This is a genomic window from Actinomycetospora straminea, assembly GCF_028737255.1.
Lineage (GTDB): Bacteria > Actinomycetota > Actinomycetes > Mycobacteriales > Pseudonocardiaceae > Actinomycetospora > Actinomycetospora straminea.
The window spans coordinates 284945-515630 of record NZ_JAQZAN010000001.1; the positions used below are offsets into that span (position 1 = coordinate 284945).

212 protein-coding genes, 1 tRNA gene and 1 pseudogene are annotated in these 230686 nt (G+C 75.4%); 84 read left to right on the plus strand and 130 right to left on the minus strand.

What is annotated here, in order from left to right; translation table 11 throughout:
* Window positions 1-239: 239 nt before the first annotated feature.
* From PH190_RS01410 to PH190_RS01420, 3 genes are all read left to right on the plus strand, one after another.
* Window positions 240-791, plus strand: a complete 552-nt coding sequence (locus tag PH190_RS01410; protein WP_274229721.1) for a sigma-70 family RNA polymerase sigma factor — start codon at window positions 240-242, stop codon at window positions 789-791.
* A gap of 52 nt (window positions 792-843) precedes the next feature.
* Window positions 844-1596 carry a zf-HC2 domain-containing protein gene (locus tag PH190_RS01415; RefSeq protein ID WP_274229722.1) on the plus strand — a complete coding sequence of 251 codons (753 nt, stop codon included), beginning with the start codon at window positions 844-846 and terminating at the stop codon, window positions 1594-1596.
* Window positions 1597-1925: 329 nt separating this feature from the next.
* On the plus strand, window positions 1926-2666 hold the full coding sequence (locus PH190_RS01420) for a DsbA family protein (protein WP_274229723.1): 741 nt from the start codon (window positions 1926-1928) through the stop codon (window positions 2664-2666).
* Between the two features lie 76 nt (window positions 2667-2742).
* Here PH190_RS01420 and PH190_RS30575 read toward each other — a convergent pair whose 3' ends face one another.
* The 3 genes and pseudogenes from PH190_RS30575 to PH190_RS01430 form a co-directional block, all read right to left on the minus strand.
* On the minus strand, window positions 2743-3072 hold the full coding sequence (locus PH190_RS30575; protein ID WP_337993779.1) for a hypothetical protein: 330 nt from the start codon (window positions 3070-3072) through the stop codon (window positions 2743-2745).
* A gap of 95 nt (window positions 3073-3167) precedes the next feature.
* Window positions 3168-4904 (minus strand): annotated as a pseudogene (locus PH190_RS01425) (heavy metal translocating P-type ATPase); the annotation flags it as partial.
* A gap of 41 nt (window positions 4905-4945) precedes the next feature.
* The gene (locus tag PH190_RS01430) at window positions 4946-5566 is read right to left on the minus strand and encodes a vitamin K epoxide reductase family protein (RefSeq protein ID WP_274229724.1); all 621 of its coding nucleotides are present in this window, start codon (window positions 5564-5566) and stop codon (window positions 4946-4948) included.
* 354 nt (window positions 5567-5920) lie between these two features.
* Between PH190_RS01430 and PH190_RS01435 the strand changes: the two genes are divergently transcribed.
* The 5 genes from PH190_RS01435 (at window position 5921) to PH190_RS01455 (ending at window position 11611) form a co-directional block, all read left to right on the plus strand.
* The gene (locus tag PH190_RS01435; RefSeq protein WP_274229725.1) at window positions 5921-6736 is read left to right on the plus strand and encodes a hypothetical protein; all 816 of its coding nucleotides are present in this window, start codon (window positions 5921-5923) and stop codon (window positions 6734-6736) included.
* The gene (locus tag PH190_RS01440; RefSeq protein WP_274229726.1) at window positions 6736-7443 is read left to right on the plus strand and encodes a hypothetical protein; all 708 of its coding nucleotides are present in this window, start codon (window positions 6736-6738) and stop codon (window positions 7441-7443) included. The genes PH190_RS01435 and PH190_RS01440 overlap by 1 nt, the downstream gene beginning before the upstream one ends.
* Window positions 7440-8441 carry a coiled-coil domain-containing protein gene (locus PH190_RS01445; protein ID WP_274229727.1) on the plus strand — a complete coding sequence of 334 codons (1002 nt, stop codon included), beginning with the start codon at window positions 7440-7442 and terminating at the stop codon, window positions 8439-8441. The genes PH190_RS01440 and PH190_RS01445 overlap by 4 nt, the downstream gene beginning before the upstream one ends.
* Window positions 8438-9643, plus strand: coding sequence for an OmpA family protein (locus PH190_RS01450; RefSeq protein ID WP_274229728.1), 1206 nt, complete (start codon window positions 8438-8440; stop codon window positions 9641-9643). The genes PH190_RS01445 and PH190_RS01450 overlap by 4 nt, the downstream gene beginning before the upstream one ends.
* 261 nt (window positions 9644-9904) lie before the next feature.
* Complete coding sequence (locus PH190_RS01455; protein ID WP_274229729.1) at window positions 9905-11611, plus strand: glycine/sarcosine N-methyltransferase; 1707 nt, start codon at window positions 9905-9907, stop codon at window positions 11609-11611.
* A 127-nt stretch (window positions 11612-11738) separates the two neighbouring features.
* On the opposite strand, the gene PH190_RS01460 is transcribed toward PH190_RS01455, so the two are convergent.
* Together PH190_RS01460 and PH190_RS01465 are read right to left on the minus strand one after the other, a co-directional pair.
* Complete coding sequence (locus PH190_RS01460) at window positions 11739-12578, minus strand: hypothetical protein (RefSeq protein WP_274229730.1); 840 nt, start codon at window positions 12576-12578, stop codon at window positions 11739-11741.
* A gap of 100 nt (window positions 12579-12678) precedes the next feature.
* Entirely contained in the window at window positions 12679-13167 is a 489-nt protein-coding gene (locus PH190_RS01465; protein ID WP_274229731.1) for a hypothetical protein, read from the minus strand.
* A 331-nt stretch (window positions 13168-13498) separates the two neighbouring features.
* On the opposite strand from PH190_RS01465, the gene PH190_RS01470 reads away from it, so the two are divergent.
* Window positions 13499-14482 carry an aminotransferase class IV gene (locus PH190_RS01470; RefSeq protein ID WP_274229732.1) on the plus strand — a complete coding sequence of 328 codons (984 nt, stop codon included), beginning with the start codon at window positions 13499-13501 and terminating at the stop codon, window positions 14480-14482.
* A gap of 61 nt (window positions 14483-14543) precedes the next feature.
* On the opposite strand, the gene PH190_RS01475 is transcribed toward PH190_RS01470, so the two are convergent.
* Window positions 14544-15434, minus strand: coding sequence for a phytanoyl-CoA dioxygenase family protein (locus PH190_RS01475; RefSeq protein ID WP_274229733.1), 891 nt, complete (start codon window positions 15432-15434; stop codon window positions 14544-14546).
* 277 nt (window positions 15435-15711) lie between these two features.
* Here PH190_RS01475 and galE point away from each other — a divergent pair, with 277 nt between their 5' ends.
* Complete coding sequence (gene galE / locus PH190_RS01480; protein WP_274229734.1) at window positions 15712-16695, plus strand: UDP-glucose 4-epimerase GalE; 984 nt, start codon at window positions 15712-15714, stop codon at window positions 16693-16695.
* On the opposite strand, the gene PH190_RS01485 is transcribed toward galE, so the two are convergent.
* The gene (locus PH190_RS01485; RefSeq protein ID WP_274229735.1) at window positions 16670-17614 is read right to left on the minus strand and encodes a polysaccharide deacetylase family protein; all 945 of its coding nucleotides are present in this window, start codon (window positions 17612-17614) and stop codon (window positions 16670-16672) included. The two genes, galE and PH190_RS01485, sit on opposite strands and share 26 nt — an antisense overlap.
* Window positions 17615-17713: 99 nt before the next feature.
* On the minus strand, window positions 17714-18847 hold the full coding sequence (locus PH190_RS01490; protein WP_274229736.1) for a GNAT family N-acetyltransferase: 1134 nt from the start codon (window positions 18845-18847) through the stop codon (window positions 17714-17716).
* Window positions 18848-19068: 221 nt separating this feature from the next.
* On the opposite strand from PH190_RS01490, the gene PH190_RS01495 reads away from it, so the two are divergent.
* From PH190_RS01495 to PH190_RS01505, 3 genes are all read left to right on the plus strand, one after another.
* On the plus strand, window positions 19069-20394 hold the full coding sequence (locus tag PH190_RS01495; RefSeq protein WP_274229737.1) for a nucleotide sugar dehydrogenase: 1326 nt from the start codon (window positions 19069-19071) through the stop codon (window positions 20392-20394).
* Window positions 20384-21571 (plus strand): glycosyltransferase family 4 protein, encoded by a 1188-nt coding sequence (locus PH190_RS01500; protein ID WP_274229738.1) that lies wholly within the window; start codon window positions 20384-20386, stop codon window positions 21569-21571. Before PH190_RS01495 ends, PH190_RS01500 begins: the two co-directional genes overlap by 11 nt.
* 147 nt (window positions 21572-21718) lie before the next feature.
* Window positions 21719-24289 carry a hypothetical protein gene (locus PH190_RS01505; RefSeq protein WP_274229739.1) on the plus strand — a complete coding sequence of 857 codons (2571 nt, stop codon included), beginning with the start codon at window positions 21719-21721 and terminating at the stop codon, window positions 24287-24289.
* Window positions 24290-24413: 124 nt separating this feature from the next.
* Here PH190_RS01505 and PH190_RS01510 read toward each other — a convergent pair whose 3' ends face one another.
* Window positions 24414-25370 carry an NAD-dependent epimerase/dehydratase family protein gene (locus PH190_RS01510; protein WP_274229740.1) on the minus strand — a complete coding sequence of 319 codons (957 nt, stop codon included), beginning with the start codon at window positions 25368-25370 and terminating at the stop codon, window positions 24414-24416.
* A gap of 215 nt (window positions 25371-25585) precedes the next feature.
* Between PH190_RS01510 and PH190_RS01515 the strand changes: the two genes are divergently transcribed.
* From PH190_RS01515 to PH190_RS01525, 3 genes are read left to right on the plus strand one after another with little or no spacing between them, the layout of a single operon-like run.
* On the plus strand, window positions 25586-27172 hold the full coding sequence (locus tag PH190_RS01515; RefSeq protein ID WP_274229741.1) for an O-antigen ligase family protein: 1587 nt from the start codon (window positions 25586-25588) through the stop codon (window positions 27170-27172).
* A complete protein-coding gene (locus PH190_RS01520) occupies window positions 27169-28302 on the plus strand; it encodes a glycosyltransferase family 4 protein (RefSeq protein WP_274229742.1) in 1134 nt (377 codons plus the stop codon). The genes PH190_RS01515 and PH190_RS01520 overlap by 4 nt, the downstream gene beginning before the upstream one ends.
* Before the next feature lie 46 nt (window positions 28303-28348).
* Window positions 28349-30730 carry a glycosyltransferase gene (locus tag PH190_RS01525; protein WP_274229743.1) on the plus strand — a complete coding sequence of 794 codons (2382 nt, stop codon included), beginning with the start codon at window positions 28349-28351 and terminating at the stop codon, window positions 30728-30730.
* Window positions 30731-30739: 9 nt separating this feature from the next.
* On the opposite strand, the gene PH190_RS01530 is transcribed toward PH190_RS01525, so the two are convergent.
* Window positions 30740-31552, minus strand: a complete 813-nt coding sequence (locus PH190_RS01530; RefSeq protein ID WP_274229744.1) for a polysaccharide lyase family 20 protein — start codon at window positions 31550-31552, stop codon at window positions 30740-30742.
* 293 nt (window positions 31553-31845) lie between these two features.
* On the opposite strand from PH190_RS01530, the gene PH190_RS01535 reads away from it, so the two are divergent.
* The 4 genes from PH190_RS01535 to PH190_RS01550 all read left to right on the plus strand — a co-directional run bounded on the left by PH190_RS01535 (window position 31846) and on the right by PH190_RS01550 (window position 38747).
* Window positions 31846-34077 carry a heparinase II/III family protein gene (locus PH190_RS01535; RefSeq protein ID WP_274229745.1) on the plus strand — a complete coding sequence of 744 codons (2232 nt, stop codon included), beginning with the start codon at window positions 31846-31848 and terminating at the stop codon, window positions 34075-34077.
* 57 nt (window positions 34078-34134) lie between these two features.
* A complete protein-coding gene (locus tag PH190_RS01540) occupies window positions 34135-36438 on the plus strand; it encodes an oligosaccharide flippase family protein (RefSeq protein WP_274229746.1) in 2304 nt (767 codons plus the stop codon).
* A gap of 136 nt (window positions 36439-36574) precedes the next feature.
* Window positions 36575-37666, plus strand: a complete 1092-nt coding sequence (locus tag PH190_RS01545) for a glycosyltransferase family 2 protein (protein ID WP_274229747.1) — start codon at window positions 36575-36577, stop codon at window positions 37664-37666.
* A 37-nt stretch (window positions 37667-37703) separates the two neighbouring features.
* Window positions 37704-38747, plus strand: a complete 1044-nt coding sequence (locus PH190_RS01550) for a glycosyltransferase family 2 protein (protein ID WP_274229748.1) — start codon at window positions 37704-37706, stop codon at window positions 38745-38747.
* A 125-nt stretch (window positions 38748-38872) separates the two neighbouring features.
* On the opposite strand, the gene PH190_RS01555 is transcribed toward PH190_RS01550, so the two are convergent.
* On the minus strand, window positions 38873-39844 hold the full coding sequence (locus PH190_RS01555; protein ID WP_274229749.1) for a hypothetical protein: 972 nt from the start codon (window positions 39842-39844) through the stop codon (window positions 38873-38875).
* 132 nt (window positions 39845-39976) lie between these two features.
* On the minus strand, window positions 39977-41176 hold the full coding sequence (locus PH190_RS01560) for a class I SAM-dependent methyltransferase (protein WP_274229750.1): 1200 nt from the start codon (window positions 41174-41176) through the stop codon (window positions 39977-39979).
* A gap of 62 nt (window positions 41177-41238) precedes the next feature.
* On the opposite strand from PH190_RS01560, the gene PH190_RS01565 reads away from it, so the two are divergent.
* Together PH190_RS01565 and PH190_RS01570 are read left to right on the plus strand one after the other, a co-directional pair.
* The gene (locus tag PH190_RS01565; RefSeq protein ID WP_274229751.1) at window positions 41239-41802 is read left to right on the plus strand and encodes a dTDP-4-dehydrorhamnose 3,5-epimerase family protein; all 564 of its coding nucleotides are present in this window, start codon (window positions 41239-41241) and stop codon (window positions 41800-41802) included.
* A gap of 207 nt (window positions 41803-42009) precedes the next feature.
* A complete protein-coding gene (locus tag PH190_RS01570; RefSeq protein WP_274229752.1) occupies window positions 42010-43272 on the plus strand; it encodes a glycosyltransferase family 4 protein in 1263 nt (420 codons plus the stop codon).
* On the opposite strand, the gene PH190_RS01575 is transcribed toward PH190_RS01570, so the two are convergent.
* Genes PH190_RS01575 through PH190_RS01595 form a run of 5 tightly spaced genes read right to left on the minus strand, consistent with a single transcriptional unit; the run spans window position 43273 to window position 48716 of the window.
* Complete coding sequence (locus PH190_RS01575) at window positions 43273-44307, minus strand: NAD-dependent epimerase/dehydratase family protein (protein ID WP_274229753.1); 1035 nt, start codon at window positions 44305-44307, stop codon at window positions 43273-43275.
* A 45-nt stretch (window positions 44308-44352) separates the two neighbouring features.
* A complete protein-coding gene (locus PH190_RS01580; RefSeq protein ID WP_274229754.1) occupies window positions 44353-45009 on the minus strand; it encodes a PIG-L deacetylase family protein in 657 nt (218 codons plus the stop codon).
* Window positions 45009-45863 carry a glycosyltransferase family protein gene (locus PH190_RS01585; protein ID WP_274229755.1) on the minus strand — a complete coding sequence of 285 codons (855 nt, stop codon included), beginning with the start codon at window positions 45861-45863 and terminating at the stop codon, window positions 45009-45011. The genes PH190_RS01580 and PH190_RS01585 overlap by 1 nt, the downstream gene beginning before the upstream one ends.
* A complete protein-coding gene (locus tag PH190_RS01590) occupies window positions 45860-47116 on the minus strand; it encodes a class I SAM-dependent methyltransferase (RefSeq protein ID WP_274229756.1) in 1257 nt (418 codons plus the stop codon). Before PH190_RS01590 ends, PH190_RS01585 begins: the two co-directional genes overlap by 4 nt.
* Window positions 47117-47126: 10 nt before the next feature.
* Window positions 47127-48716, minus strand: coding sequence for a sugar transferase (locus PH190_RS01595; RefSeq protein WP_274229757.1), 1590 nt, complete (start codon window positions 48714-48716; stop codon window positions 47127-47129).
* A 454-nt stretch (window positions 48717-49170) separates the two neighbouring features.
* Between PH190_RS01595 and PH190_RS01600 the strand changes: the two genes are divergently transcribed.
* From PH190_RS01600 to PH190_RS01615, 4 genes are all read left to right on the plus strand, one after another.
* The gene (locus PH190_RS01600; RefSeq protein WP_274229758.1) at window positions 49171-50130 is read left to right on the plus strand and encodes a heparin lyase I family protein; all 960 of its coding nucleotides are present in this window, start codon (window positions 49171-49173) and stop codon (window positions 50128-50130) included.
* A 67-nt stretch (window positions 50131-50197) separates the two neighbouring features.
* A tRNA-Gln gene (locus PH190_RS01605) sits at window positions 50198-50268 on the plus strand.
* A gap of 55 nt (window positions 50269-50323) precedes the next feature.
* Window positions 50324-51559 (plus strand): carboxylate--amine ligase, encoded by a 1236-nt coding sequence (locus tag PH190_RS01610; protein WP_274229759.1) that lies wholly within the window; start codon window positions 50324-50326, stop codon window positions 51557-51559.
* A 55-nt stretch (window positions 51560-51614) separates the two neighbouring features.
* A complete protein-coding gene (locus PH190_RS01615; RefSeq protein ID WP_274229760.1) occupies window positions 51615-53048 on the plus strand; it encodes an MFS transporter in 1434 nt (477 codons plus the stop codon).
* Window positions 53049-53066: 18 nt separating this feature from the next.
* Here PH190_RS01615 and PH190_RS01620 read toward each other — a convergent pair whose 3' ends face one another.
* Entirely contained in the window at window positions 53067-53318 is a 252-nt protein-coding gene (locus tag PH190_RS01620) for a hypothetical protein (RefSeq protein WP_274229761.1), read from the minus strand.
* 179 nt (window positions 53319-53497) lie between these two features.
* Between PH190_RS01620 and PH190_RS01625 the strand changes: the two genes are divergently transcribed.
* The 4 genes from PH190_RS01625 to PH190_RS01640 all read left to right on the plus strand — a co-directional run bounded on the left by PH190_RS01625 (window position 53498) and on the right by PH190_RS01640 (window position 58527).
* On the plus strand, window positions 53498-55231 hold the full coding sequence (locus PH190_RS01625) for a GGDEF domain-containing protein (RefSeq protein WP_274229762.1): 1734 nt from the start codon (window positions 53498-53500) through the stop codon (window positions 55229-55231).
* A gap of 135 nt (window positions 55232-55366) precedes the next feature.
* Complete coding sequence (gene glmU, locus PH190_RS01630) at window positions 55367-56854, plus strand: bifunctional UDP-N-acetylglucosamine diphosphorylase/glucosamine-1-phosphate N-acetyltransferase GlmU (RefSeq protein WP_274229763.1); 1488 nt, start codon at window positions 55367-55369, stop codon at window positions 56852-56854.
* A gap of 8 nt (window positions 56855-56862) precedes the next feature.
* Window positions 56863-57834 (plus strand): ribose-phosphate diphosphokinase, encoded by a 972-nt coding sequence (locus tag PH190_RS01635; protein WP_274230042.1) that lies wholly within the window; start codon window positions 56863-56865, stop codon window positions 57832-57834.
* Between the two features lie 81 nt (window positions 57835-57915).
* Window positions 57916-58527: a class I SAM-dependent methyltransferase gene (locus tag PH190_RS01640; protein ID WP_274229764.1), complete on the plus strand. Its 612-nt coding sequence runs from the start codon at window positions 57916-57918 to the stop codon at window positions 58525-58527.
* A 52-nt stretch (window positions 58528-58579) separates the two neighbouring features.
* Here the strand turns inward: PH190_RS01640 and PH190_RS01645 are convergent, their stop codons facing one another.
* Window positions 58580-59275: a class I SAM-dependent DNA methyltransferase gene (locus PH190_RS01645; protein WP_274229765.1), complete on the minus strand. Its 696-nt coding sequence runs from the start codon at window positions 59273-59275 to the stop codon at window positions 58580-58582.
* Window positions 59276-59433: 158 nt separating this feature from the next.
* On the opposite strand from PH190_RS01645, the gene PH190_RS01650 reads away from it, so the two are divergent.
* From PH190_RS01650 to PH190_RS01670, 5 genes are all read left to right on the plus strand, one after another.
* The gene (locus tag PH190_RS01650; protein WP_274229766.1) at window positions 59434-60135 is read left to right on the plus strand and encodes a 50S ribosomal protein L25/general stress protein Ctc; all 702 of its coding nucleotides are present in this window, start codon (window positions 59434-59436) and stop codon (window positions 60133-60135) included.
* A 9-nt stretch (window positions 60136-60144) separates the two neighbouring features.
* Window positions 60145-60735, plus strand: a complete 591-nt coding sequence (pth, locus tag PH190_RS01655) for an aminoacyl-tRNA hydrolase (protein WP_274229767.1) — start codon at window positions 60145-60147, stop codon at window positions 60733-60735.
* A gap of 111 nt (window positions 60736-60846) precedes the next feature.
* On the plus strand, window positions 60847-61770 hold the full coding sequence (locus PH190_RS01660; RefSeq protein WP_274229768.1) for a hypothetical protein: 924 nt from the start codon (window positions 60847-60849) through the stop codon (window positions 61768-61770).
* Complete coding sequence (locus PH190_RS01665; RefSeq protein WP_274229769.1) at window positions 61767-62321, plus strand: DUF6653 family protein; 555 nt, start codon at window positions 61767-61769, stop codon at window positions 62319-62321. Before PH190_RS01660 ends, PH190_RS01665 begins: the two co-directional genes overlap by 4 nt.
* Window positions 62318-62941, plus strand: a complete 624-nt coding sequence (locus PH190_RS01670; RefSeq protein WP_274229770.1) for a hypothetical protein — start codon at window positions 62318-62320, stop codon at window positions 62939-62941. The genes PH190_RS01665 and PH190_RS01670 overlap by 4 nt, the downstream gene beginning before the upstream one ends.
* Here PH190_RS01670 and PH190_RS01675 read toward each other — a convergent pair.
* The 8 genes from PH190_RS01675 to PH190_RS01710 all read right to left on the minus strand — a co-directional run bounded on the left by PH190_RS01675 (window position 62889) and on the right by PH190_RS01710 (window position 72901).
* Window positions 62889-64682 (minus strand): ABC-F family ATP-binding cassette domain-containing protein, encoded by a 1794-nt coding sequence (locus PH190_RS01675; protein ID WP_274229771.1) that lies wholly within the window; start codon window positions 64680-64682, stop codon window positions 62889-62891. The two genes, PH190_RS01670 and PH190_RS01675, sit on opposite strands and share 53 nt — an antisense overlap.
* Window positions 64683-64767: 85 nt before the next feature.
* Window positions 64768-65769: a 4-(cytidine 5'-diphospho)-2-C-methyl-D-erythritol kinase gene (locus PH190_RS01680; RefSeq protein ID WP_274229772.1), complete on the minus strand. Its 1002-nt coding sequence runs from the start codon at window positions 65767-65769 to the stop codon at window positions 64768-64770.
* A gap of 32 nt (window positions 65770-65801) precedes the next feature.
* Window positions 65802-66671, minus strand: coding sequence for a 16S rRNA (adenine(1518)-N(6)/adenine(1519)-N(6))-dimethyltransferase RsmA (rsmA, locus tag PH190_RS01685; RefSeq protein ID WP_274229773.1), 870 nt, complete (start codon window positions 66669-66671; stop codon window positions 65802-65804).
* 44 nt (window positions 66672-66715) lie between these two features.
* Window positions 66716-68251, minus strand: coding sequence for a resuscitation-promoting factor (locus PH190_RS01690; RefSeq protein WP_274229774.1), 1536 nt, complete (start codon window positions 68249-68251; stop codon window positions 66716-66718).
* Window positions 68252-68556: 305 nt separating this feature from the next.
* Window positions 68557-69456: a TatD family hydrolase gene (locus tag PH190_RS01695; RefSeq protein WP_274229775.1), complete on the minus strand. Its 900-nt coding sequence runs from the start codon at window positions 69454-69456 to the stop codon at window positions 68557-68559.
* Window positions 69449-71248 carry a methionine--tRNA ligase gene (gene metG, locus PH190_RS01700; protein ID WP_274229776.1) on the minus strand — a complete coding sequence of 600 codons (1800 nt, stop codon included), beginning with the start codon at window positions 71246-71248 and terminating at the stop codon, window positions 69449-69451. The genes PH190_RS01695 and metG overlap by 8 nt, the downstream gene beginning before the upstream one ends.
* Window positions 71249-71361: 113 nt before the next feature.
* A complete protein-coding gene (gene upp, locus PH190_RS01705) occupies window positions 71362-71991 on the minus strand; it encodes a uracil phosphoribosyltransferase (protein WP_274229777.1) in 630 nt (209 codons plus the stop codon).
* Window positions 71984-72901 (minus strand): haloalkane dehalogenase, encoded by a 918-nt coding sequence (locus tag PH190_RS01710; protein ID WP_274229778.1) that lies wholly within the window; start codon window positions 72899-72901, stop codon window positions 71984-71986. The genes upp and PH190_RS01710 overlap by 8 nt, the downstream gene beginning before the upstream one ends.
* Before the next feature lie 104 nt (window positions 72902-73005).
* Here PH190_RS01710 and PH190_RS01715 point away from each other — a divergent pair, with 104 nt between their 5' ends.
* From PH190_RS01715 to PH190_RS01730, 4 genes are all read left to right on the plus strand, one after another.
* Window positions 73006-74376: a primosomal protein gene (locus PH190_RS01715; RefSeq protein WP_274229779.1), complete on the plus strand. Its 1371-nt coding sequence runs from the start codon at window positions 73006-73008 to the stop codon at window positions 74374-74376.
* Between the two features lie 151 nt (window positions 74377-74527).
* Window positions 74528-75577, plus strand: coding sequence for a PA containing protein (locus PH190_RS01720; RefSeq protein ID WP_274229780.1), 1050 nt, complete (start codon window positions 74528-74530; stop codon window positions 75575-75577).
* Window positions 75578-75649: 72 nt separating this feature from the next.
* Entirely contained in the window at window positions 75650-76861 is a 1212-nt protein-coding gene (locus tag PH190_RS01725; RefSeq protein WP_274229781.1) for a D-alanyl-D-alanine carboxypeptidase family protein, read from the plus strand.
* 8 nt (window positions 76862-76869) lie between these two features.
* Window positions 76870-78327 (plus strand): AMP-binding protein, encoded by a 1458-nt coding sequence (locus PH190_RS01730; protein ID WP_274229782.1) that lies wholly within the window; start codon window positions 76870-76872, stop codon window positions 78325-78327.
* A gap of 12 nt (window positions 78328-78339) precedes the next feature.
* Here PH190_RS01730 and PH190_RS01735 read toward each other — a convergent pair whose 3' ends face one another.
* Window positions 78340-79851: a flavin-containing monooxygenase gene (locus PH190_RS01735; RefSeq protein WP_274229783.1), complete on the minus strand. Its 1512-nt coding sequence runs from the start codon at window positions 79849-79851 to the stop codon at window positions 78340-78342.
* An 11-nt stretch (window positions 79852-79862) separates the two neighbouring features.
* The gene (locus PH190_RS01740) at window positions 79863-80807 is read right to left on the minus strand and encodes an alpha/beta hydrolase (RefSeq protein WP_274229784.1); all 945 of its coding nucleotides are present in this window, start codon (window positions 80805-80807) and stop codon (window positions 79863-79865) included.
* A gap of 237 nt (window positions 80808-81044) precedes the next feature.
* Between PH190_RS01740 and PH190_RS01745 the strand changes: the two genes are divergently transcribed.
* Window positions 81045-82364 carry a PucR family transcriptional regulator gene (locus tag PH190_RS01745; RefSeq protein ID WP_274229785.1) on the plus strand — a complete coding sequence of 440 codons (1320 nt, stop codon included), beginning with the start codon at window positions 81045-81047 and terminating at the stop codon, window positions 82362-82364.
* 19 nt (window positions 82365-82383) lie between these two features.
* Here PH190_RS01745 and yhjD read toward each other — a convergent pair whose 3' ends face one another.
* The 4 genes from yhjD to cofG all read right to left on the minus strand — a co-directional run bounded on the left by yhjD (window position 82384) and on the right by cofG (window position 87455).
* The gene (gene yhjD, locus PH190_RS01750) at window positions 82384-83451 is read right to left on the minus strand and encodes an inner membrane protein YhjD (RefSeq protein WP_274229786.1); all 1068 of its coding nucleotides are present in this window, start codon (window positions 83449-83451) and stop codon (window positions 82384-82386) included.
* A gap of 94 nt (window positions 83452-83545) precedes the next feature.
* A complete protein-coding gene (locus PH190_RS01755) occupies window positions 83546-85009 on the minus strand; it encodes a flavin-containing monooxygenase (protein ID WP_274229787.1) in 1464 nt (487 codons plus the stop codon).
* Between the two features lie 14 nt (window positions 85010-85023).
* Complete coding sequence (locus PH190_RS01760) at window positions 85024-86124, minus strand: FO synthase (protein WP_274229788.1); 1101 nt, start codon at window positions 86122-86124, stop codon at window positions 85024-85026.
* Window positions 86121-87455: a 7,8-didemethyl-8-hydroxy-5-deazariboflavin synthase CofG gene (gene cofG / locus PH190_RS01765; protein WP_274229789.1), complete on the minus strand. Its 1335-nt coding sequence runs from the start codon at window positions 87453-87455 to the stop codon at window positions 86121-86123. The genes PH190_RS01760 and cofG overlap by 4 nt, the downstream gene beginning before the upstream one ends.
* Before the next feature lie 114 nt (window positions 87456-87569).
* Between cofG and PH190_RS30580 the strand changes: the two genes are divergently transcribed.
* Together PH190_RS30580 and PH190_RS30585 are read left to right on the plus strand one after the other, a co-directional pair.
* Window positions 87570-88328 (plus strand): MFS transporter, encoded by a 759-nt coding sequence (locus tag PH190_RS30580; protein ID WP_337993780.1) that lies wholly within the window; start codon window positions 87570-87572, stop codon window positions 88326-88328.
* A gap of 14 nt (window positions 88329-88342) precedes the next feature.
* Window positions 88343-88729, plus strand: coding sequence for an MFS transporter (locus PH190_RS30585; protein WP_337993781.1), 387 nt, complete (start codon window positions 88343-88345; stop codon window positions 88727-88729).
* Between the two features lie 165 nt (window positions 88730-88894).
* On the opposite strand, the gene PH190_RS01775 is transcribed toward PH190_RS30585, so the two are convergent.
* Window positions 88895-89434, minus strand: a complete 540-nt coding sequence (locus tag PH190_RS01775) for a TetR family transcriptional regulator (RefSeq protein ID WP_274229790.1) — start codon at window positions 89432-89434, stop codon at window positions 88895-88897.
* A gap of 48 nt (window positions 89435-89482) precedes the next feature.
* Between PH190_RS01775 and PH190_RS01780 the strand changes: the two genes are divergently transcribed.
* On the plus strand, window positions 89483-89965 hold the full coding sequence (locus PH190_RS01780; RefSeq protein WP_274229791.1) for a GNAT family N-acetyltransferase: 483 nt from the start codon (window positions 89483-89485) through the stop codon (window positions 89963-89965).
* Window positions 89966-90035: 70 nt separating this feature from the next.
* Window positions 90036-90464 carry a DoxX family protein gene (locus PH190_RS01785; RefSeq protein WP_274229792.1) on the plus strand — a complete coding sequence of 143 codons (429 nt, stop codon included), beginning with the start codon at window positions 90036-90038 and terminating at the stop codon, window positions 90462-90464.
* A 203-nt stretch (window positions 90465-90667) separates the two neighbouring features.
* Here the strand turns inward: PH190_RS01785 and PH190_RS01790 are convergent, their stop codons facing one another.
* The 10 genes from PH190_RS01790 to PH190_RS01835 all read right to left on the minus strand — a co-directional run bounded on the left by PH190_RS01790 (window position 90668) and on the right by PH190_RS01835 (window position 104867).
* Window positions 90668-91984 carry an AI-2E family transporter gene (locus PH190_RS01790; RefSeq protein WP_274229793.1) on the minus strand — a complete coding sequence of 439 codons (1317 nt, stop codon included), beginning with the start codon at window positions 91982-91984 and terminating at the stop codon, window positions 90668-90670.
* Between the two features lie 200 nt (window positions 91985-92184).
* The gene (locus PH190_RS01795) at window positions 92185-93402 is read right to left on the minus strand and encodes an NADP-dependent isocitrate dehydrogenase (protein WP_274229794.1); all 1218 of its coding nucleotides are present in this window, start codon (window positions 93400-93402) and stop codon (window positions 92185-92187) included.
* Window positions 93403-93537: 135 nt separating this feature from the next.
* Complete coding sequence (locus tag PH190_RS01800) at window positions 93538-94074, minus strand: DUF3017 domain-containing protein (protein ID WP_274229795.1); 537 nt, start codon at window positions 94072-94074, stop codon at window positions 93538-93540.
* A 15-nt stretch (window positions 94075-94089) separates the two neighbouring features.
* Window positions 94090-94941 (minus strand): bifunctional methylenetetrahydrofolate dehydrogenase/methenyltetrahydrofolate cyclohydrolase, encoded by an 852-nt coding sequence (locus PH190_RS01805; protein WP_274229796.1) that lies wholly within the window; start codon window positions 94939-94941, stop codon window positions 94090-94092.
* A 4-nt stretch (window positions 94942-94945) separates the two neighbouring features.
* Window positions 94946-96079 carry a DMT family transporter gene (locus PH190_RS01810; RefSeq protein ID WP_274229797.1) on the minus strand — a complete coding sequence of 378 codons (1134 nt, stop codon included), beginning with the start codon at window positions 96077-96079 and terminating at the stop codon, window positions 94946-94948.
* A 12-nt stretch (window positions 96080-96091) separates the two neighbouring features.
* Window positions 96092-96622, minus strand: a complete 531-nt coding sequence (locus PH190_RS01815; RefSeq protein ID WP_274229798.1) for a hypothetical protein — start codon at window positions 96620-96622, stop codon at window positions 96092-96094.
* 63 nt (window positions 96623-96685) lie between these two features.
* Entirely contained in the window at window positions 96686-100315 is a 3630-nt protein-coding gene (locus PH190_RS01820) for an error-prone DNA polymerase (RefSeq protein WP_274229799.1), read from the minus strand.
* A complete protein-coding gene (locus tag PH190_RS01825) occupies window positions 100315-102045 on the minus strand; it encodes a DNA polymerase Y family protein (protein ID WP_274229800.1) in 1731 nt (576 codons plus the stop codon). The genes PH190_RS01820 and PH190_RS01825 overlap by 1 nt, the downstream gene beginning before the upstream one ends.
* Complete coding sequence (locus tag PH190_RS01830; RefSeq protein WP_274229801.1) at window positions 102042-102959, minus strand: hypothetical protein; 918 nt, start codon at window positions 102957-102959, stop codon at window positions 102042-102044. Before PH190_RS01830 ends, PH190_RS01825 begins: the two co-directional genes overlap by 4 nt.
* A 78-nt stretch (window positions 102960-103037) precedes the next feature.
* Window positions 103038-104867, minus strand: a complete 1830-nt coding sequence (locus PH190_RS01835; protein WP_274229802.1) for an ABC transporter ATP-binding protein/permease — start codon at window positions 104865-104867, stop codon at window positions 103038-103040.
* Between the two features lie 122 nt (window positions 104868-104989).
* Between PH190_RS01835 and PH190_RS01840 the strand changes: the two genes are divergently transcribed.
* A complete protein-coding gene (locus PH190_RS01840) occupies window positions 104990-105769 on the plus strand; it encodes an NAD-dependent epimerase/dehydratase family protein (RefSeq protein ID WP_274229803.1) in 780 nt (259 codons plus the stop codon).
* Here PH190_RS01840 and PH190_RS01845 read toward each other — a convergent pair.
* On the minus strand, window positions 105724-106047 hold the full coding sequence (locus tag PH190_RS01845; protein ID WP_274229804.1) for a chorismate mutase: 324 nt from the start codon (window positions 106045-106047) through the stop codon (window positions 105724-105726). The genes PH190_RS01840 and PH190_RS01845 overlap by 46 nt on opposite strands.
* 74 nt (window positions 106048-106121) lie before the next feature.
* Between PH190_RS01845 and PH190_RS01850 the strand changes: the two genes are divergently transcribed.
* Together PH190_RS01850 and PH190_RS01855 are read left to right on the plus strand one after the other, a co-directional pair.
* Window positions 106122-107522 (plus strand): MFS transporter, encoded by a 1401-nt coding sequence (locus tag PH190_RS01850; RefSeq protein ID WP_274229805.1) that lies wholly within the window; start codon window positions 106122-106124, stop codon window positions 107520-107522.
* 11 nt (window positions 107523-107533) lie between these two features.
* Complete coding sequence (locus PH190_RS01855) at window positions 107534-108436, plus strand: alpha/beta hydrolase fold domain-containing protein (RefSeq protein ID WP_274229806.1); 903 nt, start codon at window positions 107534-107536, stop codon at window positions 108434-108436.
* Here the strand turns inward: PH190_RS01855 and purH are convergent.
* Genes purH through sucC form a run of 6 tightly spaced genes read right to left on the minus strand, consistent with a single transcriptional unit; the run spans window position 108433 to window position 116092 of the window.
* On the minus strand, window positions 108433-110055 hold the full coding sequence (purH, locus tag PH190_RS01860; RefSeq protein WP_274229807.1) for a bifunctional phosphoribosylaminoimidazolecarboxamide formyltransferase/IMP cyclohydrolase: 1623 nt from the start codon (window positions 110053-110055) through the stop codon (window positions 108433-108435). The two genes, PH190_RS01855 and purH, sit on opposite strands and share 4 nt — an antisense overlap.
* Window positions 110052-110669: a phosphoribosylglycinamide formyltransferase gene (gene purN, locus PH190_RS01865; RefSeq protein ID WP_274230043.1), complete on the minus strand. Its 618-nt coding sequence runs from the start codon at window positions 110667-110669 to the stop codon at window positions 110052-110054. Before purN ends, purH begins: the two co-directional genes overlap by 4 nt.
* A 60-nt stretch (window positions 110670-110729) precedes the next feature.
* A complete protein-coding gene (locus tag PH190_RS01870; RefSeq protein ID WP_274229808.1) occupies window positions 110730-112193 on the minus strand; it encodes a cell division protein PerM in 1464 nt (487 codons plus the stop codon).
* Between the two features lie 59 nt (window positions 112194-112252).
* Window positions 112253-113971 (minus strand): DUF5336 domain-containing protein, encoded by a 1719-nt coding sequence (locus tag PH190_RS01875; RefSeq protein ID WP_274229809.1) that lies wholly within the window; start codon window positions 113969-113971, stop codon window positions 112253-112255.
* Between the two features lie 58 nt (window positions 113972-114029).
* Window positions 114030-114917 carry a succinate--CoA ligase subunit alpha gene (sucD, locus tag PH190_RS01880; RefSeq protein WP_274229810.1) on the minus strand — a complete coding sequence of 296 codons (888 nt, stop codon included), beginning with the start codon at window positions 114915-114917 and terminating at the stop codon, window positions 114030-114032.
* A 5-nt stretch (window positions 114918-114922) separates the two neighbouring features.
* Window positions 114923-116092: an ADP-forming succinate--CoA ligase subunit beta gene (gene sucC, locus PH190_RS01885; protein ID WP_274229811.1), complete on the minus strand. Its 1170-nt coding sequence runs from the start codon at window positions 116090-116092 to the stop codon at window positions 114923-114925.
* A 296-nt stretch (window positions 116093-116388) separates the two neighbouring features.
* Here sucC and PH190_RS01890 point away from each other — a divergent pair, with 296 nt between their 5' ends.
* Both PH190_RS01890 and PH190_RS30590 read left to right on the plus strand, forming a co-directional pair.
* Window positions 116389-117360: a lipase family alpha/beta hydrolase gene (locus PH190_RS01890; protein WP_274229812.1), complete on the plus strand. Its 972-nt coding sequence runs from the start codon at window positions 116389-116391 to the stop codon at window positions 117358-117360.
* Between the two features lie 385 nt (window positions 117361-117745).
* Window positions 117746-118969 (plus strand): M23 family metallopeptidase, encoded by a 1224-nt coding sequence (locus tag PH190_RS30590; protein ID WP_337993782.1) that lies wholly within the window; start codon window positions 117746-117748, stop codon window positions 118967-118969.
* 125 nt (window positions 118970-119094) lie between these two features.
* Here the strand turns inward: PH190_RS30590 and pcrA are convergent, their stop codons facing one another.
* Window positions 119095-121413 (minus strand): DNA helicase PcrA, encoded by a 2319-nt coding sequence (gene pcrA / locus PH190_RS01900; protein ID WP_274230045.1) that lies wholly within the window; start codon window positions 121411-121413, stop codon window positions 119095-119097.
* A gap of 500 nt (window positions 121414-121913) precedes the next feature.
* Between pcrA and PH190_RS01905 the strand changes: the two genes are divergently transcribed.
* The 4 genes from PH190_RS01905 to PH190_RS01920 all read left to right on the plus strand — a co-directional run bounded on the left by PH190_RS01905 (window position 121914) and on the right by PH190_RS01920 (window position 126992).
* Window positions 121914-122276, plus strand: a complete 363-nt coding sequence (locus tag PH190_RS01905) for a chorismate mutase (protein ID WP_274229813.1) — start codon at window positions 121914-121916, stop codon at window positions 122274-122276.
* 114 nt (window positions 122277-122390) lie between these two features.
* On the plus strand, window positions 122391-122708 hold the full coding sequence (locus PH190_RS01910; RefSeq protein WP_274201177.1) for a hypothetical protein: 318 nt from the start codon (window positions 122391-122393) through the stop codon (window positions 122706-122708).
* Between the two features lie 213 nt (window positions 122709-122921).
* Window positions 122922-125183, plus strand: a complete 2262-nt coding sequence (locus PH190_RS01915) for a hypothetical protein (RefSeq protein WP_274229814.1) — start codon at window positions 122922-122924, stop codon at window positions 125181-125183.
* A gap of 99 nt (window positions 125184-125282) precedes the next feature.
* Window positions 125283-126992, plus strand: a complete 1710-nt coding sequence (locus tag PH190_RS01920; RefSeq protein WP_274229815.1) for a serine/threonine-protein kinase — start codon at window positions 125283-125285, stop codon at window positions 126990-126992.
* Window positions 126993-127002: 10 nt separating this feature from the next.
* Here the strand turns inward: PH190_RS01920 and PH190_RS01925 are convergent, their stop codons facing one another.
* On the minus strand, window positions 127003-127695 hold the full coding sequence (locus PH190_RS01925; RefSeq protein WP_274229816.1) for a response regulator: 693 nt from the start codon (window positions 127693-127695) through the stop codon (window positions 127003-127005).
* Window positions 127692-129149, minus strand: coding sequence for a PspC domain-containing protein (locus PH190_RS01930; protein WP_420791545.1), 1458 nt, complete (start codon window positions 129147-129149; stop codon window positions 127692-127694). The genes PH190_RS01925 and PH190_RS01930 overlap by 4 nt, the downstream gene beginning before the upstream one ends.
* A gap of 204 nt (window positions 129150-129353) precedes the next feature.
* Here PH190_RS01930 and PH190_RS01935 point away from each other — a divergent pair, with 204 nt between their 5' ends.
* Window positions 129354-130586 carry a PspC domain-containing protein gene (locus PH190_RS01935; RefSeq protein WP_274229817.1) on the plus strand — a complete coding sequence of 411 codons (1233 nt, stop codon included), beginning with the start codon at window positions 129354-129356 and terminating at the stop codon, window positions 130584-130586.
* Window positions 130579-130899, plus strand: a complete 321-nt coding sequence (locus PH190_RS01940; RefSeq protein ID WP_274229818.1) for a hypothetical protein — start codon at window positions 130579-130581, stop codon at window positions 130897-130899. Before PH190_RS01935 ends, PH190_RS01940 begins: the two co-directional genes overlap by 8 nt.
* A 102-nt stretch (window positions 130900-131001) precedes the next feature.
* Here the strand turns inward: PH190_RS01940 and PH190_RS01945 are convergent, their stop codons facing one another.
* Both PH190_RS01945 and PH190_RS01950 read right to left on the minus strand, forming a co-directional pair.
* Window positions 131002-132939, minus strand: coding sequence for a primary-amine oxidase (locus PH190_RS01945; protein ID WP_274229819.1), 1938 nt, complete (start codon window positions 132937-132939; stop codon window positions 131002-131004).
* Window positions 132940-132989: 50 nt separating this feature from the next.
* A complete protein-coding gene (locus PH190_RS01950; protein WP_274229820.1) occupies window positions 132990-134459 on the minus strand; it encodes an APC family permease in 1470 nt (489 codons plus the stop codon).
* A gap of 279 nt (window positions 134460-134738) precedes the next feature.
* On the opposite strand from PH190_RS01950, the gene PH190_RS01955 reads away from it, so the two are divergent.
* Together PH190_RS01955 and PH190_RS01960 are read left to right on the plus strand one after the other, a co-directional pair.
* Window positions 134739-136166 (plus strand): APC family permease, encoded by a 1428-nt coding sequence (locus tag PH190_RS01955; RefSeq protein ID WP_274229821.1) that lies wholly within the window; start codon window positions 134739-134741, stop codon window positions 136164-136166.
* Window positions 136167-136171: 5 nt separating this feature from the next.
* Window positions 136172-136903, plus strand: coding sequence for an IclR family transcriptional regulator (locus PH190_RS01960; protein WP_274229822.1), 732 nt, complete (start codon window positions 136172-136174; stop codon window positions 136901-136903).
* A gap of 164 nt (window positions 136904-137067) precedes the next feature.
* Here PH190_RS01960 and PH190_RS01965 read toward each other — a convergent pair whose 3' ends face one another.
* Together PH190_RS01965 and PH190_RS01970 are read right to left on the minus strand one after the other, a co-directional pair.
* The gene (locus PH190_RS01965; protein ID WP_274229823.1) at window positions 137068-138300 is read right to left on the minus strand and encodes an FAD-dependent monooxygenase; all 1233 of its coding nucleotides are present in this window, start codon (window positions 138298-138300) and stop codon (window positions 137068-137070) included.
* Window positions 138301-138328: 28 nt separating this feature from the next.
* The gene (locus PH190_RS01970) at window positions 138329-138700 is read right to left on the minus strand and encodes a cupin domain-containing protein (protein ID WP_274229824.1); all 372 of its coding nucleotides are present in this window, start codon (window positions 138698-138700) and stop codon (window positions 138329-138331) included.
* Between the two features lie 65 nt (window positions 138701-138765).
* On the opposite strand from PH190_RS01970, the gene PH190_RS01975 reads away from it, so the two are divergent.
* The 5 genes from PH190_RS01975 to PH190_RS01995 all read left to right on the plus strand — a co-directional run bounded on the left by PH190_RS01975 (window position 138766) and on the right by PH190_RS01995 (window position 144683).
* On the plus strand, window positions 138766-139218 hold the full coding sequence (locus tag PH190_RS01975) for a MarR family winged helix-turn-helix transcriptional regulator (protein ID WP_274229825.1): 453 nt from the start codon (window positions 138766-138768) through the stop codon (window positions 139216-139218).
* 197 nt (window positions 139219-139415) lie between these two features.
* Entirely contained in the window at window positions 139416-140003 is a 588-nt protein-coding gene (locus tag PH190_RS01980) for an urease subunit gamma (RefSeq protein ID WP_274229826.1), read from the plus strand.
* Window positions 140000-141688: an urease subunit alpha gene (locus PH190_RS01985; protein ID WP_274229827.1), complete on the plus strand. Its 1689-nt coding sequence runs from the start codon at window positions 140000-140002 to the stop codon at window positions 141686-141688. The genes PH190_RS01980 and PH190_RS01985 overlap by 4 nt, the downstream gene beginning before the upstream one ends.
* An 8-nt stretch (window positions 141689-141696) precedes the next feature.
* Window positions 141697-143358 (plus strand): amidohydrolase, encoded by a 1662-nt coding sequence (locus tag PH190_RS01990; RefSeq protein ID WP_274229828.1) that lies wholly within the window; start codon window positions 141697-141699, stop codon window positions 143356-143358.
* Window positions 143355-144683, plus strand: coding sequence for an MFS transporter (locus PH190_RS01995; protein ID WP_274229829.1), 1329 nt, complete (start codon window positions 143355-143357; stop codon window positions 144681-144683). The genes PH190_RS01990 and PH190_RS01995 overlap by 4 nt, the downstream gene beginning before the upstream one ends.
* A 6-nt stretch (window positions 144684-144689) precedes the next feature.
* Here the strand turns inward: PH190_RS01995 and PH190_RS02000 are convergent, their stop codons facing one another.
* Entirely contained in the window at window positions 144690-145811 is a 1122-nt protein-coding gene (locus PH190_RS02000) for an aminotransferase class I/II-fold pyridoxal phosphate-dependent enzyme (RefSeq protein WP_274229830.1), read from the minus strand.
* 84 nt (window positions 145812-145895) lie between these two features.
* The gene (guaA, locus tag PH190_RS02005) at window positions 145896-147455 is read right to left on the minus strand and encodes a glutamine-hydrolyzing GMP synthase (protein ID WP_420791546.1); all 1560 of its coding nucleotides are present in this window, start codon (window positions 147453-147455) and stop codon (window positions 145896-145898) included.
* 77 nt (window positions 147456-147532) lie between these two features.
* Between guaA and PH190_RS02010 the strand changes: the two genes are divergently transcribed.
* The gene (locus PH190_RS02010) at window positions 147533-148147 is read left to right on the plus strand and encodes a PadR family transcriptional regulator (protein ID WP_274229832.1); all 615 of its coding nucleotides are present in this window, start codon (window positions 147533-147535) and stop codon (window positions 148145-148147) included.
* Entirely contained in the window at window positions 148144-149460 is a 1317-nt protein-coding gene (locus PH190_RS02015; protein WP_274229833.1) for an FAD-dependent oxidoreductase, read from the plus strand. Before PH190_RS02010 ends, PH190_RS02015 begins: the two co-directional genes overlap by 4 nt.
* Before the next feature lie 52 nt (window positions 149461-149512).
* On the opposite strand, the gene PH190_RS02020 is transcribed toward PH190_RS02015, so the two are convergent.
* Entirely contained in the window at window positions 149513-150691 is a 1179-nt protein-coding gene (locus tag PH190_RS02020) for a cytochrome P450 (RefSeq protein WP_274229834.1), read from the minus strand.
* 59 nt (window positions 150692-150750) lie between these two features.
* On the opposite strand from PH190_RS02020, the gene PH190_RS02025 reads away from it, so the two are divergent.
* The gene (locus PH190_RS02025; protein WP_274229835.1) at window positions 150751-151350 is read left to right on the plus strand and encodes a TetR/AcrR family transcriptional regulator; all 600 of its coding nucleotides are present in this window, start codon (window positions 150751-150753) and stop codon (window positions 151348-151350) included.
* Here the strand turns inward: PH190_RS02025 and PH190_RS02030 are convergent.
* Genes PH190_RS02030 through PH190_RS02040 form a run of 3 tightly spaced genes read right to left on the minus strand, consistent with a single transcriptional unit; the run spans window position 151313 to window position 154250 of the window.
* Entirely contained in the window at window positions 151313-152401 is a 1089-nt protein-coding gene (locus PH190_RS02030) for a maleylacetate reductase (protein WP_274229836.1), read from the minus strand. The two genes, PH190_RS02025 and PH190_RS02030, sit on opposite strands and share 38 nt — an antisense overlap.
* Window positions 152398-153294 (minus strand): dioxygenase family protein, encoded by an 897-nt coding sequence (locus tag PH190_RS02035; RefSeq protein WP_274229837.1) that lies wholly within the window; start codon window positions 153292-153294, stop codon window positions 152398-152400. Before PH190_RS02035 ends, PH190_RS02030 begins: the two co-directional genes overlap by 4 nt.
* Entirely contained in the window at window positions 153291-154250 is a 960-nt protein-coding gene (locus PH190_RS02040) for an amidohydrolase family protein (RefSeq protein WP_274229838.1), read from the minus strand. The genes PH190_RS02035 and PH190_RS02040 overlap by 4 nt, the downstream gene beginning before the upstream one ends.
* A 92-nt stretch (window positions 154251-154342) precedes the next feature.
* On the opposite strand from PH190_RS02040, the gene PH190_RS02045 reads away from it, so the two are divergent.
* From PH190_RS02045 to PH190_RS02060, 4 genes are all read left to right on the plus strand, one after another.
* Window positions 154343-155941, plus strand: coding sequence for a bifunctional 3-(3-hydroxy-phenyl)propionate/3-hydroxycinnamic acid hydroxylase (locus PH190_RS02045; protein ID WP_274229839.1), 1599 nt, complete (start codon window positions 154343-154345; stop codon window positions 155939-155941).
* A gap of 33 nt (window positions 155942-155974) precedes the next feature.
* A complete protein-coding gene (locus PH190_RS02050) occupies window positions 155975-157225 on the plus strand; it encodes an MFS transporter (protein ID WP_274229840.1) in 1251 nt (416 codons plus the stop codon).
* 38 nt (window positions 157226-157263) lie between these two features.
* Window positions 157264-158055, plus strand: a complete 792-nt coding sequence (locus tag PH190_RS02055) for an IclR family transcriptional regulator (protein WP_274229841.1) — start codon at window positions 157264-157266, stop codon at window positions 158053-158055.
* Window positions 158056-158134: 79 nt separating this feature from the next.
* A complete protein-coding gene (locus PH190_RS02060; RefSeq protein ID WP_274229842.1) occupies window positions 158135-159301 on the plus strand; it encodes an RtcB family protein in 1167 nt (388 codons plus the stop codon).
* A gap of 4 nt (window positions 159302-159305) precedes the next feature.
* Here PH190_RS02060 and PH190_RS02065 read toward each other — a convergent pair whose 3' ends face one another.
* Window positions 159306-161003 (minus strand): putative PEP-binding protein, encoded by a 1698-nt coding sequence (locus PH190_RS02065; RefSeq protein ID WP_274229843.1) that lies wholly within the window; start codon window positions 161001-161003, stop codon window positions 159306-159308.
* 137 nt (window positions 161004-161140) lie between these two features.
* On the opposite strand from PH190_RS02065, the gene PH190_RS02070 reads away from it, so the two are divergent.
* The 6 genes from PH190_RS02070 (at window position 161141) to PH190_RS02095 (ending at window position 165719) form a co-directional block, all read left to right on the plus strand.
* The gene (locus PH190_RS02070) at window positions 161141-161911 is read left to right on the plus strand and encodes a DeoR/GlpR family DNA-binding transcription regulator (protein ID WP_274229844.1); all 771 of its coding nucleotides are present in this window, start codon (window positions 161141-161143) and stop codon (window positions 161909-161911) included.
* A gap of 23 nt (window positions 161912-161934) precedes the next feature.
* Complete coding sequence (gene pfkB, locus PH190_RS02075; RefSeq protein WP_274230047.1) at window positions 161935-162885, plus strand: 1-phosphofructokinase; 951 nt, start codon at window positions 161935-161937, stop codon at window positions 162883-162885.
* Window positions 162882-163340: a PTS sugar transporter subunit IIA gene (locus PH190_RS02080; RefSeq protein ID WP_274229845.1), complete on the plus strand. Its 459-nt coding sequence runs from the start codon at window positions 162882-162884 to the stop codon at window positions 163338-163340. The genes pfkB and PH190_RS02080 overlap by 4 nt, the downstream gene beginning before the upstream one ends.
* The gene (locus tag PH190_RS02085; RefSeq protein WP_274229846.1) at window positions 163337-164941 is read left to right on the plus strand and encodes a PTS fructose transporter subunit IIC; all 1605 of its coding nucleotides are present in this window, start codon (window positions 163337-163339) and stop codon (window positions 164939-164941) included. Before PH190_RS02080 ends, PH190_RS02085 begins: the two co-directional genes overlap by 4 nt.
* Window positions 164938-165279, plus strand: coding sequence for an HPr family phosphocarrier protein (locus PH190_RS02090; protein ID WP_337993784.1), 342 nt, complete (start codon window positions 164938-164940; stop codon window positions 165277-165279). Before PH190_RS02085 ends, PH190_RS02090 begins: the two co-directional genes overlap by 4 nt.
* Before the next feature lie 137 nt (window positions 165280-165416).
* The gene (locus tag PH190_RS02095; protein WP_274229847.1) at window positions 165417-165719 is read left to right on the plus strand and encodes an HPr family phosphocarrier protein; all 303 of its coding nucleotides are present in this window, start codon (window positions 165417-165419) and stop codon (window positions 165717-165719) included.
* 13 nt (window positions 165720-165732) lie between these two features.
* On the opposite strand, the gene PH190_RS02100 is transcribed toward PH190_RS02095, so the two are convergent.
* From PH190_RS02100 to guaB, 6 genes are all read right to left on the minus strand, one after another.
* Window positions 165733-168981 carry a bifunctional cytochrome P450/NADPH--P450 reductase gene (locus tag PH190_RS02100; protein WP_274229848.1) on the minus strand — a complete coding sequence of 1083 codons (3249 nt, stop codon included), beginning with the start codon at window positions 168979-168981 and terminating at the stop codon, window positions 165733-165735.
* A complete protein-coding gene (locus PH190_RS02105) occupies window positions 168978-169697 on the minus strand; it encodes a hypothetical protein (protein ID WP_274229849.1) in 720 nt (239 codons plus the stop codon). Before PH190_RS02105 ends, PH190_RS02100 begins: the two co-directional genes overlap by 4 nt.
* Complete coding sequence (locus PH190_RS02110; protein ID WP_274229850.1) at window positions 169685-169858, minus strand: hypothetical protein; 174 nt, start codon at window positions 169856-169858, stop codon at window positions 169685-169687. Before PH190_RS02110 ends, PH190_RS02105 begins: the two co-directional genes overlap by 13 nt.
* Window positions 169859-169999: 141 nt before the next feature.
* Window positions 170000-172792 carry an AAA family ATPase gene (locus PH190_RS02115; RefSeq protein ID WP_274229851.1) on the minus strand — a complete coding sequence of 931 codons (2793 nt, stop codon included), beginning with the start codon at window positions 172790-172792 and terminating at the stop codon, window positions 170000-170002.
* A 79-nt stretch (window positions 172793-172871) separates the two neighbouring features.
* The gene (locus PH190_RS02120) at window positions 172872-174005 is read right to left on the minus strand and encodes a GuaB3 family IMP dehydrogenase-related protein (RefSeq protein WP_274229852.1); all 1134 of its coding nucleotides are present in this window, start codon (window positions 174003-174005) and stop codon (window positions 172872-172874) included.
* A 15-nt stretch (window positions 174006-174020) separates the two neighbouring features.
* Window positions 174021-175526: an IMP dehydrogenase gene (gene guaB, locus PH190_RS02125; RefSeq protein WP_274229853.1), complete on the minus strand. Its 1506-nt coding sequence runs from the start codon at window positions 175524-175526 to the stop codon at window positions 174021-174023.
* An 87-nt stretch (window positions 175527-175613) separates the two neighbouring features.
* Between guaB and PH190_RS02130 the strand changes: the two genes are divergently transcribed.
* Window positions 175614-176000 carry a DUF5319 domain-containing protein gene (locus PH190_RS02130; RefSeq protein ID WP_420791561.1) on the plus strand — a complete coding sequence of 129 codons (387 nt, stop codon included), beginning with the start codon at window positions 175614-175616 and terminating at the stop codon, window positions 175998-176000.
* Between the two features lie 75 nt (window positions 176001-176075).
* Here PH190_RS02130 and PH190_RS02135 read toward each other — a convergent pair whose 3' ends face one another.
* From PH190_RS02135 to PH190_RS02145, 3 genes are all read right to left on the minus strand, one after another.
* Complete coding sequence (locus PH190_RS02135) at window positions 176076-176951, minus strand: anti-sigma-D factor RsdA (RefSeq protein WP_274229855.1); 876 nt, start codon at window positions 176949-176951, stop codon at window positions 176076-176078.
* Window positions 176952-177530 (minus strand): sigma-70 family RNA polymerase sigma factor, encoded by a 579-nt coding sequence (locus tag PH190_RS02140; RefSeq protein ID WP_274229856.1) that lies wholly within the window; start codon window positions 177528-177530, stop codon window positions 176952-176954.
* 335 nt (window positions 177531-177865) lie between these two features.
* On the minus strand, window positions 177866-178462 hold the full coding sequence (locus PH190_RS02145) for a response regulator transcription factor (RefSeq protein WP_274201133.1): 597 nt from the start codon (window positions 178460-178462) through the stop codon (window positions 177866-177868).
* A gap of 634 nt (window positions 178463-179096) precedes the next feature.
* Between PH190_RS02145 and PH190_RS02150 the strand changes: the two genes are divergently transcribed.
* On the plus strand, window positions 179097-179387 hold the full coding sequence (locus PH190_RS02150) for a WhiB family transcriptional regulator (protein ID WP_274229857.1): 291 nt from the start codon (window positions 179097-179099) through the stop codon (window positions 179385-179387).
* A gap of 173 nt (window positions 179388-179560) precedes the next feature.
* Here the strand turns inward: PH190_RS02150 and groL are convergent, their stop codons facing one another.
* The 9 genes from groL to glmS all read right to left on the minus strand — a co-directional run bounded on the left by groL (window position 179561) and on the right by glmS (window position 189128).
* Window positions 179561-181186 carry a chaperonin GroEL gene (gene groL, locus PH190_RS02155; RefSeq protein WP_274229858.1) on the minus strand — a complete coding sequence of 542 codons (1626 nt, stop codon included), beginning with the start codon at window positions 181184-181186 and terminating at the stop codon, window positions 179561-179563.
* An 87-nt stretch (window positions 181187-181273) separates the two neighbouring features.
* Window positions 181274-181585 carry a co-chaperone GroES gene (groES, locus tag PH190_RS02160; protein ID WP_274229859.1) on the minus strand — a complete coding sequence of 104 codons (312 nt, stop codon included), beginning with the start codon at window positions 181583-181585 and terminating at the stop codon, window positions 181274-181276.
* Window positions 181586-181711: 126 nt separating this feature from the next.
* Entirely contained in the window at window positions 181712-182188 is a 477-nt protein-coding gene (gene rimI / locus PH190_RS02165) for a ribosomal protein S18-alanine N-acetyltransferase (protein WP_337993785.1), read from the minus strand.
* A 7-nt stretch (window positions 182189-182195) separates the two neighbouring features.
* Window positions 182196-182864 carry a tRNA (adenosine(37)-N6)-threonylcarbamoyltransferase complex dimerization subunit type 1 TsaB gene (tsaB, locus tag PH190_RS02170; protein ID WP_274229860.1) on the minus strand — a complete coding sequence of 223 codons (669 nt, stop codon included), beginning with the start codon at window positions 182862-182864 and terminating at the stop codon, window positions 182196-182198.
* Between the two features lie 11 nt (window positions 182865-182875).
* Complete coding sequence (gene tsaE / locus PH190_RS02175; RefSeq protein WP_274229861.1) at window positions 182876-183385, minus strand: tRNA (adenosine(37)-N6)-threonylcarbamoyltransferase complex ATPase subunit type 1 TsaE; 510 nt, start codon at window positions 183383-183385, stop codon at window positions 182876-182878.
* Window positions 183385-184581: an alpha/beta fold hydrolase gene (locus PH190_RS02180; RefSeq protein WP_274229862.1), complete on the minus strand. Its 1197-nt coding sequence runs from the start codon at window positions 184579-184581 to the stop codon at window positions 183385-183387. Before PH190_RS02180 ends, tsaE begins: the two co-directional genes overlap by 1 nt.
* On the minus strand, window positions 184578-185747 hold the full coding sequence (gene alr / locus PH190_RS02185; RefSeq protein ID WP_274229863.1) for an alanine racemase: 1170 nt from the start codon (window positions 185745-185747) through the stop codon (window positions 184578-184580). Before alr ends, PH190_RS02180 begins: the two co-directional genes overlap by 4 nt.
* Window positions 185744-187204 (minus strand): NAD(P)H-hydrate dehydratase, encoded by a 1461-nt coding sequence (locus PH190_RS02190; protein WP_274229864.1) that lies wholly within the window; start codon window positions 187202-187204, stop codon window positions 185744-185746. Before PH190_RS02190 ends, alr begins: the two co-directional genes overlap by 4 nt.
* A gap of 70 nt (window positions 187205-187274) precedes the next feature.
* Window positions 187275-189128, minus strand: a complete 1854-nt coding sequence (glmS, locus tag PH190_RS02195; RefSeq protein WP_274229865.1) for a glutamine--fructose-6-phosphate transaminase (isomerizing) — start codon at window positions 189126-189128, stop codon at window positions 187275-187277.
* A gap of 148 nt (window positions 189129-189276) precedes the next feature.
* Here glmS and PH190_RS02200 point away from each other — a divergent pair, with 148 nt between their 5' ends.
* On the plus strand, window positions 189277-190149 hold the full coding sequence (locus PH190_RS02200) for a dienelactone hydrolase family protein (RefSeq protein ID WP_274229866.1): 873 nt from the start codon (window positions 189277-189279) through the stop codon (window positions 190147-190149).
* Here the strand turns inward: PH190_RS02200 and PH190_RS02205 are convergent.
* From PH190_RS02205 to eccCa, 9 genes are all read right to left on the minus strand, one after another.
* Window positions 190121-190876, minus strand: coding sequence for a hypothetical protein (locus tag PH190_RS02205; RefSeq protein ID WP_274229867.1), 756 nt, complete (start codon window positions 190874-190876; stop codon window positions 190121-190123). The two genes, PH190_RS02200 and PH190_RS02205, sit on opposite strands and share 29 nt — an antisense overlap.
* Window positions 190873-191307 (minus strand): hypothetical protein, encoded by a 435-nt coding sequence (locus PH190_RS02210; protein ID WP_274229868.1) that lies wholly within the window; start codon window positions 191305-191307, stop codon window positions 190873-190875. Before PH190_RS02210 ends, PH190_RS02205 begins: the two co-directional genes overlap by 4 nt.
* Window positions 191308-191557: 250 nt before the next feature.
* The gene (glmM, locus tag PH190_RS02215) at window positions 191558-192949 is read right to left on the minus strand and encodes a phosphoglucosamine mutase (RefSeq protein ID WP_274229869.1); all 1392 of its coding nucleotides are present in this window, start codon (window positions 192947-192949) and stop codon (window positions 191558-191560) included.
* On the minus strand, window positions 192949-193587 hold the full coding sequence (rpsI, locus tag PH190_RS02220) for a 30S ribosomal protein S9 (protein WP_274229870.1): 639 nt from the start codon (window positions 193585-193587) through the stop codon (window positions 192949-192951). Before rpsI ends, glmM begins: the two co-directional genes overlap by 1 nt.
* A complete protein-coding gene (gene rplM, locus PH190_RS02225; protein ID WP_274229871.1) occupies window positions 193584-194027 on the minus strand; it encodes a 50S ribosomal protein L13 in 444 nt (147 codons plus the stop codon). The genes rpsI and rplM overlap by 4 nt, the downstream gene beginning before the upstream one ends.
* A gap of 152 nt (window positions 194028-194179) precedes the next feature.
* Window positions 194180-194476 (minus strand): WXG100 family type VII secretion target, encoded by a 297-nt coding sequence (locus PH190_RS02230; RefSeq protein ID WP_274229872.1) that lies wholly within the window; start codon window positions 194474-194476, stop codon window positions 194180-194182.
* A gap of 55 nt (window positions 194477-194531) precedes the next feature.
* Window positions 194532-194906 carry a WXG100 family type VII secretion target gene (locus tag PH190_RS02235; protein ID WP_274229873.1) on the minus strand — a complete coding sequence of 125 codons (375 nt, stop codon included), beginning with the start codon at window positions 194904-194906 and terminating at the stop codon, window positions 194532-194534.
* Between the two features lie 98 nt (window positions 194907-195004).
* Window positions 195005-197134, minus strand: coding sequence for a type VII secretion-associated protein (locus PH190_RS02240; RefSeq protein ID WP_274229874.1), 2130 nt, complete (start codon window positions 197132-197134; stop codon window positions 195005-195007).
* Window positions 197131-201207 (minus strand): type VII secretion protein EccCa, encoded by a 4077-nt coding sequence (gene eccCa, locus PH190_RS02245; protein ID WP_274229875.1) that lies wholly within the window; start codon window positions 201205-201207, stop codon window positions 197131-197133. Before eccCa ends, PH190_RS02240 begins: the two co-directional genes overlap by 4 nt.
* A gap of 129 nt (window positions 201208-201336) precedes the next feature.
* On the opposite strand from eccCa, the gene eccD reads away from it, so the two are divergent.
* Genes eccD through PH190_RS02275 form a run of 6 tightly spaced genes read left to right on the plus strand, consistent with a single transcriptional unit; the run spans window position 201337 to window position 206971 of the window.
* Complete coding sequence (gene eccD / locus PH190_RS02250; protein WP_274229876.1) at window positions 201337-202899, plus strand: type VII secretion integral membrane protein EccD; 1563 nt, start codon at window positions 201337-201339, stop codon at window positions 202897-202899.
* Window positions 202896-204215, plus strand: coding sequence for a S8 family serine peptidase (locus PH190_RS02255; RefSeq protein WP_274229877.1), 1320 nt, complete (start codon window positions 202896-202898; stop codon window positions 204213-204215). The genes eccD and PH190_RS02255 overlap by 4 nt, the downstream gene beginning before the upstream one ends.
* Window positions 204212-205450 (plus strand): type VII secretion protein EccE, encoded by a 1239-nt coding sequence (gene eccE / locus PH190_RS02260; RefSeq protein ID WP_274229878.1) that lies wholly within the window; start codon window positions 204212-204214, stop codon window positions 205448-205450. The genes PH190_RS02255 and eccE overlap by 4 nt, the downstream gene beginning before the upstream one ends.
* The gene (locus PH190_RS02265; RefSeq protein WP_337993786.1) at window positions 205447-206205 is read left to right on the plus strand and encodes a hypothetical protein; all 759 of its coding nucleotides are present in this window, start codon (window positions 205447-205449) and stop codon (window positions 206203-206205) included. The genes eccE and PH190_RS02265 overlap by 4 nt, the downstream gene beginning before the upstream one ends.
* A gap of 35 nt (window positions 206206-206240) precedes the next feature.
* Window positions 206241-206552, plus strand: a complete 312-nt coding sequence (locus PH190_RS02270) for a Rieske (2Fe-2S) protein (RefSeq protein ID WP_274229879.1) — start codon at window positions 206241-206243, stop codon at window positions 206550-206552.
* A 41-nt stretch (window positions 206553-206593) separates the two neighbouring features.
* Window positions 206594-206971, plus strand: a complete 378-nt coding sequence (locus tag PH190_RS02275; protein ID WP_274229880.1) for a VOC family protein — start codon at window positions 206594-206596, stop codon at window positions 206969-206971.
* A 10-nt stretch (window positions 206972-206981) separates the two neighbouring features.
* On the opposite strand, the gene truA is transcribed toward PH190_RS02275, so the two are convergent.
* The 38 genes from truA to rpsL form a co-directional block, all read right to left on the minus strand.
* Complete coding sequence (truA, locus tag PH190_RS02280) at window positions 206982-207794, minus strand: tRNA pseudouridine(38-40) synthase TruA (protein ID WP_274229881.1); 813 nt, start codon at window positions 207792-207794, stop codon at window positions 206982-206984.
* 53 nt (window positions 207795-207847) lie between these two features.
* Window positions 207848-208579 carry a 50S ribosomal protein L17 gene (gene rplQ, locus PH190_RS02285; RefSeq protein ID WP_274229882.1) on the minus strand — a complete coding sequence of 244 codons (732 nt, stop codon included), beginning with the start codon at window positions 208577-208579 and terminating at the stop codon, window positions 207848-207850.
* An 89-nt stretch (window positions 208580-208668) separates the two neighbouring features.
* Window positions 208669-209742 carry a DNA-directed RNA polymerase subunit alpha gene (locus PH190_RS02290; protein WP_274200589.1) on the minus strand — a complete coding sequence of 358 codons (1074 nt, stop codon included), beginning with the start codon at window positions 209740-209742 and terminating at the stop codon, window positions 208669-208671.
* Between the two features lie 85 nt (window positions 209743-209827).
* A complete protein-coding gene (gene rpsD, locus PH190_RS02295) occupies window positions 209828-210433 on the minus strand; it encodes a 30S ribosomal protein S4 (protein ID WP_274229883.1) in 606 nt (201 codons plus the stop codon).
* Window positions 210434-210452: 19 nt separating this feature from the next.
* Window positions 210453-210863: a 30S ribosomal protein S11 gene (rpsK, locus tag PH190_RS02300; protein WP_116708483.1), complete on the minus strand. Its 411-nt coding sequence runs from the start codon at window positions 210861-210863 to the stop codon at window positions 210453-210455.
* Between the two features lie 53 nt (window positions 210864-210916).
* Window positions 210917-211297, minus strand: a complete 381-nt coding sequence (rpsM, locus tag PH190_RS02305; RefSeq protein ID WP_274200587.1) for a 30S ribosomal protein S13 — start codon at window positions 211295-211297, stop codon at window positions 210917-210919.
* 191 nt (window positions 211298-211488) lie between these two features.
* Window positions 211489-211602 carry a 50S ribosomal protein L36 gene (gene rpmJ / locus PH190_RS02310; RefSeq protein ID WP_018330934.1) on the minus strand — a complete coding sequence of 38 codons (114 nt, stop codon included), beginning with the start codon at window positions 211600-211602 and terminating at the stop codon, window positions 211489-211491.
* Window positions 211603-211633: 31 nt separating this feature from the next.
* Complete coding sequence (infA, locus tag PH190_RS02315) at window positions 211634-211855, minus strand: translation initiation factor IF-1 (protein WP_030532868.1); 222 nt, start codon at window positions 211853-211855, stop codon at window positions 211634-211636.
* Window positions 211856-212071: 216 nt separating this feature from the next.
* On the minus strand, window positions 212072-212578 hold the full coding sequence (locus PH190_RS02320; protein WP_274229884.1) for a DUF1707 SHOCT-like domain-containing protein: 507 nt from the start codon (window positions 212576-212578) through the stop codon (window positions 212072-212074).
* Window positions 212579-212646: 68 nt separating this feature from the next.
* Complete coding sequence (gene map / locus PH190_RS02325) at window positions 212647-213465, minus strand: type I methionyl aminopeptidase (RefSeq protein WP_274230051.1); 819 nt, start codon at window positions 213463-213465, stop codon at window positions 212647-212649.
* Between the two features lie 39 nt (window positions 213466-213504).
* On the minus strand, window positions 213505-214062 hold the full coding sequence (locus tag PH190_RS02330; RefSeq protein WP_274229885.1) for an adenylate kinase: 558 nt from the start codon (window positions 214060-214062) through the stop codon (window positions 213505-213507).
* A gap of 61 nt (window positions 214063-214123) precedes the next feature.
* The gene (gene secY, locus PH190_RS02335; protein ID WP_274200625.1) at window positions 214124-215443 is read right to left on the minus strand and encodes a preprotein translocase subunit SecY; all 1320 of its coding nucleotides are present in this window, start codon (window positions 215441-215443) and stop codon (window positions 214124-214126) included.
* Window positions 215444-215648: 205 nt separating this feature from the next.
* On the minus strand, window positions 215649-216104 hold the full coding sequence (gene rplO / locus PH190_RS02340; RefSeq protein WP_274200584.1) for a 50S ribosomal protein L15: 456 nt from the start codon (window positions 216102-216104) through the stop codon (window positions 215649-215651).
* A complete protein-coding gene (gene rpmD / locus PH190_RS02345) occupies window positions 216097-216288 on the minus strand; it encodes a 50S ribosomal protein L30 (protein ID WP_274200583.1) in 192 nt (63 codons plus the stop codon). The genes rplO and rpmD overlap by 8 nt, the downstream gene beginning before the upstream one ends.
* Entirely contained in the window at window positions 216288-216920 is a 633-nt protein-coding gene (gene rpsE / locus PH190_RS02350; protein ID WP_274229886.1) for a 30S ribosomal protein S5, read from the minus strand. Before rpsE ends, rpmD begins: the two co-directional genes overlap by 1 nt.
* Before the next feature lie 40 nt (window positions 216921-216960).
* On the minus strand, window positions 216961-217389 hold the full coding sequence (rplR, locus tag PH190_RS02355; RefSeq protein ID WP_274229887.1) for a 50S ribosomal protein L18: 429 nt from the start codon (window positions 217387-217389) through the stop codon (window positions 216961-216963).
* Window positions 217389-217925 carry a 50S ribosomal protein L6 gene (gene rplF, locus PH190_RS02360; RefSeq protein WP_274229888.1) on the minus strand — a complete coding sequence of 179 codons (537 nt, stop codon included), beginning with the start codon at window positions 217923-217925 and terminating at the stop codon, window positions 217389-217391. Before rplF ends, rplR begins: the two co-directional genes overlap by 1 nt.
* 19 nt (window positions 217926-217944) lie before the next feature.
* Window positions 217945-218343, minus strand: coding sequence for a 30S ribosomal protein S8 (gene rpsH / locus PH190_RS02365; protein WP_274229889.1), 399 nt, complete (start codon window positions 218341-218343; stop codon window positions 217945-217947).
* Window positions 218340-218591, minus strand: a complete 252-nt coding sequence (locus PH190_RS02370) for a hypothetical protein (RefSeq protein WP_274229890.1) — start codon at window positions 218589-218591, stop codon at window positions 218340-218342. Before PH190_RS02370 ends, rpsH begins: the two co-directional genes overlap by 4 nt.
* Entirely contained in the window at window positions 218588-218773 is a 186-nt protein-coding gene (locus PH190_RS02375) for a type Z 30S ribosomal protein S14 (protein ID WP_116708473.1), read from the minus strand. The genes PH190_RS02370 and PH190_RS02375 overlap by 4 nt, the downstream gene beginning before the upstream one ends.
* Window position 218774: 1 nt before the next feature.
* Window positions 218775-219347 (minus strand): 50S ribosomal protein L5, encoded by a 573-nt coding sequence (rplE, locus tag PH190_RS02380; RefSeq protein WP_274229891.1) that lies wholly within the window; start codon window positions 219345-219347, stop codon window positions 218775-218777.
* Window positions 219344-219667 carry a 50S ribosomal protein L24 gene (gene rplX, locus PH190_RS02385; RefSeq protein WP_274229892.1) on the minus strand — a complete coding sequence of 108 codons (324 nt, stop codon included), beginning with the start codon at window positions 219665-219667 and terminating at the stop codon, window positions 219344-219346. The genes rplE and rplX overlap by 4 nt, the downstream gene beginning before the upstream one ends.
* A gap of 3 nt (window positions 219668-219670) precedes the next feature.
* On the minus strand, window positions 219671-220039 hold the full coding sequence (gene rplN, locus PH190_RS02390) for a 50S ribosomal protein L14 (protein WP_116708470.1): 369 nt from the start codon (window positions 220037-220039) through the stop codon (window positions 219671-219673).
* A 46-nt stretch (window positions 220040-220085) separates the two neighbouring features.
* Window positions 220086-220388 (minus strand): 30S ribosomal protein S17, encoded by a 303-nt coding sequence (gene rpsQ, locus PH190_RS02395; protein WP_420791562.1) that lies wholly within the window; start codon window positions 220386-220388, stop codon window positions 220086-220088.
* A gap of 80 nt (window positions 220389-220468) precedes the next feature.
* On the minus strand, window positions 220469-220705 hold the full coding sequence (rpmC, locus tag PH190_RS02400; RefSeq protein WP_274229893.1) for a 50S ribosomal protein L29: 237 nt from the start codon (window positions 220703-220705) through the stop codon (window positions 220469-220471).
* Complete coding sequence (rplP, locus tag PH190_RS02405; RefSeq protein ID WP_133829614.1) at window positions 220705-221121, minus strand: 50S ribosomal protein L16; 417 nt, start codon at window positions 221119-221121, stop codon at window positions 220705-220707. The genes rpmC and rplP overlap by 1 nt, the downstream gene beginning before the upstream one ends.
* A 3-nt stretch (window positions 221122-221124) precedes the next feature.
* Window positions 221125-221991, minus strand: a complete 867-nt coding sequence (gene rpsC / locus PH190_RS02410) for a 30S ribosomal protein S3 (RefSeq protein WP_274200575.1) — start codon at window positions 221989-221991, stop codon at window positions 221125-221127.
* Window positions 221991-222401 carry a 50S ribosomal protein L22 gene (rplV, locus tag PH190_RS02415; RefSeq protein WP_274229894.1) on the minus strand — a complete coding sequence of 137 codons (411 nt, stop codon included), beginning with the start codon at window positions 222399-222401 and terminating at the stop codon, window positions 221991-221993. The genes rpsC and rplV overlap by 1 nt, the downstream gene beginning before the upstream one ends.
* Window positions 222402-222453: 52 nt before the next feature.
* Window positions 222454-222735, minus strand: a complete 282-nt coding sequence (gene rpsS / locus PH190_RS02420) for a 30S ribosomal protein S19 (protein WP_116708465.1) — start codon at window positions 222733-222735, stop codon at window positions 222454-222456.
* 23 nt (window positions 222736-222758) lie between these two features.
* Window positions 222759-223601: a 50S ribosomal protein L2 gene (gene rplB / locus PH190_RS02425; RefSeq protein WP_274229895.1), complete on the minus strand. Its 843-nt coding sequence runs from the start codon at window positions 223599-223601 to the stop codon at window positions 222759-222761.
* A 2-nt stretch (window positions 223602-223603) separates the two neighbouring features.
* Window positions 223604-223909, minus strand: a complete 306-nt coding sequence (gene rplW / locus PH190_RS02430) for a 50S ribosomal protein L23 (RefSeq protein WP_274229896.1) — start codon at window positions 223907-223909, stop codon at window positions 223604-223606.
* Window positions 223906-224553: a 50S ribosomal protein L4 gene (gene rplD, locus PH190_RS02435; RefSeq protein WP_274230052.1), complete on the minus strand. Its 648-nt coding sequence runs from the start codon at window positions 224551-224553 to the stop codon at window positions 223906-223908. Before rplD ends, rplW begins: the two co-directional genes overlap by 4 nt.
* A gap of 227 nt (window positions 224554-224780) precedes the next feature.
* Window positions 224781-225434: a 50S ribosomal protein L3 gene (gene rplC, locus PH190_RS02440; RefSeq protein ID WP_274229897.1), complete on the minus strand. Its 654-nt coding sequence runs from the start codon at window positions 225432-225434 to the stop codon at window positions 224781-224783.
* 59 nt (window positions 225435-225493) lie between these two features.
* Window positions 225494-225799 (minus strand): 30S ribosomal protein S10, encoded by a 306-nt coding sequence (gene rpsJ / locus PH190_RS02445; protein ID WP_116708461.1) that lies wholly within the window; start codon window positions 225797-225799, stop codon window positions 225494-225496.
* A 431-nt stretch (window positions 225800-226230) separates the two neighbouring features.
* Window positions 226231-227424, minus strand: a complete 1194-nt coding sequence (tuf, locus tag PH190_RS02450; RefSeq protein WP_274229898.1) for an elongation factor Tu — start codon at window positions 227422-227424, stop codon at window positions 226231-226233.
* A 192-nt stretch (window positions 227425-227616) separates the two neighbouring features.
* Complete coding sequence (fusA, locus tag PH190_RS02455; protein WP_274229899.1) at window positions 227617-229722, minus strand: elongation factor G; 2106 nt, start codon at window positions 229720-229722, stop codon at window positions 227617-227619.
* Between the two features lie 98 nt (window positions 229723-229820).
* Window positions 229821-230291 (minus strand): 30S ribosomal protein S7, encoded by a 471-nt coding sequence (rpsG, locus tag PH190_RS02460; RefSeq protein ID WP_274200568.1) that lies wholly within the window; start codon window positions 230289-230291, stop codon window positions 229821-229823.
* Between the two features lies 1 nt (window position 230292).
* Window positions 230293-230667, minus strand: coding sequence for a 30S ribosomal protein S12 (gene rpsL, locus PH190_RS02465; protein ID WP_116708457.1), 375 nt, complete (start codon window positions 230665-230667; stop codon window positions 230293-230295).
* Window positions 230668-230686 lie beyond the last annotated feature (19 nt).

The following is a 230686-nucleotide window of genomic DNA, read 5'->3' on the forward strand; positions in this document are numbered from 1 at the left end:
GCCGGTGTGCCCGGACGGCGCAGCGTTCTCAGGCAGGAGCCGCTTCCTTCTCAGGGAGACCGCTCCGCGTCCGTTCGGCGGGTGGGCCTACCGTCCGGGGAGGCACGGTAGGCACCGCCGGCGCGACGGCGGAGCCCTGTTGTCGCGACGGTCACGCCGGGGAACTCCGGGGCCCTCCGCGACGACGCGCACCGTGGCAGGACCGCCCGGGAGACGGCGGGACGCGACGAGGAGCACGGGTGGACGACGCGAGGATCACCGCGCTGGCGCTGCGCGCCCGGGACGGCGACCGGGCCGCCGCGGGCGAGTTCGTGGCGGCCACGCAGGCACAGGTCTTCCGGCTGCTCGCGCACCTCGCCGACCCGTCGGTCGCGGAGGAGCTCGCCCAGGAGTGCTACGAGCGCGCGCTCGGCTCGCTGCGGCGCTACCGCGGCGACGCCCCGGCCCGCAGCTGGCTGCTCGCGATCGCGCGGCGGGTCGCCGCCGACCACCTGCGCCGCCGCGCCCGCCGCCCGGTCGCGCCCGCCGAGCCCGCCGAGGACGACCGCCCCCTCGGCCGCGCGCCGCAGTCCGACCCGGCCGAGTCCGCCGCCGTCCGGGACGCCCTCGCCGCCCTCGACACCGACCGCCGCGAGGCGTTCGTGCTCACCCAGGTGATCGGGCTGAGCTACGAGGACGCCGCCTCCGTGTGCCGCTGCCCGGTCGGGACGATCCGCTCCCGCGTCGCGCGGGCCCGCGCCGACCTCGTCGAGGCGCTGGGCGAGCCGTCGGCGCAGCGGCGGTCCGGGTGAGCGCCCCGGTCTCCCCGGGAACTCCGGCCCCCCGCGCGACGACCAGCACGGCGTGACCAGCTCCTCCGCCTGCGACGCCTGCCGGGAGGCGATCTCGGCCGCGCTCGACGGCGAGGCCGACGCCGGCGAGCACGCGCGGATCGAGGCGCACCTCGCGGGCTGCGCGGCCTGCCGGGCGTGGCAGCACGACGCGGCGGCGATCACCCGACGCGCTCGGACCGTCGCGGTGACCCCAGGCCCTGACCTCGTCGACCGCGTCCTCGACGCCGCACCGGGCCCGCGGGTGCGGTGGCGGGGCGTGGCGGCCCGCGCCGGGCTGGCTTCGGTCGGGCTCGCGCAGGCGGTGCTGGGGGCGGTCTCGCTGCTGGGCGCCGCGACCCACACCCAGCACGCGACGGACCCGCTCATGGTGCTCGGCGCCGGCATGGCGCACGCGACGCACGAGAGCGCGGCGTGGAACCTCGCGCTCGGAGTCGCGTTCCTCGCCGGCGCGCTGTGGACCCGGCACCTCGCCGGCCTGCTGCCCGTGCTCGGCGCGTTCATCGCGGTGCTCGCGGTGCTCTCGGGCCTCGACCTCGTCGCCGGACGCGTGGAGCCGGGGCGCGTCGTGTCGCACCTGGTCGTCGTCGCGGGGTTCCTGCTGGGGCTCGCGGTGGTGCGCACCGTCCCGCGTCCGGGTGCCGGGCCGACCCCGGGTGCCCGCCGGCGCCTGCCGTCCCTCGGCGGCGGGGCCCGCGCCGCGGCGCCGGAGAACCCGGCGCGGAGCGCCCCGCCCCCCTGGGAGCGCGAGTCCGACGTCGCCTGAGCGCCCGGATGTCGGAGCGAAGGACGCCTCCGCTGCGTCCCAGGCAGCGAAGGACGCCCTCGCTCCCACGGCGGCGAGCACCTCGCGGGCAGCGAAGGACGCCTCCGCTGCGTCCCAGGCAGCGAAGGACGCCCTCGCTCCGACCACGCCGGTCCTCGCTCCCACCCGCCGGTCGTCGCGGGCCTCGCCGTCGTCGCGGTCACGGTCGCGGTGCTCGCCGGCCTCGCGCAGGGCCGCTGACCGACTCCGGGGAACTCCCGGGCCCTCCCGCGCGACCAGGAGGACGGCGCCGGCCCCACCGGTGCCCCGACACGAGGAGGACCCCGAGGATGGCCCGGCCCAGCCAGCGCCCGACCCGCCCCCGCCCCGCTCCGCCGCAGCGCACGTCGTCGCGGACGCCGATGGTCGTCGGGGTGGTGGTCGTGCTGCTCGTCGCGGTCGTGGTGATCGGCGGCGTCCTCGTGACCGGCAACGGCTCCGACGCGTCCGGCAACGCCATCCCGGCCGTCCCGGCGCCCGCGCCGTACGCGACCACCGTCGAGGGCGGCGTCGTCACCGCCGGCGGTCCGGCGCCGCACACCGTCGACCTCTACGAGGACGCGCTCTGCCCCGCCTGCCAGGCCTTCGAGCAGCGCGACGGCGACCGCATCGCCCAGGCCGTCGCCGCCGGCCGCGTGCAGGTCCGCTACCACCTCGTGAACCTGCTCGACCAGCGCTCGACCCCGCCCGGCTACTCCTCGGCGGCGGGCAACGCCATGATCTGCGCCGCCGAGGACGGCGCCTTCCCGGCCGTGCACGCGAGCCTCTACGCCGCCCAGCCCGCCGAGGGCGCGCGGGGCTACGACACCGGCCAGCTCGTCGACCTCGGCCGGCGCGCCGGCGCCGGCCCGGGCTACGCCGACTGCGTGCAGGGCAACCGCCACACCGGCGAGGTCGCCATCAACTTCCAGCAGGCCCGGAACGACCCGGCGCTGCTGCAGGGCGGCAGCTTCGGCACGCCGACGGTGGTCCTCGACGGCCGCCGCGTCGACCTGGACTCGCCGGAGCTCGCCGCGGTCCTCGGGGGCTGACCCCGCCGCCACCTCGAGATCAGCAGGGCGAAACGCACCTCTCGAGGTCCCTCTCAGGTGCGCTTCGCCCTGCTGATCACGGCGACGAGCCGCGCAGCCGCAAGCTCGAGGTGACGACGAGCAGCGACGACAGGGCCATCGCGAGCCCCGCGAGCAGCGGGTTGAGCAGGCCCGCGACGGCCAGGGGGATCGCCGCGACGTTGTAGCCGAACGCCCAGCCGAGGTTCACGCGGATCGTGCGGTGGGTCGCACGGGCGAGGGCGAGCGCCTCGGGGACGGCGGTGAGGTCGTCGCGCACGAGGATGACGTCGGCGGCCTCGAGCGCGACGTCGGTGCCCGTGCCGACGGCCAGGCCGAGGTCGGCGGCGGCGAGGGCCGGGCCGTCGTTGACGCCGTCGCCGACCATCGCCACCACGGCCCCGGTCGCGCGCCGCGCCGCGCCGCGAGGAACGCGAGCTTCCCCTCGGGCAGCACGCCGGCCACGACCTCCTCGATCCCGAGGGCGTCGGCCACCGTGCGGGCCGCGCGTGCGTGGTCGCCGGACAGCAGCACCGGGTGCAGGCCCGCCGCCCGCAGCGCCGCCACCGCCGGGGCCGCGCTGGGCTTCACCTCGTCGGCGAGCACCACCGCGCCCCGCACCTCGCCGTCCCACCCGACGGCGACGACCGTGTGCCCCGCCGCCTCGGCCTCCGCCCACGCGGCACGCAGCGACGCCGGCACCGCGCCGACGAGGTCGGGGCGCCCGACGGTCACGGTCACCCCGTCGACCACCGCCCGGGCGCCGAGCCCCGGCAGCGCGACGAAGTCCTCGGGCTCGGCGACGGAGGACGAGCAGGCCCGCAGGATCGCGGCCGCGATCGCGTGCTCCGAGCCCCGCTCGACGGCGGCGGCCCGCTCCAGCACGTGGTCGCCGCCGAGGACGGTGACCACCGTCATCCGCCCGGTGGTCAGCGTCCCGGTCTTGTCGAGGACGACGGTGTCGACGCGACGGCTGGTCTCGAGCGCGTGGTGGCCCTTGAGGAAGACGCCGCGCTGCGCGCCCCGCCCGGACGCCACGACCATCGCCATCGGCGTCGCCAGCCCCAGCGCGCAGGGGCACGCGATGACGAGCACCGCGAGGGCGGGCGAGAACGCCCGCGCCGCGTCGCCGGTGCCGAGCCACCACGCCACCCCGGTGAGCACGGCGAGGACCACGACCGCCGGCACGAACCACGCCGAGATCCGGTCGACGAGGCGCTGCACGTCGGCCTTGTCGGCGCGGGCGTCGCGGACCAGGCGCACCATCCCGGCGAGCGCGGTGGCTTCGCCGACCGCGGTCGCCTCGACGACCAACCAACCCGAGGTCGCCACCGTGCCCCCGACCACCCGGTCGCCGACACCGGCGTCGGCGGGCACCGGCTCGCCGGTGAGCATGCTGCGGTCCACCGCCGAGCGCCCGGCCACGACCCTCCCGTCCGCGGCGACCTTCTCCCCCGGGCGCACGACGAACCGCGCCCCCACCGCGAGGGACGCCACCGGGATCCGCCGCTCGGTGCCGTCCTCGCCGAGCACCGCGACGTCGCGGGCGGCGAGACGGGCGAGCGCGGCCAGCGCGTCCCCCGACGCCCGGCGGGCCCGGCGCTCGACGTAGCGCCCGGCCAGCACGAACGTCGTCACCCCCGCCGCGACCTCGAGGTACACCGGCCCGGTCGGGTGCAGCAGCAGCGCCCAGGTGCTGCCCGCGGACGCCACCGGAGGACCGGCGAGCACCGCCCCCAGCGACCACGCCGTCGCCGCCACGATGCCCAGCGACACGAGCGTGTCCATCGACGTCGTCCCGTGCTGCAGCCCGGCGAGCGCGCGGCGGTGCAGCGGCCACGCCGACCACAGCACCACCGGCGCGGCGAGCACGGCGAGCACCCACGGCCAGCCCGCGAAGCGCAGCGAGGGAACGGCGGTCATCGCGAGCGCGAGGTCGGCGACCGGCACGAAGAGCGCCGCGGCCACGACGAGCCGGCGCCACAGGTCGCGCAGCTCGGCGTCCTCGGCCGGGGCGTCCTCGGGCTCCTCTCCGGTGGGACGGGCCGGGCGGGCCGTGTACCCGAGCTTCCCGACGGTGTCGACGATCGTCGCCGTCGTGACCTCGGGCGAGGACAGCACGACGCGGGCGCTGTCGCCCGCGAGGTCGACGGTCGCCGAGACGCCGTCGAGCCGGTTGAGCCGTCGCTCGATCCGCGCCGCGCACGCCGCGCAGGTCATGCCGCCGATCTCGAGGTCGAGCACCGGCGGCGCGACCGCCGTCACAGGCCCACCAGCCCCGCCGCCCACTCGGGGAACGTCGCGACGATCGCGACGACGATCGCCAGGTACCAGGCCGCCAGCCCCCAGCCGTGCCGGCGCAGCGGCGCCGAGGCACCGCCGAGGCGTCCCGCGCGCAGGTTCGCCACGGTGACGGCCCAGAACATCGCGATCACCGCGACCCACGCGACCATGCACCACGGGCACAGCGCGTGGATCACCGCGAGGCTCTGCACGATCAACCAGTGGACCAACAGCATCCCGGCGGTGGTGCCGGCCTGCAGCGACCACCACGCCCAGCGGGGCAGGGCCACGCCGCCGAGCACCAGGGCGCCCATCGCCGCCGCGACCGGGAAGGTCAGCAGGCCGAGCACCGGGTTGGGGAAGCCGAGCAGCGACGCCTGCCAGGTCCTCATGATCGTGCCGCAGGACAGCACCGGGTCGATGCTGCACGACGGCACGAACGTCGGGTCGGCGAGCAGCGCCAACTTGTCCAGCAGCAGGACGAGCGACACCACCGCGCCGGCGAGCCCGCCGACGAGCAGCACGGCGCCGGTCCCGCGCGCCGGGGCGACCTCCACGACGGCCGGCTCCGAGCGCCCCGGGGCGGCCGCGACGTCCACCCCGCGATCGTCCCCCCGCACGACGGACAGGACCTCGGTGGGTGCAGTTCGGCTGACCACGAACTGCTGGTCGCGCGCCGGCCCGCCGGAGTTCCCGGCCGATCGCCCCGCACCGCCTCGTCGGGTGACCGGGAGTGGTGTGTCGTCCACCGGCGGCACCGGGTGTCCTCGTCCGGTGGAGAGCCGCCCCGGCACGGCGACGGCGGGAGGGACCGGTCGACGACAGGGCCCGACGGACCGTCGTCCTAGACTCGTCGGACGCGCCCGTCACTCCCACGGGGCGACGCAGGAGGAACCCGCCAGGTGGAACGGCCTGATCCGTGAGCGCGCGATGGACGACCCGATGACAGCTCGATGACACAGCCCGCGGGCCCGGCCGGTCCCTCGCCCGGGGCGACCGGCTCCCCCATGCCCCCCTACGGGCTCGTCGCGCGGCTGGGCGACTGGTGGCAGGCACGCGCCGACGCGCGCGCCGGGCTGCCGAGTCTCGAGCCCGGCCGCCCCGTCGGCACGCCCTCGCTCGAGGAGTACCACCAGGACTTCCTGGCGCGCGTGCACCGCGAGCGGCTCCGTCTCGACGTCGAGATCGCCCCGATGCACCAGACCCGCGCGACGATCGCCGCGCGCCTCCCCGAGACCGAGGAGGCGCTGGCCCGGGCGCGGGCGCGCCTCGACGCCATCCCGGTCCTGCTCGACGCCGAGCAGCTCGCCGTGCGCCGCGGCGGCGAGGGGGACACCGCGCAGGACGTCGTCGCCGCCCGCCGCGCCCGCGAGCACGAGGCGGTGCGCCGGCCCCTGGTCGACGAGGCCGCCCGTCTGCACGCCCAGCTCACGCAGATGCGCGTCGAGTACGCGCGGCTGGCCAGCACCATCAGCGCGTGCGAGCTCGTCGGCGCCACCCGCGTGCGGCGGCTGCACGCCCAGGTGATGCGCCGGATCAGCGCCTACGAGCGCCACCTCGTGCGCCGCCACCCGGCCGGCGACCGCATCGGCCCGGCCCTGGCCGCCCAGCACCCGGTCCTGCCCGGCTGGGTCGCCGCCGCGGAGGCCCGCGACCCGGCGATCCCGGACACCGGCCCCGTCTCCCCGCCGACGGGCTTCCCGACCACCTCGTCCGCGCGCCCCGGATCGAGCGCCCCGCACGGCGCCGCGACCCCCCAGGAGCAGTGATGGCCACCCGCAGGTTCTGGCCCGGCCGCCGCGGCGGCACCGGCCGTCCCCCGACCCCGGCCGGCCCGCCCCCGGGCACCGACCCGTCGACGCCCCGCGGCACGCTCTCCAGCCTGCCCGGGGTCCCGGCGGGCCCGGGGACCCCCGAGGAGCTGCGGTTCGCGCAGGTCTACGCCGCCGACCGCGTCGGGCCCATGCCCTACCCGAACCAGGCGACCCCGGACGTCGGCGCCGCGCGCGGCCGCGTCCGCACGCTCGTGCAGGAGCTGCTCGACGGCGTCGACGAGGGCACCGGCGCCGCGCTCGACCCGCTCATCGCCTCGTGGGCGTCGGGCTGGCTCTCGCGGATCGACTCCCAGCACGCCGACCACCAGGCCGTCGTCGACCGCCTCGTCGGCGGCGCCCGCCAGCAGCTCGCCGAGGCCGAGGCCGCCCACGAGCGCGACCGCCGCGCCCTCGCCATCGCCCGCCGCGACTACGACGAGGCCCGCGAGCGCCTGGGCGAGCCGGTCGGGACCGCCGCCCCGGCGCCGCGACCGTCGTCACGGAGGACGAGCGCCCCGGCCGACGAGCCCGACGTCGCCCCCGCCGACCCGCCCACGGGCCCGATGCCCCGGCCGGTCGGCGGCGACTCGATCGACAGCCCCCCACGACGCCCCGAGCGCGGCGACCCGATGCGCCCCGGCCGGCACGGGAGCGACCGGTGAGCGCCCTGTTCGACCGCGCGCGCCGGCGCGACGCGGACGACGAGGGCCCGCGTCCGCGCTCGTACCGCGACGCCACGCTGATGATCAACCGCTCGCGGGAGGACTACCTCTCGCTGGCGATCATCCTGCTCGCGATCGGCGGCGACATCGCCGCCTTCTACGTCGTGCTCGCCCGGGTCTTCCGGGGCTCGCCGTTCCTCATCGTGCTCGGCACCGTCGGGTTCGCGGCGGCCGCGGTCGGGCTCGCCCACCTCGTCGGCCAGGGCCTCGCCCGGCGGCGCTGCGGCGACCCGCGGGCGTCGGTGACCCTGACCGTGCTGGCCGCGGTCACCTGGGCCACGCTCGGCGCGGCCGCGTTCTACACCCGGTTGATGACCCCGAGCGGCTCGTCGTCGGGCGGCTTCGGCTCCGGGGGCGGCGGCTTCGGCTCGGGCGGCTCGGGCGGTGGCGGCTTCGGGTCCGGCGGCTCCGGCGGGGGCTTCGGCTCCGGGGGCGGCGGGGGCTTCGGCGGGTCGTCGGGCGACGTCGACATCAACGCCCTGCTGCCCGCGCTGCTCTTCGGCGCGCTGTTCCTCGCCAGCGGCATCGCGGCGATGGTGGCGACGTTCGTGTCGTTCAACCCCGTGGCGGGCGCGCTGCGCCGCGCCGAGCGGCGGATGCAGGACGCGACCGAGCGCGAGCGGGAGAGCCGCGCCGAGCTCGAGCGCGCCCGCGAGGCGCTGCGCCAGCAGGAGAACGAGCGCGCCCGCGAGGACCAGCGCTGGCGCGCGGCCCGCCAGCAGGTCGTGGCCGAGATGCTCGAGCTGCAGAACTACGCGCGCACCCTCATGGCGTCCAAGAAAGGCAACCCGTCGGTCACCGACGGCCTGACCGGCTCGTCGTTCTACCCGCTGTTCACCCCGGCCAGCGAGGTCGTGCCGGGCGAGGAGGCGCCGCCGGAGCTGCGCCCCTTCCTGCCGACCACGGCCGAGCCCAGTGCGAACGGAGATCATCGTTGAACCGAGCGGGTGGCCTGCTCGCCGTGGTGCTGGCCGGTGCGCTGGTCGCCGGGTGCTCGAGTGACGAGGGCGGCGCCGGCGGCGGCTTCGCCGGCGGGGGCGGCGGGGCCCTGTCGTGCCCGGTGCCCGTCGGCCCGATGGCCTTCGCGGTCTCCGGCCGCGCGAACTCCCCCGAGCCCGGCCTCCCGCAGGCCGTCCAGGACGCGACGGTCTCGACGCTGACGCGCGCGGTCGACGAGGACTACCAGCCCCGCATCACGCTGATCAACGTCGACGGCCGGCCGGTCTCGGCGGGCAGCGACACGTTCTCCTCCGACGCCGGCAACGGCATCGCCGCGGAGGACGACCGCAACGCGTTCCTCAACGGGTTCGGGGAGGCGCTGACCGGCCTGCGCGCGCAGACCCCGGAGGTCGACGTGCTCGGCGCGCTCGACCTCGCCGGGCGCTCCGCCGGCGGCAACCGTCCCGGCACCGTCGTCCTCGTCGACTCCGGGCTCTCGACGGTCGCCCCGCTGGACTTCCGCCAGCGCGGCCTACTCGATGCCCCGCCCGCCGAGACCGTCGAGGCGCTGCGGGCGAACAACGCGCTGCCGGGGCTGCAGGGCGTCACCGTCGTCCTCGCGGGCCTCGGTGACGTCGCGGAGCCCCAGCCGGCGCTGAGCCCCGCCCAGCGCTCCTCGCTGGTCGCGCTGTGGACGGCGGTCGCCGAGGCCGGTGGCGCGTCGTGCGTGGCCGTCGTCGACGAGCCGCGCGGCGGCGACGCGCCGAGCGACGTCCCGCCCGTCAGCGTCGTCGACGTCCCGCCGCCGCCGACGATCACGCCGGGACAGACGACGACGCTGCCCGACGACAATTCCGTGGGGTTCCAGCCGGACACCGCGGAGTTCCGCGACCGGAATGCGGCGCGCGCGGTCATGACGCCGTTCGCGCAGTTCCTCACCGCATCGCCGTCGCGGCGCCTGGCGCTCACGGGGACGAGTGCGCGGGCGGGCACCCCGCAGGGTCAGGTCGACCTCTCCACGCGGCGCGCGGAGGCCGTCAAGGCGCTGCTGGTCGAGCTCGGCGCGCCCGGCGACCGCATCAGCACCCGGGGCGTGGGCAGCCAGTTCCCGGGCTACGTCGACGACGTCGGTCCCGACGGGCGGCAGCTGCCGGGCCCGGCGAGCCAGAACCGGACGGTGATCGTCGAGCCGACCGGGTAACCGGTCGGTGACACGCCGTCGACACACGGCGGTCCGCGCATTCCCCGAGAAACGTGGCTGCCGTCACAGCACGATGTGATCACGGAGATCTCTTGCCGCGGACACCCGGTCGGAGCAGCGGTGATACGGCTGTGTGCGCGTCGCGACACCGTGGGCCTGTATCGATTCTGTCGACCGTACGGCGTCGGGGGGTGGTTCCGGGACCGCCGGACTCTGCCTAGCGTCGTCTCTCCGGAAGCGTCACCGACGTCCGGAGGACACATGACCGCAGCCGCAGACCGGAGCCCCGACACCGCGGCTGGCCTCGACTACACCGAGGCCCCTGATTTCGATCCGGCTGTTCACCAGGAGTTCGGCGAGAACCCGAACGAGGTCCGGGACACGAACCATTACCAAGAGGAGTACGTCAAGGGGTTCGTGGACAAGTGGGACGACTACATCGGCTGGGAGGGTCGCGCCGCCAGCGAGGGGTCGTTCTTCATCGACCAGCTCAGTGCCCGGGGCGTCGAGAAGGTCCTCGACGTCGCCACCGGGACCGGGTTCAACTCCGTCCAGCTCCTCAAGGCCGGTTTCGAGACGGTCTCCGCCGACGGCAGTGCGGAGATGCTCGCCAAGGCCTTCGAGAACGGCCGTCAGCACGGGCACGTCCTGCGGGTGGTGCAGGCCGACTGGCGCTGGCTGAACCGGGACGTCCACGGCGAGTACGACGCGATCATCTGCCTGGGCAACTCGTTCACGCACCTGTTCAACGAGCGCGACCGGCGCAAGGCGCTGGCCGAGTTCTACGCGATGCTCAAGCACGACGGCGTGCTGATCCTCGACCAGCGCAACTACGACGAGATCCTCGACCACGGCTTCTCGTCGAAGCACAAGTACTTCTACTGCGGTGACACGGTGACCGCGGAGCCCGAGTACATCGACGACGGGCTCGCCCGTTTCCGGTACACGTTCCACGACGACGGGTCCGTGTACCACCTCAACATGTTCCCGCTGCGCAAGGACTACGTGCGCCGGCTCATGCGCGAGGTCGGGTTCCAGAAGATCGACACGTACGGCGACTTCCAGGAGACCTACGGGACCGAGAGCCCCGACTTCTGGATCCACGTCGCGGAGAAGACCTACCGGCCGGACGACGAATTGACCGAGAGCTACTCGACCGCGGTCCACACCGCGCGCGACTACTACAACTCGACCGACGCCGACACCTTCTACCACGAGGTCTGGGGCGGCGAGGACATCCACGTCGGCCTCTACGACACCCCCGACGAGGCCATCGCCCCGGCCTCGCAGCGCACCGTGGAGCGCATGGCCGAGGGCATGGGCATCACCGCCGAGACCCGCGTGCTCGACATGGGTGCGGGCTACGGCGGCTCGGCCCGGTGGCTCGCGAAGCAGTACGGCTGCCGCGTGACGTGCCTGAACCTCTCCGAGGTCGAGAACGAGCGCAACCGCGAGAAGAACCGCGCGCAGGGCCTCGACCACCTCGTCGACGTCGTCGACGGGTCGTTCGAGAACATGCCGGTGCAGGACAACTACTACGACCTCGTGTGGTCGCAGGACGCGTTCCTGCACTCCGGTGAGCGTCGCGCGGTGGTGGCCGAGATCGACCGCGTGCTCAAGCCGACCGGGCAGGTGGTGTTCACCGACCCGATGGCCGACGACGCCGCCGACGTCTCGGCCCTCGCGCCGATCCTCGCGCGCCTGCACCTCGACACCCTCGGCTCGCCGGGGTTCTACCGGGACGAGTTCGCGAAGCACGGGTTCGGGGACTTCACGTTCGAGGACCACACCGACCAGCTCACGACCCACTACGGGCGCGTGCTGGCGGAGCTCGAGGCCGCGGAGCCGCGGTTCAAGGGCGCGATCTCCGACGAGTACATCGCGAACATGAAGACGGGCCTGCGGAACTGGGTCAACGGCGGCCAGAGCGGCCAGCTCGCCTGGGGCATCTTCCGCATCAAGCGCTGACACGCCGGGTGTGACGGCCTGACGCACGAGGGCCGGGTCGGGGACCACCGCGTCCCCACCCGGCCCTTCGCGCGTCTCGGGGCGGCTGGGCGCCCGGGGTGTGCCAGCCTGGCGTCCACGCTGGCGTTCAACGCCAGGAAAGCCCCCCGCTCGCGGCGCCCGCAACGTCGTCGAGCGCCCCGGCCAGCGCGTCGGCGACGGCCTCGCGACGCCCGGGATCGCGGCGCAGGGACCGCGACAGCTCGAGGTGCACGAACGCCGCGCCCGTCGCCGCCGCGGCGCGCCCCTGCACGTTGCGCCGGCCGAGGAGGTCCGCCCACCGCGGGTCGTCGCCCTCGCCGACGCGCTCCCCCGCCGACCCGAGCCGCGCTCGGACGGCGTCGAGCAGGCCGCCCGGGGGCGCGGCGCCCGGCGAGAGCACGACGTCGACGTCGCCCCGGTCCGCGAACCCGTGCAGCTGGACCTGCGCCAGGCCGCGGCCCGCGAGCTGCGCCGCCACCCGCGCGAACGGTGCGTCGTCCCGGGCGGCGACGTCGGCGGGGAAGTCGGCGCGCACGCAGGCGTCCGCCGGCGCCCCCGCCCCTCGGTGCGCGCCCGCCTGGAGGTAGAGCACCCCGGGCCGGCGCTCGGCGAGCGCCAGCCCGACGTGCTCGGTGTCGAGGTCCGCGTTCGGGTGCGGCACCTCGACCACCGTGCCCGGCGCCGTCCCGCACCACAGCGCGAGCACGAGCCACGCCCGCCCGGCGCCCGGGTCGGACGCGAGCAGCAGGCGCCCGTCCTCCTCGGTCGCCGCGAGCCCCAGCGGCGCCCCGGACGCGCGCGCCGCCGCCGCGTCACCGCTCGCCAGGGCCTCGGCCAGCACGGCGAGCGACGCGACCTCGTCGTCGTCCGGCGGACGGTAGGGCCCGCGGCGGCGCATCTCCGGCACGAGGCGGGCGGCCAGCCGCGTCAGCTCCGTCCCGCCCACCGCCGCGACTCTGCCAGCTGGTGGATTTCCTGGCGTTCCGTGCCAGCGTGGACGCCAGGCTGGCACGACCACGGGCACAGGCGAGCCCCGTAGCGGTCGCTCAGCGCGCGGGGCGCGGCGGGCCCCAGGCCGGGCGCTCGGCGGCGACCGGCGTGCCGGGGACCGGCGTGTGGCGGATCGGCGCGCGCCGCGGCGGTACGCCGGCGACGGCCACGGCACCACCCACGGCCCCGCCCCCAGCCCCGCCCGCAGTCCCCGCCCCGACCGCCGGGATCGGCGGCCCCGAGACCGGAGCCGCCGGCGCAGCCGCCCCGGCACCGGCCCGCACCCGCGGCGCGAGGCGGATCAGCGACGACGGCCGCCGTACCAGGCCCGGCACGCCCGCCTGGGCCGTCGGGGCCACCGGCGAGCCGGGGAGCACGGTCGTTAAGGGCAGCGGCTCGGCACGGGCCGGGGCCGGGGCCGGGGCCGAGGCCGGGGCCGCGAGCGTCGCGGTCGCGGTCTCGGGCGCCGCGGCCACCGGCCACGGGGTCCGCCGCTGGGGCGCCGACGCGAGCCGGCGGCGGGCCCGGCGGCCACGGGGGACCACGCTCGGGCCGGCGTCATCGACGCGAGCGTGCCGCCCGTTCGGTCCGGACGACGCTGCTCCGGAGGGTGTCGCCGGTGCTGCCATGTGGTCCAGTGTGGACGGCTGATCAGGCCGTTCTGGACCCGGGGACAGGTGTTGGGCCATCGAGGCGACACACCCGGTCCGGGACGGTCACGGACCGCCTGGCGACGACGCGACACGCCGCCGTCGGGGACCCGCGACTCGACCCGGAGCGCGATCGTTTCGTCACGAAGGGCGAGGACCCGGTGAGGAAGCGTTCACCTTTCCCCCTCATACTGAGTAGGTCATCCGGCGCGATCGAGGAGGTCGAGTGGCCCACGTCGCCTCGCTGTCGCAGTTGCAGACGCCTCGGTGGGCGTCCGTCGACGGCGCCCTCGCTCCCTACGCCGACGTGAAGGTCCACATCTCGGCGGAGGCGCTGACCCGGGCGCTGAGCATCTTCGAGGGCGTCAAGGGCTACTGGGACGCGGACTCGTCGACGTTCATGCTCCGCAGCCCGCTCGCGCACCTGCAGCGGTTGCGACGCTCGGCGCGCCTGTTCCACATCCCGTTCCAGATCGACGACGAGGAGTGGGTCCGGCGTCACCGGCAGCTCGCCGCCGAGCTCCTCGTCCCGGGCCGTGACCTCTGGCTCCGCCCGACGCTCTACGTGACCGAGGGGCACTGGGGCGAGGGCACGGTCGCCACGATGGTGATCACCGCCTTCACCCAGACCCAGGCCGAGGGCGACCCGATGCGCCTCGGGGTGTCGACCTGGCGCCGGGGCACCGATGTCGACCTCCCCACCCGCGTGAAGAGCAGCGCGAACTACGTGGTCGCGCGCCTCGCGCGGATCGAGGCGCGGCGCCTCGGCTACGACGACGCGATCCTCCTCAACCGCGAGGGGCGGGTGGCGGAGGCGACGGGCGCCTGCGTCGTGCTGGTCACCGACGAGGGGATCGTCGTGCCGCCCTCGTCGGAGGGCGCCCTCGACAGCCTGACCGTGCGGATCATCGAGCAGCTCTGCCTGCGGGAGGCCGTCGACTTCACCCGCCGGCCCGTCGACCGGACCGAGCTCCTCGCGGCGCGCGAGGTCGGCATCGCCGGCACGATCTCGGAGCTGACGCTGGTCGACGAGGTCGACGGCTTCCGGTTCCCGGTGGACGGGCTCCTGCGCCGCCTCCGCGACGCGTACCTCCGCGTCATGCGGGGCCAGGACCACCTGCCCGGGGTCGACATGGTCCCCGTGCTGACCGCCGCGGACGTCGCCGCGCGCGACTCGCCGGTCACCGCCAACGGCACCGCGCCGCACTAGTCGCGAGCACCACGGCCGCGGCCGGACGCGGCCGGTCGTGACGACCGGCCGCGCCGGGCGATCAGACGGGCACGGCGGCGCCGTCGTAGGCCGCCGCGAGCTCCTCGGGCATCGGCGCGAGGTCCGAGGCACGGTGGAAGTCGCGCAGCGACGTGCCCGTGCACCGCGCGTCGACGTTGACCGACCCGCGCCCGGCGGCGACGTCGTCGATGTCGACGATCCGGAAGTCGATCGAGAACCGGGTGCGCCCGGACGTGTTGGGCACCGACGAGTGCAGCTGGTTGCCCGAGAACACCATCATCCCGCCGACCTCGGGCACGACGCGCACCTGCGGGTCGAGCTCGACGGGCTCCTCGGGCGTCGGCTGGTCGCGGGTGTCCTTGCCGATGTGCTTCGCGGCGTCCTGGCGGCTCGACTTGTTCCACTCGGCGTAGTCGTAGCGGTAGGAGCCGTTGGCGATGCCCTGCGTCATGTACTTCGGGTGGAACGCCATGACGTTGTCGCTGCTCACCGGGTAGACCGGCATCCACCAGTTGGTCTGGCACATCGGGGCGGAGTACCAGGTGTCGCGGTGCGGGTGGAACGCGAACGCGATGCCGGTGGTGAGGTAGTCGTCGGACGTCGACGTGCGCAGGCGGGGCACGTCGAAGTAGGTGCGGTCCAGGTCGCAGCCGCGCTCGGACAGGATCGCCGGCAGCAGCTCCTTGCACCGCGGGTGGTGGATGAACCGCGGCTTCAGGTCCGCGAGCAGCGCGGCGAACTCGTGGACGTCCATCGAGTACTGCGCGAGCTCCGGGTCGAGATCGCCGAACGCCTCCTCGACGAGCTCGCGGGTGAACTCGACGAGGGCGAGCGTGCTCGGGCTCGCGCCGTAGACCACCACGTCGCCGCGATAGAGGTGCTCACGCCGGGTGGCATCGTCGAACGACGGGTTCGAGAGCACGTTGGTCACTGCCTACCTCCTCGGACCGGCGCGGTACGTCCCCCCGTGACCGCGGGCGCGACCCGCGTGGGCATCGCCGGCACGGCGGGAAGATACCGGTGGCGTGGACCTCGCCCCGCACGGCCTCCGGCCCCGGGGACCACGCCGTCGAGTGACCCCGACGAAGCGGACGAACGGCCGGGAGCCCGCCGTCGCGACGCTCCGCGTCCGGACGGCAGGGCCGTCACCACCCCGCCCGCCACCCCTTAGCCTCGGGGCCCGACGCACACGCGAGGGGGACGACGGCATGGCGGCGCGCTGGCTCGTGACGGGCGGGGCGGGGTACATCGGCGGGCACACCGTCCGGGCCCTGCGCGCGCGGGACGACGCGGTGGTGGTGCTCGACGACCTGTCGACCGGCCTCGCCGAGCGTCTCGACGACGACGTCCCGCTGGTGCACGCGAGCGTGCTCGACACCGACGCGATCGCGGCGACGCTCACCGAGCACCGGCTCGACGGCGTCATGCACTTCGCCGCCCGCAAGAGCGTGCCCGAGTCGGTGGAGCGCCCGCTGTACTACTGGCACGAGAACGTCGAGGGCCTGCGCAGCGTCCTCGACGCCTGCGCGCGGGCCGGCGTCGAGCGCTTCGTCTACTCCTCGAGCGCCGCGGTCTACGGGGCGACGACCGGCCCGGCAGGCACAGGGGTCACCGAGGACTCCCCCACCGTCCCGGTGAACCCCTACGGCACGACGAAGCTCGCCGGCGAGTGGCTGCTCGCCGACGTCCACCGCGCCACCGGCCTGCGCTACGTGGCCCTGCGCTACTTCAACGTCGCCGGCGCCCGCGACCCGCGCCTCGCCGACCGCGGCCAGGCGAACCTCGTGCCCATCGCGCTCGAGGCCGTCGCCCGGGGTGCGGCGCCGACGGTCTTCGGCACCGACTACGACACGCCCGACGGCAGCTGCGTGCGCGACTTCGTGCACGTCGACGACCTCGCCGACGCCCACGTCGCCGCCACCGCGCTGCTCGACCGGCCGTGCGCCGAGACGCTCAACGTCGGCGTCGGCCGGGGCTTCTCGGTGCTCGAGGTGATGGCGACCGTCGCACGCGTCGCCGACCGCCCCGTCGAGCCCGCCGTCGTCGCCCGGCGCCCGGGCGACCCGGCCGCCGTCGTCGCCGACGTCACCCGGATCGGTGACCTCCTCGGCTGGCGCGCCCGCCACGACCTCGACGACATCGTCGCCTCGGCCTGGGAGGCCCTGCTCAGCCGGTCGGCGTCAGCGTCCTGACGACGCGCCGGGCCATCCCGGTGCCCTTCCGGGCGACCTTGCCGAACAGCTCGGCCACGTCGGTGAGCGGTGTGAGCACGACGCGGTGCATCGCGAACGGCGGCTCCTGCGGCCCCACGAGTCCCGGACGGGTGGTCACCGCGGCCCGGTAGCCCGCGGCGCGCGCGAGCTCCATCGTCTGCTGGTCGTAGTCGCCGGCGTTCCCGTTCGGGTAGGCCAGCAGATCCACCGTCTGCCCGAGCCCCTCCTCCAGCGCCGTCCGCGACGCCGCGAGCTCGTGGCGCTGGGTGGCGGCGTCCTCGCGGGCGAGGATCGGGTGGGTGACGGTGTGCGACCCGATCCCGTGACCGGTCGCGGCGAGGGCCCGCGCACCGGCCCAGTCGAGGAACATCGGCGGGCGCTCCGGGGCCGGCGGGGCGAGCCGCCCGGCGATCCGGGAGACCGCCTCGACGCGCGTCGCGCGGTCGACGAGCTTGAGCTCGTCCTTCAGCGCGTCCTGGGCCGCGCGCCGCGCGACCGGCGTCGTCAGGTCGTGCGTGCGTCCCGCCCACTCGAGCGACGTCGCGGTACAGCGGTCGAAGGCGTCGGCGAGCTCCTCCCACCAGGCGCCGATGCGCTCGGACAGGATGTCGGAGACGAGGAAGAAGGTGCCGTGCAGGCCGCGGCGGTCCAGCGCCGGGACCGCGGCGTCGAGCCAGTCGGCGTAGCCGTCGTCGAAGGTCAGGGCCACCGCGCGGGGCGGGAGCGAGCCGCCGGCGGCGAGCGTGTCGACGGCGTCGGACAGCGGGACGACCGTGCCCAGCCGGTCGATCGCGGCGAGCTGGCGCTCGAAGCCGCGACGCCCGGCACCCGGCGCGGCGGGGTAGAACGGGGTCGGGTCGATGTTGTGCCAGCCGAGCACGAGGAGCCGTCGACTCATGGCACCCGACGGTATCGGCCCGGTCGGGGTGCTCCTCGACGTGGTGGATTCCCTGGCGTCGAACGTCAGCGTGGACGCCAGGCTGACCGACCCGGCCGGTCAGCGCGAGCGCGTGCCGGGCATGCGGGCGAGGACGGGCCGGGCGAGGTCGCGCAGGCGCGCGCGCAGCTCGGGCGAGAGGCCGTCGGTGGCCCGTCGCACGCCGGCGTCGACCTGGGCGAGCAGGCGGGTGGGGTCGAGCGCGCCCGCGACGACGAGCGTCTCGACCGCGCGCTCGTCGGTGGCGAAGCGGGCCTTGTAGGTCTCGTCGCCGAGCAGCAGGTCGTACTCGTCCGCGCCCTCCTCGATGGCCTCGCGCACGGTGTGGGCCATGAGCACGAGCCCCACGCTCTTCTCCGCCCACGCCGGGTCGAAGCCCGCCTGGAAGTACGCGTAGCGCCCGCCGATCCGCCACGCGTAGAGCGCGGCCACGGCCGTCCCCTCGATCTCCAGGAACGACATCCGCAGCCATCCCCGCTCGAGGGCGGCGGCGGCGAAGTCCTCGTGGAAGGCGCGCACGGTGGGGCTGGTGATCGTCGACCCGCCCTCGCGCTCCTCCCACCGCAGGGCGTGCAGCCGGAAGAACTCGCCGACGTCGCCGACGACCTCGCCGGGCGACGACGTCGCGCGCACCTTGGCGCCCAGCCCGTCGACCAGGGCGCGCTCCTTGCGGCGCACCTGCTGGCGGAAGTTGCGGCTGCGGGCGCCGAGGAACGTGTCCCAGGTGTGCCCGGTCAGCGGGACGAAGGGCATGACGCCGCCGCGCAGCCGCGTCGCCGCGACCCGCCCCCGCAGGCCCTCGCCCAGCGCCGGGATCCACGCCGCGCCGGCGTCGACGTTGTGCAGCACCACGGCCTCGCGGCCCAGCGCCCCGGCGGCCGCCCGCGCCACCTCGGCCTCGCGGCCCGCCGCGGCGACGGGGGCGAAACGGTCGCCCACGTTCCCGCCGGCGAAGCGCACCGTGCGCCCGGAGCGGCAGAGCGGCAGCAGGCCCGCCAGCGACCCGTCGGCGTCCCGCACCCGCACCACGAACGGGGGAGCGTCGTCGCCGTAGTGGCGGGCGTAGGCGCCGTACCACTCGGGGGACACGAACGCGTTGCCCGCGGCCTCGGCCAGGGCGCGCCACTCGTCGACCAGCCCGGGCTCGTCGGCGGGATCGGCGAGGACCTCCACGTCAGGCACGTCACGGCTCACCCGCCCGAGGCTAACGGTCCGGTCTCGGACCCATCCGGGGCCAACCTCGCCGCCTCCCGGACGTCCTCCGTATCGGTGAGTGGATCCTCAGCGTCGTGTCCCGGCCGACTGCCCGACGGCGGTACGGCCGAATGCCGTCGGTACCGTGACCGGGACCCGGCGTGCGGTCCCGCTCCCCATCGACCGCCGCGACCCCGACCCTTCTGCGAGGACCCCCTGCGATGAAGGTCAGTGTCTTCGGTCTCGGCTACGTCGGCACGGTGAGCGCCGCATGCCTGGCCACGGAGGGGCACGACGTCGTCGGTGTCGACGTCAACCCCGCCAAGCTCGCGATGATCGGCGAGGGCCGTACGCCCGTGGTGGAGGAGCGCATCGGTGACATCGTCACCGAGGTCGTCGCCGCCGGCCGCCTCAGCGTCACCGACGACGTGACGGCGGCGATCCACGGGACGGACCTCTCCCTGGTGTGCGTCGGCACCCCGTCGGCGCCCAACGGCAGCCTCGACACCACCTACCTCCAGCGCGCCGCCCGCGAGATCGGCGAGGCGCTGGGCTCGCGCGACCCGGAGGCCGGCCGACACACGGTGGTCTTCCGGTCGACCATGCTGCCGGGCACCTGCCTGGGCGTCCTGGTCCCACTGCTCGAGGAGGCCTCGGGCCTCGTCGCCGGCCAGGACTTCGGCGTCGCGGTGAACCCGGAGTTCCTGCGCGAGGGCTCCAGCGTCAAGGACTTCTACGACCCGCCCAAGACCGTGGTCGGCGAGCTCGACCCGGCCAGCGGCGACGCGGTCCTCGCGCTCTACGCCGGGCTCGGCGCCCCGGAGTTCCGGGTCGAGCCGCCGGTGGCGGAGATGACCAAGTACGTGGACAACACCTTCCACGGCCTCAAGATCGGCTTCGCGAACGAGATCGGGGCGCTGGCCCGCGAGCTCGGCGTCGACTCCCACGACGTCATGGAGATCTTCCTCTCCGACACGAAGCTGAACATCAGCCCGGCCTACCTGCGCCCGGGCTTCGCGTTCGGCGGCTCGTGCCTGCCCAAGGACCTCCGGGGCCTGGTGCACGCCGCGCGCCGCCACGACGTGCGCGTGCCGATCCTGGAGAACGTGCTGCCGTCCAACGACGAGCACATCCAGCGCGCGTTCGAGCACGTCGCCGCCACCGGGAAGCGCAAGGTCGGCGTCTTCGGCCTCGCGTTCAAGGGGGGCACCGACGACCTGCGGGAGAGCCCGCTGGTCGAGCTCTGCGAGCGGATGCTGGGCAAGGGCTTCGACCTGCGCATCTACGACCCCGCGGTCGTCGAGTCGGCGCTGCTCGGGGCCAACCGGGCCTTCATCGAGGCCCGGCTCCCGCACCTGCGCGACCTGCTCGTCGACCGCGTCGCCGACGTCGTCGACCACGCCGAGGTGCTGGTCGTGGGCAAGGCGGACGACGACGTCCGCGCCGCCCTCGGCCACGGCACCGCGGTGCCCGTGATCGACCTCGTCCGGCTGCCCGACGCGGCGTCGCGTCGCCAACAGGAGGGATACGTGGGCCTTGCCTGGTAGAGCCCTGATCCTCGTCGAGAACCTCTCGGTCCCCTTCGACCGGCGGGTCTGGCAGGAGTGCCAGACCCTCACCGGGCACGGGTGGGAGGTCGAGGTGATCTGCCCGCAGGGCACGAAGCGGGACACCGAGACCGAGGTCGTCATCGAGGGGGTGCGGATCCACCGCTATCCACTCGAGGCCGCGACCGGCGGCCCGCAGGGCTACCTCAAGGAGTACGGCACCGCCCTCTGGCACACCAACCGGCTGATCAAGCGCATCCAGAAGCGCGCGCCGGTCGACGTCGTGCACCTGTGCAACCCGCCGGACCTGCTGTTCCTGCCCGCGCTGCGGGCCAAGGCGCGCGGCGCGCGGGTCATCTTCGACCAGCACGACCTCGTCCCCGAGCTCTACCTCTCGCGCTTCCGCGAGAAGAAGGACTCGATGTACTGGGGCATGCGGCTGCTCGAGTGGGCGACCTACCGCACCGCGGACACGGTCATCGCCACCAACGAGAGCTACCGGGCCGTCGCCACCGGCCGCGGGCGCGTGCCCGTCGAGGACACGTTCGTGGTGCGCAGCGCCCCGGCGATCGAGCGCTTCCGGCTCGGCGAGCCCGAGCCGGCGCTGTCGCGGGGCAAGGAGCACCTGCTCTGCTACCTCGGCGTCATGGGCCCCCAGGACGGGGTCGACTACGCGATCCGCGCGCTCGCGCAGCTCGCCGAGCGCCGCGACGACTGGCACGCGGTCTTCATGGGTACCGGCGACGCCTTCGACGACGTCGTCGCCCTGTCGCACGCCCACGGGCTCGACGACCGCGTGACCTTCACCGGCCGCATCTCCGACGAGGAGGTGCTGCGTCACCTGTCCACCGCGTCGGTCTGCCTCGCGCCGGACCCGCGCAACCCGCTCAACGACGTGTCCACCATGAACAAGATCATGGAGTACATGGCGATGGGGCGGCCGGTGGTGTCGTTCGACCTGGTCGAGGCCCGTGTCTCGGCCGGGGAGGCGGCGGTCTACGCCCGCCCCAACGACGTCGGCGAGTTCGCGGGCCTCGTGTCCGAGCTGCTCGACGACCCCCGTCGCCGGCGGGCGATGGGCGAGATCGGCATGGAGCGCGTCTCCGGGCCGCTCTCCTGGACGAATTCCGAGAAGGAACTGCTGGCGGCCTACGAGTCGGCCACGCAGGGACGCTGAGGGACCCGCAGCGATGACCCGCGCCATCGGCCCCGCCCCCGGGCGGCCCGGCGAGCGCAACACGGCGGTCGCCCTGCACCACCACAGTAGGATGCCCCCCGGCGTCCCCCGGGGGCGACACGCCGACGATCGGACGAAAGGCACGTCATGAGCCCGCTCCAGATCCAGTGGGATCGCATCCGCCGGCGGTGGGTGCTGATCCTCGTCATCGGCATCGTGGCAGCGGCCGGCTCCCTGGGGGCCTCGCTCCTGCAGGGGTCGACCTACACCGGCCGGTCGGCGCTGACCATCGTGTCGCAGGACCGCGCGCCCGAGCAGGACACCGTCCTGGCCCAGGGGTATGCCGACTACTTCAACCAGGCGTCGTCGCAGCAGCAGCTGCGCCAGACCGCCGGGGTGCCGTCGTCGGTGGGTCTCAACGCCCGCATCGCCGCGGCGAGCCCGATCGTCTACATCGAGGCGGTCGCCGACAGCCCCGACGTGGCCTCCGAGTCGGCCACGAAGATGGCGGTCGCGCTGCGGGACGACGTGAACTCCAGCCTCAGCGGCGGCGAGGCCCAGCGGCAGCAGGTCGAGACGCTCACCCAGCAGCGTGACGCGGCGCGCGCGGCGGGCAACACGAGCGAGGCCAACCGCTTCCAGGACCAGATCGACGACCTGAGCAGCACCACCAACCAGCTGCAGGACCTCCAGCTCAACGCCGGCGTCGTCTCGAACCCCACCAACGCGGGCCGCAACGCCGGCGCCGCGCTGGTCGGCGGCCTGCTCCTCGGTGCCCTGCTCGCCATGGCGCTCGGGCGCTTCGAGAACCGCATCGTGACGCCGAGCGAGGTCCGTGACCGCCTGGGCCTGCAGGTCCTCGCGGTGGTCGGGGGCAAGCGCCGCTCCGGCGAGAACGCCCGCAACGAGATGCTGCGGGCGCTCATGGGGCTGACCAACGCCCACGGCATGCCGGTCCCCGGCTCGCTCGCGATCACCGGCCCGAGCACCGCCCGCGCCTCCAAGACGCGGGTCGCGGTCGCCCTCGCCGGGCTGCGCGCCCTGCAGGGCCAGACGACGCTGCTCGTCCAGGCCGACCTCGAGAGCGACGCCGGCGGCTCGTCGGAGCTCGCCTCGATGTCCGGTGTCGCCGACTTCCTCGCCGAGCGCGGTGACAGCCGCATCGACGGCAAGGTGTTCTCGAACGGGCGCGCCCTGCTCGTCTCGCCGCGCGGCAGCAAGCGTGACGACCTGTTCGCGCTGTTCTCCCGCTCGCACGTCTCGCGCCTGCTCGCGCAGGGCCGGATGCTCGCCGACCTCGTGATCGTCGACGCCCCGCCCGCCGAGAGCGTCGAGGGCCAGGTCGTGTGCTCGGCCGCCGACCGCGCGCTGCTCATCGTCGAGGAGGGCCAGACCCGCTCGCGCGACGCCACCGCGGCGCTCGACGCGCTGGCCCGCTCCGGCGGCACCGCGCTCGGCGTGGTGCTGGTGCGCAACCCCGGCCAGCTCGCCGACCCCGGCTTCCTCGCCGAGCGCTCCTGGACCCCGGCGCGCCTGCCGGCCGGCCCGCCGGTGCCCCCGGCGCCCGGCGGCGGTCCTGGCGGTCCTGGAGGTCCCGGTGGCCCCGCCGGCCAGGGCGGCCCTGGTGGTCCCGGCGGCCCCGGTGGCGCCCCGGCCCCGGCCCGTCCGGCGCAGGTCCCGCCGGCCGACCGGACCGCGCCGATCTCCCGCGAGAAGCTCGAGGAGGCCCGCGCCGCGATGGGCGCCGGCGCCGCGGCCGGTGCCGTCGCCGGTGCCGCGTCGGGCTCCGAGGGCGCCAACGGCGCGCCGGTGAACGGCGTCGCCAAGCCCACCAACGGCAGCGCGGTGCGCGGCGGGGCGTCCTCGGCGTCCTCGGCAGCCGCGGGGTCGGGTCAGCCCGCCAACGGCACTCCCCGGCGCGAGGACCCGTCGGCGCGTGCGGGCGGGAAGTCCTCGCCCGGCGGCGCGCCCCAGTGCGGGTCGGCCGCCAAGCCGTCCCCGGGCGCCAAGCCCTCGCCGGGCGGTACGCCGCAGGGCGGCTCGGGCACGAAGCCGCCCGCGGGCGGCACCAACGCCCCCAGCGGCCAGGGCGGCCAGGGCACGCCCGCCGGCCAGGCCGGTGGCGCCGCGGGTGCGGCCGGGGTAGCCGCCGCCGGTGCCGCCGGTGCTGCGGCCGCCAAGCCGGGCGCCAAGCCCACCGGGAACGCGCCCCAGCCGGCCGCCGGCGCGGCGCCCGGTGCGTCGTCGACGCCGTCGCCGTCCGGGCCCGCCGGTCCGTCGGGACCCGGCTCCACCCCCGCCGGTGAGGCCCCGGGCGTCAGCGTGCACACGCGCCGCACCTCGGGCGCGAAGCCGTCGCCGAGCCCGAAGCCCAACCCCGGCAGCGGCCCCAAGCCGACCGGCCCGCAGCCCGGCGGGCCGGCCGCCGGGGCGCCGGCCCGGCCCGGCGGCCCGGCCAACGGGGCGCAGGGCCCGGCGGGCGGGGCCCAGGGCCCGGCGGGCGGGGCGCAGGGGGCGAAGCCCGCGGGCAAGGCCGACACGGCCTCCGCCTCGCCCAGCTCGCCCCCCGGCGCCAAGCGGGTCGGCGTCGCGCGGTTCTCGCGCAGCGCGACCCCGACGAGCTCGAGCACCGCCGCGCCCGGCACGAAGGGCGGCGCGTCGGAGGCCAGCCACGGCAACCTGTCGGCGCCGACGGTCACGATGCGCACCGAGAAGTAGCCGAGAAGTAGGCGAGGAGCAGTCGAGCAGTCGCGGCGGCCGCGACGAGCACGGACGGCGGGAGGGCCTGGTGGCCCTCCCGCCGTCGTCGTTCCCGGGGTGTGTCGGGCGGTGTCAGGTGGTGTCAGGAGGCGCCGAGCACGCCGCGCATCCACGCCGCCTGGGCGGCCAGGCCCTCCTCGAGGGTCACGGCGGGACGCCATCCGAGGACCTCGGCCGCGCGGGAGGCGTCGCCGCCGGTGCGGAAGACGTCCCCCGCGGTCCGGTCGTGGCGCACGATCTGCAGCTCCCGTCCGACGACGCGCTCGAGCACCGCCAGCGCCTCGTTCAGCGAGACGCTGCTGCCGCCCGAGATGTTGAGGACCGTGCCGGGCGGGCTCGGCCGGTCGGCGGCCAGCAGGTTGGCCTCGACGATGTCGTCGACGTAGGTGAAGTCGCGGACCTGCTCGCCGGTGCCGAAGACGGTGATGGGCTCGCCCAGCAGGCCCGCGCGCACGAACCGCGTGAACGCCATGTCGGGACGCTGGCGGGGGCCGTAGACGGTGAAGTAGCGCAGCGAGACCGTCGGCACGCCGAAGTTCGACGCGTAGAGCGTGCAGAGGTGCTCGGCGGCGAGCTTGGTGACGCCGTACGGGCTGACCGGGCGCGGGAGGTCGGTCTCCAGCGTCGGGTAGCGCTCCGCATCGCCGTAGACCGACGACGAGCTGGCGTAGACGAAACGCTGCAGCGTGTCCGACGTCCGCGCGACCTCGAGGAGCCGCTGGGTGAGCTCCACGTTGTTGCGGGTGTAGACGGCGAACTCCTCGCCCCAGCTGCTGCGCACGCCCGGCTGCCCGGCCTGGTGCACGACGTGGGTGACGCCGTCGAGCAGCGCGGGCAGGTCGGTGGCGGTCAGGTCGGCGTCGACGAACCGGAAGCGCTCGCCCTCGATCGTCGCGAGGTTGTCCTTCTTCTGCGTCGTGTCGTAGTAGTCGGTGAAGCAGTCGACGCCCACCGTCTCGACCCCGGCGGCGGCGAGCCGGCGGCAGATCGTGCTGCCGACGAAGCCCGCGGCCCCCGTGACGAGGTACCTGTCGGTCATGTCTTCTCCCCCGTAGCGGTGCGGGACCACGACCCATCGAACCCGGTCGGCCGCCGCGGTCCGCGACGGCCCCGTCCGCACCCCTCGCGCCGCCGGATATCCTGGCCGTGCGCGACTCCGGCGCCCGTCCGCGGTGCCGGCCAGCCGACCGGAGACGAGAGGGCGCCGATGACCCCGATCACGGGAGGCCCGGCGGCAGCGCCGGGTGAGCGACGGTGAGCCTGCTCCCCGGTGGCGTGCGCGACCGGTCGCGCGGCGAGTTCGTCATCGGCGCCGTGGTCGTCGTTATGGCCGCCGGCATCGCCTTCGCGGCGCCCGGCCAGGCAGGCCTCCTGCTGGCCGCGCTCGGCGTGGGCGCGGCGGTGTTCGCGCTCGCCCTCAACAACCCGCTGATCGCGCTCCTGCTGGTCGTGCTGGCGAGCTTCGGCCGCACCGCCCAGAAGGAGATCATCTCGGCCGAGGCGCTGACGCCGCTGTTCTACGCCATGGTCCTCGCGCTGGCGCTCGCCGTGGCCCGCCGGGCCAAGGAGATGCCCCGGCTCGGGACCGTCGAGTGGCTGATGACGACGTACCTCGTCTGGAACATCATCTCGGCGCTCCTGCCCCACCCCGAGGTCGACCCCATCACCGAGCAGACGGCCGAGGTCTACCGCTGGATCTTCAGCGGCACGATCCTGCCGTTCGTCGTCTACGTGGTCGCCAAGTCGGTCCTCGACACCGAGAAGTCCGTCCGCTGGCTGCTGTGGACGACGGTCGGCATGGCCGCCTACTCGGCCTGGGTCAGCATCATCCAGTTCCACGGCCCGCGGCGGCTCGTGTGGCCGCGCTTCATCGTCGAGGCCCCGAACTGGGAGGGGCGCGCGGTCGGGGTGTTCAACCAGCCCGTGGTCAACGGGATGCTGCTGGTCATGGGCTTCGTCGTGTGCCTGTTCCTCGCGACGCGGCCGGGGACCCGCCGGGGCCTGCGCTGGGCGCTGTACGCCCTCACCCTCCCGATGGCCTACGCGGTGTACCTGACCCACACGCGGTCCGCGCTGCTCTCGCTCGTCGTCGCCCTGATCCTCGGGGCGGTCCTCGCGAAGGGCTGGCGGCGGCCCTTCGTCGTCTACCTCGCGCTCGGGGCGGTCGGGGTCGCGGCCAACGCGTCGTCGTTCTTCTCCGCCGACCGGTCCGAGGGCGGCATCGGCTCGTCCAACGAGATCTACGACCGGCTCAACATCATGGCGACGTCGCTCAAGGCGCTCGCCGAGCACCCGTTCCTCGGCATCGGGATCGGGCAGTTCCGGGCCTACAACACCTACCAGCACGTCTCCTGGTCCCAGGAGATCGACTGGAACCGCGGCCGCGGCATCATCTCGCACCAGAACGAGCTCGGGATCGCCGCCGAGCTCGGCCTGCCCGGGGTCCTGCTCTGGATCTCGGTGCTGCTCGGTGTGCTGTTCCTGCTCTACCGGGCCCTGCGGGAGCTGCCCGAGGGCACGTTCCTCGGACGTCCGCTCGCGGTCCTCGGCGCGATCGCCATGGTCATGCTCGTGGCCAACGGCGCGACGGTCGACCTGCGCATCCTCGACTTCGCCGGCCTGCTGTGCTTCCTCTACGCCGGCATGGTCGTCGGCCAGCTCGAGCGCTTCCGCGACACGCGCCCCGCACCCCGTCCGGGCACGCCCGGCGCGGGCCTGCCCGGCGGGATGTCGCCGGCGGACCAGGTCGCCTGGGCCGAGGAGGGCCGCGCGCGGGAGTCCAGGGACGCCGTCCCCGCCGGCGCGCCGATCATCACCGGCCGGCCCCTGGGCGCGCGGTGACCCGCACTCCGCGGACCCTCTGGGTCTCGACGAGCACCACCACGCAGGGCGGGATCGCGACGTGCGTGCGCACGCTCGCCGCGACCGGGCTGTGGGCGCGGTGGGGCGTGCGGCACGTCGCCACCCACCGGGACGGCAGCGCGGTCGCGAAGGCGACGACGTTCGCCACGGGGCTCGCGCGCGTGCTCGTCGCGCTCGTCGCCCGCCGCCCCGACCTGGTGCACGTCCACATGTCGGCCGCGGGCAGCTTCGTGCGCAAGGCCGCCGTCTGCTGGGCCGCGTACGCGCTGCGCGTGCCCGTGGTGCTCCACGTGCACAGCGGCCGGTTCCACCTCTTCCACGACCGCGCGCCCGCTCCCCTGCAGCGGGTCATCCGCGCGACGCTGACCCGCGCGGACGTCGTCGTCGCCCTCGGCGGCCTGATGCGCGAGCGGCTGGCGCGGATCGCCCCCGACGCCGTCCTGACCTCGCTGCCCAACCCGGTGCCCGCGGCCCCGGTCACGCGGCGTGCGCCGGACGCGGCGCCCCACGTCGTCTTCCTCGGCCGCATCTGGGCCAAGAAGGGCGCGTTCGACCTCATCGAGGCGTGGGCCAAGGTCGTCGGCGGCACCACGACCGCCACCCCGGGCCCCCGCCTCACCCTCGCCGGCGACGGCGAGCACGACCGGGCCCGCGCCCTCGCCGACGAGCTCGGCGTCGGCGGCTCGGTCACCGTGCACGACTGGCTGAGCAGCGACGAGGTCGCCGCCCTGCTCGCCGACGCCGACGTGCTCGCGCTGCCCTCGGAGAACGAGGGCCAGCCGATGGTGGTGCTCGAGGCCATGGCCCGCGGCGTCGCCGTGCTGTCCACGCAGGTCGGCGGCATCCCCGAGCTCGTCACGTCGGGCACCGAGGGCCTGCTGGTCCCGCCCCACGACGTGCCCGCGCTCGCCGACGCCCTCGGCGAGCTGCTCGCCGACCCCGACCGGCGGCGCGCCCTCGGGGACGCGGCGCTCGCCCGCGCCCGCTCGGAGTTCCTCGCCGAGGCGGTCGCCGATCGGATCGAGGTCCTCTACCACGAGGTGCTGGCTCGCCGCCACCCCTCCGCGTCCGGGTCCGGCGCCGGCTCCTCGGTACCGTCGAGGTCGTGACGGACCCCGACACCCGCACCGGCTCGTGAGGCGCCCCCGCCGACCCGTGACGGCGGCAGGGCCGCTGCGGGTCATGTTCGTCGTCCCCAACATGATGGTGGGCGGCGCGGAGCGCCACGCGTCCACGTTGCTCGCCTCGATGGACCCCGAGCGCGTCCGCGGCTCGATCGTCTGCCTGCAGGACCGCGGGAACGTGGGGTCGACGGCGAACTGGGCGCGCCTCGAGGCGGCCGACGTCCCGCGCACCGAGCTGCGGCGCGGCAAGCGCGACGTCGTCGGCACCGTCCGCGCGCTGGTCCGCGAGATGCGTGCGCAGCAGCCGGACATCGTCGTGCTGCGCGGGTTCAACGCCGAGCTCCTCGGCCGGGTCGCCGGCATCCTCGCGCGCGTGCCCCACCTGCTCGTGTGGGTGCGCAACTGCGGCGGTGTCGTCCCCGCCGGGCGCGGCCGTCGCTGGGTGAACCGGCAGCTCGCCCGCGCCACCGACGACGTCTACGGCGTCGCGTGGGGCCAGCTGCCCTACATCACCGGCGAGCTCGGGTACGACGCCCGCAAACTGCGCATCGTCTACAACGGCATCGACCCGACGTGGATGGAGGCGGCCGGCGACGACCCCGCCGCGACGCGCCGCGAGCTCGGGCTCACCGACGAGCACACGGTCATCGGCACCGTCGCCGTCATGCGCCAGGAGAAGGACCACCCGACGCTCCTGCGCGCCTTCCGCCGCGTCGTCGACCAGCACCCGGACGCGCGCCTGCTGCTCGTCGGCGACGGCCCGGAGCGCGCGAACCTCGAGGCGCTCATCGACGAGCTCGACCTCACCGGGCACGTGCTGCTGCTCGGCCACCAGGACGACCCGCGCCGCCTGCACCGGGTGTTCGACGTCTTCACCCTGAGCTCGCGCACGGTCGAGGCCTGCCCGAACTCGCTGCTCGAGGCCATGAGCGCCGGCAAGCCCGCGGTGTGCACCGCGGTCGGCGGCGTGCCGGAGATGATCGTCAACGGTGTGACCGGCCGCGTCGTGCCCGCCGAGGACCCGGCCGCGCTGGCCGCGGGCTTCCTCGAGCTGCTCGCCGACCCCGAGGCCGCCCGCGAGATGGGCGCGGCCGGGCGCCGCCGGGTGAACGAGGTGTTCACGCTCGACCGCTCGGTCGCCGAGGCGCAGAACGCGTTCGAGGAGACCGCCGGGCGCGAGGCCCGCACCCCGGTGCTGCCGCGCCGCGACGAGGACGCCCCCGAGCTCGCGTGGCCGGGCCCGCGCACCGACGTCATCGACCGCCGGCCCCTGCACGTCACCCTCGTGCTCGACGTCGCCGCGCACGGCGGGGCCGAGACGGTGCTGCGCAACACGTTCGCCCACCTCGACCCGGACCGCGTCGTCACCGACGTCGTCTGCCTGCGCGAGGAGGGCCCGCTGGCCGGCGACTTCCGCGCCGGCGGCGTGCCGGTCACGGTGCTGGAGCGCTCGGGCCGCTTCGACCCCTCGACGCTCCCGCGCCTGGTGCGCCACCTGCGCCGGGTCCGCACCGACGTCGTGCTCGTCGCCAACTACCACAAGGCGTCGCTGCTGTTCGGGCGTCTGGCCGCGGTGCTGGCCGGCGGGCCGGTGTCGGTGATCGCCGCCCACAACATGGACCGCACCGTGGTCGGCAGCCGCGTGCTGCCGCGCTGGGCGGTCAACACGCTCTTCCTGTCCCGGGGCCTCGCCCTGCTCTCGCCGTCGCAGGGCCGCTACCTGCACGACGAGGAGGGCGTGAACCGCGGGCCGCTGAGCCGCGTCCGCGAGTACGTGGTGCCCAACGGGATCATGATGCCGCCGCCGCGCACCGACGCCGACCGGGCGTCCGCGCGCGCCGAGCTCGGCGTCGACGACGGGCACGTGGTCGTCTGCGTCCTCGCCCGGCTGACGTCGGCGAAGGCCCACCACGTCCTCTTCGAGGCCGTCGCCGACCTCCACGACCCCCGCCTGCACGTCGCCGTCGTCGGCGACGGGCCGCGGCGCGCGGAGCTCGAGGGCATCGTCGCCGCGCGGAACCTGGAGCGGACGGTGACGTTCCTCGGCCAGCGCCGCGACGTCGTGCGCCTGCTCGCCGGCTCCGACGTGTTCGCGCTGTCCTCCGACCACGAGGGCGTGCCGATCTCCATCATGGAGGCGATGGCCCAGGGCCTGCCGGTGGTCTCCACCGACGTCGGCGCCGTGGCCGACCTGGTCTCCGACGGCGAGGAGGGCTACCTCGTGGAGCGCGGCGACGCCGCGGCCCTCGGGGCTCGCCTGCGCAAGCTCGCCGACGACCCGGACCTGCGCCGCGAGATGGGTGAGCGGGCCCGGGCACGGGCCCGGCGCGACTTCACCATCGAGGGCACGGCCGAGGCGTTCACACGGCTCGCCGAGTCGGTGACCGGCCGGGACTACGCGACCGCCCGCTGACCCCGCCGGTCAGGGCGCGGTGACCCGCAGGCCGTCCTGCATCACCCAGGTCGCCGGGCCGTCGTCGCGGTAGACGCCCTGCTTGAGGTAGTTCTCGTCGTCCTTCATCGCGGCACGGTTGTACCGCGGCACGGTCTGGACCCCGTTCTCCCAGCCCTCGATGAACCCGGTGCTCCGGCTCCGCGAGAACTTGACGTGCAGGACGTAGTCCACCCACTCGCCGCGCCGGACCTTGCCCAGCGTGCGCCGGGGCTCGCCCTTGAGCCCGTCCCCGCCGATGATGATGTCGCCGTTGCGCTCGACGTTGATCGCCAGCGGCGGCGAGCCCGACGAGCTGTGCCACTGCAGGACGATGAACCACACCCCGCGCGGGTTCGGGAAGTCCTCGGGGAACTTCATCGACCACTCGTAGAACCGCTCATCGCCCTCGTGGACGAGCGCACCGGCGGCGTTGGACTGGACCTCGGACCGCTCGCCCCCGCCGAACGGGGGGACGTCGCCGGGGCGGATGTTGAACCGCGCCGCGTACTGCCCCTGGCGCGCGTCCGGGGCCGGGACGATCCGCATCTGCTCGTTGCCGGCGCCGATGGTGCGGCAGCGCTTGTTGAGGTTCTTGGCCTGGCACTGCCCCCACTGCGAGAAGTCGCCGGTCTCGAAGTCGCCGACGAAGAGCTCGCGGCTGCCGACGGGCACGCGCGCCGGTGCGGCCCGCACCGCGGCCCGGTCGACGGCGACCTCCGCGGCCGCCCCGCCCGTCCGGGCCTCCGCGGCCGGGGTGGCCCCGCCGAGCCCGCTGCCGAGGGCGAGCCCTGCGCCGAGCACCGCGCCGACCACCGCCCGCCGCGATGCCCGCCGGGCACCTCGCGTCCCCCCACGACCGTTCGTCTGCATCCCGACCCCTGCTCCCGCCGTTCGTCGAACCGGGCCGACCGCGTGCCGCTGAGCACCTGAACCGCTCGACCGTTTGTCGCAGGAATTCGACCACTGGTCGTGACAGGTGACAACTCCACGGACTGATGAGACTGATGTGACGCATGTGGTGTCATCCTCACTGCTCCATCAGGGCGATCCCGGGCAGGGCGGGAGGCGCTCGGAGGCCCCCGTACAGTCGGCTCATGGCCCGCCCCGGAGCGCCGACCCGCTCCGCCCTGACCTGGTACGCGCGGCGGCTCCGCTCCATGAGTCCGCAGGAGGTGGCCCACCGCGCGGCCACCGTCGGCGGCTCCGTCGCGCGGCGCGTCACCGGCGACGCCGAGCCCACCGACGCCAAGCTGCTGGGCACCGACGCGGTCGACTGGGCGGCGCTGCTCGAGGACTTCCGGGCCGGCACCGGACGCCCCGTGCTCCTCGACCGGGCGACCGCCCAGCGGGTGGCCGCGGAGCACCCCGAGGCGACCGCGGCCCTCGTCGCGGCGGCCGACCGGGTGCTCGAGCACCGCTTCACCTACTTCGCCCACCCCGAGGCGCGCTACGACGGCCCGATCGACTGGTGGCTCGACCCGCTCGCCGGGTTCCGCTGGCCCGACCGCCCGGCCGACGAGATCAACCACCGCAGCGGGCACGGCGACCCGAAGTGGATCTGGGAGCTCAACCGCCTGCAGCACCTGCCCTGGCTCGCGCAGGCGTGGCTGGTCACCGGCGAGGACCGCTACGGCCGCGAGGCGCTCGAGCAGCTCGACTCCTGGATCGCGGCGAACCCGCCCGGGCGCGGCATCGCCTGGCGTGGCGCCTTCGAGGTCGGCATCCGGGCCCTGTCGGTCACCGTGGCGCTGCGGGGCCTCGCCGACCACCCGGACCTCGACGCCGACCGCTACCGCGACGCGGTGCGGATGCTCGCCGCCGGGGCCCGGCGCTGCTGGCGCGACCGCTCGCGGCACAGCTCGGCGAACAACCACCTCGTCGGCGAGCTCGCCGGCCTCGCCGCGGTCGCGACGACGTTCCCCGAGCTCGCCCGCGCCCGCCGGTGGGAGCGCGACGCCCTGGCGGCGCTCGCCGTCGAGGCCCGGCGCCAGATCCTCCCCGACGGCGTCGGCGCCGAGCAGGCCGTCGGCTACCAGGTCTTCACCGCCGAGCTCCTCGGTGTCGTCGCCCTGTTGCGGCGCCTGCGTCCGGGCCACACCCCGACCCCCGACGACGCCGCGCTGCTCGCCGCCGTCGGACGCTCGGCGGGGCACCTCGCGGACCTCGTCGGCGACGGCGACCCCGCCCCCCGCACCGGCGACGACGACGAGGGCTTCGCGCTGCGCCTGGCCCCGGCGCCGGTCCGGGAGGTCCGCGAGCACCTGGCGCTCGCGGCCGTCCTCACCGGCGAGCCCGCTGCCCGGCGCTGCGGCCGCGAGGACCTCACCGCCGCCTGGGTGGCCGCACGCCTGGGCGGGGACGGCGAGGGCGGCGAGGTCGCCGCAGGCACCGAGGGCACCGACGCCCCCTGGGCGCCGCACTCGGCGTACGCCCCCGACGGCGGGGTCGTCGTCGTGCGCGACGGCACCCGGCGCGTCCTCGTCGACGTGGGCCCGCTGGGCTACCTGTCGATCGCCGCGCACGGGCACGCGGACGCGCTGGCGGTCGGGCTGGCCGTCGACGGCCGCGAGCTGATCGGCGACCCCGGCACGGGCAGCTACTTCGTCCACCCCGACTGGCGCGACGCCCACCGCAGCACCCGCGACCACGCCACGGTCGCCGTCGACGACGTCGACCAGTCGGTGAGCGGCGGGCCGTTCCTGTGGACCGAGCACGCGACGACGCACGTCCACGACGTGGACCTCGCCGCCGGCCGCGTCGACGCCGAGCACGACGGCTACCGGCGGCTCGACGGCCCGGTCACGCACCGCCGGGTCGTGGAGGCGCCGCCCGGGGAGGACGCCGTGCTGGTCGTCGACGTCCTCACGACCTCCGGCGAGGCCTCCCACCGGGCCCGCACCACCTGGCCGCTGCACCCCGACCTCGTGCCCGACGCCCCGGACGACGCCCCGGACGACACCCCGGACGACACCGCCGGCACCGTCGTCGTCCGGCACGCCGGCACCCCGGTGCTCGCCGTCGCCACCGGCGCGAGCACCGCGACCGCCCCGTGGCGCCTGCGGGGCGGGGACGCCGACGCCGGCGAGCTCGGCTGGTGGTCGGAGCGGCTCGAGGCCCGGCGCCCGTGCTGGCTCGTGGGCACCGAGGTGGCCGTCGACGCGGCGGCCCCGACCGTGGTCGCCACGGTGCTCCGCACCGGCGCCGACCCCGCGTCCCCGGCCCCGCGGGTGACCGTGGACGCGGGCGGGATCCGGGTGGGCTGGGACACCCGCAGCGGTGCGCGCGAGACGGTCATCGACCCGGGTGCCGCCCGGGCTCGGTACTAGGATGGGTCGCGGACTCCGACGGGACCGCGCGCCCGCCGCCCCCTGCCCCACGGAGCGATGACCCCACCACCCGACGGTCGCGGACCGTCCGACGCCGACCCGGGCCGCCAGGACCCGGGGCGTCCCGGGCGCCCGGACGAGGGTCGGGCCGGCGACGGCGCGCTCGACCCCGACGGCACGATGCGGCTCGTCAGCGAGGAGCCGGTGGCCGGTCCGGGCAACGCGTCGGACCCGGAGCCCGCGCCGAAGGTCGCCGACGCCGAGCACAACCCGTCGCTCGCGGGGCTCGGCAAGACCCTGCGGCGCGGGGCGACGATCTCGGCGGCGATGCTGTTCGTCACCCAGGTCATCGCGCTCTCGCAGACCATCGTGGTCGCCCGGCTGATGAGCCCGGCGGAGATCGGTGTCTTCACGCTCGGGACGATGTTCTCGAACTACCTGGTCACCATGGCCGGCGGCGGCATGAAGGCCGCGCTCATCCAGCGCGGCGAGGACATCGAGGACGCCGCGAACACCGCCTTCTGGGCCAGCGTGCTGACCGGTGTCGTCATGGCCACGGTCGCCCTGGCGTCGGCGCCGCTGCTCGGGATGTTCTTCGAGGACCAGATGGTCGGCCTCATCGCGGCGGCCACCTGCGGCACCCTGCTGGTGCACGCGCTGCTCAACGTGCCCGAGGGGCTGATGCAGCGGCGGTTCAACTTCAAGCGCAAGCTCATCGTCGACCCCCTGACGTCGGGGTCGTTCGCCGTCGTCGCCATCGTCGGCGCCTCGCTGGGCTACGGCGTCTGGGGGCTGGTGGCGGCCCTCTACGCCTCGCAGATCGCGACGCTGATCGCCTGCTGGGCCCTCGCGGGCTGGCGCCCGGGCAAGGGCCGTCCGCGCTACCGCATCTGGCGCGAGATGGCCCGGTTCTCGTTCCCGCTCATCGTCCAGGGCGTCTCCCAGAACCTGCGCGAGAGCGCCCAGCCGGCCATCGTCGGCCGGCTCCTCGGCGCCGACCCCGCCGGCCAGTTCCGCTACGGCAAGCGGATCGGCATCCTGCCCGGGCAGGCGATCATCCAGATCGCCTCGTACGTCCTCTTCCCCGCCTTCTCCCGCATCGCCGGCGACGCGGCCCGCTTCCGTCGCGGCTTCCTGCGGGCACTGCGGCTGCTCTGGACGGCGACGCTGCCGCTGGGCGTGCTCCTCGCCGCCGTCGGCGGCCCCGCCATCGTGGTGCTCCTCGGCCCCGAGTGGGCGCCCGCCGGCCTCTTCGTCGCCGCCATGGCGGGCTTCGGCCCGGGCACGGCCCTCAACGCGGTCAGCGGCGAGTCGATCAAGGGCGCGGGGCAGAGCCGGCTCCTGCACCGGGTGACGATCACGTCGCTCGTCCTCGGCATCGGCGGGCTGTTCCTGTTCATCTGGCTCGGCCTGGGCCTCCTGGGCGTGGGCCTCGCCGTGTCGCTCGAGGGCCTCGTCGCCGGGTTCGTCACCCTCACCCTGGCGCGGCCGCTGGTCGGCGTCGGCTGGGGCGAGCTCGGGCGCGTCATGGTGCCGCCGCTCGTGAGCTCGGTGGTGGCCGGCGCGGCCGTGGCGGTCCTCGAGCACGGGGTCCTGCACTCGGCGACCCGCTCCGTGCCGGTCGGCCTGCTGTTCCTGGCCCTCGACTTCCTCGTGTTCCTCGGGCTCTACCTGCTGGTGCTGTCGTTCACCGCGCCGGCGACGGTCCGCGAGCTCGTCGACCTCCTCGCGAAGTTCCGTCGGCGCCGGTCCGGCGGAGGCGGGGAGGCCGCCGGCGACGCCGCCGTGACCCCCGAGGACCCGCAGGACCCCGACGGCAGCCGCGCCCGCCGGGGCGAGGACGACCTGCTCGACGCCCCGACGGTGATCCTCGCGCTGTGGGCACACCCGGAGACCGAGCGCCTCGTCGCGATGCGGGAGTCCCGGGCCCCGCAGCGATCGGTGCCACCGGCACCGCCCCTGCCGCCGCCCGGCCCCGCACCCCGGCCCTCGGTGCCGCCGCCCGCGATCGACGCGCGGACCACGGTCCTCCCGCCCGTCGGGTCCGCGCCCACCGAGGCGCTGCGACCCGGCACCGCCGCCGGCCCCGGGAGCACCGCGAGCACCGGCCACAGCGGCGACGGCGACAACGCCCAGGGCACCGACGGCCACGGCAGCAACGGCCACGGCAGCAACGGCCACGGCAGCAACGGCCACGGGACCACCGGGCAGGGCACCAACGGGCACCCGACCACCGGGCAGGGCACCGACGGGCGGGGCGGCGACGAGCACCCCGACGACCCGCCCGCCGACGGAGGGTCGTCCGGCGGCCGCCGCCTCGTGCCGATGACGCAGCACCGCCCGTCGCGGCCACGACGCTGACGTGCTGGCGCGGGGTCCGCACCGGGAGGGACGACCGGTGGGCCCCCGAAAGGGTGGTTGTACAGTGCCGCCGGTGGAGGGCCGCGCGAGCGCCGCACACGACGTCACGACCATGACCGCAGGGGGGTGGAGCGGCATGTCCACGACGGGGGACGCGCCCGTCCACGGTGATCGGACGAGCGACCGGCCCGTGGTGTCGTTCCTGTGCCCGGCCTACAAGACCGAGCGCTACCTGCCGGGCACCATCGCCTCGGTCCTCGCCCAGACGCGGAAGGACTGGGAGCTCGTCGTCGTCGACAACGGGATGTCCGACGCGATCCGCGACATCGTCGCCGCCGCGGACGACCCGCGGGTCGTCCTCGTGCGCCAGGAGAACGCCGGCTTCGCCGGCGGGGTCCAGGCCGCCGTCGCCGCCGCGACGGGACGGAACTTCGCCCAGCTCAACAGCGACGACCGGATCATGCCCGAGTTCGTCGAGCGCATGGCCGGGCTGCTCGAGGCCCACCCCGAGGTCGACGCGGTGACGTGCGACGCGCTGGTGCTCGACGAGCGCACCAACGCCTACCGGCGCCGCTCGTTCCACCAGCAGCACGGGATGCGAGCGAAGGTCCGGTTCTCCGACCGGCTCACGCTCGCCGAGCTGATCGACGGCCGGGTCATCTACTACACGGCGGTGGTGCGCCGGGAGATCTGGGACCGCGTCGGCGGGATCGACGGGCTCGGCGACCTGCCGATGTGGCTGCGCATCATCCGCTCGGGCGCCGACGTCCGGTCGATCCCCGACCAGCTCGGCGTCTACATGATCCGGGACGACTCGCTGTCCCGGAACCCGGAGTCGATCGCGGCCTTCCAACGGTTCCAGGAGCAGGCCTACGTCGACGGGGCGTCCGGGTCCGACGACCCGGCGGTCCACGAGGCGCTCGCCCGCCGCATCCGGCGCCTGCGCTACTACGAGGCCCTGCGCGACGCCCGCAACGCCCTGCTCACCGGGGACGCCGAGAAGGCCCGCCACCGCGCCGACGAGGCCCTCCAGATGCGGACGCGTCCGCGCAGCCTCGGCGTCGCGGCCGTGGTCCGGGTCGCGCCGCACGCGGCCGCGGGCATCTGGCCGCTCAAGCAGCGCGTCACGACGTCCGGGAAGAGGGCCGTCGCCGTCCTGCGCGGCCGGGCGCGGCCCGCCGAGCAGGAATCCGCCGCGGCGTCGCCGGGCGGATCACCGCAGACGTGACCACCACCCGCGAGCGGCGCCCGGAGGACGCACACCCATGAGCAACCCCGTCGCCGTGCGGGAGGAGCCGGCGGCGGGCGAGCCCGCCGTGTCCTTCCTGTGCTCGGCCTACCGGACCGAGGCCTACCTCCCCGGCACCATCGCCTCGGTCCTCGCCCAGACCCGGCCGGACTGGCAGCTGGTCGTCGTCGACAACGGCATGTCCGACGCGATCCGCGACATCGTGCTCGCCCACGACGACCCCCGCATCGTCCTGCTGCGTCAGGAGAACGACGGGGTCGAGGGCGGCGTCTCGGCCGCGGCGACCGCGGCGACCGGGCGCTACGTCGCCGTGCTGCACAGCGACGACCAGGTCGCCCCCGAGTACGTCGAGCGCGTGGCCGGGATCCTCGACGCCCACCCCGAGGTCGACGTCCTGGGCTGCGATGCCGTCGTCGTCGACGACGCGACCGGACGGCCCCGCAGCCCGTCCTGGTTCGCCTTCGCCGGGGCGCCGCGCCGCCCGCGCTTCGAGCACTCGGTCACGCTGGCCGAGTTCATCGACGAGGCGACCCTCTACTACTCGTCGGCGGTCCGCCGCGAGGCCTGGCTCGCCGCCGGCGGCTACCGCAAGGACGCCGGGATGGCCGACGCGGCCCTCTGGATCCGCCTGCTGCGCCAGGGGGCCGACGTCCGCGTCATCCCGGACAAGCTCGGCCGCTACCTGTGGCGCGCCGAGTCGCTGTCCCGCAACCCCGACTCCCTGAGCACCTACCAGGCCCTGCAGGTCCGGGCGTGGGTCGAGGGCGCGGAGGGCTCGACCGACCCGGCGGTCCACGAGGCCCTCGCGCGGCGCCTGCGCCGCCTGCGCTACCACGAGGCCCTCGGCCGCGCCCGGTCCGCGTTGCTCCGCGGCGACAGCGCCGGCGCCCGGGCGGAGGCGGCGGACGCCCTCGCCCAGCAGGTGCGCCCGCGCAGCCTGGCCGCGGCGGCCGCGACCCGCATCCCCGCCCCGCTCGTGGTCCGGGCGTGGGCGCTCAAGCAGGCCGTGGCGTCGCGCCTGCGCGGCCTCACCCGGTCGGTCGCGCGCCACGACCGCTGATCCGCGCGCCGCTGCTCAGCAGCCGGGCGGCGACCCCCCGGTGCCGTCGGCGAACGGCCCGGCGCAGGCCGCGCGGCGGGGCGTCCCGAGCGGGCCGCCGCCGGGCGTGGTGGGCCCGCTGTTCGTCACCACCGACAACGAGCGGAAGAGCCGGACCATCTCGTCTGAGCGCACCCCGGCAGCTCGTCCTCGGCCCCGGCCTGCACCGACAGCGAGTTGGTGCTCGGCCCGCCGGTCTTGTCGACGACGTAGGCCCCGTAGTCGCGCAGCGCCACCGCGATCTTGCGGACGTCGGGGCGCCGGAACCGCTCCGGGTCGACCGACGGCGGCAGCGCCATGAGCGACCCCATCCTCACGTGGGGGTTCGACCCGCGGTAGACGTCCTCGAAGCCGCGGTCGGCCTTCGAGGCCGGCCACCGGAAGCCGCCGTCGGCGCGGCTGCACGAGAGCTCGCAGTTCAGGCTGATCTTCAGGGCGTGCCGCAACGGCTCCGGCGACGACATCTCCCCCACGCGCACCGTGCCGCCGATGCCGGACAGGTTCGAGCCCCCGTGGCAGCCGAGCAGGCCCGGGCCGGTCAGCGACAGCGGGTCCCACGCGTACGCGTAGGACGGCTCGCCGCCGCGGGAGAGCCGCAGGGGCTGCCCCTGCACCACGGTGCGCCGGTCGGGCGCGTCGACCAGGAAGGTCGAGCAGTGGTTCCACGACCCGTCCGCGGTGAGGTCCGGGTCGACGTGGACGCGCACGGACCGGCCGTCGGCGTCGAGGTCGCGCACCGGGAACCGCGGGTCGACGCTGATGTCCTCGATGTCGAGGTAGACCCGCTGCGCCCGGGTGTCGAACCGCTCGAGGGCCGCCGCGCGCGCCAGCGGCAGGTTCCACGGCGAGTCCCACGCGAACGGACGGGCGTGGACGTCGCGAGCGGCCCGCCCGTCGGTGGTCTCGGTGGTCTCGGCGGTCTCGGTGGTCTCGTCGGCCACCGCCGCCGGGCCGGACAGCACGCCACCCCCGAGCACGGCCAGGACCGCCAGGAGCGTCGCCACCGTCCCCGCGATCGTCCGTCCGCCCGCGACGCTCCCCCGGCGACGCACCCGCATCCGCCCCACTCCTCACCGCTCGTCCGGCCGCTCGCCGCACGATGGTCCCGTTCGGCGCAGCGAGGAGACCATTCGGCGCAGGACGGCGGAAGTCACCCATCGTGCGGTGTGACCGCGGGGCGGACGGTCACGTCAGGTCGGGGAGGGCCCCGTCCGCGGCGGGACGACCCGCACCGCCGGGTCGACGACCACCCAGCGGCCGCCGTGCTCCTCCACCCCGGGCAACCGCCCGCGGACCTCGTCGAGGAGGTCGGTGACGAACAGGACGACCTCGTCGGGCCGCCGCCGGTCGATCTCGTCCACGGCGGTGATGGGCACCGGCACGCCGGGGAAGCGGCGCCCCTGCTTGCCGGGCGAGCCGTCGGCGACCGCGGGCAGGAGATCGGGGCCGACGCCGGCGCGGTTGAGCAGCGGGACCGCGCGGGAGGCCGCGGCGTACCCGAGCACCGAGCGCCCCTGCGCGCGCAGCTCCACCAGCCGCTCGCGCAGCGCATCGGCGCTGGCCCGCGTGGCCTCCTCGAGGCGGGCGACGACCGCGGGGTCGGTCACCCCGGCGGCCTGCTCGCGCTCGAGCATGCTGCGCACCGAGACGGGGTCGGCCGGCCCGGGACGGCCGCGCCGCCGGGCGGCGAGCAGCACGGTGCCGCCGTAGAGGTCGAAGAGGAACGCGTGGACGACCTCGAAGCCGACGGCCTCGAGCATCCCCTGGAGCACGGGGACCGAGTAGTAGGCGAAGTGGCCGTGCCGCAGGGCGTTCCAGCCCCCGTCGGCGATGATCGCCGCGAGCGTGTGGAACTGCAGGAGCAGGACGCCGTCGTCGGCCACGGCCGCGACCCGTTCCGCGAGCCCCGCCGCCTGGTCCGCGGCGTGCATGAGGCCGAAGCAGTCGACCACGACGTCGGCGGGCGACCCGGGCGTCGCCTCGGTGAGCCCGGCCGCGGCGAGCAGGTCGAGCCAGGAGCCGCCGTGCGGGCTGCCGAACTCCGCCACGGTGCCCCCGCCCGCGGGCAGCAGGCCCGCCGCCAGGACGCGGGCCACCGCGTCCTCGGCCTGGGCGATCATGGCCGCGGGCTCGGCACCGCGCGGCTCCTCGGGCGTCGTCGGGTCCTCGGCGAGCTGGGCGAGGCCGCAGACCGCGCACTGCCACATCCGCAGCGGGTGGACCGGGTCCGGGCCCGGGTCCTCGACCGGCGGGAAGTGGTCGGCGGCCGGCTGGTCCCCGAGGTCGAGCACGACGGTGCCCTGCTCCCCGCCGCACCACCGGCACCGGACCGGCAGGGCGCGGGGATCGTCCCCGGGAACACGGACCTCGGACGGCGACGCGGCATCCACGCGCCCCTTCTACTCCGGGGGTGTGCGGGGACACCCGACCGGGGGTGGCATGGTGCCGGTCCGTGGAGGTCCGCACGAGCACGATCGACGGCGTCCTGGTCTTCGTCCCGACACCCCATCGGGACGACCGGGGCTTCTTCACCCGCACCTTCGACGTGGCGATCGGTGCCGCCCACGGCGTCGACCTGGGGCCGGAGGCCCAGGACAGCCAGTCCCGCTCCCGCCTCGGCACGATCCGGGGGATGCACGGACGCCGCGGACGCGGCGAGGCGAAGCTCGTCCGCGTCGCGCACGGCGCCGTCCAGGACGTCCTCGTCGACGCGCGACCCGGGTCGCCGACGTTCGGCACGGTGGCGACGTTCCGCCTCGACGACGCCGACCACCACCACCTGTACGTGCCGCCGGGTCTCCTGCACGGCTTCCAGGCCCTCACCGACACCGCGGACGTCTGCTACCGGATCGACCGGCCGCACGCCCCCGGCGAGGACCTCGCCGTGGCCCACGACGACCCCGATCTGGCGATCTCCTGGCCCGTGCCCGTGACGGCGATCTCGGAGCGGGACCGCACGGCCGGCACCTGGCGTGACCTGGTCGCGACGCTCGAGGGTGATCGTCCTCTCAGCTGAGCTCCCCGCCGGGTCATGCCCGGAATGCCGGGAAGTACTCGATCGTGTGCTTCCCGTGATCAGCCCTCAACACGGCGCCCCGAGGACCCGTTGGTCGGTTCAGGAGGCCCCACTCCGGCTCCGCACGGGCCGCCCGCACCGCCGCGGGACGGCCGTCGACACGCGACATCGGGGTGGTCGAGCGACCCCGCGAAACGATGAGGTGCGATGCGATTCCTGGCCCTGACCAAGCGGCACATCGAGTCCCGCCAGAGCGGCTACGACCTGCGGGTCGCGAACCTCTGCGCGCACCTCCCCGGTGAGGTCCACCTGGTGGTGGCGCCGTTCCTGCGGCCCGGCGAGGCGCGCCCCGGCCTGCCGCTCGACGGCGTGTTCGACTCGGTCGAGGAGCTGGCGCCGCTGCGCGCCGAGCCCGCCCACCCGCGCCGGCACTTCCGGCTCTCCAACGAGCGCTTCCTCCAGCTGAGCCGCCCGCAGGCCTTCGCCGCGGCGCGCGCCCGCCTCCTCGAGGTCATCGCCGAGCGCGAGATCACCCACGTCGTGGTGTTCGGCGGCGAGATCGCCGAGCTCGCGGCGGACCTGGACCTCCCCCAGCGCCCCCGCGTCCTGCTCGACGTGTGCGACAGCACCGCCCTGACCGCGGACCGGGCCCGCACGAGCGCCTCCCCGCTCCAGCACGTCAAGGAGTGCCTGGACGTCGCCCGCAAGCGGCGCACGGAGACCAAGCTGGTCGACGGCTTCGACCTCGTCGCGACGATCAGCGATGCGGACTCCCGCGCCGTCGAGGGCCGGCATCCCGCCGGCACCGTCGTCACCGTCCCCAACGGCCTGGACGAGACCTACGTCCGCCCGCTGCCCGCGGGCGGCACGCGCCGCGGGGTGGTGTTCTGGGGCAACCTGGGCTTCGGCCCCAACCGCGACGCGCTGCGCTTCTTCGTCGACCGGGTCTACCTCCCGCGCCTGCGCGACCACGGCGTCGAGCTCTGCGTCATCGGCGCCGACGCGCCGCCGTGGCTGACCGAGCTCGCCGCGCGGGAGCCGGGTGTCCGCCTCACGGGCTACGTCGAGGACCTCGCGGCCACCGTCACCGAGTACCCGATCATGATCAACCCGATGTGCAGCGGCAGCGGGCTGAAGAACAAGGTCCTCGAGGCCTTCGGGCTCGGCCTCGCCGTGGTGTCCACGCCGCTGGGCGTCGAGGCGCTCCCGCAGGCGCGGGACGGCCAGCACCTCGCGTGCGCGCAGGACGGCGAGGACTTCGCCGCGACGGTCCTCGCGTTGCTCGACGACGACCTGCGCCGCGAGCAGCTGCGGGGTGCCGCGCACGCCCTCGTGCAGGAGCACTACCGCTGGGAGGCGGTCGGCCGGGTGTGGCGCCGGATGGTCGTGCTGGGACCGGGCGTCCCGCCCGCGCCGCGGCGGGCCGGGTGGCCGACCACGGCGGGGCAGCGGCGGCTCGTCCTCGACTGATCAGCCGCCGGCGCGCGGGCGCAGGCTCTCGTCCAGGGAGCCTGCCGCCTGGCGGTCCTGGAGGACGGCGAGGCGGGTGAAGCGCCGGTCGAACGCCTCCTGGGTCAGCCCGCGGGCGCGGTACTCCCGGATCAGCTCCTCGGCGCCGTCGGCCACCGACCAGGCGGGACGGAACTCGGGCAGGAACTTGCCGATCTTGGTGAAGTCGACCCGGTACGAGCGGGGGTCGCCGCCGGTCTCGCCGGTGATGATCAGCTCGGCCTCGGGCACCGCGACCTTGACCGCGTCGGCGATGTCGCGGACCTGCACGTTGTTCTCCGTCGAGCCCACGTTGAACGCCTGCGCGCGCACCGTCTCGGCGGGCGCCGCGAGCGCCGCGACGACGGCCGCGCCGATGTCCCGGGCGTGCGCGAGCGGGCGCCAGGGGGTGCCGTCGCTCATGACGAGGATGCGGTTCGACAGCAGCGCGTGGCCGACGAGGTTGTTGAGCACGATGTCGGCGCGCAGCCGCGGCGAGAACCCGAACGCGGTGGCGTTGCGCATGGACACCGGCACGAAGTCGTCGTCGGCCATGTCGACGAGGTCGGCCTCGACGCGCACCTTCGACTCCGCGTAGGGGGTCACCGGCTTCATCGGCGCCTCCTCGTCGAGCACGTCCTCGGTGCCCGACGCGCCGTACACCGAGCAGGTGGAGGCGTAGACGAAGCGGCCGACCCCGGCCTCCTTCGCCAGGCGCGCCAGGCGGGTGGAGGCGTGGTGGTTGATGTCGTAGGTGTGCTGCGGGGCCAGCGCGCCGAGCGGGTCGTTCGACAGCGCCGCGAGGTGCACGACGGCGTCGAAGCCAGCGAGCTGCTCGACCGTGACGTCGCGCAGGTCGACCGCCAGCGCCGGCGGCTCGGGGGCGGGCAGCTCACCGAGGACGCAGTCGGCGAACAGGCCGGAGTCGAGGCCGGTGACCTCGTGCCCCGCCTCGGTGAGCTGGGGCGCCATGAGGGTCCCGAGGTAGCCCTGGTGGCCGGTGAGCAGGACGCGCATCAGCGGTCCCCCCTTCGTGTGGCTGTCCGACGTGGTGGCGGTGCTTCAGGCTGACGGTACGGGTGCCCCGAGCAGCGCCCGCGTCAGGTGGAACCCCTCCGCGTAGCGCACGCCCGCCTGCACCCCGCGCACGCGCGCGAGGCCCCGGAACGTCTCCTCGTCGAACCAGGCCCGGGCCACCTGGGACGGGTAGTGCCCGTGCAGCAGGCGGACCTTCTCCGCGACGACGTCGGCCTCGAGGGGCATGAGCAGCGGCGGCTGCGCGAGGTCCGGCTCGGCCTTGAGGATCTCGTAGCCGAGCGCCAGGTGGTCACGGAACACGGTGGGCACGAGCTTCGCGAGCTCGCGGTGGTCCTGGTGGTCGTCACCGCGGTGCCCGACGAGCACGAGGTCGGGCTCGCAGGTCCGGCGGAACGCCTCGAGCTGCTCCTTCGCCCACTCCCAGTGCGTCGGGAGCCGGCCGTCGGGCATGTCGAGGACGGTGACGGCGAGGTCCGCGCCCGGGCAGAACGCCGCCAGCGCGGCACGCTCCTCGTCCTCGCGGGGCGTGCCGCCGCCGGCGAGGACGAGCACGCGCACCCGGAGCCCGGGGCGAGCACGGCACAGCGTGAGCACCGTGCCGCCCGCGCCGATCGGGATGTCGTCGCAGTGGGCGGCGAGCAGGACGAGCTCGTCGACGGTCTCCGGGCGCAGGGCCCGCATCAGGACCCGGGCGGCGACGAGAGCGCGCCGTCGCGGGAGAGCTCGGCCTCGACCAGCATCTCCAGCGGCGTCCGCTCCCGACCGGGCCGTTCCCAGACCATCCACGGCCGCGTGCCGGCGCGGTACGCGGCCTCCAGGGCGTTGCGCTCCTTGAGCGTGTCCGCGGGCTGCCAGAAGCCGTCGTACCGGTGGGCCAGCAGACGGCCCTCCTTCGCCAGCGTCACGCACGCGTCGCCGACGAGGTCGCCGCCCTCGGGGATGTGGTCGAGCACCTCGGGCCGCAGGACGAAGTAGCCACCGTTGACGCGCACACCCATGTCGGTGGCCCGCGCGATGCCGGTGACCCGGTCGGCCCCGTCCACGTCGACCGTGTGGAACACCTCCTGCGGCGCCACGGCCAGCAGGGACGCGACGGCGTCGCTCGACGTGAACCGCTCCACCATGCGGTCGAGCGGCGCGTCGGTGAGCACGTCGGCGTAGTTCGCGAGGAACATCTCGTCGTCCTCGACGAGGTGGCGGACCCGGCGCAGCCGCTCGCCGATCGGCGACTCCAGCCCGGTGTTGACGAAGTGGATCGTCCAGGTGCCGATGTCGGAGCCGAGCAGCTCCACCTCGCCGTCGCGCAGGACGAAGTCGTTCGACTCCGTCTCGCGGTACGACAGGAAGTAGTTCTTGATGTGCTCGGCGCCGTACCCCAGGCACAGGACGAACTCCGTGTGCCCGAAGTGGGCGTAGTAGCGCATCACGTGCCACAGCAACGGACGCGGTCCGACCTTCTGCATCGGCTTGGGGACGTCGGAGTCCCCGTCGCGCATGCGCATGCCGAAACCGCCGCAGAACAGCACGACCTTCACGAGAGCAGCCTCCCAGATCCGGGTTCCACCACCTGCAGCGAGGGGATCGGGAAGACGAGCGACCCGCCCCAGTCCGCCACGTGGGCCAGCTGGGCGGTGATCTCCTCGCGCAGGTTCCAGGGCAGGACGAGCACGTGGTCGGGGCGGTCGGCGTCGATCCGCTCCGGGGCGTGGATCGGGATGCGCGTGCCCGGCGTGTACCGGCCGTGCTTGTAGGGGTTGCGGTCGACGGTGTACGCGAGCAGGTCGGGCCGGATGCCGCAGTAGTTCAGCAGCGTGTTGCCCTTGCCCGGCGCGCCGTAGCCGACGACCGACTTCCCGGCGTCCGCGGCGTCGATGAGGAACCGCACGAGGTCGTTGCGGATGCGCGAGACCTCCCCGGCGAAGCCGGCGTGGCCCTCGACCGTGTCGAGCCCGGCCGCGGCCTCCTCGGCGAGCACGTCGGCCACGGCCTGCGAGGGCCCCTGACCGAGCTCGGTGGGTCGCGCCCAGCACCGGATCGACCCGCCGTGGGTCGGCAGCAGCTCGACGTCGACGAGCTCGAGCCCGCCCGAGCGCAGCGCCTTCTGCGCGGTCGCGAGCGTGTAGTACTGGAAGTGCTCGTGGTAGATCGTGTCGAACTGCCGGTACCGCATGAGGGTCAGCAGGTGCTGGACCTCGATCGACACCCAGCCGTCGTCGGCCACCATCGCCCGCAGGCCGCGGGTGAAGCCCACGACGTCGGGGATGTGCGCGTAGACGTTGTTCGCGACGACGAGCGCGGCCGGGCCGTGCTCGGAGCGCACCGCCGCCCCCGTCTCCGGGGAGAGGAACGCCGTGATCGTCGGCACGCCCTTGTCCCGGGCGGCCTGGCCGACGTTGGCGCTGGGCTCCACGCCCACGGCGCGCATGCCGTCGGCGACGACGTGCTGGAGCAGGTAGCCGTCGTTGCTCGCCGCCTCGACCACCAGCGAGTCGCGCGTCAGCCCGGCCCGCTGCGTGGCGGCGGTGACGAAGCGGCGCGCGTGCTCGACCCACGACGTCGAGAACGACGAGAAGTACGCGTACTCGGTGAACGTCTCGTCGGGGTCGATGACGGGCGGGAGCTGCACGAGCAGGCACGACCGGCAGACCCGGGGGTGGAGCGGGAACGTCGGCTCGGGCGCCTCGAGCGCGTCCTCGGTGAGGAAGAGCTCGCAGGGCGGGGTGGCCCCGAGGTCGACGAAGCTTCCCAGGTCGGCGGATCCGCAGAGCCGGCAGATGATCTTGTCCAAGGCTTCCGTCTCAGTAGGCGCCGTCGCCGCGGAACACCGCGGAGACCGTCTTCCACATGATCACCAGGTCCATCGCCGGCGACCAGTTCTCCACGTAGCGCAGGTCCAGCCGGACCGACTCCTCCCAGGACAGGTCGGAGCGTCCGCTGACCTGCCAGAGCCCGGTCATCCCGGGGCGCACGAGGAACTTGCGCTTCGCCGCGTCGGTGTACGACTCGATCTCCCCGGGCAGCGGCGGGCGCGGCCCGACCAGCGACATCGAGCCACCGAGGACGTTGAGCAGCTGCGGGAGCTCGTCGAGCGAGTAGCGGCGCAGCAGCTGCCCGATGCGGGTGACGCGCGGGTCCCGGCGCAGCTTGAACAGCGGCCCGGAGCCGTCGTTCGTGCCGGCCAGCAGCGCGTCGCGCATCTTGTCCGCGTCCGGCACCATCGACCGGAACTTGATCATCTTGAAGGTCTTGCCGCGCTGCCCGACGCGGGTCTGGCGGTAGAACACCGGGCCGCCGTCGAGCTTGACCACGAACGCGATGACGGCGAAGACCGGGAGCAGGACCAGGAGGATCGCCGCGGTGGTGACCCGGTCGAACATGAGCTTGAAGACCCGCGGCACGCCCGAGAGGCGCGGCTCGGTCAGGCGCAGCAGCGGCAGGCCGTCGACGGGTGCGACGTGCAGGCGCGGCCCGGCGACCTCCATGAGGCCCGGGTCGACGACCAGCTCGGAGCCGGTGCCCTCGAGGTCCCACGCGAGGCGCTGCAGACGCTTCGGGCTCCAGCCGGGCGTCGGGGCGACGGCGACGACGCCGTAGCGCCCGCTGCCCACGCTGGTCGACAGGTCGTCGAGGTCACCGATGACCGGGACGCCGGCCACGTGGCCCTGGCCCTCCTCGCCGAGACCGGTCGGCGTGCAGGCCGCGACGACGACCCAGCCCATGTGGGGCACGCGGCGGGTGCGCTCGATGAGGTCGCGCAGGGCCTGCTCGGTGCCGACGGCGAGCACCGGCAGCATCCCGCGGCCGCGCTTGCGGGCCTGGTGGAGCCAGCGGCGCAGCAGGTAGCGGCCGGCCATGGCGGCGAGGCCCGCGACCGGCAGCACGCCGAACACCCACGGGCGCACGCCCAGGCGCTCGACCGCGAGGCCGCCGAGGCCGAGCACGATCGCCGCGGAGACGAAGGCGCGGATCAGGCGGCTCCACTCCTCGGCGCCCTGGCCGAGGGTGCGGGGGTCCCAGGCGCGGCAGGCGACGAGCGCGAGCGGCACGAGGATCGCCGCGCCGGCCGCCAGGTTCCAGGGGTCGGAGGCCTGCGAGCCCGTGCCGTCACCGAAGCCGATGAGCGCGCCCAGCAGGATGCAGACGGCGAGGGTGGCGAGGTCGGAGGCGGCCACCGCGAGCGCGAACTTGCGCTGCCAGCTCGTGGCGGTCGCGACGCTGCCCGGCTGGCCGGGGCCCTCGTCCTCCCAGATGCGGACGAAACCGGGCGCGGTCGGCGCCGGCTCGACGAAGACCTCGGGCTCGGCCGGGGCGGGCGCGTCCGCGCCGACCGGCGCGGGACCGGGCGCCAGCCCGACCTGCTCGGAGATCTTGACTCGTCCGTTCGTCACGTCGCCCCCGTCATCGGTCGCACGGATGGGACGGTCCATCCGCGGCACCTCACAGGTTTCTCGACAGCCCATTCCTCGACGTTGGACGCGCAGGTCCGCGTGAGGTTGCTCGCCGACATCCCCGAATCCGCGACGCGGGAAGCGCCGCCCATCCCGAACGCCTCGATCAACGACACCGCGGTCACACGGTCACGTGGGGCGCGACCGCATGACACGTCCGAGCGGATGATCGCAGAAGCCGGCAACGTGCCCGACGGGCACCGTCGGTCACCACGGAGCGGGCGGCACCCCGCGCCGGCGGTGCGCCGTCCGCCCCCGCAGCGACGCCCGCGGCTGCCGAGCGTCGATCGTGTCCGCCACTTCACGCCTCCGCATCTCTCGATCGGTACCGTCGTTCCTGGAACGAGCCACGCTTCCGTACGCGCCGACCGGCGCTTCGCACCGAGGAGCCCCCTTGTCGCGTCCCGATGCCGCCTCGTCGCGGACCCCGCGCACGGCGCCCCGCGTCCGGCGCGCCGCGATCGCGCTGCTGGTCGCGCTGGCGCTCGCGCCCGCCCTGGGGCTCCCCGCCGTGGCCGCGGCGTCCCAGCCCGCGAGCACGCCGACCCCGGGGGCCGGGCCGCTGTGGGCGCTGCCGGAGGGCGGCGACCTGCTCTCGGCGTTCGGCCGCTCCGACTACAACGAGCAGGACGGCACGCCCCAGCAGGTGGCGTCGCCCGACGCGCCCTCGCGCCAGGCGCTGCAGTTCACCCTCGGCGGCGGCGACGAGCGCACCGAGCTGGAGCCCAAGATCCCCCAGCAGCGCGAGGGGCAGGTCCAGTACTACTCCTACGTCGCCCGCCTGGCCGACGACTTCCCCACCGACGTCAACACCTGGCAGGTCCTGCTGCAGTGGCACCACCTGGGCAGCTCCGGGTCGCCGCCCATCGCGCTGGAGGTGCGCGGCAACCGCCTCATGCTCGCGGCCGAGGGCGAGGACCTGCAGGACCTCGGGCCGATCCGCCCGGGCGACCAGGTCGACGTCACCATGCGCGTGCTGTTCTCCCAGGACCCGAGCCGCGGCGCGGTCGACGTCTGGCGGGGCAGCGACCACGTCATGCGCGCCTACCGCCCCGAGGGCGGCACGATGCTCGACGAGGGCAACTACCTGAAGGTCGGCCTGTACCGCGACGACTCGATCGACGAGGAGGGTCGTCTCTGGCTGGAGGACCTGCGGGTCGGGCCGACCATCGAGTCGGTCCGCTCCCCCGCGACGTCGTCCACCGCGGCGCCCGTCGAGGACGGGACCACCGCGTCGCCCACGTCCTCGTCGTCGTCGACGAGCGACACCCTGACCTGGGTGGCCGGCGGGCTCCTCGTGCTCGTCGTCCTCGGCGCCGTGTTCTCCCTGGGCCGGCGCTTCGCCCGGCGCTGACCGCGGCCGCGAGGCCCGGTGACGCACCCGCGTGTCACCATGGTCACCGTCGCCTGTGCGGTGACGGTCCGCCGTGGTGTAAGGGCAACACCTCGGATTTTGGTTCCGATGATCCTGGTTCGAATCCAGGCGGCGGAGCAGTGCACCCGGGTCGCTCGGACGTGGTCGTGGGCCGTCTCTACTCTTCCCCGCCATGAGCACGCACCAGACCGGGGATGCGGCGTCCGCCGTCCCCGGCAGTGTCCCCGGCGCCGTCCCCGCCTACGTCCTCGGCGGGTACGAGGCCGGGCTGGCCGTGGTCGGGTCCCTGGGCCGCGCGGGGGTGCCGGTGGTGTCCGTGGTCACCTCGCCGCGCGAGTCGACCCGGCACTCCCGGTACACCACCGCCTGCGTCACCGTCCCCGACCCCGCCGACCGGACCACCGATCACGTCGAGGCGCTCCTGCGGCTCGCCGACACCCACGGTCCGGGCGTCATCGTGCCGACCACCGACGAGGGTCTCGAGGCGGTCGCCGCCCACCGTGACCTGCTCGCCGCCCGCCACATCGTGGCGTGCGCGGACGACGTCGTCGCCCAGCGCTTCCTCGACAAGCGCATCACCAGCGAGATCGCCGACCGCGTCGGGGTCGAGGCGCCGCGCACGGTGTCGCCGGGCTCGCCCGACGAGCTCGAGGCGCTCGTCGACCGCCTGCGCTTCCCGTGCCTGGTCAAGCCCGCCGAGAGCTACCGCTACAACCGCGCCTTCGGCGTCAAGATGAAGCGCGTCCACACCACCGGCGAGCTGCGCGCCGCGTGGGGCGAGGCGCACGCGCTGGGCATCGTCACCATGGTCCAGGAGCTCATCCCGGGCCCGGAGACCGGCGGCGTCAACTACAACGCCTACGTCGTCGACGGCGAGGTCCGCGTCGACATGACCTCCCGCAAGCTGCGCCTGTCCCCGCCCGAGTTCGGCTACCCGTGCGCGGTCGTCAGCGGCCGCGTCCCCGAGGTCGTCGAGCCGGGTCGCGCGATCCTCGCCGCGATGGGCGTCGAGGGCTTTGCCAACGTCGAGTTCAAGCAGGACGAGCGCGACGGGCGCTACAAGCTCATGGAGGTCAACGGGCGGCCGAACATGTCCGGCCGGCTCGCGCCGCGCTGCGGCATCGACTTCCCGCTCCTGACCTACCGCCACCTCGTCCACGGCGAGCTGCCCGTCGCGATGCCCTGGCGCGAGGGCGTGCACTGGGTCAACGAGTTCAAGGACCCGTCGATCCTGCTCGGGCGCTGGCGCGGCGGCCGGCTCCCGTGGCTCGGCGGCACGAAGCCGTACCTGTCGTCGCGGGTGTTCGCGACGTTCGACGCCCGCGACCCCGGGCCGTTCGTGGCGCGCACGCGCCAGCGCCTCGGTCCGGACCCCGCGCCCGCGCGGGCGGGCGCCGGGGTGCGCTGAGAGGTCCTCCCGCCGGAGCGTTGGTGGAGCTGCCCGGTCGGGTAGCCCCGCCCGCATGGCGAGCACGGACGAGGCCGGCGCCGGGAACGACCAGCACGGCCCGCACACCGTCGACGGCGTCACGGTGACGCCCCCGGGACTGGTGCGGCGCGCGGTCACGGCGTCGGGGATCGGGAACGTCACCGAGTGGTACGACTTCGGGGTCTACGCGTACCTGGAGACGACCATCCAGATCGTCTTCCTGCCGCCCGGCACCGCCGGCGGCCCGGTCATCACCGCCGCGCTGTTCGCCGCGTCGTTCGTGGCGCGGCCCTTCGGCGGGCTGTTCTTCGGGCCGCTGGCCGACCGCATCGGCCGCACGAAGACGCTCGCGACGACCATGCTCCTCATGGCGATCGCCACCTTCGGGATCGGCGTGCTGCCCACCTACGCCTCCATCGGCCTGGCGGCGCCGCTCCTGCTGCTCGTGTGCCGCCTGCTGCAGGGGTTCTCCACCGGCGGTGAGTACGCCGGCGCGATGACGTTCGTCGCCGAGTACGCGCCCGACCGGCGCCGCGGCTTCCTGGCCAGCTTCCTGGAGTTCGGCACGATCACCGGCTACCTGCTCGGCGCCGCCGTCGTCACCGTGCTCCAGACCGTCCTCGGCGAGAACTCCCCCGAGCTGCTGAGCTGGGGCTGGCGCATCCCGTTCCTCATCGCCCTGCCGATGGGCATGATCGGGCTCTACCTGCGCTACCGGCTCGAGGAGACCCCGGCGTTCAGCCAGCTGTCCTCGTCGTCGGAGGAGCAGAGCAAGCAGTCGTTCCGCGAGTTCTTCCGCGCCGCGGCCCGCTACGGCTGGCGCCCGGTGCTCGTCTGCGGCGGCCTGGTGATCGTCTTCAACGTCACCAACTACACGCTGACCACCGTCGTGCCCACCTACCTCACCGAGACGCTCGGGCAGTACGGCGCCCCGACACTCACGACGACGACCTCGCACGTCCTGCAGATCGTCCTGTTCCTCGTGCTCCTGGCCGTCGTGCCCGTCCTCGGCCGGCTCGGCGACCGGGTGGGCCGCAGGCCGATCATCCTCACCGGGTGCATCATGCTCGTGGTGCTGGCCCTCCCGGCGTTCCTGCTGATGCGCACCGGGTCCATCACCGGCGTCCTCGGGGGCCTGCTCCTGCTGGGCCTGACGATGGTGTGCTTCAACGCGACGATGCCCTCGACGCTGCCCTCGCTGTTCAGCACCGGCGTGCGCTACGGGTCGCTCGCGATCACCTTCAACATCGCGGTCTCGGTGTTCGGCGGCACCACGTCGGTGATCGTCGAAGGGCTGATCGCGCTGACCGGGGTGCTGGTCATGCCGGCGGTCTACCTCATGCTCGCGGCCGTGGTCGGCCTCGTCGCGGTGCGGTACCTGCGCGAACCGGGCAGCCGGCCGCTGCCTGGTTCGGACCCCGCGGCGGAGTCGGACGAGGAGGCACGCGAGATCGCCGCGGCGCGCTGACGTCGCGCCGGCGAGCCCTCAGCGCTGCGAGGCCCGCGGCAGCACGTCGGTGGGCCGCTCGCGGGGGTCGAACGCGCGCGGGTCGGGACCCGGGTCGGCGAGGACGTCGGCCCACGCGTCCACGGCCAGGGCGACGCCGAGCACGACGGCCATCGCCACGCGGCCGCGGGCGTCGGGCCGCACGAGGCGGGAGCGCCGGTCGGGGAGGGTCCGGGGCCCCGCGAGGGCGGGGGTCAGCACGGGAGTCGTGCCCGTCGTCGAGCGCGCCATGGCGGGACAGGATGCCCGAGGCACGGGCCGGACCCGGGGTGGGTCCGGGGGGCTCCCCGGGACGGGGCAGACTGGGAGCCCGACGATCGGCGCTCCGTCAACCCCGTGGCCGCGCCAACCGCTCGATCGTCCGCACCGGCTCCCCGCGGGAGGGAACGGTCCGGCGCCGGAGGTGGGTCATGCCCGCGGACCACGGTCGAGCACGCACGCAGGTGCTCCCGCTGACGCACGACGCCCACGCGGAGGCCCGCGCCGCCCTGCTCGAGCGGACGGCCGCCGCGGTCCGGACGGCCGGCCTCGTCCCCTCCCCGGACCCCGTCGGCAGCACGAACGAGCTCGACGCCGTGCTCGAGGCCCCCGCCGCACGGAGCTGCGCGCCGGGCACGCGCGCGCTCCTGCTGCGCCAGAGCCTCGTCGCCCGGGTGCTGCTGGCCGCCGCACCGGGCTCGCCTCCCGTCCCGCCGGCGGCCCTCGACGAGCAGCTCGACGAGCTCCTCGCCCTGGTCGCCGAGCACGGGCTGTCGCTGTTCGGCGCCGACGCGCAGATGCTGCGGGCCCGGCGCGCCCTGCTCGTCGACGACGAGGACGCGGCGCTCACGGCGGTGGCGACGGGCCTCGCGCACCTCGAGGAGCCGGTCCTCGTCGACCACGCCCCGACCGCCGCCGAGCACCGCCACAACGTTCGCTGCGCCCGCCGCCTCGCCGCGGGCACGCTGGTCTCGCTCGGCCTGCACGACCTCGCGGGCACGCTCGTCGACCAGGCCTGGGGACCCGTGACGACCGACCGCGAGGGCACCTCCCCGTGCGGCTACGACCGCGTGCGCCTCGGCGTCTCGTGGGGCCTGCGCCTCGAGCGCGCCGGGCGTCCGGGCGGTGACCGCCTCGCGGTCGCGGCGACCGTCGCCGCCGGCCTGCGTCCGACGACGCCCGAGCAGCAGCCCCTGCTCGGCGCGGCCGCGGTGCTCGCCGACCCGGCCCGCGGGCCCGCCGCCACCGACGCCGAGCGGGGCCGCGCCCGCCGCGACGCCGCGAAGCTCGGCCGCGGGGACCCGGTCCCCTCCCAGCACGACCGGCTGCTCGTCGAGCTCGCCCGCTCGCGCGCCCTGGAGCGCGCGGGCGAGGACGAGGCCGCGGTCGCGGTGCTCGCGGCCCGCCGGGCGCGGCCGCCGCGGGGCGAGGCGAGCCTCATGCTGTCGGTGACCCGGGAGCTGGCGCGGCTGCGCACCCGCGTCGCCGTCGACGGGCGGGGGCGCCGGTCGGCCGAGGCGGCGCTGGGCGACTACGTCGCCGACCTCGAGGCCGAGCTCTGGGCCCTGCACCGGGCGCGGGCGCTGTCGCTGCGCACGGGCCTGGCCCACGACCGGCTGCGTCGCGAGCACGGCCAGGTCACCGCCCTCGCCCTGGCCGACCCGCTGACCGGCCTGCCCAACCGCCGCGCGCTGGACCGGCACCTCGAGGAGGTGCTGGGGCGGCGCGGCGGCGACGGGACGCCGCTCGGGGTCGCGGTGGCCATGGTCGACGTCGACCGCTTCAAGCAGATCAACGACACGGCGTCCCACGCCCGCGGCGACGAGGTGCTGCGCGGGGTGGCGACGGCCCTGCGCTCGTCGCTGCGCGCCCCGGACCTGGTGGCCCGCTACGGCGGCGACGAGTTCGTCGTCGTGCTGCCGGACACCGCGGTGGGCGACGCGGCCGCCGCGCTGGGCCGGGCCCGGGCGGCGGTGGCGGCGCTGCCGGCCGCGGGCGCGGTGACCGGGCCGGTGACGCTGTCGATCGGCGTGGTCGCGGCCCGGGACGGCGAGGGTCCCGCCGACGTCCTCGCCCGCGCCGACGCCGCGATGTACGCGGCCAAGCGCGCGGGCGGCGACGCCGTGCGCACCCACGACGCGACCGGCGCCGGGGCCCGCCCGTGAGCGCCGCCCGTAGCCCCGCTCGTACCCGTCCCGCCGCACGCCCCGACGGGGCGCCCGGGCCCCGGTCGTAGGATCGGCCCCGACGAGCCCCGGACCCGGGGCCGACCCGCCACCCGAGTGGGAGTCACGCCACCGATGCCGCCGAGCCCGACCGCGAGCCCGACCGCCGTCGTCGTCCTCGCCGCCGGTGAGGGCACCCGGATGCACTCCGCGACGCCGAAGGTGCTCCACCCCGTGGGCGGGCGCAGCCTGCTGGGCCACGCCGTGCACGCGGCCGCGGGCGCGACGCCGGAGCACCTGGTGGTCGTCGTCGGGCACGAGCGCGAGCAGGTCGGCACCCACACCCTCGGGCTCGCCGCCGAGCTCGACCGCGAGGTCCTCACCGCCGTGCAGGACCGCCGCCGGGGCACCGGCCACGCCGTGTCCTGCGGCGTCGCGCGGCTGCCCGCCGACCTCACCGGCACCGTGCTGGTCTCGTACGGCGACGTCCCGCTGCTCGACGCCGCGACCCTGCGCGCGCTGGTCGCCGAGCACGCCGACGGCGGCTACGCGGTGACGCTGCTGACCGCCGAGCTCGACGACCCCCGCGGCTACGGCCGGGTGGTGCGCGACGACGCCAACCAGGTCACCGCGATCGTCGAGCACCGCGACGCCACGCTCGACCAGCTCGCCATCAACGAGGTCAACTCCGGGGTCTACGCCTTCGACCTCGCGTTCCTGCGCGAGGCGCTGAGCCGGCTGACCACCCACAACTCCCAGGGCGAGCTCTACCTCACCGACGTCGTGGAGATCGCCGCCGGCGAGGGGCGCGGGGTCGGCGCCGTCGAGACCGCCGACCCGTGGCTGGTCGCGGGCGTCAACGACCGGGTCCAGATGGCCGACCTCGGCGCCGAGCTCAACCGCCGCCTGCTGGAGCGCTGGATGCGCGCGGGCGTCACGGTGGTCGACCCGCGCTCGACCTGGGTCGACGTCGGGGTCCGCCTCGAGCGCGACGTCACGCTGCACCCCGGCACCCAGCTGCACGGGTCGACGACCGTCGCCGAGGGGGCCGCGATCGGCCCGGACACCACCCTCACCGACGTGGTCGTGGGGGCGCGGGCCACGGTGGTGCGCACGCACGGGTCGTCGTCGCGCGTCGGCCCCGAGACGTCCGTCGGGCCGTTCGCCTACCTGCGCCCCGGCGTGGAGCTCGACGCCCGCGGCAAGATCGGCACGTTCGTCGAGGTGAAGAACGCCCACATCGGCGAGGGCAGCAAGGTCCCGCACCTGACCTACGTCGGCGACGCGGAGATCGGCGAGGGCAGCAACATCGGGGCGTCGTCGGTGTTCGTCAACTACGACGGCGTCACCAAGCACCGTACGGTCGTGGGGTCGCACGTCCGCACCGGCTCGGACAACACGTTCGTCGCGCCGGTGTCGGTCGGGGACGGCGCCTACACCGGGGCGGGCACCGTGGTGCGCGAGGACGTCCCGCCCGGGGCGCTCGCCGTGTCCTCGGGCCCGCAGCGCAACGTCGAGGGCTGGGTGGCGCGCAAGCGGCCCGGGACGGCGGCGGCCCAGGCGGCCGAGGCCGCGCAGAAGGCGGCGGACGCCGAGGAGCAGACCATGCAGGAGGACCCGTGACCGTGAGCATGTCGTCGACGCCGAAGAAGAGCCTCATGCTCTTCTCCGGGCGGGCCCACCCCGAGCTCGCCGAGGAGATCGCCAAGGAGCTCGACGTCACGATCACCCCGCAGGCGGCGTACGACTTCGCCAACGGAGAGATCTTCGTCCGCTTCGAGGAGTCGGTCCGCGGCTCCGACGCATTCGTGATCCAGAGCCACACCTCCCCGATCAACCAGTGGATCATGGAGCAGCTCATCATGATCGACGCCCTCAAGCGGGCGTCGGCCAAGCGGATCACCGCCGTCGTGCCGTTCTACGGCTACGCCCGCCAGGACAAGAAGCACCGCGGCCGCGAGCCCATCTCGGCCCGCCTCGTCGCGGACATGCTCAAGACCGCCGGCGCGCACCGGATCATGACGATCGACCTGCACACCGACCAGATCCAGGGCTTCTTCGACGGTCCCGTCGACCACCTGCTGGCCAACAAGGTCCTCGCCGAGCACCTGCGCGACACCTACGCCGACCACGACCTCGCCGTCGTCGCCCCGGACTCCGGTCGCGTGCGCGTCGCCGAGAAGTGGGCGGACATGATGGGCGGCGTCCCGCTGGCCTTCATCCACAAGACGCGCGACAAGACGCGGCCCAACGAGGTCGCCGCCAACCGCGTGGTCGGTGAGGTGTCCGGCCGCTGCTGCATCCTCGTCGACGACATGATCGACACCGGCGGCACGATCGCCAAGGCCACCGAGGCGCTGCTCGCCGACGGCGCGTCCGACGTCGTCATCGCCGCCACCCACGGCGTGCTGTCGGGCCCGGCGGTCGAGCGGCTCTCGACGTGCGGGGCGCGCGAGGTGATCATCACCAACACGCTGCCCATCCCGGACGACAAGCGGTTCCCCCAGCTCACGGTGCTCTCCATCGCGCCGGTGATCGCGCGAGCCGTGCGCGAGGTCTTCGAGGACGGGTCGGTCACGAACCTCTTCGACGGCAACGCCTAGCGTCGCGCCAAGCCGGTCACGACACGTCACGCTCCTTCGTCGCGTGACGTGTCGGCTGCGGCGGCGCGCTAGCGTTCCGGCGTGCCTTTCTGGACCGAGCACGTCGTCCCGCGGATCGTCGACGTCGCGCTCGGCGGTGCGGACGTCCGCGCCCTGCGCGAGCGCGCCGTCGCCCGGGCCCGGGGCGAGGTCGTCGAGCTCGGCTTCGGGAGCGGGCCGACGCTGCCGCTCTACCCCGCGGCCGTGACGTCGGTGCGCGCGGTCGAGCCCTCGGCCGTCGCCCGTCGGCGCGGCTCCCGGCGGATCGCGGCGGCGGGCATCCCGGTCGAGTACGTGGGCCTCGACGGCGCCTACCTCGACCTCCCCGACGCCTCCGCCGACACCGTCGTCAGCACCTTCACGCTCTGCACCATCCCCGACGTCGACCGCGCGCTGCGCGAGGTCCGCCGGGTCCTGCGCCCCGGCGGGCAGCTGCTCTTCCTCGAGCACGGCCTGTCCCCCGAGCCCCGCACCGCCCGCTGGCAGCACCGGCTCGACGGGCTGCAGCAGCGCCTCGCCGGCGGCTGTCACCTGACCCGGCCCGTCGACCGCCTCGTCCGCGACGCCGGGCTGACCGTCACCGACGTCGCGCACCCCAGCCTGCGCGCGCCCGGCCCGATGTCCTACCTCTACCTGGGCGCCGCGACCCCGTGATCGGCCCCTGATCGCGGTGATCACCAGGCGGAAACGCACCTCCGCAGGCCCCCTACGCGGGCGTTTCCGCCTGGTGATCACCCGCAGCCGGCCGGCGGGCGAGGATCGCCGCCTGCGGCAGGGCCGGGGCGCGGCTGTCGGGCACGGGCTCGCGGACGAGGCGCGCGGTGACGGCGAACCCCGCCTCCACGAGCAGCGCGGCGACGGCGTCGGGGCGCAGGCGGCGGAAGTCGAGGTCGACGCGGTGGCCGAAGGCCTCGTCGTGGTGCACGACGTCGTCGCCGACCTGGAACCCGAGCAGCAGGTGCCCGCCGGGACGCAACGCCCGGTGGAACCCGGCGAGGACACCGGGCAGCTGGGCGGGCGGCACGTGGATGAGCGAGTACCAGGCGACGATCCCGCCGAGGTCGGAGATGCCGAGGACGCCCAGGTCCGCGAGGTCGCCGACGTCGAAGACCAGGTCGGGGTGCTCGCGGCGGGCGAGGGCGACCATGCCCGGCGACAGGTCGATCCCGCGGACGCGCAGGCCCAGGTCGCGCAGGTGGGCGGTGACGCCGCCGGGTCCGCTCCCGGCGTCGACGACGTCGGCGTCGGGGCCGACCAGCTCGGCGAAGGCGGCGAGCAGCGCGCGGTCGAGGGGCGCGCGGGCGAGCTCGTCTCGGAAGGTCGCGGTGTACGGCGCGGCGATGGCGTCGTATCCCGCCCGGGTCGCGGCCCGGTCCGGCGGCTCCCCCACGACCCGGCCCACGACCCGGCAGCGTAGGCCCGCCCGGTATCGTGGACCGCGCACTTCGGCGAGGGCCGGTCACGACGACCGGCCGTGATCGACGCGGTGCGGCCTCCCGGTCGTCCGGGTCCCGGCCGCGCGCGGCGCGCCGACCAGGGACGACAGCAGGAGAGATCAGCATGGCCGACGAGATCCGCATCGCCGCCGAGACCCGCACCGAGTTCGGCAAGGGCGCGGCGCGCCGGACCCGTCGCGCCGGCAAGGTCCCCGGCGTGCTCTACGGGCACGGCACCGACCCCGTCCACCTCGCGTTCGACACCGTCGAGTTCGCCGCCGTGATGCGCGAGAACGGGCGCAACGCCCTCCTCACCGTCACCGGGCTCGGCGGGCAGCCGCAGCTCGCGCTGACCAAGAGCATCGCCCGCGACCCCATCAAGGGCTTCTTCGAGCACGTCGACCTCGTGCTCGTCCGCCGCGGCGAGAAGGTCCAGGTCGACGTCCCCGTCGTCACCATGGGCGAGCCCGCCTCGGGCACGCTGGTGTTCCAGAACGAGGACACGCTCACCATCGAGGCCGACGCGACCAACATCCCCGAGGAGATCACGGTCGTCATCGAGGACGCCGAGATGAACACCCAGTTCCTCGCCGGCGAGATCCGCCTCCCCGACGGCTCGGAGCTGGTCTCCGACCCCGAGCTCCTCGTCGTCAACGTCACCGAGGCGCCGACCGAGGACGCCATGGAGGAGGAGATCGACACCGAGGGCGCCGGCGTCGAGGAGGACACCCCCGAGTCGGAGGCCGCCGAGACCGGCGAGTCCTCCGAGGCCGCCTCCGGCGACCAGCCCGCCGAGGGCTCCACCGACTCCTCCGACGAGAGCTGACGCGCCTCCGTGAGCTCCCCCGCTGCCCGGCCCGACGGCCCCCTGCTGGTCGTCGGGCTGGGCAACCCGGGCCCCGAGTACGAGGGCACCCGCCACAACGTCGGGTTCGTCGTCGCCGACGTCCTCGCGGGGCGGGTCGGCGCCCGGTTCTCGGCGCACAAGCGCTCCGGCGCCGACGTCGCCGAGGGTCGGCTGGCCGGCCGCCGGCTCGTGCTGGCCAAGCCCCGCGGCTACATGAACCTCTCGGGCGGGCCGGTCGCCGGTGCCGCCCGCTTCTTCTCCGTCGCGCCGACCGACGTGGTCGTCGTCCACGACGACCTGGACCTCGAGTTCGGCGTCGTGCGCCTCAAGCGCGGCGGCGGCGAGGGCGGCCACAACGGGCTGCGCTCGATCTCCAAGTCGCTCGCGACGAAGGACTACCTGCGGGTCCGCTTCGGCATCGGGCGCCCGCCGGGGCGTCAGGACCCCGCCGACTACGTGCTCAAGCGCTGGTCGGCGGCCGAGCGCAAGGAGCTCGACGTGTCCGTCGAGCTGGCCGCCGACGCCGTCGAGGCGCTGGCCGCCGAGGGCCTGGAACCGGCCCAGAACCGCTTCCACTAGCGCCCCGTCAGCGACCGGGCACGCCTCGTCGCGCCGCGGGGCCGGACGCCGTCGCGGCAGGTCCGGACGGCGGCTGTCCGCCGGCGCGGGAGCGGCGGACCCTCCTGGTGCATGAGCAGCACGGCCGACCCGCGGGGTGTGGCCGCCGTGCTCGCCACCGCGCGGCGCGGGCACGCCGGCCTGTTCTGGTTCGCCGCGGCGATGGGCGGGCTCGCGGTGGTGACGGCGCTCGCCGCCGTGCTCGACGACCGCGCGCTGCTGGGCGCGCCGATCTGGCTGAAGCCGCTGAAGTTCGCGCTGTCGTTCGGCCTCTACGCCCTCGCGTTGGCGTGGATGATCGGCCTGCTCGACCGGGACCGGCGGGCCGCCCGGGCGATCGGCTGGGTGCTGGTGGTCGGCTCCGCCATCGAGGTCGGGGTGATCGTCGGGCAGGTCGTGCGCGGGCGGCGCAGCCACTTCAACGAGGAGACCCCGCTCGACGCGTCGCTGTACTCGCTGATGGGCGCGACGGTCGCGGTCATCTGGCTGGCGACGGCCGTCCTCGCGGTCGTGCTGCTGCGGCGCCGGGTGCCCGACCCGGGCCTGCGCTGGGGCATCCGGCTCGGCCTGGTCGTCGGCCTCCTCGGGATGGGGTTGGGCGCGCTCATGGTCGACGGCGGCGCGCACGCGGTCGGGGTCGCCGACGGCGGGCCGGGCGCGCCGCTGTTCGGCTGGAGCACCGAGGGCGGGGACCTGCGGGTGGGGCACTTCGTCGGCATCCACGCGCTGCAGGTCCTGCCGCTGCTGGCCGGGGCGCTGGCGGCGACGTCGCTCGACGCCGATGCCCGCCGCGGTCTCGTGGTCGTCGTCGGCGGCGGCTACCTGGGCCTCGTCGTGCTGACGACGTGGCAGGCCCTGCGCGGCCAGCCGCTGCTCGCGCCCGACGGGCTGACGCTCGCGGTGCTCGGCGGGCTCGTCGTCGCCGTCGGGGTCGCCGCGCTCGCGGTGCTCGCGCACCGCACCCCGGCACGCGGGCGGACCGAGGTCCTGCGGTGAGCACCGAGCCCGGCGAGACCGCCCGCCCGATCGCCGACGGCCGCGTCGCGCGCCTGTTCGGCCTGCGGGGCGACCGGTGGCTGCGTCACGCCAACCCGTGGAGCGTGTGGACCCGCTTCGCCGTGCTGCCGCTGCTCGCGATCGCGGCGTGGAGCCGAGTGTGGATCGGGTGGTGGGCGCTCGTCGCGGCGCTGGTGGTCGTCGCCTTCACGGTGGTCAACCCGCTGCTCTTCCCCCCGCCGCGCTCCACCCGGAACTGGGCGTCGAAGGCCGTCCTCGGCGAGCGGGTCGGCGCCGACCCGGCCGCGCATCCCGTGCCCGGGCAGTACGGGACCTCGCGGGTGCCGGCGGTGACGGCGGGGTGCCAGACGTTCGGGGTCGTGGCGCTCGCGCTCGGCGTCCTGTGGCTCGACCTGCTCCTCGCCGTCACCGGCCTGGTCCTCTGCCAGTGCGCGAAGGCCTGGTACCTCGACCGCGCGGTCCTGCTCTTCGAGGACGTCAAGCACCGCGACCCGGTGGTGGCCGCGTGGGAGTACGGGGAGGACCGGTGAACAGCCGGGTGAACGACCTGCCCCTCGCCCGGGCCGCCGGGCCCCTCGCGGTCGTCGCGGGCGCCCTGGTCGTGCTCGCCGACGTCGGCCGGCTGTTCGGCGGTCGCGAGGTCGCCGCGTTCGCGACCGATCCCCTCACGATCGCCGCGGGTGTCGCCTACGCCGTCTCGTTCACGGTGCTGGCGGTCGCGCTCACGGCCGTGCACCTCCGCGACGCGCCGGCGCTGGGGTCGTTCGGCGCGTGGGCGTTCGGCGTCGCGCTCGCCGGCGTCGTGTTCTTCGGCGGCAACATGTGGTTCGACGGCTTCGCCGGCCCGTGGCTCGCCGCCGTGGTGCCCGAGGTCTTCGCGGCCGAGCGCAGCGGGACCCTGGTGGTCGGGGCGCTCGCGAGCTACGTGCTCTTCGGGCTCGGCTGGATGCTCTACGGCGCGGCGCTGCTGCGCGCGCGAGTGCACCCGTGGCCGCTCGGGGTGGCGTTCGTGATCAGCGGCATCCTGGGGCTCGCGGCCGGCGCGGCACCGTTCGGCGCGCCGGTGGGGCTGGTGTTCGTCGTCCTGGGCGTGGAGATCAGTCGACGGCGTTCTCCAGCCACGCCTCCTCCAGCTGCTCGCGCTCGCTGACCAGCGCGCGCAGCTCGGCGTCGAGGGCGAGGAGCCGGTCGGGCTCGGTGGCCGCGGCGGCGAGCTGCTCGTGGAGCCTCGTCTCCTCCGTCGCGAGGCGCTCCAGGCGCCGCTCGATGCGCGCGACCTCCTTGCGCGCCGCCCGCCGGTCGGCCTCCGAGCGCCCGGGCTCCGCGGGGGTGGCGGAGCGAGGGACGCCCTGGCTGCCTCCGGCGGAGCGAGGGAGTCCCTCGCTGCGTCCCTCGAGCGCCGCCCGCCGGCGCAGGTACTCCTCGATGCCGCCGGGCAGGTCGGTGATGCGCCCGTCGCCGAACAGGGCGACGACGCGGTCGCAGACCCGCTCGGTGACGTAGCGGTCGTGGCTGACGACGACGAGCGTGCCGGGCCAGCCGTCGAGGAGGTCCTCGAGCTGCTGGAGGGTGTCGACGTCGAGGTCGTTGGTGGGCTCGTCGAGCAGCAGGACGTTCGGCTCGGTCATGAGCAGGCGCACGAGCTGCAGGCGCCGGCGCTCGCCGCCGGAGAGCTCGGAGACCGGGGTCCACTGCCGCGACGCGGGGAAACCGAAGCGCTCGGCCAGCTGCGAGGCCGTCTGCTCGTACTTCCCGATCGTCACGCGCTCGGCGATGTCCTCGACGGCCTGGAGCACGCGGCGGTGCAGTGGCAGGTCGGCGAGGTCCTGCGAGAGGTGGGCGAGGCGCACCGTGGTGCCCTGGACGCGCGTCCCGCCGTCAAGGGGCCGCTCGCCGCCGACCGCGCGCAGCAGCGTCGTCTTCCCCGAGCCGTTGATCCCGACGATGCCGACGCGCTCGCCGGGCGCGATGCGCCACGTCTGCCGATCGACGAGCGTGCGGTCACCGACACGCAGGGTCGCGTCCTCGAGCTCGACGACGGTGCGGCCCAGCCGGTGCTTCGCCATCGTCACGAGCTCGACGGTGTCGCGGGGCTCGGGCACGTCGGCGATCAGCGCCTCGGCGGCCTCGACGCGGTAGCGCGGCTTCGACGTGCGCGCCTGCGGGCCGCGGCGCAGCCACGCGAGCTCCTTGCGGGCGAGGTTGCGGCGGCGCTGCTCGGCGGCGTCGGCGAGGCGGGCACGCTCGGCGCGGGCGAAGATCCAGTCGCCGTAGCCGCCCTCGTACTGCTCGACGTGCCCGTCGACGACCTCCCAGGTCCGCGAGGCGACGGTGTCGAGGAACCAGCGGTCGTGGGTGACGACGACGAGCGCGGTGCGGCGGGCGAGCAGGTGCTCGGCGAGCCAGCCGACGCCCTCGACGTCGAGGTGGTTGGTGGGCTCGTCGAGCACGAGGAGGTCGAGGTCCTGCACGAGCGCCGCGCACAGGGCGATCCGCTGCCGCTCGCCGCCGGACAGGCCGTCGACCGGGGCGTCGAGCCCGCGGTTACCGCCAGGACGCAGGCCCTCGACGACGGCGCGGCTGCGCGGGTCGGCGGCCCACTCGTGGTCGGGCACCGACCCGCCGAGCACGGCCTCGCGGACCGTCTCCCCGGACAGCCGCGTCTGCTGGCCGACCAGCGCCATCCGCAGCCCGCCGACCGGGCTCCGGCGGCCGCTGTCGGGCGTCAGCACCCCACCCAGGACCGACACCAGCGTCGACTTCCCGCCACCGTTGCGGCCGACGACGCCGATCCGGTCGCCGGTGTCGACGCCGAGGGACACGCCGTCGAGCACCGGCTTCGGGCCGCCGAAGCCGATCGACACCGACTCGAGGTTGACGAGGTTGGGCACGTTCTCAGTCTCCCGGGGACGCGAGCGGGGCGTTCGCGCGCATAGAGGCAGCGAACAGCGCGTTCGCTGCGAAGAGGCAGGCGGGTCAGGCGTAGGCGCCGGGACCGGGGTCGACGGGGCGCGGGGGCGGGCCGGTGGAGCCCCCGTGGCCGTCGACCACCCGGGCGCCGGGCACCGGGCCGTGGGCGACGCGCACGGTGCGGCACACCCCGGCGCCGGCGAGCTCGGCGGCCACGCGCACCGCGGCGTCGTGGCCGTCGCACAGGAACACGCACGTCGGCCCGGAGCCGGACACGACCCCCGCGAGCGCGCCCGCGTCCACGCCGGCCCGCAGGGTGCGGCGCAGGCCCGGGTCGAGGCTCACGGCCGCCGCCTGCAGGTCGTTGCCGAGCAGCAGCGCGAGCGAGCGGGCCTCCCCCGACGCGAGCGCCTCGAGCACCGGCTCGACGTCGCCGACCCGCCGCGGCGCCTCGGGGCGGGCCCGCAGCCGGTCGAGCTCGCCGAAGACGGTCGGGGTGGACAGGCCGTGGTCGGCGACCGCGACGACCCAGTGGAACGTGTGGCGCGAGAGCACGGGCACGAGGCGCTCGCCCCGCCCGGTGCCCAGCGCCGTCCCGCCGTGCAGGGCGAACGCGACGTCCGAGCCGACCTCGGCGGCGACCTCCATGAGGGCGTCCCGGCCGAGGTCGAGGCGCCAGAGCCCGGCGGTGGCGAGCAGGGCGCCGGCGGCGTCCGCGCTGCCCCCGGCCATGCCGCCCGCGACCGGGATCGCCTTGCGCAGCCCGACGCGGACGTCGGGGGCGCGGTCGACGCGCCGGCCGAGGGCCTCGACGGCGCGCCACGCGAGGTTGGTGGTGTCGGCGGGGACCTCGGAGACGTCGACGCCGTCGGCGGCGCCGACCGAGACCCCGGGCTCGATGGCGCCGGGCACCGCAGCGGTCACGGTGACCTCGTCGGTCAGGCTCAGCGCTTGGAAGACGGTGACGAGGTCGTGGTAGCCGTCGGGACGCAGGTCGCCCACGGCCAGGTGGAGATTGATCTTGGCCGGGACGCGGACGGTGACCGGCGGTCCGACGGCGGAGAACACCCGTCCAGCGTACGGACCGGGACCGTGCCCGCTCAGGGCGTCGGCACCTCGCGGCGCGCCCGCGCGATCGCGGTGAACGCCGTCACGTCGAGCGACTCCCCCCGCGCGCCGGGGTCCACCCCCGCCGCCCGCAGCACCGCCTCCGCGGCCGGCGCCGACCCCGCCCACCCGGCGAGCGCGGCCCGCAGCGACTTGCGGCGCTGGGCGAACGCGGCGTCGACGACCGCGAACACCGCGCGACGGTCGTCGGAGGACCCGGCGGACTCACCGTCGTGCCGGGTGAACGCCACGAGCCCCGAGTCGACGCCCGGCACCGGCCAGAACACCGCGCGCGGGACCGGCCCGGCGCGGCGCGCGTCGGCGTACCAGGCGAGCTTGACCGACGGCGCGCCGTAGGCCTTCTCCCCGGGACGCGCGGCGAGGCGCTCGGCGACCTCGGCCTGGACCATGACCAGCCCCCGGCGCAGGCCGGGCAGCACGGCGAGCAGGTGCAGCACGACGGGCACGGCGACGTTGTAGGGCAGGTTCGCGACCAGCACGTCCGGGGCGAGCGGCAGGTCGCCGGGCGCGAGCCGCAGGGCGTCGGCGGTGACGACGCGCAGGTCCCGCCCGGGGGCCCGCTCGGCGGCCGTCGCCGGGAGCCGGCCCGCGAGGACCGAGTCGATCTCCACCGCGACGACGCCGGCCGCCGCCTCGAGCAGCGGCAGCGTCAGCGACCCGAGGCCCGGGCCGACCTCGAGCACCACGTCGTCCGGGCCCACCCCCGCGAGGCGGACGATGCGGCGCACGGTGTTGGCGTCGTGCACGAAGTTCTGGCCGAGGCGCTTGGTCGGGCGCAGGTCCAGCTCGGCCGCCAGGGCCCGCACGTCGGCGGGCCCGAGCAGGCGGGCCGGGGTCGTCACGGGTCCATCCTGACGCCCCGGCGGGCGCCCGGGCGCGGCGGGCGCTACTTGCGGCCGCAGACGGGCCAGGCGCCGTAGCCGCCGCGGTCGGCGCGGACGCGCTCGGCGACGGCGATCTGCTCCTCGCGGCTGGCCTGGTGCGGCAGCGCGGCGAACTCGTCGCCGTCGTAGGCGCGCCAGGTCGAGCGGTCGAACTGCAGGCCGCCGTAGTAGCCGTTGCCGGAGTTGATCGACCAGTTGCCGGTCGACTCGCACTGGGCGATGCGGTCCCACTTGCCGCGGCCGACCGACGGCGCCGAGCTCTTCGGCTTGGTGCCGCGGTGGACGACGCCGCCGACGGGCTGGCGCGTCACCTGCGACTCGCCGACCTGCGTGCGGCCGGTCTCCTGGCCGTTGGTGGCGTTGACCGACCAGGTGACGATCTCCTCGCCGGCCTGGCCGGGCTCCTCGACGCGGGTCTCGCCCTGCTCGAGGTCGGGGTCGTCGACCGTGCGCATCGGCGGCGCGATCGGCCGGGTCTCGGTGACCTGGTTGACCGTGTTGCGCGTGACGGTGATCGTCGAGCCGTTGGTGAGGCCCTCGCCGCCCGCGAGCACGTCGGTGGGGCTGAGCGCGAGGCCGTTCTGCGCGAGCAGCTCCGGGCCGCTGAGCGCGGTCGTCGTGAGCTGGCGGGGCGCGTTGGCGCCGTCGACGAGCGTGACCGTCTTCGGCGTGCGCACGTCGAGGTTCATCCCGTTGACGGGGATGTTGGCGGAGAGCGGCGCCGAGCTCGCCACGCCGTCGGTCGGCAGGCCCAGCTGCGCGAGCGCGTCGGCGACGGTGCGCGCCGTGGTCGTGATGGTCTGCGGGCGACCGTCGACCATCAGCGCGACGTCGCGCGAGCGGTTGATGACGAGGTGGTCGCCGTCGTTGACCTCGGCGTTCGGGCCGGGGGCGAGCTGGTCACCCGGGCCGATCTCGATGTCGCCGCTGTCGAGGGCGCCGGCGACGTCGGAGGAGAAGGTGTGCACGACCTGGTCGACACCGTCGACCGTGATCGTCACCTCCTTGTCCAGCGCCACCGCGGTGCTGCCGCCGGCCGCGACCGCGAGCAGGGCGACGGCCACGCCGCCCTTGACCGCGGCGGCGCGGCGCTTCGTGTCGGTGCCGAGGCGCTCCGGGTCGTCGAGCGCGGTGAGCCCGGCGGGGGCGGCGTCGCGCAGGCCGGCCTGCTCGTCGGCGTCCTGCTCGCCGGTGAACGACTCGAGGTCGTTCCACTCGTCGGGGTCGCCGAGGGCGATGGGGCCGCTGGCGGGCGACGCCACCGGCAGCGGGCCGGTGATGTCGTCGAACCAGCCCGGGACGTGGTCGCCGTAGGCGCCGTACGCCGAGTGGTAGCCCGTGTCGTACCCGAACTCGTGGGCGGCGTCGTAGCCGTAGTCCGGGGCGTACTCCGGGGTGTACTCCGTGGCCTGGTCGAAGCCCTGGTCGTACCAGCCCTGGGCGTACCCGTCGACGATCGGCAGCCCGGCGGTGTCCGACTCACCGGCGTCCGCGTGGCCGGTGTGGCCGCGGCCGCGGGTCGTGGTGTCCGCGCTCATCGGGCGTCCGCCACGGCGGTCGCGAGCGGGCTGCACGAGGAGGACCTCAGGGCGAGCAGGCAGTGCACAGGCACAGGGGGAGTCCACTTCGTCCGTACATCCGGGCAGGAGCCGCGCCCTGGGGAAGCCGCCACGACCTCGTGACGTCCTCCCTGTGGTGGCGACCTGGGGAAGTCCCCACCACGCGGGCCTCGGGGGTGGCTCCACCCCGGCGAGTCACAGCACGGTAACGAGTTGGGTGTCGCCACCATCAAGCCGACACGACCGTGTTGCGCCGAACGGCGCTCCGGCGACGACGAGCGTGGTCACTGCGTGCGCCCTCGTTCCACGGAGCGTGAAGGTTGAGGCTGTTCGGCGAGCCCGAATGCCCGCCGGGCGTTCTCGGCGCTCGTCGCGGCCAACCGCTCGGCCGGCACGTCACGCAGCTCCGCGAGATCGCGCACCGTGTGGGGGACGACGTAGGGCTCGTTCGGCCGACCGCGGTACGGGTGCGGAGTCAGGAACGGGGCATCGGTCTCGACGAGCACCAGCTCGGCGGACATCCACTGCGCCGCTCGGCGCAGCTCGGCGGCGTTCGCGTTCCGGAAGGTCACGGTGCCCGACAGCGACGCGTACCAGCCCTCGTCCGCGCAGCGGCGCGCCAGCTCGGGCCCGCCGGAGAAGCAGTGGAAGACCACGGTCGGCGGGGCGCCCTCGGCGGCGAGCACGTCGAGGATCGGGTCGTGGGCGTCGCGGTCGTGGACGACGAGCGGCAGCCCGGTGCGCTTGGCGAGGTCGATGTGCCAGGCGAAGGCCTCGCGCTGGACGTCGAGCGGGGCGCAGTCCTCGCGGCGTGTCGTCCAGTAGTCGTCCATGCCGGACTCGCCGACGGCGACGACGCGCGGCAGCGCCGTCAGCTCCTCGAGGACGCGGCGCGCGTCGTCGGTCAGGTCGTTGGACCGCGTCGGGTGCAGGCCGACCGCGGCGAACACGCGCGGGTCGGTGTCGGCGGCCCACGCCGCCCAGCGCGCGGAGTCGAGGTCGTCGGCGGTGGTGACGACGGCCTCGACCCCGGCGGCCGTGGCGCGGTCGAGGACCTGCGCGAGGACCTCCGGCTCGGTCGCCCCGCACGCGTCGAGGTGCGTGTGGGCGTCGACCACCCCGGGCCCGATCGGCTCGGGGACCGGCGGCGGGACGTTCCGATCCGACCTGCCCTTGTCACTCACCGGTCTGGATCGGCGCCCACGAGGGACCGGTCTCGCCCAGCGACGGGTCGAGCTTGGCGAACAGCGGCGTCGGCCGGGACAGGGCGCGGCCCACGGGGATCGGCGTCGACTCCCAGCGGGCCTGCTCGCCGGCGTAGTCGCCGGTGAGCACGGAGTGGCTGGTACCGAGCTCACCGGAGGTGCCCGCGTCCTCGCGGTGGGGCTGCGCCGCCCACACCCCGGTGCCGCCGAGCGCCTCGTGCACCTTCTGCGCCGCGTGCGGCAGGAACGGCGTGAGCAGCGTGTTCGCGTCCTGCACGACCTGCAGCGCCGTGTGCAGGATCGTGTCGCGGCGTGCCGGGTCATCCTTGCGCTTCCACGGCTCCTGGTGGCTGAGGTAGGCGTTGGCCTCCCCCACCACGCGCATCGCCTCGCTGATCGCCTGCTTGAACCGCGAGTGCGCGAGGTGCCCGCCGACGACGTCGAACGCCGCCCGGGACTGCGCGAGCAGCGCCTCGTCGGCCGGGTCGGGCGACGTCGGCTCCGGGACCGCGCCGACGTTCTTCGCGGCCATCGACACCGAGCGGTTGACGAGGTTGCCCCACTCGTTGGCGAGCTCGAAGTTGGTGCGCCGGACGAACTCGTCCCAGGTGAAGTCGGTGTCCTGGTTCTCCGGGCCCGCGACCGCGATGAAGTAGCGCAGCGCGTCGGGCCCGAACTCGCGCAGGAAGTCGCCGACGTAGATGACGGTGCCGCGGCTGGTGGAGAACTTCGAGCCGCTCATCGTCAGGAACTCGGAGCTGACGACCTCGGTGGGCAGGTTCAGGTGCCCGAACGAGCCGACCTCGCCGCCGCGATCGCCCTCGCCGTTGTGGCCGAGCAGGATCGCGGGCCACATCACCGAGTGGAAGGTGATGTTGTCCTTGCCCATGAAGTAGTAGGCCTGCGCGTCCGGGTCGCACCACCACTGCTTCCAGGCGTCCGGGTCGCCGGTGCGCTGCGCCCACTCGACCGACGCCGACAGGTAGCCGATGACGGCGTCGAACCAGACGTAGAAGCGCTTCATCGGCGCGTCGCGCCAGCCCTCGAGCGGGATGCGCACACCCCAGTCGAGGTCGCGGCTGATCGCGCGGGGCTTGAGGTCCTCGGCGAGCCGGCGGCTGAAGTTCAGGACGTTGGGCCGCCAGTGCGTGCGGGTGTCGAGCCACGACGCGAGCGACTTCGAGAACGCCGGCAGGTCGAACAGCAGGTGCTCGGTCTCGACGAACTGCGGGGTCTCGCCGTTGATCCGGCTGCGCGGGTTGATGAGGTCGGCCGGGTCGAGCTGGTTGCCGCAGTTGTCGCACTGGTCGCCGCGCGCGCTCGGGTAGCCGCAGATCGGGCAGGTGCCCTCGATGTAGCGGTCGGGCAGCGTGCGGCCGGTGGACGGGCTGATCGCGCCGAGGGTCTTCTCGGTGCGCACGTAGCCGTTGTCCCACAGGGCCGTGAAGAGGTCCTGGGTGACGCGGTGGTGGTTGTCGGTGCTCGTGCGCGTGAACAGGTCGTACGACAGGCCGAGCCCGACGAGGTCGTCCTGGATCACCCGCGAGTAGCGGTCGACGAGCTCGCGCGGGGTCGTCCCCTCGGCGTCGGCCTGCACCTGGATCGGCGTGCCGTGCTCGTCGGTGCCCGAGACCATGAGCACCCGGTTGCCGACCATCCGCTGGTAGCGCGAGAAGACGTCGGAGGGCACACCGAACCCGGACACGTGGCCGATGTGCCGGGGGCCGTTGGCGTAGGGCCACGCCACGGCGGTCAGCACGGGAACGCTCATGGCTCCATCCTCCACGCCCTCGCCACCACGATCGTCGCGGGTGCGCTCCGCGCAGGTGAGCAGAAAGAGGTGCTCCAGCACGTCTTTCTGCTCACGAGCCCGGAGGGCACCTACTAGGGCATGGCCCCGAACTGCCGGTCCCCCGCGTCGCCGAGGCCCGGGACGATGTAGCCGTGCTCGTCGAGCCGCTCGTCGAGCGCGGCCGTGTGGACGGGCACGGTCGGGTGCGCCTGCGCCAGGCGATCGACGCCCTCGGGCGCGGCGAGCAGGCAAATGGCCCGCACGTGGTCGGCGCCGCGGGCGGCGAGCAGGTCGATCGTGTAGGCCATCGACCCGCCGGTGGCGAGCATCGGGTCGAGCACGAACACCGGGCGCCCGGCGAGGCTCGCGGGCAGCGACTCCATGTACGGGGTCGGGCGCAGGGTCTCCTCGTCGCGCGCGACGCCCACGAACCCCATGACCGCGCCCGGCACCTGGGCGTGCGCCGCCTCGGCCATGCCCAGCCCGGCGCGCAGGACCGGGACGAGCACCGGCGGGTTCGCGAGCTGCGCGCCCGTCGTCGTCGCGACCGGGGTCCGCACCTCGAGCGGCGTCGTCGCGGCGTCGCGCATCGCCTCGTAGACGACCATCGCGGTCAGCTCGCGCACCGCGGCGCGGAAGGTGGCCCGGTCGGTGGTCTCGTCGCGCAGGGTCGTCATCCGGACGTCCGCGAGCGGGTGGCGCAGGACCTGCGGCTCAGCCATGGGCGCGCAGGCTAGCGACGACGTCGGCGACCACCCGGCCCAGCTCCGCGCCCGCGTCCTCCTGCAGGAAGTGGCCCGCGTCGGCGATCAGCGGGTGCTCCCGGCCGGCGGCCCCGGGCACGTGGCGCTGCAGGATCGGCGACATCGCGCCGGTGATCGGGTCGGAGTCGCCGAACGCGCAGACGAACGGCCGCTCGTAGCGCCCGAGCGCCTCCCAGGCCTCCCGGTTGCGTCCGTTCTCGGGGTCGTCGGGGCGGGTCGGGACGAGCAGCGGCATCGCCCGCGGCCCCGCCTTGTAGCTCTCGTCGGGGAACGGGGCGTCGTACGCGGCGCGCTCGGCCTCCCCCAGGCCCCGCGCGCAGCCCGACGCGACGAGGCGACCGACGTCGAGGTGCTCGGCCTTCTCCACCGCGCGTCGGAACCGCCACCAGACCTCGGGCATGTCGCGGTCGCCCGTCGGCAGGCCGGTGTTGGCGGCGACGACGGCGGCCCACCGCTCGGGCTGCGCGGCCACCAGCCGCAGCCCGATCAGCCCGCCCCAGTCCTGCCCGAGCAGCACGGCGTCGCGCAGCCCCAGCGCGTCGACGGCCTGCCGGGTCCAGGCGACGTGGCGGGCGTAGCTGTGGTCGGCGACCCGCGCCGGCTTGTCGGAGCGCCCGAACCCGACCAGGTCGATCGCCACCGCCCGCGCGCCGGCGGCGGCCACCGTGGCCATGACGTCGCGGTAGAGGAACGACCACGACGGCTCGCCGTGGAGCATCAGCACGACCGGCCCGTCGTCCGGCCCGCTCGCGTACGTCGCGACGCGGACGGCCGTCCCGCCGTCGGGGTCGTCGACCTCGACGTAGGACGGGGCGGGCAGGCCCGTGAGGTCGGCGAAGCGCTCGTCCGGCGTGCGGAGCAGGTCCATGCCCGGCAGGGTGTCACGCGGTCGACCGGTACGAGCAGGTCACAGCCGCCGTCATAGGGTGCGCCGCGCACCCCCCACACCCCCGCTCGCGGAGGCCGCCCGGCATGGCGCAGGACATCATCCCGATCACGCTGGCGCTCACCGCGGGCGACCTCGTCACGCTCTGGGCCCCGCGGTGGCGCCAGGACGGCGAGGAGTGGGAGGCGTTCCTCGGCGACGACGACGCGCTCTTCGCGTTCGCCGACGCCGCCGACCTCGCCGCGTGGGTCGCGGGCGCGGAGGAGTCGGGCCAGGAGCACGACCTCGCCGACCACCCGGCCTGGCCCGTGGTCGTCAAGCTCTCGGTCGACGAGCTGACCCCCGAGGACGTGCAGCGCTACGACGTCGTCGGCGTCCCCGAGCTGGTGGCCGGCGACCCCGACACGTGGACCCTCGACGACCTCGCCGAGGTCGCCGCCATGTGCCGGTCGCTCGCCGACGTCTGTGACCTCGAGGTCGTGCACGAGGTGCTCGACGCGACCCCGGCCTTCGCCGCGCTGACCGCCGGGCCGCCCGCCTTCGCCGGCCGCGACGGGCAGGCGCTGTGGGCCGAGCTGGCCGAGGTCGTCGACGAGCGCTGGGACGAGGTCGTCGACGCGCTCGACGCCATGGTCACCACGCCCGAGGTCGACGAGGAGCGCGCCGCGCGCCTGCGGGCGACCGCGACCCCGGTGGCCACCGAGGGCGGCGACCTCGACCCGGACGACGCCGACGGCGAGGAGGCCGCGCCCGCGGAGAACGCCGACAACGACCCCGCGGACCCGGCGGCCGTCGTCGACGACCCGAAGGACGTCCCGGACGACGCCCCCGCCGAGCTGCGCGAGGACACCACCGGCGAGTCGTTGCGCACCGACCTCGTCGACGCCGCCGAGGAGCCCGAGGAGGGCTTCTGGGAGGAGGTCGGCATCGACCCGATCGGCATCACCACGCCCGACGGCGAGGTCATCACGCTGCGGTGCTACCTCGACGACGAGCCGGTCTTCCTCGGCCGCGCCGGGACGATCGAGGCCTTCTCCTCCGCGCGCGCCCTGCGGACCTGGATCGCCGGCGAGGGCGCCGACGACCACGATCTCGCGGCCGTCACCACCTGGGAGGAGGTCGTGTCCGCCGCGACCGGCGGGGACCTCGAGATCGAGGTGGCGCCGGAGAACCGCTACGTGCTCGCCGGGCTGGCCGACGACATCGGCGAGGGCCCCGACGTCGTCGACGCCGAGCAGCTCGAGCTCGCCGTCGAGCTCGTCACCGACGCCGCGGACTGGGCGGGCGAGAGCCGCACCCGCGAGGCGCTCGCGCCGTCGGAGAGCCTGGGGTGGCTCGTGTCGTTCGTGGTCCGCCCGGACCCGACGCGGCTGACGCCCTCGCCGCCCTTCGACCGCGAGGCCGCGGCGTGGCGCGCGCTCGAGGACCGCTTCCTGGGACGTCTGCGGCGGCACTGAAGCCCAGCGCACCCCTGGTGCTCGTGTGGTGGACGGCAGCCTGCCTGTCCATCACCCGGATGGGGTGGGCTCTCCGGGGGTGTTTACGCTTCGGCACCGCCGAGACCGGCCGCCCCCGGGGCCGGAGCCGTCGCAGAGAGATGGGCGCCGCGTGATCGACAACAGCCAGACCATGTCCTTCGACCGCATGCGCAGCATGCTGGTGCGGGCGGCCGAGGTCCGGGACAGCGAGCAGCAGCAGATCTTCGACTCGCTGGACGAGATCCACGGCCGCCTCGCGGCCCTCGACGGGCTGGGCGCGATCCGCAAGCGCCTCTCCGACGTGCCCGACCGCACCGAGATGAGCGTCCTCGCCGAGCGCCTCGACGAGACCGTCGCGAAGCTCGACAGCCAGGAGTCCTCGGTCGCCTCGCTGGCCCGGCTGGTCGAGGGCCTCGTGGACCGGGTGGCCGACCGCCTGGCCACCCCCTTCGCCCAGCTCGACGGCCGTCTGGACGGCGTGACCGGCCGCTTCGAGGGCGTCGCGGGCCGCATGGACGGGCTCGAGGACCGGATCTCCGGGCTGCACAAGCGCCTCGACGACCTCGACAACCGCCTCGACCGCCACGAGATGCGCCTCGACGGGCTGCCCGCCGCGGTCACCGGCCCGGTCCGCGAGCGCGTCGACGCCGTCGACGCCGGCCTGCGCGACCGTCTCGAGGACCTCGCCAAGGGCGTGTCCGAGGAGCTCACCGGGACCCGCGAGGCCGCGCGCACCGACGCCACCACCACCCGCAGCGAGACCGCGGAGCAGGTCGGCGAGGTCACCCGCCGCCTCGAGCAGCTGACCAGCCGCCTCGACCAGGTCGGCACCCGCCTCGACGGCGTCGAGTCCGGCCTCGGCGAGCGCGTCGGTGCGCTGTCGACGTCGGTGGAGACCGGCCTCGACCGCCTCGACGGCACCCTGGTCAACCGCCCCGACCACGAGGCCGTCGTCGCCCTGGTCCGCCAGGCCAACGAGGAGTCCGAGCGCCGCAACGCCGGGCACCTCGACGAGGCCATGGCCACCTTCGCCGAGATCATCCTCGGCCCGGGCGGGGGCTCCGCCGGCTCCATGCCCGCGCCGCGCCCGACCGCCCGCCGCGGCAGCCGCAAGCCGGCCGCCCGCGACACCCAGGTCAACGGCGCCGAGCTGCCGACGGAGCACGGCGCCGAGGGCTGAGGCGCCCGTCCGGGTGCCCGGCCCGGCCCGGCGCCCGCGGGCGGCGCAGGACCGGCGTCTACTGTCGCCCCGGTGCGTTCCCGACGGCCGCTGGCGCTCCTGACGGTGCTGGCGGCGCTCCTCCTCGGCGCCCTGCCGGGTCTCGCCGGCACGGCGAGCGCCGCCCCGGCGGGTGTCGACTGCCCGTTCGGCACCGCGCCCGGCCCGCCGGTCGACGACTCGGAGGTCCCGCAGCCCGGGCAGGCCGAGCCCACCCCGCTCCCCGTCCCGGACCCGCCCGTCGGCGGCCCCGGCATGGGCACCTGCGGGGACGCGGTCGCCCCGGGCGCCCCGGCCGCGCCGGCCGTCGGCGTCGTGTCCTACGTGCTCGCCGACCTCGACTCCGGCGCCGTGCTCGCCGTCCGCAACCCGCACGCGCGGCTGCGCCCGGCGTCGCTGATGAAGACCCTCACCGGCCTGCTCGTGGCCCGGCGGCTCCCGCTCGACGAGACGATCACCGGGACGCAGGAGGACGCCGACCAGGAGGGCACCCGGGTCGGCATCGGGCCCGGCGGGCAGTACACGATCCGCCAGGTCTTCGACTCGATGATGATGGCCTCGGGCAACGACGCCGCCCACGCGCTGGCGGTCCGACTCACCGGCAGCGTCCCGGCCACCGTCGACCTCATGAACGCCACCGCCCGCGAGATCGGCGCGCTCGACACGCGCGCGGCCACGCCGTCGGGGCTCGACGGCCCGGGCATGCAGACCTCGGCCTACGACCTCGCCTCGATCTTCCGCGTCGCCATGCGGGAGGAGCCGTTCGCGCAGGCCGTCGCCACCCGGCGCATCCCGTTCCCGGGCTACGCCGACAACCCGCCGTTCGAGGTCGTCAACGACAACCGGCTCCTGACCTCCGGCTACCCCGGCTACATCGGCGGCAAGACCGGGTTCACCGACGACGCCCGGCACACCTTCATCGGCGCCGCGGAGCAGAACGGGCGGCGGCTGGTGGTGGTGCTCATGCGCGGCGAGCAGCGCCCGGTGCCGATGTACCAGCAGGCGCAGGCCCTCCTCGACCACGGCTTCGCGCTGACCGACCCGCAGGGCATCGGCACGCTGACCGACGAGCGGTCGGCCGACCCGGAGCTCGCCACCCCGCCCGACGGCGGGGAGGACGACGGGGAGGACACCGTCGCGCCGGAGTCGGGCGCGGCGTCGTCGTCCTGGGGCACACCGCTGCTGCTCATCGCGGTCGTCGCCGGCGTCGGGGGCCTCGTCGCGCTGCGCGCCGGGCGCCGATGACCTCCGGGGTGGACGGGCCGGCGGACGAGCCCCTCGGCGAGGCGTTCACGCGACTGGCGCGCGAGCGCCCCGACCGGCCGGCGGTCACCGACGACACCGCGACGTGGACGCGCGCGCAGCTCGAGGCCCACGCCAACCGGTGGGCGCACGAGCTCGCCGACCGCGGCGTCGGTCCCGGCGACTTCGTCTCGATCGCGCTGCCCAACGTCGCCGAGCACTACGCGCTGACGCTCGCGGCCTGGAAGCTCGGCGCGGTCCCGCAGCCCGTGTCGCACCGCCTCGCGCCCGGCGAGCTCGCCGCCGTGCTCGACGTCGTGCGCCCGCCGGTCGTGGTCGGCCTCGCCCCCGGCACCGACGTCGCGGCCCCCGAGGGCACCGACGTCCTCCCGCTCGGGCACCGCCCCGCCGGCCCCGACACCCCGCCGCCGCCCGCGCCCGCCCCGCCCGCGTGGAAGGCACCGACGTCCGGCGGGTCGACCGGGCGACCCAAGGTCATCGTCGCCGGGGAGCCGGGCACGACCGGGTCCGTCACGACCCGCGCGCCGGTCTACCGCATCGAGCCCGACGGCGTGCTGCTCTGCACGGCGCCGCTGTTCCACAACGCGCCGTACCTGTTCTCGCTGCTCGGGCTCATGACCGGCAACCACGTCGTGCTCATGGGCCGCTTCGACGCCGCCCGGGCCCTGCAGCTCGCCGAGCACCACGCCGCGACCTGGATCTACGCGGTGCCGACGATGATGGGGCGGATGGTGCGGGAGCCCCACCTCCCCGAGCTGCCCGCCCTGCGCACCCTCTTCCACATCGGCGCGCCGTGCCCGCCCGCGGTGAAGCGCGCGGTCATCGACTGGCTCGGCCCCGACCGCGTGCTCGAGGGCTACGCCGCCACCGAGGCGCAGGCGCGCACCACCATCACCGGCCGGGAGTGGCTCGCGCACCCCGGCTCGGTCGGGCGGGTCACCGGCGGCGAGATCGAGGCCCGCACCCTCGACGGCGGCCGGCGCTGCGCGGTCGACGAGGTCGGCGAGCTGTGGCTGCGCCCCGAGCCCGGCCGGGTGACCTACCGCTACGTCGGCGCCGAGCCCCGCACCCGCCCGGGCGGCTGGGAGTCGCTCGGCGACATGGGCCGGTTCGACGCCGAGGGCTACCTCTACCTCGCCGACCGGGCCGGCGACATGATCGTCGTCGGCGGGCAGAACGTGTACCCCGCCGAGGTCGAGGCCGCGGTCCTCGAGCACCCGGCGGTGGTGTCGTGCGTCGTCGTCGGGGCCCCCGACGACGACCTGGGCTCGGTGCCCCACGCGGTCGTGCAGCTCGACCCGGCGGCCGGTGAGGTCACCGACGCCGACCTCGACGCCCACGCCGCCGCGCGGCTGTCCCGGGCGAAGCGGCCACGGGTGTGGCGACGCTCCGCGGGACCGCTGCGCGACGACGCGGGCAAGGTGCGGCGGTCGTCGTTCCAGCAGTGACCGGCTGTACCGCTACCGGTACTGCAAGGACCCGTCGTCGAGGTCGGCCGCGGGCAGCGTGTGCCGCTCCTCGGCGTACTCGTGCATGTGCGTCCACGGCGCACGGTCGCCCTGCTTGAACATCTTGTGCTGGCTGCGCATGACGTACCCGGAGTTGAAGTTCTCCGGGTCCGACCACGGCCGGATCTCCATGTCGGCGTCCTCGGGGCGCAGCGTCGGCGTCACCGTCGTCGCCCCCTTGGCCTCCATGTGCGCCAGCAGGCGGCAGACCAGGTCGGAGACGAGGTCGGCGCGCAGCGTCCAGCTGTGCCGGAAGTAGCCGAAGACGTAGGCCATGTTCGGGATGCCCGAGATCATGATCCCGCGCCAGGTGACCGCCTGGGAGACGTCGACCGGCTCGTCGTCGACCGTGAACGGGATGTCGCCGAGGGCGCTGAGGTTGAACCCGGTGGCGGACACGACGATGTCGGCCTCGAGCTCCTGGCCCGACGAGGTCCGGATGCCGGTCTCGGTGAAGGTGTCGATGGTGTCGGTGACCACCGACGCCCGGCCCTCCTTGATCGCGGTGAAGATGTCGCCGTCGGGCACGACCGCGATCCGCTGCTGCCACGGGCGGTAGCCCGGGTTGAAGTCCTTCTCGACGTCGTAGCCCTCGGGGAGGTACGGCCGCATCTCCCCCAGCAGGAACTGCCGCGCCTCCTCCGGGGTCTCCAGGCACATCCGGGTCAGCTCGTTGAACTGCTCGATGTAGGCCCGCCGGAGGATCTCGTGCGTCCAGTCCTCGGGGATGTCGAGCGCGCGCAGCTGCACCGCCAGCTCGTGGGTCTTCGGCACCGCGGCGACGAACGTCGGCGTGCGCTGCAGCATCGTCACGTGCGCGGCCTTCTCGGCCATCGCCGGAACGACCGTGGCGGCCGTCGCGCCGCTGCCGATGACGACGACGCGCTTGCCCTCCCAGTCGAGGTCCTCGGGCCAGGTCTGGGGGTGGACGATGACCCCGCGGAAGTCCTCCATCCCCGGCCACTCGGGGCGGTAGGGGTCCTGGTGGTTGTAGTAGCCCTGGCACATCCACAGGAAGTCGCAGGTCATCCGCACCGTCTCGCCGGTGTCCCCGCGCAGCACGTCGAGGGTCCAGCGGTGGTCGGACGACGACCAGGACGCGGCGGTGACCTCGTGGCGGTAGCGGATCGCCGCCTTGAGGTCGTCCTCCTCGATGACCTCGTCGAGGTAGTTGGTGATCTCCTCGGAGGTGGCGATCGACGGCCCGCGCCACGGCTTGTGGGCGTACCCGTAGGTGAACAGGTCCGAGTCCGAACGGGCGCCGGGGAACCGGTGGGTCCACCAGGTCCCGCCCCGTCCGGGCATCTTCTCGAGGATGGCGAAGGTCTTGTCGGGGAAGCGCTCGCGCAGGTGGTGGCCGGCGTCGATGCCGGACACGCCGGCCCCGATGACGAGGACGTCGACGTGCTCGACGCCGTCGGCCCCGGTGGCCGCGCCCGCGGGCGCGTTCTCGGTGATGGTCACGGGTGCTCCTCTCAGGCGCTGACGGTGGCGCTCAGGACGGGACGCATGGCGGCGACGGCGTCGTCGACCATCCGGCCGCCCGACGGCGTGGCGCCGAGCGTCCAGAGGAAGCCGTGGATCATGCCGTCGTAGCGGGTGGCGGTGACGGTGTTGCCGGCCGCCTCGAGCTTGCGGGCGTAGGCCTCGCCCTCGTCGCGCAGCGGGTCGAACTCGGCGGTCGCGACGAACGCCGGGGGCAGGTTGCTGAGGTCCTGGGCGCGCAGCGGGAACGTGTACGGGTCGTCGCTCGGGTCGGTGGCGCCGAGGTAGTGCGCCCAGAACCACTGCATGGTGGCGCGGCCGAGCAGGTAGCCCTCGCCGTTGTCGTTGATCGAGGGGCTCGTCCAGTCGAAGTCGACGACCGGGTAGATGAGCAGCTGGAAGGCGATCGCCGGGCCGCCGCGGTCGCGCGCGGCGAGGCTGACCGCGGCCGCGAGGTGACCGCCGGCCGAGTCGCCGCCGACCGCGAGGCGCGATGCGTCGACGCCCAGCTCCTCGGCGTGCTCGGCGACCCACACCGTCGCCGCGTAGCAGTCGTCGAAGGCCGCGGGCTGCACGTGCTCGGGGGCGAGGCGGTAGTCGACCGACACCACGGTGACGCCCGCGGCGTTGGCGATCTGCCGGCACGGGCGGTCGACGGTCTCGATGTCGCCGATGACCCAGCCGCCGCCGTGGAAGTACACGAGCACCCCGTGGGGGAGGTCGCCGGACGGCGTGTAGATGCGCACCGGGATGTCGCCGGCGGGACCGGGGATGGCCCGGTTCTTCACGTCGGCGACGTCCTCGGCCGGCGGCTGCAGGTCGACGAACGCGGCCGTCGCCTGGCGCGCCTGCGGCACGGTCATGCACTCGATCGGCGGCATGCCCTGCTCGACGAGGGCATCGAGCAGTGCTTGGGCCTCGGGGTGGACGGGCACGGGGGCTCCTGGGGGGTCGACGACGTCGGCCTCCTCACCGTGACCGAGCACACACGCACCGCGCCTCGTCCCCGGGGCACGAAGGCTGCGCGCGGATTTGTCCCCGCCCGGTCGGGCGGCGCCGGACACCCAGCGTGTGCTGGTCGCCACTCCGCCGGACGGCTACCGTCGCGCGGGAGGGCCGACAGCGGCGGTCGGGACCCCGGGTGGTGGTCGCAGGGTGGTGGTCGCGGGGTGGTGACGATCGAGCCCTCGGCGAGCCCGGCCCGTGGCGGCGCCGCGGCGGACGTCACGGACGTCGCGGGTGAGGTCGCCGAGGTCGCCGCCGCGCTCGGCCCGCGCCGCGGCGAGGTCAGCGCGTCGATCAGCGACGTGCTCGCCACCCGGATCGACGACCTGCGCGGCGACCCCGCCCTGCGCGACCTGCTCGGCGCGAGCGTCGAGGGCAACGTCGAGACGATCCTGCACGTCCTGCGCCACGATCTCGACCCGCGCGCCGTCGAGCCACCGGCCGCGGCCGTCGCGTACGCGCAGCGGCTCGCGCAGCACGAGGTGCCGGTCAACGCGCTGATCCGGGCCTACCGCGTCGGGCAGTCGCACCTCATGGAGTGGGCGTTCGCCGAGGCCACCCGCCGGGCGGGGGACGTGGCCGCGGCCGCGTCGCAGCGCATCGTGCTCGTGGTCATGGAGTACGTCGACCACGTCACCCAGCACGTCGTCGCGGCCTACGAGGCCGAGCGGGAGCGCGGGCGCCGCGGCCGGCACGCGCTGCGGGTGGCGCGCGTGCGCGACGTGCTCGCCGGTCGCGCCGCGAGCGCACCCGACGACCGGCTCGCGGTGGAGTCGACGCTGGGCTACCGCTTCTCGGCGGTCCACCTGGGGCTCGTGGTGTGGCGCGACCCCGGCGACGGTGCCGGGGCGGACGGGGCCGGGTTCGGGACGTTCGAGCGCGTGGCGCTGGACGTCGGTACCGCGCTGGGCGCCGCGGGCCGTCCGCTCGTGGTGCCCTGGGACGCCGACAGCGCGTGGGCGTGGCTGCCCTGCCGCGACGACGCGGCGCCGTCGCGGGAGGTCGTCGCCGGGGTCCTCGCCCGCCACGCCCCGGGGCTGCACGTCGCGGCCGGGTCGCCGGCCGGCGGGGTCGAGGGCTTCCGCACCACCCACGACCAGGCACGACGGGCCCGCGACGTCGCGCTCGCCGGGGGCGGGGAGCCGCCGGCGGTGACGGTGTTCGACGAAGTCGGCGCGGTGGCCCTGCTCTGCGCCGACCGCGACGGCGCCCTGGCGTGGGTGCGCCGGGTGCTCGGCCCGCTGGCCGACCCGGACCCGGGGGCCGAGCGGCTGCGCGAGACCCTGCGGGTGTTCCTCGCGACCGGGGGCAGCCTCGCGAGCACCGCCAAGCGCCTGCAGGTGCACCGCAACACGGTCAAGTACCGCGTCGGGCGCGCCCACGAGGTCCGCGGCCGCCCCCTCGGCGACGACCGCCTCGACGTCGAGCTCGCGCTGCTCGCGTGCGCGTGGCTGGGGCCGTCCGGGTCGAGCGCGCCGGCCGGCTGAGCAGGCGCAGCGGGCCGGGCTACTGCTCGTCGCGGCGGCGCCGGCCCCCGTACCCGAGACCCAGCACCCCGAGCAGCGCGCCCGCCCCGAGCAGCCCGGCGGCGGCCCGCGGGCCCGGCGTGCGCCCGACCGTCACCGCCGGCCGGACGATCACCGGCGCCGGCTCCGGGAGCTCCTCGCGCTCGTTCTCCTTGAGCGTCGCGGCCCAGGCGGTGACGAAGAGGATGAACCGCGAGACGAAGTTCGCGAACACCAGCAGACCGATGATCGGGCCGAACGCCGCGCCGGCGGGCGAGCTGGTGACGCTCGAGATGTAGACCGTCATGACCTGCTGCAGGATCACGAACCCGACCGCGGCGAACAGCGCGGCGCGCACGGCCGAGCGCAGCGTCACCGGCTCGCGGGGCAGGCGCGCGATCACCCAGAGGAAGACCAGCCAGTTCGCCGCCAGGGTGATGACGAGGCCGGCGAGGAAGAACAGGACGCCCGCCCAGGTCTCGTCGGCCAGCCCGAGGAACCCGAGGATGGTGTTCGACAGGCCGGTGCCGACGCCGGTGATCGCGAACGAGAGTGCGAAGGCGAGCCCGAGGCCGATCATGGCGAACAGGTCGCCGGCGTACTTCTTGACGATCGTCGGGGGCTCGCCGCGCTGGTCCCACTGCTCGGAGAGGGCCTCGCGCAGGTTGCCCATCCAGCCGAGCCCGGAGAACAGGGCGCCGAGGAGACCGATGATGCCGACCGCGTTGCGCTGGGCGATGGCCTGGTCGATGACCGAGTTGAGCAGGTCGCCCAGGCCCGGCGGCACGGCCGCGGTGATGCTCTGCTGGATCTGGGTCAGCAGCGCCTCGTTGTTGGCCAGCACGAACGCCGCGGCGGCGAACGCGACCATGAGGATCGGGACGAGCGCGAGGATCGAGAAGAACGTGATGGCCGCGGCGTAGTGGTCACCGTGCTTGTCGGTGTAGCGGCTCGCGGCGCGGACGAGGTGGTCGAGCCAGGGGTACCGGGCGCGCAGCTTCTCCAGCTGCGTCGGCTCGCTCGACGTGTCCGTGTCGGCCGTGCCGGCCGTGCTGGCGGTGCTGCTCATCGCTCGCGCGTCCCCTCGCGGTCCCCGACTGGCCGCGGACCGGCGAGCCCGCGCGCGGGGTAGCTACCCCGGGTGGCGGCCCCCCACGCGCGGGTCACCCACCGCCGACGGGCGGTTGTCCGTACGGCCGCGGGTCGAACTCGCCGTTGCGCGCCCGGAAGGAGCGGGCGGTGCCCGGCCAGAGCAGGGTGAGCCGCCCGCTGGCCTCGTCGACGTACCAGCTGCGGCACCCGCCCTGCAGCCATACGGTGTCCGCGCCCATCGCGTCGATCTCGCGGGTGTAGGCCTCCTCGGCCGCCACGGTGACCTCGAGCGGCGTGCCGTCGCCGGCGGCGAGGTGGTCGAGCGCGCCGAGGACGTGGTCGATCTGCGTCTCGATCATGTAGACGGCGGAGTTGTGCCCGAGGCTCGCGTTGGGGCCGTTGAGCACGAACATGTTGGGGAAGCCGTGCACCGCCGTGGAGGCGTGCGCGGTCATGCCGTCGGCCCAGCGGTCGGCGAGCAGCCCGTGGCGGCCCTCGATGCGTTGCGCGAACGGCAGCCGCGTCGTCCAGAAGCCGGTGGCGAGCACGAGGGCGTCGAGCGGGTGGTGGGCGCCGGACGCGGCGATCGCCGTCGACTTCTCGACGCGCTGGAGGGCGCTGGGCTCGAGCGTCACGTCGTCGCGGCCGAGGGTGGGGTAGAGGTCGTCGGAGATGACGATGCGCTTGCACCCGATCTCGTAGTCGGGGCGCAGCCGGGCGCGCAGACGGGCGTCCGGGACCTGCGCGGTCAGGTGCGCGAGGGCGCGGTCGCGGAGCCGGTCGATGTCGGGGCGCACGCGGCGGCGGGCGTCGATGGCGCGCTCGGCCTCGTCGAACAGCTCCTCGCGCAGGGCGCGTTCGGCGGCCGGGTCGAGGGCGAAGGCGCGGCGTTCGTCCGGGGAGTAGGCGCGGTCGCCGCGCGGCACCACCCACGGCGGGGTGCGCTGGAAGACGACGAGGTGGGACGCGGTCCCGGCCAGCGCGGGCACGATCTGCGCGGCCGACGCCCCCGTGCCGACCACCCCGACGCGCCGCCCGGCGAGCGCCGCGGCCCCGTCCCAGCGCGCCGAGTGGAACACCGGCCCGTCGAACGTCGAGAGCCCCGCGATCTCGGGGATCCGCGGCTCGGACAGGCGCCCGGCGGCGACGACGAGCACCCGCGCCCGGTAGATCCCCGCCGACGTCGCGATCCGCCACCGCGTGCCGTCCCACCGGGCGCGCTGCATGTCGGTCCCGAGGCGCAGGTGGGGGTCGAGGCCCTCGTCGCGGGCGCACTCCCGCAGGTACTCGTGGATCTCCGCGCCGGGCGCGAACACCCGCGACCAGTCGGGCTTGGGGCGGAACGAGAACGAGTACAGGTGCGAGGGGACGTCACACGCCACGCCCGGGTAGCGGTTGTCGCGCCACGTGCCGCCGACCCCGGGCGCGCGCTCGAGGACGACGAACGACTCGCGCCGGCGCCGGGCCAGGCGGATGCCCAGGCCGATCCCGGCGAACCCGGCCCCGACCACCGCGACGTCGACCTCGGTGCTCACGGTGCTCCCGGTGTTCACTGCGGCTGCGCCTCCCGCAGCACCGCCCGGCGGTCGGCGGGCGCGTCGCCGTAGAGGGTCGTGCGCTGGCGCGGCGTGCGCCCGAGCGCGGCGGCGAGCTCCTCGACCTGCGCGAGCGTGAGCTGGCGCCCCGCCTCCGCCCCGGCCGCGGGGTCCAGGGCGCCGTCGAGCAGCAGCCCGCCGGCGTCGTCGGCACCCCCACGCAGCACGGCCGTCGTGAGCTCGGGCCCGAGCTTGGGCCAGGCCGCCTGCACGTGGTCGATCCGCCCGTGCAGCACCAGCCGCGCCACCGCGTACAGCGCCCGCGTCTCCCGCGCACCAGGGTTGCCAGCCTGGCGTCCAGCCTGTCGTTGGACGTCAGGGAATCCACCATCTCGCAGCTCCGGCGGCAGCGCCTCGGGCTGGATCGGCATGGGGATGAACTCGGTGAACCCGCCGGTCCGGTCCTGGATCGCGGCGAGCGCGCGCAGGTGCGCGACCTGCTGCACCGGGGTCTCGACGTGCCCGTAGACCATCGTCGCGGTGGAGCGCAGCCCGACCTCGTGCGCGGTGGTGACGAGCTCGGTCCAGCGGGCGGCGGGGATGTCGGTGCCGCCGGTGAGCAGGGCGCGGACCTCGTCATCGAGGATGCGCGCCGCGGTGCCCGGCACCGACCCGAGCCCCGCCTCGCGCGCGGCGACGAGGAAGTCGCGGGCGTCGAGACCCAGGCGCGCCGCGGCGTCGGCGACCTCGGCGGGCCGGAAGGCGTGCAGGTGCATCGGCACCCGGCCGGTGATCAGCGCGACGAGGTCGAGCGGCGCCCGGTCCGGCACGTCCGGCGGCAGCGGGCCCTGCACGCAGATCTCCGTGGCCCCGAGCGTCCAGGCCTCGTCGACGAGCGCGGTGGCGTGGCCGGGGTCGCGGACGACGGCGGTGTCGAGGTTGCGGTTCGCGACGAAGGTCAGCTGGTCGCCGACGGCGTCGCGCCGCACCCCGTCGGCGAGCGCGCAGAGCGCCTCGAGCTCCTCGCCGTCGGCGCCGAGCAGGTCGACGTAGGCGTCGTCGGGCAGCCCGGCGGGGGCCGCCTCGGCGCGCGCGAGGTGCGGGCGCAGGCTCACCGCGCCGCTGCCGGCCGGCGCACCCGGGCCAGCCCGTCGGGGTCGGCCAGCGCGATCACCGGGTCGACGAGGTCGGGGTGCAGCCAGCGGTTGGGGTCGCGGACGTAGCGCGGGTAGATGGTCAACCTCGGGGTGAGGGTGAACCCCGCCGCGGCGGTGACGTCGCGCAGCGCGTCGAGCCCGGGCCAGGGGCGCTCGGGGTTGACGTGGTCGGGCGTCACCGGGGAGACGCCGCCCCAGTCGTCGATGCCCGCGCGCAGCAGCAGGGCCTGGTCCTGGGCCGCGCTCGCGCTGTCGTCCAGATCGCCGGCGAGGTTCGGCGGCGCCTGGACACTGACACCCCGTGGCATGATCAGCCGTGCGACGGCGACCGCCGCGACGAACGCGTCGAACTCGGCGTCGGGCTCCCCGCGCATCGCCGTGTCGGGCTTGGCGCGGAAGTTCTGGACGATCACCTCCTGGAGGTGCTCGCCCCGCCGCGCCGACTCCGCGAGCACGAGCAGCGACTGCGCCCGCTCGGCCCGGTGCTCGCCGATGCCGACGAGGATCCCGCTGGTGAAGGGCACCCGGGCCCGGCCGGCGTCGTCCACGACGCGGCGGCGCAGCGCGGGCTCCTTGTCCGGCGACCCGTAGTGCGCGCCGCCCGGCCGCGACCACAGCCGCGTGGCCGTCGTCTCGAGCATCATCCCCATCGACGGCGCGACGGCGCGGAGGCGCTGCAGCTCGACGAGGTCCATGACGCCGGGGTTGAGGTGCGGGAGCATGCCGGTCTCGTGCAGGACCGCCTGCGCCGCGTCGTGCACGTGGTCCAGCGTCGTGCCCAGTCCGTGCGCGACGAGCCAGTCGCGGGCCGCCGACCAGCGCTCCTCGGGCCGGTCGCCGAGGGTGAACAGCACCTCGGTGCAGCCCTGCGCGGCGCCGGCGCGGGCGATCTCGAGCACCTCGTCGCGCTCGAGGTAGGCCGCAGGCAGGCGCCCCGGGACCGTCGCGAACGTGCAGTAGTGGCAGCGGTCGCGGCACAGGCGGGTCAGCGGGACGAAGACCTTGGGGCTGTAGGTGACCACGCCCGGGCGGCCCTCGGCGCGGAGGTGCGCGTCGCGGCGGGTGGCGGCGAGCCCGAGCAGCGCGTCGAGCTCCTCGCCCCGCGCCGCGAGCAGCGTCGTCGCGTCGAGGAGGGCCGCGGGGTCCTGGGGGTCGTCGGCGAGCGCGCCGTCCGCGGCCCGCCCGAGCGCGACCCGGACGTCGGTGCGCGACGGCTCCGCCGGCTCCGGCAGCTCCACCAGCCCGCGCGGCGGCGGCGCGGGATCCGGGAGATCGGCGAGGAAGACCACGTCCCGAACCTACGCGCCCGTGCGAGCGATGCGGCATGACTCGCGGCTGACGCCGGGATCGCCACGTCCTCGCCCGCGCGCCACGCCGGAGCGCGGTGGTCCAGGGTGGGCGGCGTGGAGCCCCGGAGCCGCGCGCTGGCCGCGCTGTGCGTCACGGAGATCGTGAGCTGGGGCGTCCTCTACTACGCGTTCCCGGTGCTCGTGGGCGCGATCAGCGCCGACACCGGCTGGTCGGTCGCGGCGGCCACGGGCGCGTTCTCGGTCGGCGCGCTCGTCTCCGCCGGCGCCGGCATCGTCGTCGGGCGGCTGATCGACCGCCACGGGCCGCGTGTGGTGATGACCACCGGCTCGGTCGTCGGCGTCCTCGCCGTCGTCGCGATCGCCACGGCCCCGACCCTGCCGCTGTTCTACGCCGCCTGGGCGCTCGCGGGTCTGGCCCAGGCCGCGACGTTCTACCCGCCGGCGTTCGCCGCGCTCACCGGCTGGTACGGCGAGGCCCGGGTGCGCGCGCTGACGACGCTGACCCTCGTCGCCGGCTTCTCGAGCACGGTCTTCGCGCCGCTGACCGCCGCCCTGCTCGGCCCGCTCGGCTGGCGCGGCGTCTTCGGCGTGCTCGCCGTCGTGCTCGCCGTCGTCACCGTGCCGCTGCACGCCGTCCTCCTCACCCCGCCGTGGCGGGCGCACGACCGGGTCGCCGGCGGTGCGGGCGACGCCGACCACGCCCGCGTCGTCCTGCGCAGCCCCCGCTTCGCCGTCGTCACCGCGGTGATACGGTCGGCGCGTTCGGCCTCTACGCGACGACGATCAACCTCGTCCCGCTGCTCGTCGGGCGCGGCCTGGACCTGGGCACCGCGGCGCTCGCGCTGGGGCTGACCGGCGTCGGCCAGGTGGCGGGCCGGCTGGCGTTCGTCCCGCTGGTCCGGCACTCGACGGCGCGCACGCGCGTCGCCGGCGTCCTGCTGCTGGGCAGTGCCGGGGTGCTGGCGCTGGCGCTGGTGCCCGGGCCGAGGGTGCTGCTCGTCGCGCTCGCGGTGGTCGCCGGCGCGGGGCGCGGGCTGCACACGCTGCTGCAGGCCTCGACCGTCGCCGACCGGTGGGGCACCCGCGCGTTCGGCCGGGTCAACGGCGTCTTCTCCGCGCCCGTGACGCTCGCGGTCGCGCTGGCCCCGGCCGGCGGGGTGGCCGTCGCGACGGCGGTAGGTGGCTTCCCGGCGGCCTTCCTCGTGCTCGGGCTCGCGACGGTGCTGGCCGCGCTGGTCGGGCTCGCGGCCTGAGGTCCGTCCGCGTCCGTTCCGTCCGAGCAGGGTGGTGGGGCGCCTCGCGCCGCGGGGGCCTGCCACTGCCCCGCGCGTGCCCGGCACCGCGCTGATCGTGGGGGATTTCCTGACGTTGAGCGCCAGCGTGGACGCCAGGCTGGAACACCGGCGCGGAGGAGGAGCTCAGAGCGTTGCGAGGTGGGCGGCGACGGCGGCGTCGAGGCGCTCGGCGTCGCCGGTGGCGAGGAGGTCGAGCAGGGCCCCGCGGAGCACGGCGAGCAGCAGCACGCGCTGGGCGGGGTCGTCGACGGCCTGGTGCGCGGCGAGCAGGGCGTCCCAGTCGGCGACGGTCCGCGCGGCGAAACCCGCCCACGGGCCGTCGCCGGCGTCGGTCACGGAGTGCGTGTAGGCCTCGAGCCAGAGCCGCAGCAGCGCGCGGTGCTCCGGTGCGGCGAGCCACGCCCACACCCGCGCCCCGACCTCCGCGAGCTCCCCGCCCTCGCCGACGGCGTCGACGACGGCGAGCTGGTCGGTGCGCGAGCGCGCGAGCAGGGCACGGACCAGCCCGTCCTTGCTGCCGAAGAGGAACAGCAGCACGCGGGGACTCGACCCGATCGCCTCGGCCAGAGGGCGCAGGCTCATCCCGGCCCAGCCGTGCTCGAGCACCCACGCGTACGCGGCCTCGAGCAGCTCCTGCTGCCGCGCCGACCCGTTCCCGGTCACCCCCGCAGTGTGCTTCACTGAAACAGTCGTTTCAGTGAGGAGGTCGTGATGGGCGAGGTGACGATCCGGGAGCTGGGCCGGCCCGGGGACCTGGGCTGGGTGCTCATGGCCCACGGCGAGCTCTACGCCGCCGAGTACGGGTGGGCGATCGACGCGGTGACGGCACCGATCGTCGCCCGGTTCGCCACCGCCGCCGTGCCGGGTCGCGACGCCGGGTGGATCGCCGAGCTCGACGGCGTGCGCATCGGCAGCGTGCTGTGCGTCCGCGACGACGAGCGGACGGCGCGCCTGCGACTGTTGCTCGTCGACCCCGCCGCGCGCGGGCACGGCGTCGGGCGCCGACTCGTGACGCGGTGCGTCGAGTTCGCCCGCGACAGCGGCGCCGCCCGGCTCGTGCTGTGGACCAACGAGCCCCTCGCGGCCGCGCGGCACCTCTACCTCGAGGCCGGGTTCGCCCTGACCGGCGAGGAGAGCCACACGGAGTTCGGGACCGAGGTGCGGGGCCAGTCGTACGAACTCGAACTCGCCTGACCCCTTGACCGGACTCTTCAGTCCTGTTTTCATATCAAACCAACGGGTTGAACAGCTGGAGGAGTCCACCATGAGCACCGCGACCGTCACCGCCGCCCCCACCACGCGCCCCCGCGCCGCCCGCTGGGCCCTCGGTGTGCTGCAGGTCCTGCTGGCCGCCGTCTACCTCTTCTCCGCGGCCGGCAAGATCTCGCTCGAGCCGACCGTCGTCGCCGGCTTCGCGATGATGGGGATCGGCGCGGCCGGCACGGTCGCCCTCGGCGTCGTCGAGCTCGCCGCGGCCATCGGGCTGCTCGTCCCCCGGCTCGCCGGCCTCGCGGCCACCGGGTGCGTCGCGCTGATGACCGGCGCCGTGATCATCACCGCGATCACGGTCGGCGGCGCGATGATCCTCGTCCCGGCGGTCGTGCTCGTGCTCGTCGCGGTCGTCGCCTGGGTGCGCCGCCACGAGACCGTCGCCCTGCTCCGGAACCCGCGCGCGGTCCTGTTCGCACGGTGACCCCGCCGGTCCTCGGCGCCCGACCTCGCTCGCGGGGCGGGCGCCGCGGCGTGTCGTCCTCGCGAGGATGTGGCGATCCTGGCGATGAGTGCCGGCGATGCCGCATCGCTCGTCGCAGGGTCGACGGCCAGCTGACCGTCGTCGTCGTGCTCGTCGCCGTGGGGGTGTCCGGCGCGGCACCAGGCGCCTGACCACGACGTGGGTCAGGACCGCAGCGACGACCCCGACCCGCCCCGGCTCTCCGGTGCGCCGTCCCGCGACGGCACGCCGGGGTCGGCCTGGCTGTGGGCGGGGCCGTCGACGGGCGGGTCCGGCTGGTCCCCGAGCACCTCCTCGACCGGCCGGACGCCGGTCGGCTCCTCGTGGTGCTCCAGCGTGTCCTCGTCGTCGACCTCGCCCGACGCCTCGGCTCGCGCCCCGGTCTGGACGTCGATCTGCTGGCCGATGTAGCGCAGGATCTCCGCGATCACTGCGGCGACGGGCACCGCGAGGAACGCCCCGGCGATGCCGGCGAGGCTCGAGCCCGCGGTCACGGCGAGGATCACCAGCGCCGCGTTGAGCCCCAGGCCCCGGCCCTGCACGAGCGGCTGGAGCAGGTTCCCCTCGATCTGCTGCACGGCGAGGATGAGGATCAGCACCCCGATGGCGGTGCCGGGACCCTGCACGACCAGCGCGATGAGCACCGACAGCGCGCCGGCCACGAGCGCGCCGACGATCGGGATGAACGCGCCGAAGAACGTCAGCACGGCGAGCGGCAGCGCCAGCGGGACACCGAAGATGACCAGGCCGACGCCGATGAACACGGCGTCGACGAGACCGATGATCGCCTGGCTGCGGATGAACCCGCCGAGGCTGCGCCAGCTGCGGCGACCGACCTCGGCGAGGTGCCCGCCCGACGTCGGCCCGGCCACGCGCTGCAGCCACGGCAGGAACTTCGGGCCGTCCTTGACGAACAGGAACGCGAGCACGACGGCGAGCACGGCGTTGATGACGCCGTTGGCGACGGTGGTGACGCCGGTGAGGACGCCGGTGGCGATCTGGCCCGCGCTCTGCTGCAGACGCTCGGTCGCCATCTGCACGTAGCCGCCGATCTGGCTCGCGCCCAGGTTGAACGGCGGGCCCTGCAGCCAGTTCTGGATCTGCTGGATGCCCTGCGACGCGCCCTGGACGATCGCCGGTGCCTGCCCCGCGACGGCCGGGGCGATCAGCGCGACGATCCCGCCGAGGACGCCGAGCCCGAGCACGAGCACCAGCGCGGTGGCCAGGGCGGCCGGCACCCGGCGGCGGCGCAGGAACGTCACCGGCGGCTCGAGCACCGTCGCGATCACGAGCCCGAGGAACACCGGGAAGACGATCGACCAGAGCCAGATCGCCATCAGCCCGAGCAGCGTCAGGGCGGCCGCGACCAGCAGGAACCGCAGGCTCCACCGCGCGGTCCAGGCGAGGCCCTCCCCGATGACGTGACCGCGCGTGGGCTGGTGCCCACGCTCGATGTCCCGGGACGCGGGTGCCTCCTCCATGGACGTGAGTCTCTCAGCGATCGAGGTCCTCCGGGGGTGCGGTCACGCCGCGCGACGGCGCAGGTGTCGTGGACGGCGACGGGATGCCCAGCCGTCCCTCGCGCTACCCGTGGGTGGCCGGTCCGCTCACGGAGCGCGGTCGCGAGACACGTCGGGCCCCGCCCCGACGTGCGGGGAGGGGCCCGAGGAGCGTGCGGGTGCTAGGAGGCGACGGCCTTCTGCAGGCCCTCGTCGATGGCGTCGAGGAAGTCCTGGGTGTTGAGGTAGTCGGCGTCCTTGCCGACGAGCAGCGCCAGGTCCTTGGTCATCTTGCCGCTCTCGATCGTGTTCACGCAGACGTCCTCGATCTTCTGCGCGAAGTCGACGAGGGCGTCGTTGCCGTCGAGCTTGCCCCGCTGGGACAGCCCGCGGCTCCAGGCGAAGATCGACGCGACCGGGTTGGTCGAGGTCTCCTTGCCCTGCTGGTGCTGGCGGAAGTGGCGGGTCACGGTGCCGTGCGCCGCCTCGGCCTCGACGGTGCCGTCGGGGGTCATGAGCACCGAGGTCATCAGACCCAGCGAGCCGAAGCCCTGCGCGACGATGTCGGACTGCACGTCGCCGTCGTAGTTCTTGCAGGCCCAGACGTACCCGCCCTCCCACTTGAGGGCGGCGGCGACCATGTCGTCGATGAGGCGGTGTTCGTAGGTCAGGCCGGCCTTCTCGAAGTCGGCCTTGAACTCCGACTCGAAGATCTCCTCGAAGGTGTCGCGGAACATGCCGTCGTACGCCTTGAGGATGGTGTTCTTGGTCGACATGTAGACCGGGTAGTTGCGGTCCAGGCCGTAGCGCAGCGACGCGCGGGCGAAGTCGACGATCGAGTCCTTGTAGTTGTACATGCCCAGCGCGACGCCCCCGTCCTCCGGGAACTTCGCGACCTGGAACTCCATCGGCTCGCCCTCGCCGTCGGGCGTGTAGCTGATGGTGACCGTGCCGGGGCCGGGGACCTTGAAGTCCTGGGCCAGGTACTGGTCGCCGTGCGCGTGACGGCCGACGACGATCGGCTTCGTCCAGTGCGGGACGTAGCGCGGGATGTTCTGGCAGACGATCGGCTCGCGGAAGATGACGCCGCCGAGGATGTTGCGGATCGTGCCGTTGGGCGAGCGGTACATGCGCTTGAGGCCGAACTCCTCGACCCGCGCCTCGTCCGGCGTGATCGTCGCGCACTTGACGCCGACGCCGTGCTTCTTGATCGCGTTGGCCGCGTCGACGGTGACCTGGTCGTCGGTCTCGTCGCGGTGCTCGATGCCCAGGTCGTAGTACTCGAGGTCGATGTCGAGGTACGGGTGGATCAACTTGTCCTTGATGAACTGCCAGATGATCCGGGTCATCTCGTCACCGTCGAGCTCGACGACGGTGCCCTCTACCTTGATCTTCGCCACGACTCGGGAGACCTCCTCCTGGGGCGCCGACCACCGGCGCCCGGCTGACCTGACCGCACGCTATCAACGCGTCCGGCGACCACGACGGGTGAGGAATACCCAGGTGGGCGGTGTCACCGGCACCTCATCGGCAGGTCACCGGTAGGCGAGCGGTCCCCCGGTGATGGTCAGGGAGACGGCGATCATGACCAGCCCGAACAGCACGTACGTGACGATGTCGACGCGCCGGCTGCGGACGGCGAGCAGGCCGGCGGCGGTGCGGGTGAGGCTCGCGCGCAGCACCCCGGCGAGGAGCAGGGCGAGGCCCAGCTCGGTGGTCCCCTCGCGCCAGTGCTGCAGGCCGATCCGGCCGAACGCGACGGCCACGACGACCATCACCGCGAGGAACGCCAGGTGTCCGCGGACCTTGCGCAGGGTCTCGGCGCGGGTGCGGCGCGGCCGCGCGTGCCGGCCCGCCGGGAGCATCTCGGTGGGGCTCTCGTCGGGCGGGGGCAGGGGGACGGGCGCCGGGGCCGACGTGACCGGGCGCGGCGCCGGCGGCGCCTGCTGTGGCGGCGCCTGCTGTGGCGGCGCCTGCTGTGGCGGCGCCTGCTGCGGTCCCTGCTGCGGCGGCCCCTGCTGCGGCGCGGGCGTCCGCGGCGGCGGGCCCGGGCGGGGGGTCACGGAGGTCATCCGGTGCTCATCCCCTCACCCGCTCATCCGCTCCGCGCGCTCGACGACGTTGGTGAGCAGCATCCCGCGCGTCATCGGGCCGACGCCGCCGGGGACCGGCGCGAGGAACGAGGCGACCTCGGCGACCTCGGGGGCGACGTCGCCCACCAGCCCGTTCTCGCCGCGCGTGATGCCCACGTCGAGCACCGCCGCGCCCGGCTTGACCATGTCCGCGGTGACGAGCCCGGGCACCCCGGCCGCCGCGACGATCACGTCGGCGGCCCGCAGCTCCGCGGCGACGTCCTTGGTGCCGGTGTGGCACAGGGTCACGGTGGCGTTGACCGAGCGCAGCGTCAGCAGCAGCCCCAGCGGGCGCCCGACCGTCACGCCGCGGCCCAGGACGGTCACCTTTGCGCCGTTCAGCGGCACGTCGTAGCGGCGCAGCAGCTCGACCACGCCCCGCGGGGTGCAGGGCAGCGGGCCCGGCTCCTGGAGCACGAGGCGACCGAGGTTGGTGGGGTGCAGCCCGTCGGCGTCCTTGTCGGGGTCGATGCGCTCGAGCACCGCACCCGAGTCCAGGCCCTTGGGCAGCGGGAGCTGGACGATGTAACCGGTGCACGCCGGGTCGGCGTTGAGCTCGTCGATCGCGCGCTCGACGTCGGCCTGGGTGGCGTCGGCGGGCAGGTCGCGGCGGATCGAGTCGATGCCGACCTTCGCGCAGTCGCTGTGCTTGGCCTTGACGTAGGACTGCGACCCCGGGTCGTCGCCGACCAGGACGGTGCCGAGACCGGGCGTACGGCCGGCGGCCGCGAGCTTCTCCACCCGCCCGCGCAGGTCCTCGAGGATCGCGGCGAGGGTGGCCTTCCCGTCCAGCTTGGTCGCGGTCACGCCCTCATGATGGCAGGTCGGACCCCGTGTCCCGCGGAGCCGACCGCCCCCGCGGCCCGGACCGTCGCCGAGGCAGCGGCCAGGGAGCCGACGCCACCCCCGCCGCGACCAGCGTGAGCGCCGCGCCGAGGACCGTGGTCACGCCCGGGGTGCCCGCCGACGACGGGATCGCCAGGTCGATCGCCAGCGAGCCCACGATCTGCCCCGCGACCGCGCCGAGCGAGAGCAGCAGGACCCCGACCTGCCCGACGACCCACGCGCCCAGCCCGATGAAGATCGCGCCGAACGGTCCCCCGAGATAGAGGTACCAGGCGCTCGGGAACGGGTTCGGCGGGCCGGTCACCAGCACCGCGACGAGCCCGGCGACCAGCAGCGCGGCGAGCCCGACGACGAAGTTGATCGTGGCCGCGGGCAGCACGGATGCGACGACGGAGTCGCGCCCGTCCGGCGACGCATCGTCCCCGGTGGGCTCGGTCGGCTCGGTCGGCTCGTCCCCGGCGCGCTCGGCGTCGGCGGTCCCAGTCGCCCCGGCCCCGCTCGCCCCGGGCCCGCTCGCCCCACCGGCCGCGGCGGCGACCCGGCCGTTGAGCGCCTGCTGGGTGGCGGCGGCGACCCCGGCGGCGAGCGGGAGCAGCGCCAGGACCACCGGCGCCTCGGTGCTCACCGACGGCGCCACCGACAGCACGACCGCCCCGAGCATGAGGACCGCGCCGAGCACCCGCGGCGGCGTCGTGCGCCGCGGCCCCGCCGGCCCGAGCCCGGCGCGGTCGACGACGAGGCCGCCGCTGGCCTGACCGGCGACGACGGCGATGGTGAACAGCGCGGTGCCGAGCACGTGCGCGGTGAGGCCCTGCCCGGCGACCAGCAGCGCCCCGCCCAGCCCGCCGAGCAGCTGCCAGGGCCGCAGCGTCCCGCGGCGCCGGGCGACCCGGACCCGCCGGAGCCCGCGCCGCCCCGCGGGCAGCAGCGCCAGGAGCACGAGCAGCAGGACCAGGCCGAGACCGAACGACACGATCGCGGCGAGCACCCCGTCACCGAGGGCCACGCCGAGCTCGGCGTTGACCCGCGCCTGGGCGACGGTGAACCCGCCGGTGACGACGGCGCCGACGAGCCCGAGGGCGGTGCGAGGAGCGACCACGGTCCGGGGAACCTAGCGCCTGGTGATCAACCGCGCCGTCGCCGTGTTCGCCGCGGCGACCGCGCCGGCGTAGATGCCGTGCTGGACGAAGCTCGTCACCAGCAGGCGACGCTCCCAGCGCCACGGCGGCGGGGTGTCGCCGAGCACCGGGAACAGGCCGAGGGCCATCACCTGGCTGCCGGCGAAGAACGCGAACCCCGGGGCCGGTTCGCGACCCAGGAGGTGCTGGAGGCCGACGTGGGCCGTGCCGACCACCGAGCCGTAGCCCCAGTGCACGACCCAGAACAGCGCGTGCCGGCCCTCCGCCGTGCGCGGCGCCCAGCCGATGACGTGGCGCAGCAGCGTCGACGCCGCGATGACGACGTGCTCGCTGTCGTCGTAGTCGAGGATGACATCGATCTCGGACGTGTCGATGCCACGGTGGTGGGCGTAGCGACGCCGGCGGAGGTCGGCCGCGAGGGCCATCGCCCCGGTGCCCACGGCGCCCCCGACCACGCCCCGGGCGATCTCCCGCAGCACCGGCGCGCTCCTCCGTCGACCCATGGACGCCCATCGTGCCCTGGATCGGTTCACGACGCGGCCGGGCGCGGTGCGCGATGTCGCGGGTCACCGGAAGTCCCGCGAGCTCGAGGGGACGCGCAGGTCGAGGCGCTCGACGCGGTCGGCGACGAGGTTGACCACGCTCGGGGCGTCGTGGGCCCGCTCGACACGCCCGCGGATCACGAGCGCGGCGCTGGTGCGGGCCACCACCCGGTGGCGCGCCCACAGGCCCTCCGAGCAGACGACGTTGAGCATGCCCGTCTCGTCCTCGAGGTTGAGGAACGTCGTGCCGCCCGCGGTGGCGGGGCGCTGGCGGTGGGTCACCACCCCGCCGACCTCGATGCGCTCCCCCTCGGGCACGCGGGCGACCGCGGCCACCGACAGCGCCCCGCGCTCCTCGAGCGCGGCGCGCAGGTGGGTCACCGGGTGGCTGTCGGGGGTCAGCCCGGTGGCCCACACGTCGGCGACGGTGAGCTCGACCGCGCTCATGCCCGGCAGCGCGGGCGCCTCGAGCCCGACGGCGGTGTCGGGCAGGCGGTCGTGGCGCACGCCGTCGCGCACCACCCCGACCCCGGCCGCCGCCGCCCCGGCCGCCCAGAGCGCCTCACGGCGGTCGAGCCCGAAGCACCCCAGGGCCCCGGCCGTCGCGAGGGCCTCGACGTGGGCGGTGGTGAGCTCCGCGCGCCGGGCGAGGTCGGCGACGTCGCGGTAGGGACCGTGCTCGGTACCGCTCCCGGTGCCGCTCTCGGTGCCGCCCTCGGTCCCGTCCCGGCGGGCCACGATCCGGGCGGCCACCTCGTCGCCGAGCCCGCGCACCCCGGCCAGCCCGAGGCGCACGGCGACCCCGCCGGCGCTGTCGGGGTGCGGCTCGAGGCCGGGGGTGTCGGCGGCGACGAGGACGTCCGGGCCGAGCACCACCACCCCGTGCCGGCGGGCGTCGGCGGTGAGCGACTGCGGTGAGTAGAAGCCCATCGGCTGGGCGCGCAGCAGCGCCGCGCAGAAGGCGGCCGGGTAGTAGAGCTTGTACCAGGCGCTGACGTAGACCAGCGACGCGAAGCTGATCGAGTGGCTCTCCGGGAAGCCGAAGTTCGCGAACGCCTTGGTCTTGGAGAAGATCGTGTCCGCGAGGTCGCCGGTGATCCCGTTGGCCGCCATGCCCTCGTAGAACCGCGCGCGCATCCGCTCGATCCGCTCGCTGGAGCGCTTGGCCGACAGCGCCCGGCGCAGCTCGTCGGCCTCGGCGGCGGAGAAGCCGGCGACGTCGACCGCGAGCTGCATGAGCTGCTCCTGGAACAGCGGCACCCCGAGGGTCTTCTCCAGCGCGGGCTCGCAGAGCGGGTGGTCGTAGACGACACGCTCCAGCCCGTTGCGGCGCCGGATGTAGGGGTGCACCGACCCGCCCTGGATCGGCCCGGGGCGGATGAGCGCGACCTCGACGACCAGGTCGTAGAACTCGCGGGGCCGCAGCCGCGGCAGCGTCGCCATCTGCGCCCGGGACTCGACCTGGAACACGCCCACCGAGTCGCCCTCGGCGAGCATGGCGAACACCGCCGGATCGGTGGCCTGCAGGTCGTGCAGCTTCACCCGCACCCCGTGGTGCTCGGCGACGAGGTCGGCGGCGTAGTGAAGCACCGAGAGCATCCCGAGCCCCAGCAGGTCGATCTTGACCAGGCCCACCGCCGCCGCGTCGTCCTTGTCCCACTGGATGACGCTGCGCCCCGGCATCCGCCCCCACTCGACGGGCACCACCTGGTCGACCGGCCGGTCGCAGATGACCATGCCGCCGGAGTGGATGCCGAGGTGGCGCGGGAAGCCCGCGATCTGCTCGGCGAGCGACGCCACCGCCGGCGGCATCTCGGGCACCTGCCCCGCCAGCTCGGCACCTGGTCCCCACCGGTCGATCTGCTTGCTCCACGCGTCCTGCTGGCCCTGCGCGAACCCCAGCGCCCGGGCCGCGTCGCGCACCGCCGAGCGCGGCCGGTAGGTGATGACGTTGGCGACCTGCGCGGCCCGGTCGCGCCCGTAGCGCGCGTAGACGTACTGGATGGCCTCCTCGCGGCGGTCGGACTCGATGTCGAGGTCGATGTCGGGGTAGCCGTCGCGCTCCGGGGACAGGAAGCGCTCGAACAGCAGGTTCATCGCGACCGCGTCGACGTGGGTGATGCCCAGCGCGAAGCAGACCGCCGAGTTGGCTGCCGACCCCCGGCCCTGGCAGTAGATGTCGTGGTCGACGCAGAACTGCACGATGTCGGCGACGATGAGGAAGTAGCCGGGGAAGCCCTGGCGCTCGATGACGTCGAGCTCGTGGTCGATCACCTCGAACGCCCGGGGGGAGCGCAGCCGGTCGCCGTAGCGCACCGCCGCCCCCATCCACGTCAGCCGGCGCAGCCAGCTCGCCTCCGTCTCGCCCTCGGGCACCGCGAACGGCGGCAGCTCGGGCGCCAGCAGCTCGAGGCCGAACGCGCACTCGCGACCCAGCCGCGCGGCGTGGGCGACGGCCTGGGGGTGGCGGGCGAACCGCTGCGCCATCTCCGCCCCGGACCGCAGGTGCGCCGGGCCCGGCGGCAGCCAGCCCTCGGCGTCGTCGAGGCTGCGGCGCGCCCGCACCGCGCCGAGCGCGGCGGCGAGCCGCGCGCGGTCCGGCGTCGCGTAGTGGGCGCCGGTGGTGGCCACGGTGCGCAGGCCCCGCCCCCGGTCGGCGCGCCCGGCGAGCTCGGCGAGCGCCGCGTTGCGCTCGGTGTCGTCCGGCAGGCCCTGGTCGGTGAGCTCGACCGCGACGTTCTCGGCCCCGAACAGCGCGACCAGCCGGTCGATCTCGCGCGCCGCGCCGTCGGCCCCCTCGGCGGCCAGGGCCCGGCGCACCGACCCCTTGCGGCAGCCCGTCAGCACCTGGACGTGGCCCCCGAGCGTCGACGCGACCCGCTCCGGGTCGTACACCGGGCGGCCCTTCTCGCCGTGGGTGTGCATCTGCCCCTCGGTGATCGCCCGCGAGATCGCCCGGTAGCCGTCGGGGTCGCGGGCGAGGACCAGCAGGTGGTCGCCCTCGGGGTCGGGTACGCCGTTCTGCGGGGCGGTCAGGCCCAGCGAGAGCTCCGCGCCGTAGACCGTCGGGACCCCCAGCTCCTGGGCGGCCTCGGCGAAGCGGACCACGCCGTACATGCCGTCGTGGTCGGTGAGCGCGATCGCCTCGAGCCCCAGCCGCGCGGCCTCCTCGACCAGCTCCTCGGGGTGCGACGCGCCGTCGAGGAAGCTGAAGTTGGAGTGCACGTGCAGCTCGGCGTAGGGGACGGTCAGGCCCGCGTCCCCGGCCCGCGACCCCGGCGGCGGACGGTAGGGCGTGCGGTGCCGCGACCAGGCCGGGCTGTCGCCACCGTCGCCGGGGAACTGCTCGTCGCGCGGCGGGCGGATGCGCCCCGGGCCGTCGACCCGCTCGCTGTCGTCGAACGCGAGCGGGTCGCGGACGAAGCCGTCGGGGACCTCCCACTCCGGCGGCCAGGGGCCGACGTGCCCCGCGTGCGGCCCGTCCCGGTGGCTCCCCCGACCCTGCTGATCCGCCTGATCCGACCGGCCGCCCCGGCCCTGGATCGCATCGCGCGAGCCGTTGCCCCGCCCCTGCATGCTCGGGTTGTCGGACGGGCGCCCGGACAGGAGGCGCTCCATCTCCGACCAGTCGACCGGCGGGTTGCTCCACCCCATCAGTCGTAGATCCCTTCCACCGCCCAGCGGCCGTCGCGGTGGACCAGCAGCAGGGCCCGGCCGACCGCGTCGGCGCCGGAGGCGACCGGGTCGGGCGCCAGGTCGGCCGCCGGGTCGGGCTCGGGGTCGCGGCCGGCGGCGAGCTCGTCGGCGTCGGTGCTGCAGACCACCTGGATGCGCACGCTGCCCTCGGCCCCGACCTCGGCCACGGCACGGGGGTCCCACCAGCGTCCGGGGTCGGGCCACGGGCCGCCCCAGGCGCGGACCGGCGCGGTGGGGGCGGCCGGGTCGGTGCCGAGCGCGACGTGGGCCGGCGGCGCGGTGAGCCGGCCACGGGAGGCGCGGCGCACCGGCACCCCCTCGGCGTCGAGCACCCGCGCCGGCAGCGGCTCGGGCGGGACCCGGGCCGGCGAGGGCGCGGGGAGCGCGCCGGGCCAGGGCGCCTCCGGGTCGATCGCCGGGGTGCGCTCGTCGCCCCAGGGCACCAGCCGGATCCGCTCCCCCGGCCCGCGCCCGCCCCCGGCGACCCCGGTGAGCACCTCCTCGGGACCGAGCAGGCCCTGGACCCGCACGAGCGCGCGCCCGGCCCGCTCGTCGGCGACCCCGACCTCGCCCCAGAGCCCGAGCTGCAGGCGCCCGGCCTCGACGACCTCCTCGGGCACCAGGCGCAGCACGACGAGCCCGCCGTCACGGCTGCCCGGCCCCGGACCGCCCTGCCCACGCCGCGACAGCCAGCCCTCGAGCTGCCAGCGCACGCGGTCGGCGGTGCCGTGCGGGGTCAGCGGCTCGGCGCAGCGCCACACCCGGGCCAGCTCCTCGCCCTCGGTGGTGCGCGCCTGCACCCCGAGACGCGTGCACGCGAGCCCGGCCCGCCCCAGCGCCTCGTGCAGCCGCTCGGCCAATGAGCGGGCGGCGAAGGCGGCGGCGTCGACCCGGTCGACGGGGGGGTCGAGCGGGAGCTCCACGGTGAGCTCGTCGGGGATGCGCCGCCGCGAGGGCGGGCGCTCGTCGAGCCCGCGGGCCAGCCGGTGGGCCCGCACCGCGGCCGCGTCGAAGCGCGAGGCCACGTCGGTGGCCGACAGGTCGGCGAAGGCCCCGAGCGTGCGCAGCCCCAGCCGGCGCAGCAGGCCGATGAGCTCCGCGCGGGCGGCGCTCGCGTCGTCGTCGGCGCCGGCGGTGTCGGGCTCGACCCCCGGTTCGAGCGCGAGCTCGGTGACCGGCAGCGGCGCCAGGAACCCCGGGCTCTCCCCCGGCGGCACGAGCAGCGACCGGCGCGCGGCGAGCCCCGCCGCGAACAGCCCGTCCGCGACCCCGACCTGGCACTCGACGCGGGTGCGCCCCGCCACGTGGTCGACCAGGCGCTCGGCCACGACCTCCTCGCCGCCGAAGTACCGCGCCGGCCCGCGCGCCGAGAGCGCGACCAGCCCCGGGCGGACCACCTCGACCCCGGGCGCCAGCTCCTCGACCGCCGCCGCGACCGGCTCGAAGCAGCGGGCGTCGCGCTCGGGATCGCGGGCGAGCACCGCGAGGTCCGGGCAGCGGGCCTGGGCCTCGCGCCGGCGCAGCCCCCGGCGGACGCCCTGGGCGCGCGCCGTCGCCGAGCAGGCCACCACCCGGTGCGCCGCGAGGACCGCCGCGGGCCGGGCGGGCGGCAGCCCCGCGTCGGCGGCACCCGCCACCACCGGCCAGTCGGGACACCACAGCGCGAGCACCCGCGCCGGCGCGCTCACCCCGCCACCCCGATGCGGGCGGGCGCCGGGAGGGGCTCGCCGGTCTGCCCGGCCCGGCGCGGTGGGCCGGTGAGCGGCGCCCCGATCGGCAGCTCGCCGTCCGGCAGGCACGTCCCGGCCGGCCCGGGCAGCAGCAGCGGCTCCTCCTGATCGCCGGGGCGGCCCCGCGCGGCGCAGCGGACGCGGACCCGCCGCGAGCGCAGCCGTCCCGTGCCGTCGCCCCCGAGCCCGGCCCAGGCGCTGCCCTCGGCGCGCAGCTCGACCTCGGCGCCCGGCCACGCGCCCGCCGCGCCGACCGGCACCAGCACCGCGCCCCGCTGGCGGACCCGGGCGCCGAGCCGCTGCCGCTCGCCCGCGGGCCACCGCACGCCGGGCAGCGTGGTGTCGAGCACGACCACGTCCACCCCGTCGACCAGCGCCGCCACCACCGCCGCCGGCCGCGGACCGGGCCGGGGCACCAGCGCCGTGCGCGCCAGGTCGAGCCCCGCCTCCGCGGCCGCCTGGACCCCCAGGTCCGGCAGCCCGACCACCGCGCACCACGACCCGGCCCGCGATGCCTCGGCCAGCAGCGCGAGCAGCAGCGACGTCGACCCGCACACCGCGACCGCCGACCCGCGCCGCAGCCCGCCGTGGGGCAGCAGCCCGGCCAGCGGCGCGCTCACCGGCAGCACCGCGCTGCCCTCGCGGTCGGCCGGCACCGGCTCCGGACTCGCGACCGGCTCCGGGGGCGCGACCGGCCCCGGGCCCGGCTCCGGGCGCTCCTCCACCGGCGCCCCGCGACGCGCGGATCGCCGCCCCCGCAGCTCCGAGGCCCGCACCACCCCGAGGTCGGACCACCGCCGCGACGGGGCCTGCCCGTCGAACAACGACGACGCACCGCCCATGAGCGCCTCCTCGAACACGTGTTCGAACAACGAGGAAACGCTAGCCCACACCCCCGACAGTCGCCGAGTCCCCGGGCGAGGGTCACCCCGGCGGTCGGGTCCGCCGTCTCAGCCCGGCGTGGCCGTCCGCAGCGGGCCGAGCTCCCACCGGCCGTCGCCCTGCAGCTCGAGGCGGGTGTCGTGGAACGCCTCGAGGCTGCTGCGGTGGCCGACGCTGACCACGATCAGCTCCGGCAGCTCCCGGCGCAACAGCGTGTAGAGCTCGTGCTCGAGCCCCTCGTCGAGCGCCGCCGTGGCCTCGTCGAGGAAGACGACGTCCGGGCGGGCGAGCAGCAGCCGGCCGAACCCGAGGCGCTGCTGCTCGCCGGGCGAGAGCTCCCGCCACCACACGCGTTCCTCGTCGAGCCGCTCGGCCAGCTGCCCCAGGGACACCGCGCGCAGCACGTCGGCGATCCGGTCGTCGCCGACCTCCTCGGGCGGCTCAGGGTAGGTCACGCCGGTCCTCAGGTCGCCGAGGGGCACGTAGGGCTGCTGGCCGAGGAACACGGCGTGGGGCCCGGTCGGCCGGGCGACCTCGCCGTCGGCGAACGGCCAGAGGTCGGCCAGGCTGCGCAGCAGCGTCGTCTTGCCGTACCCGGACCGTCCGGTGACGAGGAGCCGGTCCCCCGGGCCGAGGTCCAGCTCCAGGTCCTCCACCAGGACCGCGCCGTCGGGCCGGCGCACGGTGAGGTCACGGACGGCGACCCCCTCGGCCCGCTGGGCCACCCCGACCTCGGGGAGCTCGCGGGCCTCCTCGTCGGCGTCGAGGAGGCCGGTCAGGCGGTCGAGCACCGCGCGGTAGGCCGCGAACTGGTCGTAGGCGTTGCGGAAGAACGACAGCCCGTCGTGGACCTGGCCGAAGGCGCTCGCCGTCTGCTGGACGTCGCCGAGGGTGATGGCCTGGGCGAAGAAGCGCGGCGCCTGGATGATGATCGGGAAGACCACGGAGATCTGGGTGACCACCAGGTTGAAGCCCTGGAACCGCAGGTTCCGTCGCACGATCCGCCAGTAGTTGGCGATGACGGCGGCGAACCGGGCGTCGAGCGTGCGCTTCTCCGGCGCCTCGCCGCGCAGGAAGGCGATGTTCTCGGCGTTGTCGCGCACCCGCACGAGGCCGTACCGGTAGTTCGCGCCGAGCCCCTCGTTGAGGAAGTTCAGCCGGATCAGCGGCTTGCCGATGCGGAACGCGATGACCGTCGCGACGATCACGTAGAGGAACGCGAGGAACGTCATCGCGCGCGGGATCTCCACGCCGGCGATCGACAACGGGCCCGAGAGCTCCCAGAGCACGAAGGTGAACGACGCGACCGAGAGCACGGCGTTGACCGCGCCCGAGGGCCCCACGGAGAGGTCCACGGACGTGTCCGCGAAGGAGGTGATGTCCTCCTGGATGCGCTGGTCGGGGTTGTCGACCTGGTGCGGGGTGAACCGTGACCGGTGGTAGGCCCGCCCGCCCAGCCAGTCGCCCAGCAGCCGCTCGTTGAGCCACTCCCGCAGCCGGATCACGAAGGCCTGGCCCAGGTAGTAGGCCACCAGGACCTCCGCCACGTAGATCGTCGCGAGGATCGCGAAGACGCCCACGGCGGCCCAGAACCCGCCGGCGTCGAGGTCCTGCAGCGCGGTGTAGAGCGCGTTGCTGTTGTAGGACAGCAGGACGTTGAGCCGGACCGCGACGACGACCAGCGCCAGGAGCGCGAGGACCATCAGCAGGGGCCGCCACCCCTGGTCGCCGCCGGGCCGCAGCCACGGACCCACGAGGCGCCGGACCTGCCGGCCCCACGTGGTCGTCCGCGCGAGGAGCACGGCCACGAGCACGACCACCACGACGGTCGCGACGAAGACCGCGGCGATCCAGATCAGGGACGCGAGCCATTCCTGGCCCCAGTCGATGTCGCCCACCCGCGCCCCCTCGCCTGCCGGAAGATCGGCGCAGCGTAGCGACGGTCCGCGGCGGTGTCGGGACCGGTCCGGACGGTCGCCCCCGGTCGCCGATGCCCGGGCGGACCGGCAGGGTCCACCCCATGACCGAGCGCGTCCTCGTCACCGGCGCCGCCGGGCGGATCGGCGGCTACCTGCGCACCCGCCTCGCCCGTCCCGGCCGCGTCCTGCGCCTGCTCGACGTGCGGGAACCCGCGGACCCGGGCGACGGCGAGGAGGTCGTCACCGCGTCGGTCACCGACCTCGACGCGCTGGTCGACGCCTGCCGGGAGACCGACGCCGTCGTCCACCTCGGCGGCTACGCGGGCGAAGAGGCGTGGGAGGACGTCCTCGCGACCAACATCCACGGCACCTACGTCGTGTTCGAGGCCGCGCGCCGGGCCGCGGTGCCGCGGGTGGTGTTCGCGAGCAGCAACCACGCCGCCGGTTTCCACCCCACCGTCGACCCCGTCCCCGACGACCTCCTGCCCCGGCCGGACACCTTCTACGGCGTCGGGAAGGTGGCCGGGGAGGCGCTCGGCAGCCTGTACCACGACCGTCACGGCCTCGACGTCGTCTGCCTGCGGATCGGGACGTGCCGCGAGGCCCCGACCGACGCCCGCGGGCTCGCGACCTGGCTCTCCCCCGACGACTGCGGCCGGCTCGTCGAGGCCGCGCTGACCTGCCGCTCCCCCGGTTTCCGCGTCGTGTGGGGCGTCTCGGCCAACACCCGCCGGCGGTGGGCGCTGTCGGGGGCGCACGAGCTCGGGTACCGCCCGCAGGACGACGCCGAGGTGTTCGCGACCGAGGTCGGCGACCGCGTCGCCGCCACCGACGTCTACGTCGGCGGGGAGTTCTGCGGCCCCGCCGACGCCCCGGCCTGAGCCACGATCTCCTCCTCGACCCGGATCGCCTCCTCCATCAGCAGATCGGCCAGTCGGACGAGGAAGGTCTCGTCGAGGCCGTGCGCCCGCGCGTGCTCCGCGGCCCGCCGCTCCACCTCGTCGGCGCGGCCGGGCTGGAACACGGGCATCCCGGCCCGCGCCTTCACCGCCCCGACCCGCTCGATGCAGCGCATCCGGTCGCGGACGAGGCCGTAGAGGGCCTCGTCGATGCCGTCGAGCTCGGCGCGCAGCGCCGCGAGCTCCTCCGCCGTGGTCACGGTTCCCCACCTTCTCGACGCAGAGTGATGACAAACGGATGACGTTGCGCGCGAAGAGCCCTACGGTACTCCTCATGGCCCTGTCGACGGCTACGTTGCGTGCCGCAGCGCCGTTCCTCCCCGTCGCCGCGGGCCTGTTCTGCATCCAGCTCGACTTCTTCTCGCTCGGCCTGGCCCTGCCGACCATCGCCGTCGACCTCGGCACGACGGTGACGAACCTGCAGTGGCTGCTCAGCGGCTACATGATCGCCCTCGGCGCCCTGCTCATCCCGGCGGGACGGCTCGGCGAGATGCTCGGGCGCCGGGAGGTCGTGCTCGCCGGGATCGCGCTGTTCGGGCTGACCTCGCTGGTGTGCGGCCTGACGAGCTCGGTGCCGGTGCTGATCGGCGCGCGGGTGGCGCAGGGCCTCGGCGCGGCCCTGATCATGCCGTCGAGCTTCGCACTGGTCACCAACGCGACGACCGAGCGGGAGCGACCGGGGGTCACCGGCGTGCTGCTCGGCATCTCCGGTGTCGGCACCGCCCTCGGGCCGGTCGTCGGCGGCGTCCTGTCCTCGACGGTCGGCTGGCGCTGGGTGTTCCTCGTCAACGTGCCCGTGGCGCTGGTGGCGCTCTGGGGCGGGCGCCGGATGCGCACGTCGCGCGACGAGGAGGCCGGGCGCGACCTGCGCACCCTCGACTGGTGGGGCGTCGTCACCGTCGTCGGCGGCCTCGTGGCGGTCAGCGTGGCCATCGACGACGTCGGCGTGCAGGGCTGGACGAACCCGGCGACGTGGGGACCGCTGCTCGGCGGCGTGCTGCTCCTCGTCGCGTTCGCGGTCCGCGAGCGCCACGCCCCCGCCCCGCTCGTCCGGCCCTCGCTCGTGCGCAACCGCGTGTTCGTGCTGCTCTGCCTAACCGGGACCCTGGCCAACGTCGGCACCGTGGGCTACGTCGTCGCCGCGACCATCGACCTGCAGACGCTGCGGGGCCTGCCCGCGGCCGCAGCCGGGCTGGCGTTCGTGGTCTCGTCGGTCGGCCTCGCCGTGACCGGTCCGCTGTCCGGGTGGCTGACGACGAAGGTCCCGCCCGGCCTCGTCATGGCGGTGTCGGTGATCGCGGGCGCGCCGGCGCTCGTGCTGCTCGCCCTCGCCGAACCCCTGCCGCTCTACGTCGTGGCGCTCGGCCTGTGCGGGCTGACCACCGGCATGGGCTACGGGCTCGGCCCGCTGGCGGTGCAGAACGTCCTGCCCCCGCAGCGCTCGGCCGAGGCCACCGGCGTCGTGCTCACCTCGTTGATCTGCGTCGGCGGCATCGGCATCGTCGCGGTCACGGCGGTCATCGAGGCCGTGGGACCGCGCCCCCCGACGAGCGCCGGCGTGGCCCTCACCCTCGTCGCGATCGCGGCGCTCCTGCTCGTCGCCGGCGTGGCGACGCTCGTCAGCCAGTGGCCGCGCCGGCGGGCCGCCGAGAGCACCGATCCCGTACCCGCCTGAGGAGGACGACCGTGGCCAGTGTGGAGGCCGAGCGCTTCGCCGCGATGCTGCGGCAGGCGCCGCGGATGGCCGAGATGCCGCTCGACCAGCAGCGGGCCGCCGGCGAGCACGCCGAGGACCTCAGCGCCGCCCCCGAGGGAATCACCTACGAGACCGTCGCCGAGGACGGCGTCACGGGGGTCTGGGCTACGGGCCCGACCCACACCGCCACGGTGCTCTACCTCTTCGGCGGCGGGCACGTCATCACCTCGCCCGCGGCGCGGCACAAGTTCGCCGGCCACCTCGCCCGCGCCCTCGACGCTCGCGTCCTGCTGCTCGACTACCCGCTCGCGCCCGAGCACCCGTACCCGCAGGACGTGGACGCCGCGGTCCGCGCCGCCCGGTGGCTGCTCGAGGCGCAGGGCGTCGCGGCCGATCGCCTCGTCCTCGCCGGTGAGTCGTCCGGGGGCGGGCTCGTCCTCGAGACGCTCCTGGCCGCCGCCCGCGCCGGGCTCCCGCGCCCCGGCGCGGCATACCTGATGTCGCCGTGGGCCGACCTCACCTGCCGGTCCGCCGCGTTCGACCAGCGCAGCGACGTGGACCTCGAGTGCAGCCGCGAGAGCCTGCGGCGGATGGCCGGCCAGTACCTCGACGGCCACGACCCCGCCGACCCGGCCGCCTCGCCCGCTCTCGCGCCGCCCGCGGAGGTCGCCGGCGCGTGGCCGCCGCTGCTCGTGCAGGTCGGCAGCCACGAGGTGCTGCTCGACGACGCGCTGGCCGTGACCCGCGCGGCAGCGCTCGCCGACGTCCCGGTGACGCTGGACGTCTGGTCGGAGATGCAGCACTTCTTCCAGCTCGGCGTCGGGATCTACCCGGAGGCGGCCGCAGCGCTGGCGCGCGCCGGGACCTGGCTGCGGGAGCTGCTTGCGTCCTAGTGCGCGAAGTGCCGGGTGCCGGTGAGGTACATGGTGACGCCGGCCCGCTGCGCCGCCTCGATCACCTGCTCGTCGCGCACCGACCCGCCGGGCTGGACGACAGCCGCGACGCCCGCCTCGGCGAGGACCTCGAAGCCGTCCGGGAAGGGGAAGAACGCGTCCGAGGCGGCCACGGCACCGCGCACGCGGTCGCCGGCGCGGGTCACCGCGAGCCGGGCGGCGTCGACGCGGTTGACCTGGCCCATGCCGACGCCGACGGTGGCGCCGTCGTGGGCCAGCAGGATCGCGTTCGACTTGACCGCGCGGCAGGCCCGCCAGGCGAACGCGAGGTCCGCGAGGACGGCCTCGGAGGCCGCCTCGCCGCACGCCAGCGTCCAGGTCGCCGGGTCGTCGCCGGGCGCGTCGACGGCGTCGCGCTGCTGGAGCAGCAGGCCCCCGGAGATCGGGCGCTGCTCGACCGGCGACGGCGCCCAGGTCGCGGTCAGCACGCGGATGTTCTTCTTGCGGGTCAGCACGTCGAGCGCGCCGTCGGCGTAGGACGGGGCGACGATCACCTCGGTGAAGATCTCCGAGACGGTCTCGGCCATGGCCACGCTGACCTCGGTGTTCGCGGCGATGACACCCCCGAACGCGCTGGTGGGGTCGCAGGCGTGGGCCTTGCGGTGCGCGGCGGCCACGTCGTCGTCACCGTCGTCGTCACCGGTCGCCACCGCGATCCCGCAGGGGTTGGCGTGCTTGATGATCGCGACGCAGACCCCGTCGTGGTCGTGCGCGGCCCGCCACGCGGCGTCGGTGTCGACGTAGTTGTTGTACGACATCTCCTTGCCGTGCAGCTGCGTCGCGCCCGCGACGCCCGAGGCCACCTCCGGGTCGCCGTAGAGTGCGGCGGCCTGGTGCGGGTTCTCGCCGTAGCGCAGCACCGCGCGGCGCCGGGCCGTGGTGCCGACCCAGCCCGGGAACGGCGAGCCCGGCACCGACGGATCCGGGTCGGACGTCAGCACGTTGCCCATCCACGACGCCACCGCGACGTCGTAGGACGCGGTGTGCCGGAACGCCTCGGCGGCGAGGCCGCGCCGGTCGGCCAGCGTCACCCCGCCTGCCGCGACCTGCTCGAGCACCCACGCGTAGCGCGTCGGGTCGGTGACGACGGCGACGGACTCGTGGTTCTTCGCGGCCGCGCGGATCATCGCCGGGCCGCCGATGTCGATCTGCTCGACGCAGTCGTCGGGCGAGGCGCCGGACGCGACGGTCTGGGTGAACGGGTAGAGGTTGACCACGAGCAGGTCGAACGGCGCGATGTCCAGCGACTCGAGCGCCTCGGTGTGGGTGGGCAGCCGCATGTCGGCGAGCAGGCCCGCGTGCACGCGCGGGTGCAGCGTCTTGACCCGCCCGTCGAGGCACTCCGGGAACCCGGTGACCTCCTCCACGCGCGTCACCGGCACGCCCGCGTCCTGGATGCGGCCGGCCGTCGACCCGGTGGAGACCACCTCGACGCCCGCCGCGTGCAGCCCGGTGGCCAGATCGAGCAGGCCCGCCTTGTCGAACACGCTGACCAGCGCGCGACGGACGGGACGCCGCCCTTCGACGCCGGTGGTGGGGTGGGCCTCGGTGGCGGTCACGGAATGTTCACTCCTCGTCCGGTGACGGTGGCGCCGTGGCGGGCGAGCGCGGCCACGGTCTCGACGAGCATCCGGCGCTCGACCACCTTGATGCGCTCGTGCAGCGTGTCCTCGGTGTCGTCCGGCTCGACCCCGACGGCCTCCTGGGCCAGGACCGGCCCCGTGTCGACGCCGGCGTCGACCAGGTGCACGGTCGCGCCGGTGACCTTCACCCCGTAGTCGACGGTGTCGCGCACGGGGTGGGCGCCGGGGAAGGCCGGCAGCAGGGCCGGGTGCGTGTTGATGGTGCGGCCGCCGAAGCGGGCCAGGAACGTCTCGCCGAGCAGCCGGGCGAAACCCGCGGACACGACGAGGTCGGGCTCGGCGGCCGCGACGGCGTCGGCCAGCGCGGCGTCCCAGACGACGCGGTCGCCGTACTCGGCGGGCCGGACCACGGCGATGTCGACCCCCGCGGCCGTCGCGCGGTCCAGGGCGCCGACGCCGGCCCGGTCGGAGACGACCGCGACGACCCGCGCCGGGTAGTCCGCGCTCTCGCACGCGTCGAGCAGGGCCTGCAGCAGGCTCCCCGACCCGGAGGCGAGGACGACGACGCGGGCGGGCACGGGCAGGATCAGCCGGTGCGGCTCGGTGGTGGTCAGCGCTGCTCCCGGGCGGATGTGGATGTCCCGCCCAGGTTAGCTGCGACCGTCACCACCAGCAGCAACGCCCTCGGAGCCCTCGGGGCCCTCGGAGCCCTCGGGCTCGGCCGCCGACCCGGCCTCCTCCGCGGGCGCCGGATCGGGCTCCTGCTCCGGGGTCCGCTCCGCGGTCCGCGCCGGGGCCGCCGGGCGCCGCGATCGCGACCGCCGCCGGGTGACCGAGTTGTCCGACTCGTCCGCGTCGTCCGCGTCGTCCGAGGCCGTCCCGATCGGCACCGCGAGCAGGGCGACGACCAGACCAGGCACCAGCACCCAGGCCAGCACCGCCAGCGCGACGGGGCCGGCGGGCACGGTGACCGGGTCGAACGGGCCCGCCCCGAGCCGCCCGCCGGACACGGCCGCGGCCAGCCCGAGCAGCAGGGCCGCGGAGACGGCCGCGACGACGACCTCGCGCACCCGCGTCGCCGCGTCCGGGGCCGTCGGCGCGAGACGCCAGCCGACGAGGCTCCCGACGGCGAGCGGGACGGCGAACGCGAGCCCGGCCCAGGTCGGCGGCGGGCTCTGCGGGAGGACGGCGGCCAGCGGGATCGGCGGGAGCAGGCCCGAGCTGATCGCGGTCGGCGTCGCCGAGGCGGCCCCGATCGACACCCCGGGCCCGATCAGCCACGACGCCGCCCCGACGACCGCGTTCGGCAGGTAGGCGAGCGTGAGCAGCGTCAGCCCGGCGCCGCTGCCCGCCTCCGGCGCGACGTCGGCGACCACGTCCGCCACCGCGGCCGCGTCCGCGAGCAGAGCCGCGAGCAGGAGACCGGCGCCGGCGGTGAGCAGCCCCGCGGTCGCGACGAGCCCGCCACGCAGGCCGTGGCGCGCCCACCGCGGCAGGCGGCGCGGCAGCGCGAGCAGCCCGCACGGACGCGCCACGCCCGCGACGGCCGCGAGCCCGGCCAGCACCCCGCACACGACGCCGGCGAGGCCGGGCGAGGCGTCGACCACCGTCTCCGGCGTGAGCAGCGCGGCGGCCAGCACGCCGATGACCGCGTGCGCCGCCGCGGCCGTCGCGACCACCGGCACCCCGACCCCGTGCAGCAGGCCGGCGGGCCGCCCGTCGCCCTCGAGGCGCACCACCGCGCCCCGCGCGACGGTGGCCACCAGGACCGCGAGCAGCGCCGCGGGCGCCAGGGGCAGCACGCCCAGCGGGACGCCGGTGACCTGCAGCGGGACCAGGTGCGCGACCAGCCACAACGGGATCCCGACGGCCAGCGCCTGGCCCAGGCCGGGCTCGCCGCCCGGGGTGGTGCCCGATGCGAGCGCCGCGACGACGCCGGCCACCACCACGGCGATGCCGTAGCAGGTCAGCGGGGGCAGGAGCGCCACCCGCGCGAGGACCGGGACCCAGGCGGGGGCGCCCGTCGTCGCCTCCGTCCCGTCGGAACCGGCGGCCTCACGCCGACCGCCGCCCCGGCCACCGCGCCGCGGCGAGGGGCTTGTCCGCACGGTCACGACCCGACCATGTCAGCCGACGGGTCCCGGCCGGCGCTCCCACGCCGCGCGCCGTCCGGTCAGCGCGGGGAGCCCCACTCGCCGCGACGGTCGTCGGCCGACGGGCCCTCGGCGGCCTCGCGCGGGCGGCCGGGGTCCTCGCCGGACTGGTGGGCGCCACGGTGCTCGGACCCGGGTGCGGGGACGACCGGGCCGTTCGACGGGCTCGACGAGCTCGACGAGGCGCCGCTCGACGGGGCGCCCCAGCCGGTGGAGGGGATGCCGTAGCCGGGCGTGGACGACCCGCCCGTCCCGCCCGGTGCGCTCGCCGGGGACCCCTGCGGCGGGGTGCTCGGCCCGGTGTCCGCAGTGGACGTGCCCTCGCCGGAGCCGTAGCTGCCGAACGACGGGCCGCCCGCGCCGGACGTCGACGACGGCGCGCCCTCGGTCGTGGTGGTCACGGCGTCGTCGCGGTCGGAACGGTCGGAGCGGGAGCTGCCGGTGCCGCCCTCACCGCCCTGGCCGGCGGCCGTGGCGCCCGGCACGACCTGCGTCGTGGCCGCCGAGGACCCGTAGCCGGCGCCGAACGGGCCGGACGGCGGACCGGCCTGCTGCCCGCCCGGACCCTGCTGGCCCGGAGCCTGCGGGCCACCCGGACCCTGCTGGCCCTGCTGACCCCCGAGACCCTGACCCCGCGGGGCGGCGAACTGCCCGGAGCCGGGGCCGGTGGCCGCGCCCGGGGCGCCGTAGCCCGGCTGCTGGTGCGCGCCGGGCGAGGACATGCCGCCCGACGGCGGCCCGCCCGGGCCACCCCAGGGACCGGCCATGGTCGGCGGCGGCGTTCCCGCGCCCACGCCGGCCTGCGGCCCCGTGCCCTGACCGGCCGGCGCGCCGAAGCCCGACGACGCGGGCCGCCCCGCCGGCGCGCTGATGACGCCCGCGCCGAACAGCACCGCCACGACCGATGCGATCGCGGCGAGCACCGCGAGGACCACCTGCACGACGAGCAGGGAGTCGGCGTACGCGAGGAGCGGGAGCATCGCCAGCGCCCCGGTCACGCCGACGACCGCGCCCGGCACCAGCGTCTGCGGGCCACGCGGCAGCAGCGAGGCCGCGGTGAGCAGGCCGCCGGCGACCACCAGCGGCATGTAGAACAGCGATCCGAAGGCCGCGCTGAGGTCGGACGCCACGCCCGACGCCTCGGCGGAGCCGAAGAACCCGAGGATGTAGGCCAGCAGCGCGAGCGCACCCGCGGCGAGCGCGACGCCCCGCTCGGCGCCGGAGGCCCCGCGGGTGGCGCCGCCCCGGGCCGTCGGCCCGGTGCCGGCGTCGCCGCCGGTCCCGCCGCCGGTCCCGCCGCCGAGGTCCGGCGCGGGCGTCACCGTCGTCGCGGCGGAGGGGAAGCCACCGGTGCTCGGCCCGCCCTGACCCCAGCCCGCCTGCTGCGCGGGCGCGTGCTGACCCGGCGCCTGCTGACCCGGGGCCTGCTGACCCGGGGCCTGCTGACCGGGACCCTGCTGACCCGGGCCGTAGCCCTGCCCGGCACCCTGGCCGTAGCCCTGGCCGGGCGCCTGCCCCGGCGCCTGACCGGGCGTCTGGCCCTGGCCGGGCGCCTGGCCGCCGTAGCCCCCGTACCCGCCCTGACCGGGCGCGCCGTGGGGCTGCTGCTGGCCGGCGCCGGCCCAGGAGGACCCCCCGTAGGGCGAGCCGCCGCCGGCGCCCCAGCCGCCGGGGCCGGTCTGGCCCGGCCGCTGGCCGGACGGGCCGCCCGGGGGCGGGCCCTGCGTCGGTGAGCTCATGAGGTGTCCTCCCGGGACGACGACGTCGACGGTGGCGCGGTGACGGTCGGCCGGGTCGTCAGCCCCGGTTGACCAGCGAGCGCGCGAGGTCCGCGGTCTCGGTCGGCGTCTTGCCCACCTTGACGCCCGCGGCCTCGAGCGCCTCCTTCTTGGCCTGCGCGGTCCCCGCGGAGCCGGAGACGATGGCGCCGGCGTGGCCCATCGTCTTGCCCTCGGGAGCCGTGAACCCCGCAACGTAGCCGACGACGGGCTTGGTGACGTTGGCCTTGACGTAGTCGGCCGCACGCTCCTCGGCGTCGCCGCCGATCTCGCCGATCATGACGATGGCCTCGGTCTCGGGGTCCGCCTCGAACGCCTCGAGGGCGTCGATGTGCGTCGTGCCGATGATCGGGTCGCCGCCGATGCCGATGGCGGACGAGAAGCCGATGTCCCGCAGCTCGTACATCATCTGGTAGGTCAGCGTGCCCGACTTCGACACGAGGCCCATCTTCCCGGCGCCGCTGATGTTGGCGGGGATGATGCCGGCGTTCGACTTGCCGGGGCTGATGATGCCGGGGCAGTTCGGGCCGATGATCCGCGTGCGGTTGCCGTTGGCGCAGGCGTGCGCCCAGAACCAGGCGGAGTCGTGCATCGGGATGCCCTCGGTGATGACCACCGCGAGCCCGATGCCGGCGTCGATGGCCTCGACCGCGGCGTCCTTGGCGAACTTCGGGGGCACGAAGAGCACCGAGACGTCCGCCCCGGTCTCCTTCATGGCCTCCTCGACCGCGCCGAAGACCGGCACGTCCCGGCCCGTGATCTCGACGCTCGTCCCCGCCTTGCGGGCGTTGACGCCGCCCACGATGTTCGTGCCGGACGCCACCATCTTGGTGGCGTGCTTCATGCCCTCGGAGCCGGTGAGCCCCTGGACGATGACCTTGCTGTTCTCGTCGAGGAAGATCGACATCGTTTCTACGCCCCTGCCGCCAGCTCGGCGGCCTTCGCGGCCGCGTCGTCCATCGTGTCCACCACCGTGACCAGCGGGTGGTTCGCCTCGGCGAGGATCCGGCGGCCCTCGTCGACGTTGTTGCCGTCCAGCCGGACGACGAGCTGCTTCGTGGCGTTGTCGCCGAGGATCTTCAGCGCCTCGACGATGCCGTTGGCCACCGCGTCGCAGGCGGTGATGCCGCCGAAGACGTTGACGAAGACGCTCTTGACGTCCTCGTCGCCCAGGATGACGTCCAGGCCGGCCGCCATGACCTCGGCCGACGCGCCGCCGCCGATGTCGAGGAAGTTGGCGGGCTTCATGCCGCCGTGCTGCTCACCTGCGTACGCGACGACGTCGAGGGTGGACATGACGAGGCCGGCACCGTTGCCGATGATCCCGACCTGGCCGCCCTCGAGCTTGACGTAGTTGAGGCCCTTCTCCTTGGCCTTGGCCTCGAGCGGGTTCTGGCTGCGCTCGTCCACCAGCTCGGAGTGGGCCTCGTGCCGGAAGTCGGCGTTCTCGTCGAGGGTGACCTTCCCGTCGAGCGCGACGACCCGGTCCTGCGGGTCGCGCACCAGCGGGTTGACCTCGACCAGCGTCGCGTCCTCGCCGACGAAGGTGTCCCAGAGCTTGACGATGACCTGCGCGGCCTCGTCGGCGACCTCGGCGGGGAGGTTGCCCTGCTTGACGATCTCGTCGGCCTTCGCGCGGTCGACGCCGGCGATCGGGTCGATCGGCACCCGGGCCAGCGCCTCGGGCCGCTCGACCGCGAGCTCCTCGATCTCCATGCCGCCCTCGGCCGAGCACATGGCGAGGAAGGTGCGGTTGGACCGGTCGAGGAGGAAGGAGAAGTAGTACTCCTGCGCGATGTCGCTGGCCTCGGTGACCAGGACCCGGTGGACGATGTGGCCCTTGATGTCGAGCCCGAGGATGGCCTCGGCCTTCTCCTTGGCCTCGGCGGGGGTCTCGGCGAGCTTGACGCCGCCGGCCTTGCCGCGACCGCCCGTCTTCACCTGCGCCTTGACGACGACGGCGGTGCCGATCTCCTGCGCGGCCCGCTCGGCCTCGGAGGCGGTGTCGACGGTGCGCCCGGGCAGCACCGGCACCCCGTGGGCGGCGAAGAGGTCCTTCGCCTGGTACTCGTACAGGTCCACTCGTGAACTCTCCTCACCAACTCCCCGGGGCGCCGCCCGCGGCGGCGGCCGGGCGAGGTCGCGTGGCGCCCACCTCTCCGGTGGCGCGCCCACGTCTCGACGGATGCGCGGCGACCCTATCGACGCGACGGGTACCCGGGCGGTGCGACGGGGGCGACACCGGACACACGCGCCGGTCAGCGCGGTGCTGAATCGTTCCGGCGTGCGATCGGGTGCGCCCGATCGGGGTCGTACTTGATCGGTCCGGGCACGTCCTACCGCGACTGTTCGCGTGAACAACCCTTAACGTCCACCTCATGGACGTGACGGGCGTCATGTCCCCTGCCGAGGAGCCGGGGACCGAGCCGGCGGGTCTCGCCGCGCCCGTCGAGCGGCCGCTGGCGACCATCGCGGGCGCGGTCTGGCGAGGGCTGGGCTACGCGGCGCGCACCGTCGGGGTGCCGGCGGGCGTGCGCGGGCTGGCCGTCGAGATCGCGTACACCGCGGTCCACGTCTCCCTCTACCCCTGGGGCCTGGTCGACGAGGTGCTGCGCCCGGCGGGCACGTTCGTCCACCACCGCACCGCCTCGCTGTCCCCCGCGCAGCGCAGCCTGGTCGTCTCCGACATGGAGTCCTCGACGACACCGGTGCTGCTCGTGCACGGGATCGTCGACAACCGTTCGATCTTCGCGCTGCTCGCCCGCGCGCTGCGCCGCCGCGGCTTCGGCGTGGTGCACGCGGTGAACTTCAGCGTCCTCACCGCGTTCACCGGCGACATCCGGGCCGCCGCCCGCGAGCTGGGCCACCACGTGGAGCGGCTCTGCGCGAGCACGGGCGCCGACCGGGTGCACATCGTCGGGCACTCGCTGGGCGGGCTGATGGCGCGCTACTACGTGCAGCGGCTCGGGGGCGACGCGCGCGTCGACACGCTCGTGACGCTCGGGACCCCGCACCGCGGCAGCCTCATCGCCCACTTCCTGCCGCCGACGCGGGTCCCCCAGCAGCTGCAGCCCGGATCGGACCTCCTGCGCGAGCTCGCGGAGCCGGCGCCGGACTGCCGCACGCGGTTCCTCGCGGTGTGGAGCCGCCAGGACCAGTTGATCATCCCGCAGTCGGCGGCGCGGCTGACCCACCCCGACCTCGCGGTCACGGAGGTCGAGCTCGAGCACGTCGGGCACCTGTCGATGACGATCGACCCGGAGGTCGTGCACCTCGTGACCCGCCTGCTGTCCCGGCGGCCGCTGCGCGGCCGCGACCGGGCGGGCTCGGCGCGCGCGGTGGCGGGCTGACCGGGGCGTTTCGGGCATTCGGGGCCATCCCGGGTCGATCCGGACACCGTCCCGGCCGCGCCGCCGGGTGAGTGGTCGACCGCGCGTGACGGCCCGCCGGGGGCGCGCGCCGAACGGGGAGGACACGTCCGACCGAGCGACGAGGGGTCACCCGACACGGTGACGACCGCTCGGCGCGCACGCCCGCACGCACGGCGTAGCGACCGGCTCGGGGCACTCCTGTCGTTTGCTCAGCCCGTGACCGCGTCGCTACCTTCTCGCCGTCCTCATCACGGTCAGGTCACGAACGACATACGGAACGACCCCGAACGTTCCGTCAGGGCACTCCCCGAATTCCCGCCCTGGATGTCGCCGTGACCGGCCCCGATCCGCGGGAAGGATGGTCTTGGCGAACAGCTCCCCGCGCCCGCCGTCCGCGCCCCTCTTCGGTTCCCTCGGCCTCACCCCCGCCCTCGCCGGCGGCTTCGGTGGCGGCCCCGCGGGACCGCGCTTCCCCGACCTGTCCGGCCTCGGTGCCGGTCTGCCCGGTCTCGGCGCCCGGGGCGGGCGCCGCGGCGGTGACGCCGCCGGGTTCGTCAGCGGCACCGGCCGCGCGCCGGAGGTCCCCGCCCGTCCCGTCGGGCTGCGGCCCGGCCCCGTGGCCCCGGCGCCCGCGCCGCAGCGGCCCGCGGGTCCGACCACCGGCGGCCACCCGCGTCCTGCGTACCGCGACCTCCCCCGCGAGGAGACGCTGCGCGAGCTGCCGCGTGAGCACCGGGACCCCCGGGACCGCCGCACGCCCCGCCCGCCGCAGGGCGGTCCCCGGCGTCGCGACCTCGACCCGGGCCCCCCGCCACGGCCCGCGCCGCCGGCCGGCCGCGGGCCCTCGCCGCTGCGCGGGCGCCTCGCCGTCGCCGCCGTCGCCGCCGGTGCGCTCGCGACCGCGGGGCACAGCCTCGCCGGCCTCGACGCCCTGTCCGACGCGCCGACGACCGCCGAGCTGGCCCTGGCCTCCGACCGCGCGACGACGAGCGACGTGTCCTCGTCCCGCGCCACCGGGCTCGACGCGGCCACCTCGGGCGTCCTGCCGGTGACCTCGCCGGCCGCGACCGCCTCGACCGGATCCGCGGACACCGCGACCGCCGACGAGGGCCACCAGGTCGGCTCGCTGAGCAAGGCCGCCGACCGCGCGGCCGCCGCGGCCCGCGCCGCCGCCGAGGCCGCGCGCCCCGACTACGTCCGCCCGGCCGAGGGTCGCTTCACCTCGGGCTTCGGTGCCCGCTGGGGCTCGTCGCACCGCGGCATCGACATCGCGGGCCCGATCGGCACCCCGATCGTCTCGGTCGCCGACGGCACCGTCGTCGAGTCCGGGCCGGCCAGCGGCTTCGGCATGTGGGTCAAGGTCGAGCTGGACGACGGCACGATCAACGTCTACGGCCACGTCAACCGCTCCTACGTCGAGGAGGGCCAGCGGGTCCGGGCCGGCGAGGAGATCGCCGAGATCGGGAACCGCGGCCGCTCCACCGGCCCCCACCTGCACTTCGAGGTGTGGGAGGACGGCTCCCGCAAGGTCAACCCGCTGCCGTGGCTCGCCGAGCGCGGCATCTCGTTGGGCTCCCCCCAGGACTAGTCCGCTCCCCGCAAGACGGCCAGGGCCCCGGAGCACGCGCTCCGGGGCCCTCGTCGTTTCTCCGCGCTCAGTACCGACCCGCGCGCCGACCCCCGAGCCGGAGCCCGCCACCGGGGGTAGCGCGGTCAGAGCTTCGTCAGCGGCACGCCGCCGATGAGCATCAGCCGCACGGTGCCCGAGGAGCCGAAGTCGATGGTGGCCGTGGCCCGCGAGCCGACGCCGTCGACGGTGACCACCGTGCCGAGGCCGTACTTGTCGTGGCTCACCCGGTCGCCGACGTCCAGCGAGATCGTCGGCGCCTCCTTCCAGTCCGGGCGCATCGGCGAGGGGCGCGAGGCCCGGCCGGACAGGTCGGTGCCGGGGCTCGCCCAGCGCCCGGAGCCGAAGCGGGTGCGCCCGACCGGCGAGGACCGCTCGGAGCTGGGCTCGACACGGCGCCACTCCCACACGTCGGCGGGCACCTCGTCGAGGAACCGCGACGGCGGGTTGGCCTGCGGCTGCCCGTACGCCGAGCGCATGACCGCGCGCGAGAGGTAGAGCCGCTGCTGGGCGCGCGTGATGCCGACGTAGGCGAGCCGGCGCTCCTCGGAGAGCTCGGCGGGGTCGGCGAGCGCCCGCGAGTGCGGGAAGACGCCGTCCTCCCAGCCGGTGGTGAACACGACCGGGAACTCGAGGCCCTTCGCGGTGTGCAGCGTCATCAGCGTGACCACGCCGTCGCCGCCGTCGGGGATCGAGTCGGCGTCGGCCACCAGCGACACCCGCTCGAGGAACGCCTCGAGCGAGCCCGGCACGGCCTGGCCGTCGGTGCCCTCGGCCTGCTCCACCGTCTGTTCCCCGGCGGCGTCCTCGACGCCCTCGGCGTTGAGCGCGTCCTGCACGAACTCGCGCGCGACGCTGACGAGCTCCTGCAGGTTCTCCAGCCGCGACTGCTCCTGTGGGTCCTCCGAGCCCTCGAGCTCGGCCCGGTAGCCCGAGCGGTCGAGGATCGCCTCGAGCACCTCGTCGACCGACGTGCCCTCGGCGACCAGCCCGGCGAGACCGTCGAGCATCTCGACGAAGTCGGCGATGTTGCGCTGCGAGCGCGTCGCCAGCCCGTGGACCTCGCCCGCGGCGGCCCGGCGCAGCGCGGCGGCGAAGGTGATGCGCTCGCGGTCGGCCGCGTCGGCGACCACCGACTCCGCACGGTCGCCGATGCCCCGCTTCGGCACGTTGAGGATGCGGCGCAGGGAGACCGTGTCCTCGGGGTTCGAGAGCACCTTGAGGTAGGCCATCGCGTCGCGGACCTCGCGGCGCTCGTAGAAGCGCACGCCGCCGACGATCTTGTACGGCAGCCCGAGGCGGATGAACACGTCCTCGAACACCCGCGACTGACCGTTGGTCCGGTAGAAGACCGCGACCTCGCCGAAGCGCGCCTCGCCCGCGTCGACCAGCCGGTCGATCTCGGCGGCGACGAACGCCGCCTCGTCGTGCTCGTTGTCGGCGACGTAGCCGACCACCAGCTCGCCGTCGCCCGCGTCGGTCCACAGCCGCTTGTCGCGACGGTCCGGGTTGCGGCTGATGACGGCGTTGGCGGCCGTGAGGATGCGCTGGGTGGAGCGGTAGTTCTGCTCGAGCAGGATGGTGCGCGCCTCGGGGTAGTCGCGCTCGAACTCGACGATGTTGCGGATGGTGGCGCCGCGGAAGGCGTAGATCGACTGGTCGGCGTCGCCCACCACGCACAGCTCGGCCGGGGGCACCGCGCCGTCCTCGCTGCCCGCCGCCAGGGCCCGGACCAGCATGTACTGCGCGTGGTTGGTGTCCTGGTACTCGTCGACCAGGATGTGCCGGAACCGGCGCCGGTAGTACTCGGCGACGTCGGGGAAGCGGGTCAGCAGGTCGACGGTGCGACCGATGAGGTCGTCGAAGTCGAGCGAGTTCGACTGCTGCAGCCGCTGCTGGTAGACGGCGTAGACCTCGGCCGTGCGCTTCTCCGCCTCGGTGGCCGCGGCGTCGGCGGCCTCGATGGGCGAGACGAGCTCGTTCTTCCACGCCGAGATCCGGGCGAGCAGCCCGCGCGGCGAGTACTTCTTGGCGTCCAGGTCGAGCCCGCGCGCCACCGACGCGACGAGCCGCCGCGAGTCGTCGGCGTCGTAGATGGAGAACGTGGAGCTCAGCTCGAGGTGGCGGTACTCGCGGCGCAGGATGCGCACGCACATCGAGTGGAACGTCGACACCCACATCGCGTTCGCCCGGCGACCCACCAGCGCGGCCACGCGCTCGCGCATCTCGGCGGCGGCCTTGTTGGTGAACGTGATGGCCATGACCTGGCCCGGCCCGACGCCCTGGTGGCGCATCTGCCAGGCGATCCGGTGGGTGAGCACCCGCGTCTTGCCCGATCCGGCGCCGGCGACGATGAGCAGCGGCGACCCGGTGTGCACCACCGCCTCGCGCTGCGGGGGGTTCATGCCCTCGAGCAGCGGGTCGTCCGCCGGGTCGGGACGGTCGGTGTCGCGGCGCAGCGCGGCGCCGGCCCCCGCGTCGTCGCCGCCCGCGGCGGCCGCGGCCAGCCGCCGGGACAGGGCGGACGCCGCCGAACGCACGGGCGGGCCCGACCCGACGTCTGACGTGGTGTCGGACGCGGCGTGGCGGGTGGCGGGACCGGTGCTCATCGTCGGTCCACGCTACCGGGGCCCTCCGACAGTCGCGGCGGCGTGGCGGCCCGGGGAGGTCCACCGGGCGGCCGTTTGGTCGCACGCCGCGCCGATGGCATGATGACCGCCGTGCGCGCGCAGTTTCGTCGATTTTTCTACGGGTACCGGACCCCGGTGCCCGTGGTCAGCTGACGCGCCCGCCGCGCTGCCACGCCGCCCCGGAGTCCACGGACCCCGGGGCGTTCTCGTGTCCGGGGTCGCGAGGGCCCACCGACCCGGGAACCACCCGGACACACCCTGGAGGCCGATCCCCCGTGAGTGCCGCGACCAGCTCCACCGACAGCCCTACCGACAGCGCCGCCGACGCCGGGTCCGAGGACGCATCCCCCGCGTCCACCGACGCGCCGGCCCCGCTCGCCCCGGCCACCGCCGACGAGATCCCCTCGCTGCGCGAGGAGATCGACGCGATCGACGCCGAGCTGCTGCGCCTCGTCAAGCGCCGCTCGGAGATCTCGCAGCGGATCGGGCTGGCGCGGATGGCCGCCGGCGGGCCCCGGATCGTCTACAACCGCGAGATGCAGGTCCTCGCCCGGTTCCGCGACCTCGGGACCGAGGGCCGGGAGCTCGCCATGCTGCTGCTGCGTCTCGGGCGCGGGCGGCTGGGCGGTCGGGCCTGACGCTCCCGGGACGGCGCTAGCACCCGGCGCGGGTCCCGACCCCGACCCGACACCCTGAGGTGTTCCGGGGTCCGACGAGCGCCGACCACACGCCGGTGGTGGCACGCTGGTGCCATGGGAACGGTCATCGACCTGATCGCCACGATCGTCACCGTGCTGAGCCTGCTCGCCGCGGTCGGCTACGGCGGCTACCTGCTCATGATCTCGTCGGTGGCCTCCAAGCGCCCGGGGGCCGCGCACCTCGCGACCGACGCGCGCAAGCGGCTACCGGCGGCGGGCGGCCTCGCCCTGGGCGCGCTCGTCGCGCTGCTCCTCACGGGTGGCGGCATCCCGCTCGACGTCATCGGGCTGCTCGTCGGCGGTGGCGTGGGCCTCGTCGCGACGAACCAGCTCCAGGGGGCCCGCAAGCGGCTCGCCGCCCCGCCGCGCTGAGCCCAGCGGTCACGTTCCGGCGCCCACCGGTGCATGAGCGTGGGCTGTCCGGCGAGCGAACGTCCGTGTTCGGCCCAACCCGCTGACACGGCCGCTGGGCGCCCGGACACGAACGGTCGCACCTCGTCCCCTGGACGGCTCTGCACGTCCGGGTGACGCCCCGAGTAGCTATTCCCCCACGGGGAGTGGACACGGGACGAGGAGCAGAGGGACATGGACGAGCGTGGTGGCCGGCACGCGTGGTTCGACGAGCCCGCCGAGGTCACGGGCACCCTGGTCGCCCCGCCGACCGTCCCTCCGCCCGCCCTGCCCGGTGGTGGTCCGGGCGCCGACGACCGACTCGCGGAGGGCGTAACGCCGGGCGAGGTACCGATCGATCTGGTTCCCGTGCCCCGACGTCCGGTCGACGACCTGCCGCCCGTACCGCACCAGGACGAGGCCCGTCACACCGACGGTGTCCCGGTGACCGAGCTCCTCGCGCGCCTCACCGCCTCCGCCCGCCGCGTCCGCGAGGCCGAGCGCGGCGAGGCCGTGCCGGAGCCCCGCTCCGCGCCGCCGACGACCCTTACCGACGACGCCACGCGCGACGAGCGGCGGCCCGCCCTGACCCCGGTCGCGACCCCGGACAGCACCCACGCCACCGCCACCGGCTCCACCGAGCTCGACGCGGCCCTGGCCTTCGCCGCCGCGCTGGAGGCGGCCGAGGCCGCCGAGGCGGCCGGCACGACCACGGCGGGGCCCGCTCCCGCCGGGGCCCGGCCCGACGGCCCCGTCTCCGACCTCGGCGCGGCGCGCGCGGCGGCGGCCGCCGACCTGCGGGCCTTCGTCCGCCAGGGCGACACCGGCCCCGCTCTCGTGCGCCCGCTGCCCACCCCCGGGCGGTCGGCGCGCCGGCGCACGAACCCGTTCCGCCGCACGAACACCCGGACGTTCGGCGCCACCACGGGCGCCCTGCTCGTGGCCGGCACCGTCGCGAGCATCGCCGGCCTGCCCCTGCCGGGCCTGCCCGTCGAGGAGGCGCCGTCGCCCGGCGGCCCGGTCGCGCTCCCGCCCGGGGCGGGCATCGTCCCGGTTCTGCCCGGCACGCCGGGCGCGATCCCGGGCGTCGTCCTGGGCCCCGACGGCCTGCCCCTCGGCACCGGCATCACGCTGAGCGCCGCGGCCTCCGACCTGGGCCTGGGCCTCGGCGCGCCCGGCGGCGCGGCCGTCGCGGGCGGCGGGCTCGCCGGCGTCGACGGCCCCCTCACCGCGGCGCCGGGGGGCGTGGGCGGTGTGGCCCCGCCCGGCGGCGGTGGCGGCGTCGTCCCCGGGGGCCCCGGCGCCCCGGGTGTCCCCGTCGGGCCCGGCACCCCGGGCGCACCCGTCGGGGGCGACGGCGGTGGCGGTGGCGGCGTCATCGGTCCCTTGGTCGACGGAGCCGGCGAGGTCATCGGCGGGACCGGCGGCGTGGTCGGCGGAGCCGTGGGCGGCGTCGGCGACACGGTCGGCAACGCCACCGACGGCCTCGGCACCACGGTCTCCGGCGCCGGGCGCACCGTCGAGACGCTGGCCGACGGGCTCGACACCACGGTCACCGGCGTCACCGACGGCCTCGGCACCACCGTGGGCGGGGTCGGCGGCGTGCTCGACGGCCTGCTCGGCGGCGAGACGCCGGCCCCGACGCGCCCCCCGGGCCTCGTCGGCACCGTCGGCGTCGTCGTCGACGGCACCACCGGCCGGCTCGGCGGCCCCCTGCCCGGCCCGCTCGGCGGGCCGGTCACCGGCCTCGGCGGCACGGTGAACAGCACGCTGCGCTCGCTCGAGTCGCAGGTCGCGGACCCGGCGGTCGGTACCGTCACCGGAGGCGTCCGCGACGCCGGCGCGACCGTCGGCAGCACGGTCCGCTCGGCGAACCACGACGTCGTCGGCCCCCTCGCCGGCACCGTGTCCGGCGCCGTGGGCGACACCGGCACGACGGCCGCCACCACCCTGCGCGCCACCGCGGCCGACGTCGTCGCCCCCGCCGGCGAGACCCTCACCGACACCCTCGACGCGGTCGGGGACGCCACCGGCGGGTCGACCCCACCGCTGGTCGAGGACACCGCGGACACCGTCGAGGGGGTCTCCTCGACCGTCGAGGAGACCGTCGAGGAGACCGGCGACGCGGTGGGGGACACCACGGACGAGGTCGAGGAGACCGTCGAGGACACCGCGGACACCGTCGGGTCGGTGGTCGACACGACCGGCGACACCGTCGAGGACACGACCGACGCGGTGGGTGACGGCGTCGAGGGGCTGCTCGGGCTCAGCGGGGACGCCAGCGGGGACGACGCCAGCGGCGACGACGGGGCCGCCGGCGACAGCGGAGACGACGGGGCCTCCAGCGCCGGCAGCAGCAGCGGCAGCAGTGCCGGGAGCAGCAGCGACGACGCCGCGGACGAGGGCAGCAGCGCCGACACCGGCGACGGCGGCAGCTCCGGCGACGGCGACGACTGAGCGGGCCGGCGGTGAGCTGGTCCGCCGCCGGGCGCGTGGTCGTCACCCGGTCGGGACCTCTACTGTGACCCCCGTGGACCCGCGGACCCGGAGCAGCCGGTGAGCTCTCCCCGCGTGGTCGCCGGGCGGTACCGCCTCGAGGAACGCATCGGGTCCGGGGCGATGGGCGTGGTCTGGCGCGGGACCGACGAGCGCCTGGGCCGGGTCGTCGCCGTCAAGCAGGTGTTCCTGCACGCGGGGCTGGACGACCGCGAGGCCGAGGAGGTCCGCCAGCGCACGCTGCGCGAGGGCCGGATCGCCGCGCGGCTGCAGCACCCGCACGCCATCTCGGTGTTCGACGCCTCCATCGAGGGCGACGAGCCGTGGCTGGTCATGGAGTACCTGCCCTCGCGCAGCCTCGCGAACGTGCTCGGCGAGCAGGGCACGCTCGAGCCGCGGACGGTGGCGCGCATCGGGCGGCAGGTCGCCGACGCCCTCGACGCCGCCCACCAAGCCGGCATCGTCCACCGCGACGTCAAGCCCGGCAACGTGCTGCTCGGCGCGGACGGCACCGTCAAGATCACCGACTTCGGCATCTCCCGCGCCACGGGCGACCTCACGCTCACGCGCACCGGGATGCTCGCCGGCACCCCCGCCTACCTCGCGCCCGAGGTGGCCCGCGGCGAGGACTCCACCTCGGCGTCCGACGTCTTCTCCCTCGGCGCGACCCTCTACGCGGCCGTCGAGGGCATGCCGCCGTTCGGCGCCGACGACAACGCCCTCGCCCTGCTGCACAACGTCGCCGCCGGCAAGGTCGTACCGCCCGCGCAGGCCGGGCCGCTGACCGCGCTGCTCATGCGCCTGCTGCGCGACGACCCGGCCGAGCGCCCCAGCGCCGCGCAGGCCCGCCAGGAGCTGGGCCGCATCGCACACGCGGGCGGGCGCACCGAGGAGCCGCTGGCCGACCTCGTCGCCCCGGGCGCGGCGGCCGCGTCGGTCCCCGAGGCGCGGCACTCGTCCGACCCGTGGCTCGCCGGCCCGGCCGGTCGGGCCACGGGCCCCGGCAGCGGCCCCGGTCCGGTCGGACCGCCGACCCGCCAGGGCCTGCCCGCCCCCGACGCGCCGGCCCGCCGCCGCACGCCGCGCCGGCCGACCGCGGCGATCGTCGTCCTCGTCCTGCTCGTCGCCCTCGCGGCGGGCGGCATCGTCGGCGTCGCCCTGCTCTCGGGCAACGGCTCCGACTCGACGGGCGCCACCGTGGCGTCACCCGACGCCGCGAACCCGGACCCGGCCGCCGCCATGGTCGCCGCCGTCCGCGACTACTACGGCGTCGTCACCGGCGACGAGGCCGCCGGCTGGGCCCGTCTCGGCCCGGGGTTGCAGGGCCAGACCGGCGGGTTCGCGCGCTACCAGGCGTTCTGGACGACGATCGCGTCGGTGCAGGTCGTCGACGCCACCGCGGTCGACGGCGACACCGTGCGCGCGACGCTCGACTTCGTGCCCCAGGGTCGCGACCCGATCCGCGAGGTCCACGAGCTGGGGATGGTCCGCGGCCCCGACGGCCGGTGGCTCATCGACAGCGACGAGAGCGTCGACGGCGCGAGCCCGCGCGCCGCCGCGACGGGCCTGCAGCTCGACCAGCCGCTCGCGGAGGGTCCGACCACCTCGGCGTCCCCGTCGCGCGCGGCCGAGTCCGCCGGCGACGACGGGGACCACGGCGACGATCGGGACCGCGGGGACCGCGGGGGCCGCTCCGGCGACGACGACCCGGGACACGGATCCGACGACGGTTCCGACCACGGATCCGACGACGGCGGGGACGAGGGCTGAGCCTCCCGGCTCAGACGAGCCGGCGGTCGCTCGCCCAGCGCGAGAGCTCGTGGCGGTTCGACGACTGCGTCTTGCGCAGGACGCTCGACACGTGGGTCTCGACGGTCTTCACCGAGATGACGAGCTCGGCGGCGATCTCCTTGTACGACCAGCCCCGCGCGAGCAGCCGCAGCACGTCGCGCTCGCGGCGGGTGAGCTGGTCGAGCTCGGGGTCGACGACGCCGGTCGCTCCCGGACGGTCGGCGAAGGCGTCGAGCACGAACCCCGCCAGCCGCGGCGAGAACACGGCGTCCCCGGCCTTGACGCGGACGACGGCGTCGGCGAGCTCGCGGCCCGAGATCGTCTTGGTGACGTAGCCGCGGGCACCGGCGCGGATGACGGAGATGACGTCCTCGGCGGCGTCGGACACCGACAGCGCCAGGAACACGACGTCGGGGTGCTCGGGGCGGGTGCGGGAGAGCACCGCGGCCCCGCCGCCGTCGGGCATGTGGACGTCGAGCAGCACGACGTCGGGCTTCCGGTGCCCGATCACCGCGACGGCCTCGTCGACCGACCCCGCCTCACCGACGACGCTGACGGTGCGCCGCGCCAGCGACTCGAGCTCGGCGCGCACCCCGCGGCGGAACAGGGCGTGGTCGTCGACGACCACGACGGTGACGAGCTCGTCGGGTGTCCCGGACGTGGTGCCGGACGGCTCGGTCATCGGGCCTCCTCCTCGAGGGGCGTCTCGCTGGTGCCGTTGCTGGGGGCGCCGTGCGTGCCGCGCCGGGCCCGGGGCAGCACCAGGCCGACCTCGGTGCCCTCGCCGGGCGCGGTGCGCAGCCGCACCCGGCCGCCGTGGCGGGTCATGCGGTCACGCACCGACCCGGCGAGGCCACGACGGTCCTCGGGCACGGCGTCGGGGTCGAAGCCGCGGCCGCGGTCGCGCACGAACACCTCGACGGTCTCGGGCTCCACCTCGGCGTAGACGTCGACCTCGTCGACGCCCGCGTGCTTGGCCGCGTTGACCATGGCCTCGCGGGCGGCGGCGACGAGCGCGGTGGTGTCGGGATCGAGCGGGGCGTCGCCGACGACGACCGGCGCCACCCGCAGCCCGTAGTCGTCCTCGACCTCGCCCGCCGTCGACGCGAGCGCCGCCGCGAAGGTGGCGTCCCCGGCGCCCGCCGGGTGTCCCGCATCGCCGCCGGGCGGGCCGTAGAGCCAGGCGCGCAGTTCGCGCTCCTGGCTGCGGGCCAGGCGGCGCACCTCGCGGCCGGCGACGTCCTCGCCGGCCTGCTTCTGGATCAGCGCCAGGGTCTGGAGCACCGAGTCGTGCAGGTGCGCGGCGATGTCGGCGCGCTCCTGGCCGCGGATGCGCTCGCGGCGCTCGGCGCCGAGCTCGCGGACCAGCCGCATCCACCACGGGACGGTCAGCACCACGACCCCGGCGAGCGTCGCGAGCGCGGCGAGGAGGCCGAACTGCACCTGCGAGAGGTCGACGTTGCCGAGCAGGAACGCCGCGATCCCGGCAGTCACGAGCACCGCGCCCGCGAGCAGCCGCAGGAGCCCCAGCCGGCCACCGACCAGCCGGCGCGAGCGTTGCGCGAGGCCCGCCTCCGCGTCCGGGGTGTCGGCCTCGCGCCACACCAGCGCGACACCGGTGAGCACCACGGCCAGCGGCCCGACGACCCAGCCGGAGAGCTGCCCGCCGATCCCGGAGAGCACGAGCGCGAGGAGGACGCCCAGCGTCGCGAGCCCGAGGCCCTGCCGGCGCTCGCGCGGCGGCACCGCGCGGCGCACCCCGCGCGGCTCGATCGGGCAGAACAGCCAGAGCAGCGCGTAGGCGGCGAACCCGGCGCCGGCGGCGGCCACGAGCAGCACGAACACGAGCCGGACGCGCAGGACGTCGACGCCGAGGTGGTCGGCGATGCCGCCGGCGACGCCGGCGATGACCGCGCCCTCCCGCCGGCGCCGGACGCGGCGCACCACGGCAGCGGTCGGAGCCGCCGGGGGCGCGGGAGCCGTGGCGGGGCTCGGGGCCGCGCCGTCCGTGCCGCCCGCGCCGTCCGTGCTGGTGGCGGCAGGGTCGACGGCAGGGTCGACGGCAGGGTCGATGGCAGGGCCGACCCCGGTGTCGACCCGGTCGGGCCGGGGTGCCACGTCCTCCACGTCATCCATCGTCACACGTCACCGGCCCCCGGTGGCTCCGGTGCGACCCCCGGGGTCCTCGGGGTCGGCTCGGGGTGGGGACCGGGGTCGCTCCCGGATTCCGCGGGCCTCCCCCTCGCCCAGTCTCGGTGGGGCGAGCCGGCCCGGAGGTGGCCGGCGGGGACACGCGCCGCGGAGCCCGGCTCCGGCGGTCGACGAGGGAGGATGAGGACGATGAGCAGTCCGGGGCAGGGGTCGCGGGCGCCGGCCGGCGCCGACGTCGGCTCGACGCTGCGCGAGATGTGGGGCACGCGCCCCGCCCGCCTCAAGGAGGACCGCAAGGTCGCGGGCGTCGCAGCGGCGATCGCGCGCCGCTACGCGATCGACCCGACGATCGTGCGGGTCGCGTTCGTCGTGGCCGCGTTCTACGGCATCGGCCTGCTGGTCTACCTCGCCGGCGTCCTCGTGCTGCCGCGCGTCGACGAGCACGGGCGCCGCGAGACCCCGGTGTGGGCGATCGTCCTCGGGAGCATCCTCGGCGTCATCGCGGTCGCCGGGGCGTTCTCCGGGGACCTCGGCACCGTCATCGGCGTCGTCACCGTGGTCGGCCTGTTCTACGCGCTGCACCGCACCCGCGGTCACCTGCGCGACCCGCAGCGCCCGATCGCGCCGGCGGACGGGGGCACGCCCGCGGCGGGCGTCCACGCCGCCGACCCCGCGACCGGCGACACCACCGACACCCCGCGCCCGCCCTCGTGGGACCCGCTGGGTGCCGCGCCGTTCGCGTGGGACCTGCCCGAGCCCGCCGAGCCGCCCGCCCCGAAGCCGCCGCGCTCGCGGCTCGTGCCCGTGACGCTCGCCGCCGCACTGCTCGCCGCCGCGGCCGTCGCCGGGCTGGGCCTGCTCGGCGTCCTGCCGCTCGGGGTCACCGCGGTGATCGCGACCGCGCTGGGCGTCGTCGGCGCCGGCCTCGTCGTCGGGGCGTTCCTGCACCGCGGGCGCGGCCTGGTCGTGGCCGCCGTGCCGCTCGCGCTGATCCTCGTGGCGGCCGCCAACGGCGGACCCGGCCGCGGCGGTCCGTGGGACGACCGCGTCGCCCCGTGGACCGACGACCGCTCGGGCGCGGTCCAGGCCCTCGGCGACGCCACCTGGGCGCCCGCCCCGTACGCCGTCGCGCCGGCGTACGAGACGGCCTACGGCGACATCACCCTCGACCTGCGCGCGCTCGCCGCGGTCCCGCCCGGCTCCGCGCCGGTGCGCACCCAGGCGCAGAGCGGCGCCGGCGACGTCACCGTGATCGTCCCGGCGAACGCCGACGTGGCCGCGACCTGCGAGTCCGGCGGCGGCGACGCGACCTGCCTCGGCACCGGGCCGATCCGTGACCTCGGCCCCGACGGGCCGGGCGGACCGGTCATCGACCTGCAGGCCGTCAGCGGCGGCGGCGACGTGGAGGTGCGCCGTGGCTGAGCACACGCCCCGGGACCCGTACACGATCCACGAGGACGTGGACGCGGTCGACACGACCACCGCCACGGGCACCGGCGCCCGCGACCCGTACAGCGACCCCGACCCCGACGCCGACCCCCACGCCGGCACGGCCCCCGCCCGGCGTCCCGGTCCCGACCCGCTGGCCCTCGTGGCGGGGCTGACCGCGATCGTCGTCGCGGTCCTCGCCGTCACCGGCACCCTGGTCAGCGTTGACCCGCGCTGGGTGCTCGTCCTCGCCGCCGTCGGCGTCGGGGTCTCCGTCCTCTGGGTGACGGTGCGCCGCCGCTCCTGACCCCCGCCCGACCGTTACTGGCTGGTATCGCTCGCCCGGCGAGCGATACCAGCCAGTAACGCGTCAGTGGCAGTCGTCAGTGGCAGTCGTCAGTGGCAGTCGTCAGTGGCAGTGCCCGTTCGAGGACGGCGGCACGTCCAGCGTGGGGTTGCGGTCGAAGAACCCGACGGGCATCAGCCGGAAGCCGGCGTAGTCGACGGGCATGATCGGCCAGTCCTCGGGCCGCGGCACGTGGGTCAGGCCGAAGGTGTGCCAGAGGACGACGTCGGCGCCCCGGCCGTCCTCGTCGAGGCTCCGGTCGGCGGCGGTCCAGGTCGGGAGGCCGGCGCCGCCCGGGTGCTGGTTCACGTGGTCACCCGCGGGGTAGCGCTCGTCGGCGTCGTACGCGGTGACCCAGAGGTGCCGTGTCGCGAAGGCCGCCCGGCCCGCGACCACGGAGGTGGGGTCCGAGAGCAGCGTCGGGCTCCCCTCCGCGTGCAGCGCGTACCCGACGGGGCGGCCGAACCGGTTGGTCCTGCCCGGGTTGACGACCTGCCAGCTCCGGTTGCTCGCCGGGTTCGCCAGGCGCGCGGCGTCCGACTCGCGGGTCAGGCGCGTGCGCGACTCCACGAACGCGTTGCCCCACGGGTTGTCCTCGCCGACGGGCAGCGCGACCGCCTCGACCTCCTCCACCGCGTTCGCGGTGCCGTCGACGGTCATGTCGAGGCGGGCCGAGAACAGGTGCTGGTGGAACGGCAGCCCGAGCCCGGGCGCGGCCTCGGTGGCGAACCGGTGCTCGCCCGACGGCATCCCCGAGGTGAACGGGATGCCGGTCAGCTTGGCCTCGCACTCGATCGTGCCGTCGAGGTAGAGGTACCAGTAGAAGCCGTAGTCGTAGTTGCCGATGGTGGTGAAGAACGAGACCACCATGCGGCGCTGGCGACGGGTCTCCTGCGCGTTCGTGAAGAGGTCGGTGTGCTTCCAGAGCACCCCGTAGTCCTCCTCGTGCAGGCAGATCGCGTTGGTGATGGTGCGCGGCTCGCCGAGGTCGTCGGCCACCACGACGTCCATGTACCGGATCTCGCCCAGGCAGTCGCAGCCGAGCTCGAGGGAGTTGGCGTAGCGGGCGAACATGTACTCGCCGGCGTCGAAGTAGTTCTGCCAGAAGCGCACCGGCGACGGGTCGCCGTAGGGCACGACCATCTCGGCGATCGACGCGCGGTAGATCACCGGACGGCCGTGGATGCCGATCTGGTGCAGGGTCAGGCCCTCGCGCTCGTTGAACCCGATCCGCAGGTCCCAGCCCTCCCACCGCAGGCGGTTGCCCTCGAGGGTGAAGCTGACGCCCTCGGGCTGGGTGATCTCGATCGGCTTGAGCGTCGTGCGCTGCGGGCCGACCTGCTCGGGGTCGTCGAAGTTGCCCGGCTCGTCGGGGACGGCGATCTCGGCGTGGTCGATGACCCGGGTGACCTCGCGGGCGATGAGGTCGATGTAGGCGACCAGGCCGTCCACGGGGTGGGCCCAGGGCGAGTCCTTCTCGTGGTCCTGGCGGAAGCCCAGCACCCGCGCCATGCGGTGCCCGACCTCCTCCGGGTAGTAGGCGCCGGCCGACAGCGGCACGGCGCGCACCGCGTCGGGGTCGATGCCGCGACGGGTCAGGGCGTCGCGCCACTCGTCGGAGGTGTTGACGATCCCCTCGATGATCTCGAACTCGGCGTCGATGATCGGGAGCTGGCCGCTGGTGGCCGGGTCGAGCTCGACGGCCGAGTCGACCTCGCGGCGGGTGGCGGAGACGACGACGTCGCGCGACGGCGCCCCGCTCATGTCGAGCAGCAGCACGCGGAAGCGCCGGTCGATCGGGTCGCCGTCGGTGTGGGCGAGCACGGTGGCCTTGTCGGGCTCCTCGAGACCGGCGAAGCAGAACCGCACGGCCTCGCCGAGCAGCCCGGCGTCGGCCAGCACCTCGCGGACCGTGCGGAACTCCTCCGAGGTGGCCATGTCCAGCGGATGCGTGGCGGCGCCGGGGGCGACGCCGGTGGACGTGGGGGCGGTGGCGGTCACGGGCACTCCTCCTGGGGTGGGGGTGGGTCGGGGCTGGACCGGGCTGCGTCTCAGACGTTCTCGCGCGGGGTGCGGGGCGCGACACCGTCCGTGTTGTCCGGATCGGTTCCGTCGACCGCCGTCGGGCGCCGGACCAGCGCCATGACCACGCCCGCGAGGAAGACGACGACGAGCACGGCGCCGATGGCGACGGCCAGGCCGGTGGAGCCACCGATGAGCGTGGCGAAGTTGTTGATGGTCAGCGCGAGGCAGACGAGGAGCCCGACGAGGCCCAGCGCGGGCGCCACGCGCGTGTGCCACACCCGGCGGTCGACGCCGGTGCGGGCGAAGAAGGCGAGCACGGCGACGCAGGTCAGGACCATGAGCACGAGCACGCCGAGCGTCGCGGTGCCCGCCATCCACGCGAAGACCTGGGCGACGGGGTCGAGGCCCGCGACCGCGAAGATCACGACGAGGACGGCCGCGAGCACGGTCTGGGCGAGCGAGGCGACGTGCGGCGAGCCGTGGCGGGCGTGGGTGCGCGCGACGGCGCCGGGGAAGGCGCCGTGCCCGCCGAGGGCGTACCAGTAGCGCGCGGCCACGTTGTGGAACGCGAGGATCGCCGCGAACAGGCTCGTGACCAGCAGGATCGTGACGAGGTGCAGGCCCACCGGGCCGAGCCAGTTCTCGAACGTCGTGAGCAGGAACGTCGCCGGGTTCGCGCCGGCCTCGGCGACCGCGGCGTCGTCGCCCCACGCGGACACGATGGCCCAGGTCGAGAGGGCGTAGAAGACGCCGACGATGACGAGCGCGAGGTAGGTGGCGCGCGGGATGGTGCGCTGCGGGTCGCGGGCCTCGTCGCGGAACACCGCGGTGGCCTCGAAGCCGATGAAGCTCGCGATCGCGAACATGATCGCGATGCCGACCTCGCCGGACACGACCTGCGCGGGGTCGAACAGGGCGGTCGAGAAGCCCTCGGCCCCGCCGCCGCGCGCCACGACGACGACGTCGAGGACGAGCACGATGGCGATCTCGGCGAGGAGCAGCACCCCGAGCACGCGGCTCGAGAGCTCGATGTGCCGGTAGCCGAGCACGCCGACGATCGCGACGACGAGCAGCGTCCACGCCCACCACGGCACGCTCGGGCCGCCGAAGCTGGTGACGAGCTCGTCGATCGCCGCACCGATGTAGCCGTAGACCGCGGCCTGCACGGCGGTGTACGTGGCGAGGGCCAGGAACGCGGCGCCGAGCCCGAGGGGCCGGCCGAGCCCGTGGCGGATGTAGGTGAAGAAGGCGCCGGCGTCGGGGACGTGCGGGCTCATCGCGCAGAAGCCGACGGCGAAGAGCAGCAGGACGACCGCGCACAGCACGAAGGTCATCGGGAAGGCCGCGCCGTTCCCGGCGCCGACCCCCAGCGGGATGGTGCCCGCGATGACGGTCAGCGGCGCCGCGGCGGCGATGACCATGAAGACGATCGACCCCACACCGAGCGCACCCGAGAGGCGGGCGGGTGGTGCGGAGGATTCGGCGGGTGCGGCCATGGCGACTCCCGGGACAATGGCGGGCGGGGGGCTGCGCGGGGACAGCGAAAATGTCGCGCGTCACGTTTGCGGAGGCGTTCCCGCGGGGTCAACCCCTCGTTGAGCTGCACGGTCGTCGGCGAGATCCGCTCTCTCGCTCCCGACGGGAAATGGCCGCGGCTTTCTCCGAACGGAGAACGGTGGCGCCGTTGTCGGGGTCGAACGAGAAACTGTCGGGCGTGGTTCTCGTTCGGGTCGCGGGCCCTTCGTTCCGGGCGGTCCGCGCTCTACGGTGACGGCGTGACGCGGATCCCCGGCTTGCGCGCGCGGTCGCCCGTCGCCGGCCTGCACCGGCGCACGCTGCGCCCGCTCGGGGTGTTCGCGCAGTCCGTGGCGACCACGGCGCCGGCGGGCGCGATGGCCTCGACGCCGCTGCTCGTCATCGCCGTCGCCGGACGCGGCGCGCCGTGGTCGTTCGCCGTGGCCGCCGTGCTCGTCGGGCTCGTCGCCGCCTGCATCGCGGTGTTCGCACGACGGATGGCGGCGGCCGGCGGGCTGTACAGCTTCACGGCCAAGGGCCTCGGGGCGGGCGGCGCCTACGCCTGCGCGGTGGCGATGGTCGTCGGCTACGGCCTGCTCGTCGCGGCCGCGTTCTCCGGGGTGTCCTGGTACGGCGGCGCGCTGGTGGCGCGCCTGCTCCCGGGCGTGGGCGCCGTCGGGGCGGGCGTCGCGCTCGTCGTCGTGCTGGCGGTGACGGTGGCCGTGTGCGCGGTCCGCGGCGTGCGGCTCGCGGGCCGGGTGATGCTGGTGATCGAGGCGGCGTCGATCGGGCTGATCCTCGTCGTGCTCGTGGCGCTCGCGGTGACGACGGCACCGACCGGGGTGCCGGCCGGGGTGCCGGCCGGGACCGGGGTCGGGGCGGTCGGCGTCGGGAGTGTCGCGGTCGGCGTGCTGCCGGCGCTGGCCGCGTTCATCGGCTTCGACAGCGCGGCGACGCTCGGCGTCGAGGCCCGGCGGCCCTACGCGTCGGTGCCGCGGGCGATCGGGGCGACCGCGGCGGTCACCGCCGTGCTCTACCTCGTCGCGACCCTGGTCCTGCTCGCCGCGCCCGGGGCGGCGGCGTCCGGGGTGACGAGCCCGCCGACCGGCGACCTGAGCTGGGCCTCGGTGCTCATGGACGCCGGCATCGTCGCCTCGTTCGGCGCGTGCGCGCTGGCCGCCCTGAACACGCTGGTCCGCGTGCTGTTCTCGCTCGCGCGCGAGGGCCTCGCGCCGGCGGCCCTGGGGCGCACGCACCGCCGGCACCTCACGCCCGCGGTGGCCGTCGGGGTCACGGTGCCGGTGCTCGCGGCGGTCGTGGTGGTCGGGACCCTCGCCGGGATCACGCCCGAGGCGGTGTTCGGCGGGCTCCTCTCGGTGGGCACGCTGGCCTTCCTCGCCGCCTACCTGCTGGTCTGCGTCGCCGCGCCCCGCTTCCTCGCGCGGATCGGCGAGCTGACCCGCGGGGTGGTCGTGACCGCGGTGCTCGCCTCCGTCGCGCTCGCCGCCACCGCCGTGGTCGTCGTGCTGCACGCCGGCACCGGACTGGTGGTGACCCTCGCCGCGCTCGTCGTGGTCGGCGCCGGCGGCTGGCTGCTGCTGCGGCGGCTGCGGGGGCCGGCGCTGCGGGCGATGGGGGTCTACGACGAGACGACGACCGCCGACGTCCTGGCCGTGCGGGCGCGGTGACGTCGGTGACCTCGGGCTCGATCAGCGGCCGGCAGCCACAGGCCGTCCGCAGCGCGCTGGCGATCCTCGAGGAGGTCGCGGCGGCCGGGGTCGGGATCACCGCGAAGGAGATCTCGACGGCGCTGCGCATCCCGCCCGCGACGACCTACCGCCTGCTCAACCTGCTCGTCGCCGAGGAGTACCTCGTGCGGCTGCCCGACCTCGGCGGCTTCGCCCTGGGCCGGCGCAGCGCGAACCTCGCCCCGTCGTCGGTGGCGGCGCCGACCGCGGCGCGCCAGGTGATGCGGCGCCTGCGCGAGCGCGTCCGCTGGGGCGCGCACCTCGTCGCGTTCGACCGGCACCGGCTGACGTTCCTCGACCCGGACCCCGACCACCCGCCCACCGACGCCGACGAGCTCTCCCGCCACCCCCACGCCAGCGGCCTCGGGCGCCTGCTGCTCGCCGAGCACGGCCTGCCCGACGGCCCGCTGACGCGCCTGACCCCGCGGACCGTCGTCGACCGCGACGAGCTGGCCGGGCGCCTCGACGAGGTCCGCGCGACCGGGCTGGCGCGCCAGTGCGGGGAGTTCCACGCGACGCTGGGCTGCCTCGCCGTCGCCGTCCGGGCCCCCGACGACGGGCGCCTCGTCGCCGGCCTCGCCCTCACCGGCCCGGCCGAGCGCGTCGCGGCCCCGAACACCGAGCTCGTCGACCTCCTCCACACCCACGCCGGCGACCTGGCCCCGCTCCTGGCGTGAGACCGGGGTGGTGGAGCGAGGGCGTCCTCGGCTGCGTGGGAGGCAGCGAGGGCGTCCCTCGCTGCGTTCGATCGGCGCGCCACCCCGCGGGGCGAGGGCGTCCCTGGCTGCGTGGGACGCAGCGAAGGAGTCGTTCGCTGCCCCTCCACGCCGACCCCGTGCGGTCAGGGCGCGCCGGCGGCGATCACGGGCACCGGCGCCGGCACCTCGACCCGCGCCCGCCGCCCCGCCAGGCGCGGGAACCCCGGCACGCGGGCCAGGGCGCGCAGGGCCTCCGGCGGCCCGGCGTCACCCTGCGCGATCCTCCTCGCCGCCAGGCGCTCCGTGCGCACCTGGCCGCGCTGCTCGCGCTCCACCGCCGGCCGGCGCGCCACCTCGAGTCCCGCCGCCGCGTCGTCGAGCTGCGCCGGGTCGGGCGGGGTGCGGCGCAGGGGCCCGATCAGCCGGTTGGCGAGGTCCGCGGCGTCGGCGAGCGCGAGGTTGATCCCGTTGCCACCCACCGGCGACACGACGTGCGCCGCGTCCCCGAGCAGCACGAGCCCGGGCCGCGTCCAGCTCTCGACGGTCGTGATGCGCACGGGCAGGAGGGTCAGGTCGGCGACGTCGTCGAGGTCGTCGAGGCGGCCCTCGAGCCAGGGCAGCACGCCCACCGCCGCCGCCCGCAGCGCCCCGATCCCCCGCGCGCGGACCTCCGCCAGTGACCCGGCGCGGATCGTCCACCCGAGCTGCCAGTCCCGCCCCTGGTCGAGCAGGGCGACGCTGCCGGTCGGCGTGCCGAAGAGGTCCAGCCCCGAGTACGACGGGTCGTCGGCGCGGCGGGGGAAGGCGTGCCAGAGGATGTCGAGGCTCGCGCCCAGCTCGGTCGCGGCGAGCCCGGACGCGGCGCGGACCTTGGAGTTCCGCCCGTCGGCGCCGACGACCAGCGCGGCGTCCAGCGTGTGCTTGACGGCGTCGACGCTGTACTCGACGCCGCACACGCGACCCGCGGGGTCGTCGGCGTCGTGGCGCAGCGCCGAGAACCGCGCGCCCATGTGGATCTCGGCGCCGTGGGCCCGCGCCCGCTCCGCGAGCCACGGCAGGAACGACGCCTGCGGGATCAGCGCGTAGAAGGGGAACCGCCGGCTGGCGCCGCGGTAGTCGACGAGGGTCCAGGTGCGCTCGGCGGTGTGCCAGCGGAAGGCGTCCGAGCGCGTGTGCGGCACCTCGTCGAGCAGCGGCCGCGCCAGCCCGAGCGTGTCGAGGTACTCGAGCACGCCCGGCGCGAGCGTGTCCCCGCGGAAGCGCCGGGCGAAGTCGCGCCGCGACTCCAGCAGCGTCACCGACGCCCCGCCGCGGGCGAGCAGGTAGGTCAACAGGACGCCGCCGGGCCCGCCACCGACGACCACGATGTCAGTCACTCCATCATCATACCTCTTGACTGTCGAACTATCTCGCCCACGGCGGGACGAGACGCGAGCCGTCGGCCAGCTCCGCCTCGAGCCCGGGCGACGTCGTCACCCACACCGACGCCGGTGCGCCCCCGCCGTCGACCCGGAGCTCGGCGCCGGTCGGCACGAGGACCACGTCGCCGGCGACGACCGGCGTCGCCACGCCGTCGAGGGTCACGTGCAGGTCGCCGTCGAGGACGAGCAGCACCTCCTCGCGACTCGGGCGGTGCGGTGCGCCGACCTGGCCGGCGGGGACCTCGAGTCGCCAGGCGCAGAGCTCGGCGCTGCCGCGCGACGGGGCGACGAGGGCGTGGAACGCGGCGCCGTGGGCCTCGTGACGGACGGCGTCGGCGGGACGGAGGACGGGCATCGGGTCTCCTTCTGGTCAATCTGGTTGACCATATGGTCAGCTCGCTTGACCACCCTGTCAAGCTCGTGGCCGTGGACGACCGCGCGGCGACCGACCTGGCGATGCTCGTGCTCCGGGCGGCGACGGAGGTGGTCGACGGCGTCCAGGAGGGCCTGGCCGCCCGCGGCTACGACGACCTGCGTCCCGCCCACGGCTTCGCGTTCGCGCGGATCGCGGCGGCGGACACGACGGTCGTCGACCTCGCCGAGCACCTCGGCACGACGAAGCAGGCCGCGAGCCAGCTCGTCGCGGGGCTCGTGGCGCGGGGCTACGTGGTGCGCGAGCCCGACCCCCGCGACGCCCGGGCCCGGCTGCTGCGCCTGACCCCGGCGGGCGAGGCGTGCACGGGCGCGGCGGAGGAGGCGGCGGCCGAGGTGGTCGCGGGCTGGAGCGACGTGCTGCCCGGCGCGTCGCTGGGCGCGCTGCACGCGATGCTGCGGCGCGTCGTCACCCCGGGGCCGCTGCGGCCGGCGTGGTGATGGTGGGAGTGATCGTGGCGGCTTTCCTGACCTCCAACGCCAGCATGGACGCCAGGCTGCCACGGCGAGTGACACGGCCGCGACGCCTTCCCCCCGGCCGTCGTCACAGGGCACGCTGGGCCGCTCACCCACCGCGCACACACCCACTCCGCTCACCCCGCCCCGCCCACCCCGACCCGCCGCCCGGGAGGCCGCCCTTGCACCTCACCCCGCGCGAGGAGGAGAGGGTGCTGCTGCACGGCGCGGCGGAGCTCGCGCGCCGGCGGCTGGCCCGTGGCGCGCGGCTCGGCGCGACCGAGGCGATCGCGCTGGTGTGCGACGAGATCTGCGAGCTCGCCTGGGACGGGCTCGACCTCGACGACGTGGTGCGCCGTGCCCGCGAGGTCGTCGGACCCGGGCAGCTGGTCGAGGGCGTGCCCGCGGCCGTGCCCTCGCTGCAGGTCGAGGCCCTCTTCCCGCACGGCACCACCCTCGTCCACGTCGACCGACCCTTCGGCCCGCCCTCCGCCGACGGGCCCGGCGCGGTCCGCCCGGCGCCCGGCACCGTCGAGCTCGCCCCCGGCCGCGTGCGGTCCGGGGTCGTCCTGCGCAACGAGGGCGAGCAGGCGGTCTGGGTGACCTCGCACGTCCCGCTCGACCGGCTCAACCGCCGGCTGCGCGTCGACGTCGACGACGGCACCGATCCCGCGCATCTGCGCCTCGACCTCCCCGCCGGCACGGCGCTGCGCGTCGAGGCCGGCGCCTCGCGAGGAGCGACCGCCGTCCACCTCGGCGGTGCCCGGTGAGCAGCCTCGACCGGGGCGCCTACGCGCGGGTCTACGGGCCGACCACCGGCGACCGCGTCCGCCTCGCCGACACCGACCTGTGGGTGGAGGTCGAGGCCGACGACACCGAGCCGGGCGAGGAGATGCTCGGCGGCTGCGGGAAGACCGCGCGCCAGGGCGCCCTGGTCGCCGACCGGGCCCCGCGCGACAGTGCCCTCGACCTCGTCGTCCTCGGGGTCCTGCTGCTCGACCCCGTCCTCGGCGTCCGCAAGACGTCGATCGGGGTGGCCGACGGGCGCGTCGTCGGCGTGGGGCGGGCCGGCAACCCGGACGTCCAGGACGGCGTCGAGCTCGTCGTCGACGCCCACACGGCGATGGTGCCCGGCGAGGGCCTCATCGCGACGCCGGGCGTCGTGGACTCCCACGTCCACCTCTCCAACGCCGACCTCGCGCCGGCCGCGCTCGCCACCGGCGTGACGACGATGGTGGGGATGGGCATCGGCGGGGTGTGGGACGTCGGCGCCAACCCCGCGCCCAACCTGCACACGCTCATGGCCTCGTGGACCGGCGCCCCGGTGAACGCCGCGTTCCTCGCCCGCGGCTCCTCGGGGTCGGCGGACCTGCTCGAGCGGGCGGTGCTCGCCGGCGCCGGCGGGTTCAAGGTCCACGAGGACTGGGGCGCGGGCCCCGACGCCGTCGACACCTGCCTGGGCGTCGCCGAGCAGGCCGACCTCCCCGTCGCCCTGCACACCGACACGCTCAACGAGTCGGGCTACCTCGACGACACCCTCGACGCCGTCGGCGGGCGGACCGTGCACGCGTACCACGTCGAGGGCGGCGGCGGGCACCCCGACCTGCTGCGCATCGTCGGCGACCCGGCGGTCCTGACGTCCTCGACGACACCGACCCTGCCCCTGACACCGGCGACCGTCCGCGAGCTGGGGCCGATGACGATGACCGTGCACCGCGGTCACCCCGACCTGCCCAGCGACCGCAGCATCGCCGCGAGCCGCATCCGCGAGCACGCGATCGCCGCGGAGAACCGCCTGCACGACGACGGGGCGATCGCCATCGTCAACTCCGACGCGCTCGGCATGGGCCGCATCGGCGAGACCGTGCGCCGCACCTGGCAGCTCGCCCACGTCCAGGCCCACCTCGCCGGGGAGACGGGGCCGGACGTCGCGAACAACGCCCGCGTGCTGCGCTACCTCGCCAAGCTGACGCACAACCCGGCGGTCGCCCACGGGCTGGCCGCCCACGTGGGCTCGCTAAGGGCCGGCCGGCTCGCCGACATCGTGCTGTGGTCGCCCGCCTGGTTCGGGGCGACGCCCGAGCTGGTGATCAAGTCGGGGTTCGTCGCGTGGGGCGCCGCCGGGTCGGGGTCGGGGTCGACGCGGCTCACCCAGCCCCGGCGGATGCGCGGGTTCCACGGCGCCCGCGGCGGCGCGCCCGCCCGCCTCGCGCACCAGTTCGTCGCCGCGGCCTGCCTCGACGACCCGGCCGCCCGCGCCGCCCTGCCGTCCGGGCCGCGCTACCTGCCCGTCGCCGGCAGCCGCGGGCTCGGCGCCGCGGACATGCTCCACAACACCGCGACGCCGCGGGTGGAGATCCCCGGCGAGCCGTCCCCGGTGCGGGTGGACGGCCGCGAGGTGCCGCTGCACCACGCCGTCGCCCTGCCCCTGACCCGCCTGCACCACCTGGCCTGAGGAGGGGCATGGAGATCGACCTGCTGCTGACCGGCGCCGACGTCCGCACCCTCGACGACGAGCACCCGCGGGCCCGGGCCCTGGCCGTGCACCACGGCCGCGTGCTCGCGGTCCTCGACGACGACGCGCTGCCGGCCGGGGTGCGGGCCCGCCGCACCGTCGACGCCGACGGCGCCACCGTCGTGCCCGGGTTCGACGACGCGCACCAGCACGCCGCCTGGTTCGGGCAGTCGCTCGCCGAGATCCCGCTCGCGGGCGTGACCGATCTCGACGCGTTGTACGACGCCGTCGCCGCCCGCGCCGCGGAGCTGCCCGCGGACGCCTTCGTCATCGGCAGCGGCTACGACGACGTCGCCCTCGGCGGCTCGCCCGACCGCCACGTGCTCGACCGCGTCGGGGGCGGGCGGCCGGTGTGGCTCAAGCACCGCTCCGCGCACGTCTGCGCGGTCTCCAGCGAGGTGCTGCACCGCGCGGGGGTCCTCGACGGGACCGCCACCGTGCCCGCCGGTGGGGTCGTCGTCCGCGACGGGGCGGGCGCGCCGACCGGTGTCCTGCTCGAGGCCGCGCAGGCCCTGGCCGGCGACCTGCTGCGGCCCTACCCCGTCGCCGAGCTGGCCGACGCGATCGCCGCCGCGACCGCGGTGTTCGCCCGCGAGGGCCTCACCCACGTCACCGAGGCCGGCATCGGCGGCGGGTGGATCGGGCGCTCCCCCCGCGAGCTCGCCGCCTACCAGCTCGCCCGCGAGCGCGGCGACCTCGCGGTGCGCGTCGACCTCATGCCCGAGACCTCGGTCCTGCGCGCGACGCCCGGCGAGCCCGGCCGGGGCCTCGACCTGGGCCTGCGCCCCGGGCTCGGGGACCTCGACCTGCGCGTCGGACCCATGAAGATCTTCTTCGACGGCGCGCTGAGCTCCCGCACCGCGGCGATGCGCGAGCCCTACGCCGACCGCGACGAGGCCGGCTACCTCGGCGACGACCCGGAGGTCCTGCACGCCGCCGTCGTCGAGGCCGTGGCGGGCGGGTGGACGGTCGCCGCGCACGCGATCGGCGACCGCGCCGTCGACGCCGCGCTCGACGCCTTCGCCGACGCGGCCCGGACCCCCTGGCCGGGCGTGCGCCCACCCCGGCACCGCCTCGAGCACGCCGGCGTCGTCGACGACGCCGCCCTGGCCCGCCTCGCCGATCTCGGGGTCACCCCGGTCCCCCAGGCCCGGTTCCTGTACGAGATCGGGGACTCGATGATCGCCGCCGTCGGCGAGCACCGCGCCGACCTGCTCTACCGCCACGCGTCCTTCCTGCGCGCGGGGCTGCGGGTGCCGGCGAGCTCCGACCGTCCGTGCGTCGCCGACGGGCACCCCCTGCGCGGGATGCAGTCGATGGTGCAGCGGCGGACGTCGTCGGGACGGACCCTCGCCGCCGACGAGGCCGTCGACGCCGACACCGCCCTGCGCGCCTACACGGTCGACGCCGCCTGGATCGCCGGCGACGAGGACGTCCGCGGGCGGCTCGCGCCCGGCTTCGTCGCCGACCTCGTGCTCCTGGGCGACGACCCCCTCCGCGTCGATCCCGACCGTCTCGGCGACATCGACGTCGTCGCCACCCTGCGGGGCGGGCGCGCCACCCACGGCGCCGACGTCCTGGACCTGCCGCCCGACGGAGGACCGCGATGAGCGACCGCACGCCCGCCCCCACCCCCACCGCCGCGGACGCCCGCCGCGTCGCGGTCGGCGCCTTCGTCGGCACCGCGTTCGAGTGGTACGACTTCTTCCTCTACGGCACCGCCGCGTCGCTGGTGTTCAACCGCCTGTTCTTCGCCACCGACGACGCCGTCGTCGCGACCCTCGCCGCGTTCGCGTCGTTCGCCGTCGGCTTCGTCGCCCGGCCGCTGGGCGGGATCGTCTTCGGCCACCTCGGCGACCGGATCGGCCGGCGCGCGTGCCTGCTCATCACCGTCGTGATGATCGGCGCCGTCACCGGCCTCATCGGGGTGCTCCCGGGGTTCGCCGACATCGGCGTCGCCGCGCCGGTGCTGCTGACGCTGCTGCGCCTGCTGCAGGGCGTCGCGGTCGGCGGCGAGTGGGGCGGGGCGATCACGCTCGCCGTCGAGCACGCCCCGCCGGAGAAGCGCGGGCGCTACGCGGCGATGCCGCAGATCGGGTCGCCGGTGGGGACGCTGCTGTCGTCCGGGGCGTTCCTGCTGGTCGCGCTGCTGCCGCCCGAGGACTTCGACGCCTGGGGCTGGCGCATCCCGTTCCTCGTCGCCTTCCCGCTGCTCGGGGTGGCGCTGTGGCTGCGCCGGCGCGTCGAGGAGTCGCCGCTGTTCGACCGCCTGCTCGCCGAGGACGCCCGCGCCTCGGCGCCGGTCACGCAGGTGGTCACCGGGGCGTGGCCCGCGCTGCTCGTCGGGGCCGGGTCGGCGCTGCTCGGGGTCGGCGGCTTCTACCTCGCCACCACGTTCGTCATCAGCTACGCCACCGGCGACCTCGACCTGCCGCGCCCGCTCGCCCTGGGCGCGACGCTCGTCGCCGCAGTGGTCGAGATCGGCGTGCTCGTCCTGGGCGGGCGGCTCGCGGAACGCTTCGGGGCCGCGCGCGTCACGGTCGCCGGCGGCATCGCCTCCGCCCTCGTGGCGCTGCCGATGTTCTGGCTGCTCGACACCCGCAACGGCGTCGCCGTGGTGCTCGGCGTGACGCTCGGCGTCGCCATGCTCTCGATCCCCTACGCCGTCTCCGGCGACCTGCTCGCGCGGCTCTTCCCGGCGCGCCTGCGCTACAGCGGCATCGCGCTCGCGGCCAACCTCGCCGGGATCGTGTCGGGCTTCGTGCCGCTGGTCGCCACCGCCGTGCTCGCGGCGGCCGGGGGCGGGTCGTGGGCGCCGGGGCTGCTGCTGGTCGGCATCGCCCTGGTCACCGTGGTCAGCGGCCTGCTCGCGCCGCGGCTCTACGTGCCGGAGGCGGAGATGACCACCGAGGGCGTGGCCCGATCGCGGGCCTGACCCTCTTCACAGCTTGCGCAGCCGCAGCAGGGCGTCGGCGAGGATCTCGTCGCGCTTGCAGCAGGCGAAGCGGACCTGGGTCTCGACGCCCACGGGCGAGGCGTGGAACACCTGGTTCGGCACCGCCGCCACGCCCACGCGCTCGGGCAGGGAGCGGCAGAACTCCAGCGAGTCGGTGACGCCCAGCGGCGCGACGTCGGCGGTGACGAAGTAGGTCGCCTTGGAGTGGAACACCTCGAGGCCCAGCTCGCGCAGACCGTCGGTGAGCAGGTCGCGCTTGCGGGCGAGGTCGTCGCCGAGGTGCGCGAGCCGCTCGTCGGGCAGCTCCAGGCCCGCCGCGATCCCGTGCTGCAGCGGCGTGCCGGCGGCGAACGAGAACCACTGCTTGACGCCGAGCACCTTCTCCACGAGGTCCGCCGGCCCCGTCGCCCAGCCGATCTTCCAGCCGGTGACCGAGAACGTCTTGCCGCCCGACCCGACGGTGATCGTCCGCTCGAACATCCCGGGCAGCGTCGCGATCGGGACGTGGCGGTTGTCGTCGAAGACCAGGTGCTCGTAGACCTCGTCGGACAGCACGACCAGGTCGTGGTCCCGCGCGACCTGCGCCACCGACTCGAGCTCGGCGGTCGACAGCACCGCGCCGGTCGGGTTGTGCGGGGTGTTGAGGACGATCATCGTGGTGCGGTCGGTGACGGCCGCCCGCAGCGCCGCGGCGTCCAGCGCGTAGTCCGGCGCGTGCAGGCGCACCGGCACGAGGCGCGCGCCGAGCAGTGCCGCGGTCGCCCCGTACAGGTCGTAGTACGGCTCGAGCGCGATCACCTCGTCGCCCGGCGAGAGCAGCGCGGTCATCGCCGACGACAGCGCCTCCGACGCCCCCGAGCACACGACCACCCCGCCGTCCGCGGCGACGTCCAGGCCGTACCAGCGCCGCTGGTGGTCGGCGATGGCCCTCCGCAGCGACGCGATGCCGACGGCCGGCGGGTACTGGTTCCAGCCCTTGTGCATCGCGGCCACCGCGACGTCGACGACCTCGCGCGGCCCCGGCGTGTCGGGGAAGCCCTGACCGAGGTTGATCGCGTCGTGCTCCAGCGCGAGCCGGGACATCTCGCTGAAGATCGTCTCAGCCACCGTGACCTCCGGTCTCGTGAGCACTTCCGTGGCCTGTAGCACCAGGACAAGGGGAGCACGCCGATCGGGTGCGCGCAGCCGCACCTACTCCCACTCGATCGTCCCCGGCGGCTTGCTGGTCACGTCGAGGACGACGCGGTTGATCTCGGCGCACTCGTTGGTGATGCGCGTGGAGATGCGCTCGAGCACGTCGTAGGGCAGGCGGGTCCAGTCCGCGGTCATGGCGTCCTCGCTGGACACCGGGCGGAGCACCACCGGGTGGCCGTAGGTGCGCCCGTCGCCCTGCACCCCGACCGACCGCACGTCGGCGAGCAGCACCACCGGGCACTGCCAGATGACCTCGTCGAGTCCGGCGGAGGTCAGCTCCTCGCGCGCGATGGCGTCGGCGCGGCGCAGGGTCGCGAGGCGGTCGGCGTCGACGGCCCCGATGATCCGGATCGCGAGCCCGGGGCCCGGGAACGGCTGGCGGCGCACGATCGTCTCGGGCAGCCCGAGCTCGGCGCCGACGCGGCGCACCTCGTCCTTGAACAGCGCCCGCAGCGGCTCGACCAGCGAGAACTGCAGGTCGTCGGGCAGCCCGCCGACGTTGTGGTGCGACTTGATCGTCGCGGCCCCGGACCCGCCGCCGGACTCGACGACGTCGGGGTAGAGCGTGCCCTGGACGAGGAAGTCCGCACCCTTCCCCTGCGCGACGTCGCGCGCCGCACCCTCGAACGCGCGGATGAACTCGCGCCCGATGATCTTGCGCTTCTCCTCCGGGTCGACGACGCCGTCGAGCTCGCGCAGGAAGGTCTCGGCCGCGTCGACGGTGACGAGGTCGACGCCCGTCGCGGCGACGAAGTCCCGCTCGACCTGGCCCCGCTCGCCCTCGCGCAGCAGGCCGTGGTCGACGAAGACGCAGGTCAGACGGTCGCCGATGGCGCGCTGGACGAGCGCGGCGGCCACGGCGGAGTCGACCCCGCCCGACAGCCCGCAGATCGCGCGCCCCTCGGGACCCACCTGCTCGCGGACCGCCGCCACCGTCTCGTCGATGATGTTGGCGGTGTTCCAGTCGGCGTCCACGCCGGCGACGTCGCGCAGGAAGCGGCGCAGCACCTCCTGGCCGTGCGGCGAGTGCCCGACCTCCGGGTGGTACTGCACGCCGGCGAAGCGGCGCTCGACGTCCTCGAACGCGGCGACCGGTGCGCCGGGCGAGGACGCGGTGACCGTGAAGCCCTCGGGCGCCTTCGTCACGCCGTCGCCGTGGCTCATCCACACCGGGTGGGCGTCGGGCAGGTCGTCGTGCAGCCGCCCGGGCGTGGTCACCGCGAGCTCGGTGCGCCCGTACTCCCGCGCCCCGGTGTGCTCGACGACCCCGCCCAGCGCGCCGGCCATGAGCTGGAAGCCGTAGCAGATGCCGAACACCGGCACGCCGGCGTCGAACACCGCCGGGTCGATGCTCGGCGCCCCCTCCTCGTACACGCTCGCGGGCCCGCCGGAGAGCACGATCGCGGCCGGGTCCCTGGCGAGCATCTCGTCCACCGGCGTCGTGTGCGGCACGACCTCCGAGTAGACCTGCGCCTCCCGTACCCGACGGGCGATGAGCTGCGCGTACTGCGCGCCGTAGTCGACGACGAGGACGGGGCGATCACCGCTGGCGGTCACGCCCACCATTGTCCAGATCCCCGCCAGCCATCGACCCTTGCCGTCATAGTGTCGACGACACTAGTATCGTCGACACCATGACCCAGCGCTCCGGCCTCGCCCTCGCCGTCCTCGCCCTCGCCGCGGAGGAGCCCATGCACCCGTACCGGATGCAGCAGCTCCTGCGCGAACGCGGCAAGGACCAGGTGGTCAACGTCGGTCAGCGCTCGCAGCTCTACAAGACGATCGACCGGCTCGTGCGCGACGGGCTGCTCGTGGTCGCCGCCACCGAGCGGGAGGCGACGCGCCCCGAGCGCACCGTCTACGCGGCGACCGACGCGGGCCGCGAGCTCGCGGTCACGTGGACGCTCGACATGCTCACCGCGCCCCGCCACGAGTTCGCCGAGTTCACCGCCGCGCTCGCCTACCTCCCGTTGCTCGAGCCCGAGGTCGCCGCCGACGCGCTGGCCCTGCGCCTGTCCGACCGGCGCGGCGAGCTCGACCGGGTGTGCCGCGAGCTCGAGCACGCGCCCGGCTTCCTGCCGCGGATCGTCGTCGTCGAGGCCGAGTACGCCATCGCGCACCTCGAGACCGACGTCGCCTGGATCGCCGCCCTGCTCGACGACCTGCGCTCCGGCGCCCTGCGCTGGGACCGCGCCGCCCTGACCGACATCGCACGCCGGGTGGACGCCGGCGGAGAGGACGCGCCATGAAGGTGATCATCATCGGGGCCGGCACCGGCGGGATGTGTCTCGCGCACGGGCTGCGGCGCGCGGGCATCGAGGTCGCCGTGCACGAGCGCGACCGCACGCGCACCAGCGGCCTGCACGGCTACCGCGTCGGCATCTCGCCCAACGGTGCCCGCGCGCTGCGGTCCTGCCTCCCACCGGAGCTGTTCGCGACGTTCGTCGCCACCACCGCGGCGCCCTACACGACGCTCGCCATGCTCACCGAGCGGTACCGGACGCTGATCAGCATCGACTTCGCCGACCTCCCGCACAGCAGCGACGCCCCCGAGGACGGCGAGCACAACGTCAGCCGCATGACGCTGCGCCAGGTGCTGTTCACGGGCATGGAGGACGTCATCACGTTCGACCGCCGCTTCACCCACTACACCCGGCACGCCGACGGCCGGGTCACCGCGCACTTCGACGACGGCAGCAGCGACACCGGTGACCTGCTCGTCGGCGCGGACGGGGCGAGCTCCCGGGTGCGCCGCCAGTACCTCCCGCACGCGACGCACACCGAGACCGGGCTGGTCGCGATCGGCGGCAAGACGCTGCTCACCGAGCGGTCCGAGCGCCTCGTCCCGGAGCAGGTCCGGCACGGCTTCGGCATGTACTTCGACCGGCGCGGCCAGTTCGGGATCACGCACGTGATGCGGATGCCGTGGGGCAGCCGGAACGACGAGGAGCTGATCGCGCGCCACCCCGGCCTGCGTTTCGACAACACCACCGACCACGTCTCCTGGGCGATCACGACGTCGCGCTCGATCGCGCCGCCGGACCTCCTCGAGCGCACCGGCCGCGACGCCCTCGCCCTGGCCGGCGAGCTCAGCGAGGGCTGGGACCCCCGCTGGCTCGACCTGATCGCCACCGCCGACCCGGGCTCCACGGTCACGCTGGCCATCCGGACCTCCGACCCCGTCCCGGCGTGGACGCCGAGCACGGTGACGATGGTCGGCGACGCGATCCACACCATGACACCGGGCCGCGGGGCCGGCGCGAACACCGCGCTGCGCGACGCCCGCGAGCTGCGCGACCGGCTCGTGCGCGTGCGTGACGGCGAGCTCTCGCTGCTCGAGGGCGTCGGCGAGTACGAGGAGCTCATGCGCCGCTACGCGGCCCTCGCCGTGCGCGAGTCGCTGGAGTTCATGAACGACGACGGCACCGCGCGGCGCCCGGTGATCGGGCCGCTGTCGGTGCTGGCGCAGCGCACGGGCATGCGGATCGTCGACCGCATCCCGCCGGCCAAGCGGCGCATGGCGCGCGGCTTCCAGAAGGTGCGGGACTCCGAGCTGGTGTGACGTGAGCTGCGCTCATGTGAGCACTTCGAAGTGCCACAGCACTCCAGAGTGCTCACGAGCGCGGAGCGCACACCACCGGCAGCGCCAGCGGCCCGGAGTCGACCTCGCCGCGGTGCCACGGCACCTCGGCGAGCGGCACCGCCAGGCGCAGGCCCGGGGCCCGGCGGGACAGGGCGGTCAGGGCCGCGGTGAGCTCGAGGCGGGCCAGGGCGGCGCCGAGGCAGTGGTGCGGGCCGCGCCCGAAGCCGAGGTGCGGGCCCGCCCGCCCCGGGCGCAGCGCCTCGGGCTCGGCGAAGCGCGCCGGGTCGTGGTTGGCGGCCTCGAGGCGCAGCAGCACCCGGTCCCCCGCGGCGATCGCGACGCCGCCGAGCTCGAGGTTCTCCTGCGCCCAGCGCGGGAACACCTCGACGCCCGTCCGCCGCACCAGCTCGTCGACGAGCCCCGGGACGTCCGGGTGGTCCGCCAGCCCGGCGAGCAGGTCGTCCGCCAGCAACCGCACCACCGCGACCGCGAGGCCGCCCCGCACCGTGATGACGCCCGCCGCGAGCAGGGCCGTGACCAGCGCGACGAGCTCGCCGTCGTCGAGGCGGCCGTCGTCGGCGTCGCGCACCGCCACGAGCGTGCCGAGCAGGTCGTCGCCCGGCGTCTCGCGGGCGGCGGCGACGAGCTCGGCGGTGAACGCCATCAGCGCGCCCCACGCCCGCTCGGCCTCGGCCAGCAGCGCGGGGTCCTCCGCGGCGGCCATCGGGTCCGCGCGCAGGGCGTCGTCGACGAGGCCGCGGAAGTGCGGGTGGTCGGCGAGCGGGACGCCCAGGAGCAGGCCGAGCGACCCGACGGCGAGCGGCGCGCCGACGAGGTCGACGAGGTCCGCCGGCCCGTGGTCCGCGGCGGCGACCAGCGCGGCGACGTGCTCCTCGGCGAGCGCCTCGACCCGCGGTGCGAGCTCGGCGACCCGGCGCGGCGTGAACGCGCGGGCCACGAGGCGGCGCAGGCGGGTGTGCGCCGGGCCGTCCCGGAACAGCGAGGCACGCTCGTCGACCGCGACCCCGGGCGGCGTGAGCCCCAGGCGCGGGTCGGCGAGGCCGGTCGCGACCAGGTCGTGGGAGGTGACGAGCCACGCCGGCGCCCCGTCGTGGCCGACGACCCGGGCCACCGGCTCGTGCTCCCGCAGCCGCCGGTAGTCCGCCGGCGGGGCGGTCGGGTCGGGACGGTCGAGCGGCAGCGTCGTCACGGGGTCCTCCTCGTTGCATTGCAGGTGCAACGTAACCGAGGAGGCCATACGGTCGCAACGTGCCGAAGCAGGTCGACCACCACGAACGCCGGACGCTCCTCGCCGACGCGCTGCTGCGCGTGGCCGCCGAGCGGGGGCTGATGGACGTGAGCCTGCGCCACGTCGCCGCCGAGGCCGGCGTGACCGCGGGGATGGTGCAGCACTACTTCCGCACCAAGGACGAGATGATGATCTTCGCGCTGGACGTCGTCGCCGCGCGCGTGCAGGCCCGGCTCGCCGACGACCCCGACGTTCAGGGCGACCCGCGCCGTCTCGTCCGGGCCCTGCTCGTGCAGCTGCTCCCGCTCGACGCCGACCGCGAGCTCGAGGGCCGGGTCGCCGTGGCCTTCCACGCCTACGCCGCGAGCCGCCCCGACGTCGCGGCCCGGCTGCGGGAGGACACGCGGGGCATGCGCGCGGCGGTGGCCGCGCAGGTCCGCTCGGCACCCGGCGCGCTCGACCCGGAGATCGCCGCCACCGGCCTGCTGTCGCTGGTCGAGGGCCTGGCGGTGCACGTCCTGGGTGGGCACCTCGACCCCGCCGACGCCCTCGCCACCCTCGACGCGCACCTCGCCCTGGCGTTCACGCCGGCTGGTACGCCGCCTCGAGCAGCGCGGTGAGGCTCGCGCGCGTCACCGGCGCGGGGTTCGCGTAGGGCGCGGCGAGCACCGCGTCGACGACCTGCGCCAGCCCATCGCAGGGCATCCCGATCGCCGCGAGCGAGGTCGGCGCCCCGAGCTCGCGGGCCCGGTCGGCGAGCGCCGTCGCCACCGTGTCCGCCACCTTGTCCGCCTCCGTGTTCGGCCCGGCCGCCACGCCGAGCGCCCGGCCCAGCGCCGCCACCGCCGCGGGTGCCGAGGGCCCGTTGTGGGCGACGACGTGGGGCAGCACCACCGCGTGGGTCTCGGCGTGCGGCAGGTCGAACGAGCCGCCGAGCACGTGGCAGAGCTTGTGGTGCAGCGACATCGTGGTCGCCCCGAGCACCGCCCCGCACAGCCACGCGCCCTGCAGCGCCCCGGAGCGGGCGTCGAGGTCGTCGGGCCGCTCGACGATCGCGGGCAGCGCGGCGAGCAGCGCGCGGACGCCCTCCTCGGCCATCAGCGCGGTGATCGGCGTGCCGTCCGGCGCCCACAGCCCCTCGACGGCGTGCGCGACGGCGTTGAGCCCGCTGGTCACCGACAGCCCGACGGGCAGCGAGCGCGTCAGCTCGGGGTCGTAGACGACGGTGCGCGGCAGCACCGCACGGTCGCGGCCGGTGCGCTTCTCGCCGTCCTCGGTCAGGCCCCAGATCGGGGTCATCTCCGAGCCGGCGTAGGTCGTCGGGACGGCGACCACCGGCAGACCGTGGCGCAGGGCGACGGCCTTGCCCAGCCCGACCGACGACCCGCCGCCGACCGCGACGCACCCGTCGGCGCCCAGCTCGCGGGCCCGGTCCGCCGCCGCGGCCGCGACCGCCACCGGCACGTGCTGGCGCGCCTCCGCGAAGACGCCGGCGGCGCGCCCGCCGAGCCCGTCGGCGGTCGCCCGCAGCGCCGCCTCCTGCTCGGCGGTGCCGAGCACCAGCACCCGGCGCAGGCCGAGACGGTCCACCTCCCCGCCCAGGTCGGCGAGGCGGCCGGGACCGAAGACCACCCGCATCGGGAGCGCGTCGTGGACGAACGAGAGGCTCACGGAGCCGACGCTAGCCCGGCAGGGACGAGGACGACCTCGACGTCGGCGTGCCGGTACGGGCGGTCCAGGCCGTCGTCGACGGTCGGGCTCCACGGCGCCCCGTCTCCCGCGGTGTCGACGTCCACCTCGGCGAAGTCGACCACCAGCCCCTCCTTCACCGCGAACACCGCGTCGGCGTCGAGGTAGGGGCTGCCCCGCACGAACAGGTGCGTCGTCAGCGTCGCGAAGCCGGGGGCGCCGACGAGGAGGTGGACGTGGGCGGGCCGGTAGGGATGCCGGCGGGTCGCCGCCAGCAGCGCGCCGACCGGCCCGTCGGTCGGGATCGGGTAGTGGCCCGGCACGACGGTCCGGAAGCGGAACCGGCCGTCGGCGTCGGCGCGGAAGAGCCCCCGACCGTTGCCGGCGGGCTGCCGCTCGGGCTGCTGGACGTCGTAGAACCCGTCCTCGGTGCACTGCCACACGTCGATCTCCGCACCCGGCACGGCGTTCCCCGCGGGGTCGACGACGCGGCCGGTCACGAGGGCCCGCCGACCGCCGCCGAGGTCGTCGATGCTGTCGCCGAGCTCCCGCGGTGGGGACGCGGTCACGTGGAACGGGCCGAGGACCGTGCTCTCGGTGCCCCCGGACTCGACGGGGGCACCGTTGAGCGCCTCCACCAACGACGACACGCCGAGCACGTCGGAGAGCAGGATGAACTCCTGGCGGGTCTCGTCGCAGGCGGCCCCGATCGCGGTGAGGAACCCGATCGCGGCCTCCCACTCCGCGACCGTCGGCTCCACCTCGCGCACCAGCTCGTGCAGGTGCACGACGACCCGCTCGAGGACCGCGCGGAGCCGCGCGTCGGGGGTCCGCGCGAAGCTCGCGAGCACCTCGTCGGTGAGGGTGGCGCTCACAGCCGCAGCAGTCGCTCGGCGTTCCCGTGCGCGATCTTCTCCCGGTCGGCCTCGCTGACCGGGGCGGTGCGCAGGAACTCGGTGGCGACGTCCATCTCCTCGAAGGGGTAGTCGGTGCCGAAGAGGATGTGGTCCGACCCCAGCGCGAGCAGGGAGCACAGGAGCGGCGCGGCGGAGCAGACCCCGCTGGTCGTGATGTAGAGGTTGTGCCGCAGGTACTCCGACGGCCGGCCGCGGGCGAGCTCGATGCCGTGGTGGGCGTGGAAGTCCCAGCGCGAGTCCAGGCGCCACAGCGTGAACGGCAGCGCCTCGCCCATGTGCCCGAGCAGCAGCTTCGCCTCGGGGAAGTCGTCGAACACGCCACCGAAGATGAGCCGCAGCGCGTGCGAGGCCGTGTCGGTGCCCCAGCTCCACATCGGCCCGATCAGCTCGGGGTGGCCCGAGAGAACGTGGGCGGCATCGACGCCGTTCGCCGGGTGCAGGTAGAGCGGCACGTCCAGGCCCTGCGCGTACTCCCACACGACCCGCAGCTCGGGGTCGTCGAGGTAGCGGCCGTGGGTGTGGGCGTTGACCAGCGCGCCGCGCAGCCCGAGCTGGGTCACCGAGCGCTCGAGCTCCTTGGCCGCGGCCTGCGGGTCCTGCAGCGGCAGCGCGGCGAACCCGGCGAAGCGGCTGGGGTGCGCCTCGATCGTCCCGGCGAGCAGGTCGTTGACGGCGGCGGCGCGCGAGACCGCGAGCGCGGCGTCCGGCTCGGCCTGCAGCCCCGGCGAGTTCAGCGAGAGCACCTGGACGTCGAGCCCGGCGGCGTCCATGCGCTCGAGCCGGGCGCCCGTGAGGTCGAGGAGCCGGCGCGACATCTCCTCCCACACGTGGGGCTCCGCGATCGTCGCCGTCCCCTTGCCGTACGGCGCGAGCTCCGGGGTCACGAAGTGTTCTTCCAGGCCGATCGTGCGCATCCTGCCCTCGATCCGTTTCACCATCGTGCATTGACTTGCTCAATGATGAATCCTACGGTTCGGCGGTGTCAAACCTCACAGGAGGACAGCGCATGATCGAGACCGACGACGTCGACGGGACGGTCGACGTGGCCGTCGTGGGCTACGGGCCGGTCGGGATGGTGACCGCGGCGCTGCTCGGTGCCGCCGGGCACCGCGTCGTCGTGCTGGAGCGCTACGCCGGGCTCTACAACCTCCCCCGCGCGGCGATCTTCGACGACGAGACGATGCGGACCTTCGCGCGCGTCGGGATCGCCGAGGAGCTGCTGCCGAGGATCCACGTGCAGCGCAACTACGAGTGGCGCAACGCCGCCGGCGAGCTGCTCATCGAGCACCACTTCGCCGAGCGCGGCCGCAGCGGGTGGGCGGAGTGGTACATGATGTACCAGCCCGACCTCGAGTCGGCGCTGGACCGGCGGGTGCGTGCCGCCGGTGCGGAGGTCCGGCTCGACACCCCCGTCACCGGGCTCACCGACCACGGCGACCACGTCGAGCTCGCGACCGGCGGCCCCCGGCCCGGCCGGGTGCGTGCCCGCTGGGTCGTGGCCTGCGACGGGGGCAACAGCTTCGTGCGCGCCGCGCTCGGGCGGACGATGGACGACTACGGGTTCTCCGAGCCGTGGATGGTCTGCGACTTCCGGTTCCGCGACCCCGCCGCGCCCCCGGCGGTGCCGACCGCGCGCCAGGTCGGCGACCCGGCCGGCCCGACCTCGATCATCTCGCTCGGGCCGGCGCACCACCGGTTCAGCTACATGCTCGACTCGGTCGACGACTTCGCGACCGAGCGTGACCCCGACAAGGTCTGGGCCCGCACCCGGCGCTGGCTCTCCCCCGACGACGCCGAGCTCATCCGCGTCGCCACCTACACGTTCCGCTCGCTGGTCACCGACCGCTGGCGGGTCGGGCGCACGCTGCTCGCCGGCGACGCCGCCCACCAGATGCCGCCGTTCCTGGGGCAGGGCATGTGCTCGGGCGTCCGGGACGCCCAGAACATCGCCTTCAAGCTCGACGCCGTCCTGCGCGGACGCCTCGGCGACGAGGTGCTCGACACCTACCAGCAGGAGCGCGAGCCCCACGTCCGCGCGGTGATCGAGAAGGGCATCGAGCTGGGTCGCCAGCAGACGGTGCGCGACCCCGCACGCGCCGCGGAGCGCGACCGTGTCCTGCTCGCGCGCCGTGCGGCCGACCAGCACCCGGAGGAGATCCGTTTCCCGGGCCTGGTCGACGGCCTGCTCGCCGACGAGCCGTGTGCCGGGCGCGGCGCGCTGATGGTGCAGGGCTGGGTCGACGGGTGGGTCGACGACGGCACCCGGCGCGACCGCCTCGACCAGGTCGTCGGGCCCGGCGCGCACCTGCTGGTCGACGCCGGGCGGGTGACCCTCGCCCCCGACGTCGTCGCCGCGCTCGCCGACGCCGGGGTCCGCGTGGTGCCGCTGCACGCGTCCGGCGCACCGCCGGTCGGCCTCGCCCCCGGCCACGTGGTGGACGTCGAGGGCACGCACCTCGGCTGGCTCGCGGCCCACGACGCGACGGCCGTCGCGGTCCGCCCCGACTTCTACGTCCACGGCACCGCCGCCGACCCGGCCGCCGTCGACGCCCTCGCCCGCGCGTTCGCGGCCGCCCTGGGCGCGCCCGCGCTCGTGACCCACTGACCCCCTTCTCCACCGACGCCGCCTGGAGCCACCGTGCCGACCGCACCACCCACCCGCGCCACCGAGCGCCTCGTCCTGGTCCTGTCCGCGGGCTTCGCCGCCCTCGAGGGCTACGACCTCGCCTGCTACGGCGTCACCGTCCCCTCGCTGCTCGCCGACCCCGCCGTCGACGCGGACAAGGCGTCCGCGGGCACCGTGGGCTCGCTGGTGGCCATCGGCATGCTGGTCGGTGCCGCGATCTGCGCGGCGACGATCCGGCGCGCCGGCAGCCGGCGCCTGCTGATCGGCGGCGCGGCCCTGTTCTCCCTGGGCATGTTCGTGTGCGCGATCGCCCCGGGCTTCGCCCTGTTCGGCGCCGCACGGTTCGGCGTCGGTGTCGGGCTGGGCATCGTGCTCCCGACGGTGACCGCCTACGTCGCCGACCTCTCGGCACCGGGACGCCGGGCCCGCAACGTCGGGATCATGATGTCCGGCTACGCCGCGGGCGCCCTGCTCGCGCCGCTGCTGGGCGCCGCCCTGCTCACGGGCGGCAGCTGGCGCTGGATCTACGTGATCGGCGCGGCTCCCGCCCTCGTCCTGCTGCCGCTGGCGATCCGGCTGCTCCCCGAGAGCCCGGTGCACGCCGCCGACGGCCCCGCGCCGGGCCCCGGCCGCGGCGAGCTGTTCGGCCTGCGTCCCCTGCTCGCGCCCGGTGTGCGCGGCGCGACGCTGCTGTTCTGGGCGATGTCGTTCTGCGGTCTCCTGCTCGTGTTCGGCATCAGCACCTGGCTCCCGACGATCATGCAGACCGCGGGCTACTCGCTCGGCTCGTCGCTGCTGCAGACCGCGGCCATGTGGGTCGGCGCGGGCGTGGGCATGGTGCTCGGCGGCAAGATCGCCGACCGTGTCGGCATCAAGCCCGTCGTCGCCGTCGCGTTCCTCGCCGGCGCCGCGAGCCTGCTCGTCATGAGCGCTCGCCCGGCCCTGGGCCTGCTGTTCCTGCTGATGTTCGTCAGCGGCCTCGGCCTCATCGGCTCGCAGGTGCTCACCAACGCCTACATCGTCGGCCACCACCCGCCCGAGCTGCGCGGACGCGCGATCGGCTGGGCGCTGTCGATCGGGCGCCTGGGCGCGATCGCCGGACCACTGCTGGGCGCGGCGATCCTGTCCTCCGGGCTCGGTGTGGCGTGGAACTTCTACCTGTTCGCGGTCCCCGGCGTGCTCGGTGCGCTCCTGGCCGCGGCCGTCCCCGCGATCCGCTCCCGCAGCACCGCCGACCCGGACACCCCGCGGGTCACCGCGTGAGCACGGGGGGCCACGGCGTCACGACTAGGGTCGACGTCGTGGCCCCCGCCGGCACGGACGACGACACCGACCCACCCGGATCGTCGGGCTCCGCGCGCCAGGGCATCCAGTCGGTCGAGATCGCGATGACCGTGCTCGACGCCCTCGAGCGCGGTGGCGGACCGATGAGCCTCACGCAGATCGCGCACGCCAGCGGCATGGGCGCGAGCAAGGCCCACCGCTACCTGGTGAGCCTCGGCCGGGCCGGGATGGTGGCGCAGTCGCGCAGCTCGGGGCTCTACGACATGGGGCCGGCGCTGCGCCGCCTCGGCGCCGAGTCGCTGCGGCGCATGGACGAGGTCGGCCTGGTCTCGCAGTACATCCCCGGACTGCGCGACCGGACCGGGCACGCGGTCAACCTCGCGGTCTGGGGCGACCACGGCCCCGTCATCGTCCGCTGGGACTACGGCGCCTACGCGCTCCCCATCACCGTGCGGGTCGGCGCGACGATGCCGCTGCTGACGTCGTCGGTCGGCCGCGTGTACCTCGCGCACCTCCCCCGCACCCTGACCGAACCCGTCCTGCGGGCGCAGGGTGCGGAACCGGCGCCCGCGGAGATCGACCGGATCACCGAGGAGGTGCGCCACCGGGGCTGTGCGCTGACGTCCGGCGGCGTCATCCCCGGCATCGCGTCGGTGGCCGCGCCGGTGCTCACCACCGGCGACTCGCTGCCGCTCGTCGTGGCCCTGGCCCTGCCGGAACGGGCGGCGTCGCCCGAGGTCCTCGAGGACGTCACGGCGGCGCTGCTCGAGTCGACGGCGGCGATGTCCGCCGAGCTCGGGGTCGCGTAAACCGGAGGTGCACGACCGGTCCGCCTGGTTACCGTCCTCCCGTCCGCCGGCACCCCGAGCCGCGGAGAGGAGACGGACCATGGAGAAGATCAACGAGCGCCTGCTCAACTGGGCGTCGATCCTCGACGACGGCACGCTGGCCCAGGCCGAGCGCACGGCGGCCATGCCCTTCATCCACCCGCACGTCGCGCTGATGCCCGACGCCCACCTGGGCCGGGGCGCCACGGTGGGCTCGGTGATCCCGACGCTGCGAGCGATCATGCCGGCGGCGGTGGGCGTCGACATCGGCTGCGGCATGGCCGCGGTGCGGACGCGGTTCGACGTGTCGGAGCTGCGGGCCCAGGGGTCGCTCGCGCAGCGGCGCGAGGCGATCGAGCGGGCGATCCCGCTCTCGGCCGGGCACCACAACCGCAAGGTCGTGGCCACCGCCGAGCCGCGGATCGAGGAGCTCACGAAGCTCGCCGAGGAGGCCGGGTTCGACCCGGCGGGCGACAAGAAGGGCTGGGAGCTGCAGCTCGGCACGCTCGGCAGCGGCAACCACTTCATCGAGGTCACCGTCGACGAGGCCGACCGGGTGTGGCTGTTCCTGCACTCCGGCTCCCGGGGCGTCGGCAACAAGATCGCGCAGCGGCACACCGCCGTGGCCCGCGCGGCGTGCGCCGGCGTCGACCTGCCCGACCAGGACCTCGCCTACCTCACCGAGGACACCGACGAGTTCTGGACCTACATCCGCGAGCTGCGGTGGGCGCAGCACTACGCGCTGCTCAACCGCGAGGAGATGATGGACCGGGTGGTCCGGCAGACCGCGGAGTTCGTCGGCACCGAGGTGGTGGAGGAGGAGCGGATCTCCTGCCACCACAACTACACGGTGCAGGAGACCCACGCGGGCGAGGAGGTCTGGGTCTCGCGCAAGGGCGCCATCGACGCCGCGGCGGGCCGGGCCGGCCTCATCCCGGGGTCGATGGGCACGGCGTCGTACGTGGTCACCGGCAAGGGCGAGCCGCAGTCGCTGCACAGCTCGCCCCACGGGGCGGGCCGGGCGTACTCGCGGACGAAGGCCCGCAAGACCTTCACGCACGAGCAGCTGCGGGCGGCCATGGCGGGCATCGAGTTCCGGGACACCGAGGCGTTCCTGGACGAGATCCCGGCGGCCTACAAGGACGTCGACGTGGTCATGGCCGACGCCGCCGACCTCGTCGAGGTCCGGCACACGCTGCGCCAGATCGTCAACGTGAAGGGCACGTAGGCGGTCAGCCGGCTGCGGCGACCTCCCGCGCCGTCGCCCGGGCGCCCTCGGCGTCCGGCGCGGCGAGCGCGGCGCTCGCGGCCCGGCGGCAGGTGTCGAGGTCCAGCGCGGCGATCCGCGCGGCCACCGCCGGCAGCGCCGCCGGCGACGCCGACAGCGAGGTCACCCCCAGCCCGACGAGGACGACGGCGAGGTCCGGGTCGGCCGCTGCCTCGCCGCACACGCCGACCGGCGTCGCGGTCACCGCGGCCTCCCGCCCGAGCTGGTCGAGCAGGCGCAGCAGGGCCGGCTGCCACGGGTCGTTGAGCCCGGCGAGCGCGCCGGACTGGCGGTCGGCGGCGAAGAGGTACTGCGTGAGGTCGTTGGTGCCGACCGAGACGAAGTCGACCTCGGCGAGCAGCTCGCGCGCCCCGAGCACCGCGGCCGGGACCTCGATCATCACGCCGACCTCGTCCGCCCCCGCGGCGCGCGCCCGCGTCACGAACCGGCGCGCCTCGGCGGCCGTCGCGATCATCGGGGCCATCACCTTGAGCCGCACCCCGGCCTCCGCGGCGCCCGCGACGAGGGCGGCGAGCTGGCGGTCGAGCACGCCGTCGCGATCGGCGACGCCCTGGTCGAACACCCGCTGGCCGCGCACCCCGAGCGCCGGGTTGGGCTCGGGCGCCATGGCGAGGAAGGGCACCGGCTTGTCGGCGCCGGCGTCGAGGGTCCGTGCGGTGACCGGCCGGCCGTGCAGCGGGGCCATGGTCGCGGCGTAGCCGGCGCGCTGGTCGTCGGGCGAGGGCTCGGTGGCCGCGGAGAGGAAGGTCAGCTCGGTGCGCAGCAGGCCGACGCCCTCGGCGCCGACCTCCGCGGCCCGCGCGGCGTCCTTGGCGTCGGCGATGTTGGCGACGACGGCGACGCGGTGGCCGTCGGCGGTGGTGACGGGACCGGTCACGACGGTGGGCCCGGCGGCGGCGAGGTCGACGCCCACCGCGGTGCCCGCCGCGACCGTCTCGACGGTCCCCGCGGCCCCGTCGACGCGGACGAGGGCGCCCTCGGCGAGCGACGCCGCGCCGCGGCAGCCGACGACCGCGGGCACCCCGAGCGAGCGGGCGAGGATCGCGGTGTGGCTGGTCGGCCCGCCCTCCTCGGTGACGAGGGCGAGGGCGGTGGCGGGCTCGAGGGTCGCCGTGTCGGCCGGCGCGAGGTCGCGGGCGACGAGCACCGACGGGCCGGACAGCGGCGGCACGCCCGGCGCCGGCACGCCGAGGAGCTCGGCCACGATCCGGTCGCGGACGTCGACGACGTCGCCGGCGCGCTCGGCCATGTAGCCGCCCGCGGCCTGCAGCGCCGCGACGAACCCGGCCGCCGCCTCGTAGACGGCGCGGGCGGGCGGCGTGCCGTGGTCGCGGACGTGGGCGCCGGCGGCGTCGAGCAGCGCCGGGTCCTCGGCCATCATCGACGTCGCGAACAGCACGTTCGCCACGTCGGGGTCCAGCCCCGGCTTGCTGCCCAGCGCCATGAGCCGGGCGCCGACCTCCGCCGCCGCCGGCGCGATCCGCGCGGCCTCCGCCTCGCGGCGCTCGGCCGGGATCGCCGGGCCCGCCGCCGGCTCCCCCAGCGGCTCGGGCACCCGGACGACCGGCCCCACCGCCGCCCCGCGGCTCGCGGGGGTCCCGCGCAGGACCGCCTCCTCCTGCTGCGTCTCGGTCGTGCTCATCGTGGGCTCCCCTCGTCGGGCTCGCGGGTGACGTCGGTGTGTCGCCGACGAGAACGCTACGAGAGGAACCCTTGACAGTCCACAGGCAAAACCACAAACTTCCAACCAGACCAACACAGAACCGGAGGTGATCGGGCATGTACGCCGCCGAGCGTCACCAGATCCTGGTCCGCCGGGCCCAGGAGCTCGGTCGCCTCGAGGTGACCGCGATCGCCGCGGAGCTCGGGGTCACCACCGAGACGATCCGCCGCGACCTGACCGCGCTCGAGCGCCAGGGGCTGCTGCACCGGGTGCACGGCGGGGCCATCGCCGCGGGCCGTCTCGAGGTCGAGCCCGGCGTCGCCCAGCGCGACACCACCGCGAGCGAGGAGAAGGACCGCATCGCCAAGGCCGCGGTCGCCGAGCTCGGCCCGGCGTCGACGATCCTGCTCGACGCGGGCACCACGACCGCGCGCATGGCCGCGCTGCTGCCCGACGACGTCGAGCTCACGGTCGTCACCAACGCGCTGCCGATCGCCACGCTCCTCGCGGGGCGGCACCGCATCACCGTCCACATGATCGGCGGGCGGGTACGCGGCACCACGCTCTCCGCGGTCGACCGCTGGGCCCTGCAGACGCTGGAGAGCGTCAACGTCGACGTCGCGGTGCTCGGCACCAACGGCTTCTCGGTGGACCGGGGGCTCACCACGCCCGACGTCGCCGAGGCCGCGGTCAAGGGCGCGATGGCCCGCGCCGGCGCCCGCACGATGGTCGTCGCGGACGCCGGCAAGTACGGCGCCGACTCGTTCTCGCGCTTCGCGACGCTCGACATGGTCGACACGCTCGTCACCGACGCCGGCCTGACCACCGCCCACCCCGGGGCGGCCGACGCGCTGCGCGCCGCCGGGCCCGAGCTGGTGATCGCGTGAGCACCCGGGGGAGCGCGGGGCCGATGGTCGTCACGGTCACCCCCAACCCGAGCCTCGACCGCACCGTCGAGGTCGCCGCCCTCGTCCGCGGCGCCGTCCTGCGCGCCGACGCCTCCCGGGTCGACCCCGGTGGCAAGGGCGTCAACGTCTCGCGGGTCCTCGCCGCCTTCGGCCACCCGACGCTCGCGGTGATGCCCGGCGGCACCGGCGAGCTCGCGACGCTGCTGCGCGCGGCCGGCATCCAGCCGGTGAGCACGCCGGCGCGCGGCACCACCCGCGTCAACACCGCGCTCGTCGAGGCCGACGGGACGACCACCAAGATCAACGAGCCGGGTGTCGAGCTCCACGCCCACGAGGTGGCTGCGCTCGTCGACACCGTCGCCGCCCACGCCGCGCCCGCGGCCTGGGTGGTCACCGCGGGCAGCGTGCCCCGCGGCGCCCCGGACGACCTGCACGCCCGCATCGTCACCGCGGCCCGGCGCGGTGACGCCCGGGTCGCGGTCGACACCAGCGGCCCGGCGCTGGCCGCCGCCGTCGCCGCCGGCCCCGACCTCGTCAAGCCGAACGTCGCCGAGCTCGCGGAGCTCGTCGGCCACCCGCTGCCCCGCCTCGCCGACGTCCTCGCCGCCGCGGCGGACCTGCGCGGCGGCGGGATCGACACGGTGCTCGTCAGCCTCGGCGCGGCCGGTGCCGTCGTCGTGGCGCCCGAGGGCACCTGGCACACCGCGAGCGTGCCGGTGACCGCGGTGCGCAGCACCGTCGGCGCCGGCGACTCGACGCTGGCCGGCTACCTGCTCGCCCGCACATCCGGCGCGTCCCCGGCCGACGCGCTCGTGCACGCGGTGGCCTGCGGGGCCGCCGCCGTCGGACTGCCCGGGACCGCCGTCCCCGGCCCCGCCGACATCGACATCTCGTCCGTCAAGCCGGCGTCCGCGCCGGAGGAGTCCCTCGACCTCACCGGAGAGGCAGCATGACCACCAGCACCGCCCTCATCACCGCCGACCTCGTCGACCTCGACCTGCCCGCCGGCGACCGCGCCGCGGCCGTGCGCTCGCTGGCCGAGCGCCTCGTCGCCGCCGGCCGCGTCAGCGACCTCGAGCAGTTCCTCGCCGACGTCGAGGCGCGCGAGGCCCAGATGCCGACCGGGCTCGAGGGCGGGATCGGCATCCCGCACTGCCGCTCCGCCGCGGTCACCGTCCCGACCCTCGGCTTCGGCCGCAGCGCCGCCGGCGTCGACTTCGGCGCCGAGGACGGCCCGGCCGACCTCGTCTTCCTCATCGCCGCCCCCGCCGGCGGCGGTGACGAGCACATGACCGTGCTGGCCGCGCTGGCCCGCCGGCTCATGCGCAGCAGCTTCAAGGACACCCTGCGCCAGGCCACCGACGCCGCGCAGGCCGCCGACTTCATCGCGAAGGAGGTGTCGGCGTGAAGATCGTCGCCGTCACCGCGTGCCCGACGGGCATCGCCCACACGTACATGGCCGCCGAGGCCCTCGAGATCGCCGCGGAGGAGGCGGGACACACCCTCACCGTCGAGACCCAGGGCTCGGCCGGCTCGACCCCGCTGACGGCGGAACAGCTCGCCGAGGCCGACGCCGCGATCTTCGCCGCCGACGTCGAGGTCCGCGACAAGGAGCGTTTCGCGCACCTGCCGCTGGTCCAGGTCGGGGTGAAGAAGGCCATCTCCGGCGCTCCCGGCCTGATCGCCCAGGCCGAGCAGGCCGCGGCCGAGGCCCCGGCCCGCACCGCGGCACCGGCCACCGCCGGCGGCGGCAGCCCGGCCACGCCCGCCGGTGCCAAGGCCCCGGCCGGCCCCGGCGCCGCGTCGCGGGTCCGCGCCTGGCTGATGACCGGCGTCAGCTTCGTCATCCCCTTCGTCGCGGCCGGCGGCCTGCTCATCGCCCTCGGCTTCGCGCTCGGCGGCTACCAGATCAACCTCCCCGAGGACGAGCCGCTCTACGAGACGATCCTGTCCGGCGGCTTCGACGCCGGCTCCCTCACCGCCTGGGGCGCGCTCGCCTTCGGCATCGGGTCGGCGGCGTTCAACTTCCTCGTCCCGGTGCTGTCCGGCTACATCGCCTACGCGATGGCCGACCGCCCGGCGCTCGTCCCCGGCTTCGTCGGCGGCGCGATCGCCGTGACGACGGGCGCGGGCTTCCTCGGGGGCCTGGTGTCCGGGTTCGTCGCGGGCGGGCTCGTCATGTGGATCAAGACCTGGCGGGTGCCACGGGCGCTCGCGGGCATCATGCCCGTGGTCGTCATCCCGCTGATCTCGACCGCGGTGGTCGGCCTGCTGATGTACGTCGTGGTCGGGCGCCCGATCGCCGCGGCCACCGACGGCCTCACGAACTGGCTCAACGGCCTCTCCGGCACCAACGCGGTGCTGCTGGGCCTGCTGCTCGGGCTGATGATGTGCTTCGACATGGGCGGCCCGGTCAACAAGGCGGCCTACACCTTCGCCGTCGCCGGCCTCACCACCGCGTCGCCGACCGCCCTGACGATCATGGCCGCGGTGATGGCCGCCGGGATGGTCCCGCCGCTCGCGATGGCCCTGGCCACGGTCGTGCGCCGGTCGCTGTTCACCGACGTCGAGCGGGAGAACGGGCGGGCCGCGTGGCTGCTCGGTGCCTCGTTCATCTCCGAGGGCGCCATCCCGTTCGCCGCCGCCGACCCGTTCCGCGTCATCCCGGCGATCATGGCCGGCGGCGCGGTGACCGGCGCCCTGTCGATGGCCTTCGGCGCGACCCTGCGCGCCCCGCACGGCGGCGTCTTCGTGGTGCCGCTGATGGGCAACCCGCTCGGCTTCCTCGCCGCGGTCGTCATCGGGACCGTTGTGGCGACCGCGCTGGTCGTCGCCCTCAAGTCCTTCGCGCGGCGCCGTCCCGCCGGGTCCGGTGCCGAGCCGGCCGGCGACACGGCCGGCGGGACGGACGGCGGGACGGACGGCGGGACGGACGGCGAGACGGACGGCGGAGCCCCCGCGGAGCCCTCGCGCGCCGGTGCCGCCACCACGGCGGGAGCGTCCGCGTGACCGCCCCGCACCCCCAGCCCCAGCCCGTCGCCCAGCCCGTCCCGGTGCCCACCCAGGAGCCCAGCATGATCTCCCGACAGGTCGTCGTCGCCACCCCGATCGGACTGCACGCCCGCCCCGCCGCCGTGTTCTGCCGGGCCGCGGCGGCCCAACCCGCCACCGTCACCGTCGCGACCGCCGAGGGCAGCACCGCCGACGCGCGCAGCATGCTCTCGGTGCTCGGCCTCGGCGTCCGCGGCGGGCAGGAGGTCACGCTGAGCGCCGACCCCGGCCAGGACGGCGCGCAGAGCAGCGTCGACACCCTCGCCGACCTGCTCGCGACGGACCTCGACGCCTGACCCCGCCCGGCCCGTACCGAGCGAAGGGCCCCTCCGGTCGATCTCGTCGACCGGAGGGGCCCTTCGCTGGTTCCCGGTGCCGCCGACCTCGTCGAGCTCCGGGAGATCGTGGCCGGCACGGGACGTAGGTTGGGGACGTGATCGCGCGCCAGGTCGTCGTCGCCACGCCCCGCGGGCTCGGGGAGGAGGCCGCGGGGCGCTTCTGCACCACCGCCCGCGCGCAGCCGGCCCGGGTGCACGTCGTGGTCGACGACGGGCGCTCGGCCGACGCGCGCAGCGTGCTCGGGGTGGTCGAGCTGGGCATCGCGGCCGGGCAGGAGGTCACGCTGACCGCCGACGAGCACGAGGCCGGGGCGCAGGCCAGCGTCGACCTCCTCGCCGGCGAGCTGGCCCGCGACCTCGAGCCCGACGACGAGCCCGCCGGCGGCCAGGAGGCCTGAGCGCCGGCACCGGTCACACCACCGCGGTCTCGCCCCAGATGTCCTCGAGGTAGCGCTCCGAGGACCGCAGGCCCGCGAGCCACGCCGCGCCGTCGGCCTCGCCCGCGCCGGTCTTCGCGCGGAACACCGCCACGAGGGCCGCACGCACCCCGGGCGCCATGGTCGAGGCGTTGCCGCAGACGTAGACCACGGCGTCGGCCTGCATGGCCGCCCACACCTCGTCGGCGGCGCCCTCGAGCGCGTGCTGGACGTAGCGGTAGGGGTAGCCGGGCACCCGCGAGTACGCCGGGAACAGCGTCGCCACGCCCGCCTTCTCGAACGCGGCGAGCTCGTCGGCGTAGAGCAGGTCGTCCTCGGGGTCGCGGCAGCCGAGGAACAGCAGCGAGCGCGCGATCGGCACGCCCTTCGCCCGCAGCGCCTCGCGCTCCTGGAGGAACCCGCGGAACGGCGCCATGCCCGTCCCCGCCCCCACCATGATCATGGGCACGTGCGGGTTCGCCGGCGGGCGGAAGGCGATGCTGGGCGAGCGGACGAACGTGAACACCGTGCCGCCCTCGGGCACGTCGTCGAGGTGCCCGGAGCACACGCCGCGGTAGGTGCCGTCGCCCGAGCGCGCCGGGGCCTCGAGCACCCCGACCGTCAGCGCCACGTCCGCCGACACCTGCGGTGACGACGAGATCGAGTAGAAGCGCGGGCGCAGCGGCGGCATCAGGTCGAGGAACGCGGCGAACCCGAGGTCGCACTCCGGGTGCTGCTCGAGCAGCTCGAGCAGCGTGCGCCGCGGCTTGGCGATCGTCTCCCGGTACCGCTCCTTGGCGGCGTCGTCGTCGCCGACCGTCGCCGCGAGCTCGTCGCGCGCCGGCCCCTCCGGCATCGCCGCCACCATCGCCGCCAGCCCCGCGCGGCTGGCCACGTCCTGCAGCTCGACGCAGCCGGCGAGGATCGCGAGCAGCGGGTAGGGCTCGCCGACGGGCAGGTGGGTGGGCGCGCTGCCGTTGGCCGTCAGCGTCGCGAACTGGCCGCCGTCGAGCCCGAAGCGCCGGATGACGCGGTTGACCAGCCCCATCGGGTTGCGGGGCAGGACGCCCAGGTGGTCGCCGGTGCCGTAGGAGATGCCGGCGGGCATCGCGATCTCGAGGTGGCGCACCGACCGCCCGCCACCGCCACCGCCGCGGGCGGTGAGCTCGCGGTTGACGCGCACCGTCGCCGCCTGGCCGCGGTACGACTGCAGCACCGGGCTCGCGGTGCGGCGCTGCTCGAGCGACACCGCCAGCCGCGGTCCGCTCGCGGCGGTCGCCGTGGTCGTCGCGTCGAGCCCGAGCGCGGCGCCCAGGTCGTCCCACAGCCCGCGGTACCAGTCGTCGAACTGCCCGTCGAAGTCGCCGCGCGCGTCGCCCTCGCCGCGCGGGTGCACGCGGGTGCCGCCCTTGGCCTCCAGTCCGGCGTCGACGCGGGTCGGCACGGCCTGGTACGTCGCGGCCCAGTCGCGGTTGCCGCAGCCGAAGACGGTGAAGCGCACGCCCGCCGCCGACGCCGCGTCGGAGTCGAGCCAGGTGCAGAACCGGGCGGCGTTGTCCGGCGGCTCCCCGTTGTAGGACGAGGTCACGACGACGACGGCGCCCTCGGTCGGCAGCTCGCCGACGGCCTCGTCGAGCGCGGCGGTGCGGGCGGTGTACCCGCGATCTCCGGCGTCGCGGGCGATGCGGGTGGCGAGGTCCTCGGCCGCCCCGAGGTTGGAGCCGAACAGCACGAGCAGCGGGGTGCCGTGCCGGTCGGCCGGGGTGACGGGCAGGCTCGCGGGCCGGGGCTCCGCGGCGGCCACGGCCGCCGGCCGCGCCGCCGACCCCCACGTGCGGCCCTCGCGGGGCCGCACGGTGATCGTGAGCCCCTCGGGCTTGATCGTCAGCGACTCCTTGATCCGCAGCTGGTAGTCCGCGTGGTCGACGAGCTCGAAGCGCTGCAGCACCATCCCGAGCACCAGGACGGCCTCCTGCAGCGCGAACTGCCGCCCGATGCAGGCCCGCTGCCCGGAGCCGAACGGCCGGTAGGCGTTCGGGGGCAGCGCGTCGAGGCGCTCCGGGGCGACGTGGTCGGGGTTGAACTCGCGGGCGTCGGGACCCCACACCTCGGTCAGGCGGTGCAGCATCGGGGTCAGCGCGACGATCCCCGTTCCCGGGTCGAACGGACCGTACCCACCGACCGTCTCCCCCGGGCTGCGGGCCTGGCGGGTGAACGCGGGCGCGGTGGGCCAGAGCCGCAGCGTCTCGTCGAGGATCTGCCGGACGTAGCCGAGCTGCCCGATCTGCGCCACGGTCGGCGCGACGCCCGGGTCGGTGCCGAGCACGCGGTCGACCTCCTCCTGGGCGCGCGCGACCACCTCGGGGTGCTTGAGCAGGTAGTACACGGCGAACGACAGGAGCCCGCTCGTCGTCTCGTGTCCGGCGATGAGGAAGGTGCCGCACTGCGCGACGATGTTGTGGTCGGGCAGCGTGTTCCCCTGCTTGTCGGTGCCGACGAGCATGTGCCCGAGCAGGTCGGTGCCCGGGTCGCCCGACGCGCGCCGCTCCTTGACGATCTTGTCGATCGTGTCGTCCATGAACTTCGCGTTCGCGAGGAAGCGCTGCTGCGCGCCCCGGCGGAGCTTGATCTGGACCGGCAGCATCTGCTGGCGCTTGAGGCTCTCCGAGAGCGACTCCATCATCGCCTCGACGAAGGGGTGCTGGGTGTCGCGGTAGAAGGAGTTGAAGCGGTACCCGAAGCCGCACAGCGCGATGGTGTCGAGCGTCAGCCGGGTCATGTCCCCCGCGACGTCGATCGGCTCGTCGGGGTTGAGCCGCTCCCACTTGAGCATCAGCTGCTGGGCGATGTCGACCATCGGGTCGACGTAGCCCTTCATCGCCCACGTGGAGAAGCTCGGCAGCAGGATGTCGTGCGCGGACTTCCACAGCGGGTCGGCGGTGTCGGCGGTGAACAGCCCGGCGCTCGTGTGGGTCTTGCGGATCTCACGCTGACCGGTGCCGACGAGCTTGTCGAAGCGGCTGTCGTCGCAGAGGTCCTGGACCATCTCCAGCCCGGAGACGACGTAGGTCGTCCCGGCCGGGGTGTGCAGCTGGAGGATCGGGCCGTACTCGTCGGCCAGCTCCATGATGCTCTGGACCAGCCGGTGGGTGTCGATGTCGCGGGCGTTGCCGATGATCGGCAGCGGCTTCGGTCCCGGGATGTCGGCGAGCGACCGACCGGGGGCCTCAGGGGTGGTGGTCATGGCTCGCTCCTCGGGGTCAGGACGGCGGATGCCGGGGTGGGGCTCGGGTCGGGGTGCTCGCGGCGGACCCGACGGTCGTGGCGCAGCAGGGCGACCGCGACGAGCACCACCCAGGCCGGCAGGACGAGCAGGCTCGCGGGGTGGTCGGTCGCGGTCAGCAGGAGCCAGGTCGCGAGGAGGTAGCCGACGACCGCGACGCCGCGGGGCATCACGCCCGCGGCGCGCAGGAGCGTGGTCGTGGTCAGCGCGAACATGCCCGCGCCGCGCACGGAGAACAGGAAGACCAGGCCGTAGCCCAGCGCCGAGAGCCCCCGGGCGATCTCCGGGTCGAGCGGCGCGCCGCCGCCGATCGTCGTCAGCAGCACCGGCGTCGCGAGCGCGGCCGTGCCGGCGAACAGCAGCCCGACGAACAGCACGCCCGAGAGCAGGTTGAGGCCGTCGGCCATCGCCGAGGGCGTCCTCGCCAACCCGTCGAGCACCGAGCGCAGCGCGACGGCGAACCACAGGAACGCGATCCCGGCCAGCGGCACGAGGTAGATCGCGACGGCCGTGACGACCGTGTCGCCCGCGCCGTCGTAGAACGCGCCGTAGGCCGACACCGGCGCGTCGAGGTGCGGGACCGCGTTGACCGTGACCAGCGCGGCGACGAACAGGGCGGCGAAGACGAGCCCCAGGACCGCCGCCGAGCGCGGCGTCGCCGGCTTCACCGCGGCCACCGCTCGTCCGGGCCGTGGGCGGGCGGCGCGGGCTGCAGGTCCTCCAGGATGCGCAGCAGGTCGAGCGTGCCGGAGAACGGCTGCTCCCGACCGGTCTCGGTGATCACGGTGCCCTCCAGACGCCCGTCGGCCGTGCGGAGGAGATCGACCGTCAGGTGCATGGCGTCCTCCTCCGCGACGCCGTCGAGCGTGCGCCGCGCGAGGGGTCTCCCACCCCGTCCGGACCTTCCAGTCCGGCTTCCAGTCCCGGTGCGCCTTCGGCGCTCGTGAGCAGAAAGAAGTGCTGGAGCACTTCTTTCTGCTCACGTGCGGCGGAGCCGCACCAGCTCCCGGCGGGAGGTGACGCCGAGCTTCGCGTAGACGTTGGACAGGTGGTAGGCGACCGTGCGCGGGGTGATGTAGAGGTCGCGCCCGATCTCGCGGTTGGTCAGGCCCCGGGCGACGAGCGCGACGACGGCCTCCTCGTGCGGCGTGAGGCCCAGCGAGTCGTCGCCGCCCGACGGCGTGAGCCCGGCGGCGTGCAGGAGCTCCTCGCACCGCGCCCGCCACGGCGCCGCGCCGAGCCGGGCGAGGGTGTCGCGGGCGCCGCGCAGGACGTCGACGCCGGCCCGGCGCTCGCCGGCGGCCAGCAGGCGGCGACCGATCTCGGTCTCCAGCCGGGCGAGCGCGTGCGGGGCGACGATCCCGTCGAGGCCGGCCTCGGCCACCGAGCGCGGGACCGGCTCGCCGGGTACGAGGACCAGCCGCAGGCGGGCGACGTCGACGCGGTAGCGCCCGGCGGTGTCCCCGGCCCGCTCCTCCAGCGCCGCCAGCGCCGCGGCCGCCTCGTCGGCGCGGCCCAGCGCGTGCAGCGCCTCGGTCTCGAGGACCCGCGGCGCGAGCAGGCCCAGACCGTCGGCGAGCGCCCGGACCGCGGGGTCGCGGGCGGGCGCCAGCGCCTCGAGGACCGCGGCGGGGTCGTCGGCGACCTCGGCGAGCCGGGCGGCGGCGATCGCGCCGTACAGGTCGCGGCCCCACCACCGCGGGCCCGACGCCGCCGCGGCCGCCAGGTGCGCGCGGGCCTCGTCGGCGCGGCCCCGCAGCGCCAGGGCCTCGGCGGCGAAGGCGTGGGCGAGCGCGCCGGGCAGCGCGGTGCCGCCGTCGCGGGCCAGGGTGACGGCCAGCTCGAACCCCTCGACGACGCCGTCCGGCACCCCGACGCGGTCCAGCACGGCGGGCCGGAACGCCAGCGCGATCGCGAGCCCCCGCACGGGTTCGCCGGCCCGGGCCCGGCGGACCGCCTCGTCGAGGTCGGCGGCCGCCGCGGCGTCGTCGCCGGCGAGCGTCGCGAGCACGCCGCGGACCAGCAGCGCGTCCACCCGGGGCGGGCCGCCGTCGGGGTCCGAGGCGCGGTCGAGCACGGCGCGCGCGTCGGCCCCGCGGCCCGCGACGGCGAGCCCGACGACCAGCGCGAAGCCGGCGGGCAGGCGCACGTCGTCGCCGCGGGCGTGGTGGGCGAGCGCGCCGGCCGCGGTCGCCACCGCGCGCTCGGGGTCGCCCTGCAGCAGCTGGAGCACCGCGAGGTGGGCGGCCGCGCCCGCCCGCGCCCGGTCGCCGGGGCGCTCCTCCCCCGGGTCGCCCGGCTCGGTCGCGGCCGCCGCGGCGAACCACTCCCGCGCGACCCCGAACCGGCCGGTGAACAGCGCCAGCTGCCCCAGCACCGCCGCGCGCCACGGTCCGGGCCCGCAGCCGGTCACCGCCTCCTCGAGCGCCACCGCCCGCGCGATCTCGCCGTCGGCGACGAGCCGGGAGGTCGCCGCCAGCAGGCGGCGCTCGCGGTCGACGGGCTCGGTGCTCAGGTCGGCGGCGGCGCGCAGGAGGTCCGCGGCGTCGGCGCCGGCGAGGGCCGCGCCGGGCGTGGCGACCAGCTCCTCGATCTCCGCGGCCAGCGCCGGGTCCGGGCCGGCGGCCGCCGCGACGCGGTGCGCGAGCGCGGCGCGTCCCGTCAGCCGGCGCGCCGCCGCGGCGTGCACGGCCCGGCGCCGCGCCGGCGGCAGGTCACCGCGCACGGCCGCGCGCACGAGGGGGTGCACGAAGCCGATCCGCGCCGGCGGCCCGCCGGGCAGCTCCTCGAGCAGCCCCAGCCCGACGGCCTCGTCGAGCGCGTCCGACGGGTCGTCGAGGTCCGCGACGGCGGCGGCGAGGGCGAGCGGGGCGCTCTCGCCGAGCACGGCCGTCGCGACCACCAGGGACGCGGTCGCCGGCGCGGCGCGGGCGAGGCGCACGAGCAGCACCGAGGGCAGGCTGCGCGGAGCCGGGAGCACGTCGGCGGTGCCCGCGAGCACCTCGGGCGGCAGCTCCTCGATCAGCGTGCGCGCGTGCAGGGGGTGGCCGCGCGTGTGCCGCCACAGCCGGTCGGCGGCGCCGATCGAGCCCAGCGGCCGGTCCAGCGCGGCGGCCAGCTCCGAGAGCTCGCCGGGGTCGAGGCCCTCGAGCCGCACCCGGTGCACCGACTCCCCCGTCGCGGGCAGCCGCTCCCACCACGCGTCGGTCGGCGCGGGGTCGTCGACGTCCCCGGGCCCGCCCGCGGGGTGGCGCAGGCCCGCGAGCACCAGGACCCGGTCGTGGCGCAGCCGCCGCAGCGCGAACACCAGCGCCCGCACCGAGGCCGGGTCGGCCCACTGCAGGTCGTCGAGCACGACGAGCACCGGGTCCTCGCCCGGGACCGCGCCCAGCGCCCCGAGGAGGTCCGCGCCGACGGCCAGCGGGTCGGCCCGCGGCGCGCGGTCGCCGCGCAGCAGCGGGAAGCGGTCGACGAGCTCCGGGGGCAGGCCCGCGACCACCTGGTCGAGCAGCCCGTGCGCGAGCCCGCTCTCCCCCGCGTCGCCCGTGGCGGTGAGGACGGCGGCCGCCCGACGCCCCGCCGTCGCGCGCGCGAGGAACGCCGTCTTGCCCGCGCCCGCCTCGCCCTCGACCCAGACGATGCCCGGGCGCCCCGCCCGCGCGGCCTCGTACGCCGCGTCGACGACGGCGAGCGCGTCCCGGCGACCGACGAAGACCGGGCCGACGGCGACGCGCCGTGGCCACGCGGGCCACGGACGCGTCGTCATGGTCATGACGACAGCGCAGGTCAGGCCCCCTGTCCAGGGCCACTTCCGAGGGAGATCGGCTGATCGCAGCCGGTCAGCACCGGCGCTAGCGGCGGACCGAGAGACCCACGCGCTGGAACTCCTTGAGGTCCGAGTAGCCCGTCTTGGCCATCGCGCGCCGCAGGGCACCGAAGAGGTTCATCGTGCCGGCCCCCGAGCGGGCGGGTCCGGTGAGCACGGTCGCGAGGTCGGGCGCCACCGTCGGCACGCGGCTGATGCCGCTGCGGGGCAGCGACGGGTGGGCCGCCGCCGGCGTCCAGTACCAGCCGCCCCCCGGGGCCTCCTCGGCCGCGGCGAGCTGCTCACCGAGCATCACCGCGTCGGCGCCGCAGGCGATGGCCTTGGCGATGTCGCCCGAGGTGCTCATGGCGCCGTCGGCGATGACGTGGACGTAGCGCCCGCCGGTCTCGTCGAGGTGGTCGCGGCGCGCGGCCGCGGCGTCGACGAGCGCGGTGGCCATCGGCACCCCGATACCCAGCACGGCGTCGGTGGACGTCGCCGTCGACTGCCCGTAGCCGACGATGACGCCGGCCGCGCCGGTGCGCATGAGGTGCATCGCCGTGCGGTAGTCGCCCACCCCGCCGGCCACGACGGGGATGTCGAGCGACTCGATGAAGTCCTCGAGGTCCAGCGGGCCCTCGACGGCCTCCTCGCCGCCGACGTGCTCCGCCGAGATGATCGTCCCCTGCACCACCAGCACCTCCACGCCGGCGGCCAGCAGGGTCGGCGTCAGCTCCCGCGCGTGCTGGGGGCTCACGCGGGCGGCCACGGTGGCGCCGGTCGCGCGGACGCGCTCGAGCGCCTCGGTGAGCAGCGACGTCCGGACCGGCGCGGCGTGCAGGCGCTGGAGCTCGGCGACGGCCTCCGCCGGGTCGACGGCGGCGCGCGCCACGACCTCCGCCAGCGCCTTCTCGGCCTCGGCGTGCCGCGCCCACAGGCCCTCGGCGTTGAGCACCCCGAGCCCGCCGAGCTCGCCGACCCGCGCCGCGGTGGCGGGGCTGACGACGGCGTCGGTCGGGTGGGTCAGCAGCGGCAGCTCGAAGCGGTAGGCGTCGAGCTGCCAGGCCGTCGACACCGCCGACGAGGAGCGGGTGCGCCGGGACGGGACGATGTCGAGGTCGTCGAAGACGTAGCTGCGCTGGGCGCTGCGGCCCCGCCCGATCTCGACCTGCTCGCGCACGGCGGGCTCTCCTGACTAGCGCGCGCCGTAGTTCGGCGCCTCGGCGGTCATCGTCACGTGGTGCGGGTGGGACTCGGCGAGCCCCGCCGCCGTGATCCGGACGAGGTGCGCGCGCTGCAGCTCCGCGGTGGTCCGCGCGCCCGTGTAGCCCATCGCCGCCCGCAGACCGCCGACGAGCTGGTGGGCCACCTGGGCGAGGGGCCCCCGGAAGGGTACGCGGCCCTCGACGCCCTCGGGCACCAGCTTGTCGTCGGAGAGGACGTCGTCCTGGAAGTAGCGGTCCTTCGAGTACGAGCCCTGCTGCCCGCGGCTGCGCATCGCGCCCAGCGAGCCCATGCCCCGGTAGGTCTTGAACTGCTTGCCGTCGAGCAGGACGAGGTCGCCCGGCGTCTCGGCGGTGCCCGCGAGCAGCGAGCCGAGCATCACGGTGTTCGCGCCGGTGGCGAGCGCCTTGGCGATGTCGCCCGACGACTGCAGCCCGCCGTCGCCGATCACCGGCACGCCCGCCGGCGCGGCCGCGGCCGCCGCCTCGTGGATCGCCGTGATCTGGGGGACGCCGACCCCCGCGATGACGCGCGTCGTGCAGATCGAGCCCGGCCCGACGCCGACCTTCACCGCGTCCGCGCCGGCGTCGACCAGCGCCTGGGCGCCCGCGCGCGTGGCGACGTTGCCGCCGACGACCTCGACGCGCTCGCCGAGCTCCTGCTTGAGCTTCGCCACCATCGCGGTGACCGCGCGGGAGTGGCCGTGGGCGGTGTCGACGACGAGCACGTCGACCCCGGCGTCCACCAGCCCCATGGCCCGGGACCACGCGTCGTCGCCGACACCCACCGCGGCGCCGCAGAGCAGGCGGCCGTCCGGGTCCTTCGTCGCCATGGGGTACTGCTCGGTCTTGACGAAGTCCTTGACCGTGATGAGCCCGCGCAGGATGCCGGCCCCGTCGACCAGCGGCAGCTTCTCGATCTTGCGTCGGCGCAGCAGCCCCAGCGCGGCCTCGGCGGTGACGCCGACCTGCGCGGTGACGAGGTCCTCGGCGGTCATGACGTCGCGCACACGGCGCGAGTGGTCGACCTCGAACCGCATGTCGCGGTTGGTGATGATGCCCACGAGGCGCCCCACCTCGTCGACGACCGGCAGCCCGGAGATGCGGAACTTGGCGCACAGGGCGTCGACGTCGGCGAGGGTGTCGTCGGACGAGCACGTGACCGGGTCGGTGACCATCCCGGCCTCCGACCGCTTCACCACCTCGACCTGCGCCGCCTGCTCCTCGGCCGGGAGGTTGCGGTGCAGCACGCCCATCCCGCCCTGGCGTGCCATGGCGATGGCCATGCGCGACTCGGTGACGGTGTCCATCGCGGAGCTGACCAGCGGCACCCGCAGAGTGACCCGGCGGGTCAGCTGCGCCGAGGTGTCCGCCTCCGAGGGCACGACGTCCGACTCACCGGGCAGGAGCATGACGTCGTCGAAGGTGAGTCCGAGCAACGCGAACTTCTCGGGCAGACCGGGGTCCGTCAGCACCATGCCCTCGATGGTAGTCCGCACTCCGACGGGGTCCCCCGGGCGCGCACACCGCCGCTGGGTGACGCGCGCGGCAGGACGGGTAAATTGCTGGTCGTGGCCTACGAAGCGCTGCCGCCCGATCCGTTCGCGGGGGATCCCGCGGACCCCGCACGCGCGCTCGGGGGACCGGATGCCGACGCCCTCGACGACGCGCCGCTCGACGACGCCGAACGCGACGAGGTGGTCGCCGACCTCGGCGACCTCGCGGTGTTCGAGGCGCTGCTCGCCCCGCGCGGCATCCGCGGCGTGGTCGTCGACTGCGAGGACTGCTCCGAGCAGCACTACCACGACTGGGACCTGCTGCGGGCGAGCCTCCAGCAGCTGCTCGACGAGGGGCACATGCGCCCCCACGAGCCCCCGTTCGACCCGGACCCGGCGTCCTACGTGACCTGGGAGTACTGCCGGGGCTTCGCGGACGCCACGCTCGCCGAGTAACCCCGCCCCGCACGCACGAACGGCCCGGTCCCCTCGCGGGGGCCGGGCCGTTCGGCGTCCTGGGTCGGTGCCGCGTCAGTTCGGCGTGGAGGACGTGGCGCCCGGGCTCGTGGAATCGGTCACGGCCGGGTCCTCGGAGTCGCGGGTGTCCGGCGTCGCCGGGTCCTCCGCCGCCGGCGCGGACGGGTCCTCGGGCTGGGGAGCCGCCGGCTCCTCCTGGCTCGGCGAGACCGTGTCCTCCGGCGTCTGGCCCGCGCCCGCCGCCGGGGCCTCCGGCGAGGGCTCCGTCGAGCCCGAGGCGGGCTCGCGGGCCGACGGCGACGGGTCGGCCTCGATGGAGCTCTGCACCCGGTCACGCTCGACCACCAGCGGGGCGCGCTGCTCGGGCGCGACCTGCGGGATGACGATGTTGACCTGGGCGAGCTCGTTGCGCGCCGCCTGCGTGTCGCCGCGGGCGAGGGCGCCGTTGGCGGCCTCGATCCGCGTGCGGACCTCCTCGACGCGCTCGACGCTCTGCGCGCGCTCCGAGAAGAAGACCTTGGAGACGCCCCACAGCGTGTCGCCGGGCATGGCGCCGTGCACCGCGACGGTCAGGCCCGCGCAGGCCACGGCCGCGGCGACCGCCGCGATCGCGAACGGCATGCGGCGCCGTCCGCGGGACCGCAGCCGGTCGCGACTGTCATGGCCGGCCGCGACGGCCTCGGCCGCCTCGTCCAGCGTGACGAGCTCCGGCATCGGGTCGGCCTCGATGTCGGCCCGCCACGCGGCCAGGATCGCCGCGAGACGGTCGTCATCGGTGCCGCCGAAGCCGTACGCCGCGATGTCACCCGCTCCGCCGGCGCCGCCGGCGAGCGCGTCGATCAGGGCGTCGTCGGCCCGGACCGCCGCGAGGTCGACGGGGCCGTCGACGAGGTCACCCTCGGACCCGCCCGACGCCCGGTGGCCGCCCACTCAACTCACCTCTTCCGAGATCGCGGACACCGCGGTCCGCAGTTTCGACAACGCCCGGTGCTGGGCCACCCGCACCGCCCCGGGGGTGGACTCGACCGCTTCCGCGGTTTCCTCCGCCGACAGTCCAACGACGACACGCAGCACGAGGATTTCCCTCTGTTTGGGCGGCAGTGTGTCGAGGAGTTGACCCATCTGGACGGACAACGCTCCGTTCAGTGCACGCTGCTCGGGGCCGTCCCGGGGATCGAGCTCCTCGGGGAACTCCTCCACGGGCTCGGAGCGGCTGCGCGCGACCGACCGGTGGGCGTCGACGACCTTGTGGGCCGCGATGCCGTAGACGAAGGCGAGGAACGGGCGGCCCTGGTCGCGGTAGCCCGGCAGCGCGGTCAGCACGGCGAGACACACCTCCTGGGCCACGTCGTCGGCGGAGACCGCCGACCGTTCCTGCCGGCCGATGCGCGCACGGCAGTACCGCACGACCAACGGTCGGATGATCGCGAGAACGCGGTTGAGGGCCGAGCGGTCGCCGTCGTTGGCGGCGGCCACCAGTCCCTCGAGATCGTTCCCTGCGTCAGTCATCGCTCCACGTGGCCCCGGTGTTACGCGGGGCGGTGACTCCGGACGCAACGGCACCGCCGTCGACGCACCGGCCACCGCCGGACGTTCCGACGTCCCGGCCGAGGTGAGCGGGCCGGGCGCCGACATGGTCGGCTCAGGGTAGCGGGCCGTTCGCGGCCCCTGCGCGGGCCAGGACGGCGGAGGCGCGGCGTTCCCCCGATCCGGGGCACGCCACCGGTCCGCGGCGCGGTGGACCGCCCGCGGGATGCCGATGACCGGCGTCGGGACGTCGTCGACGTGCACCCCGCGTGCCACGTCGGCCGGACCCCCCGAACGACCGTCGTTCCGGGACGCGGTCAGGAGACCAGGCCCCGTCGGAAGCCGTGCGCCACGGCCTGCGCACGGTCGCGCACGCCGAGCTTGCGGAAGAGGCGCCGCGCGTGGGTCTTGACCGTGTCCTCGGAGAGGTAGAGCTCGCGCCCGATCTGGCCGTTGCTCTTGCCCTGGGCCATGCCGCGCAGGACCTGCAGCTCGCGCTCGGTGAGCTGGACGCCGGTGTCGGCCGGGGTGCGGGGAGCGGGCACCGACGTGCTGGCGAGCGTGTGGGCGAGGGCGGCGACGAGCTCGGGCCGCGAGGCGTCCCAGCGCAGGTAGCCCCGGGCGCCGCCGGCGATGGCCGCGGCGATGCTGCCGGAGTCGTCGGGCGCGCCGAAGACGATGACGTTGGCCTGCGGGTGGGCCGCCACGAGCCGGCGGGTGGCCTCCACGCCGGTGGGCACCGCGCGCTGCGTCCCGACCAGCACCACGTCGACCGTCTGGCGGGAGAAGCGGGTGAGCAGCTCGTCGCCGTGGGCGACGCAGTCGATGCGGTGGACACCCGGGACCGCGGACATCACCCTGGTGAGGCCTTCACGGACGCTGCGACGGTCGTCGCAGATCAGCACCGTGGTCACGGGAGCTCCTTTCTGCAGCGACCCTGCAGCCGATGAGCGAGCACTCTCCCCCATCGGCGTACGGGGCGCCGAGCTTGACCCGCCGATCGGAGCGAATTCGGTCCGCCGTCCGGCCGGTTCGCGTGCGCGGTCGGGTCCCCGCTCGGCCTGCCGGTCCATGCGCTCTCCTCGTTCGACGGGCGCAGGACGGTCCACGCCTCGATGGGGCCGAGGGCCTCCACGACTGATCGGCGGCGGCCGCGACGTCGACCGGCCGGTGTGGTGACCCTCCCCCTGTTCAACGTGCGGGCGACCCTACGGTGACGACCGGAGATCCATCGGATACGACCGTCGGGCGACACCGTCGTGTACTCCGCGTGCGGGGAATGATCACGGATCGGAGCCGGTTCGGCAAGAACCCCGACATGTAGGCGACCGCTCACCGATGCATGGATCGGGGAATGGCGCACGTCGCATGCCCTGGACGGCTCGTGCACAACCGCCATAGGGTCCATCGCGGTGGTCGCGGTGGGCGCCCAGATGCGCACACAGCGTGATCACCGGCACGGCACGGTGTGGAGCCCCGGCACCGCGACGGCCGTGTCGCAGTCGGACCCAGCCGGACCCGCGGGTCTTTCAGACGTGGAGGTGGCCCATGGCCGACGTCCGCCGGCTTCCCGGACCCAACGCCGACATCTGGGACTGGCAGCGCCTGGGGGCCTGCCGGGGCATGGACAGCGCGTTCTTCTTCCACCCCGACGGCGAGCGCGGGCCGGCCCGTGCCCACCGCGAGCGCCGCGCCAAGGCCGTGTGCCGCGACTGCCCCGTCCTCGAGCCCTGCCGCCGTCACGCCATCGCCGCGGGCGAGCCCTACGGCATCTGGGGCGGCATGTCGGAGTCCGAGCGCGTCGCGGCCGCCACCGGCTGCCCCCGCCGCCTGAGCTGAAGCCGCGGCTCCCACGAGCCCCCGGACACACGACGGGCCCCCACCGCCTCGCGGCGATGGGGGCCCGTCGTCGTCGTCGCTCGGGCGACCACCGGAGCGCGCCGGAGGTCGGTGGTCAGCGCGACGGAGCGCCGGCTGCCGTACCTCCTTGCGTACCTCCTCGGCGCGACCGACTAGTGGCCGTGCCCGTGGCCGTGGCCACCGGCGGCGGCCGCCGGCTCCGCCTCCTCGGGCTTGTCCACGACGGCGCTCTCCGTGGTGAGCACCATGCGGGCGATCGAGGTGGCGTTCTCCAGGGCGGAGCGGGTGACCTTCACCGGGTCGATGATCCCGGCGGCCATGAGGTCGCCGTAGGTCTCGCTCGCGGCGTCGTAGCCGGTCTCCCAGCTCCCGTCCGCGACCTTGGCCGCGACGACCGAGCCCTCGAGGCCCGCGTTGCGGGCGATCGCCTTGAGCGGCGCCGAGAGCGCCCGGCGCACGAGCGCCACACCGGTGGCCTCGTCGCCGGTGCGGCCGAGGCCACCGTCGAGCTCGGCCGCGGCGTGCAGCAGCGCGCTGCCGCCACCGGGGACGATGCCCTCCTCCACCGCGGCGCGGGTGGCGGCGATGGCGTCCTCGATGCGGTGCTTGCGCTCCTTCATCTCGGTCTCGGTGGCCGCGCCGACCTTGATGACCGCGACGCCCCCGGCGAGCTTCGCCAACCGCTCCTGGAGCTTCTCGCGGTCCCAGTCGGAGTCGGTCTCGTCGATCTCGCGACGGATCTGGGCGACGCGGGCGTCGACCGTCTCGCGGTGTCCCCCGCCCTCGACGAGGGTGGTCGTGTCCTTGGTGATGACCGCGCGGCGCGCGGTGCCGAGCACCTCGGGGCCGACCTCGGCCAGCTTGATGCCGACCTCGGGGTTGACGACGGTCGCGCCCAGGGCGGCCGCGAGGTCGTCGAGGAACGCCTTGCGGCGGTCACCGAAGAACGGCGCCTTGACCGCGGCGACGCGGACGGTCTTGCGGATGGAGTTCACGACGAGCGTCGAGAGCGCCTCGGCCTCGACGTCCTCGGCGATGATCAGCAGCGGCTTGCCGCCCTCGACGACCTTCTCCAGCAGCGGCAGGAGGTCCGAGATGGCGCTGATCTTCTCGCGGTGCAGCAGGACCTGGACGTCCTCGAGCACCGCCTCCATCGAGTCGTTGTCGGTGACGAAGTAGGGCGAGATGTAGCCCTTGTCGAACTGGAGACCCTCGGTGATCTCCAGCTCGGTCGCCAGCGTCGAGGCCTCCTCGACGGTGATGACGCCGTCCTCGCCGACCTTCTCCATCGCCTCGCCGATGAGGTCGCCGATCGTCTGGTCGCGGCTCGCGACCGCACCGACGGCGGCGATGCCCTGGCGCCCGTCGACCGGGGTGGCCCGGGAGCGCAGCACCTCGGTGACCTTCTCGGTGGCGGCGACCATGCCGGCGCCGAGCGCCGAGGGGTTGGCGCCGGCGGCGAGGTTGCGCAGGCCCTCGTGCACGAGCGCCTGGGCGAGCACCGTCGCCGTCGTCGTGCCGTCGCCCGCGACGTCGTTGGTCTTGGTGGCGACGTTCTTGGCCAGCTGCGCGCCGAGGTTCTCGAACGGGTCGTCGAGCTCGATCTCGCGGGCGATGGTGACGCCGTCGTTGGTGATCGTCGGACCACCGAACTTCTTCTCCAGGACGACGTGGCGACCCCGGGGTCCGAGGGTCACCGTCACCGCCCCGGCGAGCTGGTCGACGCCGCGCTCGAGCGCGCGACGGGCCGTCTCGTCGAACGTGATCTGCTTGGGCACTGAATCCCTTCCTGTCCCGCGGAACGACGCCGCCCCGGTGCCCCGTGGGGCCACCGGGGCGGCGATCGACGTGTGCGCGCGGGGGTCCTAGTTGACGACCGCCAGCACGTCACGCGAGGAGAGGATCAGGTAGTCCTCGCCATTGTACTTGACCTCGGTGCCGCCGTACTTCGAGAAGATGACGACGTCGCCGACGGCGACGTCGAGCGGGATGCGGTTCCCGTTGTCGTCGACGCGGCCCGGGCCGACGGCCAGGACCTTGCCCTCCTGGGGCTTCTCCTTGGCCGTGTCGGGGATGACGATGCCGGAGGCGGTCGTGGTCTCGGCCTCGCTGGCCTGCACCACGAGCTTGTCCTCGAGCGGCTTGATGTTCACGCTGGCCACAGCGGTGACCTCCACCTGTCCTGGGGTCGGGATGGCGTTCCTCTGCCATCACGGCGCCGGCTGGCCGTCCCGCCGTCGCGGGTGCCGGAACGGCTCCGACGCCGTGCTGATTGGCACTCTAGCGCCGAGAGTGCCAAGCCATCAACGAGGGGCGTCGGGCGGGTCGCGCCGCATGGTGAACGCGTCCGCGCCCGAGGCGTAGTACCGGCGCCGCGTGCCGAGGACGGTGAAGCCGGTGCTGCGGTAGAGGCCCAGCGCGGCCTCGTTGTCGACGCGGACCTCGAGGAACGTGGTCGCGTCGATCGCGTCGGCGGCGGCGAGCAGGCCTGCGAGCAGCGCCCGCCCGATGCCCCGGCCCTGGTGGGCGGGGTCGACGCCGATCGTGTGGATCTCCGCCTCCGCCTGCTGGCCCAGGCGCGCGGGCATGAGGGCGACGCCGCCGTAGCCGACGAGCTCGCCGTCCTCCCGCGCGGCGAGGTAATGGTGGCCGGCGCGCAGCTCGGTGCGGAACGCCCGGGCGCTCCAGGGGTCGTCGCCCGGGAAGAGGATCGCCTCGAGCTCGGCGCAGCGGTCGGCGTCGTCGGGGGTCAGCGCGTCGAGGACGACGGCACCCGTCACGGCCGGCTCACGGGCGCGTCACGGCCTTCGGCGCGCCCGGCGGGACGGCGTCGGGGCGGCGCAGGTAGAGCGGCACCAGCGGGCCGGGGTCGGCGCCCGCGCGCAGGGCCGGCGCGGCGACGGCGACGAGGCCGTCGGGGGTGGGGCCGGGCGACACGGTCGCGGCGCCCACCTGGGCGGCGGCGTCGCCGAGGACCCGGTCGACCGGGCCCAGGTCGCCGTCGGGGCCGAGGCGCGCGGCGAGCTCGGCGGGCGCGACGACCTCGGGACCGTGGACGCGGACGCCGTCGACCAGCAGGCTCCAGTAGACCTCGCGGCGGCGGGCGTCGGTGACGACCAGGACGCGCCCGCGCGTGCCGGCGGCCAGCGCGTCGTGGGTCGGCACGCCGTGCACGGGGATGCCGAGCCCGTCGCCCATCGCCGCGGCGGTGACCAGCCCGACCCGCAGGCCGGTGAACGGCCCGGGCCCGAGGCCCGCGACCACCGCGTCGAGGTCGGCGCGCGTGCGCCCGGCCGCGGCGAGGGCGTCGGCGACGGCGGGCGCCAGCAGCTCGGCGTGCGCCCGGGCGCCCTCGGCGTCGCGGGCGGCGAGGGTCGTGGGCGGTCCGTCGGCGTCGAGCTCGACCACCCCGGCGGTGATGCGGGCGGTGGCGGTGTCGAGGGCCAGGACGAGCACGGCAGGAGACCCTACGGAGCGACCAGCCGCGCCGGTCCCTGCAGGTGGGCCTCGCGGGTCTCGTCGGCGCCGGACCGGTCCAGCCGGACGAGCAGGTGCTCGCTCGCCAGGTGCTCGGCCACGCCCTCGCCCCACTCGACGACCACGGCGGCGCGGGTGAGGTCGGTGTCGAGGTCGAGGTCGTCGAGCTGGGCGGCGACATCGCGCGGGTCGGGGTCGCCGGTGCCGACGCCCAGGCGGTAGGCGTCGACGTGCACGAGCACGACCCCGCGCCCGCCGAGGGGCTCGGGCAGCGGCGGGTGCTCGCGGGCGATGACGAAGGTCGGCGAGGTGATCGGCCCCTCCACCCCGAGGCCCTCGCCGATGCCGGCCGCGAGGCAGGTCTTGCCGGCGCCGAGCGGGCCGGCGAGCACGACGAGGTCGCCGGGACCGAGCCGCGTGCCGATGTCCCGCCCGAGCTCGGTGGTGTCGGCGGCGCTGGGCAGCACCACGCGCCGCTCGCTGACGACGTCGGCGGCCATCAGGCCCGTCGCCGGGGACGGCGCAGCCCGCGGCGCGGGCGGTCGGTGGCCGCGGTCCGGCCGGGCCGCAGCCGGCGCAGGACCTGGCTGCGGTGGGTGCAGCGGCGCAGCAGCTCGAGCAGCGCGGCGTCGTACTCCCCGGGCTGCTCGAGCATCGCCATGTGCCCGGCGCCCTCGAGGGGCAGCAGCTCGGCGTGCGGCATCTCCGCGGCGATCAGCTCGGAGTGCTCGTAGGGGATCATGCGGTCGCGCGTGCCGCCCGCGACCAGCACCTCGCACTGCGACAGCCCCGCCAGCGCGGCACGGCGGTCGTGCGTGGACAGGGTGTTGGCGAACGAGGTCAGCGCGTCCAGCGGCGTCGCGGCGATGGTGCGGTCGACGAGGTCGACCAGCGCCGGGTCGGTGGTGCGGTCGCCGAACGAGAGCGCCTGCACGAACGCCCAGACGACGTTGCCGGCCGCGCGGCGCACGCGGTCGGCGAAGACCGGCTGGGCGTGGGCGATGCGGCCCAGGACGCTGACCGTCGGGTTGCGGTGCGAGAGCACGGCCTGCTTGAGACCGCCCGCCATGACGTCGCCGGCCGAGGTGCACAGCAGCGAGACGCCGACGATGCGCTCGCGGAAGAGCTTCGGGTTGCGCTCGGCCAGCGCCATGATCGTCATGCCGCCCATGGAGTGCCCGACGAGCACGACCGGGCCCTCGGGGACGACGGCGCGCAGGATCGCGTCGAGGTCGGCGCCGAGCTGGGCGATGGTGCAGGACCGCGCGCTCGCCTGCCCCGAGCGCCCGTGGCGGCGCTGGTCGTAGAGGACGGTGCGCACCGCCGGCTCGGTGAGCTCGGAGAGCATGCGGCGCTGGAAGTGCCAGCACTTGCGGTCGAGGGCGAAGCCGTGGACGAGCACGACGGTCAGCTCGGCCTTCGCGCCCGGCGTGACCGGGTCGACCTCCTCGACCGACAGCCGCACGCCGTCGTCCGCGGCCACCGACGACTCCCGCCCGGGCGGGAGCAGGCCGAGCTGCGACGGATGGGCCTTCTCCTCCTCGGAGAGCCGCTCGCGCTGGCGCAGGATGCGCGAGCGGACCCGGCCCGCGCCGACGGCACCGGCCGCGGCCGCGCCGCCGAGCACGGTGCCCGCCACGGCGCCGGCGACGGCCCCGGGCGAGAGGTGGTGGTGGTGGCGATCGTGGTCGCTCACGAGGGCGTCCCGTGCGTGCGCGTCACCCGTGGACGGCAGCCGACGCCCGTGACGACCTCGTAGTGGATGGTGTCGAGCCAGCGCGCCCACTCGAGCGCCGTGGGCTCGCCGGCGTCGCCGGCCCCGAAGAGCACGACCTCGTCGCCGGGCGCGACGGCGGGCGGGTCGCCGTCGGCCGGGCCCAGGTCGACCACGACCTGGTCCATGCACACGCGGCCCACGACCGGTCGGCGCCGACCGGCGAGCTGCACCGTCATCGTCCCTCCGAGCCGTCGCGGCACGCCGTCCGCATACCCCGTCGGCACCAGTGCCAGCACCCGGTCGTCGGGGGCGATCCACTCGTGGCCGTAGGACACACCCTCCCCGGCCGCGACCCGTTTGACCAGTGCCACCCGGGTGCGGAACGTCATGACCGGGCGCAGACCGTGATGGTCCGGGGCCTCGAGCGGGTCGAGCCCGTACACGGCGATCCCGGGCCGGACGAGGTCGAGGTGCAGGTCGGGGCGGGTCAGGGTGCCGGCGGAGTTCGCGAGGTGCCGCCACGGCCGCGGGCCGCCGAGCCGCTCGCCCGCGGCGCGCCAGGCCTCGTCGAGGCGCCGGGCCTGCACGTCGATCGTCGGGTGGTCGGGGGCGTCCGCGTGCGCGAGGTGCGACCACACCGCGGCCACCTCGACGTCGCCCGCGGCGCGCGCCGCCTCGGTCGCGGCCAGCAGGTCGCCCCACGCCCCGGGCGGGCAGCCGTTGCGGCTCAGCCCCGTGTCGATCTTGAGGTGGATGCGGGCGGGCCGCCCGGCCCGGGCCGCGCCGGCGACGACGCCCGCGAGCTCCGCGCGCGAGGAGACCCCGACGTCGACGGCGTCGGCGACGGCGGGGGCGAAGTCCTCGTCGGGCAGGTGCAGCCACGACAGCACGGGCGCGCGGATGCCGGCCGCGCGCAGCTCGGCGGCCTCCTCGAGCGTGCAGACGCCGAGCCACGTGGCGCCGCTGTCCAGCGCGGTGCGGGCGACCTCGGGGGCGCCGTGGCCGTAGCCGTCGGCCTTGACGACGGCCATCGTCGCGGCGCCCGAGTCCCGCGCCAGGCCCGCGAGGAGCCGGACGTTGTGCGCCACGGCGTCGTGGTCGATGCGGGCCTCGACGCGGGGGTGCGTCCGTGTGCTCGTGGTCATCGGGCCTCCCGGACCTGGCGGATCGCGGCCGGCAGGGCCCGCTGGACGTGCGAGGCGGGCACGGGCGAGCCGGGCCCCTCCTGCGCGCCGGCGCCGATCTCCGCGGCGCGCGCGTGGACGAGCGCCGCGCAGCCGCCCGCCCACCACGGGTCGAGACCGGCGGCGAGCAGCGCGCCGGCGACGCCGGAGAGCACGTCGCCCGACCCGGCGGTGGCGAGCCAGGCGCTCCCGGCGGGGTGCACGAGCACGCGGCCGTCGGGGGCGGCGACGATCGTGGCGTTGCCCTTGAGCAGGACGGTGAGGCCGAGGTCGGCGGCGGCCCGTCGGGCGGAGTCGACGCGGTCGTCGGTGAGCTCCGCGATGCGACCGAACTCGCCGGCGTGCGGGGTGACGAGCACCGGGGTCTCCCGCGCGCGCTCCCGCAGCTCCGCGTGCTGCCCGAGGAGCGTCACCGCGTCGGCGTCGGCGAGCACGGGCAGGCCCGCGTCGAGGACGTCGGCGAGGGTCTGCGCGCCGGCGTCGTCGGTGCCGAGGCCCGGGCCGACGACCCACGCCTGCACGCGGCCGGCCTCGCCGACGGTGTCGGTGGCGACGATCTCGGGCCACGCGGCGCGCACCTCGTCGGCGGCGCTCCCGGCGTAGCGGACCATGCCGCTGGTGGCCAGGGCGGCGGCGCCGGACGCGAGGACCGCGGCGCCGGGGTAGGTCCGCGAGCCGGCCGCGATGCCGACCACGCCCTGGGTGTACTTGTCGTCGAAGGGCCCGGGCACCGGCCAGCGCGCGGCGACGTCGGCGTCCTCGAGCACGGTGATCGGCGCGGGCGGCAGCTCGGGGCCCAGGCCGATGTCGACCAGCGTCACCGGGCCGCAGCGGGGTGCCGCGAGCACGTGGACGGGCTTGCGGGCGCCGAAGGTGACGGTGCGCGCCGCCCGCACGGCCTCGTCGGCGGCGACGCCGGTGAGCGGGTCGACGCCGCTGGGGGTGTCGACGGCGAGGACGGGCACGCGCGCGGTGGCCGCCGCCGCCGCGAGCGTCGCCGCCCCGGGCCGCAGCCCGCCCCGCGCGCCGGTGCCCACGATCGCGTCGAGGACGAGGTCGGCGCGGTCGACGGCGGAGACGCCGTGCTCGACCGCGGTGACGACGCGGCCCTTCTGCCGCCCGAGAGCCGCGAGCCCGGCGGGGTGTGCCTTGTCGGGGCTGAGCAGGACCGCGGTGACCGCGACCCCGCGCCGGCGCAGCTCGTAGCCGGCCCAGAGCCCGTCGCCGCCGTTGTTGCCCGCGCCGGCGAGGACGACGACCCGGCGCCCGGCGATCCCACCGGTGCGGCGCTCGAGCTCGGCCAGCGCCACCTGCGCGACGCCCCGGGCCGCCCGGCGCATCAGCGCGCCCTCCGGCGTGCGCGCCAGCACCGGTTCCTCGGCCGCGCGCACCTGCTCGGGCGTCCAGACGCCGTACACCCCGGCTGCCTCCTCCGGCCTATGTGAGCGAAATTCCCGGCTATAGCCGGAATTTCGCTCACATACCCCGCTACTCGACCGTGACCGACTTCGCGAGGTTGCGGGGCTTGTCGACGTCGTAGCCGCGGGCGCGGGCCACCTCGGCGGCGAAGACCTGCAGCGGGATGCTCGCGACCAGCGGCTGGAGCAGCGTGGACACGGCCGGCACCTCGATGAGGTGCTCCGCGAACGGGCGCACGGTCTCGTCGCCCTCCTCGGCCACCACGATCGTCCGGGCGCCGCGGGCCTGGATCTCGCGGATGTTCGAGAGCAGCTTCTGGTGGAGGATCGCGCGGCCCTTGGGCGAGGGCATGACGACCACCACCGGCAGGTCCTGCTCGATCAGCGCGATCGGCCCGTGCTTGAGCTCGCCGGCCGCGAAGCCCTCGGCGTGCATGTACGCGAGCTCCTTGAGCTTGAGCGCGCCCTCCAGCGCCACCGGGAACCCGACGTGGCGGCCGAGGAACAGCACCGCCTTCGACGGCGCGAGGTCCCGGGCCAGCGCCCGGGTCGGCTCGACGACCGCCTCGAGCACCCGGGCGACGGCGTCGGCGCTCGACTCCAGCTCCGCGTACTCGCGGGCGACCTCGTCGGCGTACTTCGTGCCGAACGTCTGCGCCAGCGCGAGCCCCACGAGGTAGCAGGCGATGACCTGCGCGGTGAACGTCTTCGTCGCCGCGACCCCGACCTCGGGGCCGGCGTGGGTGTAGAGCACCGCGTCGGACTCGCGCGGGATCTGCGCGCCGTTGGTGTTGCAGATCGCCAGCACCCGCGCCTTCTGCTCGCGGGCGTGGCGCACGGCCTCGAGGGTGTCCGCGGTCTCGCCGGACTGGGAGATCGCGACGACGAGGGTGGAGCGGTCGAGCACCGGGTCGCGATAGCGGAACTCGCTCGCGACCTCCACCTCGACCGGGATGCGGCACCAGTGCTCGATCGCGTACTTCGCGAGCAGGCCCGCGTGGTACGCGGTGCCGCAGGCGACGACGAACACCTTGTCGATGTCGCGCAGCTCCTGGTCGGACAGGCGCTGCTCGTCGAGCACGACCCGCCCGTCGACGAGGTGCCCGCGCAGCGTGTCCGCCAGCGACGCCGGCTGCTCCTCGATCTCCTTGAGCATGAAGAAGTCGTGGCCGCCCTTCTCGGCGGCGGCGATGTCCCAGTCGACATGGAAGGGACGCGTCCTGGCGGTCTCGCCGTGGAAGTCGGTGACGACCGCCCCGTCGGCGGTGAGGGTGACGACCTGGTCCTGGCCGAGCTCGACCGCGTCGCGCGTGTGGTCGATGAACGCCGCGACGTCCGACGCCACGAACATCTCGCCCTGGCCCACGCCCACCACCAGGGGCGACGACCGGCGCGCGGCGACGATCTCGTCGGGGCGGTCGGCGTGGGTGAAGACCAGCGTGAACGCGCCCTCGAGCCGCGCCACCACCGCGCGCACCGCGGCGGTCAGGCCGGCGTCCGGATCGGCGCCGAACGCCCGTGCCACGAGGTGGGCGGCGACCTCCGAGTCGGTGTCGCTCGCGAGCTCCACGCCCTCGGCCTCGAGCTCGGCGCGCAGCGCGGCGAAGTTCTCGATGATGCCGTTGTGGACGACGGCGACCTTGCCCGTCACGTCCCGGTGCGGGTGGGCGTTGCGGTCGGTCGGCGGGCCGTGCGTGGCCCAGCGCGTGTGCCCCATCCCGGTGGTGCCGGACACGTCCTCCTCGGGCAGCACCGCCACGAGGTTGTCCAGCGGCCCGGCCGCCCGGTGCACCTCGAGCCCACCCGTGCCGTCGACCACGGCGACGCCCGCGGAGTCGTACCCGCGGTACTCCAGGCGCCGCAATCCGTTGACGAGGACCTCCTGGGCACCGCGCCAGCCGACGTATCCCACGATCCCGCACACGCGCCTCAGGGTAACGACGGCGTTCCGCGGCCCTCCCCGCCCGTGGGGCCGGGGGCCGAGCCGGGGCTGCGCCGGGCGGGTCACGACGGGCCGTCACCGGCCCGCTCCGCTAGGTTCCCGGGCCATGGCGAGCGTGATCGGAGGCGGCGTGATCGGAGGCAAGGCCCTCGCGCCCAAGGCGCTGGTCGCCGAGCTCTCCCGGCCCGGCCCGTACCCGGTGCTGCGCGGGGAGCTGGCGCTCGTCGGCCTGCCGGGCGTGGTGTTCACGCCGGCCTCGGGGACGGCTCTGCCCGCCGTGGCGTTCGGCCACGACTGGCTGCAGCCCGCCGCCCGCTACCTCGGCCTGCTGCGCCACCTCGCCTCCTGGGGCATCGTCGCCGCGGCACCCGACACCCAGCGCGGCCCCGTCGGCTCCCACCGCGGCCTCGCCCACGACCTGCGCACCGCGCTCGGCGTCTGCGCCGGCGTGCGGCTCGGCGGCTCCGCCCGCGGCGCCGCGGTCAGTGTCGACCCCCACAAGCTCGGCGTCGCCGGCCACGGGATGGGCGCGGGCTCGGCGGTGCTCGCCGCCGCGGTGCCCGCCGCGGACACCCGCGTGCAGGCCGTCGGCGAGCCGTACTGGGAGGTCGGGCACGGCGTCGCGATCCAGGCCGTGGCGACGATCGCGATCACCGACACCCGCCCCTCGGCGGTCGAGGCCGCCCGCGCCGTGCACCTGCCCGGCATGCACCTCGCCTACGGCCGCGACCTCGTCTCGCCGCCCGCCGCCGGCGCCGAGCTCCTCGCCGACGCCTGGGCCGGCGAGTCGTCGCTGCGCACGCTGAAGAAGGCCACCCACCTGGGGCTGCTCGAGGGCCGGCACTGGAGCGACGTCCTGCTCGACGGCAAGGGCGAGGCCGCCACGCGCACCCTCACCCGCGCGTTGCTGACCGGGTTCCTGCTCCACCGCCTCGGCGGCGACGACCGCTACGCCGCGGCGTTCGACGGCGCGGTCAAGGGGACGGAGCTCCGCTCGGCCTGAGCGGATCGCCCCCGCCCGCGGCCAGGCGCTCGCGGACCCGGGCCCCGGCCTCGCGGCCGACGGCGCGGCTGCGCGCCGCGGCGGCGAGGAAGGCGCCCGCCCGTTCCTCGAGGTCCGCGGCCCACGCGCGCAGCGGGGCCTCGACCGCCGGATCGGTGCGCACCCGCGCGAGCAGGGCATCGACCTGCGCGGGCAGCAGGCCGCCCACCGGGTCGGCGGGACGGACCGCGGCCGCGCCGGCCGCGAGGTCGCGCACCCCGGCCGCCACGCGCGCCGCGGCGACCTCGAGGACGTCGGCGGTGTCGCCGAGCTCGGTGACCAGGCCGTGCGCGGAGCGCGCCAGCGCCGACACCCGCCGCTGGACCGCGTCCGCCGACGGGCCCGCCCACGTGTCCCACAGCGGCCCGAGGTCCTCGGCGGTGTCGACGTGCTGGCGGCGGACCAGGGTCACGGCCTCGCGCAGGGCGTCGGCCTGGGCCGCGAGCGCGACCGGATCGGGCAGCTCGCGGGCCTCGGCGCCGGCGCGGCGGATCGTCGCCGGGTCGGTGTCGGGGCCGGCGGGCACACCCCGCCAGCGCGGGGGCAGCGCCGACCAGCGCGCGAGGTGGGTGGCGAGCACGCCGACCGCGGCGTCGACGGCGCTCAGGAGGGCAGGGCGATCCGGCCCCGCGAGGTCGACCGGGCCGGCGGCGGGGGCGAGCCGCAGCGGGCGGTCGGGACGGTTCACCCGACGCTGCGCGGCACGCCGCGCGCCGCCGCGGGACGCGGGCCCGGACCGGCGTCCTCGGGACCGTCGGCGTCCGCCGCCGCGGTGCCGGGCGTGCCGTCCGCGTGCCCGCCGCCGGCGGCGAGGAGGTGCTCGGCGAGGTCGCCCACCGCGCCCGCGTGCGCGCGGAGCAGGGCCACCGCGGAGAGCCCGCCCGTGGTGGCGTCGTCACCGCCCAGCCGGTCGGCGAGACGGTGGAGGTCGCGGGCGCGCCCGCTCACCGCCTCGACGACCTCGGGCAGGTCCGGGGGCGGGCCGTCGTCGGTGTCGGTGTGGTCGGTGTGGTCGGTGTGGTCGGCGTCGTCGGGGACGTCGTCGGGGCCGCCGCCCAGCTCGGCCAGCACGTCGTCGAGACCGCGTGCCGGGCCGTGAACGGGCGGGACCGAGTCCATCCGCGTCCTCCGCGTCCGGCCCGCGCTGCCGCGGGGGTGTGCCGACGTCCGCGTCCCGTGCGCCCGGCGTCGGGTCCGCGGAACCACCGCCAGGTTAACGCGTGGCGGTACACCGGTGGGCGGGAACCCGGGACCGGCGGGACCACGTGGGTGACGTCGGGGACCGGAGCCGGGCCCGGATCGGCACCGTGCGTGCCCGGTCGACCGCGGGCGCGCGGCCGTGCTGCGTCGGAGCCGGCTCTGCGTCGTCTCAGCGCACCGCCGAGACGAGGCCCGCCAGGCGGTCGGCGACCTCGCCGGCCACGACCTGGGTCGGCGCCTCGACCATGACGCGCACGAGCTGCTCGGTGCCCGACGGCCGCAGCAGTACCCGGCCCCGGCCACCCAGCTCGGCCTCGGCGGCCGCGACCGCGTCGGCGACCTCGGGCGACGAGCCGACCGCGGCCTTGTCGGCGACCGGCACGTTGACCAGCACCTGCGGCAGCCGGGTCATCACCGACGCCAGGTCGCCGAGCGTGCGTCCGCTCCGCGCCATGCGCGCCATGAGCCGCAGCGCCGTGAGCAGGCCGTCGCCGGTGGTGGCGTGCGCGGGGAGCACGACGTGCCCCGACTGCTCGCCGCCGAGCGCGAACCCGCCGGCCCGCAGCTCCTCGAGCACGTAGCGGTCGCCGACCGCCGTGGTGCGCAGCGCGACCCCGGCGTCGGCCATCGCGAGGTGCAGGCCGAGGTTGCTCATCACCGTGACGACGAGCGTGGCGTCGGTGAGCTCGCCGCGCTCGAGCATGTCGAGGGCGAGCACCGCGAGGATCTGGTCGCCGTCGACGACGCTGCCGTCGGCGGCCACCGCGAGGCACCGGTCGGCGTCGCCGTCGTGCGCGATCCCGAGGTCCGCGCCCTGCTCCACCACGGCGCGGGCGAGCGCGTCGATGTGCGTGGAGCCGACGCCCTCGTTGATGTTCCAGCCGTCCGGGTCGGCGTGCAGCGCCGTGACCCGGGCACCCGCGGCGGCGTACGCGCGCGGGGCCGCCGCCGACGCCGCGCCGTGGGCGCAGTCGACGACGACGTGCAGGCCGTCCAGCCGGGTCGGCGTCGCGCCCGCCAGGTGCTCGACGTAGCGCTCGAGGGCGTTCGGCACGTCCCGGACGCGGCCGATGTCGCGCCCGGTCGGCCGCGGCCCGGCACCGCCGGACGGGGTCGCGGCGGCCTCGCGGACGTGCGCCTCGATCTCGTCCTCGACGGCGTCGGGCAGCTTGTGCCCGCCGGCGGCGAAGAGCTTGATGCCGTTGTCGGGCATCGGGTTGTGCGACGCCGAGATCATGACGCCGAGGTCGGCGTCGAGCACGCCGGTCAGGTACGCGACCGCCGGCGTCGGCAGCACGCCGACGCGCAGCACGTCGGCACCCGCCGCGCTCAGGCCCGCGGTGACCGCGGCCTCGAGCATCTCGCCGCTGGCGCGGGGGTCGCGACCCACGACCGCCACCGGCCGCGAGGCCGCGCCACGGCGACCGTCGGCGCGGGCGTGCTCCGCGAGCACGCCCGCCGCCGCCGCCGAGACGGCGGTCGCCAGCTCGGGCGAGAGGTCGCCGTTCGCCAGGCCCCGGACACCGTCGGTGCCGAACAGACGGGGAGCGTGGCCCCCCATCAGCGCTTCGAGTACTGGGGCGCCTTCCGGGCCTTCTTCAGGCCGTACTTCTTGCGCTCCGTGGCCCGCGGGTCGCGGGTGAGGAACCCGGCCTTCTTGAGCCCCGGACGGTCGTCGGGGTCGACCTCGGTGAGCGCGCGGGCGAGCCCGAGGCGCAGCGCGCCGGCCTGCCCGGAGGTCCCGCCGCCGTGGAGGGTGGCGTAGACGTCGAACTGCTCGGTGCGCTCGGTGACGACCAGCGGCTCGCGGATGAGCTGCTGGTGCACCTTGTTCGGGAAGTACTCCTCGAAGGCCTTCCCGTTGCACACGATGCGCCCGCTGCCGGACACCAGGCGCACGCGGACGATGGCCTTCTTGCGACGGCCCACCGTCTGGACGGGGCGGTCGATCCCGGCGAACACCGGGGCGGCGGTCTCGCCGAACACGTCGGTCTCGGCGGCGTCGCCGTCGGCCTCGTCGCCGTCGGTCACGACGTCGGCGAGGACCTCGTCGTCGCCCGGCTCGTCGGTGGCGGAGGTCGGCGTGCCGCCCACGGCGGCCTCGGCGCCCTCGGGGAGGTCGGCGGCCTCGGCGAGCGTCTGCGCCGCGTCGTTGTCGGCGACCTCGGGCAGGTCGGCTGCGTCGTCGGGGGTGGTCACTGGCTCACCTGTCGAATCTCGTACGGCACCGGCTTCTGCGCGGCGTGCGGGTGCTCGGGGCCCGCGTAGACCTTGAGCTTGCTGGCCATCGCCCGGCCCAGCCGGTTCTTCGGGAGCATGCCCTTGACGGCCTTCTCGACCAGCCGCGCCGGGAAGCGCTCGAGCTCGTCACCCACGGTGCGGGCCTTGAGGCCGCCCGGGAACCCACTGTGGTGGTAGACGAAGCGGTCGTCGCGCTTGCTGCCCGTGAGGGCGATCTTCTCCGCGTTCACGATGATCACGAAGTCACCGGTGTCGACGTGCGGTGCGTACGTGGGCTTGTGCTTGCCCCGCAGCAGCTGGGCGCTCTGGCTGGCCAGGCGCCCGAGGACGACGTCGGACGCGTCGATGACGTGCCAGGCGCGATCGATGTCGCCGGGCTTCGGACTGAACGTGCGCACGGAAGCTACCTCGTCACGGACGGCTGGGCGGGCTCGGCGCAGAGGCCGATGTGTGGTCGAGCGGGCGCGGGACGTACACCGCGCAACGATCCTCCAGGGTACGCGTCCCTCCTCCGAGCACGCCGACCACCCCCCGCAGGACCGATCACGGCTCAGCCGCGGAACATCATGCCGACCCGGCGCTCCGCGTCCTCGTAGCCCTCACCGGCCTGCTGGGTGTTCGCCGCGATCTTGTTGAGCAGCAGGTTCAGGTCCTGCCACGCGGTGTCGATCTCGTGCTGCTGGGTGCGGTAGAAGTCCGACGACGCGCCGTCCCACACGGCGAGCTGGCCCACCGCGGTGCGGATGTCCGCCAGCTCCTGCTCGATCTGCGCCTGGGTGGTGCGGATGTCCTGGGCGGCCTGGGCGATGGCGCCGAAGCGCACCTTGATGTTGTCGGGGCTGGTCATCTCGTCCTCGTCTCCGGTGTCTCGGGAGGGGTCTCGGGCGGGCTGGGCGCCGGGCTCAGCGGCCGTCGAGGGCGCTGCTGATGGTCCCGGCGGACGGGGCGGTCGGGGCGCCGCCACCGGCGCCGCCACCGTCGCCCAGGACGTTGAGGAGCCGGCTCATGTCGTCCTCCGTCGCCTGGTACTGCACGCCACCGGCGCGCACCCGGCCGGCGATGCCCAGCAGCGCGTCGTTGATGCGCTTCGCGTCGGTGGACCAGTTGGCCATCGTCCCCTGGAACGCGGTGGAACCCCGGCCCTGCCACTCGGCGACGAGCGGCTCGACGCGCCCGCGCAACGCCTGGAGCCGGCCCTGCAGCTCCCCGTTGATGGTCTCCAGCCGGTTGGCGACCTCCGTCATGACGCCGGTCTGGGTCCCGAATCCTCCAGCCACGCCGCACCTCCTCTCCTCGCGGGGCGCCCGCCCCGTGTGCTCGCCTGCGGATCGAGCATGACGACCGCGCGGGCGGCGTGGTGGCCGTTTCGGAGAAGTCAGCCGGCGGGTTCGAGGGTCTCCACGACCTGCTCGCAGGCGGCGAGGACGCGGCGCGCGTCGGCCTCGTCGGTGCCGTGCCGGCAGCCCACGCTCACCATCGACGGCGACGACAGCACCACGAACCAGTCGACCCGCACGCCCGGCGCCGGGTCCTGGCGGTAGCGCGCGACGTCGCGCCCGCCGAACTCCGCGCGCGGGTCGTAGTCGGCCACCGGGTCGCCCGCCGCGCGGGCCGCCTCGTACTGGGCGGCGAGCTGGTCGCGGGCGCGGTCCGGGTCGGTCGCGGCGGCCGGGTCGAGCGGGTTCTCCTGCACCGCGACGAGGTCGGTGCCCCGCGGCGCGTCGGTGGGGCGCAGTAGCACCCGCCGAGCCGCGGGGTCGCCGCCCGCGAGGACCCAGCCCAGCGGCGCGACGAACGCCTGCCCGCCGACGACCGTCGTCGTGCCTGTCGGGCCCTGCAGCGCGCGGGCCCCGAGCACCACCCCGGTGACCAGCGCGACCACCGCCAGCAGGGCGACGATCACCGCGCCGACGCCCACCCGTCCCCGCGCCGGTGGTCGGGGTCGGCGCGCGGGCAGGCGCCGGGACCGGACGGGGCCGTCGGGCTCGAGGGGCGGCACCGGGTCGGCGGGGCCCGTGCGGTCGGTGGGGTCGGAGTCGTCGCGGCCGACCCGCCGCACCGGCAGCAGCGCGTCGCGACGGCCGGGCGACGTCGGGGTCAGCCAGTCCGGGCTCGCCTCGGGCCCGTCGACCCGCCCGCCCAGGTCGTCGGTGACCTCGCCCCCGCGCGGCGCGGGCGCCCACACCCGCTCGGCCGGGGGCAGCTCGACCGTCGGCGGATCCAGCAGGGGCCCCGCCGCCCCGGTCCACGCCCCGGTCCACGCCCCGGCGGCGCCCGTCACGGCCGCCCCCACCGGCGCCGCGACCGCCGGGACGCGCGGCCTCGGCGGGCCCGGCACCGCTCCCGATCCCACACCCGACCCCGCACCCCCCGGCCGCGCCGCCTCCTCCTCGCGCGCCACCACCAGCGCGCCCCGCGCGACGACCAGCCGGGGCTCGGGCGCGACGGTCGCGGGCACGCCCAGCTCGCGGTGCACGAGCGCCGCGAGCAGCGGGATCCGCGCGCCGCCGCCGGTGAGCCACACATCGTCGAGGTGCTCGGGGCCCGTGCCCGCGGCGGCGAGGGTGTCGGCGAGCAGATCGACGACCCCGCGCAGCGCCGGGCGCAGCACCTCGATCAGCTCGCCGCGTGAGAGCCACGAGGCCGTGACCCGCCCGGGCAGCGGGACCGCGGCCTGCTCGGCGTCGGAGAGCTGCTCCTTCGCGGCGCGCACGTCGTCGAGGAGCACCTGGCGGTGCCGGCGGTCGGCGAGCGTGGTGCCGGCGACCACCTCGCGGACCCGGTCGACGTCGGCGTCCGGCTCGTCGCCCAGGGTCGTGAGCAGGTGGCCGAGCAGCAGGTCGTCGGCGTCGTCGCCCCCGAAGCGGTCGTCGTCGCGGTGGGCGAGCACCGCCGCGCCGCCGCAGCGCCCGGGCTCCGGGGCGAGCACGGTCGCCGACGCCCCGCGGGCGCCGAGGTCGAGCACCGCGAGCGGCTGCGGTCGCGCCGTGTCGCGGGGCCGCATCCACGCCGCGTGGGCCGCCGCCGCGACCGGCTCCGCGACGAGGGTGAGCTCCTCGGCCAGCCCCGACCCGGCCCGGCGCAGCACCTCGCGGCGCCCGCCGTCCCAGCCGGCCGGGTGCGTCAGCACGAGCCGGCGCGGGCGCCCGCCGCGCAGCAGCGGCCCGGCGCGGTCGAGCACCCCGGCGAGCACCGCGCCCCACGCCTCGGACACCCCCACCACGCGTGTGCCGAGCAGCAGGTCGGGCTCGTCGACGCGCAGCCGCGGCGTCGGCTCGTAACGCGACGGGTCGGTGACCGCGAGGCGCCGGGCCTCGGCGCCGACCGCGAGCGCGGTGCCGTCGGCGGGCGCGAACACCGCCGCGAGCTCCACCGGCGCGCCCTCGCGGGCGCGGACGTCGGCGGGGTCGACGGTCTCGACGGGCTCACGCGGGGGCGCGGCGTCGACCGCCGCCGCCACCGTCGTGACCCCCAGGTCGATCGCGACCGTGGGGCCGTCGCTCACGGGTCGGCGCCGGCCGCGCCGGCGGGACGGACCGGGCCCGTGATCGGCGGGTCGGGCGCGCGCCACCCCACCTGCACGAGGCGCTCGCCGTGCCGGCGGCCCACGAGCCAGCCCCGCCCGGGCGGCTGCGGGCCCGGGCGCACGGAGCCGAGCAGGACGCCCTCGTCGCGGCTGCCGCTCATGACGATGCCCGGCGAGGAGAGCTCGCGCAGCCGCGCGAGGACCGGCTCGTACATCGCCCGCGACGCCCCGCCGGTCCGGCGCGCGACGACGAGGTGCAGGCCGACGTCACGGGCCTGGGGCAGGAGGTCGAGCAGCGCCGCGAGGGGGTTGGTGGCGGCGCCGGCGACGAGGTCGTAGTCGTCGACGAGGACGAACACGTCCGGCCCGGTCCACCACGAGCGCGCCCGCAGCTGCTCGGGGGTGACGTCGGGGCCGGGCAGGCGGCGCTGCAGCGAGCCGACGAGCTCGCCCATCGCGTCGGTCAGGGCCGGTGCCGAGGACGTGTAGGAGATGAGGTGGTCGCTCGCGACGGCCCCGAGCAGCGAGCGCCGGTAGTCGACGATCACGAGGCGCGCCTGGTCGGGGCGGTACCGGGTGACGATCTGGTGCGCGAGCCCCCGCAGCAGCGCGGTCTTCCCGGACTCGGCGTCGGCGTAGCAGACGAAGTGCGGATCGGCGGCGACGTCGAGCAGCACCGGGGCCAGGCGGTCCTCGGACAGGCCCAGCGGCAGCAGGTGCGGCGGGCCCTCGTCGGCCCCCGGCAGCGCCTCGGCCCCGACGAGCTCGGGCAGCAGCCGCACCCGCGGCGCGCCCGGCCCGGTCCACGCGGCGGCGACCCGGGTGACGAGCTCGGCGGTCGCGCGCCCCAGGTCGGCGGCGTCGGCGACCCCGTCGAGGCGGGGCAGCGCGGTGAGCACGTGCAGCTTGTCCGGCGACAGGCCGCGACCCGGACGCCCGGCGGGCACGACGGCCGCGGTGCGCCGGTCGACCTCGGACTCCGACGGATCGCCCAGGCGCAGCTCGAACCGCGTGCCGAGCAGGTCCTTGAGCGCCGGGCGCAGCTCCGCCCACCGGCTCGCGGTGATGACGACGTGCACGCCGTACGACAGCCCGGCCGTCGCCAGCGAGATCACGGTCTGCTCGAGCTGCTCGTGCTCGCTGCGGAACGCGTGCCAGCCGTCGACGACGAGGAAGACGTCGCCGAGCAGGTCGCTGCCCCCGGTGCCGGGCGCGAGCTCGCCGCGTCGCCGTCGCGCGCGCAGGTCGGCCATCGACTCCACCCCGGCCTCGCGGAACCACCGCTCCCGGCCTGCGAGCAGCGCGGCCACCTCGGCGACGGTGCGGCGCACGAGGTCGGGCTCGCCGCGCCCCGCGACCGCGCCGACGTGGGGCAGCCCGGCCAGGCCCGCGAGCGTCCCGCCGCCGAGGTCGACCGCGTAGAACTGCACCTCGGCCGGGGTGTGCGTCAGGGCGGCGCCGGCGACCAGGGTGCGCAGCAGCGTCGACTTCCCCGACTGCGGCCCGCCGGCCACGACGACGTGCCCCGCCGACCCGGCGAGCTCGGCCCACAGCACGTCGCGGCGCTGGTCGTAGGGCCGGTCGACGATGCCCACCGGCACCGCGAGCGCCCCGTTGGCGGGAAAGCCGGGGGCGGCGAGGCCGCGGTCCGGGGTCTCGGTGAGGGGCGGGAGCAGGGCGTCGAGCGTCGCCGGGTCGGCCAGCGGCGGCAGCCACACCTCGTGGGCGGGCGGGCCCTGGCCCCGCAGCCGCTCGACGACGACGTCGAGCACCGACGGCGTCCCGCCACCGGCACCGCGCGGGACCGACGGGCCGTGCGGGCCGATGACCGCGGGCGGGCCGGGGGCGCGGGCCTCCAGCACCGTCGGCGCGGCCGGCTCGACCCACCGCGCCGAGAACGGGCGCGGCGAGGACTCGCGGGAGACCGGGGAGGGGTCCGGGGCGACCCGCTCGGCGCTGCGGTGCGGCGCGGACACGTAGCCGGCCTTGAACCGGACCATCGACGACGACTCGACCTTGAGGTAGCCCGACCCCGGCACCGGCGGCAGCTCCGCCGCGTCGGGGACGCCGAGGACCGCGCGGGAGTCCGACGCCGAGAACGTCTTGAGGCCGATCCGGTACGACAGGTGCGAGTCCAGGCCCCGCAGCCGCCCCTCCTCGAGGCGCTGCGAGGCGAGCAGCAGGTGCATCTGCAGCGACCGTCCGAGCCGCCCGATGGCGACGAAGAGCTCGGCGAAGTCGGGCTTCTGGCTCAGCAGCTCGGAGAACTCGTCGACGACGACGAACAGCGTCGGCAGCGGCTCGAGCGGCGCGCCGTTCTCCCGCGCCCGCTCGTACTCGGTGACTCCTGCGAGGTTGCCCGCGGCGCGCAGCAGCTCCTGGCGGCGCTGCATCTCCCCCGCCAGCGCGTCCTGCATGCGGTCGACGAGGCTCAGGTCGTCGGCGAGGTTGGTGATGACGGCCGCGACGTGGGGGGCCGGCGCGAGCCCGGCGAACGTGGCGCCGCCCTTGAAGTCGACGAGCACGAGGTTGAGCGCCTCGGACGAGTGCGTGGTGATGAGGCCCAGCACGAGGGTCCGCAGCAGCTCGGACTTGCCCGACCCGGTCGCGCCGACGCAGAGCCCGTGCGGACCCATGCCCTCCTGCGCGGCCTCCTTGATGTCGAGCTCGACCGGCTCCCCCTCGGCCGACACCCCGAACGGCACGCGCAGCCGGTCGCGCAGCGGCCGCGGGCGCCACGCGGCGGCGACGTCGAACGTGTCGGGCTCCCCGTCGACGCCGAGCAGCTCGAGGATGCCGGGGCTGGTGAGCAGCGGCTCGTCCTCGCCGCCCGCGACCACCGGCGTGCGGCACGGCGCGAGCCGCCGGGCCAGCGCCTCGGCCTCCGCCGCGCCGAGGACGTCGGGGCGGCCGAACCACTCGGTGCCCTGGCGCCCGACGGCGCCGATCCGGCCGTCCCCTCCCGCGTCGAGCACCAGCCCGAGGCCGCGGCGCGCGGTCAGCGTGCCGAGCGAGTCCGACAGGTCGACGACCGTGACCGCGCTGAGGCCCTCCTCGAGCAGGAGCGTCTCGGTGCCGGCGACCTCGGCGTCCTCGAGCACGACCACCACGTGGCGGGTGTCCGCGGCGGGCGCGGCGCCACGGGCGAAGCGGGCGCGCCCGGCGAGCTCCGGGGCCAGCCACGACTCGATCGCCGCCAACGACGACGTCACCATCCGCACCGGCCCGGCGCCGTCGGTCAGGCGCGGGTGCGCGACGTGGGGCAGCCACTTCACCCACTCCCACTCCGCCCGCGCGGGACCGGTGGCCGCGACCGCGACGACGAGGTCGTCCGGGCTGTGGAACGTGACGAGCTGGGCGACCAGCGCGCGCACGAGCCCGCGGCGGGTCGCGGCGTCCGCGCCGCCCACCGCCACCGACGCGAAGGCGCGCAGCGACACCGCCGTCGGCAGGTCCGGGACGATCGAGTGGGTGCGCACGAACCGGCGCAGCGCGACCGTCGACACCGGCTCGAGGTCGTCGACGGGGCCGGTCTGCGGGGGCACGAGCGCGGTCGCGAGGCGCTGCGAGCCGCGTCCGACGCGCACGTGCGCGAAGTCGGCATCCGCGGGCCGGCGCTCCCACATCCGCGGGCCCCGGGCGAGGCCGACGAGGGCCGCGGGGTCGGGGTGGGTCCATTCGAGGGCGCGCCGCTGCTCCACCGCGGTCTCGCGGGCCCGGCGGCGCATCTGCGCGAGGTAGCGCAGGTAGTCCTTGCGGTCCTCGTCGGCCTCGGCACGGCGCTGGCCCCCGCCGCGGGTCACGCCGCCCGCGACCATCCCCAGCGTCGAGAGCGCGAACATCCCGCCGAAGAGCCACGAGGTGGGGTTGTCGACGCCGATGACGACGATGAAGCCGAGCGAGCCGACCACCATGAGCAGCGGCAACAGGCGCAGCAGCGGCGAGGTGGGCACCGCGCGGGGGATCTCCGGGGGCGCCTCGAGGTGCACCTCGCCCGACGGCACCGCGGGGGGCGCCAGGCGCGCGGCGCGCCGGAAGACCCGTGTGCCCATCGCCCGATCCCCCGTTCCCCCGATCGCACCACCCCGTCCCCTCGGTCCGGCCATACTAGGGAGCCGCGGGCCGCGCCGGGTCCGTCTCGAGCAACAGCACACCCGCACCCCGGGGCGGGGAGGGAGCGCATGACAGGCACGGCCCGGAACGGTCGCGGTGGCGGTGCCGGCGGCGCCGGTGCCGCCGCACTGCCCGGGACGCCGACGGGCGCGCAGGCGCGGGTGGCGCCGGCGGCCGAGCGGGCGTCGCTGCCCGCCGGGTCGGGCGCGGTCGCCGCGGCGAGCCGGGTCACGGTGCTCGCGCCCCGCACCCGCGTGGACGTGGCGCTCCCGCCCGACGTCCCGCTCGCGGACCTCCTGCCCGTCCTCCTGGACATGACCGGCGAGTCCGCGGCCGGCGCGCGCGGCGGGGGCTGGACGCTCGCCCCGCTCGGCCAGGGCCCGGTCGACCCGTCGCGCACCCTCGCCGCGCTCGGCGTCCTCGACGGCGACCAGCTGGTCCTGCGTCGCCGCGCCGACGCCGCCCCGCCGCCGCTGTTCGACGACGTCGTCGACGCGGTGGCCGAGGCGACGCCGGCGAGCTACCGCGCGTGGGGGCCGGGGCTCGCGCGGGTGCTCGGGCTGTGCGGGCTGGCGCTGGGCCTCGCGGTGGCCGTGCTCGCCCTCGTCGTCGCCGGGCGCGCGCCGGGCACCGCGGGCGGGCTCGGCACCGCCGCGGTCGCCGGGGTCGCGGCGCTGGGGGCGTTCGCCGCGGCGATCGTCGGCACGCGGGTGCTCGACGACGCCGGCGCGGGGTCGGTGCTCGCGGTCGGCGCGGTGGCGCTCGCCGGGGTCGTGGGCGTCGCCGCCGTGCCGTGGGCCGCGCCGGGGCCGCTGACCGCGACGTCGGGCGCGCCCCAGCTGCTGCTCGGGGCCGCGCTCGCCGCGGTCACCGCCGCGACCTGCCTGCTCGCGCTGGGCAGCGCCGGGCGCACCGGGGTCGCCGCGCTGCTCGGCGTCCTCACCGCGGCCGTGCTGCTGGTCCTCGCCGCCGGGGTCGCCACGGTCGTCGACGCGGGCGACGCCGCGGGCATCGCCGCCGGGGCGGGCGCGCTGGCGCTCGTCGCCTCCGCGCTGCTGCCGCGCACCGGCATCGCGCTCGCCCACCTCCCGCTGCCGCGGGTCCCCGGGTCGGCCGAGGAGCTCGCCGACGACCCCGGCGTCGCCGAGCACGCCGACATCGAGCGCCGCGCCGACCGCGCGCACGCCGCCCTGTCGGGCCTGGTCGTGGGGTGCGGCGCGGTGACGGCGGGCGCGGTCGCGGTCGTCGCCCTCGCGCCGGCGAGCGGCTGGCGCGGCGTCGCCGGCTGGGTCCTCGCCGCGCTGCTCACCGTGCTGCTGGGGCTGCGCTCGCGGACCTACGCCAACGGCGTCCAGGCGGTCGCGCTGCTCGTCTGCGCCCTGCTCGCCGGCGCGGGGCTGCTGGTCGGCTGGCTGCACGTCGCGCCGCCGCTGGTCGCGGTGCTCGCGGTGCCGGCGACGGCGCTCGCGGCGGGCGCGCTGGCGCTGGTGCTCGGCGTCGTCGTGCCCCGCCGGCGGTTCTCGCCGGTCGCGCGCCGGGCCGTCGACGTCGCCGAGGCCGTCGGGATCGCCGCGGTGCTGCCGATCGCGCTGGCGGTGATGGACCTGTACACGGCGATGCGGCTCCTGTGACCCGCGCCCCGCTCGCCCTGACGGTGCTGCTGGTGCTGGCCCTCGCCGCACCCGCGCACGCCGCCCCCGGGCCGGGCGCCGCCCCCACCCCACCCCTCGCCGACCCCGCGGCCCTCGCCGCGCTGGACCCGGATCCCGACGCCGTCCCCGGCGCCCGCCGCCTCGCGCCCTGCCCCGAGCCCCTCGCGCCGGCCACCACCGGGCTCGCCGTCGCCGACCTGCCGCCCGGCCCCGACCCGGCCGCCGCCTGGACCGCGGGACGCGGCGAGGGCCAGGTCGTCGCCGTGGTCGACACCGGCGTCGCCGCGGTGCCGCGGATCGACGTGCAGGACGGCGGCGACTTCGTCGCGGGCGACTCCGGTCTCGACGACTGCGACGGGCACGGCACCGCGGTCGCCGGGGTGATCGCCGCCGCCCCGGCCCCCGACGACCTCCTCGTCGGCGTCGCCCCCGGCGCCCGCGTCCTCGCCGTGCGCCAGACCAGCGCCTTCTGGGGCGGCCCCGACGGCCCCGGCGTCGGCGACGTCACCACGCTCGCCCGCGCCGTGCGCCACGCCGCGCAGACCCCGGGGGTCGGGGTGCTCGCGCTCGCCCTCACCGCGTGCCGCACCCCCGCCGAGGCCACCGACCCCGCCGCCGCGCCCGCCCTCGGCGCGCTGCGGGCGGCGCTGCGCCAGGCCGCGGACCGGGGCGTCGTGGTGGTCGCGGCCGCCGGCAACACCGGGCCCGGCTGCGCGCCGAACACCGGCGGCGAGCTGCGCAGCGTCCCGGTCCCGGCCTGGTTCGGCGACGACGTCCTGGCGGTCGGCGCGGTCGACGACGCGGGCGCGCCCGACCCCTCGTCGCTCGCCGGGCCGTGGGTCGACATCGCCGCCCCCGGCCGCGCACCGACCTCGCTCGCGGCCCGCGGAGGGCTCACCACCGGCCTCGCGGGCCCCGACGGCGCGACGGCCCCGTTGGTCGGCACGAGCTTCGCCGCGGCGCGGGTGGCGGGCGCCGCGGCCCTGCTGCGCGCGCAGGAGCCCGAGACCCCCGCCCGCGAGATCGCCGCGGCCCTCGTCCGCTCGGCCGCCCCGCCGCCCGGCCTGGTCCCCGGCACCCGGGACGACGCCGTCGGCTACGGCGTGCTCGACGCGGCCGCCGCCGTGCGGGGCGACCCGCCGCGCACCGGGCCCGAGGTCACCCCGGAGACCCCGCCCGCCCCGCCGGCCCCGAGCGCGCCCCCGTACGGCTGGATCGCCGGCGGCGCCCTGCTCCTCCTCGGGGCCCTGGCGGTGGCCGCCGCGGTCCGTCGCCGGCGGGGAGGGACCTCGTGAGCGTCATCGTCGCCCCCGCCCGCGCTCCTCTCACCGCCCAGCGCCGGCCCGCCGGGCCCTCGCTCGGCCCGGTGCCCCTGGCCGCGATCGTCGTCGTCGAGGTCGGCCTGGCCCTCGCGGTGGCCCTCGTCGCGGTCGACCGGCGGTTCCTGCCGCTCGCCGGGGTCGTCCTGTCCGCAGGCCTGCTGGTCGGCCTGCTGCGGGTCCGCCGGCGCTGGCTCGTGCAGTGGGTCGGGCTCGCGCTGCGCTTCCGGCTGCGGGTCCGGCAGCGCGAGGCGGAGCCCGCCGACGCCGGGGACGACGCCGACCCGCGCCTGCGGGTGCTGCGTCTGCTCACCGGCGACCTCACCGTCGCCACCACCCGCGACCACGACGGCCGCGAGGTGGGCCTGCTCGGCCACGGCGGGGGCTGGAGCGCCGTCCTCGCCGTCGAGGCCGCGGGGCCCGACGGCACCGCGCTCGTCCCGGGCGACGCCGACGCCGGCGCCGCGTCGTTCCCGCTCGCGGCCCTCGCCGGCTGCCTCGCCGACCGGGGCGTGGTGCTCGACGCCGTGAGCGCCGTCTGGCACTGCCGCCCCGTCGCCGGGGACACGCCCGCCGCCGCGGCCTACCGGGAGGTGCTCGGGTCGCTGCCGCCGCTGGCCCGGCGCGAGGCGTGGCTGGTCGTGCGCCTCGACCCGGCGCGTTGCCCCGACGCGGTCGCCGAGCGGGGCGGCGGCGTCCTCGGCGCCCACCGCGCCGTCATCGGGGCGCTCGCGCGGATCGGCCGGGTGCTCGCCGACCACGGGACGCCGGTGCGGCCGCTCTCCGCCGAGGACGTCCTCGACGCCGCCACCCTGGCCGCCGACGCGGACGACGAGCCCGCGCGGCTCACCGAGCACTGGCGGGCGGTGGTCGTCGGCGAGGTCGGCCACGCCGCCTACGCCGTCACCGGCTGGCCCACCGGGGCGGTGCCCGAGCGGCTCACCGGCCTGACGGTCACCACCGGCCGCACGTGCACGCTCGCCCTCACCCTCGAGCCCGACCCGCACGCCGGCCGCGAGGGCCGCCCGGACGACGATGCCGTCGGGCTGCGCGGCACCGTGCGCCTCACGGCCGACACCCCCGACGCCCTCGAGGAGTGCGGCCGCGAGCTGGTCGCCCGCGGGCACGGGCTCGGGGTGGCCCTCGACGCCCTCGACGGCCAGCAGGCCGCGGCCCTCGCCGCAACGCTCCCGCTCGGGGCCCTGCCGTGACCACGCCCGGGCCGCCCGGGTCCGTCGGCCGCACCGCGCCCACCCGCGCCGAGCCCGAGCTCGCGCCGACCTTCTCGGTGTCGCCCGCCCTCCTCGACGCCCTCGGCCCGCCCGTGCGCCCCGCGGGCGTGCTGCTCGGTGCCGACCCCGACGGCGAGCCGGTCGCCGTGTCCCTCGTGCGTCCCGAGCCGACGCGCGTCGTCCTGCTCGGCGGGCTCTACCTCGCCCGCCAGGTCACGCTGCGCGCCGTCGCCACGGGGACGCGCGCGGTCGTCGTCACCGGGCGCCCCCCGGCGTGGGAGGCGGTGCGCCGGGCCGGCGCGCACGACGGCGACGACGAGGGCGACGACGAGGGCGACGACGAGGGCGTGCGCGTCGTCGGCGAACCCCCGCCCGACCTGGCCGTCCCCGACGGCCCGCCGCTGCTCCTCGTCCACGACCGCGGGGCGACCGCGCGCGGCCCCTCCCCCTCGCGGCGCTCGTGGCAGACGACGCTCGTCGTGCTCCCGTCCCTGGTGCCGGCCGTGTCCGACCTCGCCGACGACGCCGACCTCGTCCTGCTCCAACGCCTGCCCCCGCACGAGGCCGAGCTCGCCGGGCGGCTCTGGCGGCTCACCCCGGCGATGACCGAGACCCTGCGGACCCTCCCGGATCGAGGCGCCGTCCTCCTCGGCCGCAACCTGTGGCGCCGCGTCGACCTCGTGACCGGCCCCCGCGAGTCCGCGATCCTGGGACCGGTGCGCCGCGGCGACTAGCGTGACCGGCGTCAACCCGCTCGCCGGAGGTCGCGATGCCCGTCGACACGCCCGTTCTGTCCCTCGCCGAGCTCCGGGACCGCGGGATGACGGCGGTCATGGCGGGCGGCCGGCGGGTGCTCCTCGTCGCCGTGCCCGACGGCGTGCGGGCCTACGACAACCGCTGCCCGCACCGCGCCTGGCCGCTCGAGCGCGGGACGCTCGCCGACGGTGTCCTGACCTGCGCCAACCACCGCTACGCGTTCGACGTGGCCACCGGCCGCGGCGTCGACCCGGCCGGCTGCGACCTGGTCCCGATCCCCTGCCGGGTCGACGAGGACGGCACGGTGACCGTCAGCGTGCCCTGAGCCCTTGACCTCGACCTTGCTCGAGGTCGGACCCTCGGACCATGCCCATCGAGCTGAACCACACCATCGTCGAGTCCCGGGACCCGGACGCCGGCGCGGCGTTCCTCACCGAGGTCCTCGGGCTGCCCGCCGCCACGCACTACGGGCCGTTCACGGTCGTCGAGGTCGCACACGGGACGAACCTCGACCACATGCACGTCGAGGACCCCCATCCCCAGCACTACGCGTTCCTCGTGCCCGACGAGGAGTTCGACGTCATCGCCGGGCGCCTGCGCGACCGCGGCGTGCCGACCTTCGCCGACCCGGCCCGTCGCCGGCCGGGGCAGAACACCAACGACGGCGGGCGGGGCACCTACTTCGACTCCCCCGACGGCCACGTCCTGGAGATCCTCACCCGCCCCTACGGCAGCGGCGGCTGAGCAGGGGGTGTCAGGGCTCGTCGCGCCGGCGCCGCGTGGTGACGGCCCGGTCCGCCAGCGAGGCGTCGTCCGGGTAGTCCACGCCGACCAGCCGCAGGCCGCGCGCGGCCACGACCGTGACCTCGCTCGACCGCTCGCCCGCGCCCAGCAGCGCCGCGGGCCAGGACACCGGCCGGCGACCCTCCCCGACGGCGAGCAGCGCGCCCACCACCGAGCGGACCATCGAGTGGCAGAACGCGTCGGCGGACAGGCGGGCGGCGAGGACGTCGTGCTCGCCGGGCGCGCGGGTCCACGCGAGGCGCTGCAGCTCGCGCACCGTCGTCGCCCCGGGCCGCGGGCGGCAGTACGCGGCGAAGTCGTGCTCGCCCAAGAGCCCCCGGCCGGCCTCGTTCATCGCGTCGACGTCGAGCGGTCGGGGCCAGCGCAGGGTGTCGCGGGCGCGCAGCGGCTCGGGCCCCCAGGGCGCGGTGCTGACCCGGTACTCGTAGTGGCGGCGCAGTGCGGAGAAACGGGCGTCGAACCCCTCCGGCGCCGGCGTCACCGCCCGGACCCTGACATCCGGCGGCAGCATCCGCGCCAGCCGCCCGACGACGCCGGGGTGCGGCTCGACCTCGGCCGGCAGGTCGACGTGGCACACCTGCGCGTCGGCGTGGACGCCCGCGTCGGTGCGCCCGGCGACGGTGAGCGCCACCGGCACCCGCCAGATCGTCGCCAGCGTCTCCTCGAGCACGCCCTGCACCGTGCGCAGCCCGGGCTGGCGCGCCCAGCCCGAGAAGTCGGTGCCGTCGTAGGCCAGGTCGAGGCGGTGGCGACGTACAGACACCGCGAGCCCGCCCCCGGCGTCGGGAGCGGGCTCGCGGTGTGCGGTGCGGTCGGTCAGGACTTCTCGCCGTCCGTGGTCGCCGACGAGTCGGCGTCCTCGGACACGTCGAGACCGGCGGCGGACGCGGCGTTGTCGGCCATCCCCTCGGGCACGTCGGTGGTCGCCGACGAGTCGGCGTCCTCCGAGCTCGACTCCGCTGCCGCCTCGGCCTCCGGCACCTCGGGGGCGTCGTCGTCGGTCCCGACGCCCTCGGCCGCCGCGGCGTCCGTGGGCTCGGCCGGCTCCGGGGAGGCATCCGACTCCGCCGCCGCGATCGTCGCGGCCGTGGCGGCCGCCCCGGTCGCGGTGCCGCCGACCTCGGCGCCCGGGCCCGAGGAGGTCTGCGGCGCCGCGGTGCGGGTGGCCTGCGAGGCCTCCGCGGACGCGGTCCGCTCGTTGACCAGCTCGATGACGGCCATCGGCGCGTTGTCGCCCTTGCGGGGCAGGGTCTTGACGATGCGCGTGTAGCCGCCGGGACGGTCGGCGAAGAACGGGCCGATCTCGGCCACGAGGCGGTGCACGACGTCCTTGTCGCGGATCTGCTCCGCGATGAGGCGACGGTTGTGCAGGCCGCCCTTCTTGGCCTTGGTGATCAGCCGCTCCGCGTACGGGCGCAGGCGCTCGGCCTTGGCCCGCGTGGTGTGGATGCGGCCGTGCGTGAAGAGCGACGTGGCCAGGTTGGCCAGCATCAGCTTCTGGTGGTCGGGGGAACCCCCGAGCCGCGGGCCCTTGGTGGGCTGGGGCATGGCACTGCTCCTGTCTCGTGACGCCTTTCCGCCCGGCCCGCGAGCGGGCCGGGCGGGGGCAGCACGTCAGAGTCGCTGAAAGAGGGGTACTACAGCTGCTCGGTCTCGGCGTAGTCCTGGCCGTCGTCGTCCGACACGCCGTAGCCGCCGAAGCCGCCGTCCGAGCCGTAGGACTCGAAGCCCTCCGACGGGTAGTCGGCCGCCGCGGCGGACGGGTCGAACCCGGGCGGGCTGTCCTTGAGGGCCAGCCCGAGACCCGCGAGCTTCATCTTGACCTCGTCGATGGACTTCGCACCGAAGTTGCGGATGTCCAGCAGGTCGGCCTCCGAGCGGCCGACGAGCTCGCCGACCGTGTGGATGCCCTCCCGCTTGAGGCAGTTGTAGGACCGGACCGTGAGGTCGAGGTCCTCGATGGGCATCGCGAACGCGGCGATCGAGTCGGCCTCGGCGGGCGAGGGACCGATCTCGATGCCCTCGGCGTCGACGTTGAGCTCGCGCGCCAGGCCGAAGAGCTCGACGAGCGTGCGCCCGGCGGACGCGATCGCGTCGCGCGGGGTCATCGACGGCTTGGTCTCGACGTCGAGGATCAGCTTGTCGAAGTCGGTGCGCTGCTCGACGCGGGTCGCCTCGACCTTGTAGCTGACCTTGAGCACCGGCGAGTAGATCGAGTCGACCGGGATGCGGCCGATCTCGGCGCCGGACGCCTTGTTCTGCGCGGCCGGGACGTACCCGCGGCCGCGCTCGACGACGAGCTCGACCTCGAGGCGGCCCTGGTCGTTCAGGGTCGCGATGTGGAGGTCGGGGTTGTGCACGGTCACGCCGGCCGGCGGGACGATGTCGCCCGCCGTCACGGTGCCGGGGCCCTGCTTGCGCAGGTACATCGTGGCCGGCTCGTCCTCCTCCGAGCTGACGACCAGCTCCTTGAGGTTCAGGATGATGTCGGTGACGTCCTCCTTCACCCCCGGGACGGTGGTGAACTCGTGGAGGACCCCGTCGACGCGGATGCTGGTCACGGCCGCGCCCGGGATGGACGACAGCAGGGTGCGACGCAGCGAGTTGCCGAGGGTGTAGCCGAAACCCGGCTCCAGCGGCTCGATGACGAACCGGGAGCGGGTGTCGTCGATGGCGTCCTCGGAGAGGGCAGGACGCTGGGAGATCAGCACGTGCGATTTTCCTTCCGATGCGGCGTCCGCTATTTGACGCCGAACCCGACCCGGCCCGAGCAGGCTGCCCGGGCCGGGGTACCGCTCACTTCGAGTAGAACTCGACGATCAGCTGCTCCGACACCGGGGTGTCGATCTGCGCCCGCTCCGGCAGGGAGTGGACGAAGATGCGCAGCGAGTCCGGGACGACCTGCAGCCAGCCCGGGACGGGCCGGTCGCCGAAGTTCTCCTTCGCCACCACGAAGGGCAGCATGTTCCGGGACTTCTCCCGGACGTCGATGATGTCGTACTGCGTCACCCGGTAGCTGGGGACGTCGACCTTCTGGCCGTTGACCAGGAAGTGGCCGTGGCCCACGAGCTGGCGGGCCTGGCGGCGGGTCTGCGCGAGCCCGGCGCGGTAGACGACCGAGTCGAGGCGCGACTCGAGCAGGCGGAGGAACTCGTCGCCGGTCTTGCCCTCGCGACGGTTCGCCTCCTCGTAGTAGGCGCGCATCTGCTTCTCGAGCAGGCCGTAGGTGAAGCGGGCCTTCTGCTTCTCCTGCAGCTGCAGCAGGTACTCGGACTCCTTGATGCGGATCCGACCGTGCTGCCCCGGCGGGTACGGGCGACGCTCGAAGGACTTGTCGCCGCCGATCAGGTCGACCTTGAGGCGGCGGGACTTGCGGGTGGCGGGGCCGGTGTAGCGAGCCATCTCGTGTTCTCCTCTCCGCCTAGACCCGGCGACGCTTCGGCGGACGGCAGCCGTTGTGCGGCTGCGGGGTGACGTCGGAGATCGTCCCGACCTCGAGGCCCGCGGCCTGCAGCGAACGGATCGCGGTCTCGCGGCCCGAGCCCGGGCCCTTGACGAAGACGTCGACCTTCTTCATCCCGTGCTCGGCGGCCTTGCGGGCACAGTTCTCCGCGGCCATCTGCGCGGCGAACGGCGTCGACTTGCGCGAGCCCTTGAAGCCCACGTGGCCGGCCGACGCCCAGCTGATGACGTTGCCGGTCGGGTCGGTGATGGAGACGATCGTGTTGTTGAACGTGCTCTTGATGTGCGCGTGGCCGTGGGAGACGTTCTTCTTCTCCCGGCGCCGGACCTTCTTGGCCCCGGCCGCGCCCTGGCGGGTCCTGGGTGGCATTCAGATACTCCTGGCTGAGGTGTCGATCGGCTTCGCCGTGCGGCGGGGCGCGCTTACTTGCGCGTGGCCTTCTTCTTGCCGGCAACCGTCTTCTTGGGGCCCTTGCGCGACCGGGCGTTGGTCTTCGTCCGCTGCCCGTGCACCGGGAGATTGCGGCGGTGCCGCAGCCCCTGGTAGCTGCCGATCTCGACCTTGCGCCGGATGTCCGCCTGGACCTCGCGGCGCAGGTCGCCCTCGACCCGGAAGTGGTTCTCGATGTACGCGCGCAGCGTGGCGGCGTCGGCGTCCGACAGGTCCTTGGACCGCAGGTCGGGGTCGATGCCGGTCTCGGTGAGGATCTCCTTGGACCGGCTGCGGCCGATCCCGAAGATGTAGGTCAGCGCGATCTCCATCCGCTTCTCGCGGGGGAGGTCGACGCCGGCGAGTCGTGCCATGGGGCGACGTGCTCCTCGTGTCGTCCGGGAGGTCTGGCTCCCCGCCCGTCCCGCAGCGCTGGCGCTGCGGGCCCCGGCCTCCCGTGCCGGGGGTGCTCCGCCGAGTCGGTGTCGACGTAGGTGCGGGGAGGTTCTCTGGTGCGGTCGCGCGCGACCGCGGCGGTGCTCGGTGGTACCGGTGAGCGGCGGCGTCAGCCCTGGCGCTGCTTGTGGCGCAGGTTGTCGCAGATCACCATGACCCGCCCGTGACGGCGGACCACCTGGCACTTCGCGCAGATGCGCTTGACGCTCGGCTGGACCTTCACGTCCTCTTCCTCACTCCGAGGCTGTCCCGGTTCACTTGTAGCGGTAGACGATCCGGCCGCGCGAGAGGTCGTAGGGCGACAGCTCGACGACGACCTTGTCCTCGGGAAGGATCCGGATGTAGTGCTGACGCATCTTGCCGCTGATGTGCGCCAGGACCTTGTGCCCGTTCTCGAGCTCCACCCGGAACATCGCGTTGGGCAGGGGCTCGATGACCCGGCCCTCGACCTCGATGGCGCCGTCCTTCTTCGCCATGTCCTCCGCATTCCTATCGACGTACGCTGGCGTCCCCCGGTGTCCGGCGCTGCTCGCGACGGGCGAACGGCGGACGCGGTGTGCGCGACGCGGACGGCGTCCACGCACGAGCGCGCGCGGCCACCGGCACGACACGCGCACCAGCCGTCAAGTGTACGCGCGGCGTGTCGAGTGCCTCGTCACCGGGGTGCTGCCCGCGACCTCGCCTGGCCCTGGTCAGCGCCGCAGCGCCCGGGACCCGGCGCAGCCGAACGGCGCCGGCGGCGCGAGCCCCGCCCGGGCGCCGAGGGCCTGCAGCGCGAGCACCGCACCCCACGGGCCGGCGACCCAGATCCACCACGGCGCGACCGCCCCGCCCGTGCCGACCGACACGGCCACCCAGATCACCAGGTTGATCACCGACACCGCCGCCCACACCGCGACCGCCACCCGCAGCGCCGTCACGCGGGGCCGGCGGGCCGGGGCCGTCGCGGGAGTCGCGGCAGGGGTCGCCGCGGGGGCTGCCGGCAGGTCCGCGGTCAGCGGCGCGAGGTCCGCGGCCACCACGGCGCCGTGCGCGGCCCGCACGCGCTCGTCGTACTCCGCGAGCGTCAGCCGCCCCTCGGCGTGCGCGCGCTCGAGCACCGAAGCCACGCGCTCGCGGTCGGCGTCCGCCACCCGCAGCCCGCCGGTCCCGACCCCGGTCCCGATCCCGCTGCCCGGCCCGGCCACTGCCTCGGTCACGCCGACCACCCCGCTCCTCGACTCGCGACCGAGCCTAGCAGCGAGCGGATAGTTCCGCTATCCAGTCGTCAGGACGCGGGCGCGGTGAGGACCCGCGGGCCGTCGTCGGTGACCGCCACCGAGTGCTCCCAGTGCGCGGCGCGGCTGCCGTCGGCGGTGACGACCGTCCAGCCGTCGGCGAGCTCCTCGGTCTCGTCGGTGCCGCCCGTGAGCATCGGCTCGATGGCGAGCACCATCCCCGTGCGCAGCCGCATCCCCGTCCCGGCGCGGCCGAGGTTGGGCACGAACGGCTCCATGTGCATCGAGGTGCCGATGCCGTGCCCGCCGTAGTCGGCGACGATCCCGTACTCGCGGCCGTCCGCCGCCCCACGCCGGCGCGCCTCCTCCTCGACCGCGTGCCCGACGTCGCCGAGCCGCCCGCCCGGCACGAGCTGCGCGATCCCGGCCTCCATCGCCGACCGGCAGGCCGCCGAGAGCGCCTCGTCCTCGGTGCGCGGGGTGCCGACCAGCAGCGTCACCGCGGCGTCGCCGTGCCAGCCCTCGAGGATCGCCCCGCAGTCGATCGAGACGAGGTCACCGTCGGCGAGGACCTGCTCGGCCGACGGGATGCCGTGCACGACCTGCTCGTTGACCGACGCGCAGATCGAGGCCGGGAAGCCCTGGTAGCCGAGGAAGGACGGCACGGCGCCGGCGTCACGGATGGCGGCGTCGGCGATCCCGTCGAGGTCGGCGGTGGTGGCCCCCGGGCGCGCGGCGTCGGTGACCGCGGCGAGCGCGGACGCCACCACGAGCCCGGCGGCGCGCATCGCGTCCACCTGACCCGGTGTCTTCAGCTCCACGAGGCGCCCCCGGACCCGGTCGGCGATGCCGCCCACCCCCGCGGACACGACCTCGGTGAGGCGGCTGGAGCGGCGGCCCTGGCCCACTCAGTCGTCGGGCTCGTCGGCGAGGGCGTCCATGGCGCGGTCGGTGATCTCCTCGACCGACCCGACGGCATCCACCCGCACCGCGATGTCCTGGTAGTGCTCGATCAGCGGCTCGGTCTCCGAGCGGTAGACCTCCTGGCGGTGCCGGATGGTCTCCTCGGTGTCGTCCGAGCGCCCGCGCGAGGTGAGGCGCTTGACGAGCTCCTCGTCGTCGACCTCGAACACCAGCACCGCGTCGAGGCGCTGGCCGAGCTCGCTCAGGACGTCCTCGAGCTCGCGGGCCTGCGCGGCGTTGCGGGGGAAGCCGTCGAGGAGGAACCCCTCCTGCGCGTCGGGCTGCGCGAGACGGTCCTTGACCATCTTGACGGTCACCTCGTCCGGCACCAGGTCGCCCGCGTCGACGTAGCGCTGGGCCTCCTTGCCGAGGTCCGTCTCGTTCTTCATGTTCTCGCGGAAGATGTCGCCGGTGGAGATGTGGGGCGCGTCCAGTCGCTCGGACAGCCGCGCGGCCTGCGTTCCCTTGCCCGCTCCCGGCGGGCCCACCAGCACGATCCTCACGACGTCACTCCCTCGACCCACACCGGTGCTGTCACTCGTTGCGCTCCGCCCGACTACCCGGTCAGCGCAGGAAACCTTCGTAGTTGCGCTGCATCAGCTGGCTCTCGATCTGCTTCACCGTGTCCAGCCCGACGCCCACCATGATCAGAACAGCCGTGCCCCCGAAGGGGAAGTTCTGGTTCTGTCCTTGACCGGTCAGGCCCAGGAAGAAGTTCGGCAGGACGGCGATGATGCCGAGGTAGATGGAGCCCGGCAAGGTGATCCGCGACAGCACGTAGCTCAGGTACTCGGCCGTGGGCCGCCCGGGCCGGATGCCGGGGATGAACCCGCCGAACTTCTTCATCTCGTCGGCACGTTCCTCGGTGTTGAACGTGATCGACACGTAGAAGTACGTGAAGAAGATGATGAGGGCGAAGTACAGGAGGATGTGCAGCCAGTTGGACTGGTTGGCCAGGTACGTCTGCACGAACCGGGAGAAGCCCGAGTCCTGGTTGCCCGTGATCCGCGAGAGCAGGTCGGGCAGGTAGAGCAGCGACGAGCCGAAGATGACCGGGATGACGCCGGCCTGGTTGACCTTGAGCGGCAGGTACGTCGACGTCCCGCCGTACATCCGGCGACCGACCATCCGCTTCGCGTACTGCACCGGGATGCGCCGCTGGCCCTGCTCGACGAACACGACGCTCGCGATGATGACGAGCCCGAACGCGCAGACCACGGTGAAGGCGAGGCCGCCGGCGTTCTGGAGGATCGTGTTGCCCTCGGCCGGGATGCGGGCCGCGATCGAGGTGAAGATCAGCAGCGACATGCCGTTGCCGACCCCGCGCTCGGTGACGAGCTCGCCGAACCACATGATCACCGCGGTGCCGGCCGTCATGACGATGACGATGACCGCGAGGTCGAAGATGTCGGCGTTGGGCAGGATCGGGAACTGGGCGGGGTCGCAGTCCTGGAAGAGCTGGTTGCGGTCGGCCAGGGCCACGATGCCCGTCGACTGCAGGACCGCCAGGGCGATGGTCAGGTAGCGCGTGTACTGCGTGAGCTTGCCCTGACCGCTCTGCCCCTCCTTCTTCAGCTGCTCGAAGCGGGGGATGACGACCGTCAGCAGCTGGACGATGATGCTCGCCGTGATGTACGGCATGATGCCCAGCGCGAAGATCGACAGCTGGAGCAGCGCCCCGCCGGAGAAGAGGTTGATCAGCGAGTAGACGCTCGCCGCGTCACTGCCCTGGACCTGCCGCAGGCACTCCTGCACGTTCGAGTAGGAGACGCCGGGCGCCGGGAGCGTGGCCCCCAGGCGGTAGACGGCGACGATGCCGAGCGTGAACAGGATCTTCTTGCGCAGGTCCGGTGTGGCCAGGGCTGACCGCACGGCGCCGAGCACTCGGACCTCCAGATGTCGTTCGGCCAGGGCGCGCGCCTCGGGCCGCGCCGGCCGGGTGTCCAGGCCCCGCGCCGCGAACGGGCGCCGGGGGCCGGGGCGGGCCGGTCGAGCCGACCCGGAGCGAGACTACACGGGGACACACGACCGGCCCCGGGCCGCTCCTGGTGCGGAGCGGCCGCGGGGCCGGCGGGCGTCGGGAGTACTGCTACTCGACGACGGTGGCGCTGCCGCCCGCGGCGGACAGCTTCTCGCTCGCCGAGCCCGAGAAGGCGTGCGCGCTCACGCGCAGCGCCACCGAGCCGACCTCGCCGGTGCCGAGCACCTTGACGGGGTGGCCCGGACGCACGGCGCCGGCCGCGACGAGCTCGGCCGGGCCGACCTCGCCGCCGTCGGGGAACAGCCGCGCCAGGTCGCCGACGTTGACGACCTGCGAGACCACCTTGTTGCGGTTGCGGAAGCCCTTGAGCTTCGGCAGACGCATCTGCAGCGGCATCTGGCCGCCCTCGAACGACGAGGGGACGTTCTTCCGGGCGCCGGTGCCCTTCGTGCCGCGACCGGCGGTCTTGCCCTTGGAGGCCTCACCGCGACCCACACGGGTCTTCGCGGTCTTGGCCCCGGGCGCCGGGCGCAGGTGGTGCAGCTTGATGGGCGAGTCACCCATTGCCGGACACCTCCTCCACCGTCACCAGGTGACGGACCGTGTTGATCAGCCCGCGGTTCTGGGGCGTGTCGGGACGGACGACGCTCGCGCCGATCCGCCGCAGCCCCAGCGACCGCAGGGTCTCGCGCTGGTTGCGCTTCCCGCCGATCTCCGAGCGGGTCTGCGTGACCTTGAGGTCGGCCATCACGCCCCCTGCCCGGCACGGGCACGCAGCATGCGCGCCGGCGCCACGTCCTCGATCGGCAGGCCACGACGGGCGGCGACGGCCTCGGGCACCTGCAGGGCCTTCAGCGCCGCGACGGTCGCGTGCACGATGTTGATCGCGTTCTGGCTGCCCAGGGACTTGGACAGCACGTCCGCGATCCCCGCGCACTCCAGCACCGCGCGGACCGGGCCACCGGCGATGACACCGGTACCGGGGCTGGCCGGACGCAGCAGGACCACGCCCGCCGCCTCCTCGCCCTGCACGGGGTGGGTGATGGTGCCGCCGACACGGGGGACGCGGAAGAAGTTCTTCTTCGCCTCCTCCACGCCCTTCGCGATCGCGGCGGGCACCTCCTTGGCCTTGCCGTAGCCGACACCGACCATGCCGTCGCCGTCGCCGACGACGACCAGGGCGGTGAAGCTGAAGCGCCGGCCGCCCTTGACGACCTTGGCCACGCGGTTGATGGCGACGACCCGCTCGAGGTGCGGGGTGCGGTCCTGCGACCGGTCGCGGCCGCCCTGCTGGCGGTCCCGGCCGGCGCTCCCGCCCTGGCGCTCGCCGCCCTGCTGGTTGGAGCCGGCCGGTCCGTCGCGCCGAGTGCGTCCCGGCATCAGGGGTTCCTTCCGTTGCTGTTCACGGGGGTCGCGGTCATCAGAACTGCAGACCCCCCTCGCGGGCCGCATCCGCGAGCTGCGCGATGCGGCCGTGGTACCGGCGACCGCCGCGGTCGAAGACGACCGCGTCGATGCCCTGCTCCTTGGCGCGGGAGGCGACGAGCTTGCCCACCTCCGCGGCCTGGGCCTTCTTGTCGCCCTCCATGCCGCGCACGTCGGCCTCCAGGGTGGAGGCGTGCGCGAGCGTGTGGCCGGCGATGTCGTCGACCACCTGCGCGGTGATGTGCCGCGTGGAGCGGGTGACGACCAGGCGCGGGCGCGACGGCGTGCCGGCGATCTTCTTGCGCAGCCGGACGTGGCGCCGGGTACGACCCGCGCGGCGGGTCTCCGAGACGTTCTTGCCCAGGTGGCCCCGGGCCTTGTTCGTGGGCGCGGCGCTCGTCGTGGTGCCGTTGTTCTCAGCCATCACTTGCCCGTCTTCCCGACCTTGCGGCGGATCTGCTCGCCGGCGTAGCGGACGCCCTTGCCCTTGTAGGGGTCGGGGCGGCGCAGCCACCGGATGTTCGCGGCGACCTGGCCGACGAGCTGCTTGTCGATGCCCTGGACCGAGAACCGCGTGGGGCTCTCGACCGCGAACGTGATCCCGTCCGGCGGCGTGATCTTCACCGGGTGGCTGAAGCCCAGCGCGAACTCGAGGTCCGAGCCGCGGAGCTGCACGCGGTAGCCGACGCCGTGGATCTCGAGCTTGCGCTCGTAGCCCTGCGACACGCCCTGCACGAGGTTGTTGAGCAGGGAGCGGGACAGGCCGTGCAGCGCGCGGCTCTCCCGCTCGTCGTCGGGACGCTGGACGGAGAGCACGCCGTCGTCGAGCGAGACCGTGATGGGCTCGTCGACCACGTGGCTCAGGGTGCCCTTGGGCCCCTTCACGGTGACCTCGCGACCGTCGACGGTGACGTCGACGCCCGACGGCACGGTGATCGGGGCCTTGCCGATGCGTGACATGGTTCGGTTCCCCTTCCCGCTACCAGACGAAGGCGAGGACTTCCCCGCCCATCCGTCGCTGGTGGGCCTGCCGGTCGGTCAGGAGCCCGGACGACGTCGAGATGATCGCGACGCCGAGGCCGCCGAGCACCCGCGGGAGCTCGTTCGACTTCGCGTAGACGCGCAGGCCGGGCTTCGAGACCCGCTTGATGCCGGCGATGCTGCGCTCGCGGTTCGGCCCGTACTTGAGGTCGACCACGAGGGACTTGCCCACGGTGGCGGCCTCGGTGCGGTAGCCGGCGATGTAGCCCTGGTCCAGGAGGACCTGCGCCACGTGCGCCTTCAGCTTGCTGTGCGGCATGGTCGCGCTCTCGTGGAACGCCGAGTTGGCGTTGCGGATGCGCGTGAGCATGTCCGCGATCGGGTCGGTCATCGTCATGACCAGGTCACCTTCCTCGCCGTGGTTCCCCGGGTGGCGCGCGTGCGCGCGCTCCCGATGGCGGGCCTGCGGCGTGCGGAGCTTCTGTCAGCGGTCGTACGGACGCGCGGCGCCGTGGAGTTCACCGTGCCGTCGAGCAGGTGCTCGCGGTGGGCGACGCGCTGGATGAGGCGCAGGAGCGCAGGGTCGATCGCGCCCTCGCGCGGGGCGTCCTCGTCGAGGTCGCGGGAGTCGTGCACCGACCTCACCAGGACGCCTTGCTCACGCCCGGGAGCTCGCCCCGGTGCGCCATCTCGCGCAGGCAGACCCGGCAGAGCCCGAACTTGCGCAGCACCGCGCGGGCACGCCCGCACCGGTTGCAGCGGGTGTAGCCGCGCACCGCGAACTTCGGCTTGCGCGCGGCCTTGTTGACCAGTGCCTTCTTCGCCATCTCAGTTCTCCCTGAACGGGAAGCCGAGCTGACGGAGCAGCGCCCGGCCCTCCTCGTCGGTCGTCGCGGAGGTGACCACGGTGATGTCCATCCCCCGCGGCCGGTCGATCGAGTCCTGGTCGATCTCGTGGAACATCGTCTGGTCCGAGAGACCGAACGTGTAGTTGCCCGACCCGTCGAACTGCTTCGGCGAGAGGCCGCGGAAGTCGCGGATGCGCGGCAGGCCGATGGTCAGCAGCCGGTCCAGGAACTCCCACATGCGCGCACCGCGGAGGGTGGCGCGGGCGCCGATCGGCATGCCCTCGCGCAGCTTGAACTGCGCGATGGACTTGCGGGCCCGGCGGATCTCCGGCTTCTGGCCGGCGATGAGGGTGAGGTCGCGGACCGCGCCCTCCATCAGCTTCGAGTCGCGCGCGGCCTCGCCGACACCCATGTTGACGACGACCTTGACGACGCCGGGGATCAGCATCGGGTTCGCGTACCCGAACTGCTCCTGCAGCGCGTCCTTGATCGCGTCGTGGTACCGCTGCTGCAGCCGCGGACGGGTCGTCTCGGGAGCTTCGGTACTGGTCACGAGAGGTCCTTCCCGCTGCGCCGCGAGACGCGCACGCGCTTGGGCTCGCCCTCGCCACCGGCGCGGGTGCCGACGCGGGTCGGCTTGCCGTCGGCGTCGACGACCATCACGTTCGACGCGTGGATCGGCGCCTCCTGCGTGACGATCCCGCCGCTCTGGGCACCGCGCTGGTTGGCCGACTGGGCGGTGTGCTTCTTGATCCGGTTGACGCCCTCCACGAGCACGCGCTCGCGGTCGGGGTAGGCCTGGATGACCTTGCCCTTGGCGCCCTTGTCCTTGCCGGCGATGACGACGACCGTGTCGCCCTTCTTCACCTTCATCTGCTACAGCACCTCCGGCGCGAGCGAGATGATCCGCATGAACCTCTTGTCGCGCAGCTCGCGGCCCACCGGGCCGAAGATGCGGGTCCCGCGGGGCTCACGGTCGTTCTTGATGATGACGGCGGCGTTCTCGTCGAACTTGATGTACGAGCCGTCCGGACGGCGCTTCTCCTTGCGGGTGCGCACGACGACGGCCTTCACGACGTCACCGCGCTTGACGCCGGAGGCCGGGATGGCCTCCTTGACCGTCGCCACGATGACGTCGCCGATGCCCGCGTACCGCCGGGAGGACCCGCCGAGCACACGGATGCACAGGATCTCCCGTGCACCGGTGTTGTCGGCGACCCGGAGCCGCGACTCCTGCTGGATCACTTCGTCTCTCCTGACCTACCCGCACGCGGCGGATGGTTTCGGGTGATTACTTGGCCTTCTCGAGGATCTCGACGAGACGCCAGCGCTTCGTGGCCGACAGCGGCCGGGTCTCCATGAGGAGCACGCGGTCGCCGGGGCCGGCGGTGTTGTTCTCGTCGTGCGCCTTGACCTTCTTCGTGCGCCGGATGACCTTCGAGTAGCGCGGGTGCTTCACCCGGTCCTCGAGGCTGACGACGATGGTCTTGGCCATCTTGTCCGAGACGACCAGGCCCTCACGCACCTTGCGCAGGCCGCGGTCGTCGTTGCGGGCGCCGGCCGGGCTCTGCTGGGCGTTCTCGCCCTGCTTCACCTCGGACCGGACCTGCTGCTCCTCGTCGCGCTCCGGGGCCGACGCCCCCGAGCTGGACGGAGTCGTGTCCTGGGTCTCGCTCATGCCGCTCCCTCCTCGTCGGGGGCGACCGACAGGCCGAGCTCGCGCTCGCGCATCACCGTGTAGATGCGCGCGATGTCGTGGCGCACGGTCCGCAGTCGACGGTTGTTGTCCAGCTGTCCGGTCGCCATCTGGAAGCGCAGGTTGAACAGCTCGGCCTTGGCCTCGCGGGCGCGGGCCACGAGCTCCTCGCTCGTGAGCTCGCGCAGCTCGGCGGCGGGGGTTCCGGCGGCCATCAGAAGGTCTCCTCACGGCTCACGATGCGGCAGCGCATCGGCAGCTTGTGCTGCGCGCGGCGCAGGGCCTCGCGGGCCGTCGCCTCGTTGGGGTAGCTCATCTCGAACATGACCCGGCCCGGCTTCACGTTCGCCACCCACTTCTCGGGCGAGCCCTTCCCGGAACCCATGCGGGTCTCGGCCGGCTTCTTGGTCAGCGGCCGGTCGGGGAAGATGTTGATCCACACCTTGCCGCCACGGCGGATGTGCCGCGTGATGGCGATACGGGCGGACTCGATCTGCCGGTTGGTGACGTAGGCGTGCTCCAGGGCCTGGATGCCGTAGTCACCGAAGGACATCTGGGTGCCGCCCTTGGCGGCGCCGGTCCGGTCCGGCCGGTGCTGCTTGCGGTACTTGACCTTGCGGGGGATCAGCATGGCTCAGGACTCCGTCTGCGTGCTGGCCTCGGGGGCGGCGCCCGCGGGGGCCCCGCCCGTGCTGGCACCGGCGGTCTGGTTGGCCTGCTCGGCGGCGGCGCGCCCGGCCTCGGTGCTCGTCCCCGTCGTGCCCGAGGAACCGGAGCGACGCCCGCGCGGACGGTCGCCGCGGTTGCCGCGGCCACCGCGCGGGTCACGGGTCGCGGCGTCGAGCGCGGCCTGGCGCTCCGACTCGCGCTTCCCGCCGACGACGTCGCCCTTGTAGATCCAGACCTTCACGCCGATGCGGCCGAAGTTGGTCCGGGCCTCGAACAGGCCGTAGTCGATCTCCGCGCGCAGCGTGTGCAGCGGCACGCGCCCCTCGCGGTAGAACTCCGAGCGGGACATCTCGGCGCCGCCGAGACGGCCGGAGCACTGCACCCGGATGCCCTTGACGCCCGGGCTGCGCATGGCCGACTGCATGGCCTTGCGCATCGCGCGGCGGAACGACACGCGGTTGGACAGCTGCTCGGCCACGCCCTGCGCGACGAGCTGTGCATCCGCCTCGGCGCCCTTGACCTCGAGGATGTTGAGCTGGACCTGCTTGCCGGTCAGCTTCTCGAGGTTGCCGCGCAGGCGGTCGGCCTCGGCGCCGCGGCGGCCGATGACGATGCCGGGACGCGCGGTGTGGATGTCGACGCGGACGCGGTCGCGGGTGCGCTCGATCTCGACCTTGGAGATGCCGGCGCGCTCCATGCCCTTGGAGAGCATGCGACGGATCTTGACGTCCTCGGCGACGTAGTCGGCGTACTGCTTGTCGGCGTACCAGCGCGACTTCCAGTCGGTGGTGATGCCGAGGCGGAAGCCGTGCGGGTTGATCTTCTGGCCCATCAGCGGCCACTCCTCTTCGCGCGCGGACGGCCGCCCTGCGGCGCGGCGACCTCGGTCACCTCGACGTAGATGTGGCTGGTCCGCTTCCGGATGCGGTACGCCCGGCCCTGCGCGCGGGGCTGGAACCGCTTCATGGTCGGACCCTCGTCCACCGTGATCGTCGAGATCACGAGGTTCGCCGGGTCCAGGTCGAAGTTGTTCTCGGCGTTGGCCACCGCGCTCGCGACGACCTTGGCCACCGGGCCGGCCGCCTTCATCTCGGCGAACTGGAGCACCGAGGCGGCCTGGCCGACGGGCATGCCGCGGACGAGGTCCACCACGCGGCGGACCTTCATCGGCGACATGCGCACGTAGCGCGCCCGCGCGACGGCCCCGCGGGGGTCCGTGGCGGTGTCGGCTGCTGCGGTCATTCGGACGTACCTTCCTTGTCTCGGGCCATGGGGGTCCCGCGCTCGTCCGTCGTCAGCGACGACGGGAGCGGCGGTCCTCCTTGACGTGCCCGCGGAACGTGCGGGTCGGGGCGAACTCGCCGAGCTTGTGCCCGACCATGGACTCCGAGACGAACACCGGGACGTGCTTGCGCCCGTCGTGGACGGCCAGCGTGTGGCCGATCATGTCCGGGATGATCGTCGACCGCCGGGACCAGGTCCGGATGACGGTCTTGCGGTTGGCCTCGTTGAGCGCGTCCACCTTCTTGAGCAGGTGGTCGTCGACGAACGGGCCCTTCTTGAGACTGCGTGGCATCGCTTCGCTCCCTCCTGCTCTCGTCAGCGCTTCTTGCGGTTCTTGCCGGTCTTGCGGCGGCGCACGATCATGCGGTCGCTCGCCTTCCGGGTCCGGGTGCGGCCCTCGGGGGTGCCGGCGGGGTTGACCGGGTGGCGACCACCGGAGGTCTTGCCCTCACCACCACCGTGCGGGTGGTCGACCGGGTTCATCGCGACACCGCGGACCTGCGGGCGCTTGCCGCGCCAGCGGTTGCGGCCCGCCTTGCCCCAGTTGATGTTCGAGTGCTCGGCGTTGCCGACCTCGCCGATGGTGGCGCGGCAGCGGACGTCGACGTTGCGGATCTCGCCCGAGGGCATCCGCAGCTGGGCGTACGGCCCGTCCTTCGCGACCAGCTGCACGCGGGCGCCGGCCGAGCGGGCGATCTTCGCGCCGCCGCCGGGACGGAGCTCGATCGCGTGGATCACCGTGCCGGTGGGGATGTTGCGCATCGGCAGGTTGTTGCCCGGCTTGATGTCGGCCTTGGGGCCGGCCTCCACCGTGTCGCCCTGCCCGAGGCGCTCGGGCGCGATGATGTAGCGCTTCTCGCCGTCCAGGTAGTGCAGGAGGGCGATGCGCGCGCTGCGGTTCGGGTCGTACTCGATGTGCGCGACCTTGGCCGGCACGCCGTCCTTGTCGTGGCGACGGAAGTCGATGACGCGGTAGGCCCGCTTGTGGCCGCCGCCCTGGTGCCGGGTGGTGATGCGCCCGGTGACGTTGCGGCCGCCCTTGTTGTGCAGCGGGCGGATCAGCGACTTCTCCGGGTGGTCGCGCGTGATCTCGGCGAAGTCCGAGACGCTCGCGCCGCGCCGCCCGGCGGTCGTCGGCTTGTACCTGCGGATTCCCATGGTCAGCTCCCTGCCCCGGGCGCGCCGAACACGTCGATGGTCCGGCTCTCGGGCGTCACCGTCACGACCGCGCGCTTGGTGTCCTTGCGCTTGCCGAAGCCGCGGCGGGAGCGCTTGCGCTTGCCCTCGCGGTTCAGCGTGTTCACGCTGGCCACCTGCACGTCGAAGATCTCCTGGACGGCGATCTTGATCTGCGTCTTGTTCGCGTCCGGCTTCACCAGGAAGGTGTACTGGCGCTCCTCCAGGAGGCCGTAGCTCTTCTCGGAGATGACCGGCGCGATGATCACGTCTCGCGGGTCGGCGATCACTTCTCGACCTCCTGTCCACCCGTGGAGCGGGCGGCCACGAACGCCTCGAGCGCGGCGGTCGTGAAGACCACGTCGTCGGCGCGCAGGACGTCGTAGGTGTTCAGCTGGTCCGGCGTGAGCTGGTGGACCGCCGGCAGGTTGGCCACGCTGCGGCGCGCGGCCTCGTCCTCGCGGGCGATGACCGCGAGGACCGTGCGGTGCTCCCGGCTCGGCGTCACGACCGCCTCGAGCGCGCTGCGCGCACCCTTGGTGGACGGGGCCGTGCCGTCGACGAGCGCCGAGAAGACGTGGATGCGCTCGTGACGGGCGCGGTCCGACAGCGCGCCGCGCAGGGCCGCCGCCTTCATCTTCTTCGGGGTCCGCTGGTCGTAGTCGCGCGGCGTCGGCCCGTGGACGGTGCCGCCGCCGGTGAACTGCGGCGCGCGCACCGAACCCTGGCGGGCGCGGCCGGTGCCCTTCTGGCGGTACGGCTTCTTGCCGCCGCCGCGGACCTCGCCGCGCGTCTTGGTGTCGTGCGTGCCCTGGCGGGCCGCCGCGAGCTGCGCGGTGACGACCTGGTGCATCAGCGCGGTGCTGGCCGGGGCGTCGAACAGCTCGCCCGGGAGCTCCGCGGTGCCGTCGGTGCCGCCCGCGGGGGTGTGCACCGGGACCGAGCGGGTCTCGCCGGCGGCCTGCGCGTGGCGGTCGCGGCGAGCGAGGCGGCGGGCCTCGCCGGCCGAGTAGCCCGACCGGCGCGCGGTCTGCAGGGTCGCGGTGGCCGCGGCCGTCGTCGAACCGGTGCCGGCGGCGGTCTGCTCGGCCGCGTCGGGGCCCTCGGCCTCGTCGGGGCCAGGGGTGTGGCCGTCGGCGGCCCGGGAGGAATCAGGCGAGGTCACTGGGCACCGCCCTTCGCGGGATCGACCTTGCTGGCCGTCGTGACGAGGACCAGGCCGCCGCGCGGGCCGGGGACGGCGCCGCGGATCAGCAGCAGGCCGGCGTCGGCGTCGACGCCGTGCACGGTCAGGTTCTGGGTCGTGGTCTTGACGTGGCCCATGCGGCCAGCCATCCGCGTGCCCTTGAAGACGCGCGCGGGGGTGGCGCAGCCGCCGATGGCGCCGGGCGAGCGGTGCTTGCGCTGCGTGCCGTGGCTGGCCCCGAGGCCGCCGAAGCCGTGGCGCTTCATGACACCGGCGGTGCCCTTGCCCTTGCTCGTGCCCGAGACGTCGACGACGGCGCCGGCGGCGAACACCTCGGCGGTGACCTCCTGGCCGACCTCGTAGTCGCTGGCGTCGCTCGTGCGGAGCTCGGCGAGGTGGCGCCGCGGGGTCACGCCGGCCTTGGAGAAGTGGCCCGTCTCGGGCTTGTTCACCTTGCGCGGGTCGATCGCGCCGTAGGCGATCTGGACGGCGTTGTAGCCGTCCACCGAGGGCGTGCGGACCTGCGTCACGACGCAGGGACCGGCCTTGACGACGGTCACGGGGACGACGCGGTTGGCCTCGTCGAAGACCTGCGTCATCCCGACCTTGGTGCCGAGGACGCCGCTCATCTTCCGCTCCGGCTTGGCCGGGTACGTGTGTGCTGCAGCTGCGTTGGTCACGGCCGGCCTCACTGGATGTTCACGTCGACGCTCGCCGGCAGGTCGATGCGCATGAGCGCGTCCACCGTCTTCGGCGTGGGGTCGACGATGTCGATCAGTCGCTTGTGCGTGCGCATCTCGAAGTGCTCGCGCGAGTCCTTGTACTTGTGCGGCGAGCGGATGACGCAGTAGATGTTCTTCTCGGTGGGCAGCGGCACGGGCCCGACCACGGAGGCGCCGGTGCGCGTCACGGTCTCGACGATCTTCCGAGCCGACGCGTCGATCGCTTCGTGGTCGTAGGCCTTGAGCCGGATGCGGATCTTCTGTCCCGCCATGGTGGCTTTGCCGTTCCTCTTCTCGTCCCACCCGGGGCATGCGCCCCCGGTGGCTGGCCAGGTTCTCGAGACGCCCCGGTGCGTGCCGGCCGGATCCGCGTCCCCGACCGGGACCGTCACCGGTCCACGCGGTCGGGCGTGTCGAATCCGTCGCCGGGCTCCGCCCCGCGCTCGCGCGCGCTGCGGGCCCGCGGACCTCGCGCTGTTCAACGTGTGTCCGTCCCGCGCCCCGTGAGGGACCGGCACGGTGGGCCTCCCGGCGCGTGGCTGGCACGGCCGGAAGACCCGGGCCCACGGTGTGGCTCTCGGACCCCTGCTCACAGCAGGGCGGCCGGCTCGATACCGCATGAGCCGGCCGCCCCGTGCGAGCTAGGACTCCAGTGTCGCACGGCCGCTGTCGCGGCCCTGCACCGGGGGTCCCGGAGAGAGACCTACTTGTGAATCTTCGTGACCTGACCGGCGCCGACCGTCCGGCCACCCTCACGGATGGCGAACTGGAGGCCCTCCTCCATGGCGATCGGCTGGATCAGCTGGACGGACATCTCGGTGTTGTCACCGGGCATGACCATCTCGGTGCCCTCCGGCAGCGTCACGACGCCGGTGACGTCGGTGGTCCGGAAGTAGAACTGCGGGCGGTAGTTGTTGAAGAACGGCGTGTGCCGCCCGCCCTCGTCCTTGCCCAGGATGTAGACCTGGCCCTCGAACTCCGTGTGCGGCGTGATCGAGCCGGGCTTGCCGATGACCATGCCGCGCTCGACGTCCTCGCGCTTGATGCCGCGCAGGAGCAGACCGACGTTGTCGCCGGCGCGCCCCTCGTCGAGCAGCTTGCGGAACATCTCGATGCCCGTGGTGGTGGTCTTCGTCGACTTCGCGCGGATGCCGACGATCTCCACCTCCTCGTTCACCTTGACGATGCCGCGCTCGACGCGGCCGGTGACGACGGTGCCGCGGCCGGTGATCGTGAAGACGTCCTCGACGGGCATGAGGAACGGCTTGTCGGTGTCGCGCTCCGGCGAGGGGATGGCGTCGTCGACGGCGTCCATCAGCGACATGATCGCGTTGCCCCACTCGGCGTCGCCCTCGAGCGCCTTGAGCGCCGAGACGCGGACGACGGGGAGGTCGTCGCCGGGGAAGTCCTGCGAGGACAGGAGCTCGCGGACCTCCATCTCGACGAGCTCCATGATCTCCTCGTCGTCGACCATGTCCGCCTTGTTCAGCGCCACCACGATGTAGGGGACGCCGACCTGGCGGGCGAGCAGCACGTGCTCGCGGGTCTGCGGCATGGGCCCGTCGGTGGCGGCCACCACGAGGATGGCGCCGTCCATCTGGGCCGCGCCGGTGATCATGTTCTTGACGTAGTCGGCGTGCCCGGGGCAGTCGACGTGCGCGTAGTGGCGCTTCTCGGTCTGGTACTCGACGTGCGCGATCGAGATCGTGATGCCGCGCTGCCGCTCCTCGGGGGCCTTGTCGATCATGTCGAACGCCGAGGCCTGGTTGAGGTCGGGGTACTTGTCGTGCAGCACCTTGGTGATCGCCGCGGTGAGCGTCGTCTTCCCGTGGTCGATGTGACCGATGGTGCCGATGTTGACGTGCGGCTTGGTCCGCTCGAACTTGGCCTTCGCCACTGCTCTCGTCCTCCTGGACTGTTCTTTCCTGACCCGTCCCTCGTGTGGTGGGCCCGGGTCGGGTGGTGCTCGTCGGTGTGGGTCCTGCCGTGTCTCGGAGGACCGAGAGGGCCGTCACGAGGCTAGCGAAGCCCGCGTGACGGCCCGCGACCTGGTCCGCGACCCGGGGCGCACCCGGGCCGCGGACCCGCGTCACTCGCCGGTCGCCTTGGCGATGATCTCCTTGGCCACGTTGGCCGGGACCTCCGCGTAGGAGTCGAACTGCATGGAGTAGTTCGCCCGGCCCTGGGTCCGCGACCGCAGGTCGCCGACGTAGCCGAACATCTCCGAGAGCGGGACGATCGCGCGCACGATGCGCCCGCCGCCGGTCCGCTCCTCCATGGCCTGGATCTGGCCACGGCGGGAGTTGAGGTCGCCGATGACGTCGCCCATGTAGTCCTCGGGCGTCGACACCTCGACGGCCATGACGGGCTCGAGCAGCGCGGGGTCGGCCTTGCGGGCCGCCTCCTTGAGCGCCATCGACCCGGCCACCTTGAACGCCATCTCCGACGAGTCCACCTCGTGGTACTGGCCGTCGAGCAGCGTCAGCTTCAGACCCACCAGCGGGTAGCCGGCCAGCACGCCGTACTGCATGGCGTCCTGCGCACCCTCGTCCACCGACGGGATGTACTCCCGCGGCACACGACCACCGGTCACCTTGTTGTCGAACTCGTAGAGCGGGCCGTCGGCCGTCTTCTCCAGCGGCTCGAGCTTGATGATGACGCGGGCGAACTGCCCCGAGCCACCGGTCTGCTTCTTGTGCGTGTACTCGTACTTGTCGACCGTCCGACGGATGGTCTCGCGGTAGGCCACCTGCGGCTTGCCGATGTTGGCCTCGACCTTGAAGTCGGACTTCATCCGGTTGACCAGCACCTCGAGGTGGAGCTCGCCCATCCCCGAGATGATCGTCTGGCCGGTCTCCTCGTCGAGGTTGACGCGGAACGTCGGGTCCTCGTCGGCGAGACGCTGGATCGCGGTCGAGAGCTTCTCCTGGTCGGCCTTCGACTTCGGCTCGACCGCCACGGAGATGACCGGCTCCGGGAAGGTCATCGACTCGAGGATCACCGGGTTCTGCGGGTCGCAGAGGGTGTCGCCCGTGGTCGTGTCCTTGAGGCCCACCACCGCGTAGATGTGGCCGGCGCGGGCCTCGTCGACCGGGTTCTCCTTGTTGGAGTGCATCTGCAGCAGCTTGCCGATGCGCTCCTTGCGGTCCTTCGTCGAGTTGATGACCTGCGTGCCCTGGGAGAGCTTGCCCGAGTACACGCGGACGTAGGTCAGCTTCCCGTAGAAGGGGTGCGCAGCGATCTTGAACGCGAGGGCCGAGAACGGCTCGTCGGTCGTCGCGTGGCGCTGCACCTCGGTCTCGCCGTCGAGCAGCGTGCCGTTGACGGCCGGGACGTCGGTCGGCGCCGGCAGGTAGGCGATGACGGCGTCGAGCATGGGCTGCACGCCCTTGTTCTTGAACGCCGAGCCGCAGATGACCGGGTAGTAGTCGCCGGTGACCGTCACGGCGCGGATGCCGTGCTCGATCTCCTCGGGCGTGAGCTCCTCGCCGGCGAAGTAGCGCTCCATGAGCGCCTCGTCGTTCTCGGCGATCGACTCGATCAGCGCGGTGCGGTACTCCTCGACCTGGTCGGCCATCTCGGCCGGGATCTCCTCGACGGCGTAGTCCTCGCCCTTGGAGACCTCGCCGCGCCAGGTGAGCGCGCGCATGCGGACCAGGTCGACGACCCCGTAGAAGTCCGACTCCGACCCCATCGGCAGCTGCAGGACCAGCGGCTTGGCGCCGAGACGGTCCTTGATCGTCTGCACGGTGAAGTAGAAGTCCGCGCCCAGCTTGTCCATCTTGTTGACGAAGCAGATGCGCGGGACGTTGTAGGTGTCGGCCTGACGCCACACCGTCTCGGACTGCGGCTCGACGCCCTCCTTGCCGTCGAAGACGGCGACCGCGCCGTCCAGGACGCGCAGGGAGCGCTCGACCTCGACCGTGAAGTCGACGTGGCCGGGCGTGTCGATGATGTTGATCTGGTGGTCTTTCCAGAAGCAGGTCGTCGCGGCGGACGTGATCGTGATGCCGCGCTTCTGCTCCTCCTCCATCCAGTCCATCGTGGCCGCGCCGTCGTGGACCTCACCGATCTTGTAGTTGATGCCGGTGTAGAACAGGACGCGCTCGGTCGTCGTGGTCTTGCCCGCGTCGATGTGGGCCATGATCCCGATGTTGCGGACCTTGCCCAGATCGTTCAGCACCTCGCGTGCCACGGAATTCCTCTTCCCGTCGGTTCGTCGCCGCGGGTCCCGCGGCGGGTGTTCTCGGACCTGCGGGCCGGGGGGTGGGTCTCACCCCCGGGCCCGGCCGGTCACCAGCGGTAGTGCGCGAACGCCTTGTTCGACTCCGCCATCTTGTGCGTGTCCTCGCGACGCTTGACGCTCGCCCCGAGACCGTTCGAGGCGTCGAGCAGCTCGTTCGTGAGCCGCTCGATCATCGTCTTCTCCCGGCGCGCCCGGGAGTACGTGATCAGCCAGCGCAGGCCCAGCGTGGTCGAGCGGCCGGCGCGGACCTCGATCGGCACCTGGTAGGTCGCGCCACCGACGCGGCGGCTGCGGACCTCGAGGGCCGGCTTGACGTTGTCCAGCGCCCGCTTGAGCGTGACGACGGGGTCGGCGCCGTTGCGCTCGCGGCAGCCCTCCATCGCCCCGTAGACGATGCGCTCGGCCAGCGAGCGCTTGCCGTCGACGAGCACCTTGTTCACGAGCTGCGTCACGAGCGGCGACCCGTAGACCGGGTCGGCGACGAGCGGACGCTTCGGAGCGGGTCCCTTGCGCGGCATGTCAGCTCTTGTCCTTCTTCGTCCCGTAGCGGCTGCGGGCCTGCTTGCGGTTCTTCACCGCCTGCGTGTCCAGTGCACCGCGGATGATCTTGTAGCGAACGCCCGGCAGGTCCTTCACACGACCGCCGCGCACGAGCACGATCGAGTGCTCCTGCAGGTTGTGGCCCTCACCCGGGATGTAGGCCGTGACCTCGATGCCGTTCGAGAGCCGGACGCGCGCGACCTTGCGCAGCGCGGAGTTCGGCTTCTTCGGCGTGGTGGTGTAGACGCGCGTGCAGACGCCGCGGCGCTGCGGGCTCCCCTTGAGGGCCGCGGTCTTGGTCTTCTCGACCTTGTCCTCGCGGCCCCGGCGGACCAACTGCTGGATGGTGGGCATCGACCGGCTGTTTCCGTTC

Excerpts from the sequence above, each read along its gene's own strand:
- PH190_RS01420 (WP_274229723.1), top strand. The coding sequence starts at position 1,926 with ATGGCCCGGCCCAGCCAGCGCCCGACCCGCCCCCGCCCCGCTCCGCCG.
- PH190_RS30575 (WP_337993779.1), bottom strand. The coding sequence starts at position 3,072 with ATGGTCGGCGACGGCGTCAACGACGGCCCGGCCCTCGCCGCCGCCGAC.
- PH190_RS01435 (WP_274229725.1), top strand. The coding sequence starts at position 5,921 with ATGACACAGCCCGCGGGCCCGGCCGGTCCCTCGCCCGGGGCGACCGGC.
- PH190_RS01440 (WP_274229726.1), top strand. The coding sequence starts at position 6,736 with ATGGCCACCCGCAGGTTCTGGCCCGGCCGCCGCGGCGGCACCGGCCGT.
- PH190_RS01455 (WP_274229729.1), top strand. The coding sequence starts at position 9,905 with ATGACCGCAGCCGCAGACCGGAGCCCCGACACCGCGGCTGGCCTCGAC.
- galE (WP_274229734.1), top strand. The coding sequence starts at position 15,712 with ATGGCGGCGCGCTGGCTCGTGACGGGCGGGGCGGGGTACATCGGCGGG.
- PH190_RS01485 (WP_274229735.1), bottom strand. The coding sequence starts at position 17,614 with ATGAGTCGACGGCTCCTCGTGCTCGGCTGGCACAACATCGACCCGACC.
- PH190_RS01495 (WP_274229737.1), top strand. The coding sequence starts at position 19,069 with ATGAAGGTCAGTGTCTTCGGTCTCGGCTACGTCGGCACGGTGAGCGCC.
- PH190_RS01505 (WP_274229739.1), top strand. The coding sequence starts at position 21,719 with ATGAGCCCGCTCCAGATCCAGTGGGATCGCATCCGCCGGCGGTGGGTG.
- PH190_RS01510 (WP_274229740.1), bottom strand. The coding sequence starts at position 25,370 with ATGACCGACAGGTACCTCGTCACGGGGGCCGCGGGCTTCGTCGGCAGC.
- PH190_RS01535 (WP_274229745.1), top strand. The coding sequence starts at position 31,846 with ATGGCCCGCCCCGGAGCGCCGACCCGCTCCGCCCTGACCTGGTACGCG.
- PH190_RS01540 (WP_274229746.1), top strand. The coding sequence starts at position 34,135 with ATGACCCCACCACCCGACGGTCGCGGACCGTCCGACGCCGACCCGGGC.
- PH190_RS01545 (WP_274229747.1), top strand. The coding sequence starts at position 36,575 with ATGTCCACGACGGGGGACGCGCCCGTCCACGGTGATCGGACGAGCGAC.
- PH190_RS01550 (WP_274229748.1), top strand. The coding sequence starts at position 37,704 with ATGAGCAACCCCGTCGCCGTGCGGGAGGAGCCGGCGGCGGGCGAGCCC.
- PH190_RS01555 (WP_274229749.1), bottom strand. The coding sequence starts at position 39,844 with ATGCGGGTGCGTCGCCGGGGGAGCGTCGCGGGCGGACGGACGATCGCG.
- PH190_RS01570 (WP_274229752.1), top strand. The coding sequence starts at position 42,010 with ATGCGATTCCTGGCCCTGACCAAGCGGCACATCGAGTCCCGCCAGAGC.
- PH190_RS01575 (WP_274229753.1), bottom strand. The coding sequence starts at position 44,307 with ATGCGCGTCCTGCTCACCGGCCACCAGGGCTACCTCGGGACCCTCATG.
- PH190_RS01580 (WP_274229754.1), bottom strand. The coding sequence starts at position 45,009 with ATGCGGGCCCTGCGCCCGGAGACCGTCGACGAGCTCGTCCTGCTCGCC.
- PH190_RS01610 (WP_274229759.1), top strand. The coding sequence starts at position 50,324 with ATGAGCACGCACCAGACCGGGGATGCGGCGTCCGCCGTCCCCGGCAGT.
- PH190_RS01615 (WP_274229760.1), top strand. The coding sequence starts at position 51,615 with ATGGCGAGCACGGACGAGGCCGGCGCCGGGAACGACCAGCACGGCCCG.
- PH190_RS01620 (WP_274229761.1), bottom strand. The coding sequence starts at position 53,318 with ATGGCGCGCTCGACGACGGGCACGACTCCCGTGCTGACCCCCGCCCTC.
- PH190_RS01625 (WP_274229762.1), top strand. The coding sequence starts at position 53,498 with ATGCCCGCGGACCACGGTCGAGCACGCACGCAGGTGCTCCCGCTGACG.
- glmU (WP_274229763.1), top strand. The coding sequence starts at position 55,367 with ATGCCGCCGAGCCCGACCGCGAGCCCGACCGCCGTCGTCGTCCTCGCC.
- PH190_RS01635 (WP_274230042.1), top strand. The coding sequence starts at position 56,863 with ATGTCGTCGACGCCGAAGAAGAGCCTCATGCTCTTCTCCGGGCGGGCC.
- PH190_RS01650 (WP_274229766.1), top strand. The coding sequence starts at position 59,434 with ATGGCCGACGAGATCCGCATCGCCGCCGAGACCCGCACCGAGTTCGGC.
- PH190_RS01660 (WP_274229768.1), top strand. The coding sequence starts at position 60,847 with ATGAGCAGCACGGCCGACCCGCGGGGTGTGGCCGCCGTGCTCGCCACC.
- PH190_RS01690 (WP_274229774.1), bottom strand. The coding sequence starts at position 68,251 with ATGAGCGCGGACACCACGACCCGCGGCCGCGGCCACACCGGCCACGCG.
- metG (WP_274229776.1), bottom strand. The coding sequence starts at position 71,248 with ATGAGCGTTCCCGTGCTGACCGCCGTGGCGTGGCCCTACGCCAACGGC.
- upp (WP_274229777.1), bottom strand. The coding sequence starts at position 71,991 with ATGGCTGAGCCGCAGGTCCTGCGCCACCCGCTCGCGGACGTCCGGATG.
- PH190_RS01710 (WP_274229778.1), bottom strand. The coding sequence starts at position 72,901 with ATGGACCTGCTCCGCACGCCGGACGAGCGCTTCGCCGACCTCACGGGC.
- PH190_RS01715 (WP_274229779.1), top strand. The coding sequence starts at position 73,006 with ATGGCGCAGGACATCATCCCGATCACGCTGGCGCTCACCGCGGGCGAC.
- yhjD (WP_274229786.1), bottom strand. The coding sequence starts at position 83,451 with ATGAGCAGCACCGCCAGCACGGCCGGCACGGCCGACACGGACACGTCG.
- PH190_RS01780 (WP_274229791.1), top strand. The coding sequence starts at position 89,483 with ATGGGCGAGGTGACGATCCGGGAGCTGGGCCGGCCCGGGGACCTGGGC.
- PH190_RS01785 (WP_274229792.1), top strand. The coding sequence starts at position 90,036 with ATGAGCACCGCGACCGTCACCGCCGCCCCCACCACGCGCCCCCGCGCC.
- PH190_RS01790 (WP_274229793.1), bottom strand. The coding sequence starts at position 91,984 with ATGGAGGAGGCACCCGCGTCCCGGGACATCGAGCGTGGGCACCAGCCC.
- PH190_RS01800 (WP_274229795.1), bottom strand. The coding sequence starts at position 94,074 with ATGACCTCCGTGACCCCCCGCCCGGGCCCGCCGCCGCGGACGCCCGCG.
- PH190_RS01815 (WP_274229798.1), bottom strand. The coding sequence starts at position 96,622 with ATGGGTCGACGGAGGAGCGCGCCGGTGCTGCGGGAGATCGCCCGGGGC.
- PH190_RS01820 (WP_274229799.1), bottom strand. The coding sequence starts at position 100,315 with ATGGGGTGGAGCAACCCGCCGGTCGACTGGTCGGAGATGGAGCGCCTC.
- PH190_RS01840 (WP_274229803.1), top strand. The coding sequence starts at position 104,990 with ATGACCGAGCGCGTCCTCGTCACCGGCGCCGCCGGGCGGATCGGCGGC.
- PH190_RS01850 (WP_274229805.1), top strand. The coding sequence starts at position 106,122 with ATGGCCCTGTCGACGGCTACGTTGCGTGCCGCAGCGCCGTTCCTCCCC.
- PH190_RS01875 (WP_274229809.1), bottom strand. The coding sequence starts at position 113,971 with ATGAGCTCACCGACGCAGGGCCCGCCCCCGGGCGGCCCGTCCGGCCAG.
- sucD (WP_274229810.1), bottom strand. The coding sequence starts at position 114,917 with ATGTCGATCTTCCTCGACGAGAACAGCAAGGTCATCGTCCAGGGGCTC.
- PH190_RS01890 (WP_274229812.1), top strand. The coding sequence starts at position 116,389 with ATGGACGTGACGGGCGTCATGTCCCCTGCCGAGGAGCCGGGGACCGAG.
- pcrA (WP_274230045.1), bottom strand. The coding sequence starts at position 121,413 with ATGAACCCCCCGCAGCGCGAGGCGGTGGTGCACACCGGGTCGCCGCTG.
- PH190_RS01910 (WP_274201177.1), top strand. The coding sequence starts at position 122,391 with ATGGGAACGGTCATCGACCTGATCGCCACGATCGTCACCGTGCTGAGC.
- PH190_RS01915 (WP_274229814.1), top strand. The coding sequence starts at position 122,922 with ATGGACGAGCGTGGTGGCCGGCACGCGTGGTTCGACGAGCCCGCCGAG.
- PH190_RS01925 (WP_274229816.1), bottom strand. The coding sequence starts at position 127,695 with ATGACCGAGCCGTCCGGCACCACGTCCGGGACACCCGACGAGCTCGTC.
- PH190_RS01930 (WP_420791545.1), bottom strand. The coding sequence starts at position 129,149 with ATGGATGACGTGGAGGACGTGGCACCCCGGCCCGACCGGGTCGACACC.
- PH190_RS01935 (WP_274229817.1), top strand. The coding sequence starts at position 129,354 with ATGAGCAGTCCGGGGCAGGGGTCGCGGGCGCCGGCCGGCGCCGACGTC.
- PH190_RS01950 (WP_274229820.1), bottom strand. The coding sequence starts at position 134,459 with ATGGCCGCACCCGCCGAATCCTCCGCACCACCCGCCCGCCTCTCGGGT.
- PH190_RS01970 (WP_274229824.1), bottom strand. The coding sequence starts at position 138,700 with ATGCCCGTCCTCCGTCCCGCCGACGCCGTCCGTCACGAGGCCCACGGC.
- PH190_RS01990 (WP_274229828.1), top strand. The coding sequence starts at position 141,697 with ATGGAGATCGACCTGCTGCTGACCGGCGCCGACGTCCGCACCCTCGAC.
- PH190_RS01995 (WP_274229829.1), top strand. The coding sequence starts at position 143,355 with ATGAGCGACCGCACGCCCGCCCCCACCCCCACCGCCGCGGACGCCCGC.
- PH190_RS02010 (WP_274229832.1), top strand. The coding sequence starts at position 147,533 with ATGACCCAGCGCTCCGGCCTCGCCCTCGCCGTCCTCGCCCTCGCCGCG.
- PH190_RS02015 (WP_274229833.1), top strand. The coding sequence starts at position 148,144 with ATGAAGGTGATCATCATCGGGGCCGGCACCGGCGGGATGTGTCTCGCG.
- PH190_RS02040 (WP_274229838.1), bottom strand. The coding sequence starts at position 154,250 with ATGCGCACGATCGGCCTGGAAGAACACTTCGTGACCCCGGAGCTCGCG.
- PH190_RS02045 (WP_274229839.1), top strand. The coding sequence starts at position 154,343 with ATGATCGAGACCGACGACGTCGACGGGACGGTCGACGTGGCCGTCGTG.
- PH190_RS02060 (WP_274229842.1), top strand. The coding sequence starts at position 158,135 with ATGGAGAAGATCAACGAGCGCCTGCTCAACTGGGCGTCGATCCTCGAC.
- PH190_RS02065 (WP_274229843.1), bottom strand. The coding sequence starts at position 161,003 with ATGAGCACGACCGAGACGCAGCAGGAGGAGGCGGTCCTGCGCGGGACC.
- PH190_RS02070 (WP_274229844.1), top strand. The coding sequence starts at position 161,141 with ATGTACGCCGCCGAGCGTCACCAGATCCTGGTCCGCCGGGCCCAGGAG.
- pfkB (WP_274230047.1), top strand. The coding sequence starts at position 161,935 with ATGGTCGTCACGGTCACCCCCAACCCGAGCCTCGACCGCACCGTCGAG.
- PH190_RS02080 (WP_274229845.1), top strand. The coding sequence starts at position 162,882 with ATGACCACCAGCACCGCCCTCATCACCGCCGACCTCGTCGACCTCGAC.
- PH190_RS02100 (WP_274229848.1), bottom strand. The coding sequence starts at position 168,981 with ATGACCACCACCCCTGAGGCCCCCGGTCGGTCGCTCGCCGACATCCCG.
- PH190_RS02110 (WP_274229850.1), bottom strand. The coding sequence starts at position 169,858 with ATGCACCTGACGGTCGATCTCCTCCGCACGGCCGACGGGCGTCTGGAG.
- PH190_RS02115 (WP_274229851.1), bottom strand. The coding sequence starts at position 172,792 with ATGACCATGACGACGCGTCCGTGGCCCGCGTGGCCACGGCGCGTCGCC.
- guaB (WP_274229853.1), bottom strand. The coding sequence starts at position 175,526 with ATGGTGCTGACGGACCCCGGTCTGCCCGAGAAGTTCGCGTTGCTCGGA.
- PH190_RS02140 (WP_274229856.1), bottom strand. The coding sequence starts at position 177,530 with ATGACTGACGCAGGGAACGATCTCGAGGGACTGGTGGCCGCCGCCAAC.
- PH190_RS02150 (WP_274229857.1), top strand. The coding sequence starts at position 179,097 with ATGGCCGACGTCCGCCGGCTTCCCGGACCCAACGCCGACATCTGGGAC.
- tsaE (WP_274229861.1), bottom strand. The coding sequence starts at position 183,385 with ATGGCCGCCGACGTCGTCAGCGAGCGGCGCGTGGTGCTGCCCAGCGCC.
- alr (WP_274229863.1), bottom strand. The coding sequence starts at position 185,747 with ATGACCACGAGCACACGGACGCACCCCCGCGTCGAGGCCCGCATCGAC.
- PH190_RS02210 (WP_274229868.1), bottom strand. The coding sequence starts at position 191,307 with ATGGACTCGGTCCCGCCCGTTCACGGCCCGGCACGCGGTCTCGACGAC.
- glmM (WP_274229869.1), bottom strand. The coding sequence starts at position 192,949 with ATGGGGGGCCACGCTCCCCGTCTGTTCGGCACCGACGGTGTCCGGGGC.
- PH190_RS02230 (WP_274229872.1), bottom strand. The coding sequence starts at position 194,476 with ATGACCAGCCCCGACAACATCAAGGTGCGCTTCGGCGCCATCGCCCAG.
- eccCa (WP_274229875.1), bottom strand. The coding sequence starts at position 201,207 with ATGGGCACACGGGTCTTCCGGCGCGCCGCGCGCCTGGCGCCCCCCGCG.
- eccD (WP_274229876.1), top strand. The coding sequence starts at position 201,337 with ATGACAGGCACGGCCCGGAACGGTCGCGGTGGCGGTGCCGGCGGCGCC.
- PH190_RS02270 (WP_274229879.1), top strand. The coding sequence starts at position 206,241 with ATGCCCGTCGACACGCCCGTTCTGTCCCTCGCCGAGCTCCGGGACCGC.
- PH190_RS02275 (WP_274229880.1), top strand. The coding sequence starts at position 206,594 with ATGCCCATCGAGCTGAACCACACCATCGTCGAGTCCCGGGACCCGGAC.
- rplQ (WP_274229882.1), bottom strand. The coding sequence starts at position 208,579 with ATGCCCCAGCCCACCAAGGGCCCGCGGCTCGGGGGTTCCCCCGACCAC.
- rpsD (WP_274229883.1), bottom strand. The coding sequence starts at position 210,433 with ATGGCTCGCTACACCGGCCCCGCCACCCGCAAGTCCCGCCGCCTCAAG.
- rpsK (WP_116708483.1), bottom strand. The coding sequence starts at position 210,863 with ATGCCACCCAGGACCCGCCAGGGCGCGGCCGGGGCCAAGAAGGTCCGG.
- rpsM (WP_274200587.1), bottom strand. The coding sequence starts at position 211,297 with ATGGCACGACTCGCCGGCGTCGACCTCCCCCGCGAGAAGCGGATGGAG.
- infA (WP_030532868.1), bottom strand. The coding sequence starts at position 211,855 with ATGGCGAAGAAGGACGGCGCCATCGAGGTCGAGGGCCGGGTCATCGAG.
- rplO (WP_274200584.1), bottom strand. The coding sequence starts at position 216,104 with ATGGGTGACTCGCCCATCAAGCTGCACCACCTGCGCCCGGCGCCCGGG.
- rpmD (WP_274200583.1), bottom strand. The coding sequence starts at position 216,288 with ATGGCCGACCTCAAGGTCACGCAGACCCGCTCGGAGATCGGCGGGAAG.
- rpsE (WP_274229886.1), bottom strand. The coding sequence starts at position 216,920 with ATGCCGGGACGCACTCGGCGCGACGGACCGGCCGGCTCCAACCAGCAG.
- rplR (WP_274229887.1), bottom strand. The coding sequence starts at position 217,389 with ATGGCTGAGAACAACGGCACCACGACGAGCGCCGCGCCCACGAACAAG.
- rplF (WP_274229888.1), bottom strand. The coding sequence starts at position 217,925 with ATGTCACGCATCGGCAAGGCCCCGATCACCGTGCCGTCGGGCGTCGAC.
- rpsH (WP_274229889.1), bottom strand. The coding sequence starts at position 218,343 with ATGACGATGACCGACCCGATCGCGGACATGCTCACGCGCATCCGCAAC.
- PH190_RS02375 (WP_116708473.1), bottom strand. The coding sequence starts at position 218,773 with ATGGCGAAGAAGGCACTGGTCAACAAGGCCGCGCGCAAGCCGAAGTTC.
- rplX (WP_274229892.1), bottom strand. The coding sequence starts at position 219,667 with ATGAAGGTGAAGAAGGGCGACACGGTCGTCGTCATCGCCGGCAAGGAC.
- rpmC (WP_274229893.1), bottom strand. The coding sequence starts at position 220,705 with ATGGCCGCCGGAACCCCCGCCGCCGAGCTGCGCGAGCTCACGAGCGAG.
- rplP (WP_133829614.1), bottom strand. The coding sequence starts at position 221,121 with ATGCTGATCCCCCGCAAGGTCAAGTACCGCAAGCAGCACCGGCCGGAC.
- rpsC (WP_274200575.1), bottom strand. The coding sequence starts at position 221,991 with ATGGGCCAGAAGATCAACCCGCACGGCTTCCGCCTCGGCATCACCACC.
- rplV (WP_274229894.1), bottom strand. The coding sequence starts at position 222,401 with ATGACCGCAGCAGCCGACACCGCCACGGACCCCCGCGGGGCCGTCGCG.
- rpsS (WP_116708465.1), bottom strand. The coding sequence starts at position 222,735 with ATGCCACGCAGTCTCAAGAAGGGCCCGTTCGTCGACGACCACCTGCTC.
- rplB (WP_274229895.1), bottom strand. The coding sequence starts at position 223,601 with ATGGGAATCCGCAGGTACAAGCCGACGACCGCCGGGCGGCGCGGCGCG.
- rplC (WP_274229897.1), bottom strand. The coding sequence starts at position 225,434 with ATGAGCGGCGTCCTCGGCACCAAGGTCGGGATGACGCAGGTCTTCGAC.
- rpsJ (WP_116708461.1), bottom strand. The coding sequence starts at position 225,799 with ATGGCGGGACAGAAGATCCGCATCCGGCTCAAGGCCTACGACCACGAA.
- rpsG (WP_274200568.1), bottom strand. The coding sequence starts at position 230,291 with ATGCCGCGCAAGGGACCCGCTCCGAAGCGTCCGCTCGTCGCCGACCCG.
- rpsL (WP_116708457.1), bottom strand. The coding sequence starts at position 230,667 with ATGCCCACCATCCAGCAGTTGGTCCGCCGGGGCCGCGAGGACAAGGTC.